Origin of the sequence: Pseudomonas sp. BIGb0164 (genome assembly GCF_024810135.1) — a bacterium.
Classification (GTDB): Bacteria; Pseudomonadota; Gammaproteobacteria; order Pseudomonadales; family Pseudomonadaceae; genus Aquipseudomonas.
In genome coordinates, this window is the sequence record NZ_JANUEA010000009.1 from 57672 (window position 1) to 288357 (window position 230686).

General features: G+C 60.3%; 208 protein-coding genes, 2 tRNA genes and 6 pseudogenes. 90 read left to right on the plus strand and 126 right to left on the minus strand.

Annotated elements, in window-relative coordinates:
• Positions 1–70 precede the first annotated feature (70 nt).
• On the minus strand, positions 71–919 hold the full coding sequence (gene purU, locus M2394_RS22580; protein WP_176994328.1) for a formyltetrahydrofolate deformylase: 849 nt from the start codon (positions 917–919) through the stop codon (positions 71–73).
• Between the two features lie 351 nt (positions 920–1270).
• Between purU and mvaT the strand changes: the two genes are divergently transcribed.
• Positions 1271–1645, plus strand: a complete 375-nt coding sequence (gene mvaT, locus M2394_RS22585; RefSeq protein ID WP_178921766.1) for a histone-like nucleoid-structuring protein MvaT — start codon at positions 1271–1273, stop codon at positions 1643–1645.
• Between the two features lie 90 nt (positions 1646–1735).
• Here the strand turns inward: mvaT and sbcB are convergent, their stop codons facing one another.
• Entirely contained in the window at positions 1736–3163 is a 1428-nt protein-coding gene (gene sbcB / locus M2394_RS22590; protein WP_259174648.1) for an exodeoxyribonuclease I, read from the minus strand.
• Between the two features lie 166 nt (positions 3164–3329).
• Between sbcB and M2394_RS22595 the strand changes: the two genes are divergently transcribed.
• Genes M2394_RS22595 through M2394_RS22620 form a run of 6 tightly spaced genes read left to right on the plus strand, consistent with a single transcriptional unit; the run spans position 3330 to position 9994 of the window.
• Positions 3330–4022 (plus strand): RDD family protein, encoded by a 693-nt coding sequence (locus M2394_RS22595; protein WP_259174649.1) that lies wholly within the window; start codon positions 3330–3332, stop codon positions 4020–4022.
• Positions 4019–4999 (plus strand): stage II sporulation protein M, encoded by a 981-nt coding sequence (locus M2394_RS22600; RefSeq protein ID WP_178921760.1) that lies wholly within the window; start codon positions 4019–4021, stop codon positions 4997–4999. Before M2394_RS22595 ends, M2394_RS22600 begins: the two co-directional genes overlap by 4 nt.
• Complete coding sequence (locus M2394_RS22605; protein WP_259174650.1) at positions 4986–6515, plus strand: DUF4129 domain-containing protein; 1530 nt, start codon at positions 4986–4988, stop codon at positions 6513–6515. The genes M2394_RS22600 and M2394_RS22605 overlap by 14 nt, the downstream gene beginning before the upstream one ends.
• The gene (locus tag M2394_RS22610) at positions 6512–7669 is read left to right on the plus strand and encodes a DUF4350 domain-containing protein (protein WP_259174651.1); all 1158 of its coding nucleotides are present in this window, start codon (positions 6512–6514) and stop codon (positions 7667–7669) included. The genes M2394_RS22605 and M2394_RS22610 overlap by 4 nt, the downstream gene beginning before the upstream one ends.
• Entirely contained in the window at positions 7666–8655 is a 990-nt protein-coding gene (locus M2394_RS22615; RefSeq protein ID WP_178921754.1) for a MoxR family ATPase, read from the plus strand. The genes M2394_RS22610 and M2394_RS22615 overlap by 4 nt, the downstream gene beginning before the upstream one ends.
• Before the next feature lie 7 nt (positions 8656–8662).
• Positions 8663–9994 (plus strand): DUF58 domain-containing protein, encoded by a 1332-nt coding sequence (locus tag M2394_RS22620; protein WP_178921752.1) that lies wholly within the window; start codon positions 8663–8665, stop codon positions 9992–9994.
• 57 nt (positions 9995–10051) lie between these two features.
• Here the strand turns inward: M2394_RS22620 and M2394_RS22625 are convergent, their stop codons facing one another.
• Both M2394_RS22625 and M2394_RS22630 read right to left on the minus strand, forming a co-directional pair.
• Positions 10052–10411 carry a PilZ domain-containing protein gene (locus M2394_RS22625; protein WP_259174652.1) on the minus strand — a complete coding sequence of 120 codons (360 nt, stop codon included), beginning with the start codon at positions 10409–10411 and terminating at the stop codon, positions 10052–10054.
• Between the two features lie 218 nt (positions 10412–10629).
• A complete protein-coding gene (locus tag M2394_RS22630) occupies positions 10630–11004 on the minus strand; it encodes a tol-pal system YbgF family protein (protein ID WP_176994337.1) in 375 nt (124 codons plus the stop codon).
• Positions 11005–11177: 173 nt separating this feature from the next.
• Here M2394_RS22630 and pyk point away from each other — a divergent pair, with 173 nt between their 5' ends.
• The gene (gene pyk / locus M2394_RS22635) at positions 11178–12629 is read left to right on the plus strand and encodes a pyruvate kinase (protein ID WP_178921747.1); all 1452 of its coding nucleotides are present in this window, start codon (positions 11178–11180) and stop codon (positions 12627–12629) included.
• A 180-nt stretch (positions 12630–12809) separates the two neighbouring features.
• On the opposite strand, the gene M2394_RS22640 is transcribed toward pyk, so the two are convergent.
• Both M2394_RS22640 and M2394_RS22645 read right to left on the minus strand, forming a co-directional pair.
• On the minus strand, positions 12810–13559 hold the full coding sequence (locus M2394_RS22640) for an enoyl-CoA hydratase-related protein (protein WP_259174653.1): 750 nt from the start codon (positions 13557–13559) through the stop codon (positions 12810–12812).
• 30 nt (positions 13560–13589) lie between these two features.
• Entirely contained in the window at positions 13590–14522 is a 933-nt protein-coding gene (locus tag M2394_RS22645; protein ID WP_259174654.1) for an iron-sulfur-binding ferredoxin reductase, read from the minus strand.
• Positions 14523–14739: 217 nt separating this feature from the next.
• Here M2394_RS22645 and M2394_RS22650 point away from each other — a divergent pair, with 217 nt between their 5' ends.
• The 4 genes from M2394_RS22650 (at position 14740) to M2394_RS22665 (ending at position 21140) form a co-directional block, all read left to right on the plus strand.
• Positions 14740–16263 (plus strand): fumarate hydratase, encoded by a 1524-nt coding sequence (locus M2394_RS22650; RefSeq protein ID WP_259174655.1) that lies wholly within the window; start codon positions 14740–14742, stop codon positions 16261–16263.
• A 199-nt stretch (positions 16264–16462) separates the two neighbouring features.
• A complete protein-coding gene (locus tag M2394_RS22655; protein ID WP_259174656.1) occupies positions 16463–18229 on the plus strand; it encodes an ATP-binding protein in 1767 nt (588 codons plus the stop codon).
• Positions 18223–19548 (plus strand): sigma-54 dependent transcriptional regulator, encoded by a 1326-nt coding sequence (locus tag M2394_RS22660; RefSeq protein ID WP_259174657.1) that lies wholly within the window; start codon positions 18223–18225, stop codon positions 19546–19548. Before M2394_RS22655 ends, M2394_RS22660 begins: the two co-directional genes overlap by 7 nt.
• A 272-nt stretch (positions 19549–19820) precedes the next feature.
• Entirely contained in the window at positions 19821–21140 is a 1320-nt protein-coding gene (locus M2394_RS22665; protein WP_178921737.1) for an MFS transporter, read from the plus strand.
• 112 nt (positions 21141–21252) lie between these two features.
• On the opposite strand, the gene M2394_RS22670 is transcribed toward M2394_RS22665, so the two are convergent.
• Positions 21253–22014 carry a hypothetical protein gene (locus M2394_RS22670; RefSeq protein ID WP_259174658.1) on the minus strand — a complete coding sequence of 254 codons (762 nt, stop codon included), beginning with the start codon at positions 22012–22014 and terminating at the stop codon, positions 21253–21255.
• Positions 22015–22208: 194 nt separating this feature from the next.
• Between M2394_RS22670 and M2394_RS22675 the strand changes: the two genes are divergently transcribed.
• Positions 22209–22829 carry a flavin reductase family protein gene (locus tag M2394_RS22675; RefSeq protein ID WP_178921732.1) on the plus strand — a complete coding sequence of 207 codons (621 nt, stop codon included), beginning with the start codon at positions 22209–22211 and terminating at the stop codon, positions 22827–22829.
• A 173-nt stretch (positions 22830–23002) separates the two neighbouring features.
• Here the strand turns inward: M2394_RS22675 and M2394_RS22680 are convergent, their stop codons facing one another.
• Both M2394_RS22680 and M2394_RS22685 read right to left on the minus strand, forming a co-directional pair.
• Positions 23003–23281, minus strand: a complete 279-nt coding sequence (locus tag M2394_RS22680) for a hypothetical protein (protein ID WP_178921730.1) — start codon at positions 23279–23281, stop codon at positions 23003–23005.
• Positions 23282–23290: 9 nt separating this feature from the next.
• Entirely contained in the window at positions 23291–23632 is a 342-nt protein-coding gene (locus M2394_RS22685) for an antibiotic biosynthesis monooxygenase family protein (protein WP_016975490.1), read from the minus strand.
• A 328-nt stretch (positions 23633–23960) separates the two neighbouring features.
• Here M2394_RS22685 and M2394_RS22690 point away from each other — a divergent pair, with 328 nt between their 5' ends.
• Entirely contained in the window at positions 23961–24890 is a 930-nt protein-coding gene (locus M2394_RS22690) for an AraC family transcriptional regulator (protein WP_259174661.1), read from the plus strand.
• Between the two features lie 99 nt (positions 24891–24989).
• Here the strand turns inward: M2394_RS22690 and M2394_RS22695 are convergent, their stop codons facing one another.
• The 4 genes from M2394_RS22695 to edd all read right to left on the minus strand — a co-directional run bounded on the left by M2394_RS22695 (position 24990) and on the right by edd (position 30116).
• On the minus strand, positions 24990–26417 hold the full coding sequence (locus M2394_RS22695; protein ID WP_372339915.1) for an ATP-binding protein: 1428 nt from the start codon (positions 26415–26417) through the stop codon (positions 24990–24992).
• A gap of 31 nt (positions 26418–26448) precedes the next feature.
• The gene (locus tag M2394_RS22700; protein WP_176994349.1) at positions 26449–27183 is read right to left on the minus strand and encodes a response regulator; all 735 of its coding nucleotides are present in this window, start codon (positions 27181–27183) and stop codon (positions 26449–26451) included.
• Positions 27184–27336: 153 nt separating this feature from the next.
• Positions 27337–28293: a glucokinase gene (locus M2394_RS22705; protein WP_178921724.1), complete on the minus strand. Its 957-nt coding sequence runs from the start codon at positions 28291–28293 to the stop codon at positions 27337–27339.
• Complete coding sequence (edd, locus tag M2394_RS22710) at positions 28290–30116, minus strand: phosphogluconate dehydratase (protein WP_178921722.1); 1827 nt, start codon at positions 30114–30116, stop codon at positions 28290–28292. The genes M2394_RS22705 and edd overlap by 4 nt, the downstream gene beginning before the upstream one ends.
• Positions 30117–30337: 221 nt before the next feature.
• Here edd and gap point away from each other — a divergent pair, with 221 nt between their 5' ends.
• From gap to M2394_RS30560, 8 genes and pseudogenes are all read left to right on the plus strand, one after another.
• On the plus strand, positions 30338–31339 hold the full coding sequence (gene gap, locus M2394_RS22715) for a type I glyceraldehyde-3-phosphate dehydrogenase (protein ID WP_259174662.1): 1002 nt from the start codon (positions 30338–30340) through the stop codon (positions 31337–31339).
• Between the two features lie 195 nt (positions 31340–31534).
• Positions 31535–32053: an RNA polymerase sigma factor gene (locus M2394_RS22720; protein ID WP_259174663.1), complete on the plus strand. Its 519-nt coding sequence runs from the start codon at positions 31535–31537 to the stop codon at positions 32051–32053.
• Between the two features lie 74 nt (positions 32054–32127).
• Positions 32128–33096 (plus strand): FecR domain-containing protein, encoded by a 969-nt coding sequence (locus M2394_RS22725; protein ID WP_259174664.1) that lies wholly within the window; start codon positions 32128–32130, stop codon positions 33094–33096.
• Positions 33097–33211: 115 nt separating this feature from the next.
• Positions 33212–35776 (plus strand): TonB-dependent receptor, encoded by a 2565-nt coding sequence (locus tag M2394_RS22730; RefSeq protein WP_178921717.1) that lies wholly within the window; start codon positions 33212–33214, stop codon positions 35774–35776.
• Between the two features lie 135 nt (positions 35777–35911).
• Positions 35912–36520 (plus strand): biliverdin-producing heme oxygenase, encoded by a 609-nt coding sequence (locus M2394_RS22735; RefSeq protein WP_259174665.1) that lies wholly within the window; start codon positions 35912–35914, stop codon positions 36518–36520.
• A gap of 157 nt (positions 36521–36677) precedes the next feature.
• Entirely contained in the window at positions 36678–37079 is a 402-nt protein-coding gene (locus tag M2394_RS22740; protein WP_176994357.1) for a YbaN family protein, read from the plus strand.
• A 334-nt stretch (positions 37080–37413) separates the two neighbouring features.
• Positions 37414–38451: pseudogene (locus tag M2394_RS30555) on the plus strand (chemotaxis protein); the annotation flags it as partial.
• A gap of 375 nt (positions 38452–38826) precedes the next feature.
• Positions 38827–39357: pseudogene (locus M2394_RS30560) on the plus strand (methyl-accepting chemotaxis protein); the annotation flags it as partial.
• A 120-nt stretch (positions 39358–39477) separates the two neighbouring features.
• Here the strand turns inward: M2394_RS30560 and M2394_RS22750 are convergent.
• Positions 39478–40041, minus strand: a complete 564-nt coding sequence (locus tag M2394_RS22750; RefSeq protein WP_178921711.1) for an NAD(P)H nitroreductase — start codon at positions 40039–40041, stop codon at positions 39478–39480.
• A 139-nt stretch (positions 40042–40180) separates the two neighbouring features.
• On the opposite strand from M2394_RS22750, the gene M2394_RS22755 reads away from it, so the two are divergent.
• The 3 genes from M2394_RS22755 to M2394_RS22765 are packed head-to-tail and all read left to right on the plus strand — an operon-like array spanning position 40181 to position 43804.
• Complete coding sequence (locus M2394_RS22755) at positions 40181–41608, plus strand: di-heme oxidoredictase family protein (protein WP_259174666.1); 1428 nt, start codon at positions 40181–40183, stop codon at positions 41606–41608.
• A 31-nt stretch (positions 41609–41639) separates the two neighbouring features.
• On the plus strand, positions 41640–42704 hold the full coding sequence (locus M2394_RS22760; protein ID WP_176994361.1) for an imelysin family protein: 1065 nt from the start codon (positions 41640–41642) through the stop codon (positions 42702–42704).
• Positions 42705–42706: 2 nt separating this feature from the next.
• Positions 42707–43804: a DUF1513 domain-containing protein gene (locus tag M2394_RS22765; RefSeq protein WP_259174790.1), complete on the plus strand. Its 1098-nt coding sequence runs from the start codon at positions 42707–42709 to the stop codon at positions 43802–43804.
• A gap of 69 nt (positions 43805–43873) precedes the next feature.
• On the opposite strand, the gene M2394_RS22770 is transcribed toward M2394_RS22765, so the two are convergent.
• The 10 genes from M2394_RS22770 to M2394_RS22815 form a co-directional block, all read right to left on the minus strand.
• Complete coding sequence (locus M2394_RS22770) at positions 43874–44101, minus strand: hypothetical protein (protein ID WP_178921707.1); 228 nt, start codon at positions 44099–44101, stop codon at positions 43874–43876.
• Positions 44098–44817 carry a lipopolysaccharide kinase InaA family protein gene (locus tag M2394_RS22775; protein ID WP_178921706.1) on the minus strand — a complete coding sequence of 240 codons (720 nt, stop codon included), beginning with the start codon at positions 44815–44817 and terminating at the stop codon, positions 44098–44100. Before M2394_RS22775 ends, M2394_RS22770 begins: the two co-directional genes overlap by 4 nt.
• A gap of 4 nt (positions 44818–44821) precedes the next feature.
• A complete protein-coding gene (locus M2394_RS22780; RefSeq protein WP_178921705.1) occupies positions 44822–45502 on the minus strand; it encodes a class I SAM-dependent methyltransferase in 681 nt (226 codons plus the stop codon).
• Between the two features lie 189 nt (positions 45503–45691).
• Positions 45692–46972 (minus strand): HAMP domain-containing sensor histidine kinase, encoded by a 1281-nt coding sequence (locus M2394_RS22785; RefSeq protein WP_178921704.1) that lies wholly within the window; start codon positions 46970–46972, stop codon positions 45692–45694.
• Entirely contained in the window at positions 46962–47645 is a 684-nt protein-coding gene (colR, locus tag M2394_RS22790) for a two-component system response regulator ColR (RefSeq protein ID WP_003175870.1), read from the minus strand. Before colR ends, M2394_RS22785 begins: the two co-directional genes overlap by 11 nt.
• A 338-nt stretch (positions 47646–47983) precedes the next feature.
• Positions 47984–49630: a chaperonin GroEL gene (gene groL, locus M2394_RS22795; RefSeq protein WP_178921703.1), complete on the minus strand. Its 1647-nt coding sequence runs from the start codon at positions 49628–49630 to the stop codon at positions 47984–47986.
• A gap of 50 nt (positions 49631–49680) precedes the next feature.
• Positions 49681–49977, minus strand: coding sequence for a co-chaperone GroES (groES, locus tag M2394_RS22800; RefSeq protein WP_016975516.1), 297 nt, complete (start codon positions 49975–49977; stop codon positions 49681–49683).
• Between the two features lie 247 nt (positions 49978–50224).
• Positions 50225–50701, minus strand: coding sequence for an FxsA family protein (locus tag M2394_RS22805; protein WP_259174668.1), 477 nt, complete (start codon positions 50699–50701; stop codon positions 50225–50227).
• Between the two features lie 66 nt (positions 50702–50767).
• A complete protein-coding gene (locus tag M2394_RS22810; protein WP_259174669.1) occupies positions 50768–51499 on the minus strand; it encodes a HugZ family protein in 732 nt (243 codons plus the stop codon).
• A gap of 107 nt (positions 51500–51606) precedes the next feature.
• On the minus strand, positions 51607–52614 hold the full coding sequence (locus tag M2394_RS22815; RefSeq protein ID WP_176994370.1) for a DUF481 domain-containing protein: 1008 nt from the start codon (positions 52612–52614) through the stop codon (positions 51607–51609).
• 154 nt (positions 52615–52768) lie between these two features.
• Between M2394_RS22815 and M2394_RS22820 the strand changes: the two genes are divergently transcribed.
• The 4 genes from M2394_RS22820 (at position 52769) to M2394_RS22835 (ending at position 57580) form a co-directional block, all read left to right on the plus strand.
• Entirely contained in the window at positions 52769–53131 is a 363-nt protein-coding gene (locus tag M2394_RS22820; protein ID WP_256732863.1) for an MGMT family protein, read from the plus strand.
• A 43-nt stretch (positions 53132–53174) separates the two neighbouring features.
• On the plus strand, positions 53175–54719 hold the full coding sequence (locus M2394_RS22825; RefSeq protein ID WP_178921699.1) for an AmpG family muropeptide MFS transporter: 1545 nt from the start codon (positions 53175–53177) through the stop codon (positions 54717–54719).
• Between the two features lie 171 nt (positions 54720–54890).
• Entirely contained in the window at positions 54891–56606 is a 1716-nt protein-coding gene (locus M2394_RS22830; protein WP_178921697.1) for a proline--tRNA ligase, read from the plus strand.
• Between the two features lie 20 nt (positions 56607–56626).
• Positions 56627–57580, plus strand: coding sequence for a hypothetical protein (locus tag M2394_RS22835; RefSeq protein ID WP_176994374.1), 954 nt, complete (start codon positions 56627–56629; stop codon positions 57578–57580).
• Between the two features lie 130 nt (positions 57581–57710).
• Here the strand turns inward: M2394_RS22835 and dinB are convergent, their stop codons facing one another.
• Positions 57711–58769 (minus strand): DNA polymerase IV, encoded by a 1059-nt coding sequence (dinB, locus tag M2394_RS22840; RefSeq protein ID WP_178921695.1) that lies wholly within the window; start codon positions 58767–58769, stop codon positions 57711–57713.
• A 278-nt stretch (positions 58770–59047) separates the two neighbouring features.
• Here dinB and M2394_RS22845 point away from each other — a divergent pair.
• From M2394_RS22845 to M2394_RS22855, 3 genes are all read left to right on the plus strand, one after another.
• Positions 59048–59124, plus strand: a tRNA-Met gene (locus tag M2394_RS22845).
• A gap of 279 nt (positions 59125–59403) precedes the next feature.
• Positions 59404–62046 carry a bifunctional lysylphosphatidylglycerol flippase/synthetase MprF gene (gene mprF, locus M2394_RS22850; protein WP_176994376.1) on the plus strand — a complete coding sequence of 881 codons (2643 nt, stop codon included), beginning with the start codon at positions 59404–59406 and terminating at the stop codon, positions 62044–62046.
• Positions 62046–63332, plus strand: a complete 1287-nt coding sequence (locus M2394_RS22855; RefSeq protein WP_259174670.1) for a virulence factor family protein — start codon at positions 62046–62048, stop codon at positions 63330–63332. Before mprF ends, M2394_RS22855 begins: the two co-directional genes overlap by 1 nt.
• Positions 63333–63467: 135 nt before the next feature.
• Here M2394_RS22855 and recJ read toward each other — a convergent pair whose 3' ends face one another.
• Both recJ and M2394_RS22865 read right to left on the minus strand, forming a co-directional pair.
• Complete coding sequence (recJ, locus tag M2394_RS22860) at positions 63468–65177, minus strand: single-stranded-DNA-specific exonuclease RecJ (protein ID WP_259174671.1); 1710 nt, start codon at positions 65175–65177, stop codon at positions 63468–63470.
• A 175-nt stretch (positions 65178–65352) separates the two neighbouring features.
• Positions 65353–65895, minus strand: a complete 543-nt coding sequence (locus M2394_RS22865; RefSeq protein WP_178921689.1) for a YaeQ family protein — start codon at positions 65893–65895, stop codon at positions 65353–65355.
• A gap of 148 nt (positions 65896–66043) precedes the next feature.
• Here M2394_RS22865 and M2394_RS22870 point away from each other — a divergent pair, with 148 nt between their 5' ends.
• Together M2394_RS22870 and M2394_RS22875 are read left to right on the plus strand one after the other, a co-directional pair.
• Positions 66044–67243, plus strand: coding sequence for a CaiB/BaiF CoA-transferase family protein (locus tag M2394_RS22870; protein ID WP_259174672.1), 1200 nt, complete (start codon positions 66044–66046; stop codon positions 67241–67243).
• A complete protein-coding gene (locus M2394_RS22875; protein ID WP_259174673.1) occupies positions 67243–68130 on the plus strand; it encodes a TIGR02285 family protein in 888 nt (295 codons plus the stop codon). The genes M2394_RS22870 and M2394_RS22875 overlap by 1 nt, the downstream gene beginning before the upstream one ends.
• Before the next feature lie 170 nt (positions 68131–68300).
• On the opposite strand, the gene M2394_RS22880 is transcribed toward M2394_RS22875, so the two are convergent.
• On the minus strand, positions 68301–68585 hold the full coding sequence (locus tag M2394_RS22880; RefSeq protein WP_178921683.1) for a DUF3509 domain-containing protein: 285 nt from the start codon (positions 68583–68585) through the stop codon (positions 68301–68303).
• Between the two features lie 312 nt (positions 68586–68897).
• Here M2394_RS22880 and M2394_RS22885 point away from each other — a divergent pair, with 312 nt between their 5' ends.
• Positions 68898–69098: a hypothetical protein gene (locus M2394_RS22885; RefSeq protein WP_259174675.1), complete on the plus strand. Its 201-nt coding sequence runs from the start codon at positions 68898–68900 to the stop codon at positions 69096–69098.
• A gap of 89 nt (positions 69099–69187) precedes the next feature.
• Here M2394_RS22885 and thrC read toward each other — a convergent pair whose 3' ends face one another.
• From thrC to ffh, 10 genes are all read right to left on the minus strand, one after another.
• A complete protein-coding gene (gene thrC, locus M2394_RS22890; protein ID WP_177004719.1) occupies positions 69188–70597 on the minus strand; it encodes a threonine synthase in 1410 nt (469 codons plus the stop codon).
• A gap of 67 nt (positions 70598–70664) precedes the next feature.
• On the minus strand, positions 70665–71969 hold the full coding sequence (locus tag M2394_RS22895) for a homoserine dehydrogenase (RefSeq protein WP_010207988.1): 1305 nt from the start codon (positions 71967–71969) through the stop codon (positions 70665–70667).
• Positions 71970–72098: 129 nt separating this feature from the next.
• Positions 72099–72830 (minus strand): thioredoxin fold domain-containing protein, encoded by a 732-nt coding sequence (locus M2394_RS22900; protein WP_010207987.1) that lies wholly within the window; start codon positions 72828–72830, stop codon positions 72099–72101.
• A gap of 142 nt (positions 72831–72972) precedes the next feature.
• Positions 72973–73869, minus strand: coding sequence for a site-specific tyrosine recombinase XerD (xerD, locus tag M2394_RS22905; RefSeq protein ID WP_259174677.1), 897 nt, complete (start codon positions 73867–73869; stop codon positions 72973–72975).
• 152 nt (positions 73870–74021) lie between these two features.
• Positions 74022–74435 carry an acyl-CoA thioesterase gene (locus tag M2394_RS22910; protein WP_003193963.1) on the minus strand — a complete coding sequence of 138 codons (414 nt, stop codon included), beginning with the start codon at positions 74433–74435 and terminating at the stop codon, positions 74022–74024.
• An 81-nt stretch (positions 74436–74516) separates the two neighbouring features.
• Positions 74517–74867, minus strand: coding sequence for a 50S ribosomal protein L19 (gene rplS, locus M2394_RS22915; RefSeq protein WP_003175895.1), 351 nt, complete (start codon positions 74865–74867; stop codon positions 74517–74519).
• A gap of 45 nt (positions 74868–74912) precedes the next feature.
• Complete coding sequence (trmD, locus tag M2394_RS22920; RefSeq protein ID WP_259174678.1) at positions 74913–75686, minus strand: tRNA (guanosine(37)-N1)-methyltransferase TrmD; 774 nt, start codon at positions 75684–75686, stop codon at positions 74913–74915.
• The gene (gene rimM, locus M2394_RS22925; protein ID WP_003175898.1) at positions 75668–76204 is read right to left on the minus strand and encodes a ribosome maturation factor RimM; all 537 of its coding nucleotides are present in this window, start codon (positions 76202–76204) and stop codon (positions 75668–75670) included. The genes trmD and rimM overlap by 19 nt, the downstream gene beginning before the upstream one ends.
• Positions 76205–76209: 5 nt before the next feature.
• Positions 76210–76461, minus strand: coding sequence for a 30S ribosomal protein S16 (gene rpsP / locus M2394_RS22930; RefSeq protein WP_003209587.1), 252 nt, complete (start codon positions 76459–76461; stop codon positions 76210–76212).
• A 250-nt stretch (positions 76462–76711) separates the two neighbouring features.
• Positions 76712–78088 carry a signal recognition particle protein gene (gene ffh / locus M2394_RS22935; RefSeq protein ID WP_003193965.1) on the minus strand — a complete coding sequence of 459 codons (1377 nt, stop codon included), beginning with the start codon at positions 78086–78088 and terminating at the stop codon, positions 76712–76714.
• Between the two features lie 219 nt (positions 78089–78307).
• Here ffh and M2394_RS22940 point away from each other — a divergent pair, with 219 nt between their 5' ends.
• From M2394_RS22940 to M2394_RS22950, 3 genes are all read left to right on the plus strand, one after another.
• A complete protein-coding gene (locus tag M2394_RS22940) occupies positions 78308–79120 on the plus strand; it encodes an inner membrane protein YpjD (RefSeq protein ID WP_372339912.1) in 813 nt (270 codons plus the stop codon).
• A gap of 12 nt (positions 79121–79132) precedes the next feature.
• On the plus strand, positions 79133–80371 hold the full coding sequence (locus M2394_RS22945; protein ID WP_178921675.1) for a transporter associated domain-containing protein: 1239 nt from the start codon (positions 79133–79135) through the stop codon (positions 80369–80371).
• Between the two features lie 356 nt (positions 80372–80727).
• On the plus strand, positions 80728–82038 hold the full coding sequence (locus M2394_RS22950; RefSeq protein WP_178921673.1) for an MFS transporter: 1311 nt from the start codon (positions 80728–80730) through the stop codon (positions 82036–82038).
• Between the two features lie 105 nt (positions 82039–82143).
• Here the strand turns inward: M2394_RS22950 and purT are convergent, their stop codons facing one another.
• The 5 genes from purT to M2394_RS22975 all read right to left on the minus strand — a co-directional run bounded on the left by purT (position 82144) and on the right by M2394_RS22975 (position 85402).
• A complete protein-coding gene (gene purT / locus M2394_RS22955; protein WP_259174679.1) occupies positions 82144–83325 on the minus strand; it encodes a formate-dependent phosphoribosylglycinamide formyltransferase in 1182 nt (393 codons plus the stop codon).
• 69 nt (positions 83326–83394) lie between these two features.
• Entirely contained in the window at positions 83395–83862 is a 468-nt protein-coding gene (locus M2394_RS22960) for a VUT family protein (protein ID WP_259174680.1), read from the minus strand.
• A gap of 165 nt (positions 83863–84027) precedes the next feature.
• Positions 84028–84243, minus strand: coding sequence for a DUF1289 domain-containing protein (locus tag M2394_RS22965; RefSeq protein ID WP_178921668.1), 216 nt, complete (start codon positions 84241–84243; stop codon positions 84028–84030).
• Positions 84240–84764: a gamma carbonic anhydrase family protein gene (locus M2394_RS22970; RefSeq protein ID WP_259174681.1), complete on the minus strand. Its 525-nt coding sequence runs from the start codon at positions 84762–84764 to the stop codon at positions 84240–84242. The genes M2394_RS22965 and M2394_RS22970 overlap by 4 nt, the downstream gene beginning before the upstream one ends.
• A gap of 35 nt (positions 84765–84799) precedes the next feature.
• The gene (locus M2394_RS22975; RefSeq protein WP_259174682.1) at positions 84800–85402 is read right to left on the minus strand and encodes a CoA pyrophosphatase; all 603 of its coding nucleotides are present in this window, start codon (positions 85400–85402) and stop codon (positions 84800–84802) included.
• A 146-nt stretch (positions 85403–85548) separates the two neighbouring features.
• Here M2394_RS22975 and M2394_RS22980 point away from each other — a divergent pair, with 146 nt between their 5' ends.
• The 7 genes from M2394_RS22980 (at position 85549) to nagE (ending at position 94054) form a co-directional block, all read left to right on the plus strand.
• Positions 85549–86097, plus strand: coding sequence for an NUDIX hydrolase (locus M2394_RS22980; protein ID WP_176994392.1), 549 nt, complete (start codon positions 85549–85551; stop codon positions 86095–86097).
• Between the two features lie 28 nt (positions 86098–86125).
• Entirely contained in the window at positions 86126–86629 is a 504-nt protein-coding gene (locus tag M2394_RS22985) for a murein L,D-transpeptidase family protein (RefSeq protein WP_178921663.1), read from the plus strand.
• Positions 86630–86892: 263 nt separating this feature from the next.
• Positions 86893–87651, plus strand: coding sequence for a GntR family transcriptional regulator (locus M2394_RS22990; RefSeq protein WP_259174683.1), 759 nt, complete (start codon positions 86893–86895; stop codon positions 87649–87651).
• Positions 87652–87661: 10 nt separating this feature from the next.
• Positions 87662–88768 (plus strand): N-acetylglucosamine-6-phosphate deacetylase, encoded by a 1107-nt coding sequence (nagA, locus tag M2394_RS22995; protein WP_259174684.1) that lies wholly within the window; start codon positions 87662–87664, stop codon positions 88766–88768.
• Positions 88761–89771: an SIS domain-containing protein gene (locus M2394_RS23000; RefSeq protein WP_178921842.1), complete on the plus strand. Its 1011-nt coding sequence runs from the start codon at positions 88761–88763 to the stop codon at positions 89769–89771. Before nagA ends, M2394_RS23000 begins: the two co-directional genes overlap by 8 nt.
• 36 nt (positions 89772–89807) lie before the next feature.
• Entirely contained in the window at positions 89808–92321 is a 2514-nt protein-coding gene (gene ptsP, locus M2394_RS23005; RefSeq protein ID WP_259174685.1) for a phosphoenolpyruvate--protein phosphotransferase, read from the plus strand.
• Between the two features lie 26 nt (positions 92322–92347).
• The gene (gene nagE / locus M2394_RS23010; RefSeq protein WP_259174686.1) at positions 92348–94054 is read left to right on the plus strand and encodes an N-acetylglucosamine-specific PTS transporter subunit IIBC; all 1707 of its coding nucleotides are present in this window, start codon (positions 92348–92350) and stop codon (positions 94052–94054) included.
• 104 nt (positions 94055–94158) lie between these two features.
• Here the strand turns inward: nagE and M2394_RS23015 are convergent.
• The 3 genes and pseudogenes from M2394_RS23015 to purL form a co-directional block, all read right to left on the minus strand.
• Positions 94159–94452: pseudogene (locus M2394_RS23015) on the minus strand (DUF6124 family protein).
• A 345-nt stretch (positions 94453–94797) separates the two neighbouring features.
• The gene (locus M2394_RS23020) at positions 94798–95109 is read right to left on the minus strand and encodes an NIF3 1 (RefSeq protein ID WP_016971954.1); all 312 of its coding nucleotides are present in this window, start codon (positions 95107–95109) and stop codon (positions 94798–94800) included.
• A 4-nt stretch (positions 95110–95113) separates the two neighbouring features.
• The gene (gene purL / locus M2394_RS23025; protein WP_259174792.1) at positions 95114–99010 is read right to left on the minus strand and encodes a phosphoribosylformylglycinamidine synthase; all 3897 of its coding nucleotides are present in this window, start codon (positions 99008–99010) and stop codon (positions 95114–95116) included.
• 287 nt (positions 99011–99297) lie between these two features.
• On the opposite strand from purL, the gene mltF reads away from it, so the two are divergent.
• The gene (gene mltF / locus M2394_RS23030; protein ID WP_178921653.1) at positions 99298–100758 is read left to right on the plus strand and encodes a membrane-bound lytic murein transglycosylase MltF; all 1461 of its coding nucleotides are present in this window, start codon (positions 99298–99300) and stop codon (positions 100756–100758) included.
• A 123-nt stretch (positions 100759–100881) separates the two neighbouring features.
• Here the strand turns inward: mltF and M2394_RS23035 are convergent, their stop codons facing one another.
• The 5 genes from M2394_RS23035 to treP all read right to left on the minus strand — a co-directional run bounded on the left by M2394_RS23035 (position 100882) and on the right by treP (position 108380).
• Positions 100882–101160, minus strand: a complete 279-nt coding sequence (locus tag M2394_RS23035) for a PTS transporter subunit EIIB (RefSeq protein WP_259174687.1) — start codon at positions 101158–101160, stop codon at positions 100882–100884.
• Between the two features lie 2 nt (positions 101161–101162).
• On the minus strand, positions 101163–103688 hold the full coding sequence (ptsP, locus tag M2394_RS23040) for a phosphoenolpyruvate--protein phosphotransferase (protein WP_259174689.1): 2526 nt from the start codon (positions 103686–103688) through the stop codon (positions 101163–101165).
• A 117-nt stretch (positions 103689–103805) separates the two neighbouring features.
• The gene (locus tag M2394_RS23045; RefSeq protein WP_259174690.1) at positions 103806–105026 is read right to left on the minus strand and encodes a carbohydrate porin; all 1221 of its coding nucleotides are present in this window, start codon (positions 105024–105026) and stop codon (positions 103806–103808) included.
• A gap of 131 nt (positions 105027–105157) precedes the next feature.
• A complete protein-coding gene (gene treC / locus M2394_RS23050; protein ID WP_259174691.1) occupies positions 105158–106804 on the minus strand; it encodes an alpha,alpha-phosphotrehalase in 1647 nt (548 codons plus the stop codon).
• Positions 106805–106937: 133 nt separating this feature from the next.
• Positions 106938–108380: a PTS system trehalose-specific EIIBC component gene (treP, locus tag M2394_RS23055; protein ID WP_176994406.1), complete on the minus strand. Its 1443-nt coding sequence runs from the start codon at positions 108378–108380 to the stop codon at positions 106938–106940.
• 268 nt (positions 108381–108648) lie between these two features.
• On the opposite strand from treP, the gene treR reads away from it, so the two are divergent.
• Both treR and M2394_RS23065 read left to right on the plus strand, forming a co-directional pair.
• Positions 108649–109353 carry a trehalose operon repressor gene (gene treR, locus M2394_RS23060; RefSeq protein WP_176994407.1) on the plus strand — a complete coding sequence of 235 codons (705 nt, stop codon included), beginning with the start codon at positions 108649–108651 and terminating at the stop codon, positions 109351–109353.
• A 228-nt stretch (positions 109354–109581) separates the two neighbouring features.
• The gene (locus M2394_RS23065; RefSeq protein ID WP_259174692.1) at positions 109582–111654 is read left to right on the plus strand and encodes a TerD family protein; all 2073 of its coding nucleotides are present in this window, start codon (positions 109582–109584) and stop codon (positions 111652–111654) included.
• Positions 111655–111927: 273 nt separating this feature from the next.
• Here M2394_RS23065 and guaA read toward each other — a convergent pair whose 3' ends face one another.
• The 4 genes from guaA to M2394_RS23085 all read right to left on the minus strand — a co-directional run bounded on the left by guaA (position 111928) and on the right by M2394_RS23085 (position 116735).
• A complete protein-coding gene (gene guaA, locus M2394_RS23070; protein WP_177006534.1) occupies positions 111928–113505 on the minus strand; it encodes a glutamine-hydrolyzing GMP synthase in 1578 nt (525 codons plus the stop codon).
• A gap of 81 nt (positions 113506–113586) precedes the next feature.
• Complete coding sequence (guaB, locus tag M2394_RS23075; protein ID WP_178921644.1) at positions 113587–115056, minus strand: IMP dehydrogenase; 1470 nt, start codon at positions 115054–115056, stop codon at positions 113587–113589.
• A 220-nt stretch (positions 115057–115276) separates the two neighbouring features.
• Positions 115277–115825 (minus strand): sugar ABC transporter ATPase, encoded by a 549-nt coding sequence (locus M2394_RS23080; RefSeq protein ID WP_178921643.1) that lies wholly within the window; start codon positions 115823–115825, stop codon positions 115277–115279.
• A gap of 142 nt (positions 115826–115967) precedes the next feature.
• On the minus strand, positions 115968–116735 hold the full coding sequence (locus M2394_RS23085) for a sulfite exporter TauE/SafE family protein (protein WP_259174693.1): 768 nt from the start codon (positions 116733–116735) through the stop codon (positions 115968–115970).
• 99 nt (positions 116736–116834) lie between these two features.
• On the opposite strand from M2394_RS23085, the gene M2394_RS23090 reads away from it, so the two are divergent.
• The 4 genes from M2394_RS23090 to leuA all read left to right on the plus strand — a co-directional run bounded on the left by M2394_RS23090 (position 116835) and on the right by leuA (position 122045).
• A complete protein-coding gene (locus M2394_RS23090; RefSeq protein WP_178921641.1) occupies positions 116835–117725 on the plus strand; it encodes a LysR family transcriptional regulator in 891 nt (296 codons plus the stop codon).
• A 10-nt stretch (positions 117726–117735) separates the two neighbouring features.
• The gene (xseA, locus tag M2394_RS23095; RefSeq protein WP_259174694.1) at positions 117736–119115 is read left to right on the plus strand and encodes an exodeoxyribonuclease VII large subunit; all 1380 of its coding nucleotides are present in this window, start codon (positions 117736–117738) and stop codon (positions 119113–119115) included.
• 3 nt (positions 119116–119118) lie between these two features.
• Positions 119119–119940 (plus strand): peptidoglycan DD-metalloendopeptidase family protein, encoded by an 822-nt coding sequence (locus tag M2394_RS23100; RefSeq protein WP_259174695.1) that lies wholly within the window; start codon positions 119119–119121, stop codon positions 119938–119940.
• A gap of 425 nt (positions 119941–120365) precedes the next feature.
• Positions 120366–122045 (plus strand): 2-isopropylmalate synthase, encoded by a 1680-nt coding sequence (leuA, locus tag M2394_RS23105; RefSeq protein WP_178921636.1) that lies wholly within the window; start codon positions 120366–120368, stop codon positions 122043–122045.
• A gap of 175 nt (positions 122046–122220) precedes the next feature.
• Here leuA and M2394_RS23110 read toward each other — a convergent pair whose 3' ends face one another.
• The 21 genes from M2394_RS23110 to trmJ form a co-directional block, all read right to left on the minus strand.
• Positions 122221–123012, minus strand: coding sequence for an amidohydrolase (locus M2394_RS23110; protein ID WP_178921634.1), 792 nt, complete (start codon positions 123010–123012; stop codon positions 122221–122223).
• Positions 123000–124148, minus strand: coding sequence for a pyridoxal phosphate-dependent aminotransferase (locus tag M2394_RS23115; protein ID WP_259174696.1), 1149 nt, complete (start codon positions 124146–124148; stop codon positions 123000–123002). Before M2394_RS23115 ends, M2394_RS23110 begins: the two co-directional genes overlap by 13 nt.
• Before the next feature lie 115 nt (positions 124149–124263).
• Positions 124264–125733 (minus strand): ribosome biogenesis GTPase Der, encoded by a 1470-nt coding sequence (gene der / locus M2394_RS23120; RefSeq protein WP_178921631.1) that lies wholly within the window; start codon positions 125731–125733, stop codon positions 124264–124266.
• A gap of 134 nt (positions 125734–125867) precedes the next feature.
• Positions 125868–127019, minus strand: a complete 1152-nt coding sequence (bamB, locus tag M2394_RS23125) for an outer membrane protein assembly factor BamB (protein WP_176997027.1) — start codon at positions 127017–127019, stop codon at positions 125868–125870.
• Positions 127012–127653: a YfgM family protein gene (locus M2394_RS23130; RefSeq protein ID WP_176997026.1), complete on the minus strand. Its 642-nt coding sequence runs from the start codon at positions 127651–127653 to the stop codon at positions 127012–127014. The genes bamB and M2394_RS23130 overlap by 8 nt, the downstream gene beginning before the upstream one ends.
• Before the next feature lie 41 nt (positions 127654–127694).
• Entirely contained in the window at positions 127695–128984 is a 1290-nt protein-coding gene (gene hisS / locus M2394_RS23135) for a histidine--tRNA ligase (RefSeq protein ID WP_178921629.1), read from the minus strand.
• A gap of 23 nt (positions 128985–129007) precedes the next feature.
• Positions 129008–130117: a flavodoxin-dependent (E)-4-hydroxy-3-methylbut-2-enyl-diphosphate synthase gene (ispG, locus tag M2394_RS23140; RefSeq protein WP_025859271.1), complete on the minus strand. Its 1110-nt coding sequence runs from the start codon at positions 130115–130117 to the stop codon at positions 129008–129010.
• 2 nt (positions 130118–130119) lie between these two features.
• Complete coding sequence (locus M2394_RS23145) at positions 130120–131127, minus strand: RodZ family helix-turn-helix domain-containing protein (protein ID WP_178921628.1); 1008 nt, start codon at positions 131125–131127, stop codon at positions 130120–130122.
• Positions 131127–131885 carry a type IV pilus biogenesis/stability protein PilW gene (gene pilW / locus M2394_RS23150; RefSeq protein ID WP_178921625.1) on the minus strand — a complete coding sequence of 253 codons (759 nt, stop codon included), beginning with the start codon at positions 131883–131885 and terminating at the stop codon, positions 131127–131129. Before pilW ends, M2394_RS23145 begins: the two co-directional genes overlap by 1 nt.
• A 12-nt stretch (positions 131886–131897) precedes the next feature.
• Entirely contained in the window at positions 131898–133046 is a 1149-nt protein-coding gene (gene rlmN, locus M2394_RS23155) for a 23S rRNA (adenine(2503)-C(2))-methyltransferase RlmN (RefSeq protein ID WP_178921624.1), read from the minus strand.
• A 29-nt stretch (positions 133047–133075) separates the two neighbouring features.
• The gene (gene ndk, locus M2394_RS23160) at positions 133076–133501 is read right to left on the minus strand and encodes a nucleoside-diphosphate kinase (protein WP_060754319.1); all 426 of its coding nucleotides are present in this window, start codon (positions 133499–133501) and stop codon (positions 133076–133078) included.
• Positions 133502–133592: 91 nt separating this feature from the next.
• A complete protein-coding gene (iscX, locus tag M2394_RS23165) occupies positions 133593–133793 on the minus strand; it encodes a Fe-S cluster assembly protein IscX (RefSeq protein ID WP_123715338.1) in 201 nt (66 codons plus the stop codon).
• 14 nt (positions 133794–133807) lie between these two features.
• Positions 133808–134149 carry an ISC system 2Fe-2S type ferredoxin gene (gene fdx / locus M2394_RS23170; RefSeq protein WP_017736823.1) on the minus strand — a complete coding sequence of 114 codons (342 nt, stop codon included), beginning with the start codon at positions 134147–134149 and terminating at the stop codon, positions 133808–133810.
• A gap of 3 nt (positions 134150–134152) precedes the next feature.
• On the minus strand, positions 134153–136015 hold the full coding sequence (hscA, locus tag M2394_RS23175; protein ID WP_259174701.1) for a Fe-S protein assembly chaperone HscA: 1863 nt from the start codon (positions 136013–136015) through the stop codon (positions 134153–134155).
• Positions 136016–136068: 53 nt separating this feature from the next.
• Positions 136069–136590: a co-chaperone HscB gene (gene hscB / locus M2394_RS23180; protein WP_178921619.1), complete on the minus strand. Its 522-nt coding sequence runs from the start codon at positions 136588–136590 to the stop codon at positions 136069–136071.
• Between the two features lie 8 nt (positions 136591–136598).
• Positions 136599–136922 (minus strand): iron-sulfur cluster assembly protein IscA, encoded by a 324-nt coding sequence (gene iscA / locus M2394_RS23185; protein ID WP_003175963.1) that lies wholly within the window; start codon positions 136920–136922, stop codon positions 136599–136601.
• A gap of 29 nt (positions 136923–136951) precedes the next feature.
• Complete coding sequence (gene iscU, locus M2394_RS23190) at positions 136952–137338, minus strand: Fe-S cluster assembly scaffold IscU (RefSeq protein ID WP_010207899.1); 387 nt, start codon at positions 137336–137338, stop codon at positions 136952–136954.
• 99 nt (positions 137339–137437) lie between these two features.
• Complete coding sequence (locus M2394_RS23195) at positions 137438–138652, minus strand: IscS subfamily cysteine desulfurase (protein WP_176997020.1); 1215 nt, start codon at positions 138650–138652, stop codon at positions 137438–137440.
• Positions 138653–138702: 50 nt separating this feature from the next.
• A complete protein-coding gene (gene iscR / locus M2394_RS23200; RefSeq protein WP_003194020.1) occupies positions 138703–139194 on the minus strand; it encodes a Fe-S cluster assembly transcriptional regulator IscR in 492 nt (163 codons plus the stop codon).
• A gap of 254 nt (positions 139195–139448) precedes the next feature.
• Complete coding sequence (cysE, locus tag M2394_RS23205) at positions 139449–140231, minus strand: serine O-acetyltransferase (RefSeq protein WP_178921617.1); 783 nt, start codon at positions 140229–140231, stop codon at positions 139449–139451.
• Positions 140232–140233: 2 nt separating this feature from the next.
• Positions 140234–141004, minus strand: coding sequence for a tRNA (cytosine(32)/uridine(32)-2'-O)-methyltransferase TrmJ (trmJ, locus tag M2394_RS23210; RefSeq protein WP_178921615.1), 771 nt, complete (start codon positions 141002–141004; stop codon positions 140234–140236).
• Positions 141005–141149: 145 nt separating this feature from the next.
• Between trmJ and suhB the strand changes: the two genes are divergently transcribed.
• Complete coding sequence (suhB, locus tag M2394_RS23215; protein ID WP_003175971.1) at positions 141150–141965, plus strand: inositol-phosphate phosphatase; 816 nt, start codon at positions 141150–141152, stop codon at positions 141963–141965.
• 206 nt (positions 141966–142171) lie between these two features.
• Here suhB and M2394_RS23220 read toward each other — a convergent pair whose 3' ends face one another.
• From M2394_RS23220 to queA, 6 genes are all read right to left on the minus strand, one after another.
• Positions 142172–142714, minus strand: a complete 543-nt coding sequence (locus M2394_RS23220; RefSeq protein ID WP_178921613.1) for a glycine zipper 2TM domain-containing protein — start codon at positions 142712–142714, stop codon at positions 142172–142174.
• 123 nt (positions 142715–142837) lie between these two features.
• On the minus strand, positions 142838–143752 hold the full coding sequence (gene secF, locus M2394_RS23225; RefSeq protein WP_178921611.1) for a protein translocase subunit SecF: 915 nt from the start codon (positions 143750–143752) through the stop codon (positions 142838–142840).
• 9 nt (positions 143753–143761) lie between these two features.
• Entirely contained in the window at positions 143762–145633 is a 1872-nt protein-coding gene (gene secD / locus M2394_RS23230) for a protein translocase subunit SecD (RefSeq protein WP_178921609.1), read from the minus strand.
• 63 nt (positions 145634–145696) lie between these two features.
• Positions 145697–146035, minus strand: coding sequence for a preprotein translocase subunit YajC (gene yajC, locus M2394_RS23235; RefSeq protein ID WP_003175975.1), 339 nt, complete (start codon positions 146033–146035; stop codon positions 145697–145699).
• 43 nt (positions 146036–146078) lie between these two features.
• Positions 146079–147194: a tRNA guanosine(34) transglycosylase Tgt gene (tgt, locus tag M2394_RS23240; RefSeq protein WP_032803964.1), complete on the minus strand. Its 1116-nt coding sequence runs from the start codon at positions 147192–147194 to the stop codon at positions 146079–146081.
• A gap of 5 nt (positions 147195–147199) precedes the next feature.
• Positions 147200–148249 (minus strand): tRNA preQ1(34) S-adenosylmethionine ribosyltransferase-isomerase QueA, encoded by a 1050-nt coding sequence (queA, locus tag M2394_RS23245; protein ID WP_259174705.1) that lies wholly within the window; start codon positions 148247–148249, stop codon positions 147200–147202.
• Between the two features lie 108 nt (positions 148250–148357).
• Here queA and M2394_RS23250 point away from each other — a divergent pair.
• Positions 148358–148442 (plus strand) — tRNA-Leu (locus tag M2394_RS23250).
• A gap of 165 nt (positions 148443–148607) precedes the next feature.
• Here M2394_RS23250 and M2394_RS23255 read toward each other — a convergent pair.
• Positions 148608–148916, minus strand: coding sequence for a DUF3077 domain-containing protein (locus M2394_RS23255; protein WP_259174707.1), 309 nt, complete (start codon positions 148914–148916; stop codon positions 148608–148610).
• A gap of 210 nt (positions 148917–149126) precedes the next feature.
• Here M2394_RS23255 and M2394_RS23260 point away from each other — a divergent pair, with 210 nt between their 5' ends.
• The 3 genes and pseudogenes from M2394_RS23260 (at position 149127) to M2394_RS23270 (ending at position 151414) form a co-directional block, all read left to right on the plus strand.
• Entirely contained in the window at positions 149127–149426 is a 300-nt protein-coding gene (locus M2394_RS23260) for a hypothetical protein (RefSeq protein WP_259174708.1), read from the plus strand.
• Positions 149425–150473: pseudogene (locus M2394_RS23265) on the plus strand (DNA/RNA helicase, superfamily II protein); the annotation flags it as partial. The gene M2394_RS23260 and the pseudogene M2394_RS23265, both read left to right, overlap by 2 nt.
• Before the next feature lie 98 nt (positions 150474–150571).
• A pseudogene (locus M2394_RS23270) lies at positions 150572–151414 on the plus strand (chromosome segregation protein SMC).
• Between the two features lie 621 nt (positions 151415–152035).
• Here M2394_RS23270 and M2394_RS23275 read toward each other — a convergent pair.
• Positions 152036–155848: an SIR2 family protein gene (locus M2394_RS23275; RefSeq protein WP_259174709.1), complete on the minus strand. Its 3813-nt coding sequence runs from the start codon at positions 155846–155848 to the stop codon at positions 152036–152038.
• Between the two features lie 1753 nt (positions 155849–157601).
• Here M2394_RS23275 and M2394_RS23280 point away from each other — a divergent pair.
• Complete coding sequence (locus tag M2394_RS23280) at positions 157602–158612, plus strand: hypothetical protein (protein ID WP_259174710.1); 1011 nt, start codon at positions 157602–157604, stop codon at positions 158610–158612.
• 363 nt (positions 158613–158975) lie between these two features.
• Here M2394_RS23280 and M2394_RS23285 read toward each other — a convergent pair whose 3' ends face one another.
• From M2394_RS23285 to M2394_RS23295, 3 genes are all read right to left on the minus strand, one after another.
• On the minus strand, positions 158976–161384 hold the full coding sequence (locus M2394_RS23285) for a TonB-dependent siderophore receptor (RefSeq protein ID WP_259174711.1): 2409 nt from the start codon (positions 161382–161384) through the stop codon (positions 158976–158978).
• A 90-nt stretch (positions 161385–161474) separates the two neighbouring features.
• On the minus strand, positions 161475–162440 hold the full coding sequence (locus M2394_RS23290; protein WP_259174712.1) for a FecR domain-containing protein: 966 nt from the start codon (positions 162438–162440) through the stop codon (positions 161475–161477).
• Complete coding sequence (locus M2394_RS23295) at positions 162437–162973, minus strand: sigma-70 family RNA polymerase sigma factor (protein ID WP_259174713.1); 537 nt, start codon at positions 162971–162973, stop codon at positions 162437–162439. Before M2394_RS23295 ends, M2394_RS23290 begins: the two co-directional genes overlap by 4 nt.
• Before the next feature lie 168 nt (positions 162974–163141).
• Between M2394_RS23295 and M2394_RS23300 the strand changes: the two genes are divergently transcribed.
• Positions 163142–163471: a hypothetical protein gene (locus M2394_RS23300; RefSeq protein WP_259174714.1), complete on the plus strand. Its 330-nt coding sequence runs from the start codon at positions 163142–163144 to the stop codon at positions 163469–163471.
• 8 nt (positions 163472–163479) lie between these two features.
• On the opposite strand, the gene M2394_RS23305 is transcribed toward M2394_RS23300, so the two are convergent.
• Positions 163480–164115 (minus strand): LysE family translocator, encoded by a 636-nt coding sequence (locus M2394_RS23305; protein ID WP_259174715.1) that lies wholly within the window; start codon positions 164113–164115, stop codon positions 163480–163482.
• A 126-nt stretch (positions 164116–164241) separates the two neighbouring features.
• On the opposite strand from M2394_RS23305, the gene M2394_RS23310 reads away from it, so the two are divergent.
• The 5 genes from M2394_RS23310 (at position 164242) to M2394_RS23330 (ending at position 167168) form a co-directional block, all read left to right on the plus strand.
• Positions 164242–164613, plus strand: a complete 372-nt coding sequence (locus M2394_RS23310; RefSeq protein WP_176997007.1) for a PH domain-containing protein — start codon at positions 164242–164244, stop codon at positions 164611–164613.
• A gap of 147 nt (positions 164614–164760) precedes the next feature.
• On the plus strand, positions 164761–165915 hold the full coding sequence (locus M2394_RS23315; protein ID WP_259174717.1) for an S-type pyocin domain-containing protein: 1155 nt from the start codon (positions 164761–164763) through the stop codon (positions 165913–165915).
• Positions 165916–165934: 19 nt separating this feature from the next.
• On the plus strand, positions 165935–166180 hold the full coding sequence (locus M2394_RS23320) for a cloacin immunity family protein (protein ID WP_259174718.1): 246 nt from the start codon (positions 165935–165937) through the stop codon (positions 166178–166180).
• A 24-nt stretch (positions 166181–166204) separates the two neighbouring features.
• The gene (locus M2394_RS23325) at positions 166205–166828 is read left to right on the plus strand and encodes a DUF3916 domain-containing protein (protein ID WP_259174719.1); all 624 of its coding nucleotides are present in this window, start codon (positions 166205–166207) and stop codon (positions 166826–166828) included.
• 58 nt (positions 166829–166886) lie between these two features.
• The gene (locus M2394_RS23330) at positions 166887–167168 is read left to right on the plus strand and encodes a cloacin immunity family protein (RefSeq protein ID WP_259174720.1); all 282 of its coding nucleotides are present in this window, start codon (positions 166887–166889) and stop codon (positions 167166–167168) included.
• A gap of 194 nt (positions 167169–167362) precedes the next feature.
• Here the strand turns inward: M2394_RS23330 and M2394_RS23335 are convergent, their stop codons facing one another.
• On the minus strand, positions 167363–167935 hold the full coding sequence (locus M2394_RS23335) for a hypothetical protein (protein ID WP_178925986.1): 573 nt from the start codon (positions 167933–167935) through the stop codon (positions 167363–167365).
• A gap of 229 nt (positions 167936–168164) precedes the next feature.
• Positions 168165–168539, minus strand: coding sequence for a cytochrome c family protein (locus M2394_RS23340; RefSeq protein ID WP_178925987.1), 375 nt, complete (start codon positions 168537–168539; stop codon positions 168165–168167).
• A 312-nt stretch (positions 168540–168851) separates the two neighbouring features.
• Here M2394_RS23340 and M2394_RS23345 point away from each other — a divergent pair, with 312 nt between their 5' ends.
• From M2394_RS23345 to M2394_RS23355, 3 genes are all read left to right on the plus strand, one after another.
• The gene (locus M2394_RS23345; protein WP_178925988.1) at positions 168852–169232 is read left to right on the plus strand and encodes a response regulator; all 381 of its coding nucleotides are present in this window, start codon (positions 168852–168854) and stop codon (positions 169230–169232) included.
• A 196-nt stretch (positions 169233–169428) separates the two neighbouring features.
• Positions 169429–170043 carry a biliverdin-producing heme oxygenase gene (locus M2394_RS23350; protein ID WP_259174721.1) on the plus strand — a complete coding sequence of 205 codons (615 nt, stop codon included), beginning with the start codon at positions 169429–169431 and terminating at the stop codon, positions 170041–170043.
• Entirely contained in the window at positions 170040–172283 is a 2244-nt protein-coding gene (locus M2394_RS23355; RefSeq protein ID WP_259174722.1) for an ATP-binding protein, read from the plus strand. Before M2394_RS23350 ends, M2394_RS23355 begins: the two co-directional genes overlap by 4 nt.
• A gap of 725 nt (positions 172284–173008) precedes the next feature.
• Here the strand turns inward: M2394_RS23355 and M2394_RS23360 are convergent.
• Positions 173009–173221, minus strand: a complete 213-nt coding sequence (locus tag M2394_RS23360) for a hypothetical protein (RefSeq protein WP_256732985.1) — start codon at positions 173219–173221, stop codon at positions 173009–173011.
• A 33-nt stretch (positions 173222–173254) separates the two neighbouring features.
• On the opposite strand from M2394_RS23360, the gene M2394_RS23365 reads away from it, so the two are divergent.
• Both M2394_RS23365 and M2394_RS23370 read left to right on the plus strand, forming a co-directional pair.
• Positions 173255–174826 carry an alkaline phosphatase D family protein gene (locus tag M2394_RS23365; RefSeq protein WP_259174725.1) on the plus strand — a complete coding sequence of 524 codons (1572 nt, stop codon included), beginning with the start codon at positions 173255–173257 and terminating at the stop codon, positions 174824–174826.
• Positions 174827–174964: 138 nt separating this feature from the next.
• Positions 174965–175978: a sensor domain-containing diguanylate cyclase gene (locus M2394_RS23370; RefSeq protein WP_259174726.1), complete on the plus strand. Its 1014-nt coding sequence runs from the start codon at positions 174965–174967 to the stop codon at positions 175976–175978.
• Here the strand turns inward: M2394_RS23370 and M2394_RS23375 are convergent, their stop codons facing one another.
• A complete protein-coding gene (locus M2394_RS23375; protein ID WP_259174727.1) occupies positions 175979–177007 on the minus strand; it encodes an amino acid ABC transporter substrate-binding protein in 1029 nt (342 codons plus the stop codon).
• Between the two features lie 144 nt (positions 177008–177151).
• Here M2394_RS23375 and M2394_RS23380 point away from each other — a divergent pair, with 144 nt between their 5' ends.
• The gene (locus M2394_RS23380; protein ID WP_259174728.1) at positions 177152–178045 is read left to right on the plus strand and encodes a LysR substrate-binding domain-containing protein; all 894 of its coding nucleotides are present in this window, start codon (positions 177152–177154) and stop codon (positions 178043–178045) included.
• 89 nt (positions 178046–178134) lie between these two features.
• The gene (locus M2394_RS23385) at positions 178135–179385 is read left to right on the plus strand and encodes an aspartate aminotransferase family protein (RefSeq protein ID WP_259174729.1); all 1251 of its coding nucleotides are present in this window, start codon (positions 178135–178137) and stop codon (positions 179383–179385) included.
• Here the strand turns inward: M2394_RS23385 and M2394_RS23390 are convergent.
• Positions 179382–181406 (minus strand): c-type cytochrome, encoded by a 2025-nt coding sequence (locus M2394_RS23390; protein ID WP_259174731.1) that lies wholly within the window; start codon positions 181404–181406, stop codon positions 179382–179384. The genes M2394_RS23385 and M2394_RS23390 overlap by 4 nt on opposite strands.
• Before the next feature lie 201 nt (positions 181407–181607).
• On the opposite strand from M2394_RS23390, the gene M2394_RS23395 reads away from it, so the two are divergent.
• Positions 181608–182111, plus strand: coding sequence for a DUF6622 family protein (locus M2394_RS23395; protein WP_259174732.1), 504 nt, complete (start codon positions 181608–181610; stop codon positions 182109–182111).
• Positions 182112–182181: 70 nt separating this feature from the next.
• Positions 182182–182889 (plus strand): hypothetical protein, encoded by a 708-nt coding sequence (locus tag M2394_RS23400; protein WP_259174733.1) that lies wholly within the window; start codon positions 182182–182184, stop codon positions 182887–182889.
• Between the two features lie 10 nt (positions 182890–182899).
• On the opposite strand, the gene M2394_RS23405 is transcribed toward M2394_RS23400, so the two are convergent.
• From M2394_RS23405 to cyoA, 12 genes are all read right to left on the minus strand, one after another.
• Entirely contained in the window at positions 182900–184018 is a 1119-nt protein-coding gene (locus M2394_RS23405; protein WP_178923669.1) for an aminotransferase class V-fold PLP-dependent enzyme, read from the minus strand.
• 1 nt (position 184019) lies between these two features.
• Positions 184020–185225, minus strand: a complete 1206-nt coding sequence (locus M2394_RS23410; RefSeq protein ID WP_259174734.1) for an MFS transporter — start codon at positions 185223–185225, stop codon at positions 184020–184022.
• A complete protein-coding gene (locus tag M2394_RS23415) occupies positions 185225–186475 on the minus strand; it encodes an ATP-grasp domain-containing protein (protein ID WP_178923667.1) in 1251 nt (416 codons plus the stop codon). Before M2394_RS23415 ends, M2394_RS23410 begins: the two co-directional genes overlap by 1 nt.
• A gap of 13 nt (positions 186476–186488) precedes the next feature.
• Positions 186489–187460, minus strand: a complete 972-nt coding sequence (locus tag M2394_RS23420; RefSeq protein ID WP_259174736.1) for a proline dehydrogenase family protein — start codon at positions 187458–187460, stop codon at positions 186489–186491.
• 4 nt (positions 187461–187464) lie between these two features.
• Positions 187465–188535 (minus strand): fatty acid desaturase family protein, encoded by a 1071-nt coding sequence (locus M2394_RS23425; protein WP_178923665.1) that lies wholly within the window; start codon positions 188533–188535, stop codon positions 187465–187467.
• A gap of 270 nt (positions 188536–188805) precedes the next feature.
• Positions 188806–189513 carry a LuxR family transcriptional regulator gene (locus M2394_RS23430; protein ID WP_178923663.1) on the minus strand — a complete coding sequence of 236 codons (708 nt, stop codon included), beginning with the start codon at positions 189511–189513 and terminating at the stop codon, positions 188806–188808.
• A gap of 196 nt (positions 189514–189709) precedes the next feature.
• Positions 189710–190795 carry a pyridoxal phosphate-dependent aminotransferase gene (locus tag M2394_RS23435; RefSeq protein WP_259174737.1) on the minus strand — a complete coding sequence of 362 codons (1086 nt, stop codon included), beginning with the start codon at positions 190793–190795 and terminating at the stop codon, positions 189710–189712.
• A 144-nt stretch (positions 190796–190939) separates the two neighbouring features.
• Positions 190940–191827: a heme o synthase gene (cyoE, locus tag M2394_RS23440; protein ID WP_034100500.1), complete on the minus strand. Its 888-nt coding sequence runs from the start codon at positions 191825–191827 to the stop codon at positions 190940–190942.
• Positions 191828–191838: 11 nt separating this feature from the next.
• The gene (gene cyoD / locus M2394_RS23445; protein WP_016979640.1) at positions 191839–192180 is read right to left on the minus strand and encodes a cytochrome o ubiquinol oxidase subunit IV; all 342 of its coding nucleotides are present in this window, start codon (positions 192178–192180) and stop codon (positions 191839–191841) included.
• A complete protein-coding gene (locus M2394_RS23450) occupies positions 192180–192806 on the minus strand; it encodes a cytochrome o ubiquinol oxidase subunit III (protein WP_058426759.1) in 627 nt (208 codons plus the stop codon). The genes cyoD and M2394_RS23450 overlap by 1 nt, the downstream gene beginning before the upstream one ends.
• Before the next feature lie 3 nt (positions 192807–192809).
• Positions 192810–194828: a cytochrome o ubiquinol oxidase subunit I gene (cyoB, locus tag M2394_RS23455; RefSeq protein ID WP_176996976.1), complete on the minus strand. Its 2019-nt coding sequence runs from the start codon at positions 194826–194828 to the stop codon at positions 192810–192812.
• A 3-nt stretch (positions 194829–194831) separates the two neighbouring features.
• The gene (cyoA, locus tag M2394_RS23460) at positions 194832–195773 is read right to left on the minus strand and encodes a ubiquinol oxidase subunit II (protein WP_176996975.1); all 942 of its coding nucleotides are present in this window, start codon (positions 195771–195773) and stop codon (positions 194832–194834) included.
• A 27-nt stretch (positions 195774–195800) separates the two neighbouring features.
• On the opposite strand from cyoA, the pseudogene M2394_RS30405 reads away from it, so the two are divergent.
• Positions 195801–196091: pseudogene (locus M2394_RS30405) on the plus strand (hypothetical protein).
• Between the two features lie 473 nt (positions 196092–196564).
• Here the strand turns inward: M2394_RS30405 and M2394_RS23465 are convergent.
• Positions 196565–197071: a disulfide bond formation protein B gene (locus tag M2394_RS23465; RefSeq protein ID WP_178923660.1), complete on the minus strand. Its 507-nt coding sequence runs from the start codon at positions 197069–197071 to the stop codon at positions 196565–196567.
• Between the two features lie 149 nt (positions 197072–197220).
• On the minus strand, positions 197221–198402 hold the full coding sequence (gene hmpA, locus M2394_RS23470; RefSeq protein WP_259174739.1) for an NO-inducible flavohemoprotein: 1182 nt from the start codon (positions 198400–198402) through the stop codon (positions 197221–197223).
• A 147-nt stretch (positions 198403–198549) separates the two neighbouring features.
• Here hmpA and norR point away from each other — a divergent pair, with 147 nt between their 5' ends.
• Positions 198550–200097 (plus strand): nitric oxide reductase transcriptional regulator NorR, encoded by a 1548-nt coding sequence (gene norR, locus M2394_RS23475; RefSeq protein ID WP_259174740.1) that lies wholly within the window; start codon positions 198550–198552, stop codon positions 200095–200097.
• Between the two features lie 48 nt (positions 200098–200145).
• Here norR and M2394_RS23480 read toward each other — a convergent pair whose 3' ends face one another.
• Positions 200146–201048, minus strand: a complete 903-nt coding sequence (locus M2394_RS23480; RefSeq protein WP_178923657.1) for a DMT family transporter — start codon at positions 201046–201048, stop codon at positions 200146–200148.
• Positions 201049–201186: 138 nt separating this feature from the next.
• On the opposite strand from M2394_RS23480, the gene M2394_RS23485 reads away from it, so the two are divergent.
• Entirely contained in the window at positions 201187–202059 is an 873-nt protein-coding gene (locus M2394_RS23485; RefSeq protein WP_178923656.1) for a helix-turn-helix domain-containing protein, read from the plus strand.
• 3 nt (positions 202060–202062) lie between these two features.
• Here M2394_RS23485 and M2394_RS23490 read toward each other — a convergent pair whose 3' ends face one another.
• The 8 genes from M2394_RS23490 to M2394_RS23525 all read right to left on the minus strand — a co-directional run bounded on the left by M2394_RS23490 (position 202063) and on the right by M2394_RS23525 (position 212326).
• Positions 202063–204567 (minus strand): LuxR C-terminal-related transcriptional regulator, encoded by a 2505-nt coding sequence (locus M2394_RS23490; RefSeq protein ID WP_259174742.1) that lies wholly within the window; start codon positions 204565–204567, stop codon positions 202063–202065.
• A 181-nt stretch (positions 204568–204748) separates the two neighbouring features.
• Positions 204749–206116, minus strand: coding sequence for a DUF1329 domain-containing protein (locus M2394_RS23495; RefSeq protein ID WP_178923654.1), 1368 nt, complete (start codon positions 206114–206116; stop codon positions 204749–204751).
• Positions 206117–206140: 24 nt separating this feature from the next.
• Positions 206141–207907, minus strand: coding sequence for a DUF1302 domain-containing protein (locus M2394_RS23500; protein WP_178923691.1), 1767 nt, complete (start codon positions 207905–207907; stop codon positions 206141–206143).
• 498 nt (positions 207908–208405) lie between these two features.
• Positions 208406–209317 (minus strand): SDR family oxidoreductase, encoded by a 912-nt coding sequence (locus M2394_RS23505; protein ID WP_178923652.1) that lies wholly within the window; start codon positions 209315–209317, stop codon positions 208406–208408.
• 118 nt (positions 209318–209435) lie between these two features.
• Positions 209436–210338, minus strand: coding sequence for an alpha/beta fold hydrolase (locus M2394_RS23510; protein WP_259174743.1), 903 nt, complete (start codon positions 210336–210338; stop codon positions 209436–209438).
• On the minus strand, positions 210338–211120 hold the full coding sequence (locus M2394_RS23515; protein WP_259174744.1) for a class II aldolase/adducin family protein: 783 nt from the start codon (positions 211118–211120) through the stop codon (positions 210338–210340). The genes M2394_RS23510 and M2394_RS23515 overlap by 1 nt, the downstream gene beginning before the upstream one ends.
• Before the next feature lie 143 nt (positions 211121–211263).
• Positions 211264–211950 carry an LrgB family protein gene (locus M2394_RS23520; protein ID WP_259174745.1) on the minus strand — a complete coding sequence of 229 codons (687 nt, stop codon included), beginning with the start codon at positions 211948–211950 and terminating at the stop codon, positions 211264–211266.
• Positions 211940–212326 carry a CidA/LrgA family protein gene (locus M2394_RS23525; protein ID WP_259174746.1) on the minus strand — a complete coding sequence of 129 codons (387 nt, stop codon included), beginning with the start codon at positions 212324–212326 and terminating at the stop codon, positions 211940–211942. The genes M2394_RS23520 and M2394_RS23525 overlap by 11 nt, the downstream gene beginning before the upstream one ends.
• A 99-nt stretch (positions 212327–212425) precedes the next feature.
• Between M2394_RS23525 and M2394_RS23530 the strand changes: the two genes are divergently transcribed.
• Positions 212426–213322, plus strand: coding sequence for a LysR family transcriptional regulator (locus M2394_RS23530; RefSeq protein WP_259174747.1), 897 nt, complete (start codon positions 212426–212428; stop codon positions 213320–213322).
• Here the strand turns inward: M2394_RS23530 and M2394_RS23535 are convergent.
• A complete protein-coding gene (locus tag M2394_RS23535) occupies positions 213303–213758 on the minus strand; it encodes a flavodoxin (RefSeq protein WP_178923646.1) in 456 nt (151 codons plus the stop codon). The genes M2394_RS23530 and M2394_RS23535 overlap by 20 nt on opposite strands.
• A gap of 128 nt (positions 213759–213886) precedes the next feature.
• Here M2394_RS23535 and M2394_RS23540 point away from each other — a divergent pair, with 128 nt between their 5' ends.
• Together M2394_RS23540 and M2394_RS23545 are read left to right on the plus strand one after the other, a co-directional pair.
• On the plus strand, positions 213887–214354 hold the full coding sequence (locus M2394_RS23540; protein WP_178923644.1) for a PAS domain-containing protein: 468 nt from the start codon (positions 213887–213889) through the stop codon (positions 214352–214354).
• Between the two features lie 56 nt (positions 214355–214410).
• On the plus strand, positions 214411–215016 hold the full coding sequence (locus tag M2394_RS23545) for a hypothetical protein (protein ID WP_178923642.1): 606 nt from the start codon (positions 214411–214413) through the stop codon (positions 215014–215016).
• A 2-nt stretch (positions 215017–215018) separates the two neighbouring features.
• Here the strand turns inward: M2394_RS23545 and M2394_RS23550 are convergent, their stop codons facing one another.
• Positions 215019–215975: a MerR family transcriptional regulator gene (locus tag M2394_RS23550; protein ID WP_259174748.1), complete on the minus strand. Its 957-nt coding sequence runs from the start codon at positions 215973–215975 to the stop codon at positions 215019–215021.
• 212 nt (positions 215976–216187) lie between these two features.
• On the opposite strand from M2394_RS23550, the gene M2394_RS23555 reads away from it, so the two are divergent.
• From M2394_RS23555 to M2394_RS23580, 6 genes are read left to right on the plus strand one after another with little or no spacing between them, the layout of a single operon-like run.
• Positions 216188–216748, plus strand: coding sequence for an antibiotic biosynthesis monooxygenase (locus tag M2394_RS23555; RefSeq protein ID WP_178923637.1), 561 nt, complete (start codon positions 216188–216190; stop codon positions 216746–216748).
• Positions 216749–216804: 56 nt separating this feature from the next.
• Positions 216805–217515, plus strand: a complete 711-nt coding sequence (gene folM / locus M2394_RS23560; protein ID WP_178923635.1) for a dihydromonapterin reductase — start codon at positions 216805–216807, stop codon at positions 217513–217515.
• Between the two features lie 20 nt (positions 217516–217535).
• Complete coding sequence (gene folE / locus M2394_RS23565) at positions 217536–218096, plus strand: GTP cyclohydrolase I FolE (RefSeq protein WP_176996954.1); 561 nt, start codon at positions 217536–217538, stop codon at positions 218094–218096.
• A 2-nt stretch (positions 218097–218098) separates the two neighbouring features.
• Positions 218099–218470, plus strand: a complete 372-nt coding sequence (gene folX, locus M2394_RS23570; RefSeq protein ID WP_003176029.1) for a dihydroneopterin triphosphate 2'-epimerase — start codon at positions 218099–218101, stop codon at positions 218468–218470.
• 22 nt (positions 218471–218492) lie between these two features.
• Positions 218493–218789, plus strand: a complete 297-nt coding sequence (locus tag M2394_RS23575) for a DUF1244 domain-containing protein (RefSeq protein ID WP_178923633.1) — start codon at positions 218493–218495, stop codon at positions 218787–218789.
• On the plus strand, positions 218782–219123 hold the full coding sequence (locus M2394_RS23580; protein WP_178923631.1) for a HopJ type III effector protein: 342 nt from the start codon (positions 218782–218784) through the stop codon (positions 219121–219123). The genes M2394_RS23575 and M2394_RS23580 overlap by 8 nt, the downstream gene beginning before the upstream one ends.
• A 182-nt stretch (positions 219124–219305) precedes the next feature.
• Here M2394_RS23580 and trxB read toward each other — a convergent pair whose 3' ends face one another.
• Positions 219306–220268 carry a thioredoxin-disulfide reductase gene (trxB, locus tag M2394_RS23585; protein WP_025858049.1) on the minus strand — a complete coding sequence of 321 codons (963 nt, stop codon included), beginning with the start codon at positions 220266–220268 and terminating at the stop codon, positions 219306–219308.
• A 281-nt stretch (positions 220269–220549) separates the two neighbouring features.
• On the opposite strand from trxB, the gene cysZ reads away from it, so the two are divergent.
• Positions 220550–221317, plus strand: coding sequence for a sulfate transporter CysZ (gene cysZ, locus M2394_RS23590; protein ID WP_259174749.1), 768 nt, complete (start codon positions 220550–220552; stop codon positions 221315–221317).
• 54 nt (positions 221318–221371) lie between these two features.
• Positions 221372–222550, plus strand: coding sequence for a glycosyltransferase family 1 protein (locus M2394_RS23595; RefSeq protein ID WP_178923627.1), 1179 nt, complete (start codon positions 221372–221374; stop codon positions 222548–222550).
• 336 nt (positions 222551–222886) lie between these two features.
• Here M2394_RS23595 and M2394_RS23600 read toward each other — a convergent pair whose 3' ends face one another.
• From M2394_RS23600 to rplU, 7 genes are all read right to left on the minus strand, one after another.
• Positions 222887–223990: an NADH:flavin oxidoreductase gene (locus tag M2394_RS23600; RefSeq protein ID WP_259174750.1), complete on the minus strand. Its 1104-nt coding sequence runs from the start codon at positions 223988–223990 to the stop codon at positions 222887–222889.
• Positions 223991–224137: 147 nt separating this feature from the next.
• A complete protein-coding gene (locus M2394_RS23605; protein ID WP_178923623.1) occupies positions 224138–224620 on the minus strand; it encodes a glutathione peroxidase in 483 nt (160 codons plus the stop codon).
• A 101-nt stretch (positions 224621–224721) separates the two neighbouring features.
• Positions 224722–225186: a CreA family protein gene (locus M2394_RS23610; RefSeq protein ID WP_058425718.1), complete on the minus strand. Its 465-nt coding sequence runs from the start codon at positions 225184–225186 to the stop codon at positions 224722–224724.
• Positions 225187–225201: 15 nt separating this feature from the next.
• Positions 225202–226320, minus strand: a complete 1119-nt coding sequence (proB, locus tag M2394_RS23615) for a glutamate 5-kinase (protein ID WP_178923621.1) — start codon at positions 226318–226320, stop codon at positions 225202–225204.
• Between the two features lie 109 nt (positions 226321–226429).
• The gene (gene cgtA, locus M2394_RS23620) at positions 226430–227653 is read right to left on the minus strand and encodes an Obg family GTPase CgtA (protein WP_176996947.1); all 1224 of its coding nucleotides are present in this window, start codon (positions 227651–227653) and stop codon (positions 226430–226432) included.
• 194 nt (positions 227654–227847) lie between these two features.
• A complete protein-coding gene (gene rpmA, locus M2394_RS23625; protein ID WP_003176049.1) occupies positions 227848–228105 on the minus strand; it encodes a 50S ribosomal protein L27 in 258 nt (85 codons plus the stop codon).
• 34 nt (positions 228106–228139) lie between these two features.
• Positions 228140–228454 carry a 50S ribosomal protein L21 gene (rplU, locus tag M2394_RS23630; protein WP_007950961.1) on the minus strand — a complete coding sequence of 105 codons (315 nt, stop codon included), beginning with the start codon at positions 228452–228454 and terminating at the stop codon, positions 228140–228142.
• Between the two features lie 239 nt (positions 228455–228693).
• On the opposite strand from rplU, the gene M2394_RS23635 reads away from it, so the two are divergent.
• The 3 genes from M2394_RS23635 (at position 228694) to M2394_RS23645 (ending at position 230633) form a co-directional block, all read left to right on the plus strand.
• On the plus strand, positions 228694–229662 hold the full coding sequence (locus tag M2394_RS23635) for a polyprenyl synthetase family protein (RefSeq protein WP_176996946.1): 969 nt from the start codon (positions 228694–228696) through the stop codon (positions 229660–229662).
• A gap of 211 nt (positions 229663–229873) precedes the next feature.
• Entirely contained in the window at positions 229874–230215 is a 342-nt protein-coding gene (locus tag M2394_RS23640; RefSeq protein ID WP_178923619.1) for a zinc ribbon domain-containing protein YjdM, read from the plus strand.
• Positions 230216–230375: 160 nt separating this feature from the next.
• A complete protein-coding gene (locus M2394_RS23645) occupies positions 230376–230633 on the plus strand; it encodes a hypothetical protein (RefSeq protein WP_064454108.1) in 258 nt (85 codons plus the stop codon).
• Positions 230634–230686: the final 53 nt, after the last annotated feature.

Genomic DNA, 230686 nt, shown 5'->3' on the forward strand with positions numbered 1-230686 from the left:
CCCAACAAAGAAAAAGGGCCTGGGACGATTTAACGCCCAGGCCCTTCATTCTTCAATCAAAACCCTTGGATCAGAACACGACGGTCTTGTTGCCGTGCACCAACACGCGGTCTTCCAGGTGGTAACGCAAGCCACGGGCCAGGACCATCTTCTCGACGTCACGGCCGAAACGCACCATGTCTTCGATGCTGTCACTGTGGCTCACACGTACCACGTCCTGCTCGATGATCGGGCCGGCGTCCAGCTCCTCGGTGACGTAGTGGCACGTCGCGCCAATCAGCTTCACGCCACGCAGGGAGGCCTGATGGTAAGGCTTGGCACCAATGAACGACGGCAGGAAGCTGTGGTGGATGTTGATCACCTTGCCGGCGTATTCACGGCACAACTCCGGTGGCAGGATCTGCATATAGCGCGCCAGTACCACCACATCCGCCTCATGCTGCTTGACCAGGCGGGAGACCTCGGCGAACGCCGGCTCCTTGTCCTGCGGGTTTACCGGGACGTGGTAGTACGGGATGCCGTGCCATTCGACCATGCTGCGCAGGTCGTCGTGGTTGGAGATCACACAGGCGATCTCACAGTCCAGCTCGTCGCTGTGCCAGCGGTGCAGCAGATCGGCCAGGCAGTGGGACTCACGACTGGCCATCAGCACCACGCGTTTTTTCTGCTCGGTGTCGGTGATCTGCCAGGTCATCGAGAACTCTTCGGCGATGGGCGCAAAGGCCTCGCGAAACGCTTCAAGACCAAACGGCAACGTATCGGCACGAATCTCGTGACGCATGAAGAACCAACCGCTGAGATTGTCCGAGTGATGGCTCGCCTCGGTGATCCAACCGTTGTGGGAAGCCAGAAAGTTACTGACCTTGGCAACGATGCCAACCCGGTCCGGGCAAGCAATCACCAGCCGAAAAGTGCGCATTAGGGGGAAACTCCAGAACTTCGCAAAGGCCGCCATTCTAGCGATTGCGCAGAAAATCTGCAGTATTCCTTGTGGCTTATTCTGATCCCCCGTGCCAGCCACACCCCTTAATAGCGTAAGGTTTTACCCTTGCTACATGGCGGTACAACGGCAAGATCAGGGAAATATCAAAAAACAACGGCGATTATCTTTAGGCCTACGACCTACTAATTAACTCGATTGCATAGCTTCGCCACAAACATTCAAAGTAATTCACATAAATGCCTTGTTAAATGTTTACTTGACGAAATTGCCTGACTATTATTGCCCCACTCCCCTTGTTCAACCCGCGCTCTACATAAGGTAGTCCCCATGTCTCTGATCAACGAATACCGTGCCACCGAAGAAGCTATCAAAGAGCTGCAAGCCCGTTTGAAGAACCTGTCCCAAGACGACAAGCTGCAAACCGAGCTGGAATTCGAAGGTAAACTGCGCGCCCTGATGGGTGAATACTCCAAATCCCTTCGCGACATCATCGCGCTGCTGGATCCAGAGTCAAAAGTTAAAGCGCCACGCGGTGCTGTGAAAACTACTGGCACCAAGCGCGCTCGCAAGGTCAAGCAATACAAGAACCCACACAACGGCGAAGTGATTGAAACCAAAGGCGGCAATCACAAGACCCTGAAAGAGTGGAAATCCAAGTGGGGCGGTGACGTGGTTGAAGGCTGGGCAACCCTGCTGGGCTAAGCCTCATCGGGTGTTAACCTGATACGCAACACATTAAAAACGCCAGCTTGCTGGCGTTTTTTATTGCCTGGGTATTTTGTTGTTACCCGATTACAGATTCAGGCGAGCCGCTAAAGAATCGGCATACACCTGCCATTGGTCGAGTACCTGACGCTGAAACGGCGTAGCACTAACAACCAACTCCTCAGCGGCCTGTTTAAATGCCTCAAGGGTATTGGGCGCTCCCCATTCCGCGCTCGACAAACGCTGCTGACAAAAAAGTTTCCAGCGCTGTTGCTCCTCGCTGTTCAAGGTTTCAGGAAAGTTACGCGCACGGTAGCGAAACAATAATTCCGGCAAACGATGATCATCGAAAGGCCACTGCTCACGCGCGAGTTGCAGTGGTTCAGCTGCTCGCACTTGTTCACATAAACGACGATCACGATCACCGATAAATCCATCGTAGAGCTGCTGCTCCGGGTCCGCACTCGGTTCGAAATCTTCCTCGGCGTAAATGGCTGCCAACTTGTCCCGCCACACTTCCTGTGCGTCAGTTAGTCGCAGCGCCCTTGCCAGGCAAGTCTCCTTATCCAGCTGAAGCCGCTGGAGGTCCGGCCCACGCAGCACATTCAATGGGGCGACCACCGGGCAACGGTTGATATGCACCAACTTGAGCGGCACCGGCAATTCGCCGTCGGCCAATTCATCACGACGCGTGTAAAGGCGTCGGCGCAACGTATCGGCATCAAGGTCCAGCAAGCCTTGTGGATCCAGCCCCAGATCACACACGATCAGCGCATTGCGATTGCGTGGGTGCCAGGCCAGCGGCAGCACGATACCCAGGTAATGACGCTCGGCAGAAAATCTCCCCGAAATGTGCACCATCGGTTGCAGCAGGCGCACCTGATCCATCACCCGTTGCTTGCTGCGCAGTTGAAACAGCCACTCATACAACTTGGGCTGTTTCTCTCGGACCAGACGCGCCAGGGCGATGGTGGCACGCACATCGGACAGCGCATCGTGAGCCTGCCCATGGTCGATGCCGTTGGCCTCGGTCAGTCGCTCCAGTTTCAGGGTGACGCGCCCATCCTGTTCGGGCCAGACGATCCCTTCAGGTCGCAGCGCGTAGGCGGTGCGAACCACATCGATCAGGTCCCAACGGCTATTGCCACCCTGCCATTCACGGGCGTAAGGATCGAAAAAGTTGCGGTACAGGCTGTAGCGCGTCATCTCATCGTCAAACCGCAGGGTGTTATAGCCGGCACCGCAGGTTCCCGGAGCAGCCAGTTCGGCGTGCACCCGGGTCATGAAGTCGGCTTCCGCCAACCCCTTCTGCGCCAGGACGCCAGGCGTGATACCGGTGATCGCGCACGCGGCCGGGTGCGGCAGGATGTCATCGCTGGGCTGGCAATGAAGATTGACCGGTGGGCCGACCTCGTTGAGTTCGAGATCGGTACGAATCCCGGCAACCTGCAGTGGGCGATCGCTGCGCGGGTTGATGCCGGTGGTTTCGTAGTCGTACCAGAAAATGGTGGTCACGGGCTGTTCCTGTACTGAAGATCGGCAAAGTCTAGGCGCTGCAAGGCGTCAGAGGCCAGCGATAGATTACTGTACAAATACCCAGTAAAAACTTGAATGGTTGCTTCCACCGTCGACACTGCTAGCATCCGTGTCACTCAGCCGCTCTGCACTGCCAAGGATCGCAATGCCATCAGTTCCGTTGGATACCCGCTACCAGATCGAGACCCCGGAGGGTATCGATCTGCCCTTGCGCCCTGCCGGCCTGCTGCCACGTGCAGTGGCCTTTGCCTTTGACCTGGGGGTGCGCGGGCTGATCATGGGTATCCTGCTCATGCCTCTGGCCCTCTTGGGCAACATCGGTATCGGCCTGGGCTCGTTGCTGCTGTTCCTGGTCAGTTGGTGGTACATGGTGCTGTTCGAGGTGCTGAACCAGGGCTGCTCCCCCGGCAAGCAGGTCATGGGCCTGCGGGTGGTGCAAGACGACGGTACGCCAGTGGGCTGGTCCGCGTCACTTATCCGTAACCTGCTGCGTTTTGTCGACATGCTGCCCTTCGGCTACTTCCTGGGCGCCATCAGTTGCCTGCAACACCCCCATTTCAAACGCCTTGGCGACCTGGCTGCGGGCACGCTGGTGGTCTACCGCGAACGGCCACTGGCTCGCCCTCAGGTGCCCCAGGCCCAAGCCTTGCGCCTGCCGTTCCCATTGGAGTTGAGCGAGCAGCGGGCGATCCTTGGCTTTGCCGAACGCCAGGGTGAGCTGTCTGCCGAACGAGTGCATGAACTGGCCTCCATCCTCGCCACGCCCCTGCAGGTGTCTCCGGCCCGTGCCGTCGAGCAACTCAATGGTGTGGCGCGCGGACTGTTGGGGCCAGCATGAAGCAGAGCCTGTTCGAAAGCCGTCACCAACCCCAATGGCAGGCCTTTGCCGAACAACTGAATCAGTTGGAGCAAGGCAAGGCCAAGGCGAGTGACATGGCCGAGTTCCCCCACCACTATCGAAGGCTGTGCCAGCATCTAGCACTCGCCCAGGAGCGAGGCTATAGCAGCTACCTGGTCGATCCACTGCAGCAACTCGCCCTGCGAGGCCATCAACAGCTGTATCGCCATCGTAGCCAACTGACCGCTAATGTCCTGGGTTTCATCCTGGCAGGCTTTCCGCGGCTGGTACGGGAGCAATGGCGTTTCGTATTGATCGCCAGCCTGCTGTTCTTTGCCAGCCTGGTGGGCATCGCCTTGCTGGTCTACCTATTTCCCGACCTGATCTACAGCATCGTCAGCCCCCAGCAGGTCGCCGAGATGCAGGCCATGTACAACCCCAACGCCAGCCGCCTCGGCCGTGCCGCCGAGCGTGCATCCAGTGAAGACTGGATGATGTTCGGCTACTACGTGATGCACAACATCGGCATCGCCTTCCAGACGTTCGCGGCCGGCTTGCTGTTTGGCCTGGGCAGCGTGTTCTTCCTCATATTCAACGGCTTGATCATCGGTGCAATCTCCGGGCACCTGACCGATATCGGCTACGGCCAGACCTTCTGGTCGTTTGTCATCGGGCACGGCGCCTTCGAACTGACGGCCATTGCCCTCGCGGGCGCGGCGGGCTTGCAACTGGGCTGGGCACTGATTGCCCCGGGACGACTGACCCGAGGTGAATCCCTGCGCCTGGCAGCCCGCAAAAGCGTACAGATGCTCTGCGGCGTCATGATATTCCTGCTGATCGCAGCCTTCATCGAGGCCTACTGGTCTTCCACCACAACGATCGCGCCCTGGGTCAAGTACCTGGCAGGCGCCGCACTCTGGCTGCTGGTGGCAGCCTACCTGACGTTTGCCGGGCGGGTATCCCATGCGCCTGAGTGATGCCAGCGTAGTGATCCGCCCGCGCACCACCTGGGAAGCCATGGACCTTGGCGTGCTCATGGCGCGTCAGCACCGTGGGCTGTTGATGGGCAGTTGGGCGCTGATTACCTTGCCGGTATTTGCACTGCTTACCGTCTTGCTCTGGGACTTCCCCACCCTCGCCATGATCCTGTTCTGGTGGCTCAAGCCCGCCTTCGACCGCCTCCCCCTGTACATCCTGTCCACGGCATTGTTTGGTGACGCCCCAAGCCTGAGGCAAGCGGTGCGCCACTGGCCAAAGTTGCTCAAGGGCCAGTTGCTGGTCAGCCTGACCTGGCGTCGGTTCAGCCTCAGTCGCAGCTTCCTGTTGGCAGTCAGCCAACTCGAAGGACTGGACGGCCAGGCACGCCAGCGACGCCTAGGCGTGTTGCTGCAACACAACGCCGGGGCTGCACGCTGGCTCACCCTCCTTGGAATGCATCTGGAAATCGGCCTGTGGTTCGGCTGCATGGCCCTGTTCTACTTCTTCATTCCTCAAGAAGTCGAACTGGACTGGGACTGGCAACGGCTGGCACTTGCAACCGCCTCCGAAGGCCTGTGGCTGGAGCATCTGGGTAACGCGTTCTATGCGTTGGTGTTGATATTCTGGGAGCCCATCTACGTCGCCTGCGGCTTCAGCCTCTACCTCAACCGCCGCACCGTGCTGGAAGCCTGGGACCTGGAGCTGGTGTTTCGCCGTCTGCGCCAACGCCTGGGCAGCGTTGCGATGTTGATGTTGCTGGTGGTCGGGCTGCTGCTCGTACAGGCCAGCCCTCCGGCCTGGGCCGAGGAGCCCAATAGCCACACGCAACTGAGTACCCAAGCTGCGAGCCAGGCCATCAAGGCGCAAATGGAAAAGCCGCCCTTCAAGAACCCGGAAACCGTCACGCGGTATCGTTTCGGTGAGGAAAAAACCGCCGTCAAAAACCGCGCGCACGGTGAAGGTCAATTACCCGCCTGGCTGCAGGCCCTGCTGGACAGTTTCAACAGCAATACCTTCAAGCACGCTGCCCAGGGCTTGGAGGTCATCCTGTGGAGCGTGCTGATCGGCGGTCTGGCGCTGCTGGTCTGGCGCTATAGGGACTGGCTTCGCGCCTTCGTCAGCCGACGCCCCACACTCCCGCACAAAATGCCCAAGCCGGCCCCCGCCCAATTGTTCGGCCTCGACCTGGGCCTCGAAACCTTGCCCGAGGACATCGCAGGTACCGCCGAAGCACTCTGGGCCACGCGTCCCAGGGAAGCCCTTGGCTTGCTGTATCGCGGCTTGCTCAGTCGCCTGCTGCACGACTTCCACCTGCCACTCAAAGATGCCGACACCGAAGGCCAGGTCCTGGAACGCGTTCACCACCTGCAACAACCGCAGTTGCTGGCCTTCAGTGATGAACTGACGCGCCACTGGCAGAACCTCGCCTACGGTCACCGCCTGCCCCCGGTCACAACCCAGCAAAAACTGTGCAGCGACTGGCGCGCATTGTTCAGCTCGGGAGCCGTACGATGAATCGGTTTTTACTGTGGGTCGGTCTGCTGCTGGCATGCCTGCTGGGTGCCGGCGCGTTTTACGCCTGGCCCAAGGCAATCCCCTATGAAGAAGTCGTCGACCGTGGACCATCGCCGGAGGCCCGGGCGAACCCTTATCTTGCAGCCGAGCACTTCTTGCGCCAGCAAGGCCTGACCGTAACCCATGCCAATAGCCTTGAACCGCTCGCCGACCTGCCCCCCAAGGGCAACAGCCTTTTGCTACTGGGTGAACGCAGCAATATGACACCTGGCCAGGTGAGCCAACTGCTCGACTGGGCAAAGTCCGGCGGCCATCTGCTGGTGGTCGCCGAAGCGTTGTGGGATGAAGAGGCAGGTAGCAGCGGTGACCTGCTGCTCGATCGCCTGAATATTCATCAGGCATTGAGCGAGGCATTCGACGAACCGGCCTCCCCGAGAAAGAAGAAAGCGCCGGACCTGACCAAGCTGTATGTCGACAATGAAACCGCGCCGGCCTATTTCAACTTCGACACCGACTTCAACCTCACCGACCCCAAGCACCTGGCGCAGTTTTCCGCCAACAGCGCCAAATCCAGCCACTTGATGCAACTGGATTTCGGGGATGGCCGCGTGACGGTGGTGACCGACAGCGACCTGTGGAAAAACCCGAGTATCGGCCAGTATGACAATGCCTGGCTGCTCTGGTATCTGAACCAGGGGACTGACGTGACGCTGCTGTTCCATACCGAAGTGGACAGCCTGCTCACGCTGTTGATGCGTTACTTCCCCCAGGCGCTGGTGGCCCTTGTCGCGCTGATTGCCCTGGGGCTCTGGCAGGCCGGCGTGCGTCAAGGCCCTATCACGGCGCCGGCGCCCAAGGCCCGTCGCCAGTTGCAGGAACACCTGCAGGCCAGTGCCGATTTCTTGTTGCGTCGCGGTGGCCAAGGCGCCTTGCTACGCGCTTTGCAACAAGACATTCAACGCGCCGCTCGCCGACGCCACCCAGGCTTCGAGCACCTTGAAACGGCAGAACAGTGGCAGGTGCTTGAACGCCTGACGCACCAACCCTCACACGTCATCAGCCAGGCCCTTGGTCCACTTGGCGAAAAACGGCTCAACAGCGCCGATTTCAGTCGTCAGGTGGCGTGCCTGCAAACTCTCAGGAATGCCTTATGAGCGATTTTCCAACGGCTATGACCTCCGAACACCTGCTACACGCCAGCCAGCAAGCACAGGCCCTGCGTATCGAATTGCGCAAGGCGGTGATCGGCCAGGACCCGGTGATTGACGATGTGCTGACCGCCTTGATCGCCGGTGGCCACGTGCTGCTCGAAGGCGTACCCGGCCTCGGCAAGACGTTGCTGGTGCGTGCGTTGGCGCGGTGTTTTGGTGGTGATTTCGCGCGTATTCAGTTCACCCCCGACCTGATGCCCAGCGACGTCACCGGCCATGCCGTGTACGACTTGCACAGCGAGCAGTTCAAGTTGCGCAAAGGCCCACTGTTCACTCACCTGTTGTTGGCCGACGAAATCAACCGTGCACCTGCCAAGACCCAGGCCGCGTTGCTTGAAGCGATGCAGGAGCGCCAGGTCACCCTTGAAGGTGAAGCACTGCCCATCGGGCAACCGTTCATGGTGCTGGCCACTCAGAACCCCATCGAACAGGAAGGCACCTACCCCTTGCCTGAGGCCGAGCTGGACCGGTTCATGCTCAAGGTGCGCATGGACTACCCCGATGCCAGCCAGGAACTGGACATGGTGCGCGAGGTCACCCGCTCCTCCAGGGCCGACATGCTCGACGTGCAGCCGCTGCGCACTGTGCTTCAGGCTCAAGACGTGCTGCGTCTTCAGGAGATCGCCAGTGAGCTGGCCCTGGACGAACAGGTGCTCGACTACGCCGTGCGCCTGGCCCGTGCCACGCGCAGTTGGCCAGGCTTGACCCTGGGCGCCGGCCCGCGGGCCTCCATTGCCCTGGTGCGCGGCGCCCGGGCCCGGGCCTTGTTGCGTGGCGGGGAATTCGTCACCCCGGATGACATCAAGGGCTGCGCATTGGCCGTACTGCGCCATCGGGTGCGTATTGCACCGGAGCTGGACATCGATGGGCTGGAAGTAGACCAGGTGCTCAAACAGATGCTGGACCAGATTCCGGCACCTCGACAGTGACGCCCTCATGAAGCCGACCCGACTGTTGTTAAGCTGGCTGGGTGTGCTGCTAGGCCTGAACATCCTGCTCGGCGCGGCTGAAGCCTTGCAGCTCAAGGTACCCGGCACCCTGCACTCGATTGCCTGGGGCCTGTTGCTCGCGCTGTTATTGCTGTCACTTCTGGATGCTGTGCGGTTGCGTCGCAGGCCCCCCGTTCAGATCGAACGGCAGATGCCTGGCAGCCTGGCACTCGGACGTTGGGGTGAAGTACGCCTGAGCCTGGCACACGGCTTCTCACAGCCCCTGACGGTGCACGTGTTCGACCACACGCCCGATGGCCTGAGCGTGGAGAACCTGCCCCAATCCATAATAGTGCGCCCCGGCGAACGCAGCGAGCTGGGCTACCGCTTGCGCCCTCTGCGTCGTGGGCATTTCAGTTTCAGCCGCTGTGAGGTCCACCTGCCCAGCCCGCTTGGGCTATGGTCGGCACGACGGTTTGTCGAGGTGAATGACACCACCCGCGTCTACCCCGACTTTGCCCGTTTGTACGGTGCACAGCTATTGGGTGTGGATAACTGGCTGAGCCAACTCGGCGTGCGACAACGCCAACGCAGGGGCCTGGGGCTGGAGTTTCATCAGCTGCGCGAATTTCGTGAAGGCGACAGCCTGCGTCAGATCGATTGGAAAGCCACTGCCCGGCAACGCACCCCCATCGCACGCGAGTACCAGGATGAGCGTGACCAGCAAATCGTGTTCATGCTCGATTGCGGCAGACGCATGCGCAGCCAGGACGGCGAGTTATCGCATTTCGACCACGCGCTCAACGCCTGCCTGCTGCTCAGCTACGTAGCGTTACGCCAGGGTGATGCCGTGGGGTTGTGCACCTTTGCCAGCGATCCGCCACGCTACCTGGCCCCGGTCAAGGGAAGCAGCCAGTTGAACCTGCTGCTCAACGCGGTTTACGACCTGGACACCACCCGACGCACAGCCGACTACGAGGCTGCCGCCAGCCAATTGCTGGCTCGGCAAAAACGCAGGGCGCTGGTGATTGTCGTGACCAACTTGCGGGATGAGGATGATGAAGCCCTGATGGCTGCGGTCAAGCGCATCAGCCGACAACACCGGGTGCTGGTAGCCAGCCTGCGCGAGGAAGTCCTCGACCAACTGCGTCAGGCACCCGTGCAAACCTTGCCCGAAGCGCTCGCCTACAGCGGCACGATCGACTACCTCAACACTCGAAACGAGCTGCATGACCGCTTGGCCGCACAGGGTTTGTCGCTGCTGGACACCTTGCCTTCGGAACTGGGGGCCGCCTTGGTGACACGCTATCTGGGCTGGAAAAAAGCCGGAGCATTCTGAAACATGCGTCGACCGCAGCCTGGGCTGGCCCAAAACTGGGTCGACAGGGCTTGATGACTAGGCAGACGCCTGCAAAGGATCGAAGCTGAAATAGTCCTGCAAAGCGCCGATCACGCGCGTGTACTCATCGGACGCCTGCGTCACACTGAACCCCGAGTCGTAGTGCTGAGGGTTGATATCTTCATGACTCCACAGGCACGTCGCCGTGATGTCGACGGCGTGGAAGTCGCCCTCAGGCCCCGGGATCTTAAAGCGCAACTCGAAGTCAACATCGACCATCATGGGCAAGTGGCTGATCAACATCAGGCCGTCTTCGGAAACATTGCCCAAATAACCAATAGGTTTATCCGTACGGCGATTAAACACCTGCAGGAAATAAGGAAGTTGGTGTCGCTCGATCCGTCGCTCGGTAAACATGGTCGTCATCCAGTGGCCATGAGTCAGGCCATGTCAGTGATTCGTAACGGGCCAAGAGCCCACTCTCCCCCGGATCTCGGTGTGGCAACAGGTCTCCCTGTGTCACTGGACTGCTGCCGAATCAGGGCCCTGCATTCGCTCAAAAAAACTTGTACAAACGAACAATCGAAGGATAGCCCAAGACTGGCGATGGGCCAGCTATAGGATGACAAATATCATTACAAAGACGCCGGACGCGGTTGTGCAACGCTGGCCCCCGGGTAATGCCCCAACTGCTGCAAGGTGTCGAGCCGGGCACGGGCACGGTACGCGTACTCACTCGAGGGGTACTGGGTAATGATGAACTGGTAGGTCTGGACCGCATCGACGAACAGCTTCTGCCGTTCCAGGCATTGCCCGCGCAACATCGACACTTCCGGCTGCACATAACGACGGGTGCGGCTCTCGCGATCAACCTGGGACAACTCCAGGGTGACGCGCTCGCAATCACCCACCCCGTAGGCACGGTAAGCGTTGTTCAAATGGTGGTCCATCGACCAGCGGGTGCAGCCGACAACACTGACGGCCAGGGCAGCAACGAGCAAAATTCGCATGAGGGTTCTCCTGTCTTGTGCAGTGTATCGACCCCTCGTCGAAAATCTTCAAGGGTGTTCGTATTCACTCGCAGCAAAAACAAGTCAATCGTCGATAAGTAGTGCAAACGAACAATGACTACAACGAAAGAGCATAGTAGCCTTCCTCAGCGCTTGAACTCAGGAGTCTGTGCATGTCCGTCCGTCGTACCAAAATCGTCGCCACCCTTGGCCCGGCCAGCAACTCGCCGGAAGTCCTCGAACAGCTGATTCTGGCTGGTTTGGACGTTGCCCGTCTGAACTTCTCCCACGGCACCCCGGACGAGCACAAGGCTCGCGCCAAGCTGGTGCGTGACCTGGCTGCCAAGCATGGCCGCTTCGTGGCGCTGCTGGGTGACCTGCAAGGCCCGAAAATCCGTATCGCCAAATTCGCCAACAAGCGGATCGAGCTGAAGATCGGTGACAAATTCACCTTCTCCACCAGCCACCCGCTGACCGAAGGCAACCAGCAAGTCGTGGGTATCGACTACCCGGACCTGGTCAAGGACTGCGGCGTCGGCGACGAGCTGCTGCTCGATGACGGCCGTGTGGTAATGCGCGTCGACACCGCCACCCCGACCGAACTGCATTGCACCGTGATCATTGGTGGCCCGCTGTCCGACCACAAAGGCATCAACCGTCGTGGTGGCGGCCTGACCGCACCGGCCCTGACTGAAAAAGACAAGGCTGACATCATTCTCGCCGCCGAAATGGAAGTGGACTACCTCGCCGTGTCCTTCCCGCGCGACGCCGCCGACATGGAATACGCCCGTAAACTGCGCGACGAAGCCGGCGGCACTGCCTGGCTGGTGGCAAAGATCGAACGCGCCGAAGCCGTGGCAGACGATGAAACCCTCGACGGCCTGATCAACGCGTCCGACGCCGTGATGGTTGCCCGTGGTGACCTGGGCGTGGAAATCGGCGATGCCGAGCTGATCGGTATCCAGAAGAAAATCATCCTGCACGCTCGCCGCCACAACAAGGCGGTGATCGTGGCGACCCAGATGATGGAGTCGATGATCCAGAACCCGATGCCGACCCGCGCCGAAGTGTCCGACGTGGCCAACGCCGTGCTCGACTACACCGACGCCGTGATGCTCTCGGCTGAAAGTGCTGCCGGCCCCTACCCGCTGGAAGCGGTGCAAGCCATGGCGCGCATTTGCCTTGGCGCTGAAAAGCACCCGACCAGCAAGACCTCCAGCCACCGCATCGGCAAAGAGTTCGAAAGCTGTGACCAGAGTATCGCCCTGGCCGCCATGTACACCGCCAACCACTTCCCGGGTGTGAAGGCGATCATCGCCCTGACCGAAAGTGGCTACACGCCGTTGATCATGTCGCGTATCCGCTCTTCGGTACCGATCTACGCGTTCACCCCACACCGTGAAGCTCAGGCCCGCACGGCGATGTTCCGTGGTGTGTACACCGTTCCGTTCGACCCGGCTTCGCTGGCACCGAACGAAGTCAGCCAGAAGGCAATCGACGAGCTGGTCAAGCGCGGCGTTGTGGAGAAAGGCGACTGGGTCATCCTGACCAAGGGCGACAGCTACCACACCACCGGTGGCACCAACGGCATGAAGATCCTGCACGTGGGCGACCCGCAGGTTTGATGTGACACGCTGAAAAACAAAAGCCCCGCCATGTAGATGGCGGGGCTTTTTGCATTTCATGGGTTCGTGTCGAACTCGGTCAAATGTGGGAGCGGGCTTGCTCGCGAATGCAGTGTTTCAGTCGACGGATTCATTCGCTGATCCACCGCATTCGCGAGCAAGCCCGCTCCCACATTTTGATCAGCGCTTGGTAATAAACGCCGACAACGCCTCAATCGCCTCCGGCGACTTCAAGCGCTGGGTAAACAGGGCGCCCTCCTCCTCGATCACCTGCCGCAGCTGTTCGCGGTCGACGCTCTTCATCAGCTGTTTGGTCACTTGCACCGCTCCCGGTGCCAGGGTTTCAAACCGCTCGGCCATTTCCCGCGCCTTGACCAACGCCGCGTCGCCGCTACCCAACGCCTCGGTGGCAATGCCCCACGCAGCCGCCTGTTCGCCTGTAAACCCCTCGCCCAACAGCAACAATTCAGCCGCCTTCACGTGCCCCAACAAGCGCGGCAGGATCAGGCTCGAACCAAACTCCGGGCACAGGCCCAGGTTGACGAACGGCATGCGCAGGCGCGCATCGCGACTGATATAGACCAGGTCGCAATGCAGCAACAGCGTCGTGCCGATTCCCACCGCCACGCCTGCCACCGCAGCGATCACCGGCTTTCGGCAGTTGAGCAGGCTCTTCATGAAGTGAAACGGCGGGCTGTCGAGGTCGCTGGGCGGCTGCTCGAGGAAATCGCCGATGTCATTGCCGGCGGTAAAGCACTCACTGCTGCCCTGGATCAGCACGCAGCGGATGTCGGCATCCGCGTCAGCGCCTTCGAGGGCTTCGGCCAGTTGCGTGTACATGGCGCGGGTCAGGGCGTTTTTCTTGTCGGGGCGATTGAGCTGCAAGGTCAGCAGCCCGCGCTCGCGTTGTTGCAGGATGGCGTCGGTCATGGTGAGTCTCGCGACAGTGGAATTCAGCGCTCAACCACGGGGCAGGAACACGTCGGCCAGCAGTTGATTACGCGGCAGCCCCGCCAGGAACAGGCGCTTGGAGAACGCCTCGACATTGCCAGGGTGCCCGCAGAGTAAAGCCAGAGTTTGCCGCGAAACAAGCCGCAGTTGCGCCAATGCCTGGGTCGCCTCGGCCGCGGTCCACAGCTCCACTGTCAGGTTCGGGTGCTGCGCGGCCAGCTGCGACAGGGCTTCGGCAAGGTAATGTCCGTTGACATCATGGGCCAGGTGAATCAGGCGAATCGCGCCCTGGTGATCCTGGCGCAACGCCTCACGCAACACGCCCCACAAAGGCCCCAGGCCGGTACCAGAAGCCAGCAGCCACAGCGGCCGCGTATGCCAGTCCGGGTCGTAGTGCAATGCACCGCCGCGCAGTTCGCCCAGGCGCAGAGGGTCTCCCACCTGCAGTTGACGGGCCAGGTCGCTGAATTCGCCGGGTTGGCGGCAATCCAGATGAAACTCCAGGAACGCCTCTTCCTGGGGCAGGCTCGCCAGGGAATATGGCCGCGCCACCTGCCCGGCCCACAACACCACGTGCTGGCCGGCGCGATACCGCAGGCCGCGCTCCGGCTGCAGGCGCAGGCGCAGCACCGTCGGGTTCAGCCAGTCGGCACCCACCACGTGCGCGGGCAGGCCATCGCGCTGGGGGTCAAAGGTTTCGACGTGCACATCCCCCAGTACCTGGCACTGGCACGCCAGGCGCCAGTCGTCCTGGCGCTGCGTGGGGCTCAAGGCCTCGGGTTGCTTGTCCTCAACCTCGCCCCGGCAACGCACCAGGCAAGTGTGGCAACTGCCGGCGCGGCAACTGTAGGGCACGGCCACACCCGCCTGGTTCAGCGCATCCAGCAGGTTGCTGCCGGGGGCGACCGACCAGTGGCGTTCGCCGACGTGCAGTTCAGGCATATAAAGGTCTCAGACACAGGGGACGCGCACAGGGAATCATGCCTGCGACAGTTTGACCATAGTCGGGTGTATCGGCCACCGAGCCGGGTTATACTGCCGCGCCTTTTTAGCGTCGCGCCTGCATCATTTTGGCGTGCCTTGGAAAGGTGGCTTCAGCCGACCGATGCAACACTGAAGCCACCTTTATTGAATGTTCCCTTATAGAGGAGCGCGACTCATGACCGTGATCAAGCAAGACGACCTGATTCAGAGCGTTGCCGACGCCCTGCAATTCATTTCCTACTACCACCCCGTTGATTTCATCCAGGCCATGCACGAAGCCTACCTGCGCGAAGAATCGCCAGCGGCCCGTGACTCCATCGCCCAGATCCTGATCAACTCGCGCATGTGCGCCACCGGCCATCGCCCGATCTGCCAGGACACCGGTATCGTCACCGTGTTCGTGCGCGTGGGCATGGACGTGCGTTGGGACGGCGCCACCATGGGCCTGGACGACATGATCAACGAAGGCGTGCGTCGCGCCTACAACCTGCCGGAAAACGTCCTGCGTGCATCCATCCTGGCCGACCCGGCAGGCGCGCGTAAGAACACCAAGGACAACACCCCGGCGGTGATCCATTACTCCATCGTCCCGGGTAACACCGTGGAAGTGGACGTGGCAGCCAAGGGCGGCGGTTCCGAGAACAAGTCGAAAATGGCCATGCTCAACCCGTCCGACTCGATCGTCGACTGGGTATTGAAGACCGTTCCGACCATGGGCGCTGGCTGGTGCCCACCGGGCATGCTGGGCATCGGCATCGGCGGCACCGCCGAGAAAGCCGCGGTGATGGCCAAGGAAGTGTTGATGGAGTCCATCGACATCCACGAGCTGAAAGCCCGTGGTCCGCAGAACCGTATCGAAGAGATGCGCCTAGAGCTGTTCGATAAGGTCAACCAACTGGGCATCGGCGCCCAGGGCCTGGGTGGCCTGACCACCGTGCTCGACGTAAAGATCATGGACTACCCGACCCACGCCGCCTCCCTGCCGGTGTGCATGATCCCCAACTGCGCCGCCACCCGTCACGCACACTTCGTGCTCGACGGTTCGGGCCCGGCGTCGCTGGAAGCACCACCGCTGGACGCCTACCCGGAAATCGTCTGGGAAGCCGGCCCATCGGCCCGCCGTGTCAACCTCGACACCCTGACCCCGGAAGAAGTGCAGAGCTGGCAGCCAGGTGAAACCGTATTGCTCAACGGCAAAATGCTCACCGGTCGCGACGCTGCGCACAAGCGCATGGTCGAGATGCTGAACAAGGGCGAAACCCTGCCGGTGGACCTCAAAGGTCGCTTCATCTACTACGTCGGCCCGGTTGATCCAGTGCGCGAAGAAGTGGTGGGCCCGGCGGGTCCGACCACCGCAACGCGGATGGACAAGTTCACCCGTCAGATCCTTGAGCAAACCGGCCTGCTGGGCATGATCGGCAAGTCCGAGCGCGGCCCGACCGCAATCGAAGCGATCAAGGACCACAAGGCCGTGTACCTGATGGCCGTGGGCGGCGCTGCTTACCTGGTGGCGCAAGCCATCAAGAAGTCGCGCGTTGTCGCCTTCGCCGAACTGGGTATGGAAGCGATCTACGAGTTCGACGTGAAAGACATGCCGGTGACCGTTGCAGTTGATAGCAAGGGTGAGTCGGTGCACATCACCGGTCCTGCGATCTGGCAGAAAAAGATCAGTGAAAGCCTGGCGGTAGAAGTGCAGTAAGTCATGCTCTTGTAGTGAGCGGGCTTGCCCCGCGCTGGGCTGCGCAGCAGCCCTGACCCCAAACACCGCGTTTTGCCTGGCAGAACGCGGTGTTTTTATTGGAGCTGCTGCGCAGCCCAGCGCAGGGCAAGCCCGCTCACTACAGACCTCGTGGCGCATGGTATGGTGCTCACCCCTTACTGTGCCTGCCCCTCACCGTATGATCGTGATCCCTCGCCCGCTGCGCCTGACCTTCTATTCGCTGCTGATCATTGCCGGCGCGGTGCTGGCCGCTGCCCTGGCCACACGCCACGCCGAACGCCAGGCCCTGGTGGACGATGCCGCCCGCGCCAATCAGCAGCTGGCGCTGTACGCCAACTCCCTGCACACCCTGATCGAACGCTACCGCGCCCTGCCCGCCGTGCTGGCGCTGGACTCGGAAATGATCCGCGCCTTGAAAGGCCCGCTGGATGCCAGCACCCAGGACCTGCTCAACCGCAAACTGGAGCGCATCAACGGCGCCGCCCAATCCTCCACCCTGGAGTTGATGGACCGCACCGGCCTGGCCGTGGCCGCCAGCAACTGGAACCTGCCGAGCAGTTACGTCGGGCACAACTATGCGTTTCGGCCCTACTTCAGCCAGACCCTGAGTCAGGGCACCGGGCGCTTTTATGCCGTGGGCGTGACCACGGGCATACCCGGCTATTTCCTCTCCAGTGCGGTGGTGGATGAGCACGAGCAGTTCCTCGGTGCGATGGTGGTGAAGCTGGAGTTTCCCGAGCTGGAACGCGAATGGGCACAAGGCAATGACCTGCTGCTGGTCAGCGACGCGCGGGGCATTGTGTTCATCGCCAACCAACCGGGCTGGCGCTACCGCAACCTGCGCCCGCTGTCGGAGCAGGACCTGGCGGAGCTCAAGGCCACCCGTCAGTACGATAAAAAACACCTGCAGCCGCTGGAAAGCCAGCCTCTGCAACGCTTCGACGACAACAGCCACCTGATGCGCGTCAACGGCCCCGACGGCAGCGCCAATTACATCTGGGAATCCCTGCCGTTGAAGGCCGAGGGCTGGACGTTGCACCTGCTGCGTAAACCGCAGTTTGCCTTTGAAGACCAGCGCAACGCCGGCCTCGCCGCCGCCGGTTCCTGGCTGGCCCTGGTGTTCCTCGTGCTGTTCCTTACCCAGCGCTGGCGCCTGGCCCGTTTGCGCCAGCGCAGCCGTGAAGAGCTGGAACGATTGGTGGAAGAGCGCACCCAAGCCTTGCGCACCGCCCAGGACGGCCTGGTGCAATCGGCCAAGCTGGCGGCACTGGGGCAGATGTCCGCCGCCCTTGCCCATGAAATCAATCAACCGCTGACGGCCCAACGCATGCAGCTGGCCACCTTGCGCCTGTTGCTGGACCACGGCCGCGTGGACGACGCCTACACGGCGCTGACCCCACTGGATGAAATGCTCACCCGCATGGCCGCCCTCACCGGCCACCTCAAGACGTTTGCCCGTAAAAGCCCGAGCGGCCTGCGCGAACGACTGGATTTGGCGTTGGTGGTCGACCAGTCCCTGCATCTGCTCGATGCACGCCTGCGTGATGAAGGCATCGGCGTGGTGCTCGACCTGACCCGCCCAGCCTGGGTCCGTGGTGATGCAATCCGCCTGGAGCAGGTGCTGATCAACCTGTTGCGCAACGCCCTTGATGCGATGGCCGACAAACCGCGTAAGCGCTTGGAAATCCGCCTGCAGGCTGACCAGCAACTGTGGCAACTGACCGTCAGCGACAGCGGCGGCGGGATAGCCGAGGAACACCTCAACAGCGTGTTCGACCCCTTCTTCACCACCAAGCCGGTGGGCGACGGACTGGGCCTTGGGTTGGCCGTGTCGTACGCTATCGTGCATGAATTGGGTGGACGCCTGATCGCCGGCAACCGAGGGGATGGCGCCGCGTTCACCCTGACCTTGCCCATCGCGCTGGAGACGCCCGACCTATGTTGAACGCGGTGATTGTGGTCGATGACGAAGCCAGCATTCGCACGGCCGTCGAGCAATGGTTGAGCCTGTCCGGTTTTGAAGTGCAGTTGTTCAGCCGCGCCGAGGAGTGCCTGGTGCAACTGCCCAAGGACTTTGCCGGCGTGATCCTGAGCGACGTGCGCATGCCCGGTCTGAGCGGCCTGGAACTGCTGGCCGAAGTGCAGCGCCGCGACGCCGACCTGCCGGTGATCCTGCTCACCGGCCATGGCGACGTGCCAATGGCGGTCGAAGCCATGCGCGAGGGTGCCTATGACTTCCTGGAAAAGCCCTTCAGCCCGGACGCGTTGCTCAATAGCCTGCGCCGGGCATTGGACAAGCGCGGGCTGATCTTGGAAAACCGGCGCCTGCATCAGCAGGCCGATGCCAAGGCGCAACTGGAATCCAGCCTGCTCGGCGTGTCCCGTGGGTTGCAGAACCTGCGGCGCCAGGTGCTCGACCTGGCGAGTTTGCCGGTCAACGTGCTGATCCGTGGCGAGACCGGCAGCGGCAAGGAACTGGTCGCCCGTTGCCTGCATGATTTCGGGCCTCGGGCGAAGAAGCCGTTCGTGGCGCTCAACTGCGCCGCGATCCCTGAGCAACTGTTTGAGGCCGAACTGTTCGGCCACGAAAGCGGCGCATTCACCGGCGCCCAGGGCAAGCGCATCGGCAAGCTGGAATATGCCCATGGCGGCACGCTGTTTCTGGACGAAATCGAAAGCATGCCCCTGGCCCAGCAGGTCAAGCTGCTGCGGGTGCTGCAGGAACAGAAGCTGGAACGGCTGGGCTCCAACCAGAGTATCCCTGTGGACCTGCGCATCATCGCCGCCACCAAGCCGGACCTGCTGGAAGAGGCCCGCGCCGGACGTTTCCGCGAAGACTTGGCCTACCGGCTGAACGTCGCGCAACTGCGTTTGCCGCCCTTGCGTGAGCGTCGTGAAGATATCCCGCTGTTGTTCGACCACTTCGCCCGAAGTGCTGCCGAGCGCCTGGGGCGCAGCGTTGAGCCGTTGAGCGGCGCACAGCTGGGACGCCTGCTCAGCCATGACTGGCCGGGTAATGTGCGTGAGCTGGCCAACGTCGCCGAGCGCCAGGTGCTGGGCCTGGGTGATCCGGAGCCGGAGGGCATCGAGGCCGGGCAGTCCCTGGCGGCGCAGCAGGAGGCCTTTGAAGCACACTGCCTGAAGGCGGCGCTGATGCGACACAAAGGTGATATCAAGGCGGTGTTGGCGGAGCTGCAACTGCCGCGGCGGACCTTCAATGAGAAAATGCAGCGGCATGGGTTGGTGCGGGAGATGTTTCTCTAGCGATCTTCAGGCCGCCATCGCGGGCAAGCCCGCTCCCACAGTTTGATCTGTGAACACATTCCCATGTGGGAGCTGGCTTGCCTGCGATGAGGCCGGCAGCCATAAGCGGATTTCCGCTCATCACCCAAAATTTATCAGCGACTTTCCGCTCAAAAAATCCCGCCAACCCTTCTAGGCCGGGCCTTCATCTACCTGGCACAGCTCCTGCTATAGCCCGAACCAGGCTGTGCCCAGGCACGCTCCATAAAAACAACTAGATGAAGGATCCTTCAATGGATAACTCCAACGCCCTGCCTCTGGGGTCGGCGGCCGCGCCGACGAAAGAGCGCACTACCTCAAGCCGCATCAAATCGATCTTCAGTGGTTCCGTCGGCAACATGGTCGAGTGGTACGACTGGTACGTGTACGCCGCGTTCTCGCTGTACTTCGCCAAGACCTTCTTCCCCAAGGGCGACACCACCGCCCAACTGCTCAACACCGCCGCGATCTTCGCCGTCGGCTTCCTGATGCGCCCGATCGGTGGCTGGCTGATGGGCCTTTACGCTGACAAAGTCGGGCGTAAAAAAGCCTTGATGGCCTCGGTCTACCTGATGTGCTTCGGCTCGCTGCTGATCGCCCTGAGCCCGGGCTATGAAATCATCGGCATCGGTGCTCCGATCCTGCTGGTGTTTGCCCGTTTGCTGCAGGGCCTGTCGGTGGGTGGCGAATACGGCACCTCCGCCACTTACCTCAGCGAGATGGCGACCAAGGAACGCCGTGGTTTCTACTCCAGCTTCCAGTACGTGACCCTGATCTCCGGCCAGCTCATCGCGCTGGGCGTGCTGATCGTGCTGCAGCAGTTCCTCACCACCGAACAGCTGTACGCCTGGGGCTGGCGTATCCCGTTCGCCATCGGCGCCCTGTGCGCGGTAGTCGCGTTGTACCTGCGTCGCGGCATGGAAGAAACCGAGTCGTTCACCAAGAAGGAAAAAGCCAAGGAAAGCGCCATGCGCACCTTGATGCGTCACCCCAAGGAACTGATGACCGTGGTCGGCCTGACCATGGGCGGCACCCTGGCTTTCTACACCTACACCACCTACATGCAGAAATACCTGGTGAACACGGTCGGCATGAGCATCTCCGACTCCACCACCATCTCGGCCGCCACGCTGTTCCTGTTCATGTGCCTGCAACCGATCATCGGCGGGCTGTCGGACAAGGTCGGTCGTCGCCCGATCCTGATCGCCTTCGGCGTCCTCGGCACCCTGTTCACCGTGCCGATCCTCACCACCCTGCACACCATCCAGACCTGGTGGGGCGCGTTCTTCCTGATCATGGCGGCGCTGATCATCGTCAGCGGCTACACCTCGATCAACGCGGTGGTGAAGGCCGAGCTGTTCCCTACTGAAATCCGCGCCCTGGGCGTGGGCCTGCCGTATGCACTGACCGTGTCGATCTTCGGCGGTACGGCTGAATACATCGCGCTGTGGTTCAAGAGCATCGGCATGGAGACTGGGTACTACTGGTATGTCACGGCGTGTATTGCCATCTCGCTGGCGGTTTACGCGACCATGAAAGACACCCGCAAGCATTCGCGCATCACCACCGACTAAAGGTTTAACACGGTAAAAAATGTGGGAGCGGGCTTGCCCGCGATTGCGGTGGATCAGTCTCTAAATTCGTTGACTGGCTCACCGCTATCGCAGGCAAGCCAGCTCCCACATTTTAGTTTTGTGTCGCCTGGCTAATGCGGTCACGCCCATACCGCCGCTGCGCATACGACGCCCCCGCAATCATCACCACCAGCACCGCCGCCAGTACCGCCGACGAACCAATCGTGCCGAAATCCAGCCCGCCCTTTTCATGGGGTTTGGTGAGGAAGTCACCCAAGGTCGCGCCAAACGGTCGGGTCAGTACAAACGCCACCCAGAACAACAGCACCGACGAGATCCGGGTGAAGTACTTGAGTGCCACCACCGCCGCAATGGCGGAACCAATCAGCAAGGCGCCACCGGCGAAACCAAGCCCCGAGTCGTCAGCCAGGAAGTCGCCCAATGCGGTACCCAGGGTGTTGGAAAACAGAATCGCCATCCAGTAGAACAGCTCCCCGCGAAAGCTCTGCACCTTGTTCACGTTCAGCGAGTCGCCGCTGACATGCCACAAGGCGAAGATGATCATCAGGATCACAATCAGGATCATCGAGCCCGTGGCATAGCCCAGGCCGAGGGTGCGGTCCATGAAGTCCGACATCGTGGTGCCCGCCGTGCTGGTGGACAAAATCACGACCCAGTACAGCACCGGGTTGTAGGCCTTGGACCAGAGTTGCGTCACCAGGGTGACCAGAAACACGCTGATCAAGATCATCGAACTGATGGCGTACCCCACATTCAGGGTCATCGACAGCAAGTCCCCGGCCGTTTCGCCCAGGGTCGTCGCGCAGATTTTCATGACCCAGAACGCCAGGGTGATCTGAGGAAGTTTGTTCATCGGGTAGAAGGCTCCAAAGCTCAGTCTTTCAATGGGCCGACTTATAGAGGGGGTGTCGACCTGGGCGCAGACTGAACGTGGCGCTGTGAAAAATAGGTGGCCGAGGAATGAAAATTCCATAGGGCCGGTGGAAATTCATCGCCACGGCTTGCAGTATGGCCACCTCACCGATCCCATTAGCAGGAACCCCGGCCATGCCTGACGATATCCACTTCTACGAACCTGCCAACGGCCATGGCCTGCCCCATGATCCGTTCAATGCCATCGTCGGCCCACGGCCCATTGGCTGGATTTCATCACAGGACAGCGAGGGCCGCCTGAACCTGGCGCCCTACAGTTTCTTCAATGCGTTCAACTACATTCCGCCGATCATCGGGTTTTCCAGTGTCGGGCGCAAAGACAGCCTGAACAACATCGAACAGACCGGCGAGTTTGTGTGGAACCTGGCCACGCGCCCGTTGGCCGAGCAGATGAACCAGAGTTGTGCGGCGGTTTCGCCAGAGGTGAACGAGTTCGAATTGTCCGGGCTGACGCCAGTCGCCTCGAAAATCATCAAGGTGCCACGGGTGGGCGAAAGCCCGGTGTCGTTCGAATGCAAGGTGACGCAGATCATCCAGCTGCAACGCGCGGACAAAGCGCCGGTGCCGAGCTGGCTGGTGCTGGGTGAAGTAGTTGCCGTGCACATTGCCAAGTGGTTGCTCAAGGACGGCATCTACGACACCGCCGCCGCCGAGCCGATCTTGCGCGGCGGCGGGCCGGCGGATTACTTCCAGCTGGGGCCGGAGGCCCTGTTCAAAATGCACCGCCCGCGCTGACTGATCACTTTCTAACAAACACAACTGAACAGTGTGGGGACGGCGGTGCGACGATTCGACTTGCCCGCGATGGCGGAGTGTCAGCCACCCGATGAGTCGGCTGACCTGCCCTCATCGCGGGCAAGCCCGGCTCCCACATTTGCTCTTTGTTGGGCAGTAAAAAGTGTTCGGCTTCAGTTAGTGGAAGTTGCCCAGGTCAACTGACCTTCTTCATCCACATCAACCAGCCGCTCAAGCTGCACCGTCGCCGCATCATCGGCATCGGAAGCGGTCTTGAACTTCTGTCCATCAAGGATCTTGTGAAACTGCGGTGCGCCCATGCCATCCAGTGCCTTGACGGCGACGGCGGCGCTGTAGCCACCTTCTCCCGGCACTACGGCGGAGACGGCTTCGTGATGGGCAAATTGTTTACGTGCCATGTTGCAGGTCCTGGCCAATGGAAAGTCGGCCATTCTAGACCTTCAGCCGGCGAGTTGCAGGTACTCGCCGTAGGCGTGTGCAGCGGATGCATCGGTGAAGGTCTGGAAGTCCATGCTGCGGACCACCATGTCGTTCAACAGCTCGGTAAAGATCATCAGGGCTGGCGAGTTGAAGTAGGCGCTCATGGCCTGCTCGCTGCTCCAGAACCCCGAGACCAGCCAGACATCGGGGTCGACCTGGGAATGCTGCAACGAAAATTGCAGGCAACCCTGAGCCTGACGGCCCGGTTCGATCAAACTGCTCAAGCGTGCACCGAGTTCGGTGCTGCACCCGGTACGGGCACGGATAAAGGCCATATGGCTCGCGGGAATGGGGGTGGACATGTTCGACTCTCCCGTTGAGAAGTGATGCTCGGCAAACACTGTGAGGGCGTGTTGCCACAGGATCAAAGATAACGGCGCGGGTGTCGGCGCAGTTAGTCAATTCCTGCAGGCTTATTGCACAATCCTGCGAGAAGCGTAGGGAGGACGTTTGCCACCCGGAGTTTATTCCAGGCCTATGTTCAGTGTTTCAAGGAGATGACAGGCCCTGTGCTTGCCTGATTCACGACGTGCCGCAGGATCAGGCAAGGATTGTGCAGAATCGACCTAACACTTTTTGAAAAGCCGCCGCTAAGCTGACCCCATCAAAGCAGCCTGTAGAGGACGCCCCATGTCGTCGCCGGAACATAAGCCCATGCCCCTCGATGCCGAGATGGAAAAACAGCGCGCCGAGCTGGCCGCCATCGTGCACCGGCACACCTGGGAAGATGGCTCCTACGGGACAGCGATCACCTCGCTGTACCTGAACCGCCACAACACACCGCGCGACTTCATGCCGGTGCTGGTGGAACCGGCCTTGTGCATCCTGGCCAGCGGCAGCAAGGAAGTGCGCCTGGCCGACGAAATCTTTGCCTACGACCCACTCAACTACCTGGTGTTTTCTGTCGCGATGCCGGTGGCCGGGCGGATCATCGACGCCACACCGGAAGACCCCAACCTGTCGGTGCGTATCAACATCGACCCGGCGCAGCTCACCGCGCTGATTGCCGAAGCAGGGCCGATGGGCGTGCCTTCGCGCCCGACGTCCCGTGGCATGTACGTCGACCGCATCGATACCCAGTTGCTCGACGCCGTGTTGCGCCTGGCGCGACTGCTGGATACCCCCAAAGACATCGCCATGCTGGCGCCGCTGATCAACCGCGAAATCCTCTACCGTTTATTGCGGGGCCCGCAGGGCTATCGGCTGTATGAGATCGCCGTGACCAACAGCCAGAGCCATCGCGTCAGCCGGGCGATCACCTGGCTGAACGGCAACTACGAACAACCGCTGCGCATCGACGACCTGGCCAAGGAAGTGAACCTCAGCGTCTCGACCTTGCACCACCGCTTCAAGGCGATCACCGCCATGAGCCCGCTGCAATACCAGAAGCAACTGCGCTTGCAGGAGGCTCGGCGGTTGATGATTGCCGAAGGGCTAGAGGCGTCGGCAGCGGGGTATCGGGTAGGTTATGAAAGCCCGTCGCAGTTCAGCCGGGAGTACAGCCGGTTGTTCGGTGCGCCACCCTTGCGCGACCTGGCCCGGATGCGCCAAAGCGTCTGACACCCCACCAATCAAAATGTGGGAGTTGGCTTGCCTGCGATGGGGCCCTTGAGAACGCCATCGCCGGCAAGCCGGGCTCCTACAAGGGATGCGGTGTATTCAGTCGAGGGTACGGGGGAGCTGCAAGGTGACGCGCAATCCACCCTCACGCAAATTCTGCAAACTCACTTCCCCCCCGTGGCTATGGGCAATGTTGCGCGCAATCCCAAGGCCCAGGCCGTAGCCCTGCTGCTGGCCGGCGAGGCGGAAGTGCGGTTCGAAGACTTGCTCCAGGCGCTGCTCCGGCACACCCGGGCCTTCGTCATCGACGTGCAGGATAAATTCCGCACCATCGTCCTCGATGTGCAGGTGCGCGTTCTGCCCGTACTTCAAGGCGTTGTCGATCAGGTTGCCGATACAGCGTTTGAGCGCCAGCGGCTTGCCCGGGTACGGCGCCAGTGCGCGACCGTCCTGGGTGATCCGGCCGTTGCCGTTGGGGGCGAGGTAGGGTTCCACCAGGCAATCGAGGACGTGGTTGAGGTCCACGGGCTCGATGTTCTCGTGGATGTCGGTGTCTTTCACGCATTGCAGGGCGCCCTTCACCAGCAGCTCCAGCTCATCCAGGTCGCGACCGAACTTGGTTTGCAGGTTCTCGTCTTCCAGCAGTTCTACACGCAAGCGGAGGCGAGTAATCGGTGTGCGCAAGTCGTGGGAAATGGCGCTGAACAACTGGCTGCGCTCGGTGAGGTAACGGCTGATCCGCTCGCGCATGGCATTGAAAGCCCGCCCCACTTCCACCACTTCACTGCCGCCGCCTTCGGCCACCGGTTCTACATCGGCGCCCAGGGACATGTCCCGCGCGGCCCGCGCCAGACGCTTGAGGGGCCGGCTCTGCCAATGCACCAGCAGGCCGATGAACAGCAGCAGAAAACCGCTGGTGAGCACGATGAACCACACTTGCTGGGACGGCAGGCCTTGCTCTTCAAGGCTGGTGTAGGGCTCGGGCAGCAGCGAGGCGATATACAGCCATTCGCCAGGAGCGAGTTGGATCTGGGTGACCAGCACCGGCGGGTTGACCGGTTCGAGGGTCAGCGCGTAATGCGCCCATGAGCGTGGCAACTCATCGAGCTTCAAGCCGGCGTTGAAGATACGCAGGTCTTCGGCGCTGACGAATTCCACCGAGATATGCACGTCGGCGCCCAGGGTCTGGCGCAGCACTTCATCCACCGTCTGCAGCACCGCTTGCTTGCGCGGGGTCTGGGGCAGGATGGCCATGTCCAGGGGGCGATCGTTGAGGGTCACCACAAAACGGGTGCCGCCCATGCTGCGCAATTGGTCCAGGACCAACGGGCGATAGGCCACCGGCAACGAACGGAAGTAACTTACGCTGGCCGTCATCGAATGCGCCAGGCTACGGGCGCTGGTGACCAGGCCTTCGAGCTGGGTAGCGCGCAATTGCGAGACCCAGATCACGCTCGACAGCGCTTGGGCAAACAACACCGCCAGCAACGTCAGCAGCAGCATCCGCCCCAGCAGCGAACGCGGCACCGGGAAGCGACGGCGGCGTTCGGTCAAATGTTCAGTGGGCATTGCCGGCAACCACGCTGGCTGCCAGTTGGTAACCGCTGCCGCGCACGGTACGGATCAGTCGCGGAGGTTTTTCGGTATCGCGCAGGCGCTGGCGCAAGCGGCTGACGGCCATGTCGACGATACGGTCCAGCGGCATCAGGTCGCGGCCCCGGGTGGCGTTGCCGATGGTGTCGCGGTCGAGAATCTGTTGGGGGTGGTCGAGAAACAATTTGAGCAGGGCAAAGTCGGCGCCCGAGAGAATCACCTCTTCGCCATCCACGTGGAACAGGCGATGGCTGATCATGTCCAGGCGCCATTCGTCAAAGACCAATACATCGCCCGCGCCACTGCGCTCCTGGCCAAACTGGGCACGGCGCAGCAACGCCTTGATGCGTGCCTGCAATTCACGGGGGCTGAACGGCTTGCCGATGTAGTCGTCGGCGCCCAGCTCCAGGCCGATCACGCGGTCGGTCTCGTCGGAACTGGCGGTGAGCATGATGATCGGCACCTGCGCCTGGCGCGGGTGCTGGCGGATCCAGCGGCAAAGGCTGAAACCGTCTTCGTCCGGCAACATCACATCAAGGATGACCAGGTCGCAGGGCGCCTCGTTCATCGCCTGACGGAACCCCGCACCGTCCGGCACCCCACGCACCTGGAAACCGGCGCGACTGAGGTAGGTTTGCAGCAATTCGCGGATTTCCTGGTCGTCGTCGACGAGGAGAATCGATTTACTGATTACGCTCACGGGGTCCTCCTTGTTGTTATGGCCAAGCTTAAGTCATTTGTTGCCCTTGAGGCCCCCTTCGCGAGCAAGCCCGCTCCCACATTTGCCTGCATTCCAAAGTTGGAACGCGATCGAATGTGGGAGCGGGCTTGCTCGCGAAGAGGCCATAACCAACTATGCAAATGCCTGTTCGAGCGCCACGCCAGCCCCGGTCAACCCGGAATACGGCGCGGTCACCAACCACACCGGAATGCCTTTGAAGTAGTCACTCATGCAGCCCTTGTCGCCGAAACTCTTGGCAAAACCGCTGTTGATAAAGAAGTCGGCAAACCTGGGGATCACCCCGCCCACGATATACACACCACCGCGTCCACCGGTGGTCAGCACGTTGTTACCGGCCACCCGGCCCAGCCAGATGCTGAACTGGTTCAACACTTCCATCGCCACCGGGTCGCCCGCCAGGCCCGCTGCAGTAATGGCTTCAGGCGTATCGAGCACCGGCGTATGGCCGTCGACCGCGCAAATCGCACGGTACACACGCGGCAACCCGCCACCACTCAAGGCGGTCTCGGCGCTGACGTGGCCGATTTCAGTGTAGATGTGTTGCCACAGCTGGGTTTCACGCGGGCTGCTCAAGGGCAGGTCGACATGGCCGCCCTCCCCCGGCAACGCTGCCCAACGGCCGCCACCCAAATCCAGCAGGGTGCCGACGCCCAGGCCGGTGCCCGGGCCGATCACCACCGCTGGGCGCAACGGTTCCGGCGTGCCTTCGCAGACCACGCGGAATTCGTCCGGCTTGAGGCGGGTCATGCCCAGGGCCATGGCCGAGAAGTCGTTGACCAGCAGCAGCTCATCCACCTGCAGGGTTTTGCAAAACGCAGTCTTGCTCAGGCGCCAGTGATTGTTGGTGAATTTAAATTCATCCCCGCTCACCGGCCCGGCGACTGACAGGCACACCGCACCGATGTCCCCGATTTCCAGGCCTTCTTCCTTGAGGTAGACCTTGATGGCCTCCTCAGGGCTTTGGTGATCCGCCGTGGCATGCACGCGGATCGAATGCAGTTCCTGGTCCCGCCACAACGCAAAACGGGCGTTGGTGCCCCCGATATCACCGACCAGCGCAAGCTTCACTTAAGCGTCTCCAAGGCAGCGGTAAAGGCGCTGGCGCCCTGCTCTGCGGAGCTTGCGGCCAAGCGCATAAATGCAAACAGCTCGCGCCCGGCCCCCACGTTATTGCCCAACAGGCCCGTGGCAGGCGTGCGCGCTGCAAATTCTTCGGCGTCCACCTTAAGCTCCAAGGTGCCGGTAACGCCATCGACGCGAATGATATCGCCATCTTGCACTCGCGCCAGCGGCCCGCCGCTCTGGGCTTCGGGATTGACGTGAATCGCGGCGGGGATCTTACCCGAGGCGCCGGACATACGCCCGTCAGTTACGAGGGCCACTTTGAAACCACGGTCCTGCAACACGCCGAGGAACGGGGTCATCTTGTGCAGTTCAGGCATGCCGTTGGAGCGCGGGCCCTGGAAGCGCATCACCGCGACGAAATCTTTTTCCAGCTGGCCAGCCTTGAACGCATCAGCCAGGTCCTGCTGGTCCTGGAACACTACCGCAGGCGCTTCGACGACTTGGTGTTCAAGGGCTACTGCCGAGACTTTCATCACGCCACGGCCGAGGTTGCCTTCCATCACACGCAAGCCGCCTTCTGGCGAGAACGCACGGGCCACGGGGCGCAGGATGGTTTCGTCGAGGCTTTCGATAGGGCCGTCGCGCCAGATCAGCTCGCCGTCCACCAGGAACGGCTCCTGGGTGTAGCGGCTCAAACCCTTGCCGGCCACGGTGTTGACGTCTTCGTGGAGCAGGCCGGCTTCGAGCAGTTCGCGGATCAGGAACGACATGCCGCCCGCTGCCTGGAAGTGGTTGATGTCGGCCTTGCCGTTTGGATACACGTGGGACAGGGTCGGCACCACCTCGGAGAGGTCGGCCATGTCCTGCCAGGTGAGGATGATGCCCGCCGACATGGCGATGGCCGGCATATGCAGGGTGTGGTTGGTGGAACCGCCGGTGGCGTTGAGGGCGACGATGGAGTTGACGATGGACTTCTCGTCGACGATCTCGCCGATCGGCGTGAAGTTGCCATTGGCCTTGGTCAGTCGCGTGACCTGGTGCGCGGCTTCACGGGTCAGCGCGTCACGCAGCGGCGTGTAGGGGTTGACGAACGAGGCGCCCGGCAAGTGCAGGCCCATCACTTCCATCAGCAACTGGTTGGTGTTGGCGGTGCCGTAGAAGGTGCAGGTGCCCGGGCTGTGGTAGGACTTCATCTCCGATTCCAGCAGTTCTTCGCGGGTGGCCTTGCCTTCGGCGTAGCGCTGGCGCACGTCGGCTTTCTGCTTGTTGGAGATACCCGACGGCATCGGGCCGCCCGGTACGAAGATCATCGGCAGGTGACCGTAACGCAGCGCGCCCATCATCAGGCCCGGCACGATCTTGTCGCAGATGCCCAGCATCAGCGCCGCGTCGAACATGTTGTGGGACAGCGCTACCGCCGTGGACATGGCGATGACCTCACGGCTGAGCAGGCTCAGCTCCATACCGGGCTCGCCCTGGGTCACGCCGTCGCACATGGCGGGGGTGCCGCCGGCGAACTGGCCGACCGAGCCGACTTCGCGCAGGGCTTTCTTGATCTGTTCAGGGAAATGTTCGTAGGGCTGGTGCGCCGAGAGCATGTCGTTATATGACGAAACAATTGCCACGTTGGCGGCATTCATCATGCGCAGGCTATTTTTATCTTCAGTGCCGCAACCGGCCACGCCGTGGGCAAAGTTGGCGCATTGCAGCTTACCGCGCATCGGACCGTCGCTGGCGGCGCCGCGAATGAGCGCAAGGTAGGCCTCGCGGGTGGCGCGGCTGCGGGCGATGAGCCGTTCGGTGACCTCAAGGACGCGGGGATGCATGTGTAGAACTCCAGGCTAACGGATGTGGCGACCTGAGTGTCTATGCTGGTCAAACGCCCGCCGTGAAGAGGTTGGCAGGGTGTTACTTGACCAATCGGACCAGTTGATTCAGGTCACTCGTTGTAGATTGAACAAAATATTGCCACTAAAAAGGCTTGTTTTCTATTTTTATGCGAATAATCTTGTAATTCTTACAACAAATCGACGACAGGCACTTTCCAATGACTCTTCGTATCGCAATCAATGGTTTTGGCCGTATCGGCCGTAATGTCCTGCGCGCACTGTATACCCAAGGCTACCGTCAGGATTTGCAGATCGTCGCCATCAATGATTTGGGTGACAGCGCAATCAATGCCCACCTGCTCAAGTACGACACCGTGCATGGCACTTTCGAAGCAGAGGTCGCCCACGATCAGGAAAGCCTGACCGTCAACGGTGACCGGATCGCCGTCAGCGCCATTCGCAACCCGGCCGAACTGCCCTGGGCGGCGCACAAAATCGACGTGGTGTTCGAATGCACCGGCCTGTTCACCGACCGTGACAAAGCTGCCGCCCATATTACCGCTGGTGCGCGCAAGGTGATCATCTCCGCACCTGCCAAGGGCGCTGATGCCACCGTGGTTTATGGGGTTAACCATGACACTCTGCGTCAATCCCACCAGATCATCTCCAACGCGTCGTGCACCACCAACTGCCTGGCGCCTGTGGCGCAGGTGCTGCACCGTGAGCTGGGCATCGAAAGCGGCCTGATGACCACCATTCACGCCTACACCAACGACCAGAACCTGACCGACGTCTACCACACCGACCCGTACCGTGCGCGTTCGGCCACCCAGAACATGATCCCGAGCAAGACCGGCGCCGCCGAAGCCGTGGGCCTGGTGCTGCCGGAACTGGCCGGCAAGCTGACCGGCATGGCCGTGCGTGTACCGGTGATCAACGTGTCGCTGGTGGACCTCACCGTCACCCTGAAAAAAGACGCCACGGCCGAAGAAGTCAACGCACTGCTCAAGGAAGCCAGCCAGCATTCGAAGATCCTCGGCTACAACACCCTGCCGCTGGTTTCGAGCGACTTCAACCACAACCCGCTGTCGTCGATTTTCGATGCCAATCACACCAAGGTCAGCGGCAAGTTGCTGAAAGTGCTCGCCTGGTACGACAACGAGTGGGGCTTCTCCAACCGCATGCTGGATAACTGCCTGGCGCTGTGCAACGCAGAATAATCCCGTAGGGCAGGCTTGTGTGGGAGCGGGTTTGCTCGCGAATACAGGCACCTCGGTTCGTCTGAATACCGAGGTGATGCATTCGCGAGCAAGCCCGCTCCCACCTTTGTCCTGCGCAAATCCGTTCAAAGTGCCACTTGCCATTTGAGTTGATGATAAGCATTATCATTCACTGCAAATCGGTCTGGTATCACTGTGAGCCAATCTCGCTTCAACCAAGTCTTTCTCACCCAACGGGTGATTCTGCTACGCACCTTGCAGCGGATGGTGAACAACCACAGCACCGCCGAGGACCTGTTGCAGGAAACCTACCTGCGCGTCACCCGGGCCCTGAGCGAGCGGCCCATCGATCACCTTGAACCTTTCGTCTATCAAACCGCGCGCAACCTGGCGCTGGATCACCTGCGTTCGCGCAGGATCCAGGCTCGCACCCTGCAGGAAGATGTGCCGCTGGACATCCTGCAAAGCGTCGCCGCCCCCACCAGCACCCCGGAAGACGCCACCCAGGCCGAGCAATTGCTTGAGCACCTGAGCGTCAGCCTCGGCCAGTTGAGCGCCCGCCAGCAGCAGATCTTTATCCTCAGTCGCCTGCACGGCTGCAGCTATCAGGAGATTGCCGATCAGCTCGACGTGTCCTTGAGCACGGTGCAAAAGGAACTGAAATTGATCATGGCCATCTGTGTAGGTGTGGCCGAACGGCTGGATCAGCCTTAAGCTTCACCCGACAGATAGGTCGATCCAGGCTGTAGGAAAGATGAATAAAACGTGGCGAAGACCCGAGGAACACCGTGACGGACCCGAATAAACTGCGCCCCCATGAGCTGGCTCATGAGGTGCTGCAAGACGTGGCTATGGACCAGGCCCTCGACTGGCTGATCGCCTTGCAATGCCCGCAACCCGGGCAACAGGCCGAGTTCGAGGCCTGGCTGGCCAAAGACCCTGCACACGTTCACGCTTTCGCCAAGGCCCAGGCCGCCTGGGGTGGCGCGCCGGTATACAGCGCCGCCGTGGCCCTGGCAGCACCGCGCAAACCGTCGGCCTGGCGCCGGATCAAACCGCACTGGAAACCCCTGGCCACCGCCGCCGTGCTGCTGATCGGCCTGTTCAGCTTCAGCAACCTGCCCGTGCGCCTGCAGGCTGATCACCTCACCGTGGTGGGTGAGCGCCAGCGCCTGCAACTGGACGATGGCTCCAAAGTACTGCTGAACACCAACTCGGCCTTTTCCAGCAGCATCAAGGATCACCAGCGCATCGCGCGCCTGTATCAGGGCGAGGCGTTTTTCGAGGTGGTGCCCAACCGTGGCCTGCCGCTGGAAATCGACGCCGGCCCGGTGCGTGCGAGCGTGCGCGACACCTCCTTCGCCGTGCGCTACCTCAATGGCGAAGCCCAGGTGCAGGTACAGCGCGGCGATGTCGACCTGAGCAACACCTTCGACGATGCCCGTGTACGCCTGAGCGCTGGTGAAAGCATCCGTATCGGCCCCAAAGGCTTCGGCCAACCGGCCAAGCTCGACCTCAACAAAGACCTGGCATGGGTGCAGGGCCGGCTGATTTTCGAAAACTGCCCGATGAGCGAAGTGCTCGCAGAACTGCGCCGCTACTACCCGGGCTGGATCGTCAATAACAACGACAAGCTCGCCAGTGTCGCGGTCACCGGCAACTACCGCCTCGACCAGCCGCTGGACGTGGTGCGCTCCCTGGCCCACATCACCTCGGCCAAGCTCTCGGAATACCCCGCGCTGGTCATCCTGAACTAAATGAGAATTATTTTTACTCGATAGCTGTCGGTGGTACGTCTCGTCTTAGCCAATGCAACTGATTCCTATTTGGTTCGGTTCGCAACTATAAGATTCGTACCCCGGAGCGCTCTCGATGTCCTCTTGTTTCAATCGCCGGTCTTCTTCGCCCGTCCTGTCCTTGCTGACCGCCGCCATCCTGCTGGCCGCAACGCCCGTGATGGCCGCCACGGCCACCGAACCGGCCGCGCGCAGCCACGGCAACTACAACTTCAGTATCGAACAACAGCCGCTGGTCTCGGCATTGAACGCATTCACCGCGGTGACCGGCTGGCAAGTCGGCCTGCCCGCCGAGCTGGGCCAGGGTGTGTCGTCCCCTGGCGTGCGCGGCCCGCTGTCGCCGGAAAAGGCCCTGGATCGCTTGTTGGTGGGGACCAACCTGAGCTATCGCAAACTGGGCAACAACAACATCGTGCTGGAAAAGCGTGCCGCCGGCAGCGCCCTCAACCTGCAGCAGGTGACCATCAGTGCCACCCGTACCGAGCAGGACGTGAGCAGCGTGCCCAGCACCGTCACCGTGCATGATCGCCAGGACCTGGACCGCGACAACGTGAACACCATTCGCGAACTGGTGCGCTACGAGCCCAACATCTCGGTCGGCGGTGCCGGTACCCGCGCCAGCAATGCGGGCTACAACATTCGCGGCATCGACGGCGACCGCATTCTCACCCAGGTCGACGGCGTCGAAGTGCCGGACAATTTCTTCAACGGCCCCTACGCCAAGACCCGTCGCAACTATGTCGACCCGGAAATCGTCAAGCGCGTGGAAATCCTGCGTGGCCCTGCCTCGGCCCTGTACGGCAGCAGCGCCATCGGCGGCGCCGTCAGCTATTTCACCCTCGACCCGGATGACATCATCAAGCCCGGCCAGGACTACGGCGCCCGCCTGAAAACCGGCTACAGCTCGGCCGACGACAGCTGGCTGACCTCCGGCACCGTCGCCGGTCGCGTGCAGGACTTCGACGGCTTGCTGCACCTGAGCCAGCGCAACGGTCATGAAATGGAATCCTATGACGGCAACAACGCCACCGGCCTGGCCCGCACTGGCGCCAACCCGGAGGATGCGCGCACCACCAACGTGCTGGCCAAACTGGGTTGGAACTACGGGGACGACAACCGCCTGGGCCTGACCTACGAGAAGTTCAAGGATGACCGCGACGTCAACCTGAAAAACGCCGTGGGCGGTCCGTTCACCGGCGGTCGCGGCTTCAACTTCTATCGTGCGCGTTCAGGTAACGACACCATCACCCGCGAACGTTTCGCCATTGAAAACCGCTTTGCCCTCGACTCGCCGATTGCCGATCACATCAAGACCAGCCTCAACTATCAGATCGCCAAGACCGACCAGACCACCGCTGAGATCTACCAACCCTCGCGCCGCGTATTGCGCACCCGCGAAACCCTGTATGAAGAAAAACAGTGGGTGTTCGACGCGCAGTTGGACAAGGCCTTCAGCATCGGCGAAACCGATCACCAGGTGACCTACGGCACCACCCTGAAACAACAAAAAGTCACCGGCTCCCGCGAAGGCGGCGCGACCTGCCTGGCCGTCGGCGGCGGTTGCACGGCGATTGGCGCACCGAGCCCACAGGCCAGCGACAGCGTGAAAAAGGCCAGCGACTTCCCGGACCCGACCATCAACACCTATTCGCTGTTCGCCCAAGACCAGATCACCTGGAACAAATGGACCTTCCTGCCGGCCGTACGTTACGACTACACCCAGCTCAAGCCCAAGCTGACCGAAGAGTTCCTCAACACCGTTGACCCAACGCGGATCTACGACCACAGCGACGCCGACAAAACCTGGCACCGGGTCACACCCAAGTTCGGCCTGACCTACGCGCTGACCGACCATTACACCTGGTTCGGCCAATACGCCGAAGGGTTCCGCACACCCTCGGCGAAAGCGCTGTACGGCCGTTTCGAAAACCTGAACCAGGGCTACACCGTCGAGCCCAACCCGAACCTCAAGCCGGAAACCAGCAAAGGCATTGAAACCGGGATTCGCGGCAACTTCGACGAAGGTTCGTTCGACATCGCCGTGTTCTACAACAAATACCGCGACTTCATTGACGAAGACGCCTCGGTCGCCGGCGGTACCGTGCAGCAGTTCGAAGCCAACAACATCAAGCACGCCACCATCAAGGGCATCGAAGCCAAGGGCCGCCTGAACCTCGATGCGTTCGGCGCACCACAAGGCCTCTACACCCAGGGTTCGGTCGGCTACACCTATGGCCGCAACGACGACAACGGCGAGCCGCTCAACAGCGTCAACCCGCTCAAAGGCGTGTTCGGCCTGGGCTACGACCAGGACAACTACGGCGGTCTGCTGAGCTGGACCCTGGTGAAAAAGCAGAACCGTGTGGACAGCACTACCTTCCACGCCCCCGATGGCAGCACCAGCGCGCCCTTCAAGACGCCGGGCTTCGGCGTTCTCGACCTGACCGCCTTCTACAAAGTCACAGACGACGTGACCATCAACGGTGGCGTCTACAACCTGACCGACAAGAAGTACTGGAACTGGGATGACGTGCGCAGCTACGACAGTGTCGGTGAAGCTGGCGTGACCGCACCCGCCAACCTTGACCGCCTGACCCAGCCGGGCCGCAACTTCGCGATCAACCTGATCTGGGACATCTGATAACACCCGCCTCACCCCGCCGGAATTTCACCGGCGGGGTGAGGATTTTTTACTGTGCCGCGTCTTCTTGTTCGTCTAGTTGATAACAGCTCTCTTTAGAGCCACAAGGCGCTACCCTTCTCAAGGACTTTCCCAATGACCGCTTCCCCTACCGCAGAACGCCCAAGCCTGCGCTCCCAGCGCCTGAACCAGATCACCAACGAGCCACACACCAAGCTCGACGCCCTGGTCAAGGCTCACGCGCCATTTGAAACCCAGGCCAACTTCGCCCGCTTCGTGGTGGCCCAGTACCTGTTCCAATCAGAACTCGTAGCCCTGTACAACGACGCCGAACTCATCAAAATTGTCCCGGACCTTGCCGCACGCTGCCGCGCCGAAGCCGCCAAACTGGACCTGGGCGACCTGGATACCGACGTACCGGCCCCCGTTGCCGGCGCGGTTAAAAACCCGAGCAAAGCCGAAGCCCTGGGCTGGTTGTTTGTGTCCGAAGGCTCCAAGCTGGGCGCTGCGTTCCTGATCAAGCGCGCCGTGGGTCTGGGCCTGAGCGAAACCTTCGGCGCCCGCCACCTTGGCGAACCGGCCGGTGGCCGTGCTGAAGGCTGGAAGAGCTTTACCCGCACCCTCGACGGCCTGGAGTTCAGCGCAGAAGAAGAAGCGGCGGTGGAAAAAGGTGCAATCGACGCGTTCGTGCGCTTCACCGTGCTGCTCGAACAGGCGTACGCTAGCGCCCCTGAACTCGCCTGATCTTTGGCTGAAATGCGATAACCCTGTGGGAGCGGGCTTGCTCGCGAATGCGGTGGATCAGGCAAAAATGCATTGGCTGACACACCGCATTCGCGATGCAAGCCCGCTCCCACATTTAGATCTCATTTCAAATAGATTTTCTGTGATACCCCCACATATGACCGGCAAAACCCAATCCACCTCGAAAATCGCGCAGATCCTCTTCGGCCTGCTGGCCTATGTCAGCCTGGGCATTGGGTTGGTGGCGATTGTCATCCCGGGTTTGCCCACCACCGAATTCATCCTGCTCGCTGCCTGGGCCGCTACCAAAAGTTCGCCGCGCCTGAGCGCCTGGCTGGAAAACCACCGGCTGTTCGGGCCGATCCTGTTCAACTGGCGCAACGGCAAGATCATTGCGCGCCGCGCCAAAATCAGCGCCACCATCAGCATGTTGGTCTGCGCCGTCTTGATGCTGGTGATGCTCGAACACGGCTGGCCGGTGTACCTGGCCATTGCCGGGATGAGCCTGGGCAACCTGTGGATCTGGTCACGTCCGGAACGGCTTGCAGCCCCTGTATAATGCTGCGTGTAGGGTTTCTCCTACCGCTCATCGCCTCTCTCTCATGAATTGAATCATGACGCCGATGTTTCAGACATAGCGCTGAATGGACTTGGCCTGCACTGCGTGCCTTCCAATAAGTCCATTCGTGAGTGAACCTATGTTCGACACCCTCTCCATTCGCTTGAAAATAGTGCTGCTATCAGGCCTTTGCCTGTTGGGTGTGATCGCGCTGATCATCAGCATCAACCTCTACGAAACCGACCAGAACGATCACCTGATCAGCGACTCAAGCTCGCGAATGCTCACCAACAGCGTGCAGAGCCTGCTGCAATCCAAAGCCGCCGAACAGGCCATGCTGTTGCAGAAAACCTTTGGCGAAAACCTGCTGGTGGTGACCGCCCTCGCCGACCAGGTCAAGGATTTGCGCGCCCTGGCGGCCAAGCGTTCGCTGGAGCCTGGCGCGTTGCGAGAAGAACTCAACCAGAGCCTCAAGACCACATTTGAGCGCAATAGCAAAGTGCTGGGTATCTGGCTCTCATTCGAACCCAATGGACTGGATGGCAAGGACAGCGAATTCGTCGACGACAAGGCCCGCGTGTCCAACGAAAAAGGCCGTTTCTCCAGCTACTGGAGCCGCGCCGGTGGCGACGGCCTGAACACCATCATGGTCGAAGAGGACCTGACCAAGACCACCCCCAACCTCAGCGGCACGCCCTACAACATCTGGTACACCTGCCCACGGGACACGCGCAAGGTTTGCTTGCTGGACCCCTACGCCGATGAAGTGGCCGGCAAGCAAATGCTGATGACCACCATTGCCTTACCGCTGATCGTGGACGGCAAAGTCATCGGCGTGGTCGGTATCGACATCGCCCTCAACACCCTGCAAGCAGTGACGGATGCGGCACAAAAAGAACTGTTTGATGGCGCGGCGCACCTGGAGATCCTGTCCAGCACCGGCCTGATCGCGGCGTATAGCGGCCAGCCGGACAAGGTCGGCAAAAACCTGATCGACACTATCGGCGCCGAAGGCAAGGAAATCGTGCAGTTGCTGGCCAGTGACAGCCACGTCAACCGTGAACAAGGCGATACAATTCGTGCGGTTTACTCAGTCAGGCCCATTGCCGATGCAAAAGCCTGGGGCGTAGTGATTAAACTGCCAAAACAGGTAATGTTGGCCGACTCCGTGAAACTCCAACACGTGCTTGATCAAGCCCAGGCCAGCGGTACCCTCAAAGCCTTGCTGGTGGGCGCTGCTGCCGGTCTGCTCGGCCTGCTGCTGATCTGGCTGACCGCAACCGGCGTCACCCGCCCGATCAACAACGTGGCGGCCATGCTCAAGAACATCGCCAGCGGCGAAGGCGACCTCACCCAGCGCCTGGCCTACGCCAAGAAGGATGAACTAGGCGAACTGGCCAACTGGTTCAACCGTTTCCTCGACAAGCTGCAACCGACCATCGCGCAGATCAAGCAAAGCATCACCGAGGCGCGCGGTACCGCCGACCAGTCTTCGGCCATCGCACGCCAGACCAGCGAAGGCATGCAGGTGCAGTTCCGGGAGATCGACCAGGTGGCCACCGCGTCCAACGAGATGAGCGCCACCGCCCACGACGTGGCCAACAGCGCATCCAATGCAGCCAGTGCGGCGCGAGGGGCTGACCAGTCGGCACGTGAAGGCATGTCGATCATTGAGCAGAGCACACGTGACATCACCACCCTGGCCGAAGAAGTCAGCAAAGCGGTGAGCGAAGTTGAAGCCCTGGCCGTGAACAGCGAGCAGATCGGTTCGGTGCTGGAAGTGATCCGCAGCATCGCCGAGCAGACCAACCTGTTGGCGCTGAATGCCGCCATCGAAGCCGCACGCGCCGGGGAAAGCGGCCGGGGGTTTGCAGTGGTGGCCGACGAAGTGCGCAACCTGGCCAAGCGTACCCAGGATTCCGTGGAGGAAATCCGCCTGGTGATCGAACGCATCCAGACCGGCACCCGAGGGGTGGTGGCAACCATGCACTCCAGCCAGAGCCAGGCGCAAAGCAATGCCGGGCAGATCCATCAAGCGGTGCAGGCCCTGGGCAAGATCAGCGATGCGGTGACGGTGATCAGCGACATGAACCTGCAGATCGCCAGCGCCGCCGAGCAACAGAGCGCCGTGGCCGAAGAGGTCAACCGCAACGTCTCGGCGATCCGCACCGTCACCGAAACCCTCACCGGCCAGGCCACCGAGTCGGCGGCCATCAGCAGCCAACTCAATGCCCTGGCGACTCAGCAGATGGCGCTGATGGACCAGTTCAAGGTCTGACCGCTTACGCCAACCCCACGCTAAACCCTGTGGGAGCCGGGCTTGCCCGCGATGACGGTGGGTCAGCAATGACTCTATTGGCTGACACACCGCTATCGCCAGCAAGCCGGCTCCTACGGATTAACGCCCGGGCCAGGCCTGGACGAACGCTGCTACGTCTTCTTTGGCCGCCGTACGTGGCGGGTTCTGCGGCGTGCCCAGGTACAGGAAGCCAATCACTTCCTCATCCGCCGTCAGCCCCAAGCCTTTGGCGACGTGGGCCGAGTAGGACAATTCACCGGTGCGCCACACCGCACCGATGCCCTGGGCGTACGCGGCCAGCAGGATGCCGTGGGCTGCACAGGCGGCGGCCAGCAGCTGCTCGGACTTGGGCACCTTGAAGTGCTCCTGCAACCGGGCAATCACCACCACTACCAACGGCGCGCGCAGCGGGCCGTTCTGGGCCTTGTCGATCACCGCCTGCGGTGCGTCGGCGTCTTGCAGACGGGCGGCCTCGGCCAGCAACGTCCCCATCTGCTCGCGGGCGGCGCCTTCTACCGTAAGGAAACGCCAAGGGCGCAGTTGGCCGTGGTCAGGCGCGCGCATGGCGGCGGCGAACAGCACGTCGCGCTGCTCCTGGGTCGGCGCCGGCTCCAGCAAACGCGGCACGGAAACACGGTTGAGCAAAGCGTCGAGAGCCTGCATTGGCCACCTCCAGAGAAAAATGTGCGGCCATTCTAGCGGGATTGAATCGGATTGGACCAAACGATAATTGCTCTTATTCAATCCGCCCCGCCCTGTTAGACTTTGCGACCTTATTTTCAGCCGCCGTTCAGGAAACTCGATGTTCCGTTCGCTTTTTCGCCTGTCCGCAGCATTGATGGCCTTGAGCCTCACGGCCTGCGATGACGCCCCTCGCTTCACCAAGGCCGAGCCGGGTGAATCGCGCAGCGGTGGCGCCACGACGGTGAACAAGCGCGACCAGAACGCGTTTTCCCTGCCCTCGGCCAACCTGCCCCCTACCCGCCGCCTCGACTTCAGCGTCGGCAATAGCTTCTTTCGCAGCCCGTGGGTGATCGCGCCGTCCACCACCACTGCGCGGGACGGCCTGGGCCCGCTGTTCAACACCAATGCCTGCCAGAACTGCCATATCAAGGACGGCCGTGGCCATCCGCCACTGCCCGACGCGCCCAACGCGGTGTCGATGCTGGTGCGCCTGTCGATCCCGGGCACGCCGGCCTATGCCAAGGTCATCGAACAGATCGGCGTGGTCCCCGAGCCGGTCTACGGCGGGCAACTGCAGGACATGGCCGTACCCGGCGTGGCACCGGAAGGCAAAGTGCGGGTGGACTACACACCGGTCAACGTCAGGTTCAAGGACGGTACGGTGGTCGAGTTGCGCAAGCCGAACCTGCAAATCACCGGGCTCGGCTACGGCCCGATGCATCCAGACACACTTTTTTCCGCGCGGATCGCGCCGCCCATGATCGGCCTGGGGCTGCTGGAAGCCATCAGCGACGCCGACATCCTGCGCAATACCGACCCGAAAACCGCCGACAAGGAAGCCCTCGTCGGCCGCGCCAACTGGGTGTGGGACGACGCCCAGCACACCACCGTCCTCGGGCGTTTTGGCTGGAAAGCCGGGCAGCCAAACCTCAATCAACAAAATGTTCACGCGTTCTCTGGTGATATGGGCCTCACCACGTCCCTGAGACCCTTTGATGACTGCACCGATGCACAAGTCGCCTGCAAACAGGCGCCCAACGGCAATGGCCCGGATGGCGAACCGGAAGTCAGCGACAACATCCTGCGCCTGGTGCTGTTCTACACGCGCAACCTCGCCGTACCCGCACGCCGAGGCGTCAACACGCCACAGGTGCTGGCCGGCAAGAACCTGTTTTACCAGGCAGGCTGCCAGGGTTGTCACACGCCGACGTTCACCACGGCCGCGACTGCCGCCGAGCCCGAGCTGGCCAATCAGGTGATCCACCCCTACAGCGACCTGTTGTTGCACGACATGGGCGAAGGCCTGGCCGACAACCGCAGCGAATTCAAGGCCGGTGGCCGAGATTGGCGCACCACGCCGCTGTGGGGTATTGGCCTGACGCAAACCGTGAGTGGCCACACCCAGTTTTTGCATGACGGTCGCGCGCGCAACCTGCTCGAAGCCGTGCTGTGGCATGGCGGTGAAGCCCACGCGGCGCAGCAGCATGTGCTGACGTTTAATGCCGAGCAGCGCGCTGCGTTGCTGGCGTTCTTGAATTCCTTATAAGCGTTGCCCCAATTACAGAAGGGAGCTCTACATGTTCCGTCCCAAGTTGTTGTTCACCAGCCTGGCCGCCCTCGCACTGGGCGCCTGCTCGCCACAAGACCCGCAGGCCGTGACCTCGGCGGCCATCGCCAAGCAAGTGATCCTGCCGACCTACAGCCGCTGGGTCGAAGCCGACCGTCAACTGGCCGTCAGCGCCCTCGCCTACTGCCAGGGCAAGGAAAGCCTGGAAACCGCCCGTGCCGACTTCCTGCATGCACAAAAAGCCTGGGCCGAGCTGCAACCGCTGTTGATCGGCCCGCTGGCCGAAGGCAACCGTTCGTGGCAGGTGCAGTTCTGGCCGGACAAGAAAAACCTGGTCGGTCGCCAGGTTGAACAGCTGGTCACCGCCCAGCCACAGATCGATGGCGCTGCGCTGGCCAAATCCAGCGTCGTGGTACAAGGCCTGTCGGCCTACGAATACATCCTCTACGACGCCAAGACCGACGTCGCCGACGAAGCCCAGAAGGCCCGTTACTGCCCGCTGTTGGTGGCCATTGGCGAGCGCCAGAAAGCCCTGGCCGAGGAGATTTTGGCCAGCTGGAACAGCACCGACGGCATGCTGGCGCAGATGACCAAGTTTCCGAACCAGCGCTACGCCGATTCCCATGAAGCCATTGCCGATCTGCTGCGTGTCCAGGTAACCGCGCTGGACACTCTGAAGAAAAAACTCGGCACGCCGATGGGCCGCCAGACCAAGGGCATCCCGCAGCCGTTCCAGGCCGATGCCTGGCGCAGCGAGTCATCCCTGCAAAGCCTCGAAGCCAGCCTGGCCGCCGCCCAGACCGTGTGGGTCGGTGTCGACAACAAGGGCCTGCGTGGCCTGTTGCCGTCGGACCAGAAGCCGTTGGCCGACAAGATCGACGCCGCTTACGCCGCGTCCCTCAAGCTGTTCGCCAGCAACCAGCGCACCCTCAACGAATTGCTGGCCGACGATGCCGGGCGCCAGCAACTCAACGACCTCTACGACAGCCTCAACGTCGTCCACCGCCTGCACGAAGGCGAGCTGGCCAAGGCGCTGGGCATTCAACTGGGCTTTAACGCCAACGACGGTGACTGATGATGCTCAGGCGACAGGCTTTGGCCGTTGGCAGCGTACTGCTCAGTGCAATCACATTGGGTGGCTGGACGCTGTTTAAAAGCAAAGACAAGGGCCCGCTGCTGTTGTCGGCGCGCGATGATGCGGACGGCAAGCACTATGCCGTGGGTTACCGCCTGGACGGCAAGCCAGTGTTTGCCACCCAGGTCGGCCAGCGCTGCCACGACATCATCAACCATCCGACGCTGCCGATTGCGCTGTTTGTCGCCCGTCGCCCGGGCACCGAGAGTTACTTGATCGACCTGCGTGATGGCACGCTGCTGCAAACCATCACCTCCAAGGCCAACCGCCACTTCTATGGCCACGCGGTCATCCACAAGAGCGGCGACTGGCTGTACGCCACCGAAAACGACACGTCCGACCCCGGCCGTGGCCTACTCGGTGTGTACAGGTCCGAAGGTGAGCGCCTGGTGCACACGGGTGAGCTCTCCACCCATGGCATAGGCCCGCACCAAGTGTCCTGGATGCCCGACGGCGAAACCCTGGTGGTAGCCAACGGCGGTATTCGCACCGAAGCCGAAAGCCGGGTGGAGATGAACCTCAACGCCATGGAGCCGAGCCTGGTGCTGATGCACCGCGACGGGACGCTGATCAGCAAGGAAACCCTCGGCCAGCAGATGAACAGCGTGCGGCATATGGGGATCGCCAGCGATGGCACCATCCTCACTGGGCAGCAGTTCATGGGGCCGTCCCAGGAGCGTTCCGAGCTGCTGGCGATCAAGCGTCCAGGGCAACCGTTCGTGGCGTTCCCGGTGGCTGATGAGCAATTGCAGGCCATGGGGCACTACACCGCAAGCGTTGCGGTACACAGTGAGCTGCGCCTGGTAGCGCTGACCGCACCGCGAGGCAATCGCTTCTTTATCTGGGACATGGACAGCGGCGAATTGCGTCTGGATGGGCCGCTGCCTGATTGTGCCGGCGTGGGTGCGGTGGCCGATGGGTTTGTCGTCACCTCAGGCCAGGGGCGCTGCCGTTTCTACGACTGCCGCCAGAAACAGCTGGTGGCCAAACCACTGGAGCTGCCGGCCGGGCTTTGGGACAACCACCTGCACCTGGTCTGACGCCCGGTTATTCAAGGCAAAAAAAAGGGCCTCGCATCGCAAGGCCCTTCTCCGGGGGTTTGAATAATTTCAACTTTGCGGCCTCATGCCTTGAGACATCCCGAACATGAACAGCAACAGCTCATGATCGGGCTTGACCGCCACACTGGCCTTGGCGACGCGTGGCAACAGGCATTGCCCGCCACCTTGCACCGCATGCAACACCTGTGTGCGAGGCTGCTCCCACGCCGCCAGGGCGAGGGCTGCAACGCCCAACGCCCCGACCAGGAACAAACCTCGTGCTATTTCTAGCTTCATCTGGTTAAACCCTTGATAGCGCTGCCAAACGCCGTCTCGTAAAAGTAGCTGAGTTTTTCCCAGTCGGTACTGCTCCACGACGAATGGCGGCGCAGTTGCAGCATGTCATGGGAAGCCGCCCGATAAGCGGTCAAGCGCTGGCGGCATTTCTCGAAGTCCAGCAGCGCCACTTCCACATTGGCCGAGTCACCCTCGCCCGTTACCCGCACAAAGATATGCTTGATGTAGAGGCAACCGTGCTGCCAACGGCCCTTGTGCATGCGCGCCAGGGTGCCCGCCAACTCCTTGAGCATCCGTTCATGCACCTGTTCGCCGTACTGTTCACGGCCACCGGCGGCATACCAGTTTTCGATTTCGTCGAAGCCGTCCAGGGACGCGGTCACCAACAGGGCCTTCCATTGATGCTCAGGGTCGCGACGCGCCTCACAGAACACCAGCTCCGGCACCCGCACATCCAGCAAACGCAGACCCTTGAGGGCATCACGTTCGCGCAGGACGGTCGGGCGTCCAAACGGATGCAACAAGCTGCGGTAGATATGCCCGGTCTGGCGCTTGCTGTAGAGCAAGCGGCCATTGGGGCTGATCACCCGCTGTACACCACTTTCACCGCCGCGCCGACGGTTGGGCTCTTCCACCCACTCGCCTTGCTGGCGCCAGAAAAAATCGAATCGTTCTTCGGGAGCTACATGACTGCCTACTGCGCACTCAACTGCCATCCTGTTACCTCTTACGCAAGACATACACTCGCCACATGGCATAGAGCGGTATGAAGTCCAGAGACTCCTGAACACGGAAACCGGCTTGCTCAAACTCTGCCTCAACAGTAGCAGCCGGTAACACAAACCGGTTTTGGTAACCTTCCTGCTCACCTTTCTTACGACGTTTGACCTCGGCGCGCTTGCGTTTCCAAGCCTTGAAGTTGCCATCCACCCACAGCGAAATGATCACGCTGTCGCGGGTGACCCGCTGAAACTCCCGCAGTATCGACAGCCGGTGCGCCGGATCACCAATGTGGTGCATCAAGCGCATGCAGAAAATGCTGTCGACCGAGTTATCGGGCAGATCGATATCAAAGGCAGATGTCTGCAAGGGCCGTACCCGTTTCACCACATCGGCGGGTTGGGCCGCGGTCGCCACCTTCAGCATCGACGCCGAATTGTCGGCCCCGATGATCACACGGTTGGGCTTCTCGGCCAGCAGCGGCCAGAAACGCCCCGCTCCGCACGGCAGGTCCAGCACCAGGCCGGGCTCACCGGCCATGGCCAGTGCACCGCGCGCCAATTGCTCGTCGCGTTTGTGGGACAACCGGCGAGCCAGATTGTCCTGATGCTTGAGCAAATATTTCTGGGCGTGCTGATCGTCGTACTTTTCAGAAAATTCAAGCTTGGTCGGGGTAGACATCAACGGATCTCCAGTTGCTGATGCCTACAACCTTAAGCAGCGAACTGTGATCAACAGGTCAACCCGTTGTGAAAAACTTGTCCTGTCCAATCCCATACATTTCAAGACTTTACAGATACAAGCAGTGGCATGGGGCCATCTTCGCCGAAAAGGAGGGGATCTGCCGCAGGATAGCGGCAGGGAGGGGGCTCAGGGTTTGACCTGGCTCAACTGGACGTGAAAGCGGCAGCCGTTGGGCTCCATGGTACTGAGGCTGACGCTCCAGCCCTGGTTCTCGCAGATGCGTTGCACCAGGGAAAGCCCGAGGCCCAGGCCGTCACCGCGCTTCTCATTGCCCCGTACAAACGGCTCGAACATCGCTTCGCGCTTGTCTTCGGGGATGCCCACGCCAGAGTCTTCCACCACAAAACCACTGGGTTCCAGGGTCAAGCGGATAAACCCTTGCTCAGTGTAGTGCAAGGCATTGCGCAGCAGGTTGCCCATGACCGCATGCAGGAACGTCGTGTTATAGCGTGTATCCAGCGGCTGGCCAGGCTGGTAGATCAGCTCCAGTCCCTTGCGCTCGATGGGTTCACGCCAGATGCCAAGCAGGTCGTCCGCCACCTGGGAGAGGCTGACCTGAGGCGACATGGCGCCGTTATCGTGCTGGGCACGGGCGAGCATCAGGAAGGTCTGCACCAGTTCGCGCATTTCCTCACACGCCCGGGCAATCCGCTCGACCTGGTTGCGACCGCGCTGGTCGATGGCCGGGTTTTCCAGCAGCAATTCGCAGGAGCTGGCCAGCACCATCAAGGGCGTGCGCAACTCGTGGCTCACATCGCTGGTAAACATCTGCTCGCGGTTCAGCGCCTGGCGCAACCGGCCCAGGGTGGCGTCGAAGGCCACGGCCAACTCGCCCACTTCGTCAGCCGCATAGTCAGGCGCCAAGGGCGGTGCCAGGCCCAGCAGTTGGTCACGATGGCGAACCTGGCGGGCCAGGCGTACCACCGGCGCCATCACCTTGCGCGCCAACACCCAGCCGAGGAACACCGCCAGTGCCAGGCTGAGCACAAAACCTACCAGCACCACGGCGAACAGCACGCGCTCACGTTCTTCAAAATCACTCTGATCCTGCAGCAGCACGTAGCGCCGGCCGTCGACCACTTCCACCATGGCGTGGTACGACAGCGCCTCGCGAAACACTTCGTGAAAACCCGGCTCCAGGTGCCGCAGGTCCTTGGGCAGCTCGAAATCACCGCGCCCACCGCTGAAGTAAAACAGTTGGTCCGGCTCGGGTCGGTGGCTCCAGTCTTCGACGCTGTCCATCAGCAGCAGGCGTTGCAAATCACCGCCCAAACCGGCTGAGATGAGTTTTTCTTCCACCAAATGCACGGTGGCGACAATGCCCATGGCGAAGGCTCCCGCCACCAGTGCGCTCATCAACGCAAAGGCGATGATGATCCGCTGGGCAAGGCTTTGCTTAAACTCCATCACGACCCTCGGCCAGGCGATAACCCACGCCGTGCACCGTTTGCAGCAACGGCTTGGCGAACGGTTTATCGATCACTTGGCGCAATTGGTGAACGTGGCTGCGCAAGCTGTCGCTGTCCGGGCAGTCATCACCCCACAACGCTTCTTCGAGAATTTCCCGGCGCAGCACATGCGGGCTCTTTTGCATCAACACCGCCAGCAACTTCAGGCCGACCGGGTTGAGCTTGAGCAGGCGCCCTTCGCGGGTGACTTCCAACGTATCAAGGTCGTAGCTCAGGTCGCCGACTTGCAGGGCACGTCGCCCGCCACCCTGGGCACGGCGCAAGACGGCTTCGATGCGGGCCGCCAGTTCCGACAGGGCGAACGGTTTGAGCAGGTAGTCATCGGCGCCGGACTTGAAGCCCTGCAGCCGGTCATCCAGTTGGTCGCGAGCGGTGAGCATGATCACCGGTGTGTCGCGGCGTGCGTCTTCGCGCAGGCGTTTGCACAGGGTGTAGCCATCAATACCTGGCAACATGATGTCGAGCACGATCAAGTCGTAGTGTTCGGTGGCAGCCAGGTGCAAGCCCGACAAACCGTCCTGCGCGCAGTCCACGGTATAGCCTTTTAGCCCCAGGTAATCCGCCAGATTGGCCAGAATATCGCGGTTGTCTTCAACCAATAAAATTCGCATGGGCAGTGTCTCCGTACGCGGTAACGGCCGTGTTGGCTCGCGCAGCTTAAGGCCAAGTGTGGCTCAGGGATAGACCTGGAAGGCCCGTCGATTAAGGTTTTCAACCGATATTTCAGTTGAACGAGATTTTCACTATAGCTTCACAGTTTAACGACAGCGCTGAAGCGAAAATTTTGGATCGATGGAACATTTTTATCGACAGGCAGACCGCTTTCGCGGGCAAGCCCGCTCCCACCTGTGGAGGGTGGGCACCTTCAGAACCGTTAACGTACGCCCAATAAAAAGCCCCGCCTGCATCACTGCAGGCGGGGCTTTTTCAGTACGGGGGTAAGGCTGGCTTACATCATGCCGCCCATGCCACCCATGCCGCCCATGTCTGGCATGCCGCCGCCAGCTGCGCCTTCAGCCTTCGGCTTGTCAGCGATTGCAGCTTCGGTGGTCAGAACCAGGCCACCAATGGAGGATGCGGCTTGCAGCGCGGAACGAGTCACCTTGGTAGGGTCCAGGATGCCCATTTCGATCATGTCGCCGTAGACGCCAGTTGCAGCGTTGTAACCGTAGTTACCTTTGCCGTTCTTGACTTCGTTGACCACCACGCTTGGCTCGTCGCCGGAGTTGGCAGCGATCTGGCGCAGTGGAGCTTCAACGGCACGACGCAGAACAGCGATACCCACGTCCTGATCGGCGTTGTCGCCTTTCAGACCAGTCAGGGCTTCCAGAGCACGGATCAGCGCTACGCCACCGCCAGGTACCACGCCTTCTTCAACGGCAGCACGGGTTGCGTGCAGGGCGTCTTCAACGCGGGCTTTCTTCTCTTTCATTTCAACTTCGGAACCCGCGCCCACCTTGATCACTGCAACGCCGCCGGACAGCTTGGCCAGACGCTCTTGCAGTTTTTCACGGTCGTAGTCGGACGAAGTCTCGGCAACCTGGGCACGGATCTGAGTGATGCGAGCCTGGATGTCCTGCTCAACGCCAGCACCGTCAACGATGATGGTGTTTTCTTTGGAGATGGTCACGCGCTTGGCGCTGCCCAGGTTTTCCAGGGTGGCGCTTTCCAGGCTCAGGCCGATCTCTTCGGAGATAACGGTACCGCCGGTCAGAACGGCGATGTCCTGCAGCATGGCCTTGCGACGGTCGCCGAAGCCTGGAGCCTTGACGGCTGCGACTTTAACGATGCCACGCATGTTGTTCACAACCAGGGTCGCCAGGGCTTCGCCTTCAACGTCTTCGGAAACGATCAGCAGCGGACGTCCGGCTTTGGCAACGGCTTCCAGCACCGGCAGCATTTCGCGGATGTTGGAGATCTTTTTGTCGACCAGCAGGATCAGCGGGCTGTCCAGCTCGGCAACCATGGTGTCTGGCTTGTTGACGAAGTACGGGGACAGGTAGCCACGGTCGAACTGCATGCCTTCTACAACCGACAGTTCGTTTTCCAGGCCAGTGCCTTCTTCAACAGTGATCACGCCTTCTTTGCCGACTTTTTCCATGGCTTCGGCAATGATGTCGCCGATGGAGCCGTCGGAGTTGGCGGAGATGGTGCCTACCTGAGCGATAGCCTTGGTGTCAGCGCATGGCTTGGACAGGTTTTTCAGCTCGGCAACAATGGCGATGGTCGCCTTGTCGATGCCGCGCTTCAGGTCCATCGGGTTCATGCCGGCAGCGACGGCTTTGTAGCCTTCGTTAACGATAGCCTGAGCCAGAACGGTAGCGGTGGTAGTACCGTCACCAGCGTCATCGTTGGCACGGGAGGCAACGTCTTTGACCAGCTGCGCGCCCATGTTTTCGAAACGGTCTTCCAGTTCGATTTCTTTGGCTACGGAAACGCCGTCCTTGGTGATGGTCGGAGCGCCGAAGCTCTTCTCGATGATCACGTTACGGCCTTTCGGGCCCAGGGTCGCTTTTACAGCGTCAGCCAGGACGTTGACACCAACGAGCATTTTCTTGCGGGCGGAATCGCCGAATTTAACTTCTTTAGCAGCCATGATCGATAATCCTTAAATTCTTTGGAGTAACGGGAAAGTGAGCGGAAAAATCACGCTTCCAGAACGGCGAGAATCTCGTTCTCGGCCATGACCAGCAGGTCTTCGCCGTCGACTTTCACAGTGTTGCTGCCGGAGTAAGGGCCGAATACAACCTTGTCACCGACTTTAACGGCCAGAGCACGCACTTCACCGTTTTCCAGGGTTTTGCCTGGACCAGCAGCGACGATCACACCGTGGTTGGCTTTTTCAGCAGCCGAACCTGGCAGAACGATACCGCCAGCGGTTTTCTTTTCTTCTTCGCTGCGACGGATTACGACGCGGTCGTGCAGAGGACGAAGCTTGCTCATTGTCGATCTCTCCTAATTGTGTTTTTCATCGGCCGGTGTCAGTACCGGCGGGTTGTAATCCGGCTGTGCCGGTCGCGGTTCGCCAAGCGAAACGCGGAAGTCTGTCTGGCGTTGCCACCAGAAACCTTGCGGTGACCGATACATAAGGGCGCATAAGCTTATTACAAGGGGCCTCGGCGGATTTTTTTTGCACTCGCCGGGCGGTAAAAGCAACACGGCACCCGAAGGTGCCGTGCTGGTTAAGCGGTTACTTGGTGTCGCGGTGTTCGAATTCGCCCTCAATCACGTCGCCTTCACGCTCCAGAGGCTGGCGCGGGGCTGGGCCGCCACGGGGTTGCAGGTCGTCGGCGAACGCTCGCTGACGGATCGCAGCCTCTTCGGCACGCTGGCGCATCTTGCCCGCCAGCAGCTTGCGGGTGAACGGCAGCAACATGACCAGGCCGACCACATCGCTGATAAAGCCCGGCAGGATCAGCAAGCCACCGGCCAGGGCCATCATCAGGCCTTCAAGCATGGTCTGGGCGGGCAGTTCGCCACGGTTCAGGCTTTCACGGGCACGAAGAGCCGTGGCCAGGCCGGCGACGCGCAGCACCAGAACGCCGAGCATCGAGCCGAGAATGATCAGCAACAGGGCGGGGAAAAACCCGATCGCGCTGCTGACTTGAACGAAGACGAACAGCTCCAACACCGGGAACAGCAGAAAGAGCAACAAAAAAGGGCGCATCAAATGGTTCCTCAACGCAAGAATGCCTTGCCAGTCCACCTTAGATGACGTCGCCGTTTCGTGAATTCAAGCACTGGCCGCTGCTTTTTTCGGCCAGACCTCGGCGTGAGCCAAGGAAACCAAGGCTTCGCGCACTTGTGTCGGGGTGTTGCAAGACTCCGCAAAGGGCAACCAATATAAGGATTGGCCTATACGCAGGTGCATGCCTTCACTGTCGATGCCCGCCAATTGAGCTGGCTCGGAGGTCGGCAAACCGGTGAGGTCGACGTAATGGGCGATGGCCTTGGTGTGATCGCTGTTCATGTGCTCGATCATGCTGCGCTCGGCCTTGCCGGCGAACGGGTTGGCGAGCGTCAGTTCATCGACCCAGTGAATCGCGCCAAACCCGCCGATATAACGGTGACGCACCGGCTTGAGCACCCAGAAGTCGAAGTCATGGGCCTTGTGGTAATTGGCGGAATCGGGGAAGTAGCGGTAATAACGCTCGGCTGCCGCCTCGATGGCTGCGGCGTCTTCCAGCTTCTCGGCTTCGGCCAGGTAGGTCAGGCGCCCTACCGCTTGCACATCATCGGCCTCGCGCTCACCCACCAGCAACGAGCACTTGGGGTCTTTCTGCAGGTTATGGGTGTGCTGGGCGATGCGGCTGATCAGGATCAGCGGGCGGCCTTGATCGTCGAGGCAATACGGCACTACCGAGCCGAAGGGAAAGCCAGGCATGGCTTTGGACAGTGTGGCGAGCGCCCCACGGTATTCCTTGAGCAACAGCTCTCGGGCGTTCTTGGCAACCTGTATGCTCAACGTATGACTCCTCGGGGTATTCAGCCGCCCATGGCATATGGGAATGGATCTCAACCACAAGGTAATCAATATCGGCAAAGGTTGCCAAGCAGGTTTTGTAAGGCTGTTTACCAGGCCACGCCGAACCCTGCGGTGTAGCGCGTCTTGCTCAGGCTGCTGTCCGAATCGCCGCTGATGATGTCGCGCTCGGCCTTGAGGTTGAGCGAGGCCCACTCGGTGACTTTGTAGCGCAGGCCCATTTCCGCATCCAGGGAGTAATCCACCGGTCCGTCGATCGGCCGGCCCAATTCACCGTTGGTAAAGAACTCGACCGTCTTGCCCACCAGGTAGCGGTTGTAGTTCCACTTCATGGCCACGGAGTAGAAGTTGTCCTTACCGCCGTCGGAATATTCGTAATCGGTGCGGTTGACCAGCGAACCCAACGAGAACGCGCCCAGCTCATCGTCCCAGAACTGGTAGCCCGGGCCGGTGCCGACGGTGCGCTGGCGGGACAGGTCTTCCACCTTGTCACGCTTGTAGGTCAGGCGGCCCTGCCAGAACCAGTGCTCAGTCAGGAAGCGGTCCAGGTCGTACTCCAGGGCCCAGTTGTCGGTGGTGGTGACGTCGTCCTGGAACTCGCGGTTGTACTCGCCCTGCCCGGTGTGGCGCCATTGGCCGTGGCGGGCGGTGGTCTTGAAGTCGATGTCGTAGTCGTTGGTGTCTTTTTCTGCGCGCTTGTAGTCCAGCGCCAGGTCGACGTTGCCTTTCCACACCAGGTCTTCGATCACAGGCTTGGGCTTGATGATCTGCTGGATGCTTGCCAATTCGACGGTCTTGGGCGCTTCGCCATTGGCCAGGACTACTTTGCCGTCGTCCGCGGCTTTGAGCGACTTGGCCTTCTCGCCCGTGTAGGCATCCTGCTTGACCAGCAATTCCTGATCGCTCTCCAGGGTTTTCACCTGCTTCCAATCCACCGGGATAGCCCCTGCGTAATCGGTCTGGATCAGCAGCTTGCCACCGTCGAAGACCTTGATCTTGCCGGTCAGGCGGTCACCGTTCTTCAACCAGACGGTGTCGGCCAACAAAGGCGTGGAGGCGCTGAAAACAGCGAGGCACAGCAGGGTTCTGGACAACATAAGCAGGTTCTGGGCTCAAGTTTGACAAAAAAGTCGGCATTATCGTGTTAGATAACGCCTTAGCAAGGACTGACTCAGGGATTTGGGTTGAGTTCATTGTTCATCGCGATATTTACAGACGTTTCTGACAAAGATGCCGACGATCTCAACGGATATGCCCACAGTGAATGAACCTGCCGAAACCCCGCAAAGCCCCGCCGAGATGCGCCGCACGGCGCTGTACCTGACCCTGGCGCAGGTCCCGCCAGGCTGCGTGGTGAGCTACGGCGAGTTGGCCCAACTGGCGGGCCTTGGGCGTGCGGCGCGCTGGGTCGGGCGTACCTTGAGCCAGCTTCCGGAAGACACCCGGCTGCCCTGGCACCGGGTGCTGGGTGCCGGCGGTCGGATAAGCCTTCCCGTGGGCAGTGCCTCAGGTGACGAGCAACGCGCGCGATTGCGCAGCGAAGGCGTCACGATCCGCAACAATCGCGTGGATATTCAGCGCCATGGCTGGCGCCCGGTAGAGCACAGCGGTTAGAGTGCGCGCTTTGTTTCCGCAAATCTGAGGCAGACTCCAGCCCATGCCCCGTAAAACCTGGCGCGCCGCGCTCGCCGCCTATGCCAGCCCCTCGACGTTAGTGCTGTTGTTGCTCGGCTTCGCCGCCGGTTTGCCTTACATGTTGGTGTTCTCGACGCTTTCAGTGTGGTTGCGCGAGGCCGGTGTGGCCCGCGAGACCATCGGCTATGCGAGCCTGATCGGTCTGGCCTACGCCTTTAAATGGGTCTGGTCACCGCTGCTCGACCAATGGCGCCTGCCGCTGCTGGGTAAACTCGGGCGTCGTCGTTCCTGGCTGGTGCTTGCCCAGTCACTGGTGATCCTCGGATTGATCGGCATGGGCTTCTGCGATCCGCAGAAACATCTGTCCTGGCTGATCGCCATCGCTGTCATCGTCGCCTTCGCGTCGGCCACCCAAGATATTGCGGTGGACGCCTATCGCCTGGAAATCGCCGACGACAGCCGCCAAGCCGCCCTGGCGGCCAGCTACATGTCTGGCTACCGCATTGCCGCCCTACTGGCGACGGCCGGCGCGCTGTTCTTCGCCGAAGGCTTCGGCTCGACCGGCTTCAACTATAAGCACTCGGCCTGGACCGGTACCTACGTGTTGTTCGGCGTGCTGATGATCCCGGCGCTGCTGACCACCCTGTTCATGCGCGAGCCGAACGTACCGCTGCGCACCCAGTTGCAGGCCGGTCGCTACAGCTTCGTGCACCAGTTGGTGTCGGTGTTCGTCCTGATTGTGCTACTGGTCTCGGTGCCGGCGATGTTCACCCAGTTGTACAACACGGATTTCGCCAGCGTGCTGTTCCATGGCGTCAGCCTGTGGGAACTGCTGATGGAAGACCGCGCCTTCCTGCGCGCCATTCTCTACATCACCCTTACCTGCCTGTGCCTTTCGGCGATGGGTCGCCGTGGCCTGGCGCCGGTGCTGACGCCGGTCAACGACTTCATCGTGCGCTACCGCTGGCAGGCACTGCTGCTGCTCGGGCTGATTGCGACCTACCGCATGTCCGACACCGTGATGGGCGTGATGGCGAACGTGTTCTACATCGACCAGGGCTTTACCAAGGACCAGATCGCCGGAGTGAGCAAGATCTTCGGCCTGATCATGACCCTGCTCGGCGCGGGCATGGGCGGCCTGTTGATTGTGCGGTTCGGCATCCTGCCGATCCTGTTCATCGGCGGCGTGGCTTCGGCAGGGACCAACCTGCTGTTCGTGATGCTCGCCGACATGGGCCCGGACCTGCAGATGCTGATTTTCACGATTTCCCTGGATAACTTCAGCTCCGGCCTGGCCACCTCGGCCTTCGTGGCCTACCTGTCGAGCCTGACCAACCTCAAGTTCTCCGCGACCCAATATGCGCTGCTGAGCTCGATCATGCTGTTGCTGCCGCGCCTGATCGGTGGCTATTCAGGGGTGATGGTGGAGAAGTTCGGTTATCACAACTTCTTCCTGATCACCTGCCTGCTGGGCGTGCCGACGCTGTTCCTGATTGCCTTGCATTGGTTCCAGGAGAATCGGCGGGCTCGGTTGAATCCACCCGCTGACGAAGTATCCCCCCTGTAGGAGCCGGCTTGCCGGCGATGAGGCCCGCAAGCCTCGCGTCAATCTCAAAGACGCCATCGCCGGCAAGCCGGCTCCTACATACCCCTCTGTATTCTGATGCCTGTACTCCGGCAGTTTGCGCCCGTACAATCCAGAGTCATTTCAAGTCCAAGCAACCGACAACGGCCTACCATGCGTACCAGTCAATATTTGCTCGCCACACAGAAAGAAACGCCTTCCGACGCGGTTGTGATCAGCCATCAGCTGATGCTGCGTGCCGGCATGATCCGCAAACTGGCCTCCGGCCTGTACACCTGGCTGCCCATGGGTTTGAAGGTGATGCGCAAGGTCGAAGCCATCGTTCGTGAAGAAATGAACGCCGCCGGCTCTCTGGAAGTGTTGATGCCGAGCACTCAACCGGCTGAACTGTGGCAGGAATCCGGGCGCTGGGAAGAGTACGGCCCTGAGTTGCTGCGCTTCAAGGACCGTCATGGCCGCGATTTCTGCGCCGGCCCGACCCACGAAGAAGTGATCACCGACCTGATGCGCAACGAGCTGAGCAGCTACAAGCAGCTGCCGCTGAACCTGTATCAGATCCAGACCAAGTTCCGTGACGAAATCCGCCCACGCTTCGGCTTGATGCGCGGCCGCGAATTCATCATGAAGGACGCGTACTCGTTCCACGCCGACCAGGCGTCCCTGCAGGTCACCTACGACCGCATGCACACCGCCTACTGCAACGTGTTCACGCGCCTGGGCCTGAAATTCCGCCCGGTTGAAGCGGACAACGGCTCCATCGGTGGTGCCGGTTCCCACGAATTCCACGTACTGGCCGAGTCCGGCGAAGACGATATCGTGTTCAGCAACGGTTCCGACTACGCGGCGAACATCGAGAAAGCCGAAGCCGTGCCACGGGAAACCTCCCGCCCAGCACCGGCTGAAGAGCTGCGCCTGGTGGACACCCCAGAGACCAAGACCATCGCGGCCCTGGTGGAAAAATTCAATCTGCCGATTGAAAAGACCATCAAGACCCTGATCGTGCGCGCTGAAGAAGAAGGCAAGCTGATCGCCCTGGTCATCCGTGGCGACCACGAGCTCAACGAAATCAAGGCGGCCCAGCAACCTGGCGTGGCCAGCCCGCTGGTCATGGCCACCGATGCCGAACTGCGCGACGCCATTGGCGCCGGTGCGGGTTCCCTCGGCCCGCTGAACCTGCCGCTGCCGATCATCATCGACCGCTCGGTCGAGCTGATGAGCGACTTCGGTATCGGCGCGAACATCGACGACAAGCACTACTTCGGCGTGAACTGGGAGCGTGACCTGCCGGTGCCGACCGTGGCCGACCTGCGTAACGTGGTGGCCGGCGACCCAAGCCCGGACGGCAAGGGCACCCTGGAGATCAAGCGCGGCATCGAAGTCGGGCACATCTTCCAGCTGGGCAACAAGTACAGCAAGGCGATGAAGTGCGAAGTGCTGGGCGAGAACGGCAAGCCGATCACCCTGGAAATGGGTTGCTACGGCATTGGCGTGTCCCGCGTGGTGGCGGCTGCCATCGAGCAGAACAACGACGAGAAAGGCATCATCTGGAGCGACGCCCTGGCCCCGTTCCAAATCGCCCTGGTACCGCTGCGCTACGACAACGAGCAAGTACGCGAAGCCACCGACAACCTGTATGCCGAACTGACGGCTGCCGGTTTTGAAGTGTTGCTCGATGACCGGGACAAGAAAACCAGCCCGGGCATCAAGTTCGCCGACATGGAACTGATTGGCATCCCGCACCGTATCGTGGTCAGTGACCGCGGCCTGGCCGATGGCAATCTGGAATACAAGAGCCGGACCGAAGCCGAAGCCCAACCGTTGCCGGTGGCTGACGTGCTGTCTTTCCTTCAGGCGCGTATTCGTCGCTGAAAACCAGATCAAGAGAAGTCATGTTCAAGCGAAACACCAGAGCCTTGGGGGGCGCCGCCTTGTGCGGCGCCCTGCTGGTCAGCGGCTGCGCCAACCAGATGTCGCAACGCAGTGAGCACGAGGAGCGGGTCGAGCGTAAGTTGCTCGACCACAGCCTGCAGATCGATGTAGGCGAGCCCAAAGTGCTGGAGCTGCCGCAACGCCGGGTTCGGATTCACGAGCAAAAGACCTTTGAGGTCACCGAGTTCGAAGTCACCCGTCGTTACGATCGCTACACCCCCTACCAACCCTGGCGCAAACTCTACGAGATGCCTCTGGGTGCGGTGGCCCTGGTGGCTGGCGCGGGTGCCAACGTGGCGAACATCTTCGCCCTCGGCAACCTGCCCACCAGCATGACCCGCGACTGGCTGAGCTACGGCGTGGACGGCATCAACCCGTTCATGAACGTGCAATCCCATGGCCGTGCGCAACAGAACCTGGCGGGTATCGACGAAGTCCAGCGCGACAAACGCGTGGAGTATTCGAGCCTGCCCTGGAGCGAACGCCCGGTGCAGGTCACTGCCGGCAAGCAGACCCATGAGCTGACCACCGACCGCAATGGCGTCCTGCGCCTGAACCTGTTGGACAGCCCATTTGCCGAACAGGACCTGAACCGCGTCAGCACCTTGAAGATCAGCGTGGAAGATGGCCAGGACGATGTGCATTCGGACTCGACCCTGGCGATCAGCAGCACCCTGCGCAGCAAGTTGCTGGAGGCCCACGGCCTGATCTACGACGACCTGGAAGACGACGAGGTCAACCAGTGGGTGCATCGCGTCAAGCGCCTGTCGGAGTTGGGGCTGGAAGAAGAAGCCAGTGAACTGGAACAAAGCCTGATCGAACTGACCCGCAATGATCCGGAGTTGCAGCAGGAATTCCTGCAGGCATTGACCAAGGATGCGGGGCGTTTGGTGGCAGACCCTGGCGCACGCTAATATTTTTTGACCGCTGAAAATCTAAATGTGGGAGCGGGCTTGCTCGCGAAGACGGAGTGTCAGTCAATGCTGCTGTAACTGATTCACCGCTGTCGCGAGCAAGCCCGCTCCCACATTTGGTTTCCGGTTTCTACCAAGAGAACTCCAGTTGTTCGTTACCACCACTCAAATCCAATAACCGCACGCCAATCCCCAGCAACCGCACCGGCTTGCCACCGCGATTAAACGCCTGCGTCAGCAGCTGTTGATAACTCTCAAGATCCCGCCCTGCCCCCGCCTGCTCCAAGGTGGTCTGGGTAAAGTCATGAAACTTCACTTTCACGAACGGCTTACCCGCGCGGTAACTGCTGTCGATGCGCGCCATGCGCCCGGCCAGTGTTTCCATCAGTTCAGGCAGTTTCGCCAGGCAGCTTGAAAGGTCCGGCAGGTCAACATCGTAGGTGTTTTCCACACTGATCGATTGGCGGCGGCTGTCGTTCTGCACGGCGCGATCATCAATCCCACGAGCCAGACTCCACAGTCTTTCACCGAAACTGCCGAACTCACGCACCAGCGCCAATTTGTTCCACTCGCGCAATTGCAGGCAGTCTTCGATACCCAGGCGTGCCAGCTTGTCCGCCGTGACCTTGCCCACCCCGTGCAACTTGCTGACGCGCAGCTGGGACACAAAATCCTCGACCTGATCCGGCGTGATCACATACAGCCCGTTGGGTTTCTTCCAGTCGCTGGCGATCTTGGCCAAAAACTTGTTCGGCGCGACCCCGGCAGACACCGTGATATGCAACTGGTTGGAGACCCGACGGCGGATGTCCTGGGCGATACGCGTGGCGCTGCCGCCAAAGTGCGAGCTGTCGGAGACGTCCAGGTAGGCTTCATCCAGGGATAAGGGCTCGATCAAGTCGGTGTAATCGCGAAAGATCGTCTGGATTTCCTTGGACGCTTCTTTATAGGCGTCCATGCGCGGCTTGACGATGGTCAAGTCCGGGCACAGCTTCAGGGCGTGGCGTGAAGACATGGCCGAGCGCACGCCGTAGGCCCGCGCCTCGTAGTTACAGGTGGCGATCACCCCACGCCGGTCCGCCGAGCCGCCCACGGCCAGGGGCTTTTGCGCCAGGCTCGGGTCATCGCGCATCTCGATGGCGGCGTAGAAGCAATCACAGTCGACGTGGATGATTTTGCGCTGCGTCATATAAAGGGGTGTGGTCCAACGGGTGGCCAGTATCGCATTCACCCCTGTATATAGCACCAGTAGTTTGATTCTTCCGCCCGAGCGGTAGGAAATTTCGCCAATGAATTTATTTTCTCAATCGAATTCGACAATCCGATAGAGCTGAAAGCCACGGCCTGACTGGTCCCAAGCCCTTTCGGCAACCCACTACGAAGCGCTAACCGATTGAAGCAGAAGCGCTTTTCCTGGAATCTGCGGTTGACACACCGAAGTTCCTCTGTAGAATGCCGACCCACAGACGCGGGATGGAGCAGTCTGGTAGCTCGTCGGGCTCATAACCCGAAGGTCGTCGGTTCAAATCCGGCTCCCGCAACCAAACATCAAAAAAGGCTACTCGAAAGAGTGGCCTTTTTTGTATCCGGTGAAAAAGTTCTTCTGAAACAATGACATGGCATATTTCATGAAACCCTATACGGTTTGTTGAGTCCATGTCTTTGCAAGCTATGCTCAATGCTCAAGCGCTACCCTCTACGACCAATGGCCGCTGTCGCCGCCCCCGGCGATACGCGTTAATATTTGTAATTATTTTGTCCATAGGGATTGGTAACTTGGCTGGATACCTCCATCCTGTCGCGCACAATCCACGAGGTGATTGATGCGCGCCAACTCGTCTGAACCACAAGACACTGTTACAGCAGAACAACCGATCACTCCCACTCGTTTGCGTTGGCTGGATCTGTTGAGCAAATACCGTCAGCCCATCGGGTTGGCCGTTACCCTGTTGCTGTTCGCAATCGCCCTGATCGCCTGCCGACACCTGCTGCTGGAACTGGATCTCTACGCCCTCCACGATTCGATCCTGGAAGTGCCCAAGCCCGCCCTGCTCGGTGCATTTGCCGCCGCCGTGGCCGGTTTCATCATTTTGTTGGGCTATGAATTTTCCGGTGCGCGTTATGCCGGCGTGAAGTTGCCGGCCAAGACCCTGGCCCTCGGCGGCTTTACCGCCTTCGCCATCGGCAATGCCATTGGCTTGTCGATGCTCTCGGGCGGTTCGGTGCGCTACCGTTTATATGCACGTCATGGCATCGGCGCTTCGGAAGTGGCCCACATGACCGTGTTTGCCAGCCTGGCCCTCGGCACCGCCCTGCCGCCGCTGGCCGCCCTGGCGACCTTGAGCAACCTGCCCGCTGCCGCAACCTACTTGCATCTGCCGCAGATGGTGCTCGGCGGCATTGCCGGCGCGGTGCTGCTGCTGTCGACCGTGCTGTGCATCGGCATTTATCGTCGCCGTCTGCCCGAACAACCCTACCCAGACAACCTGCTGGTCAAGGCTGGCCGTCGTACCCTGCGCCTGCCGGGCCGCCGCCTGACGTTCCTGCAACTGATCATCACCGCACTGGACGTCGCCGCCGCTGCGACCGTCCTTTATATGCTGCTGCCGGAAGCGCCACCGTTCGGCCCGTTCCTGCTGGTGTACCTGCTGGCCCTGGCGGCCGGTGTACTCAGCCACGTACCGGGCGGCGTGGGTGTATTTGAAGCCATCCTGCTGGCCGCCTTTGCCGACAAGCTTGGCGCCGCGCCGCTGGCCGCAGCCCTGTTGCTGTACCGGATGATCTACGTGGTACTGCCGCTGTTGATCGCCTGTGTGTTCCTGCTGGTCAACGAAGCCCAGCGCCTGTTCCAAACGCAGCAGAGCCTGCGGGTTGCATCCGGCCTGGCGGCGCCGGTACTGGCCGTACTGGTTTTTTTGTCAGGCGTGGTCCTGCTGTTTTCCGGCGCCACGCCAGAAATCGACTCACGCCTGGAAAACATCGGCTTCCTGATTCCCCACCGTCTGATTGACGCCTCCCACTTTGGCGCCAGCCTGATCGGCGTGCTCTGCCTGCTGCTCGCCCAGGGCCTGCGCCGACGCTTGTCGGCAGCCTGGATGCTGACGATGGTGCTGCTGCTGACCGGCGCTCTGCTCTCGCTGCTCAAGGGTTTCGACTGGGAAGAAGCCAGCCTGATGATCATGACCGCGGTGCTGCTGGCGATCTTCCGTCGCTCGTTCTACCGCGCCAGCCGCCTGACTGAACTGCCGTTCTCACCGCTGTACCTGGTGGCCAGTGTCTGCGTGCTGGGCGCCTCGATCTGGCTACTGCTGTTTGCCTATCAGGATGTCCCGTACAGCCATCAACTGTGGTGGCAGTTCACCCTCGACGCCAACGCTCCCCGTGGCTTGCGTTCGCTGCTGGGTGCCGCCGTGCTGCTGGTGATCGTGTCGCTGACCTGGCTGCTGCGCACCGCACGCCCGGTCATCCACCTGCCGACTCCGGATGAGCTGGAGCGCGCCACCAAGATCCTGATGGCCTCGTCCCAGCCTGACGGTGGCCTCGCGCTGACCGGCGACAAGGCGCTGCTGTTCCACCCCAACGATGAAGCCTTCCTGATGTACGCCCGTCGCGGGCGCAGCCTGGTGGCCTTGTATGACCCCATCGGCCCGACCCAACCCCGGGCCGAAATGATCTGGCAGTTCCGTGACCTGTGCGACATCCACCACGCCCGCCCGGTGTTCTATCAGGTGCGCGCCGAGAACCTGCCGTACTACATGGACATCGGCCTCACCGCGATCAAACTGGGTGAAGAAGCCCGCGTCGACCTGAAACGCTTTGACCTGGAAGCCAAGGGCAAAGAGATGAAGGACCTGCGCTACACCTGGAACCGTGGCACCCGGGACGGCCTGTCCCTGGAGATCTTCGATCCGGGCCATGCACCGATGGATGAACTCAAGGTCATCTCCGATGCCTGGCTGACCGGCAAGAACGTGCGGGAAAAGGGCTTTTCCCTGGGACGCTTCAGCGACGACTACCTCAAGCACTTTCGCATCGCGATCATTCGCTTCGAAGGGCGCCCGGTGGCCTTCGCCAACCTGCTCGAGACTTACAACCACGACCTGGCCAGCCTCGACCTGATGCGCGCCCACCCGGACGCGCCCAAGCTGACCATGGAGTTCATGATGGTCGGTCTGATCCAACATTATAAGAACCATGACTACGCCCGCTTCAGCCTCGGCATGGTGCCGTTGTCGGGCCTGCAACCGCGTCGTGGCGCCCCGCTGACCCAACGCCTGGGTTCGATGGTGTTCCGCCGTGGCGAGCAGCTGTATAACTTCCAAGGTTTGCGCCGCTTCAAAGACAAATTCCAGCCTGACTGGGAACCCCGTTACATGGCCGTGCCCGCAGGACTTGATCCGCTGGTGGCACTGGCCGATACCGCCGCCCTGATCGCGGGCGGCTTGACTGGATTGGTGAAACGCTGATGATTCGACGCTCCTGGCGGTATGTATTGGCCTTTGTAGTGCTGCTCGCCCTGATCCTGGGTGGCGGCTATTGGTACTGGAACCGCCCTGCCCCGCAACCGACCCTGGAGCAACTGCCCCAGGCCGACGGTTCTGTCATGACCCGCGTCACCCCGGCGGGCACGGCCAAAGCCCGCGTCGCCGTGGCGGTGCTGGCCGCTGACACCCTGAGCGACAGCCAGTTGATTGCCCTGAGCCAAGGCGGCAAGGCACAGATTGTCCAAGTGATCCTGCCAAAGGATGACTGCACGCTGCAGGAACAAGCCCTGCAAGGCGCCCTGAGCCAACTCAAGGGCCCGGCAACCCTCGTCAGCGGCATCGGCCCTGGCGCAGCGCTGGCATGGCGCTGGCTGGCGGCACAGAATGACGACAAGGCCAACGCCATCTCCGTCGGCTTCGCCATGACGCAGGAAGGCTGCAAGGACCCATTGCCAAAAACCTCTGCCCACGGCAGCTGGCTGGTGGCCTGGAACGATAACCCTGACGACGATGCCGCCAGTTTCGTACGCGATACGCCGCGCGCCACCACCAGCATCAGCGACTACGACATTCACTACCCGCAAGTGCTGAACAACGAACTGCGCAAGCAATTGGTCGGTTCGGACAACGGCGGCCTGGCCATTCCCGTGGTGGAAGTGCCCGCCGGCCAAGCCAAGGACACCGTGACCCTGTTCCTCTCCGGTGACGGTGGCTGGCGTGACCTGGACCGCGACGTGGCCGGCGAAATGGCCAAGATCGGCTACCCAGTGGTCGGCATCGACACCCTGCGCTACTACTGGCAGCACAAGACCCCGGAACAAAGCGCCAAGGACCTCACCGAGCTGATGCAGCACTATCGGCAGAAATGGGGCACCAAGCGCTTCGTGCTGACCGGCTATTCGTTCGGCGCCGACGTACTGCCGGCCATCTACAACCGCCTGCCGGAAAACGAGCAACAGCGCGTGGATGCAATCATCCTGCTGGCGTTCGCCCGCACCGGCAGCTTCGAGATTGAAGTCGAAGGCTGGCTGGGCAACGCCGGCAAAGAAGCCGCCACCGGCCCGGAAATGGCCAAGCTGCCAGCGGACAAAGTGGTGTGCATCTACGGTGCCGAAGAAGTCGACGAGAGTGGCTGCACCGACAAGACTGCCGTGGGCGAAGCCGTGAAGCTGCCGGGTGGGCATCACTTCGATGAGAACTACCCGGCGCTGGCACAGCGCTTGGTCGACATCATCGTGAAGCACCAGGCCAAGGACAAAGCCGAGTAACCCCCGGCTGTACACAAACTAAAATGTGGGAGCTGGCTTGCCTGCGACAGCATCACCGCGGTGTAACTGACACACCAAGGCGATGCTATCGCAGGCAAGCCTGCTCCCACATTTGTTTTGTGGTGTTGCTGAGATCTAGCGCGGTTCGATGTGGGCAATCATCAACTGCACGGTTTCATTCCCGCGAAACTCGTTCACATCCAGCTTATAGGCCAACTCCACCCACTTCACCGTCGGGTTCGGCCAGACCTCTCGGTCCACCCCAAACGCAATCCCGTCCAGCTTCACCGACCCGCACTCGGTCTTGAGCACCACTTTGAGGTGCCGCTCTCCCACCACACGTTGCTCCACCAACTGGAACACCCCGTGAAACACCGGCTCGGGAAAGTGCTGGCCCCATGGGCCGGCGTGGCGCAGTGCACGGGCCAGTTCCAGGTGAAACTCTTCCACGGCCAGGGTGCCGTCAGACAGCAGGCGCCCAGTCAGGTCTTCTTCACGCAGTTGCCGACGCACTTCCGCATCAAAGGCCTCGGCAAACAGTGGGAAGTTTTCCTCAGCCAGCGTCAGCCCCGCCGCCATGGCGTGGCCGCCGTATTTGGCGATCAGGTTGGGATGCTGGCTCGCCACCACCGCCAGCGCATCACGGATGTGAAAACCCTGCACCGAGCGCCCAGAGCCCTTGAGCAGGCCGTCACCGGCGTCGGCGAAGGCGATGGTCGGGCGGAAGTAACGTTCTTTCATGCGCGACGCCAAAATCCCGATCACGCCCTGGTGCCATTCCGGATCGAACAGGCATAAGCCGTAAGGCATCGACTCCACCGGCAAGTCCTTGAGCTGGGCCAGGGCCTCGCGTTGCATGCCTTGCTCGATGGATTTGCGGTCCTGGTTCATGCCATCCAGTTGCGCGGCCATTTCCCGTGCAGCGGCAAAGTCCGTGGTGAGCAGGCATTCAATGCCCAGGCTCATATCATCCAGGCGCCCCGCTGCGTTCAGGCGCGGCCCGAGGATAAACCCCAGGTCAGTGGAGGTGATGCGCGCCGCATCGCGCTTGGCCACTTCCAGGATCGCCTTGATCCCCGGCCGCGCACGCCCGGCGCGAATGCGCTCCAGGCCCTGATGCACGAGGATGCGGTTGTTCGCGTCCAGAGGTACAACGTCGGCCACGCTGCCCAAGGCGACCAGATCGAGCAGTTCGCCAATGTTGGGCTGCGGCTTGTTTTCGTACCAACCGAGGCTGCGCAGGCGCGCACGAAGGGCCATCAGCACGTAGAAAATCACGCCCACGCCGGCCAGGGCCTTGCTGGGGAATTCACAGCCGGGCTGGTTCGGGTTGACGATAGCGTCGGCCAGCGGCAGTTCGTCGCCGGGCAAGTGGTGGTCCGTCACCAGCACACTCAGCCCCGCCGCTTTCGCCGCCGCCACGCCTTCGACACTGGAGATGCCGTTGTCCACGGTGATCAGCAACTGCGGCTTGCGCTGCAGGGCCACGGCGACAATTTCGGGGGTGAGGCCGTAGCCATACTCGAAGCGGTTAGGCACCAGGTAATCGACATGCGCCGCGCCGAGCAGACGCAAGCCCAGGGTGCCCACGGTGCTGGCCGTGGCGCCGTCGGCATCGAAGTCTCCGACGATCAGGATGCGCTGGCGCTGCTCCAAGGCTGTCACCAGCAGGTCCACGGCGGCATCGATGCCCTTGAGTTGCTGGTAGGGAATCAACCGCGCCAGGCTTTTATCCAGCTCGGCTTCCGACTGCACCCCGCGTGCGGCATAGAGACGGGTCAACAGCGGCGGCAATTCACCGAGAAACGGCAGGACAGCAGGCAATGGGCGGGGATCGATACGCATGGGGTGACAGGTGCTTCTCTTCTAATACAGCGGTTAAACAGCAATTCTGAATACAACACAAATCAACTGTGGGAGCTGGCTTGCCTGCGATAGCGGTGTATCGGCAGCAGATGTGCCAACTGACCCACCGCTATCGCAGGCAAGCCAGCTCCTACACGACCCCGTTTCGGCAGGGTCAGCCGCGTTCGCCGGCCAGCCATTGCAATTGCACTTCATGCTGGCCACGGTCGTCGGTGACGAAGATCGTGCCTTCACTGATCATCACGTCCCACTTGATCACGCGGGGCATGTCCTTGGCCAACGTCTCCAGGACTTCCTGCGGTACCGCGGCGATGTGTACATTTTTCAGGTTGTTCGCCACCGGCACGACCTTGCCTTCCCACACGCGCAGGCTGCCGTAGGCCAGCAGGCTGGTGCGCTCGGTGCGGCGCGAGCACCAGGTCAGGCGGTCGGCGTCAGGCTGGCCGACTTCGATCCAGTGCAGGACCCGGTCATCCAGGCTTTTTTCCCACAGGGCAGGTTCGTCTACATCCGACAGGCCACGCCCGAACGACAGCTGCTCGTTGTACCAGAGGGCGTAGGCCAGCAGGCGCACGGTCATGCGTTCTTCGGTTTCCGAAGGATGGCGGGCGATGGTCTGTTTGACACTCTCGTACACCGAGCGATCGAGGTCGGTGAGGTTGAGTTCGAATTTATAAGTCGTGGACGGCTGGGCCATGAACGGGCTTCTAGAGACAGGGAAAGGCGGCCAGTCTAACCGATGGCGAGGTCATTCAACGAATACTGAGCTGCATCATCCTTATCACTGGGCCCCTCGCCTATGTTAAAAGGCATTCCACCACCGCCCTGCACAGACAAGGATCCTCATGTCGTTTAACGCCAAACCGCTTGCCGGCCTGAAAGTCATCGAACTGGGCACCCTGATTGCCGGCCCGTTCGCCTCGCGTATCTGCGCCGAATTCGGTGCCGAGGTGATCAAGGTCGAATCACCGGATGGCGGCGACCCGCTGCGCAAATGGCGCAAGCTGTATGAAGGTACTTCGCTGTGGTGGTTTGTGCAGGCCCGTAATAAAAAATCGCTGACGCTGAACCTCAAGCACCCGGACGGCCTGGCGATTCTCAAGCAACTGCTGGCAGACGCCGACATCCTGATCGAGAACTTCCGCCCCGGCGTGTTGGAAAAACTCGGCCTGAGCTGGGAAACCCTGCATGCACTGAACCCGAAATTGGTGATGGTGCGCCTGTCGGGCTTTGGCCAGACCGGGCCGATGAAGGACCAGCCTGGTTTCGGTGCCGTGGGCGAGTCCATGGGTGGGCTGCGCTACATCACCGGGTTCGAGGATCGCCCGCCCGTGCGCACCGGCATCTCCATCGGCGACTCGATTGCGGCCTTGTGGGCTGTGATCGGCGCACTGATGGCCTTGCGTCACCGCGAGGTGAACGGCGGGCTCGGCCAGGTGGTGGATGTGGCGCTGTACGAAGCGATTTTCGCCATGATGGAAAGCATGATTCCGGAGTTCGACGTGTTCGGCTTCATTCGCGAGCGCACCGGCAACATCATGCCCGGCATCACGCCCTCCTCGATCCACACCAGTGCCGACGGCAAGCACGTGCAGATCGGCGCCAATGGCGATGCGATCTTCAAACGGTTCATGAGCGCCATCGGCCGTGACGACCTGGCCAATGACCCGGCGCTGTCCAGCAATGACGGGCGTGACAGCCGCCGTGACGAGCTGTACGGCGTGATCGATCGCTGGGTCAATTCGCTGCCGCTGGCGCAGGTGGTCGACCAACTCAACAAGGCCGAAGTGCCCGCCAGCCGTATCTACAGCGCCGAGGACATGCTGGGTGACCCGCAGTTTCTCGCCCGGGAAATGTTCCTCAAGGCGCAGTTGCCGGGAGGCAAGGACTTCAAGATGCCGGGCATCGTGCCCAAGCTTTCGGACACGCCAGGTAGCTGTGAATGGGTAGGTCCGCAATTGGGTGAACACAACAGCGTGGTGCTCAATGAGCTGGGCTACGACGCCTTGGCCATCACCCGCTTGCGTGAGGCTGGCGCGATCTGATGGCTCGCCGCACCAGGCGCTTGTCCAGGCAACTCTGTCTCGCCATGATGATGGTCAGCTGTGGCTGGCCACTTTTGGCCAACGCCGAGGACACCTTGATCTGGCTGCTGCGCGACTTGCCGCCACTGACCATTTTCGAAGGACCACAGAAAGGCCAGGGCGCGCTGGACGAGTTGTTGCCGATGCTCAAGGAGCGGCTGCCGGAATATCGGCACCAGATCCTGCACGTCAATCGCGCCCGTGGCACGCAAATGCTGCGCGAGCCCTCGTTCACCTGCGACCCGTCGCTGCTGTGGACGCCTGAGCGGGCCAGCTACGTGGTGTTTTCGGCCCAGGCCTTTGTGGTGGTCAGCAACGGGGTGATGATCCGTCGCAGCAAAGAGGCCGCGATGGCGGCCTATATCGTCGACGGCCAGTTCGACTTGCAGGCCTTTCTCGAAGCGCACAATGCACGCCTGGGGGCCATTGCCGAGCGCAGCTATGGCCCGGCCATCGACGAGCGGCTCAAGCACGCCGCGCCTCATCGGCTGGCGCTGCATTACGGTAACGACGCCCTCGGTAGCCTGTTGCAGATGCAGCGTCTTGGCCGTCTGGAAGCGGTACTGGGCTATTGGACGGAAATCCGCTATCACGCACAGCAGCAAGGTATCGACCCACAAGACCTGGCGTTCTTCCCCATCAAAGGCTCAGCGCCTTACCAACGCACCTACATCGGTTGCTCAGACACCGCCCAGGGGCGGCAGGCCATCGAACGCATCAACGCGGTACTGCGAGACATCCCACAAGGGCAAGTACAGCAGTCCTACGCCTCGTGGCTGGACCCCGTCATGCGCGAGCGCTACCTGTCGGACAACCCGAGTTTTTTCCAGGAAGCCCCTGCGCCCTGACAAATCCCGGGCAAAAAGAAACCCCGAAGAGTGGGGAGACACTTCGGGGTTAAACGTGGCCTACAAAGACCAGTACGACAAGCCACAAACACCGGAGCACAATGCTTGCTCTTGCCGTTATAAAGTCTGACCGGCCATGATGTAGGAAGTTTCCTCAGATAAACTTTTCTTCATGCCACGGCAGCGTTGCGTGTCTGGGCAGCGTTTCTCAGGGCAGCGATGACGGAAGGTTCCAGGCGACCTTCGGCGATTTTCAGGTCTCGCAACAAACAGTCCACCACATCCACCAGCACACGCTTGTCCATCAATTGCGCTCGGTCGACTTCACGCTCGACGACAATAGCGCCAGCAGGGTTCTTCACGGTCACCAGGCACTCGGCCTGCACACCAGAGGTGGTCAGCGTAACCTGATAAGGGCTCAGTGCTTCTTCGAGCAATAGGCTGATACTTTCCATCTCGATCACCACTCAATAGTTCGGGAACAATCGGTTCAACGGGAGCTGCATCTATCCTAAGTGACTGTTTGTGACGTAGGAAAGTTCGCTTTATCGTCTTTATGGGGTCGTCAGGGGTGACGGATTCCAGCATGCGCTTGCAACATGACAACGAAAAAACGGAGCACATACCTGCTTACGCAATGGGCAGCTGTTTTGGGGTTTGCCGAGGGCTGCTGTCCGAGGTGAATCCTAAACTCGGTGAGCGCTGAACAGGCTGTTATGCCGTTAAAAGCGCATGTCAAAAGGCTCTTATTGCGAAGGATGAAGACAATGCTGGAACACGACAAACAGCAAGCGGCGTTAGAGAAGATTCACGCCGACATATCACGCATCTATGCGGAGCAACGCAAACTCACGGCTGAAACACACAAGATAACCCGTGAAAATTTCTGGTACCCCCTGGGGGTTGTAATGGCCATGTTTACGGCGTTCAGCACCGTATTGGCCATCGCGCAGAAACTTCTAACGTAATCGCTCACGCCAAGCCGGGCCTGCCAGAAACAAAAAAACGCCGCTGTCCCAAGGAAGGGACAGCGGCGTTCTTGTCTACGCGGCTTGCCTTACAGCGGCTTGCCCCGGTTGCCATGCTGGCTCACAAATGCCTGCACCGCCTTCAGGTCATTGGCCAGCACTGTGCAGCGCTCTTCGCGCTCGAACAGGTCAGCCAGGTGCACCGGCAATTCCAGTGCCTTGCCAACGCCGGCTTTCTCCACGGCCTCCGGGAATTTAACCGGGTGCGCAGTGCCCAGGATCACCATCGGGATATCCAGGCTGCGACGGCATTCGCGCGCGGCCTTCACACCGATGGCGGTGTGCGGGTCGAGCAGCTCGCCGGTCTGGGCATAGACTTCTGCGATGGTTTCGCAGGTCTGTGCATCGTCGACGGCCAGGGAGTCGAACAGCTTGCGGGTTTCGGTCCAGCGTTCTTCGTCCACGCTGAAACCGCCGCCGCTCTTGAAGGTGTCCATCAAGCCGGCAATGGCCGCACCGTTGCGACCGTGCATGTCGAACAGCAGGCGTTCGAAGTTCGACGAGACCATGATGTCCATGGACGGCGACAGCGTGGCGTGCAGGGTTTCCTTGACGTACTGGTTGCCGCTCATGAAGCGGTGCAGGATGTCATTGCGGTTGGTGGCGACGATCAACTGGTTGATCGGCAGGCCCATGTTGCGCGCCAGGTAGCCGGCGAAGATGTCACCGAAGTTGCCGGTTGGCACCGAGAACGACACCGAACGCGCCGGGCCGCCCAACTGCAGGGAGGCGTGGAAGTAGTAGACAATCTGGGCCATGATCCGCGCCCAGTTGATCGAGTTCACCGCTACCAGTCGCGTGCCCTTCAGGAAGCTCTGGTCAGCGAAGCTGTTCTTGACCATTTCCTGGCAGTCATCGAAGTTGCCTTCGATGGCGATGTTGTGGATGTTCTCACCAAAGATGGTGGTCATCTGGCGACGCTGTACTTCCGACACGCGCTGGTGCGGGTGCAGGATGAAGATGTCGACGTTTTCGCAGTGCTTGCAGCCTTCGATGGCGGCCGAGCCGGTATCACCGGAGGTAGCACCGATGATCACCACGCGCTCGCCACGTTTTTGCAGCACGTAGTCCAGCAGGCGACCCAGCAGTTGCAGGGCGAAGTCCTTGAACGCCAGGGTCGGGCCGTGGAACAGTTCCAGCACCCACTCGTTGCCATTCAGCTGGCGCAGAGGCGCGATGGCGTTGTGGGAGAACACGCCGTAGGTCTCTTCCAGGATCTTCTTGAAGTCTGCATCCGGAATGCTGCCGGTGACGAACGGGCGCATCACCCGGAACGCCAGCTCGTGGTACGGCAGGCCGGCCCAGGAGGCGATTTCTTCCTGGGTAAAGCGTGGCAGGTTTTCCGGCACGTACAGGCCGCCATCAGTGGCAAGACCTGCCAGCAGGACGTCTTCGAAATTCAGGGCCGGTGCCTGGCCGCGGGTGCTGATATAACGCATGACTGGCTCCTCTAGAGCATTCTTGAACAAGGGCCGCCGAACCTGCGGGGCCCTTGCAGCAAAACCATTAGTTCAGGTGTTCGACGCGGATCCGCACCACCGGGCCGACCACGCCTTGAAGGGCTTCCAGGGCGGCGATGGCGTCGTTGATGTGCTGCTCGAGCACGCGGTGGGTCAGCAGGATCATCGGCACCTGGCCGTTTTGCTCCTCGACTTCCTTCTGCATGATCGATTCGATGTTGATACCACGCTCCGACAGGATGCTGGCCACCTGGGCCAACACGCCCGGGTGATCCTGGGCCTGGATGCGCAGGTAGTAGGCGCTTTCACAGGCTTCGATCGGCAGGATCGGGTGGGCCGACAGCGAGTCCGGCTGGAAGGCCAGGTGCGGCACGCGGTTTTCCGGGTCGCTGGTCATGGCGCGGACCACGTCCACCAAGTCAGCGATGACCGAGGAAGCCGTTGGCTCCATGCCGGCGCCGGCGCCGTAGAACAGGGTCGAACCTGCCGCATCACCGTTGACCATCACCGCGTTCATCACGCCATTGACGTTGGCGATCAGGCGGTCGGCCGGGATCAGCGTCGGGTGCACACGCAGTTCGATACCCGCCGGTGTGCTGCGCGCCACGCCCAGGTGCTTGATCCGGTAGCCCAGCGCTTCGGCGTAGTTCACATCGGCAGTGGTCAGTTTGGTGATGCCTTCGGTGTAGGCCTTGTCGAACTGCAGCGGAATACCAAAGGCGATGGAGGCCAGGATGGTCAGCTTGTGCGCAGCGTCGATGCCTTCCACGTCGAAGGTCGGGTCAGCTTCGGCGTAACCCAGGGCCTGGGCTTCGGCCAGCACGTCTTCGAAGGTACGGCCCTTCTCGCGCATTTCGGTGAGGATGAAGTTGCCAGTGCCGTTGATGATCCCGGCCACCCAGTTGATACGGTTGGCGGACAGGCCTTCACGGATCGCCTTGATCACCGGGATGCCACCGGCCACGGCGGCTTCGAACGCCACGATCACGCCCTTCTCGCGGGCCTTGGCGAAGATCTCGTTGCCGTGCACGGCGATCAGCGCCTTGTTGGCGGTGACCACGTGCTTGCCGTTCTCGATGGCCTTGAGCACCAACTCACGGGCCACGGTATAACCGCCGACCAGTTCGATGACGATATCGATCTCAGGGTTGGTGGCAACGGCGAACACATCGTTGGTAATCGCAATACCGGTCGTTTCGAACTGAGGCTTTGGCGAACGTGTGGCAATTTGTGCCACTTCAATCCCGCGACCTGCACGGCGGGAAATTTCCTCAGCGTTACGCTGAAGTACGTTAAAGGTGCCGCCACCGACGGTCCCTAACCCACAGATGCCTACTTTGACCGGTTTCACTGAAGAACTCCCCATGAAACGGCCGACGCTAGGTCGGCCGTGGAAAACAGCCGCACGACTGCGGCTTTCAATTAGTGGCCCGCCGACTCATCAGCGGGCCATGATCGTCAAAGGTTCGACGATGCTGGTTTATTTGGCACTCAGCGCCAGTTTGGCAACTTGTGGTGCCGGCTGGTAGCCCGGAATCACTTGGCCGTCCGCCAAAACGATGGCCGGTGTACCGTTCACGCCAATGGACTGGCCCAGGGCGAACTGCTTGGAAACCGGGTTGGCGCATTTGGCTGCCTTGATTTCCTTGCCATCGACCATCTTGTCCATGGCGGCCTTCTTGTCGGCCGAGCACCACACGGCTTGCAGCTGCTCATCACCCGGCGAGCCCAGGCCCTGGCGCGGGAATGCTACGTAGCGCACTTCCACGCCCAGCTTGTTCAGCGCAGGCACTTCGGCGTGCAGCTTGTGGCAGTACGGGCAGGTGGTGTCGGTGAACACGGTGATGTGGGTCTTGGTCTCGCCGATGGCCGGGTAAACCACGGTTTCAGCCACCGGAATGCCGTTGATCAGCTTGGACACGCCCAGGCGCTCGGCTTTCTCGGTCAGGTTGACCGGCTTGCCGTCCTTCAACTGGAACAGGTAGCCCTGGACGATGTACTGACCGTCGGCACTGGCGTACAGCACACGGCTGCCCTTGAGCTTGACTTCATACAGGCCGGCCATGGGGCTGGCGCTGATGCTTTCGATCGGGGTGTCGAGCTGCAGGTTGGCCAGGCTCTTGCGAATGGTCTGCTCGGCGGCGTCATCGGCGAACGCAAAGGTGGAAACCAACGCAATGGCTGCGGCGGCAATAATCTGGGTCAAGCGCATGGGAACTCCTGAAGGCAGATGCAGGGACGGAAGCAGTCGCGCCGATGTGGAAACCCGGGCATGGGCCGTCCCCTTTGCTAACCGGCAAAGCCTACCACAGTTGGGCCGCAGGGCAGCCCGTGACGGGATAAATTGGCGGTTTTCAGCCTCGCGGGTGATGTTTGGCGTGCATATCCTGCAATCGTGCACGGGCCACGTGGGTATAGATCTGGGTTGTGGATAAATCGCTGTGGCCCAGCAGCATCTGGACCACACGTAAATCCGCACCGTGGTTGAGCAAATGCGTGGCAAAGGCATGGCGCAACGTGTGGGGCGACAGTGCCTTGCCGATCCCGGCGACCTTGGCCTGGTGCTTGATGCGGTGCCAGAAGGTCTGGCGCGTCATCTGCTCGCCGCGCAGGCTTGGAAACAGTACATCACTGGGGCGTCCTCCCAGCAGTTCGCTACGTGCCTCCCGCATATAGCGCTCCACCCACACAATCGCCTCCTCGCCCATCGGCACCAAACGCTCCTTGCTGCCCTTGCCCATCACCCGCAATACGCCCTGGCGCAAGTTGACTTGCTCCAGAGTCAGGCTGATCAGCTCGGTGACGCGCAGGCCGCAGGCGTAGAGCACTTCGAGCATGGCGCGATCACGTTGGCCGATGGCTTCGCTCAGGTCGGGGGCAGCGAGCAAAGCGTCCACATCGGCTTCCGACAGGGATTTGGGCAGCGGCCTGCCGAGCTGCGGCATATCGACTTGCAGGGTGGGGTCGAGGGCGATCAGCTTTTCTCGCAACAAATAGCGATAGAAGCCACGCACACCTGAGAGGAATCGCGCGGTGGAGCGGGGTTTGTAGTTCTGCTCCAGGCGCCAGGCCAGGTGATCGAGGATCAGCTCGCGGCCTGCGTTGACCAGTTCGAGGTTCTTTTCCTGCAGCCAGCCGTTGAACAAGGCCAGGTCGCTGCGGTAGGCCTGGCGGGTGTTGTCGGACAGGCCTTTTTCCAGCCAGAGGGCGTCTAGGAAGCGGTCGATCAAAGGGTGGTCAATGGCGGGCATGGGAGCTCAGGCAGTTTTCTGTAGTGTCTGTTAGATCCTATCGCAGGCAAGCCAGCTCCCACAGGGGTTTTGTGTCAGGGCGCTGATATGTGCCCGACACCGATCAAATGTGGGAGCTGGCTTGCCTGCGATGGCCGCGGCTCGGTCCAGGATCAGTCTACAAACCCAGGCAGCACCGGCACCGGCCGCTTGTCGGCATCGATGGCCACAAAGCTGAACACCCCCTGGATCGCCTTCTCGCGACCGTCGGCACTCATACTCTCAACAAACACTTCCACTTCAACCTTGAGGCTGGTGTTGCCGACCTTGATCACCCGGCCGATCAGCTCAACGATGGAGCCGGCAGGGATCGCGTGGTTGAAGTCGATACGGTCGGTAGACACGGTCACCAACGGCAACCGGCAAAAACGCGTGGCAGTAATGAACGACACTTCGTCCATCCAGGCCAGGGCGGTGCCGCCGAACAGGGTGTTGTGGTGGTTGGTGGTCGGCGGGAACACGGCCTTGGTCACATGGGTGACGGACAGGTCGGTGCGGCGCTGGATTTCTTCAAGGCGGGTGGTCATAAACAAATACCGGGACTAGACAAATTTCAGGCACAAAAAAGCAGCCCGTAGGCTGCTTTTTTCTGCATCGGGAAGCTGGACTTAAGCCAGTTTTTCCTTGATGCGAGCTGCTTTACCGGACAGGTCACGCAGGTAGTACAGCTTGGCTTTACGTACGTCACCGCGACGCTTGACGGCCATGCTGTCGATTTGCGGGCTGTAGGTCTGGAAAGTACGCTCTACGCCAACACCGTTGGAGATTTTACGAACAGTGAAAGCACTGTTCACACCACGGTTACGCTTGGCGATTACCACGCCTTCGAACGCTTGCAGACGCGAACGGTCGCCTTCCTTCACTTTCACCTGAACGACAATGGTGTCGCCCGGGGCAAAGGTAGGGATCTCTTTGGTCATCTGCTCTGCTTCGAGTGCAAGGATGATTTTGTTAGTCATGCTGTGCTCCTAAGGTAAGTCAATGGACCTACCATCGATACGTTGTTAACTATCGTCCCGCGCGAGGATGTATTCCTCGAGCAGCTTCTTCTCTTCTCCAGAAAGCGAGCGGCTTTCCAGAAGATCGGCGCGTCGTTCATAGGTCCGACCAAGGGACTGCTGTAAACGCCAACGCCGGATGTGTGCGTGATTGCCACTTAGCAATACGTCGGGAACACGCTGATCCGCATACACCTCCGGTCGGGTGTAGTGCGGGCAATCCAGCAAACCATCCGTGAAGGAATCTTCCTCCGCGGAGTCCGCATGCCCTAAAGCTCCAGGCAGCAGTCGTGTAACCGCATCTATCAGGACCATCGCCGGCAGCTCGCCGCCAGACAGGACATAGTCCCCAATCGACCACTCTTCATCGACATGAGCTTCAATAAACCGCTCGTCAATGCCTTCATAGCGACCGGCAATCAGGATCAGTGCTTCCTCATTCGCCAGTTCGCGTACCGCCGCCTGTTTCAGCTGACAGCCTTGAGGGGACAGGTAAATTACCTTCGCCTTCTCCCCGGCAGCAGCCTTGGCCTGAACCAATGCGTCTTCCAGGGGCTTGATCTTCATCACCATGCCCGGGCCACCGCCAAATGGGCGATCGTCCACAGTGTGATGTCGATCCGTCGTGTAGTCTCGCGGGTTCCAACAGGTGAGCTGCAAGAGCCCCTGTTTCACCGCCCGACTGGTGATGCCGTACTCGCTGATGGCGGAAAACATCTCGGGAAACAAACTGATCACTTCAATGCGCAAATTAGCCACGCTTAGAAGTCCGCGTCCCATTCCACCTTCATCTCGCCCGCGGCCAGGTCGACGGCCAACACGCATTGCTCGGTATACGGCAACAGGCGTTCGCGATCATCCAGGCTGCCAGCGCAAGGCTTGACCACCATTACATCATTGGCGCCGGTTTCCAGAAGATGATCGATTTTCCCGAGCAATTGCCCCAGTTGATCGATAACCTTCAGACCTTCCAGCTGGTACCAGTAGTACTCGCCGTCGGTCAATTCAGGGAACAGGTTGCGTGGCACGCAGATCTCATAACCAGCCAGAAGACGAGCTTCTTCACGATCATCAAGACCCTTGAGCTTTGCGACCAGGAACTTGTCGCTCCCGCGTCCACTGACCAGCTCGACCTGTTTCACACTACCTTCGCGCTTGAGCGTCCAGGTCTTGTACTGCAACAGGTTTTCAGTCGGATCAGTAAAGGAATACACCTTCACTTCGCCGCGAACGCCATGAACAGAATAAATCTTGCCGATAACGATCAAATCATCAGCAACAGCTGGCGTCGCGTTCATATCGCTCAGGCCGCAGCCTTAGAAGCGTCCTTCAGCAACTGAGCAACGCGCTCAGAAGGTTGTGCACCAACGCTCAGCCAGTAGGCTACGCGCTCTTGGTTCACGGACAGACGAACTTCTTGACCACGAGCGATCGGGTTGAAGAAGCCAACTTGTTCCTTGTGAGAGCCGTCACGTGGGTTGCGGCTGTCAGTTACGGTCAAGTGGTAAAACGGGCGCTTTTTGGAGCCGCCAAGGGCAAGACGGATTGTTAGCATGTGAACATCGTTCCTGTAGTCGGTGCTGCAAATCTAAATGCACAGCGGGCATAGGTGCCCGAAAGGCCGCATATTCTAAGGAATATCCGGACTTTTGCAAATGTCTTTTTCTGGCGCCTATCGGCGTGCCATTCAGATCTGCTATAGAGCCGTCGGTTAAAACGGCGAGTCAGCGCCCGCCAACGGCGGGTTTGCTGGAGATCCCACATCCCTGTGGGTCGGAGCACAAGCGGGCTTGCGCTCGAATTCTTTACATCTTGGGCATGCCGCCGCCGGGCAACATACCGCCCATGCCGCGCATCATCTTGGCCATGCCGCCTTTGGCAGAGAATTTCTTCATCATCTTCTGCATCTGCTTGTGCTGCTTGATCAAGCGGCCGATGTCCTGCACCTGGGTGCCGGAGCCCATGGCGATCCGACGTTTGCGCGAACCGCTGATCAGCTCAGGGTCGCGGCGCTCGGCCGGGGTCATGGAGTTGATGATGGCTTCCATCTGCTTGAACTGCTTCTCTGCCGCGCCTTGGGCATTGCCCATCTGCGCCAGATTCACACCGCCGATGTTCGGTAGCTTGTCCATCAGGCCGCCGAGGCCGCCCATGTTCTTCATTTGTTGCAGCTGGTCGCGGAAGTCTTCGAGGTCGAAGCCCTTGCCCTTCTTCAGCTTCTTGGCCAGCTTGTCGGCCTTGTCTTTGTCGAGCGTGGCTTCGGCCTGCTCGATCAGGCTGAGCACGTCGCCCATGCCGAGGATGCGCGAAGCAATACGCTCAGGGTGGAACGGCTCGAGCGCTTCGCTCTTCTCGCCCATACCGATGAACTTGATTGGCTTGCCGGTGATGGCACGTACCGACAGCGCGGCACCGCCACGGGCGTCGCCGTCGACCTTGGTCAGGATCACACCGGTCAGCGGCAGCGCATCACCAAACGCCTTGGCGGTGTTGGCCGCATCCTGGCCGGTCATGGCGTCGACCACGAACAGCGTCTCGACCGGGTTGATCGCGGCATGCAGCGCCTTGATCTCGCCCATCATCTCTTCGTCGATGTGCAGGCGACCGGCGGTATCGACGATGACCACGTCGATGAACTTGAGCTTGGCTTCTTTAATAGCAGCGTTGGCGATGTCGACCGGCTTCTGGCTCAGGTCGGACGGGAAGAAGGTCACACCCACTTCGCCTGCCAGCATTTCCAGCTGCTTGATCGCGGCCGGACGGTAGACGTCAGCCGACACCACCATCACGGACTTCTTCTTGCGCTCTTTAAGGAAGCGCGCCAGCTTGCCGGCGGTGGTGGTCTTACCCGCACCTTGCAGACCGGCCATCAATACGACGGCCGGTGGCACGGCGCTGAGGTTCAGGTCTTCGTTCGCTGCGCCCATCAGGCTTTCGAGTTCGGCCTGGACGATCTTCACAAAGGCCTGGCCCGGGGTCAGGCTGCGGGACACTTCGGTGCCCACCGCGCGCTCTTTGACCGAGTTGACGAAGTCCTTGACCACAGGCAAGGCCACGTCGGCTTCCAGCAACGCCATGCGCACTTCGCGCAGGGTGTCTTTAATATTGTCCTCGGTCAGCTTGGCCTTGCCGGTGACATGGCGCAGCGTCTGCGAGAGACGGTCAGTCAGATTTTCAAACATGCGCGATCCTTTCAGGCCCTATCATAGACCGAGGTAATGGCGGCCCAGGCTGTGGTAAATCGCTATTAAAAACAGCGCTCGGCGAGCCTGCGGCGTGGGCAGGTCGCGGATTATAGCGAAGACTGCGTCGGTGCACACCCGCTGTCTGGCCCGGGAGTCTTTCGTGGAACGCAGGGGTATGCCAAACTCAGCGCCTTTCGGGCTTGTCTATCAGGATTTATGGTCCCCTTGTCACCCAGTTTGCTACCCAGCCTCGCCGCCGCCATTCTGTACGCCGCTGCGACCCTCTATCAGGGCACTCGTCTGGCCCAAGGCACCAAAGCGGACAAACGTCTGCTGGTGGGCCTTGGCGTCCTCGCCCTGCTGGCCCATGCCACGAGCCTGTTCACCCACCTGATGACACCGGTCGGCCTGGGCCTGGACTTTTTCAGCGCCGCCAGCCTGATCGCTGCCGCCGTCATCGCGCTGACCCTGCTGGCCTGCTACCGCATTCCCGTCGAGAACCTGCTGGTGCTGCTATTCCCGCTGGGCATGCTCACAGTATTGCTGGCGCATTTCACCCCGACCGGCACCGTGCAGGTCATCGATGAAGAGCCCGGCATCCTCGCCCACATCCTGCTGTCGATCCTCGCCTACGGCATGTTCACCATCGCGGTGTTCCAGGCGCTGCTCCTGCTGCTGCAGGACCACCAGCTCAAAAACAAGCACCCGTCCGGGCTGATCAAGAACTTCCCACCGCTGCAAACCATGGAAAGCCTGCTGTTCGGTTTCCTGTGGGCCGGCTGGACGCTGCTGTCGCTGTCGTTGATCTCCGGCTGGCTGTTCGTCGAAAACCTGTTCGCCCAGCACCTGGTGCACAAGACCCTGCTGGCGTGCCTGGCCTGGGTGGTGTTCAGCGTGCTGCTGTGGGGCCGCAACCGTCTCGGCTGGCGTGGGCACAAGGCGATCCGCTGGACCCTGGCCGGTTTCTGCCTGCTGATGCTGGCCTATTTCGGCAGCAAGCTGGTTCGCGAATACATCCTGCATATCTGACGGGCAGCGATCATGGACAACTTGCCCCTTGGGCCGATGCTCGCCGTAATTGCCTTGCTGGTGTTATGGGCTGCGCTGTTTACTGCCATCGAAGCCGCACAGCAGCACCTGCTGGCGCTGCGCCCCGGTACACGCCAGGGCGACAAGGCCGCCGCCCGCCTGAGCTTTCCGCGCAACAGCCTGATCTTGTGCAACAGCCTGTGCCGCGCCGCCGTGGTGATTCTCTGCACCCTGCTGGCTATCTACGCCTGGGCCCAGAACGGCCCGTGGCTCGGTTGGCTGATCTCCTGCGCGATCCTGCTGATCCTCGCCGACTACCTGCCGCGCACCCTGGCCACCCGCCACCCGCAAGCGGTGCTGGGTTTCGGCAATACACTGCTGGGCGTACCGCTGAAAATCCTTTATCCCTTGGCCTGGCTGCTCAATGGCATCAGCCTATTGTTGCTGCGCCCGTTCACGCGCACCTCCGGCGTGGTGAAAAAGAGCGACGAGCCGCTGCCCGAGCATGACGACGAACCGGAACCCGAAGCCGATGCGGGCCGCACTCCCGGCATGCCCGGTATCCATGCCCTGGACAACATCACCGTCAATGACATCCTGGTGCCGCGCAGCGAAGTGGACGGCATCAACCTGGACGACTCGGTCGAGGACATCATCGAACAACTGCGCACCTCCCAGCGCACGCGCCTGCCGGTGTTCCACAGCGACATCAACCAGGTCGAAGCGGTGCTCAACACCCGGCAGATCCAGCACTTGCTGCCGGATGCCAGCCTGACCAAAGAGGCGTTGCTCGCGGCGTGCCACGAACCCTACTTCGTGCCGGAAAGCACCCCGCTGCAACTGCAATTGCTCAACTTCCACAAGCAGCAACGACGCCTGGGCATGGTGGTGGACGAATACGGCGAAGTGCTGGGCATCGTCACCCTGGAAGACATCCTCGAAGAAATCGTCGGCGAATTCGAAAGCGAGCAGAGTGCAGACAACCCGCACATCGAAGCGCAACCCGACGGCCGCTACATCATCGACGGCGCCGCCTCGATCCGTGAACTGAACAAAAGCCTGGGCTGGCACCTGCCCAGCGATGGCCCCAAGACCCTCAACGGGCTGGTCACCGAAGCACTGGAGACCATCCCCGACTGCGCGGTGTGCCTGAAGATCGGCCGCTACCGCCTGGAAATCCTCGAGACCGAGGACAACCGGGTGAGCAAGGTGCTGATCTGGCACACCAGCCGGATGCCCGTCGCCGCATAAGTTGCTGCCTAAACACATTATCCATGCGAGAGCGGGCTTGCTCGCGAAAGCGGTGGATCAGTTGAAAATGAGCTGACTGACCCAATGCTTTCGCGAGCAAGCCCGCTCCCACATTTTGCCTTGCGGCGTTTCAGCCCACTTGTTGTATGTTCAAACCCCTTCCTATAATCGCTGCGGCTTACCAGAGCCCCGCCCGACCGCGTGCTACCCGCACCCAGCGTGTCCAGGCACTGCCTTACCGTGTCTGACCGGTGTTTGCTCCCATCCCGAGCCGCTCCGCGCACAACCCTGATCCATGGGTGTTCGACCAATAACAATCCGCGTCCAAACGCGCACTGACCATCAGGGATACCCGCATGAGCACCACCTACAAAGAGGCTGCTACCGCCGCCCCGAGCAACTCGACCGCACGGGTCGCCACGGCGAGCATCGTCGGCACCGCCATCGAGTTCTACGACTTCTACATCTACGCCACCGCCGCCGCGCTGGTGATCGGCCCGGTGTTCTTCCCGCAGACATCCGGCACGGCGCAGATGCTCGCGTCTTTCCTGACCTTCGGCATCGCCTTCATCGCCCGCCCCCTGGGTTCGGCGCTGTTCGGGCACTTCGGCGACCGCATCGGGCGTAAATCCACGCTGGTGGCGTCATTGCTGCTGATGGGCGTGTGTACAACGCTGATCGGCTTGCTGCCCGGCTATGACAGCATCGGGGCCTGGGCGCCGATCCTGTTGTGCGTGCTGCGCTTCGGCCAGGGCCTGGGCCTGGGTGGCGAATGGGGTGGCGCGGCGCTACTGGCCACCGAGAATGCCCCCAAGGGCAAACGCGCCTGGTTCGGCATGTTCCCGCAACTGGGCCCATCGATTGGGTTTCTGGCGGCCAACGGCCTGTTCCTGATCCTGGCCATGAGCCTGAGCGATGAGCAGTTCCGCAGCTGGGGCTGGCGCATTCCGTTCATCCTCAGCGCCGCACTGGTGATGGTCGGCCTGTATGCACGCCTGAAGCTGCATGAGACCCCGGTGTTCGCCAATGCCGTCGCCAACGAAGCCCCGGTGAAGGTGCCGCTGGTGGAACTGTTCAGCCAGCATTGGCTGCCGGTCTTGCTGGGCGCGGCATCGATGGTGGTGTGTTATGCGCTGTTCTACATCACCACCGCGTTTTCCCTGAGCTACGGCGTGTCGACACTGGGCTACAGCCGCGAGACCTTCCTCGGCCTGCTGTGCTTTGCCGTGTTGTTCATGGGCCTGGCGACACCGCTCGCCGCCTTGGCCAGTGATCGCTATGGGCGCAAGCCGGTGCTGATCGTCGGGGCGGTCCTGGCGATTCTGTCGGGCTTTACCATGGAGCCGCTGCTGACCCATGGCACCACCTGGGCAGTTGCCCTGTTCCTGGCGCTGGAGCTGTTCCTGATGGGCGTGACCTTCGCGCCGATGGGCGCCCTGCTGCCGGAACTGTTCCCGACCCGCGTGCGTTATACCGGCGCTTCGGCGGCGTATAACCTGGGTGGGATCGTGGGAGCCTCGGCAGCACCGTTCTTCGCGACCAAGCTGGTGGCGATGGGTGGGCTGAGTTATGTCGGTGGGTATGTGTCGGCGGCCGCGTTGCTCAGCTTGATAGCTGTGTTGTGCCTGAAAGAAACGCGTAACAACGATTTGAACAAAGTGGCCTGATAGGCCGCCTTCGCGAGCAAGCCCGCTCCCACATTCGACCGCATTCCTATTGGATAAATGCGGTCAACTGTGGGAGCGGGCTTGCTCGCGAAGGGCGCGACGCGGTTACAGCTCTACAACAACAGCCTTCGAAGCACGGGTCGCTTTAGCCCGAGCCGCTTCAATCGACTCATCCCGCGCCAACGCCACACCCATGCGGCGCTGACCATTGACTTCCGGTTTGCCAAACAGGCGCAACGCCGTGTCCGGCTCGCTCAAGGCTGCCCCCAGGTTGGCGAACGCGGTCTGGGTCGATTGACCTTCCACCAGGATCACCGCCGAGGCCGAAGGCCCGAACTGACGGATCAATGGGATCGGCAAGCCGAGGATGGCACGTGCATGCAGGGCGAACTGCGACAGGTCCTGGGAAATAAGAGTCACCAAGCCAGTGTCATGCGGGCGCGGCGACACTTCGCTGAACCACACCTGGTCGCCTTTGATGAACAGTTCCACGCCGAACAGGCCACGGCCACCCAAAGCTTCAGTCACCGCCTTGGCAACGCGCTCGGACTCAGCCAGGGCAACCGGGCTCATGGCCTGAGGCTGCCAGGATTCCTGGTAGTCGCCCTTCTCCTGACGGTGGCCAACCGGCGCGCAGAAAGTGGTGCCGCCGATGTGGCGCACGGTCAGCAGGGTGATTTCGTAGTCGAAGTCGATAAAGCCTTCGATGATCACCCGGCCTTTACCGGCACGGCCGCCTTCCTGGGCGTAGTCCCAGGCTTTTTGCACATCGTCGACACTGCGCAGCAGGCTCTGGCCCTTGCCCGACGAACTCATCACCGGTTTGACCACACACGGGAAGCCCAGGTCTTTCACGGCCTTGCTGTAGTCTTCGAAGGTGTCGGCGAAGTGGTACGGCGACGTCGGCAGGTCCAGCTCTTCGGCGGCCAGGCGGCGGATGCCTTCGCGGTTCATGGTCAGCGAAGTGGCGCGGGCGGTCGGGATCACGGTGAAGCCTTCGGCTTCCAGTTCCACCAGGGTGGCGGTGGCGATGGCTTCGATTTCCGGCACGATGAAGTGCGGCTTCTCGGCTTCGATCACGGCACGCAGGGCGGCGCCGTCGAGCATGTTGATCACGTGGCTACGGTGCGCCACCTGCATGGCCGGCGCGTTGGCGTAGCGATCCACGGCAATCACTTCAACGCCCAGGCGTTGCAGTTCGATTACCACTTCCTTGCCCAGCTCACCGCAGCCACACAGCAAAACGCGGGTCGCGGTTGGCGACAATGGAGTTCCGATTCGGGTCATCTCAGGTCCTCAGGGGAGCGGATCATTGGGAGAAAGGCCGGCATTTTACATGAACTGTAGGAATTGGCCTCAGTTGGCGAGGGCCCGCTTGCGGATACGCCAGGCCATGACCAGCCACACCACCGTGCCCCCGGCGAATTTGGACACCAATGCAGTACCGGCCACCGCAGGCGTCAGCGCGCCGATCAGGCCGAAGAAGATAAAGGTGTCGAGGGGAATGCTCAGCGCAGAACTTATCCACAGGCGGTCGTGGAGCGGGCGCTTGGTGATGCTGAACACCAGCCAGTCGATGCACTCGGACACGGCGAAGGCCGTGGCGCTGGCCAGGGCAATGGCCGGGTCGGACGTGACATACGACAGCACCAGCGCCGCCAGCATCGCGACGATTGCGCCGTGGCCGAAGCGGGTTTGCACCATGTCCCGCAGGATGAAGACCAGGCCACCCCAGGCGGACCAGATGACGTCCAGGTGCGGAGCGGTGGAGAAAGCGAAGTTGATCAGCACGACGCTGCTGATGTAGGCGATCAGGAAGAGCATGGGAGTGTGGGCCTGTGGGTGATGCCGCACAGGGTACTTCACAATTAGAAATATGTCGTCGAGAAGGCCCCCTTCGCGAGCAAGCCCGCTCCCACATTTGAACCGCATTCCAACAGGATAAACGCGGTCAACTGTGGGAGCGGGCTTGCTCGCGATAGCGATCTATCAGGCGCCCGATTTCCCAGGAATCATCCACACCAACCCACTCGCCTTCGCCCGCTCATGGCACAACCCCAACACCACCCGGCGCTCGGCATTGTCCATGCGGCTCCAGCGCGTAATCTCATCCACCGTACGCTGGCAACCCGTGCAAATGTCGTCGTCATCCAAGGCGCAAATGCTCACGCACGGCGAGGCGACGGGGCGTTCAATCGGGTTCATTCTTCTTGCTCAGCCAGGTCACGCGCATACCGCTGTGAGTTATGCACATAGTGCGCGGCACTCGCTTCCAACATGCGTTTTTGCGCATCGGTCAGCTCACGCACCACTTTGCCCGGCGAGCCCATCACCAGCGAACCGTCAGGGATTTCCTTGCCTTCGCCGATCAGCGAATTGGCGCCGATGATGCAGTGTTTGCCGATCTTGGCGCCGTTGAGGATCACCGCGTTGATGCCGATCAGGCTGTAGTCGTCGACGGTGCAACCGTGCAGCATGGCGTTATGGCCGATGGTCACGCCGGTGCCCAGGGTCAGCGGGTAGCCCATGTCGGTGTGCATTACGCTGCCATCCTGCACGTTGCTGTTTTTGCCGATCAGGATCAGTTCATTGTCGCCACGCAATACCGCGTTGAACCAGACGTTGGCGCCCTCCTCCAGCTTGACCTTGCCCACCAGCGTGGCATTCGGTGCCACCCAGCTCTGTGGATGAGTCTCGACGCGGGCGTCGCCCAGGCGGTATTTCATGGTTTTTCCTCACGGCTGGCCATTCAAGCGATGGCTTAGATATTGATGAAGCTCTTGGGCGGCTGGTGCAGGCTGATCTTGGAATCGTCATAGAGCAGGTTGATCAGCTCGACGATCATGATTGCCGTCAGGCCCCAGATCTTATATTCGCCGAACCGATAACTGGGCACGTACCAACTGCGGCCCTGGTAATCGATGCGATGGGTATGTTCGCGCGGGTCCTGCCGGAAAAAATCCAATGGCACGCTGAAAACGGCCGCGATTTCGGCATCATTGGCCAGGTATTCGACGTAATCGGGGATCACGCCCACATACGGCGTCACGCGGATACCGTGCAGGGAAATCAGAGGACTCAAGGGGCCGATCACCTCGACCAGCCCGGGCGGCAGGCCGATTTCTTCTTCGGCTTCGCGCAGCGCGGTGAAGATCAGGTCCGGGTCTTCGGGGTCACGCCGCCCGCCAGGGAACGCCACTTCGCCACCATGGGTCGACAGGCCGCTGGCGCGCAGGGTCAGGATCAGCTCAGGTTCGTCACTGCGGGTAATCGGCACCAGCACGGCGGCCTCGGGGAAACGCCCGTCAGTCTCCAGTGTATGGGGGGTGTGATTGCTTACCCGGCGAAGTAGCTCGTCCAGCATGAGTCATCTCGGTCTGTTGGCTACCTTGCATCATGCACCAAAGCGTGCGGGTGCCCAACCCCAAAACCTTGGCCGTGTCGCGAAACGACAACTTGCAGGGCCCTGCCCGCCAAGCCAAGATAGGCCCACTCTCCAGGAACCCCAGCATGAACTTCTGCAGCCAGTGCGGTAAACCGGTTACCCAGCGCATTCCCGAAGGCGACGGCCGCCTGCGCTACGTGTGTGATCACTGCTCGACCATTCACTACCAGAACCCCAACATCGTCGCCGGCACCGTACCGGTATGGGGCGACAAAGTGCTGCTGTGCCGCCGCGCCATCGAACCGCGCCTGGGTTACTGGACCCTGCCTGCAGGCTTCATGGAAAACGGCGAGACCGTGGAACAGGCCGCCGCACGCGAAACCCTGGAAGAAGCCTGCGCCCGCGTGCGCAACCTGAGCATCTACACCTTGATCGACGTACCGCACATCAGCCAGGTGCATATCTTCTACCGCGCCGAACTGGTCGACCTCGACTTTGCCGCAGGCCCCGAAAGCCTGGAAGTGAAGCTTTTCGACGAAGCCGACATCCCTTGGTCAGAGCTGGCTTTTCGCACGGTCGGGCGTACCTTAGAATACTTTTTCGCCGACCGTCGGCAGCAGGCGTACCCCGTACGCAGCGAAGCCGTCCCGCCCATGGGCAAGCCCACCCAATAAGAACCCGGCACACAGGGATACCGTTTTAATGCGTCTGTTGCTTGCTCTTATCTGTTTGTCGTTCGCTACCCTGTCTTGCGCCTCCACGGTGGAAATCATCGGCGGCAAGCCCGTCGAGAAAATCCTGGTGCTCAAGTCCGCCCGTCAGTTGCAACTGATCAACGACGGCAAGCCCCTCAAGACCTATCGCATCTCCCTGGGCAAGAACCCCAAGGGCGCCAAGCTGATCGAAGGCGACCGCCGCACGCCGGAAGGCTTCTACTGGATCGACTGGCGCAAGACCAGCGAGCGCTTCAACCTGGCCATGCACATCTCCTACCCCAATATCAGCGACGCCGCCCGCGCCCGCCGCGAAGGCGTGAAGCCGGGCAGCATGATCATGATCCATGGCACCCCCGACACCGAAGACTACCCCGAGCAGTGGTTCCACACCCTGGACTGGACCGACGGTTGTATCGGCATGCGCAACGTCGACATGCGCGAAGTCTGGAACCTGGTCAAGGACGGCACCCTGATCGAGATTCGTCCGTAATCCTCGACCGTTCGTAAAATAATCCAAAAAAAATGCCTGCCTTGTGCGGTGCCTGCCGGTGAATACCAGTTCACCGCGCCGGGCTGCGCTGTTCTGCGCGCAATAAAGACCTCTCTAATACCACTTGATACCAGGCCCCATTACAGCGCCCTGAAACGGCGATTTGCACCGTTTTGGCTGCATTGACATGGTATTTAAGTGGTATTAATTTCCGGCCCATACCGGGCGACAACACTCCAATAACCGCATCGGAACCCTGAACGATGAACCCGATACTGGCCTTGCGCCCTGACGACAAACAATCCACGCCGCTGTACCTGCAATTGGCGCGCAAACTGGAAGCGGCGATCCATGCCGGCCAGTGGACGTCCGAACAGGCGCTACCGTCGGAGCGCGTGCTCAGCGAGCAGTTGAGCATTTCTCGGGTCACCGCCCGCAAGGCACTGGAAGTGCTGTTCGCCCAAGGTTTGATCCGCCGCAGCCAAGGCTCGGGCACCTTTATCACGCCACGCCTGGAACAACCCTTGTCGCGTCTGTCGGGCTTCAGCGAGATGTTGCGCCTCAAGGGCTTCGTGCCCAGCTCCCAATGGCTTGAACGCGACATCACCCCGCCGACCCACGAAGAACTGATCCGCCTGTGCCTGTCCACCAGCGACAAAGTGGCCCGGCTCAAACGCCTGCGCAAAGCCGATGACACGGTGATGGCCATTGAAATGACCGTGGTCCCCGCCTCGGTGCTGCCGCAACCCCAGGCCCTGGGCAGTTCGCTGTACGAATACTTTGAAAGCATCGGCAAGCCCATCGTCCGCGCCCTGCAGCATGTGCAGGCGATCAACGCTTCGGACGAGTTCGCGCGCCTGGTGGGCATCGCCCCCGGCACCGCGATGCTGCTGATGACGCGGGTCGGCTATACCGCCGACAACACGCCCATCGAAATCACCGACACCTACTGCCGCAACGACTACTACGACTTCGTCGCAGAGCTGCGCCGCCACGACTATTCCGCTGAACTGCGAATTTAGAGAACTGCCCATGTCCGAAGACAACATCCTCACGCCCAGCGGCTGGATTCGCGGCCGCCTGGTGCACGCGCACGGCAAGGTCGTCGCCATCGAAGGCACACCGTGCGACCCTGCTGAAAACGACTTGCCCTACCTGCTGCCAGGCTTCATCGACCTGCACGTGCACGGCGGTGGCGGTGCGGACATCATGGAAGGCGCGAGCGCCTTCGAGACCATCACCCGCACCCACGTGCGTTTTGGTACCACCTCCCTGCTGGCCACCACCATGACCGCGCCGGTGGAGGAAATCTCCCGCGTGCTCGGCCAACTCGGCAGCTTCTGCGAACAGCGCCCTGCCGGCAGCGCTCGCGTACTCGGCGTGCACCTGGAAGGCCCTTACATCAATCCAGGCAAGCTCGGCGCCCAACCCAACTTCGCCCACACCGCGCTGATGGCAGAAGTGGAAGCCTACCTGCGCCTGGCGCCGATCCGCGTCATTACCATCGCGCCGGAAATCGCCGGCCATGACGCCCTGATCCGCGCCCTCAGCGAACGCGGCGTGCGCATGCAGATCGGCCATACCCTGGGCAGCTATGAAGAAGGTGTCGCCGCGATGGCCGCCGGGGCCACCAGCTTCACCCATTTATACAACGCCATGAGCCCGCTGCATCACCGCGAACCCGGCATCGTCGGCGCGGCGTTGGCCCATGCCAAATACGCGGAATTGATCCCCGACTTGCTGCACGTGCACCCCGGCGCGATGCGCGTGGCCCTGCGCTCGATCCCGTGCCTGTATTGCGTCACCGATTCCACCGCCGCCGCCGGCATGCCCGACGGTGAATACAAGCTGGGCAGCCACACCGTGACCAAATGCCTGGGCGGCGTACGACTGGCCGACGGCACCCTGGCCGGCAGCACGCTGACCATGGACCAGGCGCTGCGCAACCTGGTGAAGATCGGCCTGCCCATCAGCGAAGCCTCACAACGCCTGTCGCAATTTCCTGCGGACTACCTGGGCCTGGAAGAACGCGGCCGCCTGCAACCGGGCAGTTTTGCCGACTGCGTGCGCCTGGACCGCTCCCTGACACTCACCGACGTAATGGTCGAAGGAGAAACCATTGACTTCAAAAATGCTTGAAGAGGCCCTGGCCTCCTGTGACGCCGTCGCGGCCCAACTGCAACGCCTGGACCCGCTGCTGGAAGAAATCGCCGGCCGCCTGCGCCGCCAGCCGCCGCAAGTGGCGATGACCATCGCCCGTGGCAGCTCCGACCATGCCGCCAGCTACTTCGCCTACCTGACCATGCAGCATGTGGGTGTGCCAGTGGCGTCATTGCCGATGTCGGTGGTGACCTTGCTGCAAGCGCCGTTGAAGGTCAGTGGGCAGGTAGCGTTTGGTTTCTCTCAATCGGGGCAAAGCCCGGACCTGGTCAACAGTCTGCGCCTGCTGCGCAAACGCGGTGTGCTGAGCATTTCCATGGTCAACGCCGAAGACTCGCCGCTGGAAGCCGCCTGCGAATTCCATGTGCCGCTGTGCGCCGGGCCGGAACACAGCGTCGCGGCCACCAAGAGCTTTATCGCCACCCTCAGCGCCAGCGCGCAGTTGATCGGCCACTGGAACCAGGAAGCCGAGTTGCTGCAAGCCTGCCGCGCCCTGCCCGATGACCTGCGCGCCGCGGCCAAGCAGGATTGGAGCCGTGCCATCGAAGCCTTGCGCGGTTGCCAGCAACTGATGGTGATCGGCCGTGGCGCCGGGTTTGCCATCGCCCAGGAAGCCGCGCTCAAGCTCAAGGAAACCTCGGCGATCCAGGCCGAAGCCTTCAGCAGCGCCGAAGTGCGTCATGGCCCCATGGCCTTGATCGACAAGAACTACCCACTGCTGGTGTTCGCCCCACGCGGCGCCGAGCAAGCCGGTCTGTTGAGCCTGGCGGCCGACATGCGCCAACGCGGTGCCCGCGTCTTGCTGGCCGCACCCGACGATATCGCCGAACGCGACCTGACCTTGAGCCGCGCCGAACACCCGAGCCTGGACCCGATCCTGGCGATCCAGAGCTTCTACGTGATGGCCGCCGGTTTGGCGCACGCCCGGGGCATGGACCCGGACCAACCGCGCCACCTGAGCAAAGTCACCCGCACTCACTGAGTCGATTGCCGTGTTTTCCTGATGAGTACCGTGCCCATGTCCAACAACAATAATGCATTGACCCTCAGCGCCCCGTTAAGCGGGCCGCTGCTGACCCTGGGCAACGTTCCCGATGAAGTGTTCGCCAGTGGCGCCATGGGCGACGGCATTGCCATCGACCCGCTGAACGATTGCCTGCACGCGCCCTGCGACGGTGTGATCATCCACGTCGCACGTACCGGCCATGCACTGACGATCCGCGCCGAGAACGGTGCCGAAGTGCTCATGCACGTGGGCATCGACACGGTTGAACTCAATGGCGAAGGCTTCGCCTTGCTGGTCAAGGACGGCGCCCGGGTGAGCAAGGGCCAGGCCCTGGTGCAGTTTGACCTGGACCGCATTGCGCGCCAGTGCAAGAGCCTGGTCAGCCTGATCATCCTGACCAACGGCGAGCGATTTGAGCTGCGGCCGGTTGCCGGGAACAGCGTCAAGGTCGGCGAGCCGTTGTTGCAGATCGTGACGCGCTCGACGGCGCAGGCCCAGGCGACTGTGGATAACTCGGTCGCTGAAGCCAGCGCCCGTGTGCGCATCACTCACCGTGGTGGCTTGCATGCACGCCCAGCCGCCTTGGTGCGCAAGACCGCCCAGGATTTTAGCAGCCAGGCGTGGTTGCACTACGGCGATAAATCCGCCTCGTGCGACAGCTTGATCGGCTTGATGGGCCTGGGCATTGGCGAAGGCGATGAGGTGCGCGTGACCTGTCGCGGCAAAGACGCCGACGGCGCCGTGCAAGCATTGGTCGCCGCCTTGTCCGCCGCTATCAAAGAAGAACACCACGCCCCCGTCGCCGCCGTTGCGCCACGCAAGGCCAGTACCGAAGCCGGCGTGTTGCAAGGCGTATGCGCCGCACCGGGATTGGTCTGCGGGCCGCTGTTCCGCCTGACCGGCATTGAACTGCCCGCCGACACCGGCAACCACGCCGCCGATGAACAACTGCAACGCCTGGACACCGCGCTGGAGCAAGTGCGCAGCGAGATCCGCAAGACCCTGGACCACGCCCGCCAGCGCAAGAATGTCGAGGAAGAGGACATCTTCGCCGCCCACCTTGCCCTGCTGGAAGACCCCAACCTGCTGGAAGCCGCGACCGGTTCAATCGAACAAGGCAGCGCAGCGACGCACGCCTGGCGCGATGCCATCCAGGCGCAGTGCGCGGTATTGCTGGCCCTGGGCAAACCGCTGTTTGCCGAGCGCGCCAATGACCTGCACGACCTGCAACAACGGGTACTGCGCGCACTGCTCGGGGAAGCCTGGCATTTCGAGTTGCCAGCCGGTGCAATCGTCAGCGCCCATGAACTGACCCCATCCGACCTGTTGCAACTGAGTGCGCAGCAAGCCGTCGGCATCTGCATGGCCGAAGGCGGCGCCACGTCCCACGTGGCGATCCTGGCCCGTGGTAAAGGTCTGCCGTGTGTGGTCGCGTTGGGCGCCGAAGTGCTCGATGTGCCCCAGGGCCAACGCGTAGTGCTCGACGCTGCCAACGGCCGCCTGGAACTGGCGCCCAGCGAGGCGCGCCACGCCGAGGTGCACCAGATTCGTGATGCACAGAAACTGCGCCGCCAACAGCAACACGCCCAGGCTCAGCAACCGGCACGCACCACCGACGGCGTGACCGTCGAAATCGCCGCGAATGTCGCCTCCAGCGCCGAAGCTCAGGTGGCCTTTGAAAACGGCGCTGATGGGGTTGGCCTGCTGCGCACCGAATTCCTGTTTGTCGACCGCCGCACCGCGCCGGATGAACAGGAACAACGCCAGGCCTATCAAGCCGTGTTGGATGCGATGGGTGACAAGTCGGTGATCATCCGCACCATCGACGTGGGCGGCGACAAACAGCTGGATTACCTGCCGCTGCCCGTCGAGGCCAACCCAGTACTCGGCTTGCGCGGCATTCGCATGGCCCAGGTGCGCCCCGAACTGCTCGATCAGCAACTGCGTGCGCTGCTGCAAGTCAGCCCGCTGGAGCGCTGCCGCATCCTGCTGCCGATGGTCAGTGAAGTGGATGAGTTGCTGCAGATTCGCCAGCGCCTAGATGAACTGTGCGCCGAGCTGGAGCTGACCCAGCGCCCCGAACTGGGCGTGATGATCGAAGTGCCCGCCGCCGCGCTGATGGCCGAACAGTTGGCCAAGCATGCGGACTTCCTGTCCATCGGCACCAATGACCTGTCCCAGTACACCCTGGCCATGGACCGCGACCACGCCGGCCTCGCTGCCCGCGTCGATGCGCTGCACCCGGCGCTGCTACGGCTGATCGCCCAGACCTGCGCCGGCGCAGCCAAGCACGGGCGCTGGGTCGGCGTGTGTGGCGCCCTCGCCTCCGACCCGCTGGCCACGCCGGTGCTGGTGGGCTTGGGCGTCAGCGAGCTGTCGGTGAGCCCGCCGCAGATCGGAGAAATCAAGGACCGCGTCCGCCATCTGGACGCGGCGCAATGCCGGCAACTGAGCCAAGGCCTGCTCGACCTGAGCAGCGCCAAGGCCGTTCGCCAAGCCTGTCAACACCACTGGCCGCTGAGCTGACAACAACAAGAAAAGGGAGACTCGCCATGTACCAACATTTCATCGAAGGCCTGCAACGCCTGGGCCGTGCACTGATGCTGCCGATCGCGATCCTGCCGATCGCCGGTCTCCTATTGCGCCTGGGTGACACTGATCTCTTGAACATCGCGGTGATGCACGACGCGGGGCAAGCGATCTTCGCCAACCTGGCGCTGATCTTCGCCATTGGTATTGCCGTGGGTTTTGCCCGCGACAACAACGGCACCGCGGGCCTGGCCGGGGCGATTGGTTACCTGGTGATGATCTCTACCCTCAAGGTGATGGACAGCACCATCAACATGGGCATGCTCGCCGGTATCGCCAGCGGCCTGATGGCGGGCGGGCTGTACAACCGCTTCAAGGACATCAAGCTGCCGGAGTACCTGGCCTTCTTCGGCGGGCGGCGGTTTGTGCCGATTGTCACCGGTTTCTCGGCGGTTGCACTGGGCGTGATCTTTGGCCTCATCTGGCCGCCGATCCAGCACGGCATCAACAGTTTCGGCGTGCTGCTGATGGAAAGCGGCAGCTTCGGCGCCTTCGTGTTTGGCGTGTTCAACCGCCTGCTGATCGTCACCGGCCTGCACCACATCCTCAACAACATGGCCTGGTTTGTGTTCGGCAGCTTCACCGACCCGGTGACCGGCGCGGTGGTGACGGGTGACCTGACTCGCTACTTCGCTGGCGACCCGAAAGGTGGCCAGTTCATGACCGGCATGTTCCCGGTGATGCTCTTCGGCCTGCCGGCGGCCTGTTTGGCGATGTACCGCAATGCCTTGCCGGAGCGCCGTAAAGTGATGGGCGGGATTTTCCTGTCGATGGCGTTGACCTCGTTTTTGACCGGGGTGACCGAGCCGATTGAATTCGCGTTCATGTTCCTCGCGCCGTTTTTGTATCTGATCCACGCGGTGCTGACCGGCCTGTCGATGGCGGTCACCAATATGCTGAATATCCACCTCGGGTTCACCTTTTCCGGTGGGTTTATCGACATGGTGCTGGGCTGGGGCAAGGCCACCAATGGCTGGCTGGTGTTCCCGGTGGGCTTGGTCTATGCGGTGGTCTACTACAGCGTGTTCAACTACTGCATTCGCCGCTTCAACCTGAAGACACCGGGGCGGGAAGATATCCAGGTGGTGCAGGCTGAGGTGATGACGGATAACCAGCGCGCCACGGCCTACATCCAGGCCTTGGGCGGTGCAGAGAATCTGCTGAGCGTCGGTGCCTGCACCACGCGCCTGCGGTTGGACATGGTGGATCGCAACAAGGCAGTGGATGCCGAGTTGAAAGCACTCGGCGCCATGGCGGTTGTACGGCCGGGTAACGGCGGGAGTTTGCAGGTGGTGGTGGGGCCGATGGCCGACAGCATTGCCGATGAGATTCGTTTGGCCATGCCGTCGTTTGTGGCCAGCGCGCCTGTTGCGGTTGCGCCTGTGGATAAGCCGGTGGCGGTGAATGTGCAGGAAGCCGAGAAATGGTTGAACGCACTGGGCGGTCGAGGAAATGTGCGCCAGCTCGAAGCCGTGGCGATGACGCGGCTTCGGGTGGAATTGGGGGATGATTCGGTGCTGTCAGAAACCGATCTGACCGCGCTGGGCTGCCAAGGGGTCAGCCAGATGGAAAGCGGCGTTTGGCACCTGTTGATCGGTGACAAGGCCTCGGGATTGAGCGAGGCGTTGGAGCGGTTGGTCAGTGGCCGCCAGATTGGGGCTGGGGCTTAATTGATCCTTGCCTGAACTGGCCACATCGCGGGCAAGCCCGGCTCCCACATTTTTGATCTGTGGATACATTCAAAATGTGGGAGCTGGCTTGCCTGCGATTAGCCTTAACTGGCGACTGGAGTGTTGAGACTAGAAATGTCATTCAAGTCCAACACCCTATCCACCCTCAACTGGATACCTTCAAGCATACGGTGAACTGCCAGCGCGATCTCTCGTTGGACGCCATCGATCTCAAAGGCCAGGTGCCCCGTCAGAGCCTGTACCTACGCAATATCCTGGGCGGCATTGGCGAGTAAGGTTTCGCTATCGAGACTGAGCCGTACGGTGAAGAGTTGGTCGGTGGGGTGAGCGTCAGACGGGGGATTTGGGCTGTAGACCCGAAGGTCTCCCGCACACAGCCACCATAAATGGCGACCATGAAAAAGCGCCGCAATTATAAAGGTGCTTGTGACTAACGGGTGAGGTTTCGGCGGGCTTGCAGTCCCGGTCACTGAATTGGCAGTGACTGGCGAAGGCTAGTGAGGCGAGTTCCGACGGACAACCTGAAAGGCTTGCCGGAAAGATCTGAGGCGCCTGTGCCGACGCATTCGCGAGCAAGCCCGCTCCCACATTCGATCGCGGTTACCCTGAAGGCATGCGGTCGAATGTGGGAGCGGGCTTGCTCGCGAATAGGCTCGTAAAGCCAACAAAAAACCCGCTGACCAAACTGGCCCAGCGGGTTTCTTGTTTTTGCAGCGTGCGAATCAGAAATCCGCCAACTGCCACACCTCATACGCCGGTGTCTCGTACGGGTGGCTCAGTTTGAGCGCAGCCACGACAGCCACGATCAACTCATCCGCCACCACCAGCTCAACCTTCCATTCCTCAACCACTTCAACCTGGCCAATCTGCCCGATAAACGGCTGGCTGCCGTCCATCGCGCGGAATTGGCCCTGGCCCAGCACTTGCCAGGCACAGCTGTCGTAGTTGCCGATGCGCCCGCCGCCGGCAGCGAAGACGGCGGTTTTCACCGTCTCCACGTGGCTTGCGGGTACGAAGAAGGCAAGCTTGTACACCGCCTTAGTTCACCCACACGCGAGCGTTGCGGAACATGCGCATCCAGGCGCCGTCTTCGTTCCACTCTTCCGGGCGCCACGAGTTCTGCACGGCGCGGAACACGCGCTCCGGGTGCGGCATCATGATGGTCACGCGGCCGTCGCGGCTGGTAAGGCCGGTGATCCCGCGCGGCGAACCGTTCGGGTTGGCCGGGTAGGTCTCGGTGACCTTGCCGTGGTTGTCGACGAAACGCATGGCCACGCAGCCGGACAGGTCGGCTTCGAGCAACGCTTCTTCACTGGAGAACTCGGCATGGCCTTCACCGTGGGCGATGGCGATCGGCATGCGCGAACCGGCCATGCCTTGCAGGAAGATCGAGTTGGACTCCTGCACCTGCACCATGGCGACACGGGCTTCGAACTGCTCGGAACGGTTGCGCACAAAGTGCGGCCAGAACTCGCTGCCCGGGATCAGTTCGCTGAGGTTGGACATCATCTGGCAACCGTTGCACACACCCAGGGTGAAGCTGTCGTTGCGCTCAAAGAAACCTTGGAACGCGTCGCGGGCACGGCTGTTGAACAGGGCCGATTTGGCCCAGCCTTCACCGGCACCCAGCACGTCGCCGTAGGAGAAACCGCCGCAGGCCACAAGACCTTTGAACTCATTGAGGTCAACGCGACCGGCGAGGATGTCGCTCATGTGCACGTCGATCGCATTGAAGCCGGCGCGGTCGAACGCGGCCGCCATTTCCACCTGGCCGTTGACGCCCTGCTCACGCAGTACGGCAACTTGTGGGCGGATGCCTTTCTTGATGTAGGGCGCGGCGATGTCCTGGTTGACGTCGAAGCTGAGCTTGGTGCTCAGGCCCGGGTTGTCTTCTTCCAGGATCACGTCGAATTCCTGCTCGGCGCAGTCGGCGTTATCACGCAGGCGTTGGATCTGGTAACTGGTTTCAGCCCACTGGCGTTGCAGCAAGCGGCGTTGGCCGGCAAACACGGTATCGCCATTGAACGAGATGTTGATCTCGCCGTTGTTGATCGGCTGGCCGATCACGGCCACGCAATCGTCCAGGCCAGCGGCGCTGAACTGTGCGAGTACGTCTGGCGTTGCGTCCTGGCGAACCTGGATCACCGCACCCAGTTCTTCGTTGAACAGGATGCCGTTGATTTCGGACGCATCCTCGGCAACGCTGTCGAGCACGATGTTCAGGCCGCAGTGACCGGCGAAGGCCATTTCCACGACGCTGGTCAGCAAGCCACCATCGGAACGGTCGTGGTAAGCCAGCAGGTGGCCGTCAGCGTTGAGGCCCTGGATCACCGCGAAGAAGGCTTTTAGGTCTTCGGCGTCATCGACGTCCGGTGCCTGCTTGCCCAACTTGCCATGGGTCTGCGCGAGGATCGAGGCGCCCATGCGGTTCTGGCCACGGCCCAGGTCGATCAGGATCAGGTCGGTGGTGCCCTTGTCCATGCGCAGTTGCGGGGTCAGGGTCTGGCGGATGTCGGTGACCGGCGCAAAACCGGTGACGATCAGCGACAACGGCGAGGTGACGCTCTTGTCCGAACCGTCTTCGTTCCAGCGCGTGGCCATGGACATGGAGTCCTTGCCCACCGGAATGGTCAGGCCCAGCTCAGGGCACAGTTCCATGCCGACCGCTTTAACGGTGTCGTACAGGCGCGCGTCTTCACCCGGGTGACCGGCAGCGGACATCCAGTTGGCCGACAACTTGATGTCGGACAGCTTGCCGATGCGCGACGCCGCGATGTTGGTGAGGGTTTCACCAATGGCCATGCGGCCCGACGCCGGGGCGTCCAGCAGGGCCAGCGGGGTACGCTCGCCCATGGCCATGGCTTCACCGGTGTAGACGTCAAAGCTGGTGGCGGTGACGGCAACGTCAGCCACTGGAACCTGCCATGGGCCAACCATTTGGTCACGGGCAACCAGGCCAGTGATGGTGCGGTCGCCGATGGTGATCAGGAAGCTTTTGCTTGCCACAGCCGGATGGTGCAGCACACGTTCGATGCTGTCGGCCAGTTCCAGTTGACTTGGGTCGAAGTCGTCGCCCAGCTCGGTTTCACGTACCGCCGAACGGTGCATGCGCGGGGCTTTGCCCAGCAGCACTTCGAGCGGCATATCCACCGGGCTGTTGCCGAAGTGGCTGTCGGTCACGGTCAGTTGCGGCTCGGCAGTGGCTTCGCCGACCACGGCAAACGGGCAGCGCTCGCGTTCGCAGATGGCCTGGAAGCGCGCGAAGTCTTCTGGGCCGACGGCCAGTACGTAGCGTTCCTGGGATTCGTTGCTCCAGATTTCGTGCGGGGCCATGCCCGGCTCGTCGTTTGGAATGTTGCGCAGTTCGAAACGGCCACCGCGGTCGCCGTCGTTGACCAGTTCCGGGAAGGCGTTGGACAGACCGCCCGCGCCGACGTCGTGGATGAAGCTGATCGGGTTCTTGTCACCCAACTGCCAGCAACGGTCGATGACTTCCTGGCAGCGACGCTCCATCTCTGGGTTTTCGCGCTGTACGGAAGCGAAGTCCAAGTCTGCCGAGCTGGTGCCGGTGGCCATGGAGGAAGCCGCGCCGCCGCCCAGGCCGATGAGCATCGCCGGGCCGCCGAGCACGATCAGCTTGGAGCCAACCAGGATCTCGCCTTTCTTGACGTGTTCTTCACGGATGTTGCCCATGCCGCCAGCCAGCATGATCGGCTTGTGGTAGCCGCGCACTTCATCGCCACGGGGGGTGGTGATGGACTGTTCGAAGGTACGGAAGTAGCCCGTCAACGCAGGACGGCCGAATTCGTTGTTGAATGCAGCGCCGCCCAGCGGGCCTTCAATCATGATGTCCAGTGCAGTAACGATGCGCTCTGGCTTGCCGTACGGCACTTCCCACGGCTGTTCGAAGCCCGGGATCTGCAGGTTGGACACGGTGAAACCGGTGAGGCCCGCCTTTGGCTTGGCGCCACGACCGGTGGCACCTTCGTCACGGATTTCGCCACCGGAACCGGTGGCTGCGCCCGGGAACGGGGCAATCGCGGTCGGGTGGTTGTGGGTTTCAACCTTCATCAGGATATGCACCGGCTCCTGCACCGCGCCGTACTGGCGGGTCTCAGGGTCCGGGAAGAAACGGCCGGCGACGGAGCCGACGATTACCGAGGCGTTGTCCTTATAAGCCGACAGAACGCCTTCGCTGTGCATCACGTAGGTGTTCTTGATCATGCCGAACAGGCTTTTTTCCTGGCTTTCGCCGTCGATGTCCCAACTGGCGTTGAAGATCTTGTGACGGCAGTGCTCGGAGTTGGCCTGGGCGAACATCATCAGTTCGATGTCGTGCGGGTTGCGCTTCAAGCCATTGAAGGCGTTGACCAGGTAGTCGATCTCGTCTTCGGCCAGGGCCAGGCCCAGTTCGGTGTTGGCCTTCTCGAGGGCGGCGCGGCCACCGCCGAGCACGTCAATCGCGGTCAGCGGCTTGGGCTCGGCGTGGCTGAACAGGCCGGCAGCCTGTTCCAGCTGGCTGACGATGATCTGGGTCATGCGGTCGTGCAGGCTGCTGGCGATCAGCTCGGCGTCGGCATCGCTGAACTGGCCGGCGACGTAGAAAGCGATACCCCGCTCCAGGCGCTGGATTTTTTCCAGGCCGCAGTTGCGGGCGATGTCGCTGGCCTTGCTCGACCAGGGCGAGATGGTGCCGAACCGTGGCAGAACCAGGAACAAGCGGCCAGTCGGCTCTTGAACGGGAACGCTTGGGCCGTACTTCAGAAGGCGCGCCAGCACTTGCTGTTCGTCGGCGGTCAATACGCCGGTAACGTCGGCGAAGTGAGCAAATTCAGCGTACAGGCCTGTAACAGCTGGAACCTTCTGGCTCAGTTGCTCAAGGAGTTTGCTGTGGCGAAAGGCAGAAAGGGCAGGAGCGCCGCGCAGGATCAACATCTTCGGGACAGCCTCGGGAAGGGGGTGTGCTTTGAGGCCGTGCATTCTAGCGTAAACCATCGCCAACGGCACCCGAAACGGCACCGGTGGCCGCTGCCGGACGTCAGTTGGCACGGATTGCACAGTATCGGGGCGTTATCCCGGACATTCCGCGCAGTTATTTTAACCGTCACAATTGCCCGCCAAGCCCCATTTCTGCGGGCTGCAGCACGCTTTTGCGGTGGCTAGCAGACAAGTCCCACGCTGTCGAGATATGGCGCCGTGGGCCGTTTGCGTATACTGCGCAGATGTTCTCCCCTACTGCTTTGCGCCCGCGATGCGCCAAATGGCTCTTCGCCACCGGACTCTTCCTGTTGCTCAGCGCCTGTGTTGATAAACCCAGCACGCTCGAGCGAATCAAGGAGGATGGCGTATTGCGGGTGGTTACCCGTAACAGTCCGGCCACTTATTTCCAGGACCGCAACGGTGAAACCGGTTTCGAATACGAACTGGTCAAGCGTTTTGCCGATGACCTGGGGGTCAAGCTGGAGATCGAGACCGCCGACAACCTTGACGACCTGTTCGGCCAGCTGGGCAAGCCCAACGGCCCGGTACTGGCGGCCGCAGGCCTGGTGAGCAGCGAGCAGCGCCAGCAGCAGGTGCGTTTCTCCCATCCTTACCTGGAAGTGACCCCGCAGATCATCTACCGCAACGGCCAGTCCCGCCCGACCAACGCGGCAGACCTGGTAGGCAAGAAGATCATGGTGCTCAAGGGCAGCACCCACGCCGAGCAACTGGCGGCGCTTAAAAAGCAGAATCCTGCGATTGAATACGAAGAATCCGACGCCGTTGAGGTGGTCGACCTCCTGCGCATGGTGGACGAGGGCCAGATCGACCTGACCCTGGTGGACTCCAACGAAGTGGCGATGAACCAGGTGTACTTCCCCAACGTGCGCGTGGCCTTCGACCTCGGCAACGCCAGCAACCAGAGCTGGGCCGTGGCGGCAGGTGACGACAACAGCCTGCTCAACGAGATCAACAGCTACCTGGACAAGGTCGAGAAGAACGGCACCCTGCAGCGTCTCAAAGACCGCTACTACGGGCATGTCGATGTCCTCGGTTATGTCGGCGCCTATACCTTCGCCCAGCACTTGCAGCAACGCCTGCCCAAGTACGAGAAGCACTTTCGGACCTACGCCAAGGAAGAGAAGGTCGACTGGCGGCTATTGGCAGCCATTGGCTACCAGGAATCGCTGTGGCAACCGGCCGTCACCTCCAAGACCGGCGTGCGCGGCCTGATGATGCTGACCCAGAACACCGCCCAGGCGATGGGCGTGTCCAACCGCCTGGATGCCAAGCAAAGCATCATGGGGGGCGCCAAGTACCTGGCCAAGATCAAGGACGAACTGGACGACAGCATTGCCGAACCGGATCGCACCTGGTTCGCCCTCGCCGCCTACAACGTCGGCACCGGCCACCTCGACGACGCCCGCACCCTGGCCAAGCGCGAAGGCTTGAACCCGAACAAGTGGCTGGACGTGAAGAAGATGCTGCCACGCCTGTCGCAGAAGCAGTGGTACAGCAAGACCCGCTACGGCTACGCGCGGGGTGGTGAGCCGGTGCACTTTGTGGCGAACATCCGGCGTTACTACGACATCCTCACCTGGGTGACCCAGCCGCAGCTGGAAGGCAACCAGGTGGTGGAAGGCAACCTGCATGTGCCGGGCATCGACAAAACCAAGCCGCCGGAAGACAACCCGCAGTTGTAAGAACACTGCAAAACCCATGTGGGAGCGGGCTTGCTCGCGAAAGCGGTGGATCAGTCAGTATATATAGCGACTGACGCTACGCATTCGCGAGCAAGCCCGCTCCCACATTTTGTTCGTGTCGCCTTATAGACCTGTGATCAGGTGGACGACGCCGCCGGCCAACACCATCACACCCGGCACACCGGCTGCCTTCAATGCCTGTTCATCCAACCGCCCCGCATCCTGCAACTGCACCCTCACCCGTGTCAGTGCCACGCGCTGCTGCGACTTAAGATTATCCGCCCCCCCCAGCGCACTCAGCACCCCTACTGACAACTCATTCTGCACCGGGGCGGCGACCGTCTCGGCAATCAGATCCGGCGTCAGCGCTTTCCAAAACGCTCGCTGCAATTTCTCGAACATGCTCAGTGCTCCAAAACAGATGAGGATTCAACGGTGGCCGCGTGGTATTGGCTCAACGCCTCACGCACTTGGGCGGCTTCTTCCAAGCCCAGGATCTGGCGGGCGATGATCTGGCAGTCGGCCAGATCCAGCTCGCGCACGGTGGCCTTGATGGTCGGGATCAGCGGCACGCTGACCGACAGCTCATCCACGCCCAGCCCGATCAACACCGGCACAGCCAAGGCTTCGGACGCCAACGCGCCGCACACGCCCACCCACTTGCCATGGGCGTGGGCGGCCTTGACCGTGGTGGCGATCAGGCGCAGCACCGCTGGGTGAAAGCTGTCGGCCTGGCTGGCCAGGCGCGGGTGATCGCGGTCCATGGCCAGGGTGTATTGGGTCAGGTCGTTGGTGCCGATGGAGAAGAAATCCACATGGGGTGCAAACACATCGGCCATCAGCGCAGCCGAGGGCACCTCGATCATGATGCCCAGCTTCGGCAACTCGTTGAGCCCGAGTGCTGCCGCCTCCTCTTCCAGGATCTTGCGCGCCAGGTGCAGTTCCGACAGCAGGCTGACCATCGGCAGCATGATGTGCAGCCGCGCAAAACCGGCGCTGGCGAGGATGGCGCGAAACTGTTCGCGCAGCAGTTCAGGACGCTCCAGGCACAGGCGAATGCCGCGTAGCCCTAGGAATGGGTTGGTTTCCGCCTCCATGGGCACATAGGCCAATGGCTTGTCGCCGCCGACGTCCAGGGTGCGCACCACCAGGTTGCGCTCGGCGCCCAGGGCACGGGCGATGGCGGTGTAGGTGCCAGCCTGCTCCTCGGGGCTTGGCGCCCGGTTGCGGTCCAGGTAGAGGAACTCCGAACGCAGCAGGCCGACGCCTTCGCCGCCAAGGGTCAGGGACTGCTCCACCTCTTGCAGCGAGGCGACGTTGGCCGTGACTTCAACGTGATGACCGTCGCGGGTCGTGGCGGGCAAGGATGCCTGGGCGACTTCACGCTGACGGCGCAGCGTCTGCTGTTGGCGCGCCGCTTCAAGCCTCTCGATTTCAGCCAGGTCCGGGTTCAGGTGCAGTTCGCCTTTGTCGGCGTCCAGTAATACCTGTTTGCCGTTGGCCAGCGACAGCACCTGCAGCGATACACCGCAGATGGCGGGCAGGCCGAGGGCCCGGGCGAGGATTGCCACGTGGCTGGTGGCACCGCCGCCGACCGTGACAAAACCCAGCACTTTGCGCGTATCGAGACTGGCGGTTTGTGACGGGGTCAGTTGCTCGGCGATCAGGATCGCGCGCTCCGGTAAATCCCAGGCACTGTCTTGAACGCCAAGGATCAGTTTCAACACACGCTGGCCCACATCGGCCAGGTCTGCCGCCCGTTCAGCGAGCAGTGTATTGCCTAGCGCCTTGAACTGCTCGGCGGTGGCGACCGTGGCGCTGTTCCAGGCAAAGGCGGCGCTTTTGCCCTCGGCCAGCAGGCGGTGGGCATGTTCAAGCAGGGTCGGATCTTCGAGCAACTCCTGATGGGCCCGGAAGATCTCGGCCTGGGCGCTGCCGGCGGCCTTGGCTTGCAACGCTTTCAACGCCTCGGTTGCCGCCAGCAGCCCGCGTTGCAGGGCAGCGCGTTCGGCGGCTTCACCGGCGCCCTGTTCAGTGATCGCCAGCTCGGGTTCTACCACCTGAACCACCTGACCAAAGGCTGAACCCGGCGAAGCACAGACGCCGCGCAGCAAGGTTGCCGACGACACCGCTGCCACCGCTTCGACCGCCTCGGCCACTGCCGCGACCGTCTCCCCGCAACCTTCGACCAGCAGGGTGACGAGCGCCTTGATCGCCGCCTCGGCGTCCTCACCTGCCGCGCTCACCTGCAAGGTGTCGCCGTGCGCAGTTTGCAGCGCCATGATCGCCACCAAGGATTTCGCGTTGGCGCTCTGGGTTTGCTTGTGCAGGTAAATACTCGCGTTAAAGCCTTTGGCCGCCTGGGCAAACACCGCCGCAGGCCGCGCGTGCAACCCGTTGGCATTGGGCAACGTCAGTGGCTTGGAGAACAGTGCGTCGCCCTCCTCTTCATCTGTCGCTTCAATGGCCTCACCCGGAGAAACCTGCATCAGCGGCTGGCCCACTTCCACAAGGCCATTGGCCAACACGGTGAACGGCTCGCCGCTGACCACCAGCACCAGGGTCAACAGGCTGCGGGCATTGAGCGCCACATAGTCGGCATCGAACTCGATCAGCGGTTGGCCCACCGCCACCCGCTGGCCTTCCTGCACCAGCCGGGTGAAACCCTGGCCAGCCAGGTTCACGGTGTCCAGGCCGATGTGCATCAGGACCTGCACGCCATTGTCATCGGTAACGCTGACCGCATGACCACTGTCCTGGATATTGCTGATCACCCCGGCCAGCGGCGCGCACAGCGTCTGCGACGTGGGGTCGATGCACAGGCCATCGCCGATCAGGCGGCTGGAAAACACCGGATCGGGCACCGTATCCAGCGCCAGCAGCACACCGGACAGGGGCGCCAGCAGTTCCAGGGGTTGCGTTGCGGTCATGACTTCACCTGCTGTTTTGTTCTGTAAAAATCATTGGCTGGATGCGGATCCTGGGACAACGAAGATCAACTGTGGGAGCGGGCTTGCTCCCACATTAGTCCGCGTATACCCACATTCTTATTTCCACCAATATTCGACTTGCACACCAAAGTTGGAGCCATGCCGCGCCGTGCCGTAGGAGCCGGTGTCGGACAACGCCGAACCCGCCGCCAGTTCATTCGCCGCGCGTTTGGCCGCTTCGTTCCACGTTGCATAGGTGTAGTACAAACGCACTTCCGGCCGCGCCCAGAAATCCGGGCCTTTGGGCGACCAGGTCGGTGCGAAGGTAAATTTGCTCAGTTTGCGCGTGCCGCCGGTAGCGTCGACTTGATCGTGCCCGAGTTCAGTGACGAGCTTGAACTGTTCGCTGATGGCATACGCAGGGCGCACCCCGATGGACATCCAGGTCTGGTCCTGGCTACCCGGGCGAATGTCTTTCTGGTACACCGCCTCGATCTGCCCGCCAAAGCGCGGGGTCACCTGCCAGTCGAAGAACTCCACGGCGCGGTAGCTTTTGCTGCTGTTGTCCAGGGTGGTGTCGCCGGTGTAGCCCAAGCCGGTCCCAGGGCCTTCGCCGTACTGCAGGGCGAATTTGTTCTTGCCGCCCAGGAAAGGCTTTTGCACATGCTGCGCCGTGATCGCCCAACCGCTGTTGGTGTCGCGGCCACCGGCTTTTTCGATGTAGCTCAAACCAAACTCCAGCTCACCGCCGGGGTTGGTTTTGAAGCCCGCCACGTTGAAGTCGTGACGGGTGGCGTATTCTTTCTGGTACAGGTTGTCCTTGCGGGAAATGGCGTAGCTGTACTTGAGGTCGCCGATCAACACGTCTTCGACACCACCGCCCGTGGCGCTCTGGTTCCAGTAGTAGAAGTCGGAGATATGGATGTCGTTACGTTTGTAGTAGCGCCGACCGGCCCACACCGAGCCACCATTGAGGCTGGGCAAGTTGGACCACTGCGCATACATCTGCGGCATGCGCGCCGAGCCGTTGTCGTCGCCCTGGAATTTAAGGGCACGGTCGTATTTGTTGTAGAGGGACGCCATGGCGTCGACGCTCAGCACCGAGCCATCGTCGAGGGTCAGCAAGTCCTGGCGCAGTTCCAGCTCGGCATACTGTTCGCATTCGTTGCCCAAACGGTACTTGGATTGCGCCCCCGGCAACTGGAAGCACTGCTGCTTGCCACTGCCCGTCGAGGTGCCCGCGCCGCTGCGCAGGTAACCGGCAAACTCCAAGGCCTGAGCGCCCAACGGCAGGCTCAAACAGGATGCAACGAGGCCCAGCTTTATTGTTGTTTTCATGAAGCACTCCTAATGTTTTTCTTATTGTTATTGCGTGGTGCACGCGCCCTTGTAGGAGCCGGCTTGCCGGCGATGGCGATTCAACTGACGCTATCGCCGGCAAGCCGGCTCCTACATGGGGTAGCGGTGTTTCAGTCCCTCAGGTGCAGGACGAAGGATTCGTAGGGGCGCAAGGCGACCGTGGCGGTACGCTGCGGGCAGTCGGGGTAGTTGCTGATCACCAGGCGTTGCTCGGCAGCCGGATTGATCACACCGTCCGGGAGTTGGATTTCGCAGGGCGTGCCGTAAAAGTTGTTGAGCACCAGCAAGCGTTCGCCGTGGCCTTCGCGCAGATACGCCCAGACCTGCAAGTGGTCTTGCAGCAGTGGGCGATAAACGCCCTCCTGGATCAGCGGCTCATTACGGCGCAGGGCAATCAGTGCGCGGTAGTGATGCAGCACCGAATCCGGGTCATCCAGCTGGCTTTCGACGTTGATCTGCGCCGCGTTGGCGGGAATGCCGATCCACGGTTCGCCGGTGCTGAAACCCGCATTGGCCTGGGTGTTCCACTGCATCGGCGTGCGGCTGTTGTCCCGCGATTTCTGTTTGATCGCCGCCATGCTTGAGGCTTCGGACTCGCCGGCATCGCGCTTGAGACGGAAGATGTTCAGGGTCTCTACATCGCGGTACTGCGCGATGCTGTCGAAGCCCGGGTTGGTCATGCCCAGCTCTTCACCCTGGTACACATACGGTGTGCCCTGGAGGAAGTGCAGCGCGGTGCCAAGCATCTTGGCCGAGACCACGCGGTGTTCGCCGTCGTCACCAAAGCGCGAGACCACCCGCGGCTGGTCGTGGTTACACCAGAACAGCGCGTTCCAGCCGCCACCGGCCTGCATGCCCAGTTGCCAGTCAGAAAAAATCTGCTTGAGTTGCAGGAAATCGAAGTCGGCCTTCACCCATTTCTGCATGTTCGGGTAATCGACTTTCAGGTGATGAAAGTTGAAGGTCATCGACAGCTCTCTCGATTCCGGCCGCGAGTAGCGGATGCAGTGTTCGAGGCTGGTGGAGGACATCTCGCCAACGTTGATCAGGTCATGCCCTTCGAAAACTTCGCGGTGCATTTGCTGCAGGTACTCGTGCACGTTCGGGCCGTCGGTGTAGAAACGGCGGCCGTCGGTGTTGTCTTCCGGGAAATCGGCGGGCTTGGAGATCAGGTTGATCACGTCCAGGCGGAAGCCGCCTACGCCTTTGTCGCGCCAGAAGCGCATCAGCTTGAACACTTCGGCGCGCACCTTGGGGTTGTCCCAATTGAGGTCGGCCTGGGTGTGGTCGAACAGGTGCAGGAAGTACTGGCCGGTTTGCGCCTCGTATTCCCAGGCCGAGCCGCCGAACTTGGATTCCCAGTTGTTCGGCTGGTCGCGCCAGATGTAGAAGTCGCGGTAAGGGTTGTCGAGGCTGCTGCGCGCCTGCTGGAACCACTCGTGCTCGATGGAGGTGTGGTTGACCACGATATCGAGCATCAATTTGATGCCGCGCTTGGCCGCTTCGCTGATCAGCAGTTCGCAGTCGGCCATGGTGCCGTAGCTGGGGTCGATGGCGTAGTAGTCGCTGATGTCATAACCGTTGTCACGCTGCGGCGAGCGCAGGAACGGGGTGATCCACAGGCAGTCAACGCCCAGCCATTGGAGGTAGTCGAGTTTGTCCACGATCCCCAGCAGGTCACCGGTGGCGTTACCCGCGTGGCTGTGGAAGCTTTTTGGGTAGATCTGGTAGATCACCGAGTGTTGCCAGGTTTGCATGGGGGGTTCCTTCAATTAGTTTTTTTGCTGGCCTTGAAGGCCTCTTCGCGAGCAAGCCCGCTCCCACATTTGAAATGCATTCCCATGTGGGAGCGGCGGTGCGGCGATTCGACTTGCTCGCGAAAGCGGTCGATCAGGCGACCCGATACCCAGGCCGAACAATCTTCATGCTCAACGCACAGGTCAGCACAAACGGCACGACCATCGCGATGACCATCCCGATCACAAAGCTTGGGATGTACTGCGGGATGATCGAGATGAATCCAGGCAGCCCACCGACGCCGATGGCCGATGCCTGCACCTTGTTGAGCGACAGGAAAATACTGCCCAGCGCCGAGCCCAGCAGCGCGGCATAGAACGGGAACTTGAAGCGCAGGTTCACACCGAACATCGCCGGCTCAGTGATGCCGAAGTACGCAGAAATCGCCGAGGTGGAGGCCATGCTTTTGTCCCGCGCGTTGCGGGTCATGTAGAACACGCCGAGGGCGGCGCTGCCCTGGGCCAGGTTGGACATGACGATCATCGGCCAGATAAAGGTGCCGCCCTGGGTGGAGATCAGTTGCAGGTCCACGGCGAGGAACATGTGGTGCATGCCGGTGATCACCAGCGGCGCATACAGCAGGCCAAAAATCGCCCCGCCGAGCATTGGCGCCAGGTCGAACAGGGTGACCACGCCTTCGGTGATCAGGATGCCGAGGTGACGCGTGACCGGGCCGATGATCGCCAGGGCCAGCACGCCGGTGACCACAATGGTGGTGATGGGTACGACCAGCAGTTGAATGGCGTTCGGCACTCGTGCCCGAAGCCACTTTTCGATCACGCTCATCACGTAGGCGGCCATCAGGATCGGCAGGATCTGCCCCTGGTAGCCCACCTTCTCAATCTTGAACCAGCCGAAAATGTCGAAGTACGGCAGGCTCTGGCCGTCCAGGCCCGCCACGGCCTTGCCGTAGTTCCAGGCATTGAGCAGGTCCGGATGGACCAGCATCAGGCCCAGCACGATGCCGAGGATTTCACTGCCGCCAAAGCGTTTGGCCGCCGACCAGCCCACCAGCGCCGGCAGGAACACGAACGAGGTGTTGGCCATCAGGTTGATCAGGCTCCACAGGCCATCCAGGTTCGGATAGGCCTCCAGCAGCGTCTTGCCCTCGATGAACATGCCCTTGGCGCCCATCAGGTTGTTCACGCCCATCAACAGGCCGGCGATGATCAAGGCGGGCAGGATCGGCATGAACACGTCGGAAAATACCCGCACCAGACGCTGCATGGCATTGGTCTTGTCGGCGCCCTTCTGCTTGACGTCGGCGATGGTCGACACTGCAAGGCCGGTGGCTTCACGCAGGGCGGCGTAGACCTTTTCCACTTCGCCCGGGCCGATCACGATTTGAAACAGGCCGCCGGTAAAGAACGAACCCTTGACCAGATCAACCTGGTTCAACGCGGCGCTGTTGACCCGACTCGGGTCCTTCAGCGCCAGGCGCAGGCGTGTCACGCAGTGGGCAGCTTGCTCAAGGTTGTCGCTGCCCCCGAGGTTCTCGAGAATCTCGCGGGCGATAGCTGGATAGTCGTGGCTCATGCTTGGTTTCCACTTTGGTTTTTTTTATTGGGGGGCAGTCATTGGCAGCACGCCGAGGGCAAAAGTACTCGTCTGTACGAGTTAATGCAACAACTCGTCTGTACGAGTTACAAATTGTTGGCACTGGCTTGCCGGTGATGCTGTTCGTGAGGCCCCCATCGCCGGCAAGCCGGCTCCTACAAAGGCTCGTTCGCAATGGGTCTAATGGACAAACCCCAACGGTGCCACTATGGTTCCTGCCTGAACGCAAAGGCACAGAGCCATCCCCATGAGCAAATACAACCAGATCTATACGGATCTGCTTGCCAGCATCACCACCGAACGCCTGCAACGCGGCACGCGCCTTCCCTCCGAAACAGAATTGATGGACAGCTACCAGGCCAGCCGAGGCACCGTTCGTCGTGCCATCGAGCAGTTGCAGGAGCGCGGATTTGCCCAAAAGATCCACGGCAAGGGCACCTTCGTGCTGTCCCCCAACCCGATCGAATTCCAGTTGGGCGGCATCGTCAGCTTCCACGAAACCCACGCCGACCTGGGCGATGACGTACGCACCGAAGTGGTCGAATTCACCCAGTTCCCGTTGGAAGGCTCACTGCTGCAACACATCGAAGCCGAACCCGGCACCCTCATCACCCGCATCAAACGGGTACGGCGCATTGGCGGCAAACGCGTGATCCTCGACATCAACCACTTCGTCGCCGACCTGATCCCAGGCTTGGACCGCGACATCGCCGAACAGTCGATCTACGCGTTTATCGAACAGACCCTGCAGCTGCAAATCAGCTACGCCCAACGCACCATCGAAGCCCTGCCCCGCAGCAAGGACGACCAGGCACACCTGGACCTCGACGGCCAAAGCCATGTGATCGTGGTGAGTAACCAGACGTTTTTGCAGGACGGGCGGCAGTTCGAGTACACCGAGTCGCGGCATACGCTGGATAAGTTTTACTTTTCGGATATTGCGCGGCGGTAAGTCGGACTGCACATCGATTGTTACTGTTGAGGCACACAGCGCTACCTGACAAACAGACAGAACCCTACGTAGAATGCCCACGTGGCTATGGAACACCTTCCTTCTAACCTCCTATGACCTAGGGGTTTCGCTCTCCACACTACGCCTGCTGCTTGCAGGCGTTTTTACATCAGTTGTAAAACCACGCGGCAGCTCGCCCAAGACGGCGATCCAGGGAGAAAGTCAGGTATGAATCAGGGATTGTTCCTGCGGCGCCGCAATAAAGTTCACGTCCCGACGGGCACTGGCGGTGCGACGCGCGCCCAGGTTGCATCAGTGATCCAGGAAGTCGCGGCATTCCGATGCGTACTATCGGAGCCTCTGATTGAACAAATCGGCAGGTTGTCAGCGGCAGAGCTCAAGTCCTGGCTGCGCGAGATTGTCAGAGTCCTTCGGCGGGAGACAGGGGCTCATGTGCACCACTCCCCGCTTTATCCTGACTTCCCAGAGCAGGTGCTGGCTGCCTCAGAGGCGGAGTTGTACCTTAACGCCGTCATTCACTACCTCACACTTTGGCGCCTACCACCCTCTGAACACGCTCGACCGGCGATGCTTGAAGGCAACTACATCTCCCGCGTGATCGAGCCGGGAAGTGTCTCTGAGTTCGAATCATTGTTCGCGCCGCTGGTGTCATCGCGCAGCTCGCTATCCGAAGAGGAAAGCGCCGACGTGATCTGGTTTATCCGGCAGTACAAAGGCGATGTGTTCCGCCTGCTGCCTGAGGCTATACCTTTCCGTGAGATCCGCGCACAGGTTGGCAGCGCACTTCTCTTGCATGTAGCCGGTGATACGCGAGTGAACGCATTCCTGGAACAGAACGTTGAAACAGCGACTGACGTGCTACGACTTGCGGTAGCACTGAACGCAGGCGACGTGTCGCTGGCGACAGCGTCGACACGTTTCACCGCGATGAAGCGCTCGATGCGCCGCCTGCTGTTGCGACTGCTCGACGCCATACCCAACGCCGTAGAAGACGTGATGCGCCATACCGAGCGCTGGAAGCGCCTGGCTGAAGTACTGCATCCGGGTGACTACGCCGATAAATACCCACGAGCGCTGGCCGCGATCACGGCAGCGCGTCGCAATGATGCGCCCGCTTCGTTTGGGTCACGTGTAGAAACTTTATTTGCCCAGCGCCACATCGCCACGCTCACGTCCCTATTGCAGAGTCGTCCTGGTGAGTTTGCACGGCGGTTGGACGCGACCCTGCGACGTGCAGAAGAACCCGAGCCGGTTCTAGACGCGTTCGAGGCGGTTGCGGCACACGTGTCCTCACCTGTTCTGCTGCAACTGCTGGCCCAGGTACGTTCGCCACGCCCTCTTCCTCTGCGAGCGTTCACGCCAAAAGGTGCACTGGCCAAAGTCTATGCCATCAAAGATCGGCGCGAGTCTCTGACACCGGACGTGTTGGCGCGTGCAGCGCGAATCTGCGAAGACGCTCTCGTAAAGCGTTTTGCATCGCTGCCGCCACTCGGCCGCTGTTTCATCGATCCCGAGTTACGCGAGTACAGAGTGCCGCTGGCCCAGCGTGCCTCAGCGAAGTCACTGCGTACGCTGGTGCGCGGCAGCCGGTTGCCAATCCCCGATACACGCTTCATTCGCCTGTTCCTATGGTGGAAGAACGGTCGTGCACGCACGGACATCGACTTGTCCGCTGCATTTTTCGACGCCAACTTCGTGTTCAGAGAGGCGGTTGCGTACTACAACCTCAAGGGTTATGGCGGCTACCACAGCGGCGATATCGTGGACGCGCCCGAAGGGGCCTCGGAATTCATCGACCTCGACCTTGATGTCCTTGTCGAGAAGGGAGTCCGCTATGTCGTCACATCCATCAACTCCTTCACCCAGCAACCGTATTGCGATCTTCCAGAATGCTTCGCGGGCTGGATGGCCCGTGCGGACGTGGCATCGGGTGAAGTGTTCGAGCCTAAAACCGTGTTCGACCGTATCGATATCGCGTCCGACACCGTTATCTGTCTGCCGTTTGTGATGGACTTGCAGGAGCGACGCATGATTTGGGCCGATCTGGGACTCACTTCATCGCCACGCTGGAACAACGTCGACAACAACCTCAGCGGGGTATCTTTAATGCTGCGAGCGTTAGTGCATACGCCACGGCCAGATTTGGAGACACTATTCGACCTGCACGTTCGAGCACGGGGAGAACGAGTGGCCTCACTGCAGCAGGCACAGGTGGTATTTGCACCTGATCAAGGAATTACGCCTTTCGATACGGATGTGATTCGATCGCAGTTTCTCTGATACCTGCGCCAGCCTTTACTGCTCGTTGAAAACGACGGCTCTTGCCTCCAATCTTTCTTCCCGTACGCCGGTAGAGCTAACGCCGCACCCCATGTAGGAGCCGGCTTGCCGGCGATGGCGTGCTTGAGATCACTACCTCATTCGAGGGCCTCATCGCTGGCAAGCCAGCTCCTACAGTTGGGGCGAGGCGATCCGTTTACCGTATTCCAAAAACACAAAACCCCGGCGCATGGCCGGGGTTTTGTTATTCAGCATTCACCTGCTAGCGCAGGATCACTCCCACTCAATCGTCGCCGGCGGCTTGCTCGACACGTCATACGTCACGCGCGAGATGCCTTCGATCTCATTGATGATACGGCCGCTGACAGTTTCCAGCAGTTCGTACGGCAGATGTGCCCAACGGGCGGTCATGAAGTCGATGGTTTCTACGGCACGCAGGGCCACGACCCACGCGTAACGACGGCCATCGCCAACCACGCCGACGGATTTCACCGGTTGGAACACCACGAATGCCTGGCTGACCTTGTGGTACCAGTCGGCCTTGCGCAGTTCTTCGATGAAGATGTGGTCGGCGCGACGCAGCAGGTCGGCGTATTCCTTCTTCACTTCACCCAGGATGCGCACGCCCAGGCCCGGGCCTGGGAATGGGTGGCGGTAGACCATGTCGTAGGGCAGGCCGAGTTCCAGGCCCAGACGGCGGACTTCGTCCTTGAACAGTTCGCGCAGCGGTTCTACCAGCTTGAGGTTCATTTCCTCAGGCAGGCCACCCACGTTGTGGTGGGACTTGATCACGTGGGCCTTGCCGCTCTTGGCGCCGGCCGACTCGATCACGTCAGGGTAGATGGTGCCCTGGGCGAGGTACTTGATGTTGTCCAGTTTGCTGGACTGGGCATCGAATACGTCGATGAAGGTGCGGCCGATGATTTTGCGCTTCTTCTCTGGGTCGGACTCGCCGGCCAGGTTGTTGAGGAACTGGTCCTCAGCGTTGGCGCGGATCACCTTGACGCCCATGTTCTCGGCGAACATGGCCATCACTTGCTCACCTTCGTGCAGGCGCAGCAGGCCGTTGTCGACGAAGACGCAGGTCAGTTGGTCGCCGATGGCCTTGTGCAGCAGCGCAGCAACCACGGAGGAATCAACACCACCGGACAGGCCCAGCAGCACGTTGTCGGTACCGACCTGGGCACGGACTTGTGCGATGGCGTCTTCAGCGATCTTCGACGGGGTCCACAGCGCTTCACACTCGCAGATGTCGAGGATGAAGCGCGACAGGATGCGGCCGCCTTGCTTGGTGTGGGTCACTTCCGGGTGGAACTGCACGCCGTAGTAACGACGCTCGTCGCTGAACATGCCGGCAATCGGGCAGCTCGGGGTGCTGGCCAGGATGTGGAAGTCTTCCGGCATCTTGGTGACTTTGTCACCGTGGCTCATCCACACGTCGAGGCCGAACAGGCCATCGGCGTCGACGTGGTCTTCGATGCCGTCCAGCAGGCGGCTCTTGCCGACCACGTCGACACGGGCATAACCGAATTCACGCAGCTCGGAACCTTCAACCTTGCCGCCCAGTTGCTCGGCCATGGTCTGCATGCCGTAGCAGATACCGAAGACGGGCACGCCCAGGTCGAATACGGCTTGCGGGCAACGCGGGCTGTTGGCTTCGTGCACGGACTCTGGGCCACCGGCGAGGATGACGCCTTTGGGTGCGAATTCGCGGATCGCTTCGTCGTCCATGTCGAACGGATGCAGTTCGCAGTACACACCGATTTCACGCACGCGGCGGGCGATCAGCTGGGTGTACTGGGAACCGAAATCGAGGATCAGGATGCGGTGGGCGTGAATGTCGAGGGCCATGAAGTCAGTCTCGTCTAATGAATCAGAAACAACTCGGGGCTGAAAGAACAGCCCCGGTTACTTAACGTTTTGCTGGAAGCCTCAACCTACGCGGTAGTTTGGCGCTTCCTTGGTGATCTGCACGTCGTGGACATGGGATTCAGCCATGCCGGCGCCGGTGATCCGCACGAACTCTGGCTTGGTGCGCATTTCTTCGATGTTGGCGCTACCGGTGTAGCCCATCGAGGAACGCAGGCCGCCCATCAGTTGATGGATGATGGCGCTCAGGGTGCCCTTGTAAGGAACACGGCCTTCGATGCCTTCCGGTACGAGCTTCTCGGCGCCTGCCGAAGAGTCCTGGAAGTAGCGGTCCGAAGAACCTTGAGCCTGGGACATGGCGCCCAGCGAACCCATGCCACGGTAAGCCTTGTACGAACGGCCCTGGAACAGTTCGATCTCGCCCGGGGCTTCTTCAGTACCGGCGAACATCGAGCCCATCATCACGCAGGAAGCACCAGCGACGATGGCCTTGGACAGGTCACCGGAGAAACGGATGCCGCCGTCGGCGATCAACGGTACGCCCGTGCCTTCAAGGGCAGCGGCGACGTTGGCGATGGCGCTGATTTGCGGCACGCCCACACCAGCAACGATACGGGTGGTGCAGATCGAGCCAGGGCCGATACCGACCTTGACCGCATCCGCGCCTGCCTCGGCCAGGGCCTTGGCAGCAGCGCCGGTGGCGATGTTGCCGCCGATCACTTGCACTTCAGGGAAATTCTCTTTGACCCAACGCACGCGGTCGATCACACCTTTGGAGTGACCATGGGCGGTGTCGACCACCACCACGTCAACACCCGCAGCCACCAGGGCCGAAACGCGGTCACCGGTGTCTTTGCCGGTACCGACTGCTGCACCAACGCGCAGACGACCTTGGTCATCCTTGCTGGCCAGCGGGTAAGCCTTGGACTTCTCGATGTCCTTGACGGTCATCATGCCCTTGAGGGTGAACTTGCCATCGACAATCAGCACTTTCTCCAGGCGGTGCTTGTGCAGCAGCTCGCGCACTTCGTGCTTGTCGGCGCCTTCGCGCACGGTGACCAGGCGCTCTTTGGGCGTCATCACTTCACGAACAGGAACATCCAGGCGGGTTTCGAAACGCACGTCACGGGAGGTGACGATGCCGACCAGGTCGCCATCGTGCAGTACCGGCACACCGGAAATGTTGTGCATGCGGGTCAGGTCGAGCAAGTCACGCACCGTGGCATCGGCCTCGATGGTGATCGGGTCCTTGACCACACCGGCTTCGAACTTCTTGACCTTGCGCACTTCGGCAGCTTGCTGCTCGATGGTCATGTTCTTGTGGATAATGCCGATGCCGCCTTCCTGAGCCATGGCGATGGCCAGACGGGCTTCAGTGACGGTGTCCATGGCAGCGGAAACAAGGGGAATATTCAGCTCGATGCCACGGGTTAGGCGGGTCTTGAGACTGACTTCGTTAGGAAGCACCTCGGAATAACCGGGCACTAGGAGAATGTCGTCGAATGTCAGAGCTTCTTGGCTGATACGCAGCATCGCGGGGGCTCCCGAGCGGGAAAATGGAAGCGCGCCATTATATACATGCACCCTGCCCGGCTCAATGTAAAACTCTGACAAACTTGGTAATACTGATAGATGGAGAAAAACAGCGCCCTGTAGGAGCCGGCTTGCCGGCGATGAGGCCCTTGAGCCTTGTGCCAAACCAGAGGCTGCCATCGCCGGCAAGCCGGGCACCTACGGGTTGGGCAGCAGAGGTTTAGAGCTCGACTTTGACCCAGCTCATCTTCTGGTCCAGCCAGTCGGCGAATTCGTCGATAAAGCTTTGCTTGAAGCCCGCTTCGGCCCAGTTGTTAAAGATAAAGCCCAGGTTCGAGAAGCCGCATTCCTGCAGGAACAGGAACCCGTTGATGTCATCTTCATGCCCACACAGCGGGCAGGTGAAGTTGTCGGTGTGGCCGGGCATCCACTCCTCCAAGCTTTCGAACAGGGCCTCGCCGACTTCCTTGCGGCACTCCGGGCAGCCGGCTTCTTCGAGAAAACCCTTGGCCGGCGTGTAGATGCAACGCTTGTAGATGATCTCCAGGCCGTTGATCGGCTCGTTGAACGGCAGCGCCTGGGGGTGCAGCACCACCGCGCGGGCACCGTCGGCCAGGGCATAGCCCATGCGGTTGCCGGTACGACCGCAGGTGGTCAGCTCTTCCTTGATGATGTTCTTGCGCACCAGCCAGCGCACGATCGCCCGGGCGCGGGGTTCGTGGACGGGCAAGGTGGAGATTTTCGGGACAAGGATGCTTTGGGAGTTCATGAGGCCTGAGAGTCCTGCGGTGTGTCGTCTGACGCCTTCGCGGGCAAGCCCGCTCCCACAGGGGGTCGCATTCCAATGTGGGAGCGGGCTTGCCCGCGAAGGGGCCCTGAAGGCTGGCAGCTTAATCCCTACCCCACACAGGTCAAGTACTCAAGTATCGCCCAATCAAGGCAAGCCCACTGGCCAACACCAACCACGTCACCAACCGCACAAAGGCTTCACGGGACATGCGCATCGTCAGCCTGCGCCCAACCCACAGCCCCAATGCCATCGCCGGCAACAGGCACAGCGCCAACATCAACAACGGCAAATCCGCATACACCCCGGCTATCAGGAACAGGCTCAGGCGCACCACCGTGCTGCAACTGATCAACGCACTCTGGGTCGCGCGCGCCGCCTCCTTGGGCAGGCGACTGTTCAGGTAGATGGCATATAAAAAGCCACCACTGCCGAACAACGCGCCAAACAGTCCGCCCACCGTGCCCATGGGAATCGACCACTCGGCCGCCAGTTGTGTTGGCCGAGCCTTCACCGCCAGGCTGTAGATCGCGTAGGCACTGATGAACAGGCCCATCAACAGCAGCAACAGGTCTGAATGCAGGTTCAGCAAAAACACCACGCCCAGCGTACAACCGATGGCCATGCACGGCAGCAAGCGCAGCAACTCCGGCGTGTTCACCTCCCGCCGCGATTGCAGCAGGTTGCCGAACGCCGCGACAAAATCCAGCAGCACCAGCAATGGGATGATCTTTGACAACGGCATGAACAGGATCAGCACCGGCCCCGCCACCAGCGCCGTGCCAAAGCCAGCAATGCCGAACACCACGTAGGCCACGATGATGCCCAGGCCGATCACCAGCCACTCCACGCCACCAAACGACCACTGACTCATCAGCTCAACCGGGCTCATGGGCGATTCCTTATTCGAGATGGCGATCACTTTAGCCATCCATGAGTGTTGCGACTAATATCTTCAAAGCCCTCCACCCATCTCGAAAAGGCATGACGCGTGATCTCAACCCGCCAACTGCGCTACTTCGTCGAAATCGCCGACAGCGGCAGCTTCAGTGCCGCCGCCGAGCGCCTGTTCGTGGCGCAATCGGCCTTGAGCCGGCAGATCAAGGAGCTGGAAACCCAGCTGCAAACCCCACTGTTCGAACGCACGGCACGCCAACCCCGGTTGACTGCGGCGGGCGAGGCCTTTTACCCCCGCGCACGCAACCTGCTGAGCGAGTTGCTCAAGGCCAGCGAGATGGCAACGCAAGTGGGCAATGGCGAACTGGGTACGCTGCGCCTGAGCCATTCGAGCACCGTGCCGATGAGCGGCCCGCTATTGAAAGGCATCAGCACCTGGCTGGAGCGCTGCCCGGGAGTGTCCATGGATATCGTCAAACTGTCCTCCGAGGCGCAGTTGGAGGAAATCGCCGACGGGCGGCTGGAAGTCGGGCTGTTGCGCCTGCCCGTGTTGCGCCAGCGCGAAGGCGTGCGGATCGTGCCGTTATACAGCGAACAATTGCTGCTGGCGGTGCCACCCAATCATCGGCTGGCGCACAGCAACACGCCGGTCGAACTGGCGCGGCTCAAGGATGAGGCGTTTATTTCGATCCCCCATCCCCAGCGCGGCGGCCTGAGCTACCTGTCAGCCGAGTTATGCATGCGCGCCGGATTTTTCCCCAAGGCGGCGCGGGTCATGTCGCGCAAGACCACCCAGTTGCAGCTGATCCAGGCCGGCTTTGGAATAGCCTTGTTACCAAAATCCATGCAGGACATCGCCCCGGCCAATGTGCACTTTTTGCCCCTGGCCGACCCGGAGTGCCTCAGCACCGTGGCCTTGGCCTGTGCACAGGCGCCGAGCGCGCTGGTGGAGCAATTCTGCCAAACCTTGACCGAATGCCTATAAACTGCCGCCCATGATTAAAGATCCTTTTGCCCGCCTGGGCCTGGACCGCGAAGTCCTGACTGTCAGCCAGCTCAACGGCCGCGCGCGGGTGTTGCTCGAAGACGTGTTCACCAATATCTGGGTCGAAGGCGAGATCTCCAACCTCGCCCGCCCGGCCTCCGGCCACGTGTATTTCACCCTCAAGGACAGCGGCGCGCAGGTGCGTTGTGCACTGTTTCGCAACAACGCCGCGCGGGTACGCCAAGCGTTGAAGGATGGCCTGGCAGTGAAGGTGCGGGGCAAGGTCTCGCTGTTCGAAGGCCGGGGTGATTACCAACTGATCCTCGATACCGTCGAGCCCGCCGGTGATGGCGCGCTGCGCCTGGCGTTCGATGCGCTGAAGGAAAAGCTCAGCGCCGAGGGCCTGTTCAGCGCCGAGCGCAAGGTGCCACTGCCGGCGCACCCTCGCCGCATCGGCATCATCAGTTCGCCAACCGGCGCGGTCATCCGCGACATCATCAGCGTGTTCCGCCGCCGTGCGCCAAACGTTGAACTGACCCTGATCCCCACTGCCGTGCAAGGCCGCGAAGCCATCCCGCAGATTGTGCGCGCCTTGAAACTGGCCGATGCGCGGGGCTTCGATGCGCTGATCCTGGCCCGTGGCGGCGGCTCGTTGGAAGACCTCTGGTGTTTCAACGAAGAAGCCGTGGCCCGTGCGGTGGACGCCTGCGTCACGCCAATCGTCAGCGCCGTCGGGCATGAGACCGATGTGTCCATCAGCGATTTCGTCGCTGACGTGCGCGCGCCAACGCCCTCCGCTGCGGCTGAACTGCTCGCACCCGACGCCAGCCACCTGGTGCGCCAGGTCGACAACCTGCACCGCCGCCTGGTGATGCTGATGCGCAACCGCCTGAGCCACGACCGCCTGCGCCTGGAGGGCATGGCCCGTCGCCTGCGTCACCCCGGCGAACGCCTGCGCCAACAGGCCCAGCGCCTGGATGACCTGGACATGCGCCTGCGCCGTGCCTTCGAACGCAGCCTCAATACCCGCCGCGAGCGGTTGATCCGCCTGGAAACCCGCCTCGCCGGCCAACACCCTGGCCGCCAGCTGGCCCTGCTGCGCCAGCGCCTGGACAGCCTCGCCGAACGCCTGCCCCGCGCCATGCGCGAAGGCCTCAAGGCGCGCCGCCTGCACCTGCAAAGCCAGGTGCAGACACTGCACGTGGTCAGTCCCCTGGCGACCCTGGGCCGTGGCTACAGCATCTTGCTGGACGAGCGTGGCCAGGCGATCCGCAATGCCGCGCAAACCCACACCGGCCAGCGGCTCACCGCGCGCCTGGGTGAAGGCCAATTGCAAGTGCGGGTGGAAGACAACCACCTGACACCCGTCACCCTTTCGTTACTGGATTGATCAATGCCACGTTTTCTCGGTTTGTTGATGCTCGCCTGCCTGACCTTCAATGCCCACGCCGACAGCTATATCACCCGTCTGCTGAACAAGCCGGTGCCTGGTGGCGTGGCGGTGGTCGACCTGGGCACAGCGGCGGCCGCCCCCAAGGCCACGTACCTGAACCGGCCGGTGCTGGTGGTCAAGGAACAGAACAACTGGCTGGCGATCGTCGGTATCCCGCTGACCGTCAAGCCCGGCACCCAGCGTATTACCAGCGGCTCGCAAAACCTGCCGTTTGTGGTGGGCTTCAAGAAGTACCCCGAGCAGCACATCACCTTGAAGAACAAGAGCCAGGTGAACCCGGACCCGGCGCAGCTCAAGCGCATCGAGGGTGAACTGGCGGTGCAGCTCAAGGCTTACCGCAGCTTCAGCCCGAACACGCCGAGCAACCTTCTGCTGGATAAACCGGTCAACGGGCCGCTGTCGAGCAAGTTTGGCGTGCGCCGGTTCTTCAACGGCGAAGAACGCAACCCGCACTCGGGCCTGGACTTCGCAGTCGGCGCCGGCACGCCGATAAAGACCCCGGCAGCCGGCAAGGTGATCCTGACCGGCAACTACTTCTTCAACGGCAACACTGTGTTTGTCGACCATGGCCAGGGCTTTATCAGCATGTTCTGCCACATGTCCAAGATCGACGTGAAAGTCGGCGATCAACTGGCCCGTGGCACGGTGGTGGGCAAGGTCGGCTCCACGGGACGCGCCACCGGGCCACACATGCATTGGAACATCAGCCTCAACGATGCGCGGGTCGACCCGGCGATCTTTATCGGCGCGTTCCAGCCTTGATATGAAGGGTGAGGCTACTGGCCTCATCGCGGGCAAGCCCAGCTCCCACATGGGAACACCCTCTTCTGTAGGAGCTGGCTTGCCAGCGATGGCGCCAGATCAGTCGCCCTATTGCGCGGCCAATAAATGCAGCGCAAACAAAACATAACCCATCAGAAAAAACAGCAATAAAATCTCGCATAACACGCAGATAGCAGAACTTATCTCAATTTTTCTCGACTGCTTGCCATCTTTCACCTCGGCGGTTAGGGTTGGGCTTATGAAAACCTCTCACACCCTCATTCAGCTCCGCCAGCACCGCAGCCTGTGCCTCGTCAGCGCACGACTGCCAGGCTGAATCGATCTGCCTCGCCCCACGTTTTACCCCAAACAATAGTTACTCGGCAGGCCGCCTTTTCTCGGCCCCTACTACAAAGGATTCCCCGATGAGCATGCTCAAAGACCCGTCTTCGAAGTACCGCGCGTTCCCGACCATCGATATTCCAGACCGCACCTGGCCGTCGAAAACCATCACTGAGGCGCCGATCTGGTGCAGTTCCGACCTGCGTGATGGCAACCAGTCGCTGATCGAACCGATGGACGCGGCGAAAAAGCTGCGCTTCTGGAAAACCCTGGTGGCCGTGGGCGTGAAGGAAATCGAAGCGTCGTTCCCGTCCGCCTCGCAAACCGACTTTGACTTCGTGCGTACCCTGATCGAAGAAGGCCACATCCCGGACGACACCACCATCCAGGTGCTGACCCAGGCCCGCGAAGACCTGATCGCACGTACCTTCGAGTCGTTGCGCGGCGCGAAAAAAGCCATCGTTCACCTGTACAACGCCACGTCGCCCTCCTTCCGTCGCATTGTGTTCAACCAGGACAAGGACGGCGTCAAGGCGATCGCGGTCAACGCGGCCAAGCTGTTCGTCAAATACGCCGCCCAACAGCCGGAAACCCAGTGGACGTTCCAGTACTCGCCGGAAACCTTCAGCGCCACTGAACTGGAGTTCGCCAAAGAAGTGTGCGACGCGGTCATCGAGGTGTGGAACCCGACGCCTGAGCACAAGGTGATCCTCAACCTGCCAGCCACCGTTGAATGCGCCACGCCGAACATCTATGCCGACCAGATCGAATGGTTCGGTCGCCATATCAACCGCCGTGACAGCGTGATCATCAGCCTGCACACCCACAACGACCGTGGCACCGGCGTGGCCGCCACCGAGCTGGGCCTGATGGCCGGCGCCGACCGTGTCGAAGGCTGCCTGTTCGGCAACGGCGAGCGCACCGGCAACGTCGACCTCGTCACCGTGGCATTGAACATGTACACCCAGGGCCTGGATCCGCAGCTGGACTTCTCCGACATCGACGGCGTGCGCAAAGTCGTTGAAGAGTGCAACCAGATCCAGGTGCACCCTCGTCACCCGTATGTCGGCGACCTGGTCCACACCGCCTTCTCCGGATCCCACCAGGACGCAATCCGCAAGGGCTTCGCCCAGCAGAAGGACGGCGCGCTGTGGGAAGTGCCGTACTTGCCGATCGACCCAGCCGACATCGGCCGCAGCTACGAAGCGGTGATCCGTGTGAACAGCCAGTCGGGCAAGGGCGGCATCGCCTACCTGCTGGAGCAGGAATACGACATCAGCTTGCCACGCCGCATGCAGATCGAGTTCAGCCAGGTGGTACAGGCCGAAACCGACCGCGTGGGCCTGGAAATGACGGCGCCGCAGATCTACGCCTTGCTGCAGCGTGAATACCTGCAAGCCAACACCCCGTACGCGCTGGTCAGCCACCGCCTGCAGGAAGAAAACGGCAATAGCTTTGTCGAGGTCGAAGTCTCGGGCAAAGGCCAGGGCGAAACCAACCTGCACTGGAAAGGCAAAGGCAACGGCGCCCTGGAAGCGCTGGTGGCTGGCTTGCCGATTGGCGTGGAGATCATGGACTACAACGAACACGCTATCGGTGCGGGCACCAATGCCAAGGCCGCGGCCTACATCGAACTGCGCGTGAACGGCGAGCGCCCGGTGCATGGTGTGGGCATTGATGAAAACATCACTACTGCCAGCTTCAAGGCGTTGTTCAGCGCGCTGAACCGCTCGTTGAGCCAGCAGGAAGCCAAGGCGGCGTAATCAGCTGCTGAAATGCGAAAGGCCCCTGGGTGTGAATCCAGGGGCCTTTTTTATTTGAGAGGTGTGGTGAGGGTTCTGACCTCTTCGCGAGCATGCCCGCTCCCACATTCGACCGCGTTTTTCCTGTAGGAATGCAGTTCAATGTGGGAGCGGGCTTGCTCGCGAAAACGGTCTGTCAGACAAACTGGAAAGTATCAGCATCCAGGTTCGCCGGGAATTTAGTGCGATACGCCGCCAACTCCGCCGCATTCAGGCTCACCTGAAACACCCCGTCCGCCTCCCCCGCACTCAGCAGCGTCTCCCCCTGGAAATCCAGCACCTGGCTGTCGCCGGTGTAGGCAAAGCCCTTGCCGTCGGTACCGACCCGGTTCACCGCCGCCACGTAGCACAGGTTCTCGATGGCGCGTGCCGGCAACAGTCGATTCCAATGTTGGCGCCGTGCACCGGGCCAGTTGGCGGTGTACAGCAGCAGGTCGGTGTCGTGAGCGTCGCGGCTCCACACCGGGAAGCGCAGGTCGTAGCAAATCAGCGGGCGAATGCGCCAGCCCTTCAACTCGAACTGCACCTGGCGCTCACCCGGCGTGTAGTGATCGTGCTCGCCGGCCATACGAAAGAGGTGACGTTTGTCGTAATGCAGCACCTCACCATCCGGCCGGGCCCACAACAGGCGGTTGCGGTGGCTGCCGTCGGCGGCCTGGATGATCACGCTACCGGTGATCACCGCGTTGTACTTGGCAGCCTGGGCCTGGAGCCAATGGTGGGTCGGGCCGCGCTCCGGCTCGGCAAGGGTTGCCGAGGCCATGGAGAAACCGGTGGTGAACATCTCCGGCAACACGATCAGGTCAGCGCCTCTGGCCTGCTCCAACAGCCCCTCGAAATGTTCGAGGTTGGCCTGACGGTCGTGCCAGGCCAGGGTGGTCTGAATCAGGGCGATGTTCAGGTCGGGCAATGCATTCAGATCACGCATAGTTTTTCCGCTGCCTGCTGCAGCGTCTCCTCGCGTTTGGCAAAGCACAGGCGCACCAGGCGCTGGCCTTGGGGCGGGTCCTGATAGAACACCGAGACCGGGATGGTCGCCACGCCGTGCTCGCGGGTCATCCACAAGGACATGGCGACGTCATCCAAGTCCGGGCGAATCTGTGAGTAATCCACCAATTGGAAATAGGTGCCGGTCACCCGGGTGAAGCTGAACCGCGATGGCGCCAGCAAGTCGCAGAACAGGTCGCGCTTGGCCTGGTAGAACGCCGGCAGTTCCTCGACGTGTTCCGGGTGTTCGGCCATGAAATCGGCCAACGCATACTGCAGCGGGGTCACCCCGCAGAAGTTGACGTATTGGTGCACCTTGCGCAGCTCGGCCGTGAGGGCCGGCGGGGCGACTACATAGCCGGTTTTCCAACCCGTGACGTGGTAGGTCTTGCCGAAGGAGCTGACCACGAACGCCCGCTGGTACAGCTCTTCATGGGCCAGCACGCTGACGTGGGGCACGCCATCAAAGACCAGGTGTTCGTAGACTTCATCGCTGACCAGGTAGATATCGCGGTCACGAATCAAGTCGGCCAATTGGTCCAGCTCGCCACGGCTGATCAGCGCGCCGGTCGGGTTGTGCGGCGAGTTGAGAATGATCATGCGCGTGCGCGGTGACAGCGCCGCCTTGATCTTCTCGAAGTCCAGCGCGAAGCCATCAAGGCTCAGTTGCACGTGCACACAGCGCCCACCGGCCAGCTCGACCGAGGGTTCATAGCTGTCGTAGCTGGGGTCGAACACGATGACTTCATCACCGTTGCGAATCACCGCCTGGATCGCGCAGAAGATCGCCTCGGTCGCGCCCGGGGTGATAGTCACTTCACTGTCGGCATTGACCGTGGCGCCATAGCTACGGGAGATTTTGGCAGCCACCTGCTGACGCAGTACGGGCAGGCCGGTCATGGGGGCATACTGGTTGTGGCCGAGGGCGATATGCCTGCCCACTGCATCGAGCAAACCCTGGGGGCCATTGAAGTCAGGGAAGCCCTGGGACAGGTTGAGCGCGCCGGTTTCGGCGGCCAGTTGCGACATGGTGGTGAAGATGGTCGTGCCGACATTCGGCAGCTTGCTGGTGATCATCGAAAGGCCCCTGCAGGTGAACCCCAAGTTTTAAGCTGCCGGCCGCACGGGGTCAAGGCACAAACCTTCGCGCACAAAAAAGGGCTCATCAAGAGCCCTTTTTGCGAGGTCGGAATCAGCGCTTGTCGCGGCGCTTCTTGTCGGCCTTCTTGTGGTGAGTCATCAAACGACGCTTCTTGTTCACCTGGCGGTCAGTCAGCGTGTTCTTGTTGCCTTCGTACGGGTTGTCACCGCCTTTGAACTCGATGCGGATCGGTGTACCGACCAGCTTCAAGACACGACGGTAGGTGTTTTCCAGGTAACGCACGTAGGACTTTGGCACCTTCTCGATCTGGTTACCGTGGATCACGATAATCGGCGGGTTGGCACCTCCCAAGTGGGCGTAACGCAGCTTGATCCGACGGTTGTTGACCATCGGCGGCGCGTGCTCGCCCACCGCGTCTTCCAGGATCTGGGTGAGGCGGTTGGTCGGCCAGCGGGTGACCGCGGACTTGAACGAGTTCTGGACGGACGCGTAGAGGTTGCCCACGCCGGTGCCGTGCAGGGCCGAAATGAAGTGGATATCGGCGAACTCGACGAAGAACAGCCGGCGTTGCAGCTCGATCTTCACGAAATCGCGCTCGCTTGGCGTCATGCCGTCCCACTTGTTGATCGCGATCACCAGCGCCCGACCGGCTTCAAGAGCAAAGCCCAGCAGGTTGAGATCGTGATCCACCACGCCTTCGCGGGCGTCCATCACAAAGATCACCACGTTGGCGTCTTTGATCGCTTGCAGGGTTTTCACCACGGAGAACTTTTCAACTTCCTCGTGGATCTTGCCGCGCTTGCGCACACCGGCGGTGTCGATCAGCGTGTACTTCTCGTCGTTACGCTCGAACGGGATGTAGATACTGTCGCGGGTGGTGCCAGGTTGGTCGTACACGATAACCCGGTCTTCACCGAGCATGCGGTTGACCAGCGTGGACTTGCCGACGTTGGGGCGGCCGATGATGGCGATCTTGATACCGTCTTTTTCGCTCGGGCCAGGAATGCGCTTGGCTTCCTCACCTTCGGCAACGATCTCTTCTTCACCCTCTTCTTCCTCGACGTCATCCTTCGGGAAACTGCTCAGGGCAATTTCCAGCATCTGCGTAATGCCGCGACCGTGGGCACCGGCGATCGGGATCGCATCACCCAGGCCCATCGGGCTGAATTCGGCGCGGGCCAGTTCAGGATCAATGTTGTCGATCTTGTTGGCGACCACGTAGGAACGCTTGTTGCGCTTGCGCAGGTGCTCGCCAATCATCTGGTCGGCAGCGGTGTAGCCCGCACGGGCGTCCACCAGGAACAACACGACATCGGCTTCTTCAATGGCCAGCAGCGACTGCTCGGCCATCTTTTCGTCCATGCCATGCTCGTCACCGGAGATACCACCGGTGTCGACAATAATGTAGGAGCGCCCTTGCCACTTTGCCTCACCGTATTGGCGATCACGGGTCAGACCGGACAAGTCGCCAACGATGGCGTCACGAGTCCTGGTCAGGCGGTTGAACAAGGTGGACTTGCCGACGTTAGGTCGGCCCACCAGGGCGATTACGGGAACCATGCGGCTCTCCACTTCGTTATTTCAGAAAATACAAAAGCCGCTGCAAGGCAGCGGCTGGTGCTCGGGGCAGCATCGTCAGATGCCGCATGCCCCGCCGAAGCGGGGCCGCCTGGGTGTTACCCCAAGCATAGTTCTTACTTGATGGTCAGCGCTTCCAGCTTGCCGCTGTTGCCAAACACATAAAGCATGTTACCCACGACCAGCGGACGAGCGCGCAGGCCGTCGCTGTCGATACGCTCGCGACCGACAAAGCGACCGTCCACCTGGCTCAGCAGGTGCAGGTAGCCTTCGAAGTCGCCCACGGCAACGTAGCTGGAGAAGACTTCCGGTGCCGACAGTTGACGGCGAGCCAGGGAGTCATTGCTCCACAACGCAGTGGTGGAACGCTCGTCGACACTTTCAACGGTGCCCGACGCCAGGCTCACATAGACGCTGCCAAACCCTTGGGCGACACCGGCATAGCTGGAAGCATCACGCTGCCAGTTGATGCGGCCGCTCTGCAGGTCCAGCGCAGCCACGCGGCCTTGGTAAGTCGCGACGTAGATGGTTTCACCCGACAGCAGCAGGCCGCCGTCGATGTCCACTACGCGGTCCAGTTCGGAACGACCTTGAGGGATTGCCACGCGGGTTTCCCAGGCCGGCACACCGTTCTGGGTATCCAGGGCGACCACTTTACCGGTCGACAGGCCTGCAACGGCCAGATTATTGGTCACAATCGGACCACTGGTGCCGCGCAACGTCAGGACCGCAGGGGTGCTGTCGTACAACCAGCGCTGGTTGCCGGTAGCGGCATCCAGGCCGATCACGCGGTCATCCTGGGTTTGCACCACCACGACGTCGCCGTTCGTAGCCGGTGCAGCCAGTACTTCGCTGGTCACGCGAGCGCGCCATTTTTCTTCACCGCTGCTGGAGTCCAGGGCAATCACATCACCCTTGAGCGTGCCCACCAGCACCAGGCCGTAGCCGACGCCCACACCACCGGAAACCGGCAGTTCGAGGTCTTTTTTCCACTTCACGTCGCCGTTCATGCGATCCATGGAGATGATCACGCCAGTGGAGTCAGTGGCGACAATGTTGTCGCCATCGATCGCGGGCTGCAGCAGGTTGTAGAGGTCACCCTGACCATCACCCACCGAGCGGCTCCACTGCTTTTGCAGGATCACTTCTTCCTTGAAGCTGGTCAGCTCGGCAGGAGGCAGTTCTTTTTTGCTGTTGCTGCTGCAACCCGCGGCCAAAACGGCCAGAGCCAGCAATGCTGCATGTTTCCAACGGATCACGTCACGCATCCCCTTTGGCCAAGTCGTCCAGCTTGATTTGTAAGCCACCGACCGCCGCTTCATCAGACAGCGCCGCCTTGGCTTTTTTGTACGCAGCATTGGCTTCGTCGTTACGACCCAGTTGGACCAGCAGGTCGCCCTTGAGCTCTTCACGAGTGGCTACAAATGCCTTGTCAGCATCGCCGTCGAGCAGTTTGAGTGCTTCGTCAGCCTTGTTCTGTGCTGCCAATACCTGAGCCAGGCGCTGACGTGCGATTTCACCCAGGGTCGGGTTGGTCGGCTTGTCGGCGATGGCCTTCAGCTCAGCCGCAGCGTCATCCAGCTTGCCGGTGTCGACCGCGACCTTCGCGACGAACAGGCTGCCGTATTGGGCGTAGGTGCTACCGCCGAATTCGCTTTTCAGCTTGCCGGCCAGGTCCGCCACCTGCGCAGGATCAGGCTTGCCGTCCGGCGTCAGCGTGGTTTCCAGCAATTGCTGATAGAGGATCGAGGCGCCTTGGGACTGGTTGGCCTGATACTTGTGCCAGGCTTGCCAGCCGAACACCACCACTAAAGCCAGCAGGCCGCCAGTCACCAGGGGCTTGCCGTTACGCTGCCACCAGTCCTTCAGCTCGGCCAGTTGCTCATCATCAGTACTCGACACCCCAATACTCCTTAATCGCTAAATTCGGCTGTTCGACAGCTTCAACCCTGCACGACGCAGGTGGCCAAGTGCGCGGCGAGCGCATCAAAGGCAATGTTCTGTTGCTCGCCCTGGCCACGCAGGGGTTTGAAACCTATCACTTGCTGGGCCAGTTCGTCATCGCCCAGGATCAGCGCATACAGCGCACCGCTCTTGTCGGCCTTCTTGAACTGGCTCTTGAAGCTGCCGGCGCCGGCATTGATCTGCAGGCGCAGGTTAGGCAACTGGTCGCGCACTTTTTCGCTCAAGGCCAGGGCTGCCAGTTCGGCAGCCTCGCCAAAGGCGCACAGGTACACGTCCACCTGACGGGAGATCTCTTCCGGGACCTTCTCCAGGGTTTCCAGCAGCAGGATAAGCCGCTCGATACCCATGGCGAAGCCAACGCCTGTGGTCGGCTTGCCGCCCATCTGCTCGACCAGGCCGTCGTAACGACCACCGGCACATACGGTGCCCTGGGCGCCGAGTTTGTCGGTGACCCACTCGAATACGGTCTTGCTGTAGTAGTCGAGGCCACGCACCAGCTTGGTGTTGATCACGAACGGAATACCGGCCGCCTCCAAACGAGCCTTGAGGCCCTCGAAGTGGATACGGGACTCGTCGTCCAGGTAATCGGCCATTTTCGGCGCATTGACCAGCACAGCCTGGGTGTCAGCGTTCTTGGTATCCAGCACGCGCAACGGGTTGGTTTTCAGACGGCGCTGGCTGTCTTCGTCCAATTTGTCCAGGTGGGCCGACAGGTACTCGACCAAGGCTACTTTATAGCGGCCACGGGATTCGCTGGTGCCCAGGCTGTTGAGTTCAAGCTTGACCGCGTCACGGATGCCCAACAGGCCCCACAGGCGCCAGGTCAGCACGATCAGCTCGGCGTCGATGTCCGGGCCTTCGATGTTGAACACTTCCAGGCCGATCTGGTGAAACTGGCGATAACGGCCTTTCTGTGGACGTTCGTGACGGAACATCGGGCCGATGTACCACAGTTTCTGCGGCTGGCCAGCACCGGTGAGGCCATGCTCAAGCACAGCACGCACACACGCCGCGGTGCCTTCCGGACGCAGGGTCAGGGAGTCGCCGTTGCGGTCTTCAAAGGTGTACATCTCTTTTTCGACGATGTCGGTCACTTCACCGATGGAGCGCTTGAACAGCTCGGTGAATTCCACGATCGGCATGCGGATCTGCTTGTAACCGTAGTTATCCAGCAGGCGCGCGACGGTGCCTTCGAAGTAACGCCACAGCGGCGTCTGCTCCGGCAGGATGTCGTTCATGCCACGAATGGCTTGCAGAGACTTGCTCACATCAAATCCTTAAATTCGTTCAATCAGCCGCGCGCGATCAGCGCTGCGTCAGCCGCGACCTTCTCGGCCGCTTTCTCGCGGATCAGTCTTTCGAGCTCATCCACCAGATTGTCATTCGTCAGCTTCTGCGACGGCTTGCCGTCGATGTAGATCAGGTTCGGCGTACCGCCGGTCAACCCGATGTGTGCCTCTTTGGCTTCACCCGGGCCGTTGACCACGCATCCAATGACCGCAACATCCAGCGGCACCAGCAGGTCCTCGAGGCGCCCTTCCAGTTCGTTCATGGTTTTCACCACGTCGAAGTTCTGCCGCGAGCAGCTCGGGCAGGCAATGAAGTTGATGCCACGGGAACGCAAATGCAGGGACTTGAGAATGTCGTAACCGACTTTCACTTCCTCTACCGGGTCTGCCGCCAGGGAGATGCGGATGGTATCGCCAATCCCTTCGGCGAGCAGCATACCGAGACCCACCGCAGATTTCACTGTGCCTGAGCGCAAACCGCCTGCTTCAGTGATACCCAGGTGCAGGGGCTGCACGATTTCCTTGGCCAGCAGGCGGTAGGCTTCCACCGCCATGAACACGTCGGAGGCCTTTACGCTGACCTTGAAGTCCTGGAAATTCAGGCGTTCAAGGTGCTCGACGTGGCGCAACGCCGATTCAACCAGCGCAGCCGGTGTCGGCTCACCGTATTTTTTCTGCAGGTCTTTTTCCAGGGAACCGGCGTTCACGCCGATGCGAATCGGAATCCCGCGATCACGGGCGGCGTCCACCACGGCACGCACGCGGTCTTCACGACCGATGTTGCCCGGGTTGATCCGCAGGCAATCAACGCCCAGTTCGGCTACACGCAACGCGATCTTGTAGTCGAAGTGGATGTCGGCAACCAGTGGCACCTTGACCAGTTGCTTGATGCGACCAAAGGCTTCGGCAGCGTCCATGTCCGGCACGGAGACGCGCACGATGTCCACGCCAGCCGCTTCCAGACGGTTGATCTGGGCAACGGTGGCAGCCACATCATTGGTGTCGCTGTTGGTCATGCTCTGTACCGCGATGGGGGCGTCGCCACCCACCGGCACCGAGCCGACCCAGATCTTGCGCGATACGCGACGTTTGATTGGAGATTCGCCGTGCATGACTATTGTCCCAACTTCAGGCGAGCGGTCTCGCCACTGGTGAACGGCGCTACGTCCACAGGCTGGCCGTTGTAGGCCACTTGCGCGCCACGGGCAAAGCCCAGACGCAGCGTCAAAGGAGGCTTGCCGCCCTGGTCAAGAGTATCTCCCTTACGCTTCAGACCGCTAAACAGCACTTTGCCATTGCCATCGGTGACTTGCGTCCAGCAGTCAGCGATGAAGGTAATCTGGATACGCCCGTCGCCCGCGATCAATGCAGGGGTGGTGGGTGGTGAAATCGCTGGCGCAGCCGGTGTGGCTGGCGCAGGGGTCGCTGGCGCTTGAACCGGCGCGGCAGGCGTATGGGCCTGGGCAACGGGAGCCGCCGGGGTATGGGCCGGTGCAGCCGGTGTTGCCGGAGCGGGCACGGCAGCGGTGGCGGCGGGTGCGGTTTCAGGCGCTGGCTGCTCGGTGGCAGCAGGTGCTTCAGGCGCAGCCTGGCTCTCGGCGACGGCCTGGTCTTCCGGCTCGTCCAGCGGATGAATCTGGGTGGTGCCGTCGGCGCTTTCGACTTCGACGTGCTCCATGGCGTTGCTGGTCAGGTCCTTGTTGCGCTGGGACGTCTGGTCTTGCCACCAGACGAAGCCGCCGCCGATCACGGCGATCAGCAACAACAGGCTGACGATGCGCAAAATAGTGTGGGAAACCCGCACCGGCTCTTCGATACGGCCCAGGCCATGCACATTGCTGCCCTGAGAGTCCGTACCGGTGAACTGGTCGAATTCCTGGACCAGAACGGCCTGGTCAATGCCCAGCAACTTGGCGTAAGCGCGGATATAGCCGCGGGCAAAGGTATGCCCAGGCAGCTTGTCGAACGCGCCGGCTTCCAGGTTGGCCAGGGATGTACTGGTCAAATTGAGCTTGAGGGCCACTTCTGCCAGCGACCAGCCATTGCTTTCGCGGGCCTGACGCAAGGTCTCGCCTGGGTTTACGCGATTAGCTGCTACAACTTCCGGGTGCGCCGCTTTCATCATTGCTCCGACAGGTATTGCTGATATTCCGGCGTACCGGGATAGAGTCGTTCGAGTTGCTGGCCAAAACGTGCGGCCGTGTCGCGTTCTTCATGAACCGTCGCCAGGCGCACACCGAGCAATAGACTACGTGCATTTTGCCCGCTGAGCAGGCTAAAACGCTCGTAATAGTCACGTGCCGGCACATAATGCCTGTCTTCGTAAGACATCTCAGCCATTTCGAGCAACGCACGTGGCTGGCGACTGTTCAAGTGCAGGGCTTTTTCCAGATGCTGACGGGCGCTGTCGCGCTGGCCGAGGCGCATCGAGGTCACCCCAAGGTTCTCGAACACCCGCGAACGCTCAGGATAGAGGGTATCGGCAGCGGCTTGCTGGAAATAACGGGCGGCCTGGTCATACCGCTTGTGCGCGAAGAGGAAGCTGCCGTAGTTGTTCAGCAGCCGCGCATCGGCGGGACGGGTGGCCAAGGCCTTCTGGAAATACTGATCGGCCAGTTCAGGCTCGGCCTGGGCCTGGAACACCAGGGCCAGGGCCGCATTGGCGTCGGCATCGTCGCTGTCGAGCTCAAGAGCCTTCTTCAACGGCACCTTGGCCTGTTCGCTCATGCCTTGCTGCAGGTAACCCAAACCCAGTTGCACATAGGCAACTCGCGCCTCGTCACGGCCTTTACCGGTTTGCAAAGGGCTGTCATGGCCCGATGAAACACAACCGGCCGCAAGACCGGTAACAAGCAAAAGCAGCGCAAGGCGCAAGGGCATAGAGATCCTCTCTCAGATTCGATTCACAGCGATCAGCGGCAAATCGTCGGCGGCGTTCTGTTCGCGTCCGGCGATATAACGTTCGCTGCGGCGGGTGCGGTCCATCACCTGCCCTACCAATTGGCCACAGGCGGCGTCGATGTCTTCACCACGGGTGGTGCGGACGGTGACGTTGTAGCCAGCCTGGTGCAGTTGATCCTGGAAACGGCGGATGGCGTTGTTGCTCGGCCGCTCGTAACCAGAATGGGGAAACGGGTTAAACGGAATCAGGTTGATCTTGCACGGGGTATCCTTGAGCAACTCGATCATCTCGATCGCGTGCTCGACCTTGTCGTTGATGTCCTTGAGCAGGGTGTACTCAATGGTCAACACACGCTTTTCGCCCAAGGTCGCCATGTAGCGCTGGCAAGATTCGAGCAGCATCTTAAGCGGATACTTCTTGTTGATCGGCACCAATTGGTTACGCAATGCGTCATTGGGTGCGTGCAGCGACAGCGCCAGGGAGACGTCGATGTGCTTGGCCAGCTCATCGATCATCGGTACCACTCCGGAGGTCGACAGGGTTACACGGCGCTTGGAGATGCCGTAGCCCAGGTCGTCCATCATCAGGTGCATGGCCGAAATGACGTTGTCGAAGTTCAGCAGCGGCTCACCCATGCCCATCATCACCACGTTGGTGATGGCACGGTCGACGGTCGCCGGGACGCTGCCAAAGGATTTGTTGGCAATCCACACTTGGCCGATGACTTCGGCGGCGGTGAGGTTGCTGTTGAAGCCTTGCTTGCCGGTGGAGCAGAAACTGCAGTCCAGGGCACAGCCTGCCTGGGACGAAACGCACAAGGTGCCGCGCTTGCCCTGGGGAATGTAGACGGTCTCGACGCAGCTGCCGGACGCCACGCGCACCACCCACTTACGGGTGCCGTCGCTGGAGATGTCCTCGCTGACCACTTCGGGACCACGGACCTCGGCAATGGCCTTGAGCTTGTCGCGCAGGGCCTTGCTGACGTTCGTCATGGCGTCGAAATCGTCGACGCCAAAGTGGTGAATCCACTTCATTACCTGACCGGCACGGAAACGCTTCTCCCCGATTGAGTCGAAGAATTTCTCCATTTCCGGCTGAGTCAGACCCAGCAGGTTGGTTTTAACAGTCGATGTAGTCATGGATTCACCCTCACTCTTTAAGCCGATGCTTAGCGAGCGGTTACTTCAGTAGCAGCGAAAAAGTAAGCGATTTCGCGGGCAGCAGCGGCTTCGGAGTCCGAACCGTGAACAGCGTTGGCGTCGATGGACTCGGCGAAGTCAGCACGGATGGTGCCGGCAGCCGCTTCTTTAGGGTTGGTAGCGCCCATCAGCTCACGGTTCAGAGCGATAGCGTTTTCGCCTTCCAGAACCTGAACAACAACAGGACCGGAGATCATGAAGGCAACCAGGTCGCCGAAGAAACCACGAGCGCTGTGCTCAGCGTAGAAGCCTTCAGCTTCAGCTTTGGACAGTTGCTTGAGTTTCGAAGCTACAACCTTCAGGCCGGCTTTTTCGAAACGAGTGGTGATCTCGCCGATGACGTTTTTTGCAACAGCGTCAGGCTTGATGATGGAGAAAGTACGTTGAACAGCCATGGTGTAACTCCAGAAACGGTAATTTACGAAAAATTAAACCCGCGAATTATACGCGGGTTATTGGGTATTGCCTAACTGCGTAAAGGAGGCGTCAGTCCTGTTCTTCTTTCCAGGCAGTCTGGATAGCTTCCAGGACCTTCTCACCGCCGCGATCACGCTCATCTTCGAACCCTGGCAATGCCATGACCATGTCACGCAAAGCAACAAAGTTCAGCGAATAAGGGTCCAGGTCCGGATGACCATCCGCCAACAGAATGGCGATTTCTTGTACATCAACCCATTTCAGGCTCATGACATTTCCTTGAATCAATGCGGCGCTTCGGCGGCATGGTTGAGGGAATATTTCGGGATTTCGACGGTAATGTCTTCCGTTCCGACCTTTGCCTGACAGCTTAGGCGCGAATGGGCTTCCAGGCCCCATGCGCGGTCAAGAAAGTCCTCCTCCAGCTCGTCGGCCTCTTCCAGCGTATTGAAACCCTCGCGGATGATGCAGTGACAAGTGGTGCAGGCGCAGACACCGCCGCAGGCACTCTCGATCTCGATGTGGTTGTCATGGGCAACTTCGAGGATGGACTTGCCGGTCTCAGCCTCCACGACCATACCGTCCGGGCAATGCTCGGCGTGTGGCAGAAAAATGACCTGCGGCATTAATTATTCCTCGATTTCATTCAGGTTGCGTCCCGCCAGGGCGGCTTTTACCGTCTGGTCCATACGACGGGCGGCAAAGGCATCGGTCACTTGCGACAGGCGCTTGGTCTGTTGCTCGATGGCATAACCATCGGTGCCCTTCATCAGTTCGGCCAGCTCCTGCATCTGCAGGTCGATGACCAGGCGCTCTTCGGCATCCAGCAGACGCTCGCCGTCGACCTCAAGGGCGCCCTGCACAGCCTCAAGCAGGCGCTGGGCGTCGACTTGCTGCTCACGCAGCACGCGGGCGACCTTGTCGTCACCGGCGTACTGGAACGAATCCTTGAGCATCTTGGCGATTTCACCGTCGGTGAGGCCGTAGGACGGCTTGACCTGGATACTGGCTTCAACACCCGAGCCCAGCTCGCGCGCAGCCACATTCAGCAGGCCGTCGGCGTCGACCTGGAAGGTCACGCGAATCTTTGCTGCGCCCGCGACCATGGCCGGGATACCGCGCAATTCAAAGCGTGCCAGGGAGCGGCAGTCGCTGATCAGCTCGCGCTCGCCTTGCAGCACATGAATCATCATGGCCGTCTGGCCATCTTTGTAGGTGGTGAAGTCCTGGGCACGGGCGACGGGGATGGTGGTGTTGCGCGGAATCACCTTCTCCATCAGACCGCCCATGGTTTCCAGACCCAAGGACAACGGAATCACATCGAGCAGCAGCAGTTCGCCACCATCGCGCTTGTTGCCAGCCAGGGTATCGGCCTGGATCGCTGCACCAATGGCCACGACTTGATCCGGGTCGATTTCCGTCAGCGGCTGGCGACCGAAGGCTTCAGCAACCGCTTCACGCACGCGCGGCACGCGGGTAGAGCCACCGACCATGACCACGGCACCGACGTCTTCCAGCTCGATACCAGAATCGCGCACGGCGCGGCGGCAGGCTTTAAGGCTGCGGGCAACCATCGGCTCGATCAACGTATCGAAGGCTTCACGAGTGAGCTGGGCCGACCAGGTGCCGTAGGACACTTCAACCGTTGCAGCATCCGTCAGTGCTTCCTTGGCGGCGCAGGCAGTTTGCAGCAAGTTGCGCTGCGCGCCCGGGTCCAGGTCGGCCGACAAGCCGGCGCTGCTGATGATCCAGCCTGCGATGGCATGGTCGAAGTCATCGCCGCCCAAGGCACTGTCGCCACCGGTAGCAAGCACTTCGAAGACACCGCCGGTCAGGCGCAGGATCGAAATATCAAAGGTGCCGCCGCCCAGGTCATAAATGGCAACCAGGCCTTCCGCGTGCTGGTCCAGGCCATAAGCCACGGCTGCAGCAGTCGGCTCGTTGAGCAGGCGCAACACGTTCAGGCCGGCGAGTTTTGCCGCGTCCTTGGTGGCTTGGCGCTGGGCGTCATCGAAGTAAGCAGGCACAGTGATCACCGCGCCGACCAGTTCGCCGCCCAACGTGCTTTCCGCGCGCTGGCGCAGCACCTTGAGGATATCGGCCGACACTTCCACCGGGCTTTTCGGGCCCTGGACGGTGTCGATGAACGGCATATGGGATTCGCCACCGACAAAACGGTACGGCAGCTGGTCGCCCAGTTGCTTGACGTCGGACAGACCACGACCCATCAAGCGCTTGACCGACAGCACGGTATTCAGAGGGTCGGTAGACGCCGCCAGCTTGGCCGACTCACCGACTTCGGTGCGATCAGCGTGGTAGCGCACGGCAGACGGCAGGATCACCTGGCCATCCGCGTCAGGCAACGGCTCGGACAGGCCGCTGCGCAGGGCAGCAACCAGGGAATTGGTGGTGCCCAGGTCAATCCCGACCGCCAGGCGACGCTGGTGCGGTTGAGGGCTTTGGCCGGGTTCGGCGATTTGCAGTAGGGCCATGGTAATCAGGTCTTATCTGTCTATCAGGCGTGCATCACGGGCAGCACACGGGGTTAATCGTCGAGGCGCTCTTCTAGCTGGCGCACTTCGTAGGTGAGCTTGTCGAGGAACTGCATGCGCCGCATCAGGCGTTCGGCCTGCTCGCGTTGCGCCGCATCATCCCAACAGGCTGCGAAGCTTTCGTTGAGCGCATCCTGGGCCGTTTTCAGACGACGCTTGAAGACCGCGACACCCGCCAGATCGGCTTCGTCCTGCAAGTCTTCGAGCTCTTCGCGCCACTGCATCTGCTGCATCAGGAAGTCCGGGTCGTGCACCGTGACTTCCAACGGCAACTCCCCACCGTTCATGGCGAGCAGATAGCGCGCACGCTTGGGCGGGTTTTTCAGCGTCTGATAGGCTTCGTTGAGACTGGCTGATTTCTCCAGCGCCACGCGCTGCTCACGCTCGGAGGCGTCAGCAAAGCGATCTGGATGCACGCCACGCGCCAGCTCTCGGTAGCGCGCAGCAAGCTGATCGAGGTCCAGGCGAAAGCTCGGCTGCAGCTCGAATAAAGCGAAATGACAAGGAGTACCCACGAATAGCCTCAGATGTTGAAGCTTTCGCCGCAGCCACATTCACCGCGCACGTTGGGGTTGTTGAACTTGAAGCCTTCGTTCAACCCTTCCTTGACGAAATCGAGTTCGGTGCCGTCCAGGTAGGTCAGGCTTTTAGGGTCGATGATCACTTTTTCGCCGTGACTTTCGAACACCTGGTCTTCCGCAACCACCTCGTCGACAAACTCCAGCACGTAGGCAAGGCCGGAACAGCCCGTGGTGCGAACACCCAGACGAATCCCCTCACCTTTACCGCGCCCATTCAGGGAGCGGCGAATGTGCTGCGCAGCCGCTTCTGTCATGCTGATAGCCATCGTTGACTCCTTACTCGTCGCCAAATTGCTTAGATCAAGCCTTTCTTCTGCTTGTAGTCGCGCACGGCCGCCTTGATGGCGTCTTCTGCGAGTACCGAGCAGTGGATTTTCACTGGCGGCAGGGCCAGTTCTTCGGCCAGCTGGGTGTTGCTGATAGTGACAGCCTCATCCAGGGTCTTGCCTTTCATCCATTCGGTCGCCAGGGAGCTGGAGGCGATGGCAGAACCGCAGCCGTAAGTCTTGAACTTGGCGTCTTCGATAACGCCGTTGTCATTGACCTTGATCTGCAGGCGCATGACGTCGCCGCACGCCGGAGCGCCGACCATGCCGGTGCCGACATCTGGGTCTTCCGCGTCCATCTTGCCGACGTTACGCGGGTTTTCGTAGTGGTCGATGACCTTTTCGCTGTAAGCCATGGTACTGAATCCTCACTCATCAGGGCCGCTCTGGAACCCTGTAGAAACGCCTGCGTTTTCCGCCACGTTCCTACAGAGCTGGGGTGGCGGCTTCTATAGTTAGTGTGCCGCCCACTCGATCTTGGAAATATCGACACCGTCTTTGTACATGTCCCACAGCGGCGACAGAACGCGCAGCTTGTTGACGGCTTCGCAGACTTTCTGCGCGGCGTAGTCGACTTGCTCTTCGGTGGTGAAACGGCCGAACGTAAAGCGGATCGAGCTGTGTGCCAGTTCGTCGTTGCGGCCCAGGGCGCGCAGCACGTACGAAGGCTCAAGGGACGCCGAGGTGCAGGCCGAACCGGACGAAACCGCCAGGTCCTTGAGCGCCATGATCAGCGACTCGCCTTCGACGTAGTTGAAGCTCAAATTCAGGTTGTGCGGTACACGGGCGGTCATGCTGCCGTTGATGTACAGCTCTTCGAGGCCTTCGACCTGCTTGTAGAAGCGGTCGCTCAGGGCTTTGATACGGATGTTTTCGGCAGCCATGTCTTCCTTGGCTACGCGGAAGGCTTCGCCCATGCCAACGATCTGGTGGGTCGCCAGGGTGCCCGAACGCATGCCGCGCTCGTGACCGCCGCCGTGCATGGTGGCTTCGATGCGCACACGTGGCTTGCGGCTCACGTACAGGGCGCCGATGCCTTTAGGGCCATAGGTCTTGTGGGCAGAGAACGACATCAAGTCGACTTTCAGTTTCGACAGGTCGATATCGACCTTGCCGGTGGACTGGGCAGCGTCGACGTGCAGCAGCACACCCTTGGAGCGGGTCAGCTCGCCGATGGCCGCGATATCGTTGATGGTGCCGATTTCGTTGTTCACGTGGATCACGGAAACCAAGATGGTGTCTTCACGCAGGGCCGCTTCGATCATGGCCGGGGTGACGATACCGTCGGTGGTTGGCTCAAGGTAGGTGACCTCGAAACCTTCACGCTCCAGTTGGCGCATGGTGTCCAGGACAGCCTTGTGCTCAATCTTGGTGGTGATCAGGTGCTTGCCTTTGGTCGCGTAGAAATGCGCCGCGCCCTTGATTGCCAGGTTGTCGGACTCGGTAGCACCGGAAGTCCAGACGATTTCGCGCGGATCGGCGTTGACCAGGTCGGCGACTTGGCGACGAGCGTTCTCGACCGCTTCCTCGGCTTTCCAGCCGAATACGTGGGAACGGGAGGCCGGGTTGCCGAAGTTTCCGTCAACCAGCAGGCATTCGCTCATCTTTTGCGCGACACGCGGATCAACCGGGGTGGTCGCAGAGTAATCAAGGTAAATCGGCAATTTCATGGACTTTCTCCTAAATCAGGCTGGCTGGCGTGCCGTTAGCTCTTCGGCTGTCACTCGACGGCGGACGCTTCAATCTTGTCCAGACGCGGCGCCTTGGTGTTGCAACGGCGCTGGTCCTGACGCTGGGCTACTTCTTGCACCTCACGGCGAGTTACAAGATCAGCCAAGCTGATACCACTCAAAAACTCATGGATCTGCAGGCTCAAGTCACACCACAGGTGGTGCGTCAGGCAGGTGTCACCGGCGTGGCAATCACCCAAACCCTGGCATTTGGTGGCATCGACGGATTCGTTGACCGCATCGATCACCTGCGCTACCTGGATACCCTGCATGTCGCGGGACAACTGATAGCCGCCACCTGGCCCACGCACACTGGAGACCAGGTTGCTGCGGCGCAATTTGGCGAACAGTTGCTCGAGATAGGACAGGGAAATGCCTTGGCGCTCGGAGATATCGGCCAGGGACACCGGCCCAGTTTGCGCGTGCAAGGCCAGGTCAAGCATGGCGGTCACCGCGTATCGGCCTTTTGTAGTCAGTCTCATGGACAAGTACCAAGGTGTTTCAGAATGGGAGCAAGTATGCGATTCCCGAGTATTTAAGTCAACTATAAGACCTAGTACTTTAGTCAGGATTACCCGTAAAAAGGGCGCGCGAATCATAGCAGGGTGCGAGGGGTAATGGCACATTCAACATCATGTGGCCGATAAAGCGTACGCCTTGTAGGAGCCTGGCTTGCAGGCGATTGCGACCCTGAGGACGCCATCGCCGGCAAGCCGGGCTCCTACAAGGGAGTATTTCAGCTGGCCTGCTGGTTGGTTTCGGCCTTGATCTCGGCAAAGTCTTCCTCGCGCAACTCAGGCAGATCTTTCGCACAGTAGGGGCTACCCAAGTCCTTCAACGCACCACACATGCCGTCCAGCTTGCCATCCACAGCCTGCAGATGATCGAGCAACTGGCCAATGGCGCGCGCCACAGGGTCGGGCATGTCCTCACTGACGCCATAGGCATCAAAGCCGATCTTCTCGGCCATGGCCTTGCGCTTGGCTTCCTGCTCATCGCCCACTTCAGGCTTGACGATGATGCGACCCGGGATGCCGACAACGGTAGCGCCCGGTGGCACAGCCTTGGTCACCACCGCATTGGAGCCAACCTTCGCCCCCGCGCCAACCGTGAAAGGACCGAGCACCTTGGCGCCCGCCCCCACCACCACGCCATCACCCAGCGTCGGGTGGCGCTTGCCTTTGTTCCAGCTGGTGCCGCCCAGAGTCACGCCCTGATAAAGGGTCACGTCATCGCCGATCTCGGCCGTTTCGCCAATCACGATGCCCATGCCATGGTCGATAAAGAAGCGGCGGCCCACCTTGGCACCCGGGTGAATCTCGATCCCGGTCAGCCAACGCCCGAAATTCGACACCAGCCGCGCCAGCCATTTCCAGCCCATGCCCCACAGGGCGCCGGACAAGCGGTGAATCCAGATCGCATGCATGCCGGGGTAGCAGGTCAGCACTTCAAAGGCGTTGCGCGCCGCCGGGTCACGGTGGAAAACACTCTGGATATCTTCTCGCAAACGCTCGAACATTTTTAATCCTTCCGCTTAAGAAGCTCGCCACGGGCCGCCTTCTGGGTTTCCGTGAGGATGCCACGCAATATATTCATTTCTGCCCGACTGACCGAGCTACGTCCGTAAAGTCGACGCAGGCGAGCCATCAAGTGCCGTGGCTTTTCAGGATCGAGAAACTCGATGGCCACCAGGGTTTGCTCCAGGTGTTCATAGAACCGCTCCAGCTCGTCCATGGTGGCCAACTCGCCACTCTTGGTCGAGGCAACCTCTTCCTTCTCCACCTTGCTCGGCTGGCCAGCAGCGGCCAGCCAGGCCATGCGCACTTCGTAGGTCAACACCTGCACCGCTGCCCCGAGGTTCAGCGAGCTGAACCCAGGGTCTGATGGAATGTGCACGTGGTAATGACATCGCTGCAGCTCTTCATTGGTCAGGCCGGAATCTTCGCGACCAAAGACCAAGGCGATTTCAGCGCCGCCAGCGGCCTCTTCCACCACTTTGGTCCCGCATTCGCGCGGGTCCAGTAGCGGCCAGGGGATGCGGCGGTCGCGAGCGCTGGTGCCGAGCACCAGGTTGCAGCCGACCAACGCATCTTCCAAGGTGGCGACGACCTGGGCGTTTTCAAGGATGTCATTGGCGCCGGATGCACGGGCATCGGCCTCGTGATGCGGGAACACGCGGGGCTCGACCAGCACCAGGCGCGTCAACCCCATGTTTTTCATGGCTCGCGCCACCCCGCCGATGTTGCCGGGATGACTGGTATTGACCAAGACGACACGAATGTTTTGCAGCAAGGGAGGCGCTCTCGGACACGGGAAAGGGGAGCAAATCTTACAGAACAGCCTAAGGTTATGCCATGAAAGCTAACGTCGTCCTTCACCTGAAGAAAGTTTCTGCTAGAATGCTCGGCTTTCTTTAACAACCTTAGGTGACACATCCATGCAGCCCATGCTGAATATCGCGCTGCGCGCCGCCCGCAGCGCCAGTGAATTGATCTTCCGCTCCATCGAGCGCCTGGATACCATCAAGGTCGACGAAAAAGACGCCAAGGATTACGTATCCGAGGTGGATCGCGCCGCCGAACAGAAAATCATCGACGCCCTGCGCAAGGCCTACCCTACCCACGGCATCCTCGGTGAAGAAACCGGCCTGCACAAAGGCAGCGGTGAAGGCGAAGACTACCTGTGGATCATCGACCCACTGGATGGCACCACCAACTTCCTGCGCGGGATCCCGCACTTTGCCGTGAGCATCGCGTGCAAATACCGTGGCCGCCTGGAACACGCCGTTGTTCTGGACCCCGTCCGCCAAGAAGAATTCACCGCCAGCCGTGGCCGTGGCGCCCAACTGAATGGTCGTCGCCTGCGCGTCAGCGGCCGCACCAGCCTGGACGGCGCCCTGCTGGGCACCGGCTTCCCATTCCGCGATGACCAGATGGACAACCTGGAAAACTACCTGGGCATGTTCCGCGCCCTGGTTGGTCAGACCGCCGGCATCCGTCGCGCAGGCGCTGCGAGCCTGGACTTGGCTTATGTGGCCGCTGGTCGCTTCGATGCGTTCTGGGAGTCGGGCCTGTCCGAGTGGGACATGGCGGCAGGCGCCCTGCTGATCCAGGAAGCGGGCGGTCTGGTGAGCGATTTCACCGGCGGTCACGACTTCCTTGAGAAAGGTCACGTGGTTGCTGGCAACACCAAATGCTTCAAGGCAGTGCTGACAGCGATTCAGCCGCACCTGCCGGCTTCGCTGAAGCGCTAAGCGAGCAGGCACAAAAAAGCACCCTTCGGGGTGCTTTTTTTATGCCTGGGATTAGGGTGACGCTGCATTTCCTGCCACAACATACACCCAATGTGGGAGCGGGCTTGCCCGCGAATGCGGTGGATCAGTCAATACATCCAGCGACTGACACTCCGCTTTCGCGGGCAAGCCCGCTCCCACATTTTGAACCACACCAGACTTAGGGATTACTGCTGGTTCTGACCGAGAATCAAGCGACCTTCTTTGTCGACCGGAATCTGGTTGCCCGGGTCACGCTCCATGCGCACCGAACCCTCTTTGCCATCCAGGGTGTAACGCACGTCATAACCGACCACCTTGTCGCTGATGTCGTTGACGGTGTTACAACGGGTCTGCGTGGTGGTGTAGGTATCGCGGTTCTGCATACCTTCCTGAACCTTGTTCCCGGCATAACCACCACCCACTGCACCGGCCACGGTGGCCAGCTTCTTGCCATTACCGCCGCCGACCTGGTTGCCCAGCAGGCCACCGGCCAGGGCACCCACGACGGTACCGACGATCTGATGTTGATCCTGAACCGGCTTCTGCCGGGTTACGGCGACGTCCTTGCAGACCTCGCGCGGGGTTTTGATCTGGGTCTTGACCGGCTGCACCGCCAGCACTTGCGCATACTCAGGGCCGCTTTTTACCAGGCTGTAGGTGGCAACAGCACCCCCGGCAGTCACACCGACAGCACCCAATACCGCACCAACCAGCAACGACTTGTTCACGTGAACCTCCTGACCATCACAAACGGACCGAAACGTCCGCGCTATACCCAGCCTTGGAGCAAAAAAAAAGGCACGAGTTCAATACTCGTGCCTTCTTTGTAACAGCGGATCAACAAACGCCCATCAAGGGCGGTCGTCGACCTCCTTGCCAGTACTGGCCGGAGGGATCAGGTCTTCGCTGTTGAGGTTCAGCCAGATCAGCACCACGTTGGCGATGTAGATCGACGAGTAGGTACCCGCCAGAACGCCAATGAACAGCGCCAGGGAGAAGCCCCACAGGTTGTCGCCACCAAAGATCATCAGGGCCGCGATCGCCAGCAAGGTGGAGATCGACGTCGCCATGGTCCGCAGCAGGGTCTGGGTGGTGGAAACGTTGATGTTCTCGATCAACGACGCCTTGCGCAGTACGCGGAAGTTCTCGCGAACCCGGTCGAATACCACGATGGTGTCGTTGAGGGAGTAACCAATGATCGCCAGCACAGCCGCCAGGACGGTCAGGTCGAAGGTCACCTGGAAGTACGCCAGGATACCCACGGTCACGATCACGTCGTGGATCAGCGACACAATGGCGCCGACACCGAACTTCCACTGAAAGCGGAACGCCAGGTAGATCATGATACCGACCAGCGCCATCAGCATGCCGAGGCCGCCCTGGTCGCGCAGCTCTTCACCCACTTGCGGGCCGACGAACTCGACGCGCTTGACCGACGCCGGGTTGTCGCCACCGACCTTCTGCAAGGCCTCGGCCACCTGGTGACCCAGTTGCGGGTCTTCGCCCGGCATACGCACCAGCAGGTCGGTGGTTGCACCAAAGCTCTGCACGATGGCTTCGTGATAGCCGGCCTTGACCAGCTCGTTGCGCACCAGCGTCACATCGGCCGGCTTCTCGTAGGTCAGCTCGATGAGCGTACCGCCGGTGAAGTCCAGACCGTAGTTCAGGCCCTTATGGAACCAGCTGAACAACGCCAGGACGGTAAGGAGCACGGTGACGCCGAACGCAACGTTGCGAACGCCCATGAAGTTGATTGTACGTAACATGGCAGCCCCTTAAATCCACAACTTCTTGAAGTCACGCCCGCCAAAGATCAGGTTGACCATTGCGCGGGTCACCATGATGGCCGTGAACATCGAGGTAAAGATACCGAGGGACATGGTCACCGCAAAACCCTTGACCGGGCCTGTGCCCATGGCAAAGAGAATCCCGCCGACCAGCAAAGTGGTCAAGTTGGAGTCGAGAATCGCGGTAAATGCCCGGCCGAAGCCTTCGTTGATTGCACGCTGTACGGTCATGCCCGCCGCGATCTCTTCACGAATCCGCGAGAAGATCAGCACGTTGGCGTCTACCGCCATACCCATGGTCAGTACGATACCGGCGATACCTGGCAAGGTCAGGGTAGCGCCCAGCAGCGACATCAGGGCCAGCAGCATCACCATGTTGCCCGCCAGGGCCACGGTGGCGATGATGCCGAAGAAGCGGTAGATGGCGATGATGAACAGGGACACGAACAGCATGCCCCACAAGGCCGCGTCGATACCCTTGGTGATGTTGTCAGCACCCAGGCTCGGGCCGATGGTACGTTCTTCAGCGAAGTACATCGGGGCAGCCAGGCCACCGGCACGCAACAGCAGCGCCAGTTCGGACGACTCGCCCTGGCCATTCAGGCCGGTGATGCGGAATTGAGCACCCAGCGGCGACTGGATGGTCGCCAGGCTGATGATCTTCTTCTCTTCCTTGAAGGTCTGTACCGGTACGTCTTTCTCTACACCGTCGACCACTTGCTTGGTGTAAGTGGTAACCGGACGCTGCTCGATGAAGATCACCGCCATGCTGCGACCAACGTTGCTGCGCGTGGCGCGGCTCATCAGGTCGCCACCGTGGCCATCCAGACGGATGTTCACTTCAGGGGTGCCGTGCTGCGAGTCAAAACCTGCCTTGGCGTCGGTTACCTGGTCACCGGTAATGATCAAGCCACGTTCGATCAGTGCAGGTGGACGGTTACCTTCGCGGAACTCGAACTCCTCGGCAGTGGCACGGGTAGCACCCGGCTCAGCGGCCAGACGGAATTCCAGGTTGGCGGTTTTACCCAGGATACGCTTGGCTTCAGCGGTGTCCTGTACGCCCGGCAGCTCAACCACGATGCGGTTGGCGCCTTGGCGCTGAACGATCGGCTCGGCCACACCCAGCTCATTGACGCGGTTACGTACCGTGGTCAAGTTCTGCTTGATGGAGTATTCGCGGATTTCCGCCAGCTTGGCCGGGGTCATCGCCAGACGCAGCACAGGTTGACCGTTCAGGTCGGCCGGTACGATGTCGAAATCATTGAAGTTCTTGCGAACCAGTGCACGGGCCTGTTCACGGGACGCCTCATCAGAGAAGCCCAGCTGGATGGCACCGTTGAGCTGCGGCAGGCTGCGATAACGCAACTTCTCTTTGCGCAGCAGGCTCTTCACGTCGCCTTCGTAGACTTTCAGGCGTGCGTCGAGGGCCTTGTCCATGTCGACTTCCAGCAGGAAGTGCACACCACCGGACAAGTCCAGACCCAGCTTCATCGGGTGCGCGCCAATGCTGCGCAGCCATTTTGGCGTGGTCTGTGCCAGGTTGAGCGCGACCACGTAGTCGTCACCCATGGCCTTGCGCACGACGTCTTTGGCCGGCAATTGGTCTTCTGCCTTGGTCAGGCGCAACAAACCGCCCTTCGCATCAGCCGCCAATGTTGCCGCCTTGACCTGGATGCCCGCATCGGTGAGCGCTTTGCTCGCGCGCTCCAGGTCAGCCTGATTGACTTGCAGCGAAGTGCTGGCGCCAGTGATCTGGATCGCCGGGTCATCAGGATAGAGATTGGGAGCGGAATAAATAAAACCGATCGCCAGCACCGCCAGGATCAGTACGTATTTCCACAGAGGGTATTTGTTCAGCATCACGCCGCCCGCTTATAACGCGGGGCGCCTTGCGCGCCCCGTCGATTGGTAAAGGTTGTTACTTTAGATCGCTTTGAGCGTGCCTTTTGGCAGCGTGGCGGCGATGGCGCCCTTCTGGAACTTCATTTCTACGGTGTCGGAGACTTCCAGAACCACGAAAGCGTCGGAAACCTTGGTGATCTTGCCAGCGATACCGCCGGTGGTCACAACTTCGTCACCTTTTTGCAGGCTGCCCAGCAGGTTTTTCTGCTCTTTGGCGCGCTTGGCCTGTGGACGCCAGATCATCAGGTAGAAGATGACCAGGAAGCCGACCAGGAAAATCCACTCGAAACCACCGCCCATAGGACCGGCAGCGGCAGGCGCAGCGGCATCAGCCATGGCGTTAGAGATAAAAAAGCTCATTTAGCACTCCAGTTGCAAATAGTGAATCTTAGGGTCGGAAAACTCAGTCCAAGGGCGGCACAGGGAGCCCGCGCTTGGCATAGAAGGCATCGACGAAGGCGGCCAATGTACCCTGTTGAATAGCCTCGCGCAAACCAGCCATCAGGACTTGGTAGTGACGCAAATTGTGGATGGTATTCAACATGCTACCCAGCATTTCCCCGCACTTGTCCAGATGGTGCAGATAAGCACGGGAGAAGTTCTGGCAGGTGTAGCAATCACAGGTGGGATCCAGCGGCGAATCATCATGGCGATGGAACGCGTTACGGATCTTCAGCACGCCTGTATCGATGAACAGATGCCCATTGCGGGCATTACGGGTTGGCATCACGCAATCGAACATGTCCACACCGCGGCGCACACCCTCTACGAGATCCTCCGGTTTGCCAACGCCCATAAGGTAACGAGGTTTGTCAGCGGGCATCAGGCCCGGCAGGTAATCCAGCACCTTGATCATCTCGTGCTTGGGCTCGCCCACCGACAGACCGCCGATGGCCAGGCCGTCAAAGCCGATCTTGTCCAAGCCTTCCAGCGAGCGCTTGCGCAGGCTTTCATGCATGCCGCCCTGCACGATACCGAACAGCGCGGCCGTATTGTCGCCGTGGGCATTCTTCGAACGCTGGGCCCAACGCAGGGACAATTCCATGGAAATCCGCGCGACGTCTTCATCGGCCGGGTACGGGGTGCACTCGTCGAAAATCATCACGATGTCGGAACCCAGGTCACGCTGCACCTGCATCGACTCTTCTGGCCCCATGAACACTTTGGCGCCGTCCACCGGCGAGGCGAAGGTCACGCCCTCCTCCTTGATCTTGCGCATGGCGCCCAAGCTGAACACCTGGAAACCACCCGAGTCGGTCAGGATCGGGCCTTGCCACTTCATGAAGTCATGCAGGTCGCCGTGCTTCTTGATCACTTCCGTGCCCGGGCGCAGCCACAGGTGGAAGGTGTTGCCGAGGATGATCTCGGCGCCGGTGGCGACGATGTCACGCGGCAGCATGCCTTTAACGGTGCCGTAGGTACCCACCGGCATGAAGGCCGGGGTCTCGACGGTGCCGCGTGGGAAGGTCAAACGGCCGCGGCGAGCTTTACCATCCGTGGCCAGCAATTCAAACGACATACGACTCATGATTGTTCCTCAGGGCCGCGCGGCGCCGGGTTACGGGTGATAAACATCGCATCACCGTAGCTGAAAAAACGGTACTCGTTGGCGATGGCGGCTTGATAAGCGGCCATGGTTTCCGGGTAACCGGCAAATGCCGACACCAGCATCAACAGTGTGGATTCCGGCAAATGGAAGTTAGTCACCAGGCAATCGACCACATGGAACGGCCGGCCCGGGAAAATAAAGATATCGGTGTCGCCACTGAACGGCTTGAGCACGCCATCACGCGCCGCACTCTCCAGCGAACGCACGCTGGTGGTGCCCACGGCAACCACCCGACCGCCGCGCGCCTTGCACGCGGCCACCGCATCCACCACTTCCTGGCTGACTTCCAGCCACTCGCTGTGCATATGGTGGTCTTCGATCTTGTCCACACGCACCGGCTGAAACGTACCGGCCCCCACGTGCAGGGTCACATAAGCCGTTTCGACGCCCTTGGCGGCAATCGCATCCAGCAGCGGCTGATCAAAGTGCAGCCCGGCAGTCGGCGCGGCCACTGCACCAAGTCGCTGGGAGTACACGGTTTGATAGCGCTCGCGGTCCGCGTCTTCGTCGGGGCGGTCTATATAAGGAGGCAGCGGCATATGGCCGACGCGCTCCAGCAACGGCAATACTTCCTCGGCGAACTTGAGCTCGAACAACGCATCATGGCGCGCCACCATCTCGGCTTCGCCACCGCCATCGATGAGGATGCTCGAACCCGGTTTCGGCGACTTGCTGGAGCGCACATGGGCCAGCACGCGATGGCTGTCCAGCACCCGCTCCACCAGGATTTCCAGCTTGCCGCCGGAAGCTTTCTGGCCAAAAAGGCGAGCCGGAATCACCCGGGTATTGTTGAACACCATCAGATCGCCTGGGCGCAAATGCTCAAGCAAATCAGTGAATTGACGGTGTGCGAGGGCACCGCTCACCCCGTCCAGGGTCAGCAGTCGACTGGCGCGACGCTCGGCCAACGGGTGGCGAGCGATCAGCGAATCAGGGAGCTCAAAAGTAAAGTCAGCAACGCGCATGATGGGGTTCGTCTAGCAGGGCCGGGAAGTCTAGCGGAAATAGTGAAAATTGACCATGAAACGTGATTGACCAACGGTAATCACCTCTCTATACTTCGCCGCCATTGAGCCCTGATGGCGGAATTGGTAGACGCGGCGGATTCAAAATCCGTTTTCGAAAGGAGTGGGAGTTCGAGTCTCCCTCGGGGCACCATCTTAAAAAAAGACCTTGAAATTCAAGGTCTTTTTTTTCGCCTGCAGAAAAGTGGGCAGCCAGCGAAATCACTGCTCACCGCCCTCTCCACCTTGAAACACAACCCCCCTGTGGGAGCTGGCTTGCCTGCGAAGACGCCAGCCCCAACACCGTCAAATCACCCGCCTACACACCAACCGCTTCACCCTCCTCCACCACCCCATTCGGCAACATCCCATTCGCCAAATCATCCACCACTGCCTTTGCCATCTCTCCCAAATAATGCGCCGCCCAGGCGTAGCGATCTGAGCTGTTATCCATCGCTGCATCCAACGCCAGCATTTTTGAACAGTGGAGAAGCTCGGAGGCGTGCTCCAAGGCATCACGAATGGGCACACCGGAATTGACGCGAAATAGCCGGTGAAGGCTGGGTTGTTTGCCGCAGGTGGAAAAGGTGATGACGCCGAGGGTTTTGTTGAGGGGCGGGTTGATCATTGGGCACCTCCCAGATAGGTGGAGGTGGGGGTTGTGGGATTGCGAAGATACGATCTATCAGAAACGCTCATTGCTTAGCTCCTAATGTAGAGAGCTGCCACGTTCGTTTCTCATGCGAATGGGTGGCAGCTATGCGCGGGCTGAGAAACCGGGACAATAGGAACCCGGCAGACCCGAAGGTCTCCCACGCATAGCCGCCATGGCACAGACATGCGAGCACAAAAAAGCGCCAACAGTCTAATGGATGGTGGCGCCTATGCGCCTATTGTTTCTCGGATTCTCAAGTCCGGTCGCTGGTTTGAAAGCGACGAAGAGAAGGTAGCGCAGAGGCTGCTGTCGCTGAAAGTCAGTATCTGTGGCGAAAAATTTCCGTTGAGTCAGCATGGGTTGGTGAACGATGCGGGAATAAAATCGTGTCCTGCAACCCGATTAATGCTGCTGAATCTGCTCGGACGTAAGTCGGTCGAACTGCATCTTACGCATTCACTGTGCCCGACAGACACGAACTGAATCCATCACCGCTGCACATTCAGACGGCCTCCTGACGCCCCACGGAAGCGCCATCTGTGTCATTCGCGTCATTGGCGAACGGTGTACATGCTCGGCATCAGCACCGGTAAGGCCCGGGCGAATGATCGAGGACAGGCGGGCCGACAGGTGCAGGAGTGGCGCTTGCTGTTTCTCTCGACCGGCGAGAAGACATTGGCGCAGCACATGGCGGATGCAAACAAGGAGCTCAAAGCGGGCATGGAGGTGCGCATGCTTGCGGTGCCAGCGGATGCCAGCAAGGGCCTCGGCATGTTCGATGTGCTGAACGGTTTCGAAGACGCAGCCGCCCTCTCCGATGCGCTCAAGGCCCGTGTAGCCAAATACTACGGCACTCCCCTCACCACTTTCCTGCACGCACTGTGCGCGCCAGGAGAAATGCTCAGATGGACGGTGATCATTCGCCGCACAGTAGAGCAGTTCATCACCCAAAACCTGCCTGCATCGGCCAGTGGTCAAGCGCAGCGTGCCGCACTTCGTTTTGGCCTCGCAGCAGCGGCCGGAGAGTTGGCCACCGCCTTTGGTGTCACCGGCTGGCCGGATGGCACGGCCGCGACCGCAGCACGGGTTTGCCTGCATGCGTGGCTGGCTGAACGTGGCGGCGCCGGTAACTTCGAGGGGGATGCGATCTTGGCGCGGCTACGCCAAGTCATCGAGCGATTTGGAGAAAGCCGCTTCACCCGATGGGAATCTGCGGCCGCCAAAATCGATGAGCACGGCCCACGCACGATTGATCGGTTGGGCTTTCGCAAGACGATGGAACACTGCATGGGGGATGCCCTGCACACCACCAATACCTACTACGTTCTGCCTGAAGCTTGGAAGGCCGAGATCTTCAAGGGCATGAATATCAGTGCGGTGAACAAGGAGCTGCTGCAACGGGGCGTGCTCGAGCCGGGAACCGACGGAAAGGCGTACAGCTTGACTCGCCTGCCGGGGTTAGGACCTCAACGCTGCTATGTGGTGAAGACAGTTCCTGGAACGGATGAAAGCGAGGCCAAGGCCGCCTGATGGCATGCCTGCTGATCGAGGTAGCGCCGGCTCATTACCGGCCTCGCCAGCCGTTCGACAACCATCCCTATCAACCGCAGTCCCCAGAGACAATACAGATGAATACTATCCAAGAACTGAAAGACCGCCGCGACACACTGACCCTCGAAATGGAGAGCATTCAGCGCGATTTAATGCCCTTCGAAGAGGCGCTGGAAAGTCCTGAGGCTATCCAACAGGGCCGTCAACGGGCCGTGCAGGATGAAATCAACGATCACAAAAGACGCACCGACTCGCGAGATCTTGAGATCCGCACCCTGAACCAAAAGATTGATCGCCTTGAGGCACTGGCGAACCGCGAAAGCTTGGCTGCGGGCTACATCAGCACCATGGCGACCTGGAAAGCCGACGAGATGGAGCTCAACGAAAAGCGCAGCAGCATCGAGGCCCGGTTGCAGCAGGTCCGTCAGAGCGATCAGGAAGACATGGCAAAGGCTCGATAAGCTGAAACGGACGCAGCCACCGCTTATGCACAGGCTGTCGCCTGGGGCGATTTGGAGGGCGAGAAAGCGGCAAATGCCGAAGCTCAAAAGGCCGCAAAAAACCTCACAACTGCGGTTGAGCATCATCGTCGTCAACAACTGCTTATTACCGCCCTGGAACAAGAGCTGGTAACGATTGATCTGCACATCACAGAGGCACAAAAAGAACGCGCCAAGATCGAGAAAAAAGCCGCTCACCTGGCGAACATTGTGCTGGAGGAACAATGGAATGAGGCCGCGAAAGCGCTGCTGGAAACAGGCGGTAAGTTGTGGGCCGCACGCGACCTGATTAATCGAGACCCGGTTGCATTGATGAAGCTGGATATCCCTGAACAGGGCGAGCGCTTTGGAAGCTGGACCTGGCAAGAACTCGCAAATCGCTCTCGCCAACACAGCCTGACGGATCTATTGGCCGCCTAACTTGAACCGTCCCCGAAGCAGCCTGCGAAAAACAGGTTGTTTCGGGCAGAACAAAGCCCCCCACGAATAAATCTCTACAAAACAACGCCAATGGACCAGATTAAATAAGGGAGGCATAAAGCCAGGTCAACAAATTCGAGAACAAAAATCTCAATCTACGAAAGCAGCGTTGTAAGAACAGCCAAATTAAGCTGTGAACGCGTTTTTGGATTTAGTGGATGGCCTTGTACTGCTCGAAAGCCAACTAATAGAAAACCGATTGCGCTTATAAAATTAAGATTCCGAGAAGGGTGAGAATTCCGGAATCTAGACGCGTAACAGGCTAATATCCGCAAAGGTTAAAACACTCGAACAAACCTTTTGAGAGCATCAATATAACTTCTGCAGGACGCCCTTGCCATCAGAATGTATCGAATGTCATCAAAGGTGATAAGACTCTCAGGCCTAGCGTTCCATGCTGGATCGCGACGACGATAAATTCTTCTTATATAAATAGCATACGGGAGATGCATTACACCCCCCACATGCTTTTAGAAGTTTAAATTCTAAACACTCTCATTACGCCTCCTCAAAAATCTTACCGTGTGTCCGACTCATATTCGAAAAATTAATATCACCAGCTCACGAAATCGACAAAAAACGCATCTCTGGCAGAGGATCCGTTTGTGCTTGTTTAATCCACGACTCACAAGAATCGCAGCCTTTAGCAAGACCTTTGCTAAGTTCCAGCGCCAGTTTTAAACAGCCCAAGCGGAGTGTCGGAACCGTATCATCAGGAATACCTGTAGCATCCGGGCGGTCTTCATATTTCAGCTCTTCAAGCATTAAAGACATACCGACTTCAATTAAGCTGTAGCAAGTCTCGTCAATCCAACTCGGTCGCAGAGATGCAATAAAAGTCATAATTTCCAATGCCCAAGGTAGCGCAGGTAGCCGTCGAGCAGAAATTATCCCTGCTAGAGCGTACAACATTCCGTTCGGTCTAGGATGGTTTTCAACTTTATCATGCCGAGCCCAGTAATAGATAATGCCTACAGCATAGTTTGCTACTGGGATGTCAGCACCAAAAAGCTGCCGAACCAATTCGCTTTCGACTTCAATCAAATCTGTTCTCTTCGACATGCTATATGCGAAGGCAATTCTAGTCCGAAAAAAATCAGCACCAAACACTTTAGTTTTTTTACGAACGTCAGAAGCCCAAGTACATACATCTTCATACTTCGAGAACCTCTCGGCCCCATACTCATCTATAAATATCGATATTATTCTATCTAAATTTCGAAGGCGCCCAACAAGCAGCCCCTTAAGATCTGTTATAGCTTCAATATCATTCTCAATAAAAGGCCACTCCTCATCCCACCATGCCTTGACTACTTTAAAGCCTTTAATTAAATCCTTTTCACCCCACTTATATCTAATCAGTGACTGGTGCCAATTTAATAAAAACTCATCAGCGTAGTTGAGACTCCAAGATACTCGCGTGCCAACAACTACTGACGCAGTTGGGCCAGCCCTAAATCGAGCGACCTCTTTACTAAGCAACCACTTTTTAAATGCCTGATCTGCTACCTTTCGTTCATTTGACATCCAAGAAATGGCTGACCAATAATGATAACCAGGCAATATGGGCCAGGTCTTTTTATCCATTAAAAAATCGTTTATTAGATCTAATTGCGCCTTAGTAATAAACCCCCACTCTTTCAACCAAAACAGACGCTGCCATAAAGATTCAATACTAAACCCCGCCTTAGCAAACAACGATAAATCTTCAGAATCTGAAGTTTTAAGCCACTGAATAAGGATATCCGTCGCCTGAGAGACTTCGGGAGGCAATATCTTTAACTCTAAGTCATCTTCCTGACGTTTCAAGCTATTAAACCCAATCCAATCAGTCACGCCCCTAGTTTTTAAAGCGTGGTTTTCAGGTGCAAATGGGATCATGGCAATAACAGACGACATCTTCCGACGCTGATGTGGTGGTAAGCTTTCAAAGCATCTGGACATACAATCAGCCAAACACTTCCATGTTTCCCCATTACGTAAAATAACTTTACTACCATGCAGAGAAATCACTCTTTCCATAATAGAAAAGACAACTTTATCTTTTCTAATTCTAATCACAAGCCTTCCAACCATCTCAAGATGAAAGGCAATAACCCTGACCAATTCATCATTATCAGAAGTCGAATCCAACATACGTTCTACTAAGCTTAAAGATCGCTCACAAATATCTTCCGCCAGTTTCTCTTTGGTTCGTGCAACTTGATACCGCGACAACCAGCCAGCAGAGTGCAATAATTGATTAGGATTTCTTGGATCAAGCATTTTCTTATTGAGCGCACGAATCATAACACTCAATATTCGCTCCATTGAGTCTGCATATTGAGCCCACCATGCGGCCTGGGCGAAAGATCCTATATCAAAAGTGACATCACCTACACGTGGGACAAGAGATACTCGATCACTTAAAGAAAGCCAAGCAAAAGCGGCATCTATTTTCGGTCCAAACGAATGACGACCTCCAAGGTTTCGTGTTGTTGAGTAGCGTCCAATTTCGAAGAGCGGCGTATAACTGATAGGCTGGGACGGGGGAGGCGTTTCTGCGTTTAAATCTGCTGTCAAATGGTCAAGATCTTGAGTTACATCGTGACCTATTGAAGCTAAATCCGCCAATCGTTGATTTAGCTCATCTTCATTCACATCAAAGTTTATGTCTTCCCCCCCACCGCCAAAGCGAATAGACCACTTTAGTGTTTTTTGAAGATAACCTATCGCCAAACAAGCCCAAGCCTCTTGAGAAAGATAAGAAATCGAACTAGTGCGAGATCGCTGGTTTTTTCTAAGCTTCTTTAATCCCACCAAGCTAATTACCAAGCCTGAAGCTACATCACCAACTTCACCAAGCAACATCCCTTTTCTAACAAACATATATCCATCTGGAGATTTCACCTCCCAGTCGTTTAGCAACTTCCCCGCAATATCACGATCGCCTCTATACAGGGCCAACAAAATAGCCTCATGGACCAATTCATCTTGCAGCATCAGGTCATTCGGAAATGCTTTTAGTAAACGCGCCGACAACTCATCATATTCTACCTGCCTAAGTTCTTGGCGAGCCCACCTCAGCAACGCTATTCCGAGTTCCTTCCACCTATCAGAAAATTGCGCCTGTGATTTAATATCAAAACACCTTAAATCTTCGTGTTCACTCAGGGCCGATTTATATTGATTTCCATGTGTCAGCACCAGCAATTTGATTGCATATTCAGCCAATTGATCGTCAAAACAACGGAGGAGAACATCATTATGCCACGAGTACTCAGCGAGGATTGCAACACCTACGTGAGGGTAAAGAGTTTTAAAATCCTCCTGAATATCTTTTGAGTTGATAAACCTTGGCAACCGTTGCAAGGTAGATGAAAAGTCTTTCCTTACACCATGAGGAGCTACAAACCATCCAGGGTAGGAAACCCTAAACTTTCTAACTTCAATATAAGCTTTTATTAGTGCCTTTCTCTTCTTCTCCAAAGTGTCCGTCATGTTTGGAGCAGCTGATGAGATACTTAACCTCCTCCCCCAGTTTTTTACATCTTGTGTAAGTGGCTCACCTAAAACCCTAAACAACTCACTGTAACGTAAAGCGTACTCGGATGCGTCAACCCCATCTATCATAGGCAATACAACTGGGGTTACTCGCCGTGACTCTAACAGTCGCTGTTGACCTAAAGTAGGAGCACTACCTAAAAAAAGATAAATTGGTAGAGCGTGTTGATCCAGAACATCGCGAACCCAGCCAATCCAGTGCAAAAAGTTAGGATCATCGCCAGAAAACCCGATTAGACAAAACACATTCTCAAGAATCGACTGTCGCACTAGGTTAACAAACGGTGCTGCGAGATCAGGATAGCGACGGTAATCCTCCTCAGTAAAAATAAATGGTCGTTGTGACGGAAAAGAACCATGAAGTTTAACAATTCTCCGTCGTCCTAGCATTTTTGACTGGGGTATATCCTCCCTACTTGCAACAACATAATGAGCATGATCAACTATGTTTTCTGAAGCTCGCTCAAGAAGCGTATCATAATTCGTAGTAAATATTTCACACCAAGGAAGTGTAAGCAGTTTTTTATGTAATATACCGGGACTAACCCTTTCATCAGGAATTAATCGCTTGAGTAAGTCCTCTAGAGCCGGCTTGGAAAAGACCCTAGCATATTGTTCACCGAGCTGAGTGACAACACTAGCCGACGAATTCTCCAACCCCCCCATATCTGGATTTAATTCTCGCCATAGTTCATTTGCAACTTCATGCCACATTGCTAACTGATCACCGTTCTCAGCGTTCCTACTGAAACCAGCACCAACCATAATCGCAGCGTTTCCGTTTTCCAAAGCTCGGCGAACGGCATCGTAATGCACACTATTGTTATCCATACTACTCTCCCCAGTTCCTCAAACTAAAATATTAACCCTTACACTAGTCACCACCACTAACGAACCGACAAGTAAGAGCATCTATGCTTATCCAGCAATCTCAGTCAAGGAAACGAAAGCAGGCAATTAGCCACTAGATAATTAAACCTCATCTACCTCTAGTAGTGATACAACCGCTTAATCATTTTTCAATTCGAATACAATGCACTGAATTACATATAACTACTACAAAGCTAGCAGAGTGCCATCCCAGCGTCTACGATCCCCACCCAATGAGAGTCGCGCGCTAGCAACGCACAGATTTAGGAGGCCATAAAAGCGTCTTTTCTGGTCATTCTTAAACGAAAAAAGCAGATCTGCCACGAAGGCTACCCCCTTTCACATCGAAAGCTCGGGCCATAGCCTTCCCTCTGAAGAGCTGAGACACACTGGGGCCACTTAGCTGCGCGGGTTTGTCCAAGCGTAGGGCTTAGTAAAGGTGCTTTGAGATTAGGCAGATCCGATGGCTAAACATCTCCTCTGTATGAAGCTACGGTGGGCCTCCCAGACCTACCAGGTACTGGATAACGCTTGCTAGCTAGTGCCTCCCAACCCTTGGCACTGAGAGAGGCAAGAGAATGGAGCGTCGACCGCTGCATTTAACTGAATCGCCTACTGTAAACGGGGCTGCATCCGTCCATTGTTTTCAATGAGAGAAAAAGCCGGTGAAAAATTAGCTGCAGATGAGTCACAAAAAGCCCTCTAGCTGTCCTGCTGAGCGGTGCAGTGGCCGGGCAATATGAAACTTGCCAAATTATACGACTCCCCCTCGTTAGCTCGTATCCCTTAGTTACATATAATTACGTAGGTGCCGATGGCATACCTACTCTGCAACCTAATTAATTGCGTTGATCCACATCAGTTGACACGCGCCCGCCCATAACATCTCCTGCCTCCCATCAAAAGGATCTCCCTGTGCTGTAACACCGAATGAGCACGTAACACGCACGCACAACAAGAAGATATAACCGTGTAACGGACGATAAATTCAATATAATCAATAGCATGCATTCATATGTAACGAGCGTAACACCCGTAACACGTTATTTAAGAGTATCCCCTAGCCCCGATGGCGATTCCTCCTCCAGCGTGTGAATGGTGCTCTCATCATCGGAAAATGGCGGCCCCCCTGGATATCTTGAGCGGATAAGGGGGTAGGAAACCCGTGAAATCGTGTCAGCGGAAAGGTGCCCAGCTTAGTGCACTTCTCTTCGCCAGAGCATTAGCCCTATGAATCGAAAAGCCGCTGGGGACCCTGGGCATTTCGAATAGACACGGGGCATTGAACCCGCAGGATCGTGTTAGCGGAAAGTCACCCAGCTTAGTGAACTCCAGTTCACCTGTGCATTTGCCCTAACGTTTGAGCCGTCTGCGAGCACCATTACCAATACGGTAACGATGCCCTTTTTTCTTCAAGATCCTTTCAATTTCAACATTGAAATTTCAGTAAGCTGGCACGGCTGCCGCTAACGCAGTCCCGCGGGTTTCATGCCCCGTATCCTGAGTAAATCCTCAGGGTCCCCACCGACGTTTCGTCGCGGATGAGAAAGGCAGGCAATAGAAAGGCAAGTCAGATGGTCTGCGCGGCCACTAGGTGTCAGTGTCGCAAAATCGCTTTCACACTAAGAGTCTATAGAGTCTACTTAGCCCCTTCAGGTGGCTTCCTAGGTGGTAATGGAATCCGTATTTCTCCTTTCATATGCACGGCGTTTACATGAAGCCACAACGTAAAACCCGCGTTATCTACGGTGATGCCCCCTTCATAGAAGACATGGGCGTACTTACCACACTTTGTCTGTTGAACGATGAAGTACTGTTGTTTGGCTCAAAAACGCTATCGGAACATCTTGACGACCATTGGGAAAAGCGCGACGCCTCCAATATGTCATCGACACGATCAGTAGCAGAGGAGATGCTGGAGGTACTTCTACCTGAAGGGGTCATATCTTTTTATTCACCTTCTGAAGCAGTCGCTGCCTTCCCAGGAGGTGGCTCGCTAGAGATCCCGGGGATAGCCTTCAGGGTCGAAGAACTCCATGACACAACAAGGGTGGTTATGGACACAGATGAATCCAAGCTGAATGATTTCTCGCGTTTATTGCTTGGCGGGCTCACTGGTGGCCCCAAGCGAACGGTGTCGTCGATGCTGCGTGATGCTTCAGTTCTAGCCGCTTCGATGGATGCGTCTATCCCGATAGTCTGTAAGCAGAGTCAAATTTCGCTAACGCCATCAAATTCTAGGGTTTTTGAGGTTTCCGCCTTCCTAGCCCAGCGAACATTTCAACGACTCGCCCTACCTGAGCTACAGGCCTACCATCCTGAGGATATTTTAGAAGCACGAAAAAAACTCAAAGACGAGCTTCTTGAGTTCAAGGCTGGAATTCTTGAACTTGTTTGGCTACTGCACCAGAAAACGGATATTGGTGGAGATCTCAACGGGCTGGGCCGAGAGTGCGACATTCTCATTGACACTAAAATTTCGGCAGCGGTTCTACAGCTAGAACGAGCGATAGCCACTCATGAAAGTAAAAAAATAAGGAGGATTCTGAAAGTCACTGGCGGCGCATTGCTAGAGCTAGGCAAGTCTCTCCTAACTCCCAGCATCGCTGGATCTCTACTAGGGGCAAGTGGCGCAGCGCTAAAAATTGCAGAGGGCATGGGTGCTAAGGCACCGTCGATCCAAATTGCATCGTTCGTCTACAGGGTTAGGAACAAACGTTTCTGAAGGTACGTCAGGTGCTCAATTTTTATTTGAAAGATCTCGTATGTATCCTGCAAATGGTGAGTCTGTAATTGGATAGCAGCGATGCTGGGTGTATCCCTAGCTGTATCCCTAACTATGTAATCCCCCTACAAGGCACGAATTATATAGAGCGCACGAGTCTCCCTCGGGCACCATCTTAAAAAAAAGACCTTGAAATTCAAGGTCTTTTTTTTCGCCTGTCGATAAGTGGGCAGCCAGCGAAATCACTGCTCACCGCCCTCTCCACCTTGAAACACAACCTCAACTCACCGACCTACACACACGCTTGAACACTACCTCATTCGCCAAACCGGCCTGCAAGGCGTCTAGCGAATCAGGCGCGATTCAAAACGTATACTTAAAACTCGTCATAACATTACGCGGCGCACCATAAACACTCCAACTATCCGCATACGCGTAGTAGCTGCGATCAAACACGTTGTTCACGTTCAACGTCGCACTCAAATTCTTGCTGATGTCATACCGCGCCATCAAATTGGTCAGCGCATAACTGCCCTGATCGAACGTGTGCAGGTCCATCCCCGTCTTGCTCTGCCAGTTCACGCCACCGCCCACGGTGATCTTGTCGAGCACACCTGGCAGGCGGTATGTGGTGAAGGTCTTGAGGCTGTGCCGTGGGCTGGTGGTGACAATGCGCTGATCGTCCTGGTTGGTGCTCACGCTGTACGCATAGCCCGCCGACGCTTGCCAGCCTTCGCTCAGTTCGCCGTTGAGTTCCAGTTCGACGCCTTGGGTGGTGGTGCCTTGCTCCAGGCGGTAGATGTCCGGCGCGCGCACGTACACCGCGAGGTTGTCCTGGTCGATCTTGAACAGCGCCAGGCTGGCGTTGAGTTTGTCGTCGTTGAAGCTGCCTTTCACCCCAACTTCATAGCCGGTGCCTTCCTGCGGGTCGAGGGCTTTGTTGTTTTCGTCGTGGACGCCATAGGCCTGCGGGTTGAAGATTTTGGTGTAGCTGGCGTACACCGCCCACGTTTCGCTCAGGTCGTAGACGATACCCGCGTAGGGCAGGAAAACGCCGTTGCGGGTTTCCTTGCTTTCGGTGTCTTGGGTCGGGTCAGCGTACACGCTGGATTCGTTGTTGCGCTTCCAGTTGGTGACGCGGCTGCCGAGGATGACCGCGGTGTTGTCGGTGACATGAAAGCGCGAGGTCAGGTAGGCGGCGTATTGGTTTTCTTCGATGTGGGTCTTGCCCACCGGCGTGGTGTCCGGGCGATTGGCGCCGCTGCCGTTCCAGTTGAAGATGTTGGGCACCGTGCCGTCGTAGCCGGTCCAGGAGCCGAACCAACCGCCGTGGCTCGGGGTGTTTTCGTTGTAGCGCGACATCGTGACGCCGGCGATCAACTCATGCTCGCGGCCGAGCAGGCTGAAGGGTCCGGTGAGGTAGGCATCAAGGTTGTTCTGGCGCGGTGTACCGGACCAGCGGTTGGGGTACAGATAAGCGCCCGCACCCGTGGCCTGATCGATGTCGCCATTCATGTAGTTGATCAGTTCATCGAACTGGTTCTGGGTGTGGCTGACTTCCACCTTGCCGCTCCAACCGTTGTCGAACTGATGCTCGATGGAGGTGAAGACGTTGGTCTGCTTGCGGTCGTTGTACGCCCAGTCCGGTGCGCTGTTGGCGGAGCGGCTGAAATGGGTGCGGTTGCCGTTGCTGTAGAACATCTGGAAGCCGGTGCGCAGCGGGTCGTTGACTTGGTTGTTGATATAGCTGAAGCCCGCCGTGAGCATGGTGGCGTCGCTCAGGTCGAACTCGGAAATGCCGTACACCAGTTGCGAGTCGGTGTTGACGCGATCAACCCAGGAGTTCTGTTTCTTGTAGTCCACCACCAGGCGTCCGCGAACATTGCCGCTGTCGTTCAAAGGCCCGGACACATCGAAGCCCGTGCCATAACGGTCCCAACTGCCCGCCTCGCCCGTGATGCTGGCCTGGGCTTCGGCGGTCGGGCGCTTGCGGATCAGGTTGATGGTCGCCGAGGGCGTGCCCGAGCCGCTGATCAGGCCAGTGGCGCCGCGCACCACTTCAACACGGTCGTACATGGCGGTGTTTTGCGTGGTGTTGTCCAGGCGCGCCGAGGTGGGTACGCCGTCGATCTCGAAGTTGTTGATCTGGAAACCACGGGACCAGTACGTATCGTTCTCCGCGCCTACACCGACGCGCAGCACGGTGATGCCCGGCGTGGCTTCCAGCACTTCGGTGAGGTTGGTGAGCTTCTGGTCGTCGAGGCGCTGACGGGTGATGACCGTGAGCGACTGCGGGGTTTCTTTTTGAGTCAGGTTCAGCCGCGTCGAACTGCTGGACGAGTACGTGGTGTACAAGCCGGTGCCTTCAGTGGTCGAACCCGGCGCCATGCCGGAGATCGACACCGTACTCAGTTGCAACGCGCCGCCTGCACCCGGCTGCAATTGATAGCGCCCCTCGCCGGTCTGCACCACCGTCAGCTCACTGCCTGCCAATAGCGTTTGCAGTGCCTGGTCGACCGTGTAGCTGCCGCGCAATGCCGGGCCGGTCTTGCCAGCGGTCAGCGCGGCATTGCCTGCCAGGTAGATGCCGGCCTGGGCGGCGAGCCGGTTGAGTTGGTCAGCCAGGGCGCCGGCCGGCAGATCGTAGGTCTGCACGCTGGCCTGCTCGGCGGCTGCCGCCCGTGGCGCCATGCTCAGGCTGGTGGGAATGGCCAAGGCAAACGCGATAGCCAGCGCCAAAGGTTGTGGTGAGTTACGCAGGAATGAGGACATAAAACGGTTCCGGTCGAAGGAGGCATCAAGCCGTTGTCCTTCACTAATTCGAATGAGCAACCAAAACCGGAAGCACACGATGCAAAAAAATCAGCGCGGAACCACCGTGGTCCACCAGGCGAAGCGCCGCTCGATGCGCACGGGCAAGACCTGCTCCAGCATCGCCAGTACCTGATCGGTGTCTTGCAGGGGATACGTGCCCATCACCCGAAGGTTGGCGACCTGCGGGTCGATGCCCAGATGGCCATGGCGATAGCTGGCCAGTTCGCCGATAAAGTCCCCCAGGCGCATATCGTTCGCCATCAGCACACCTTTTGCCCAAGCCTCACGCCCAGGTTGCGCACGTTGCGTTGCGCCCAGGTGCTGACGGTCAAATAGAACGCCCTGCCCCGCCGGTATGATGCGGCGTTGATCCGTGTCACCGCAGCTGGCCTCCACGCTGCCCTCAAATACATTGAGCAGCGTGTGCCCCTCCTGTTCACGCACGCTGAAGCGTGTGCCGAGCGGACGCACGCGGCCCTGCGGCGTATCCACCACGAAGGGGCGGCCGTCCTTACCGGTATTGATCAGGATTTCGCCGCTGTAGAGTTTCAACTCGCGCCGACCGGCGCTGAATTTCACATCCAACGCCGTGCCGCTGTTGAGCCAAATGCGCGTTCCGTCGGCCAACAACTGCTCGCCCAACACCGTGGTGCTCGTATGGAAATCCGCGTTCCAAGCCCCCGCCACCCAACGCTGCTGCCAACCGGCCCACCCCAACAGCGTACCGCCCAAGACCACCGACAACCCACGCAACACCTGGCGCCGCGAACGCTGGGACTGCCGCAAACTCTCCAACGTCTTGTTGGCACTCACGGCATCGTCCTGCAACGGTGCAAAGCGTTGCCCCACACGTGCGACATAGCTCCAGGCCAGACGGTTGACTTCACTGTGGGCATGCCATTGGCGCCAGGCCTCATGCAGCGGCAACGCGTTGGGTTCGGCACTCAAGCGGGCGAACCAGTCGGCGGCCTGTTGCAAAGTGGCGTGATCGAGGCCACCGGGGTTGGTGCTCATGCCAAGGCACCGTCCAACTCAGCCTCCAGCACCATGCACTGGAACATGGCTTGGCCGATGTATTTGGTAACGGTGCGCTCGCTCACGCCAATCCGTAACGCGATCTCGCGATAGCTCAAGCCCTCGATCTGGGCCAGGCAGAATGCCTCGGACACCTTGGTCGGCAAGCGATCAAGCATCGCCTGCAAATGCACCAGGGCCTCCAGCACCAATGCCCGGTGCTCTTCCGAAGGCGCGCACGCTTCAGGCCGGCTCGCCAACACCTCAAGCCAGGCCTGCTCCACGTGCTTGCGTCGGAAGAAATCCACACACACGTTGCGCGACAAGGTGCTGAGGTACGCACGCGCATGCCCTTCGCTGCCAAACTCACGCGGGTGGCTCAACAACCTGACAAACACATCATGAGCCAGCTCGGCGGCATCACTGACATTGCCGAGTTTTCGCGCCAGCCAGCGTTGAATCCAGCCGTGATGGGCGCAATACAGGCTACTGATGCTCAAAGATACGGTGCCGGGCTCGGGAAGCGGGGGCATACACAGCCCTACGAATAAGAATTGTTCCCAATGGTAATGAGAAAAACTGGCCACCACAACGAGCAAAAGCAACGGCATTGCGGCGGACAGCGTGAAGCACGAGGTCTTTTTTTTCCGCTACAGAACAGGGATCATCGCCCTCCCAAAAGACGCCGAGGAACCGAAACCATGGAATTGACGCTGGAAGCGGTGGCGCTCTTTGCACTGAAACTGGTGCACGAGACGGACGGCGGCAGCCCGATTTTGCGCGATGACCCGGTGATGGTGGGGTATGACCGCGAGGTGTTTGGGTTGTTGGTGCGGCAGGGGGATCTGGCGGCTATTCAACTCAAGGTTGATGAGTGCCTGACACTGGCACTCAAGTCCCTGGGCGGCGCCGATACCGTGATGGGGCGAGAGCTGCAACGGCTTGCGGTGGACGTGCGCCAAGCGTCAACACTCGAAGCACTCAATGCCCCGCTCAACACGCTCAAGGACTATCTGAAAGCCATCCTGTGAAGCGCGACTCAGCGTCGTCCTTCCACCGCCATCCGCACCGCCAACCCCATCAACACCGAACCCATCAACCAGCGCTGCACCACTTGCCAGCCCGGCCGGGTGACGAAAAACACCGCGATAGAACCGGCCATGGTGGCGATCATCGCGTTGACGCTCACGCTGATAAAAATCTGCGTGAAGCCCAGCACCAACGATTGCATCAGCACACTGCCATGGCCATTCGGGTCGATGAATTGAGGCAGCAACGACAGATACATCACCGCTACCTTGGGGTTCAGCAGGTTGGTCACCAGGCCCATGGTGAACAGCTTGCGCGGGCTGTCTTGAGGCAGGTCCCGTACCTGAAACGGTGAACGCCCGCCCGGCTTCACGGCCTGCCAGGCCATGTAGAGCAGATACAACGCACCGCCAAAGCGCAGGGCGTCGTAGGCAAACGGCACCGCCATCACCAGCGCCGTGATCCCCAGCGCCGCACACAGCATGTAAACCAGAAACCCCAACGCCACGCCGCCCAACGAGATCAACCCGGCCGTGCGCCCCTGGCAGATCGAGCGGGAAATGAGGTAAATCATGTTCGGGCCGGGGGTGAGCACCATGCCGAGAGAGATCAGCGCATAGGCTAGCCAGCTGGACAGTTCAGGCATGATGGGGCTCCGCTTTTCTAAACATCTGGCCAAGGTTGTCAGGTTGGCCGCCATGGTAGGGTGTTCGAAATGCCCGTGTTAGATACAGATCCGTGAGCAAAACGGCATACACACAAGGACAGGCACATGATCGACTTCAACAACAAAGGCTTTTTCAAACTCAAGCAAAACAACGAATACGCCGAACGCGTCTCGGCGCTGCTGCTGGACGGCGAAGAAGTGGTCGACGCCTACAAAGCCATGCGCGATGGCGTGGTCTTTACCACCAAACGCATCATCGCGGTCAACGTGCAGGGGATTACCGGCAGCAAGAAGGACTTCACGTCGTTGCCGTACAAGAACATCGTGGCGTATTCGGTGGAAACGGCTGGGACGTTTGATCTGGATTCGGAGTTGGAGATCTACTTTTCTTCGCTCGGGAAAGTGAAGTTTGAATTCACCGGGAAGACCTCGATTGTGGAAATCTCGCGGTTGATTTCCAAGCATCTGCTGGGCTGATCGGCAGGTAAAAAACGACACCCTCACAACATTTCCGCGATTACAAACCCGCTGACTTTTCCCACGGGCACCATCGAACAAAGCCAATATCAACCCTCACTTCCGCCCTCGTAGGCTCACTCCCCCACACAAGGAAGTGAGCCGGTCATGTCAGAGCGCTTTTACCCTCCCACCGAAGAAGAACTGCTCAAACAGCGCATCCTGACCCCGCAACCATCGCGTGTCCCCTATTCGCCGGTGATCGATTCTTTCATCCCCGCTCCCCCCTCAAAACCGCCCCCCGCCAAACCTCCCGGCTGCACCTTCACCAAACCCTGCCAACTGCCCGACGGCATCATTCGTTACAGCGATCCGACGGGGTATGTGCCGCTGGAACTGATCAAGGACTACGGCCATTTCAGCCTGTTGGGCGGGCGCGAGGTGGACAGCCAGGGCGTGGTTGCTCTGCGCAAGATCAGCGGCAGTGCACTGCCTGTTGGCTTGGGGCAGTTGGCGTTACATTCGGTCGCTTTGGAGACGGCAGTCGCGGCGGCAGGCACTGTGGCCGGAGGGCTACTGACGGGGTTGGTCGCGTTGGTCTGGCCATCAGAGTTGGGGGACAGCGCGCTTTACACCGAAGAGCAGTTGCGTTCGATGCAGCGGGCGCGTTCGCAGATGCGGTTGCAGGTTGAGCAGCGTGAGGATGGCACGCTCAAGGGGTATGGGTTTTACACAGGCAATCATGCCGATTGGCAAATGATTGATGTGGTGCAGTTTCAAGTCCGTGGCGATGAGTTTGTGGCGGATTTGGGTGAGGGTGTTGAACTGATCTGGACGCCTGCGGTTGACCCGAGCGACAAGATGGGTATTCCGGCCTTGGAGGCTGCGCCACAAGCGCCAGTGATGTGGATTTATCCGCCGACGGAGAAGGCTGCGCAGATTCTGGTGAACCCGATTTATCCGCCGGAGTATCGGGATTTTATTCTGGTGTTCCCGGTGGAGTCGGGGGTTCGGCCGCTGTATGTGGTGGTGAGTGTTAAGGCTGGGGATCACAAGTACCACAAGGCGCCGAATACTAAACAAATAACTGGTTTTGAAAACCTGATAAAAGCAAAACCAATGACTCCCAGACGAGGAGGTGCCGGCCTGAGAGAGCGCTGGATTGAAGAGAAAGGCAGGAGAATCTATGAGTGGGATTCCCAGCATGGAGAATTGGAAATTTATCTAGCAAGTGATGGAAGCCATATAGGTGCGTTCAATCACATAACCGGCGAGCAGTTAGAAGGGCCGAAGAAAAAGCGAAACATCAAAAAATATCTGTGAGGGACACGTGGGATTAAAAGTGAGACTGGAATGGTTCGACAGAACCACCGAGCGTCTAAGCGGGACGGAGGACTCAGCGGATTTGGGAGACGACTACTCCGTGATTTCCAAGCTTGGGCTATCGATAGATAAGGACGTCAACAACGGTATGTTTGAGCTGCGTCGCGAGTGGTTATCGCGGGTACAGGTGCACTTCTCTCACGGAATCGCTCTTTCAGAAAGCGATTACTTCATCGCATTTGATTACGAAGATGCGAACGAATAACACAGACGTAGAGGGTTCAGCTTCATGCGCAGACTGTCACTGACAGACAAAAAGCTCCGAAACATTCCCAGGCACCTCAGAGCCCTGACCCGCTGGGCAGACAACTTCGAAGGCTGCTTTTACGAAGAGTTACCGCCACGACCTGACTTCGTGAATATAAGAATCCCAGTTATCGAAAATCTTGTTGAAGGCAAACAAACCACGTCGGAGATTCTGGCGCACTGCGCTCAACAATTGATCAAAGTTGCAGGCCATTTGCTTGAAGCACGATCAGACAATGACCCTGAATGCTGGGTTGTCGCCTGCATCATGGTCCCGGACATGTTCTCTAGCCGTGTCTGTGTCTACACCGACAAAGCACGCCACCTCGGCCACACTCAACCCTTTGACTACGAACACTTCCGCCAAGCCCGCATCACCGGCCGAAGCCTCGCCTGCGAATGGGGCCTGACCGTTCCGCCAGGGCTTCACGAGGTTGGCTTTCACTTCGTTCATGAGGACGAAAAAGGAAACGTCTTCGAGTCAGAGCATTGGTACTTCGGCGAAGTCAGTACGAACGATGAAGACCCAGGCGGAGAACGTTGGAAGTATCAAACCTTCAGGTCCTTCCAAGCGCAGCATCCGCACCTGTTCGGCCCGTCCGTTTAACCCGCGCCGTCACCAGAACTGTCGTCATTGACGATAGAGAGAGGCCTCCAAAAAGGTGATGAAGATCAGATTGCGATGGTACGAAAAACAAAGCAATGACTTGAAGGCAGCTGAGTACTCATCGGATATCGAAGATCCAGACAGTGTTTTTGAAGCATTGGGTCTAGGCGAAGAGACCGCGTTATACGCCGACGTATTCAACGTACTGCCTAACTGGATAACGATTATTCAACCGTATATCCAGCACATGATTGAACCCAACAAGCTCGACTACCAAATTTCCTTCCGCTACCAGGGCGCCTGGCCGCCAGCTCCAAAGCAACCTAAGAAGGCGTCTTGATGCAATGAAACCTACACCACAAAAGCCCCTCCTCTACCGCTCAGCCGGCCTGCTGCAAAAGGTCAATCCGCGTCTGACGCCCGAGCAGATGAACCCCTTTTACGACGGCTACACCCACACCTTCAACGGGGTGGTATTCGCACAACCTTCAGCGCGCAAACGGTGGGCAATGCCCACCGTTCAATCAAGCCTGCTTACCCCTCCTTCGCCTCACTCCCCTCTCCCCCAATCAACACCCGATTCGCCGGATCGGTAATATCAAACACCTGCTGCGCACACGCCGCGCGGTTGCTTCTGAACTGGAACTCCACCAGGTACACCTTCGCCTTCTCCGGGCTGAATGTGCTCATCACCGGCCCACAGCTGTAATACGCGCCATTGCCCTGGCTTCTCGCCGAGCTGGACACGGTGAGTTGCTTGCCCGGATCGGCCTGAACCTCCAACTGTGGAAAACGCTTGAACCCGGCGCTGGCGACGGTCTGGTTGAGTTTGGCGATCCAGTTAAAGACCTTGCCTTCCCCCGTGTCCATCACGGTGCCAAGGGTTTCCAGGCGTTGGTCGGGGTCACCTTCACGGCGGATGGCGAACTCGACGGGGTTGGTGCCGCCGCTGGCCTTCATGATGACTTTGGCGTGCTCGGCATCCACAGCTACAGTTTTCTGGCGGAATTGCACGCCGTCCTTGAGCAGGCTGGGCGAAGAGTCGCGTTGGTTGGAGTGGCAGGCGCCCAGGGCCAGGGCGAGGGAGAGCAGCGCGACGCGCTTCATGGGGATGTCCTTATCGGGATGAGAGTGATGACTGGACCCGAGTTTAAACAGTTTGTTCCCCACGGGAACGAACAGCGGCTGAGGCTCAAGAAAATAGCGGTGCGGGCATTGTGGTTTGGCAGGCGTACCCAGGCGCCCTCCACTCCCAGATTTGCCCGGTGTCACGCTCGACACCGCTCAATCTGTGCGGGAGCGGTAGCACTTCAGCAAGGCGGATAGGCGCCAGTGATCACTTCGGCTGGAACGTCTCGAGGTACGCCAGGATGTCCTGGATTTTTTCCTGATCGCTGATGCCCCAGAAAATCATGCGCGTGCCGCTGACGACTTTCTTTGGCGCCTCAATGTAGGCGGCGAGTTTATCGCGAGTCCAGACCACGCCGGAGTTCTTCATCGCGTCGGAATATTGATAGTCGGTGGTGGTGCCGGCCGGGCGGTCGATGATGCCGTTGAGCTGCGGCCCGAAACCGCCGCGCGCGCCTTCGCCGATGCTATGGCAACCGCCGCAGGTCTTGGTGAAGAGCTTGCCACCGGCTTCGGCATCGCCCGCGGCGAAAGCCGGTGCGCTGAGGATCATGGCAAGGGTCAATAAGGCGACACGTTTCATGGAAAACTCCACATCAAGGTACCGTCCATTATGCCCAATATCGCTTGTAGTGAGCGGGCTTGCCCCGCGCGGTGGTGTGTCAGATAAGCACGATGTACCTGACACTCCGCAGCGCGGGGCAAGCCCGCTCACTACAAGCTGCCCCAGGCATCAGATTTGGCGGTGGGAGAGCCTTGTGCACTGCAACAACACTAGGCAACCGCGCAAGCCTGCGTGTTTGAGCAACCATCCATCGTTTAGCACATATCCAATCGAACCTATTGAGGCCTGCCCCACTCCACCCATTTGAACCCTGATGGTGGAGTAAGGATCATGGCTCAGCCATCGATTTTAGTGTTGGAAGACGACGAGATCATTCGCTCGTTGATGGTGGACGTGCTGGAGGAGTTTGGTGCCCATGTCACTTCCTTTCCTTCGGCGGATGAAGGGATGATTTTCCTGGAGCGGGCCGATGACCCGGTGGACCTGATTGTCAGCGATATCCAGATGCCGGGTTTGCTCAACGGTTATGACTTGAGTCGGGTAGTAGCCCATCGCTGGCCTTCGGTGCCGGTAGTGCTGACATCTGGCAATACCAAGCTGGCAGCGCAACTGGGCAGCAGCGTGCGCTTCCTGCCCAAGCCCTGGAGCGCCGAGCATCTGCTTGAATGTGTGCAAACGGCATTGACTCAGCAAGGATTGTCCATGCATTGATAGCCTTGCGATATCACTTAAAGCGAACTTGGTAAGGGAGCTTGTGGTCATTCAATAGAGCAAGGAGCGACTTTTCTGATCCGCTGGTCAGGCTTTTCGCCTTGTGCGTACAGCCGACGGCAATGAGTTGTGTAGAATCGTCGCCCATTTTCACGCGTCATTCATGGCCGCAAGGCCCACTGTTCGAGCTCATTGCATGCATTCACAGGCCCATGACGTCGGTGCGCCCTCACTGCTGGAAACACTGCGCACAGGCACTGCCCTGTTGCATGTGGCGTTGGAAAAGCGCCTGCCGTTCTTCTCCGAGCGCTTGGATACCGACTGGTATCGGCGCCTGCTCCAGGCGTATTACGGTTTTTACCGTCCAATGGAAACAGCACTGTATGAAAGTGGATTGATCCCCGAGGGGTTCGATACAGTGATGCGTGTGAAAACACCTACACTGGCGAAAGACCTTCACGCACTCGGTCTGGATGACAGCACCCTCGACGCCTTGCCTCGCTGCAACGCACTGCCCATTTTTGACACCCCCGCTGCCTGCCTCGGCGCCCTGTATGTGCTCGAAGGCGCGACGCTGGGCGGCCAAGTGTTGCGCCGGGAAATGGCCCGGCGCCTGGGCCTGGATGCAGACAACGGTGGAGCGTTTCTCAATGTTTATGGCGCCGAGACCGGACGGCGCTGGAAAGACTTTCTCGATTACCTGGGCCGCCTGCCACTGGATGCACCCGCCAAACAGCACGCGGTAGAGGCTGCCCGTTCGACATTCAGCGGCTTTGAGCAATGGCTCGACCGCCAGGAGGTACTGCTATGAAACCCGAAGATTTTGAAGAGCTGCTTGCCAACTGCGCCGACGAGCCCATCCGTTTCCCAGGGGCTATCCAACCCCACGGCGTGCTGCTGACCTTGTCGGAACCCGGCCTGGATATCATCCAGGTCAGTGCCAACGTTGGCACCTTGTTCGGCCACATGCCCGAGGCGCTGCTGGGCAAGCCTCTGCACACCTTGTTGGGCGCCGAGCACGTCAACGCCGTGCAATCCATGGCGGAAAACAACACGTTTTTCGATGCACCGCCCCTGCATGTCACCCTCAACGGCGCGTCGTTCGAAGGCCTGCTGCATCGCCATCAGAACGTGCTGGTGCTGGAGTTCGAACCGCGGATTGAAGACTTCAAACCACGAGCGCTGAACGGTCGCACCAGTGACCTGGGCAAAATGTTGCAGCGTCTGCAGTCGGCGAAAACCCTGCAAGCGTTGTACGAAATCAGTGTGAACGAAATCCAGGCCATGACCGGTTATGACCGGGTGCTGATCTACCGCTTCGAAGAGGAAGGTCACGGCCAGGTCATTGCCGAAGCGTCGGCGCCGTCCATGGAGCTGTTCAACGGGTTGTTCTTCCCCGCGTCCGACATCCCGGAACAAGCCCGCGAGCTGTACCGTACCAATTGGCTGCGCATCATTCCGAATGCCGCCTATGAGCCGGTGCCGCTGCTGCCCAAGCTGCGCCCGGACACCGGCCAGCCGCTGGACCTGAGTTTCGCCACCCTGCGCAGCGTGTCGCCGATTCACTGCCAGTACATGCAGAACATGGGCGTGCTGTCCTCCATGAGCATTTCCCTGATGAAGGGCGATAAGCTCTGGGGCCTGATCAGTTGCGGCAATCGCGAACCGTTGCTGGTACCCAATGAGCTGCGCACGGCCTGCCAGACCATCGGCCAGGTGCTGTCGTTGCAGATCAGCGCCATGGAAGCACTGGACCTGAGCCGTCAGCGTGAAGAGAAGGTCGAGGCCCTGGCATTGCTGGAGCAGGCGATGAAGGCCAGCGAAGAAAACGTCTTCGACGGCCTCGCCCAACAGCCGCAAGTGTTGATGGACCTGACCCTGTCCGGCGGTGTGGCGATCATCGAAGACAAGCAACTGCATCGCTACGGCAATTGCCCGGAGCCGGCGCAGATCCGCGCCCTGCACAAGTGGCTGATCGAGACCGGCGAGCCGGTGTTTTCCAGCCACAACCTGGCGTCGGTGTACCCGCCTGCCGCCGAGTATCAGCAAGTCGCCAGTGGCGTATTGGCCATGAGCCTGCCCAAGCCGGTGGATAACGGTGTGCTGTGGTTCCGCCCGGAAGTCAAAGAGAACATCAACTGGAGTGGCGACCCGAGCAAACCGCTGGACCTGGAAAATTCCGACGCGGGTTTGCGCCTTCGCCCACGCACGTCGTTTGAAATCTGGAAAGTGGAAATGGCCGGCATCTCCACCAAGTGGAGCCACGGCGACCGCTTTGCTGCCAACGACCTGCGTCGCTCCGCCCTGGAAAACGACCTGGCCCGTCAGGTACTGCGCGAGCAACAGGCGGTACGCGCTCGTGATGAGCTGGTGGCGGTGGTGTCCCACGACCTGCGCAACCCGATGACCGTGATCTCGATGCTGTGCGGCATGATGCAAAAAGCCTTCAGCTCCGATGGCCCGCACACCTCGCGGCGGATTTCCTCGGCCATCGACACCATGCAACAGGCGGCTGGGCGCATGAACGTGCTGCTGGAAGATTTGCTCGACACCTCGAAAATCGAAGCAGGGCGCTATGTGGTCAAGCCGGTGCCCCTGGATGTCAGCCAGATCTTTGAAGAAGCTTATTCACTGCTGGCGCCGTTGGCGATGGAGAAAGGCATCGACCTGTCGTTCAACACCGAGCCCGGCCTGCAGATCAACGCCGACCCGGAGCGCTTGTTCCAGGTGCTGTCGAACCTGATCGGCAACGCCATCAAGTTCACTCCGCGCCAAGGCAATATCGGCATCAGCGCCATGAGCAATGGCGAGGAAATTGTGTTTTCGGTGCGCGACTCCGGCGAAGGGATTGCACCGGAACAACTGCCTCACGTGTTTGACCGCTATTGGACACAGACCGAAAACAACCCGACCGGCAGCGGCCTTGGGCTGTACATCACTCAAGGCATCGTCCAGGCCCATGGCGGCAAGATTGTTGCTGAAAGTGAAGTGGGTCGTGGCAGCGAGTTCCGGTTCACCGTGCCTAAAGTGACAGACGACGTACACCGATAATTGATCACCCTGCCGGGCAGCCTTGCTGCCCCGGCCTTCCCTCTTACCGGATAAATACTTTGTATTTATTCGCGCACCTGAACACTGATGCGATTAAGCGACAGTTAATTAAAAAACCCACAAACCCTTAACTTTTTATAAAAAATATCCACGCAATACATTACAACCAGTAGCACTCCCCACCTCGCCATTCAAAGCAAAAACAATTAACTTGCCTCTCGCATTGTTACAGGGAAGAACATGCCATGTAGAACTCACTATCAACTTTAAAAAGAGATATCACCATGATCAACTCTATCAGCACCTACCCTGTTCTATACCCTGTCAGCCTGGGCACTCAACACAACCCGCCAATCAACGCTCGCCAAAAGCGCAGCCTTGACGAGACAGACCTCCAGGCTTCGGCCTTTGACACCACATCCAGTGCTGACAAATCTCGCAGGCGTACTGGTGGAGGCCTGGACAGTCTTGGCCGAGGCAACTTACTGTAAATTCAACGCTCATTAAATAGTTCCGTGAAAGCAGCGCTCAATGCGCTGCTTTCTCTATCTTCACGCACGCTGCATTTAAAAAACGCGACCTATTAACGAAACTTCTACATTCATTATTGTACCCTGCCGCCCTACCTCTTAACGTGAGCTATCCGTTTGATGCCAGAGCCATCATCGCTCCCCTCCATACTCGCCGGCCCCTTACTACGCCGTGTAGAACCCAAGCGCCTGGTGTTATGGCTCGTGGCCAGTCGGCAGCTGACGCTGACCCTGAAGTTGCAACTTCCTCACACAACCTTGGCTATTCCCCTGGCCGCTCATAGCCAGGTCATTGCCGTCGGTCGTCACGCCTTTATCCATCTGATCGATGTGCCCTTGGCAGAGGAAATGCCCAGCGATGTGAACATAGGCTTCGATTTGCTGATCGACAATCAGGGTATCGTCCAATGGGCCCCCCACTTGCTTTACGCAGGGGCCTCAATGCCCCACTTCGTCTTACACAGCCGCATTCACCAACTCGTTCACGGCTCCTGCCGCAAGCCTCATCACCGCGCCGACGAAGGCCTGCTCTGTGTCGACCGCCTGCTGGCCAACGCCCCTACCCCGGCCGAGCGTCCCGCCCTGCTGATGATGAGCGGCGACCAGGTCTATGCCGATGACGTTGCCGGGCCGATGCTGCGGGCGATCCATGCCTTGATCGCGCGCCTGGGCCTGTTCGATGAATACCTGGAAGGCGCCGTGGTGGACGACAGCGCCAGCCTCTACGGGCATCGCGCCAGTTACTACCATCGTGCCGATTTGCTGCCCGCGCTGGACAGCAACGAGACCCTGCGCGAGCGCTTCTTTGGCGGCGTGAAAAAGCCGATCTTCACCAGCAGCACTGCCGACAATCATCTGGTGACCTTCGCCGAAGTGATCGCGATGTATTTGCTGGTCTGGTCGCCCACGCCCTGGACGTTGGTCGACACGCAGGCCCCGACGTTGAGCGCACCCGAACAACAGCGCTACGCCCGCGAACAGGTGCAGATCGACCAATTCCGCCAGGGGCTGCCGGGTGTCGCACGAGTGTTCGCTCACCTGTCCACCCTGATGATCTTTGACGATCACGACATCACCGACGACTGGAACCTCAGCGCCCAGTGGGAACAAACCGCCTACGGCCATCCCTTTTCCCGGCGCATCATCGGCAATGCCCTGCTCGCCTACCTGCTGTGCCAGGGCTGGGGCAACCAGCCGGAGGTGTTTGGCGAGCTGGTGGACCAGACCCGCGCATTGACTGCGCGAGCGCAGGACAACCACCTGGATGCCTCTGCGCAGGATGAGTTGCTCAAGACCTTGCTGAGGTTCCAACACTGGCACTACGTACTGCCCACCACCCCCGCCCTGGTGGTGCTTGACACCCGCACCCGACGTTGGCGCAGTGAGTTCGCCCTCAAGCAACCCTCTGGCCTGCTCGACTGGGAAGCCTTGAGCGAACTGCAACAAGAACTGCTGGACCACCCCTCGGCCATCATCGTCTCGCCCGCGCCGATCTTCGGGGTCAAGCTGATCGAAACCGTGCAGAAAGTCTTCAGCTGGTGCGGCCACCCGTTACTGGTGGACGCGGAAAACTGGATGGCCCATCGCGGCGCCGCCCACGCGATCCTCAACATCTTCCGCCACTCCCGCACGCCGGGTAACTACGTGATTCTTTCGGGCGATGTGCACTACTCGTTCGTCTACGAAGTGCTGATCCGTCACCGCAATGCCGGCCCCCAGATCTGGCAGATCACCAGCAGCGGCATCAAGAACGAATTCCCGCCGCGCCTGCTGGAATGGTTCGACCGCCTCAACCGGTGGCTCTACTCGCCACGCTCGCCCCTCAACGGCTTCACCCGCCGTCGCGCCCTGCAGGTAGTGCCCCATACCCCGGAGCACGCCGAAGCCGGCGAGCGGCTGTGGAACAGCGCAGGGATCGGCCAGGTGTTTTTCAATGAGCAGGGGCAACCTGAGGAAATCTACCAGCACAACGCGGATGGCAAGCCTCGGACGAGAATGGTGGCGCCGAAGTGATAACGCTTCACTCCTACTAAAGCATCGCCCCCACCCTATTCAACCCCCACCCGCCCCGTTGTACAGTAGCCCCAGCCACGGAGTATCGGCGTAAACAACGACTGGCCTTGGGAGCCAGCCCACGCAGGAAGCGCATATATGGACGATACATCCGACAGCAAGCCGCTACGCAATGATTTTTCCGACCTCAATGCCGACATGCTGCATGCCGTCATGGAGCTGGTCAGCGACGGTATCTGGGACTGGAACGCCAATACCGGGTTCGTCTACCGCAACCCCGGCTGGTACGAAATGCTCGGCTATCCCCGCCACTCCCTGGAGAACAGTGTGTTCACCTGGGAAAACGTGATCCACCCCGAAGACTACCCGCAGGTCATGACGCTGTTTGATGCCTACATCAGCCGTCGCGCGCCCCACTACCGAGCCGAATACCGTTGCCGCAAGAAGGATGGCACCTACCTGTGGATAGAAGACCGCGGCTACGTGATCGCGCGTAACCCCGACGGTACGGTGGCCCGCATGGTGGGGGCCCATCGCGATATCCATACGCGCAAGTCGTCGATCGAGCAGTTGGAACGACGTAACCAATCCCTTGAAGCCCTGGTGGCAGAGCGCACCCGCGAACTGTCGCGGGTCAATCAGCAACTGCAAGTGCAACTGGACGAAAACCGCTCCCTGGCCGAACTCGACACCCTGACCCGCGTGGCCAACCGTTATCGCCTGGAGAAGGTACTGCTCGAAGAATGTGACCGTGCCGAGCGCTTCCGCCTGCCGTTGACGCTGATCGCCATGGACATCGATGATTTCAAGCCGATCAATGACAAACATGGTCACGCGGTGGGCGACCAGACCCTGGTGCGTGTGGTGCAAAACCTGGTGGCGCGCGTGCGCCCCGGCGAGTTGCTCGCCCGCTGGGGCGGTGACGAGTTCATGCTGATCTTGCCCAAAAGCAACCTGGAGGCGGCGAAGGCTGTGGCCCAGAGCATTCGCCAACAGATCATTCAGGTGCCCGCCGTGGGCGATTTCAAGGTGACCCTGAGCCTGGGCGTGGCCGAGCGCCAAAGCGGTGAATCCCCTGCCGCACTGATGGCGCGTGCCGATCAGGCGTTGTACCGCGCCAAGGCGGCAGGGAAGGACACCGCGTCGGAATAACTAGCGCACGGGCGGTGCGTACTGGATACCGCCTTGGCTCCACAGGGCGTTGAGCCCGCGCTTGATCTTCAGCACGCTGCCCTGGCCGATGTTGCGCTCGAACACTTCGTCGTAGTTACCCACCTGCTTGACGATCTGCACCACCCAATCCTTGCGCAGTTTGAGGTCCCGCCCGTATTCACCGTCGGCACCGAGCAAGCGCGCCACATCCGGGTTCTTGGTGATCTTGGCCTGCTCCTCGACGTTCTGCGAGGTGATGCCCATTTCCTCGGCATTGAGCATGGCGAACAGGGTCCATTTGACGATGCTGAACCACTCATCATCGCCCTTGCGCACCAACGGCCCCAGCGGCTCCTTGGAAATCACTTCCGGCAGCACCACGAACTCATCCGGGTGGGCCATCTTGATGCGCTGGGCATACAGGCCCGACTGGTCGGTGGTCAGCACGTCGCAGCGCCCGGACTCCAGGCCCTTGGCGCTTTCATCGGCGGTGTCGAAGGTGATCGGCGTGTACTTCATGCCGTTGGTGCGAAAGTAATCCGACACGTTGAGTTCGGTGGTGGTGCCGGCCTGGATACAGAGGGTCGCGCCGTCCAGTTGCTTGGCACCGGTCACGCCCAGCTTGTTGTTCACCAGGAAGCCGATGCCGTCGTAGTAGGTCACGCCGGTAAATACCAGGCCCATCCCTGAGTCGCGGGAGCTGGTCCAGGTGGTGTTGCGCGAGATCACATCCACCTCACCCGATTGCAGCGCGGTGAAGCGCTCCTTGGCGGTCAGTTGGCTGAACTTCACTTTCGAAGCGTCACCAAACACTGCCGCCGCAACGGCGTGGCACACATCCACGTCGATGCCGGTCATCTTGCCCTTGCTGTCCGGCACACCAAAGCCTGGCAGGCCATCGCTGACACCGCACTGGATAAAGCCCTTCTTCTGGATCGCATCCAGCGTGGCCCCCGCCTGCGCGGTACCGGCCAAGCCCAATACGGCGGTGGCGCCCAGTGCGGCCAAGGTGGTTTTGAATGGATTCATGCAAGGCACTCCCTGTCATTCCTTATTATTCGGCGCCTCACAGCCCGCGCCGGTTTATAGTGCTGCCGGGCAGTATCCACGGCTTTACGGCGCTGCCACAAACGACCTTTAGGCAAAGGCTCCTTCCGATTTGGAATGAACTGCATGATTTCAAAACGTTTGACCCCTTCGATGACCGCCCTGCAATGCTTCGAAGCCGCCGCCCGCCACCTGAGCTTCACCCGCGCCGCCGAAGAGCTGCACCTGACCCAGAGCGCAGTGAGCAAACAAGTCGCGCAGTTGGAAGAGATGCTCTGCCACAACCTGTTCGAACGGGTGCGCCAGCGCTTGTACCTGTCACCGGCGGGCTCGCTGTACCTGGCCGAGGTGCACAAGATCCTGACCCAGGTGGACATCTCCAGCCGTTACATCCTCACCTACGGTGGCGAGACCGAAGTGCTGCGCATCGCCACCCAGCCGACCTTCGGCGACCGCTGGCTGGTGCCCAAGCTCAAGGATTTCGCGGCCAAGCACCCGAATATCCACCTCGATGTGCGCAACGAACTGGAGCCCTTCGACGTGCTGCAGGCCAAGGCCGATATCGCGTTTTTCTTCGGCCAGGGTTCGTGGCCCGGGGCAACATGCATCGAGCTGTTTCGTGAAGCCGTGGTGCCGGTCTGCGCACCGGGCTTCGTCGCCGACGGCAGCGATGCCTCATCACGCCACACCCTGCTGCAATGCACCTCGCGCCCGGAAGCCTGGCACGAGTGGTTCCTGGAACAGGGCCTGCATTCGCAGAACAGCTACCACGGGCCGCGCTTCGACACGTTCTACATGTGCATCCGCGCCGCGCAATCGGGCTACGGGGTGGCGCTGGTGCCCCAATACCTGGTGGCCGAAGAGCTGGACAACGGCAGCCTGATGATCCCCTGGAATTACACGATGCCCAGCGCCGGCGCGCACTTTATCGCCCACGCCGAACACGCCGGCGAAGTACCGAAAGTGAAGGCCTTCCTGAAATGGATGGTGAGCTACATCAAGGCACATCCCGACTTTTAATAATGACCCGGCGACTTTATTTCGTTTGCGGCAAGGCCGGGCGCACGGCTTAGATAAAAAGACGCCCGCCATTGCCGAGTCCAAGATTCATGAGCCGCGAAACCATCAGCCAATCGATTTCCGTCGTCCACCCCATCAGCCTCAGCCACGGCAAGAACGCCGAAGTATGGGACACCACGGGCAAGCGCTACATCGACTTTGTTGGCGGCATCGGCGTGCTCAACCTTGGCCACTGTCACCCCGGCGTGGTGGAGGCGATTCGTGAACAGGCCACCCAGCTCACGCACTACGCGTTCAACGCCGCCCCGCATGCGCCCTACATTGAGCTGATGGAACGTCTGACCGCGTTCATCCCGGTGGGCTACCCGGTCAGCGGCATGCTCACCAACAGTGGCGCAGAAGCCGCAGAAAACGCCTTGAAGATCGTACGCGGCGCCACTGGCCGCACGGCGGTGATCGCATTCGATGGTGCGTTCCACGGGCGCACCCTGGCCACCCTCAACCTCAATGGCAAGGTGGCGCCCTACAAGCAAAAGGTCGGCGTGCTGCCCGGCCCGGTGTACCACCTGCCCTATCCCAGCGCCGATAACGGCGTGAGCTGCACCGAGGCCCTGAAGGCCATGGACCGCCTGTTCAGCGTGGAAATCGACGTGGACGACGTCGCCTGTTTCATCATCGAACCCGTCCAGGGCGAAGGTGGTTTCCTCGCCCTGGATGTCGAGTTCGCCCAGGCGCTGCGGCGTTTCTGCGACGAGAACAACATCCTGCTGATCGCCGATGAAATCCAGTCGGGGTTCGGGCGTACCGGCCAGCGTTTTGCGTTCTCGCGCCTGGGCATCGAACCGGACCTGCTCCTGCTGGGTAAAAGCATTGCCGGTGGCGTACCGCTCGGTGCCGTCGTGGGGCGCAAAGCGCTGATGGACAACCTGCCCAAAGGTGGCCTGGGCGGCACCTATTCCGGCAACCCCATCGCCTGTGCTGCAGCGCTGGCCACCCTCGATGCAATGACCGATGAACACCTGCAAGCCTGGGGCTCACACCAGCAAGAGGCCATCGCCGGCCGTTATGACACCTGGCGCGCACAAGGCCTTACGCCCTACCTCGGCCGCTTGACCGGGGTCGGAGCGATGCGAGGTATCGAGCTGGTCAACGCCGACGGTTCGCCCGCGCCGAAACAGCTGGCTCAACTATTGAGCCTGGCGCGGGACGCCGGTTTGCTGCTGATGCCCAGTGGCAAATCGCGGCACATCATCCGCCTGCTGGCGCCACTGACCATCGAGCCTGCAGTACTCGAAGAAGGCCTGGATATTCTCCAGGCCTGCCTCAAGCAGTTGGACTAGTAGCGCGCATCGGCGGGTTTGCCGCCGTTCGGCCAATCCTTGACCTTGTCCGGGAAGTCCGGGCGCGGTTGCCCCGAGAAATACGCCGCCACGTCCACCGCCTCCTGGTCTGTCAAACCGCCCTGGCCCAGCGGGAATTTTTCGTGAAAGCCGATCGGCATGTTGCGTTTGACGAACGCCGCTGCCGTGTAAGGGCGGGCCATGCCGGCGCCGATGTTAAACGATTGCTCGCCCCACAGCGGCGGGTACACCAGCTCCCCGTCGGCACGCGCCAAGCCCTGGCCGTTATCGCCATGGCACACCGCACATTGCTGGGCGTAGACCGCCTTGCCATTGGCCAGATCCGGTTTGATCGCCGGGTCGATCTTGCCCACGCCGCGCCCGGCTACTTTGTCTTCGGGGCGTGTGTTGTTTTTCATCCAGTCGAAATACGCGACCATGGCCTGCATGTCCGCCGATTGCGGCGCCAACGGCGTGCCGTTCATCGACCGGCGGAAGCAGCCGTTGATGCGCTCTTCGAGGCTGACCACCTTGCCCGCACGCGGCGCATAGCTGGGAAAAAACGCCGACACGCCGACAAAGGGCGAACCGTCCGCCACGGTGCCGGCGTTGAGATGGCAGCTGGTGCAATTGAGTGAGTTGCCGACGTTATCCGGCAGCAGCGCCTTGGTTTGCAGGTGCAGGCGCATGCCACGCACCACCTGGCCGGCGTTGGGGGCGGCGAGCAGGTCGGCCAGGCGCGGGGTTTCAAACGCCGATGAATCGGTGGTGGCCGGGTTGAGTTGGGCACGCAGTGTCTTCACGTGGGCGGCGCTGATCTGGGTGCCCTCATTGCCCCAACGGGTGCGCACGAAGCTCAGGATCTCGGCAATTTCCGAGTCCGCCAGGCGCGCGAAACCGGGCATGGTGTAGACCCGTGGATGGGCCGCCGTTTGCGCGGTTTCCCAACCGGTGAGGGTGATGTGCAGCAGCGATGTCGGGTTGCTGGACGCAATGCTCGGGTTGCCAGCCAAGGGTGGGAACAGGCCCTTCACCCCGGCGCCATCGGCACGGTGACAGTCGCTGCAGAACTGCATGTACCCCAGCCCGCCCCGGCTGGTGAACAAATCGGCAGGCGGCGCGGCCGGGGCGCGGGCGACGGCGGGCATCGGCAGGTCGTCTTTGCCCGGTGGCAGGGATTTGAGGTAACTGGCGACAGCGGTGAGGTCGTCGTCACTGAAGTGTTGGGTGCTGTGGTGAATCACATCCGCCATGTTGCCGGCCACCGTGGCAAAGCGGTTCTGCCCGGTCTTGAGCAGTTGCACGGTGTCTTCCACGGTCCACAGGTTGCGCAGGCTCAAGGCGCGCCAGTGCTCGACGGTTTCACCTGCCAGGTAATGCCGGCCGCTGCGGCCGTCATCGCTCATGGCCTTTTCCTGGAAGGCGATGCCGCGTGGAGTGTGGCAAGAACCGCAGTGACCGAGCCCCTGGACCAGGTAGGCGCCACGGTTGAGCACCTCGTTACGGGCTGGGTCGGGGGTGAAGGGTTGCTTGTCGAGAAAGGCAAAATTCCACAGCGCCAGGCCCCAGCGCTGGTTGAAGGGGAAGCCCATGTCGGCGTCGAGGTTGGCCTGTTGCACGGGCTCCACACCCTGCATCAGGTAGGCGTACAAGGCACGCATGTCCGCTTCGCTCATCTTCGCGTAGGAAGGATACGGCATCGCCGGGTACAGGTTCATACCGGCCGGGGTAACACCTTCACGCATCACCCGGTCGAACTGTTCGAAGGTGTAGGCACCGATACCCGTCTCACGGTCCGGGGTGATATTGCTGGAGTAGATCGTGCCCATGGGCGTGCTCAACGCCAGCCCACCGGCCATCACTTTGCCCTGCTGGGCAGTGTGGCAGGCGATACAGTCGCCCAGTTGCGCAACGTATCGGCCGTGTTCGATGAGAGGGGTATCGGGTACGTTGGCGTGCAAGGGTAGCGCCAGACACAGCGTCGCCCCCAGCAAGGCCAGGCGGGAGAGGGAAAGCGCCATCGCATTAGTCCTTTAATAACCCGGCGTGGGGTGGGCCCCTCGGCGCAGGTCGGTGGTCATTTTTATGGGTTCATCAGGCCTCTGTGTTGTAACGGTTTTGTCGACATGGCGTTTTGATGTGGGTCAGGCTCAATTCGATAGACAAACCCCTGAACGCTCGACGACTATCCACCGCTCACCCCTACCGCACGGACGCAGCCCATGCTCGATATCCTCCAAGGCACGCCCCTGTGGGTGTACGCCGTTTACCTGTGGATTTGCTACTACGGCATCAAGGCCTGCCTGGGTGGCCGTGAGAGTCGTCGCTCGTTGATGATCCTGCCGGTGGTGCTGGTGGTGTGGTCGTTGATGGCGTTGCCGCCTTCGCTGCTGTCGAGCAGCGCCTGGGTGGGTGGCGCCATCGTGGGCAGCCTGCTGGGCATGCGGTTGTTCAATGCCAACGGTGCGCACCTCGATGCCAATGGCGAAAGCCTGGTGCTGGCGGGCACCTGGAAAACCCTGTTGATCTCACAGCTGTTCTTTGCGGTGAAGTACTACTTCGGCTACCAGCAGGCGGTGCACCCGTTGCTGTTGAGCACGCCAGAGATGCGGGTGGCGGTCGGCGCGGTCTCGGGGTTTACCGTTGGTCTGTTCTGCGGGCGGGCCGTGCGGTTGCACCGGGCGCTGGCCGCGTTGCGCGGCAAGGTGGGCAGCGTGCTGCCTTGACCTGATCCCCCTCCCCCCTGAAAATGCCCGACGCTTTTTTGTCTCCGTTTACTGAAGTAGTGAAATTTCAATGTCCGATTCCTACACCGAAGAAGAATCCGTAGTCGCCTTGCAATCCAAAGCTGAATACGAAAACGCCATCAATCTTTCACAGCATGTGCCAGCGGCCAAGATCATCAGTGAAATGGTGCTGGACGCCTTCCACACCTCCAAGGAAAGCGACCAGATCCGCGAACTGCGCGTCGCTATCCGCCAGGCCCACGATGCCTTCGATGACGACAAGGCCTATGACCTGATGGGCCAGCTCAAGCAACTGAAAGACGCCGAGGCTGCCGACAACGCCGCCCTGGAAAACCTCAGCAGCCAATTCTCCATCAGTCGCATCCTGTCCAGCTTCAAGGACGACCCCGCGTTCCAGGAGCTGGTCTACGGCCTGGCCCTCAAGGTGCTGAACCAGAGCCACCAGGCCATCAGCAACCCGAGCGCCGGCAAGAGCAAGGCCGCACGGGCCAAGAAAGAAGCCGAAGTGTTCGTGATCAGCAAGGACGGCATCAGTGTCACCCTGCCGTTGCGCACACCGCGCTCCAAGCTCAACGTCGACCGTGAAGCGTTGGAGTTCCTCGGCTTTGCCTTCGTGGGCGAAGGCAGCGAGGCCGAACTGGAAAGCGAAACCTTCTTCGACAACAGCGGCGTCGAGCAGCCGGTCACCCGCAAAAGCATCGTGACCGCGCTGCAGCAGCAGAGCGCGTTCGACGGCTACACCATCGCCGCGCAGTGACTGCCTGACACTACAAGCTGCGCAGTGTCACCAGGGCCTGCTCCACCTGGGCCAGGGTGACCTGCCGGCCGACTGAGGCGCGCACGAAATGCGTGGCGCCCAAGTCCTTGAGCAGCAGCGGCGTGTGGGCGGCAGTGCCCGCCCACAGGTTGAGGCCCAATTCGCGGGCCAGGCTGACAAACACCTTGGCCGAGCTGTTGCGCGGCACGAACGACACAATCCCGGTTTGCTCGAACTGCTCACACAGCAGTTGCACCTGCGGCAAGCGCCGCAGCTCCTGCACCAGCAACGCATAAGGTTCGGTGTTCACCGCCGCGCCCACCTCCGCGTATTCGCCCATCGCCGTGTGCAAGCCCACCAGGGCTGAAAAACTCTTCTCGGCAATCTCCAGCACCCGCGCACTGGACACCTCGATACGGTTGACCTCGCCGTCGGTGCTGGCCGCATGCAGGTCGGCAAAGTTCAGTTCCAACTGGCCAAGCAAACGCGGCGACACATAGGCAATCCCGCTGCCACGCGGCCCGCAGAGAAACTTGCGCCCCGCGCCCGTCAACACATCACAGTGAATGTCACGTACGTCCAGCGGCAACTGGCCCAGGGATTGGCACGCGTCGACCACGTACAACGCGCTCGAGTCCTTGAGCAACGCGCCCAGCGCTTCCACCGGGTTGATCACGCCGCAGCACGACGGCAGGTGCGACACACTGACCAGGAACACCTCGTCGTCCAGGTTGCGCTGCACCCAATCCAGGTCCAGCGGGGTGGTCGCGGTGGTTGGGATCACCTCGACACGGATGTCGCGAGACAGCTTGAGGTAGTTGAAAAAGATCAGGTTGGCCGCGTACTCCGAGGTCGACACCCACACCCGCTTGCCCCGGGGGAAGTCGAGCTTGCCAAGGATGCTGGTCCAGGCCTCGGTGGCACTGCTGAAAAAACCGATGTCGGTCGGCTGCGCATTCAACAGCCCGGCGGCGACCCGGTACAGGTCGACGTTGAGCAACTCCTCGTAGGCCAGTTCCGTCTCATAACTGCCAATGCGCGCTTCGATCGAGGTAAAGCGCTGGATCGCATTCAACGTGGCCGTGGACATCAGGCCCGCGCCAGCGGTGTTCAAGTGCACGATGCTCATTTCACGCTTCCTTGTTCCACAAGAGGGTTGAGCTTTTCATCACGCCCACCGCCACCGCGAACAGCAGCAACACGGTGCCGGCCAGCAACCACGGTGATGGCAGGGACGGCTGCGCCACCAACATGAACGCCAGCGACGGCGTGATCATGACCCCGATGTTGACCCCCGCCGAGTAGTAACCCAGGTTGCGGTCCACGGTGTGCCGGCTGGAGATGCTGCTCACGTAATGGGTGATGCCGGGGAACACGATCATCTCGCCCAGGCTCCACAGCACGGTGGCCACCAGCAGCATCGCGCCGACATGGCTGAAGCCCATCAGGAAAAAACCGACCCCGGCCAACAGGAACCCCGCCACCAGTGAACGGCTGCTCGACAGGTGCGCCATGCGTTGGTTGATCGGCACTTCGAACAGAATCACCAGCAAGGCGTTGATGAAGAAAATGATGCCGACGTAATACGCCGGCAGTTCGGTGTAAGTGATGATGTAGGCCGACAGGAAAGTCGGCGGCAAGGCGTAGGCCACATGCACCGGCAGCGCTGCCAGCAAGATCACCAGCAAGCGCGAGCGCTCATGCGGTGCCGTCTCCGGCAAGCCATTGCCCTTGCTCGCCAGTGGCGCTGCCTGTGCCGCGCCAACCGTGACCGCACGGCCGAATCGCAGGCAGGCGGCAAACGACACCAGGGACAACGCTGCGTTGATGTAAAACACTGCGTCGGCGTTGCTCAGGAAAATCAGGCTGCCCAACAGCGGCCCGATCGCCATGCCGATGTTGATCGCCAGGCGGTTGCAGGAAAACGCCACCTTGCGCGTCTCGCTGCTGCTGTGGGTCACCGTCTCGGAGAACGTCGCCGGCGTGAAGGCTTCGTAGCAGGCGCCCCAGAGGAACGACAGCACGAACAGCGCGGCGGTGTTGTCCACCGACGGGATGATCAACAGCAGCAACGCGTTGAGCAGCAACGAGCCGAGGATCACCCGGTTAGCCCCCAGGCGCTTGATCACCGCACCGATGATCAAGTCCACGAACAGCGCTCCCGCGCCATACACGCCGACCAACAGGCCGGCCGTGCCCGCCGACACGGCGTGCTGATGAATCAGGTACGCCGCGTAGAACGGGAACGCCATGGTGCCCATGCGGAACACCAAGGTGATCATGAACAGCGATTGCAGCCGGGCGTTGAGCCCGCGTAACGCGCGATAAGTGCCCATCAGCGGATCACGTAGACGTTGTCTTTGTACTGGCGGATCTGCTCGTAATCCTGGTCGATATCCCGCTGGTTCTCCGACAACAGGAACACACGCAACGGGCTGCTGAGCAGGTCGACGGTCTTCTTCATCAGCTTGCCGGCCTTGTACTTCACGCTCAGTTTGTGCACCGAGGGCAGCGCTTCGATCAGGTGAATGGCCGCTTCGTTGAAGCCGGTCACTTCGCCTTGCAGCGTGGTGTCGGTGTTGATCACGCAGGCTTCCTTGAGCTTGTGGTAGCGCTTGCCGGCGTAACCGGCCTTGAACGCCTCGCCGTCGCAGTAGGCCAGGTAGGTCAACTGCGCCTGGTTGCCGCCCAGGCTGATGTCGTGGAAATTGGGTTCCATGTTGCCGTTCAGCCGCGCACCGACTTCCACCAGCGCAGGGCCGGCCTCGGTCAGGATCACCTCCGAGTGCGCCGGGCCGTTGTTGATTCCCAGGGCCTTGAGCACCTTGACGATGTAGTCCACCAGCACGTTGGCTTCCGGGCTGTCAGGGGCGATCAGCACGTCACGGTCATAGATGTTCTTGCCGCCGCTGACTTCGCGCTTCACATAACGCCAGATTCCGCAGACATACACCTGCCCGTCACGGCTCACCGTATCGACGATGAACTCCGGCCCCTTGAGGTAGGACTGGCAGAGGATCTCGGTGTTGGCCAGGCCGAAGATGTCCAGGTTGGACACCACTTCCTGGCACGCGCGCTTCACGTCCTCGACGTTGTGGCAGATCGAAACCCCGTCGGTAGACGCCGAGCTGAGTGGCTTGACCACGCACGGGAACACCTGGCCGGCCTCGACCCACGCCAGCAACTCGGCAGGGTCGGCGGACTTGATCTGCCGCGCGGTCAGCAGGCCGGCAGCGGCCACCTTGCCGATCATTTCAAACTTGTCGCGACGCGCCCGGGAGCCGGCGCTGCCGTTGGAGGTTGGCAATTGCAGTTGCTCGCTCAGGTAGTCGGCAAACGGCACGCCAGGCTCCTGGCCGGCGATCACCGCCACCACGTCGAACTCACGCAGGCGGCGCACCACGGCTTCGGCGCTGCCGTTGAAGATCAGGTTGTGCTCGAACTCATCCAGGTTCGGCCCGAGCATGCTCGGCATCAGTTCCGGGGTGCTCTGCACGTGGATCAGGCCCAGGCCGGCGTCCCGAAAGAATTTGGGCAGGAAGTTACCGCTGGAGTAGACATCAACCAAGGCGACGTACTGTTTCATGAGGATGTCCTTTTCAGTAATGAGTGGCGGTTTCGGAAGGGCGCGGCGACGCCACGTCGTCCAGCGCGAGGAAAATGTTCTGGGGGAATTCAGCGACGCGGTGCAGCAGGTGCAAATACCAATTGGTGCCGTACACCGCCGACACGCGGGTCTTGACCTGGCCAGCGTCCTTGACGGCCTTGATCAACTCAGGACGCACGCCGTGGAGCATCTCCAGCTCGCCACGGCTGGCGACGCCGCTGGCGAGGATCTGCTCGACCAGTAGCGGGTCCTGGGTGGCGAACGCGTAGTTGCTGCTGGCGCCGTTGATGCGGTCGAGCAGGCCCAGGTAACGCTCGTTCAATTGCGCACCACGGGGCAAGGCAATGGCGGCCGGCTCGGCGTAGACGCCTTTGACCAGGCGCACCTTGCAGCCGGTGCCGAGGATCTCGCCCAGGTCATCGGGCGTGCGGTTCAATTGCGCCTGCAGGGTGATGCCCAGGTTGGGGAACCGCCCACTCAGGTGCATGAAGATGTCGAGGATCGAGTCGGTCCACTGGGACCGCTCCATGCTGAGGATCACGCCGACGTCCTTGTCGGCCGCATGGGTGAGGATCTTCGAGCAGTTCTCGATTGCCAGTTCCCGGGAAATGATGGTGCCGACGTTGGACAGGTCGAAGCCCAGTTGCGGCGGTTCGCTGAGTGTCGGGTGCAGCGCCATCAGGTCGATCAGCTTGAGGTATTCATCGGTGGCGGTGGTCACCTCGGCCAGGGTGGTGGCCTCTTCGCCGACGTACTCGACGCCGGTGCGATAGCCCTTGCCTTGCAGGGCCGCGAGCTTGTCGAGCATCTCCAGGCGGTCTTCGGAAATGATGTAGCGCAAGGCGGCCGGGCGCAGGAAATCACGCAGGGTGTCGCTGGCCAGGAACAGGTCGCGGTAGGTCTTGTTGGCCGCCAGTTTTTTCAGGGCCAGGGTCGCCAGCAGGCTGTTGTCTGTGTCGTTCATGGTGTCAAACCCCGTAGGCCTGGTTGAGCATGCGACGGGCGAAGCTTGAGTCGTCGGCATGATTGGCAATCTTGTGGGCGCGGAACTTGGCCGCGTAGCTGAGCATGGTTTCCTTGTGCGGGCTGTGGCGGTCGCGGGTAAAAATCCCGGCCCACAGGTTGTCCCAACGGGCGTACTCGGGGTGCGACATCAGCAGCTCGTGGGCCTTGCGCATGTTCCAGTGGGGAATGGCCGGGTGCAGGTGGTGCACCAGGTGGTAGTTGTCGTCGTGGCGGCCGAAAAAGAAGTTCTCCAGTGCATTGCCCTTGCGGTTGCGGGTCAGCAGCAGCTTCTCGGTTTCAGCGGCGGGCAGCGGGTAGTGCTCGGCCAGCTCGATGATCCAGCCCACGGCCACGGCGGTGGTGAACAGCGGTACGAGCCAGAACAGCAGCAGCTCGGTGACCACGCCGAAGCTGGCGGCCACGGCGAAGATCGCTGCCCAGTAGGTCCACAGCATGAGGCGTTCGTTGCGGATCTTCTTGTCCGAACCCTGGGCCTTGACGCGGTCTTTGATGATGTAGCGGATGTACTGCAGGGTGCGGTAGCCGGACAGGGCCAGCAGCACGTTTTTCAGGAAGAACTCACGCTCGCTCTGCTTGACGTCATACAGCCCGCATTTGAGGTGGAAGTTGTAGTCCGGGTCTTTTTCCGGGTGGCCCAGGTGCACGTGGTGGTTCTTGATGTGCGAGATGCTGTAGGACTGGTGCAGGTGGAAAATCAAATAACCGGAGAGGAACGTGCCGGAAAACCAGTTGATAAAGCGATTTTTGGCCAACATCTTGTGCGCCGACTCATGCAGCACGTTGGCCAGAGCGCGTTGGGTGGTGCCAATCAGAAACAGCGAAACCGGGTAGAACCAGTAGCTGATCCCCAAAGACAGGTAGATGGCAAACGCGATGATGGCGTAGTCCTTGCCCAGCGCGACGGCCCAGTGATAGTTATCTTTTTTGCATAAGTGCTTGAGCATCCCGAAGGTCTCGCGGGAGATACCCGCGGCGTATTCGCCAGCAGCTTCTTTGTTCTGATTGACCAGCATAATCACTCCATTAATTAAGCGGCACGCTGTAACACCCAACCTGCGCGAGTGGCACTGGACTTCCTGGCTCATTACCGGCTCGGGCATTTTTTTAGGTATTACAGCTAACGTTTTTTTTGCCTGAGCTAGACTCATCGGCTGCGAAAAAAACTAAAGCACCGCCCTATCGCTAACAAGCTGCCCTTTTAGACAGGTAGGCCCCAATGCCACGCGCACGCGAACGCCCGCCTGCGAAAAATCGCAGGCGGGCGTGGGATTAACAGGTGTGGGTCAGGCTTGTTCGCGGATATAGCCCAGTTGCAGGGCCTTGCGAATGGCTGATTTGCCGTTGGTGACGTCCAGTTTGTCGAAGACGTTTTTCATGTGGAACTTGACCGTGCGCGGGCTCATTGACGTCAGCAGGGCAATTTCGTTGTAGGTCTTGCCCAGGCTGGTCCAGGACAGCACTTCGGTTTCACGGGGGGTGAGGACGGTCTGCTGGGTCTGTGCGGGCGCACAGCTCTCCAATGCCTCGTCGTACACCGAGACCAGCAACATCTGCAGCTCGCTCTTGTTGGCCAGCACGGTGTCGCGAAAATGCTGGCCCTCGCCGAAGCTGCACAGGTTGAGGATCGAGTAAAACCCACGGTTGCCGTGCACGATAAAACTCGCCCCCTCCCCCACCGGCGCGCAGGGCCCGGGAACCGGGACGGCCTCTTCAGCCGGGGCCAGCAGGTTTTCATCGCTCCAGAAAAAAGGTTTTACCCGGCCCTTGGACAAGGAGAGCAACTGGCCACGCTGATAGAAGTCGTCGGCGGAGTCCGCTCGCTCCAGGGCGTCGGGGTAGTTGGAGATGATCTCCGCCTCATCCAGCGTCGGCCCGCATTGATAGACCTCGAAGTGCCCAAGCCCCCGTCGGGTCAGCTCGGCATCGAGCAGTTGGCGCACGTCGGCAGGCTGCATGGGCGTGCTGTTATTGGGTTGACCATTGCTTCGCATGAATCTCGTCCCTGATGAGTGACTACGGGTGAGCCTAGCGTTCTGGCCAGGGCGCTTCAATCCCAAAGCTCCCGATTCAGAGTCGACTCACCCAGTAGGAAATATCCCTACATAACAAGAAGAATGAAACATGCCCCAAACGCCTTGTCCAGTGGTTCCCATGGCGAGCCGACCATGGGCACGGGATTCACCTGGCTCAGACCACCTGCGCGGCAAACACCTCACGGAAGCGCTGCATCTGCTGTGCACTACCAACGGTTACTCGCACCCACTGCGGCCAGTTCTTCCACACCCGCCCGATCAACACGCCGTGCTCGGCCAGCCGCTCGATGACCTGCTCGGCGGGGCGTTTCACGTCGATCATGAAGCAGTTGCTGGCGGACACCGTACAGGTGAAACCGCGCGCCTTGAGCCAGGCCACCGTCTCATCCCGCGCCCGGGCGTTGAGCGCCTTGCGTTGGGGCAACAGCTTCACGTCCTCCAGGCTGGCATGGGCGCCCAGCAGGCTGGAGCCGGCCGGCACGTTGTCGCCGCCGAACACCGCCAGCCGCTCCAGTAGCGCCGGGTGGCCGATCGCCAGGCCCACGCGGGCGCCGGCCAGTCCGTAGATTTTCGAGAAAGTCCGTAGCACCAGCAGGTCGTCGTGCTCATTGACCCAACTGATGCAACTGGGCGCATCGGAGAAGTCGATATAGGCCTCGTCCACCACCAGCACGCTGCCTTTGGGCTTGTTTGCCAGTGCCTCGCGGATGGCGTCGGTGGGAGTCAGGGTGCCGGTGGGGTTGTTGGGGTTGCACACGTAGAGCATGCCGGCCTGGGGGTCGGCAGCGAGCATGGCGGGAATGTCGTGGGCATGCGCGGCGTCGAGGTCCACTTCCTGCACGGGCGCCTTCCAGTTTTCGGCCGCCTGGCGCGGCACTTCATAGGACGGCGTGGCCATCACCAGGCCACGGGTGGTGCTGGTGAACGCCAGCACCGCATAGCGCAGGGCCGCCATCGAGCCGGAAAACACCGCCACCTGGTCTTCGGCAATGCCTTGTTGCTGGGCGAACAGTTCGGCCAGCGCATACATATGACCATAGGGATACAGCGCAGCAGTAGCGATCCCGCGCTGCATGGCCTCCTGCGCCGCGCCGGAGGGGCCGTAGGGGCTTTCGTTGTAGTTCAGCCGCAGCCTGTCAGCCTTGGCCGGTGGCGGGCTGGCAACGGCCCAATCCAGGCGCCCCAGCAATGGCAGGGCTGCGCCCACGGTGAGAAGGGACCGGCGACTGACGCTGAACATGGAGCTACTCCTTGTAGGCGGGCGATGAATTCTCACTACTCATTCAGAGGGGTATGACGAGAATGGCCCCGGCCGATTTAACCAGCGCCCAAGAAAAAGCCCCGCGCGTCTCTCGAAGGCGGGGCTCTTTCACTGCAGGACCACTCAGTGAGCGTAAGTCAGTAGCAGCTCTTTCGGCACTTGGAAATCCAGGGACATCATCACGCTGAGCGCGGTGATGGTGAAGATCGAGAACACGAACAGCTTGCGCGCCCAGACGGTGTCATCCACCGCCTTGTAGCCGGTCCAGGCCATGTACAACCAGTACATGCCCATGGCGGCGGCGACGGCGAGGTAGCTCATGCCGGCGTAGCCACTGAAGGTCAACATCAAGGTCGCCACGAGGAAGGCCAGGATGTAGAGCAGGATGTGTTTCTTGGCCACTTGGATGCCACGCTTGACCGGCAATACCGGAATCGACGCAGCCAGGTAGTCATTGAAGCGGAAAATCGCAATGGCGTAGGAGTGCGGCATCTGCCACAGGCTGAACATCACCAGTAGCGTCAGCGCGGCCATGTCGAAGCTATTGGTCACAGCCACATAACCAATCACCGGCGGCATCGCCCCCGACAGACTGCCCACCAGCGTGCCGTGAACCGACTTGCGCTTGAGGTACAGGCTGTAGAGGCCGACGTAGATGACAAACCCGATCACGGCAAACAGCGCCGCCAACGGGTTGGCCACCTTGTACAACAGTGCCACACCGGCAACACCCAGGACGGTCGCGTAGACCAATGCCAGTTTCAGGGAGATTAAGCCCTGGACCAGCACGCGGTTCTTGGTGCGCTCCATCTTGATATCGATGTCACGGTCGATGCAGTTGTTGAACACACATCCGGAAGCTACCACCAGGGAGGTGCCGATCATTGCAGCCAGGAAGATGGCCAGATCGACATGTCCCTTGGAGGCCAGGAAGAAACCGCCCGCCACAGAAAGCACGTTACCGAAAATGATCCCCGGTTTGGTGATTTGGATAAAGTGCTTAAGCGACATCGGGTCTTACCTCACTTCGCCATCATGAACGTATGGATGCTGAACATGATCCATATCGACAGGCCAACCAGCAGCACGATTACGATCCCTGCGAACACGAAGGCAACCACGTTATCGCGCTGTTCCTTGGAACGATCCAGGTGCAGGAAGTACACCAGGTGAACCAGAACCTGAATCACCGCGAATGCCAGCACGATCATCAAGGTGATCGACTTTGGCAGGGTCGGGTACATCACCAGACCAAACGGGATGAGCGTCAGGATGACCGACAGGATGAAGCCGATAGCGTAGGACTTTACGCTGCCGTGGCTCGCATCATGGCTGTCATGGTCATGGGAGTGTGCATTAGCCATTACAGAGTCCCCATCAAGTAGACGACGGTGAATACGCAGATCCAGACCACGTCCAGGAAGTGCCAGAACAGGCTCAGGCAGGTCAGGCGAGTCTTGTTGGTGTTGGTCAGGCCGTGTTTATTGACCTGATACATCATCACCGCCATCCACAGCAGGCCAGCCGAAACGTGCAGACCGTGGGTGCCTACCAGCGTGAAGAACGCGGACAGGAAGCCGGAACGGTGCGGGCCGTAGCCTTCGGAGATCAGCAGGTGGAACTCGTTGATCTCCATGCCGATGAAGCCCAGGCCGAACAGGAAGGTCAGTGCCAACCAGCTCAGAACGCCTTTCTTGTTGCCCTTGTAGAAGGCCAACATGGCGAAGCCGTAGGTGATCGAACTGAACAACAGCAAGGCGGTTTCGCCGAGCACGTAAGGCAGTTCGAAGATGTCGTGGCCCGACGGGCCACCCGCTACGTTGTTTACCAGTACCGCGTACACCGCGAAGATCGACGCAAACAAGATGCAGTCGGTCATCAGGTAGAGCCAGAAACCGAAAACGGTCATTGGCCCCGAGTCGTGGTGATGGTCATCGTGCCCATGGTCATCGACATGGGCGTGTCCAGCATTGGTCACTAAGTTCGACATGGTTTAAGCCTGTTCCAACGAGGTTTCTACACGGTTGGCCGGAATCTTCTTCTCGGCTACCAGGCGAGCGTGCTGCTCGGCTTCGATGCGCTCGATCGTCTCGACCGGCACCATGTAGCCTTGATCATCACGGGCAGCGTGAATGATGAAGTAACCGATAGTGCCCACCAGGCTCACGATCGCCAGCCACCAGATGTGCCAGATCATCGCGAAACCGAACACGGTCAGCAGGCCGCCCATCACCACACCAGTGGCGGTGTTGTTTGGCATGTGGATCGGTTCGTAATGCTTCGGACGCTGGTACGCAGTACCGTCTTCCTTGGCTTCGGTGAACGCATCAATGGTGTTCGCAGTAGGGATCACGGCGAAGTTGTAGAACGGCGGTGGCGACGAAGTCGACCATTCCAGGGTGTGGCCATTCCATGGGTCACCGGAGTCGCAAGCGTTTTGCTTACGGTCACGGACACTCACGTACAGCTGGATCAGCTGGCAGGCAATACCCACAGCGATCATCACCGCACCGAACATGGCGACGTACAGGTACGGCACCCACTCAGGGTTGGTAGTAGCGTTCAGACGACGGGTCATGCCCATGAAGCCCAGCGCGTAGAGCGGCATGAACGCGACGAAGAAGCCCGAGATCCAGAACCAGAATGCAGCCTTGCCCCAACCTTCGTGCAGCTTGAAGCCGAACGCTTTCGGGAAGTAGAAGCTGAAACCAGCGATGTAACCGAATACAGCACCACCGATGATCACGTTGTGGAAGTGAGCGATCACGAACAGGCTGTTGTGCAGGACGAAGTCAGCACCCGGGATGGCCAGCAGTACGCCGGTCATGCCGCCGATGGCGAAGGTCACCATGAAGCCCAGGGTCCACAGAACCTGGCTGGTGATACGCAGACGGCCGTGGTAGATGGTGAACAGCCAGTTGAATAGCTTCACCCCCGTCGGGATGGAAATCAGCATGGTCGCCAGGCCGAAGAAGGCGTTGACGCTGGCACCCGAACCCATGGTGAAGAAGTGGTGCAGCCACACCATGAAGCCCAGTACAGAGATTGCGCCCGATGCGTAGACCATCGAGTGGTGACCGAACAGGCGTTTGCCGGTAAAGGTCGAGATCACTTCAGAGAAGATACCGAACGCTGGCAGGATCAGGATGTACACCTCAGGGTGACCCCATGCCCAGAACAGGTTCACGTACATCATTGGATTGCCACCAAGTTCGTTGGTGAAAATGTGGAAATCCAGGTAACGGTCAAGCGACAGCAGCGCCATGGTAGCGGCCAGGATCGGGAACGAAGCCACGATCAGGACGTTGGCCCAGGTGCAGGTCCAGGTGAAGATCGGCATGTCCATCAGTTTCATGCCAGGGGCGCGCATTTTCAGTACGGTGGCCAGGAAGTTGACCCCCGTTAGCGTCGTCCCGAGCCCTGATAACTGTAGCGCCCAGATGTAGTAGTCCACACCCACGCCCGGACTGTACTGAATGCCCGACAGTGGCGGATACGCAACCCAACCGGTCTTGGCGAATTCGCCGACGCCCAGGGAAACGTTGATCAGCACAACGCCGGAAACCAGCAGCCAGAAGCTCAGGGAGTTCAGGAACGGGTAGGCAACGTCACGGGCACCGATCTGCAGCGGCAAGGCAAGGTTCATCAGGCCGGTGAAGAATGGCATCGCCATGAAGATGATCATGATCACACCGTGAGCGGTGAAGATCTGGTCATAGTGTTCAGGTGGCAGATAGCCAGGCGAACCTTCGGTGGCCATGGCCAGCTGGGTACGCATCATGATGGCGTCGGCAAAACCACGCAGCAGCATGACCATGGCAACGATGACGTACATGACGCCGATTTTCTTGTGGTCGACCGACGTCAACCACTCGGTCCACAGGTAGGACCATTTCTTGAAATAGGTGATACCTGCTACGAGCGCCAGACCACCCAGCGCGATCATGGCGATAGTCACCATTACGATCGGCTCGTGGAACGGGACCGCATCCCAACTTAATTTACCAAACATCGTTTACTCCTCTGCCCCAGCAGTTGAATGCGCGCCCGTTTCAGAACCTTCAACCGCGGCCACTTCTTTCTTCTCGTGCTTGACCGGCTTGCCTGGCTTCATACCTTCGTACTTGTCGACGATTTTCTGAAACAGGTTCGGCTCGTACGTGGAGTACAGGGCGACTGGGTTGTTCTGGCTTGGTTTGGTCAGGGCATCGTATTCAGCTTGATCAAGCTGTTTAGGTGCGGCCTTGACTTCGGCTACCCAGGCGTTGAAATCGTCCTGGCTCGTCGAGATCGCTTTGAATTTCATGCCGGTGAAGCCAGCACCGCTGTAGTTAGCGGAGATGCCTTCCATTTCAGCTTTTTCGTTGGCGATCAGGTGCAGGCGAGTCTGCATGCCTGCCATCGCGTAGATCTGACCGCCCAGGGCTGGGATGAAGAACGAGTTCATCACGGCGTCGGAGGTGATCCGGAAGTTAAGCGGGGTGTTCTCTGGGAACTTGATCTCGTTGACCGTGGCGATACCCAGGTCCGGGTAGATGAACAGCCACTTCCAGTCCAGCGCGACCACTTCGATGTTGATCGGCTTGACGTCGGATTCCAGCGGACGGTACGGGTCCAGCTCGTGGGTCGACTTATAGGTGATGTAACCCAGGGCGATGATGATGAGGACCGGTACCAGCCACACCGCGATTTCAATCTTGGTGGAGTGCGACCACTTGGGCGCGTAGGTAGCGCTGGTGTTCGACGCGCGGTATTTCCAGGCGAAGGCGAAGGTCATGATGATCACAGGGACCACGACCAGCAGCATCAGCAGAGTAGCGGTGATGATCAGGTTGCGTTGATCCAGACCGATCTGTCCTTTTGGGTCCATCAAGGTCCACTTGCAGCCTCCGAGCATTAACATCATGCCAAGCAGCGGCAAAAAGCCTAGTAATCGGGGGTACCTGTTTTTACTCATCTCACGACCTCTAAAGCAGCTTGCGCAATGCAGTTGGGTTTTGATCGCCAACACTTCACCCTGCCAAGGGTTGGCATTTCTCTTCGATTGAATAAGAGCCTGCCCGCTACGCCATAACGGAGCGTTTCACGGACCTGCGGTGAGTTCTTATTCGATTTCGTGGTTAAAGGCCTTGTTACAGACCAATTCCATTTGGTGCGGATAGTTGAAAGGCTGCCGGAACCTGGGGTCGCACAGAGCCATCCATCTGCCCCTCGACCGCTCCAATGCTCAAATATTGAACAGCACCGGACATTCAGTGCGGGCGATTGTAGTTAGCTAGCGATGTATAAACCATGTCTTATAAAGAAATAATTTTTATCGATTACAGCAATAATCCTTCACCATTATTGCAACGGTTCGCGATCTTATCGCGTTCGATTCTCAACAAAAACCACAAAAATTGCCGTGTTATTCGGTAAACCGTCACATCCCTTACACGCTGTAAGGGCATGCGAAACGGATCCAACCCCCCATAAAACAAGGCATTCGGACATCACCGAACGGCTCGGACGACAGGCGTTTCGCGGGATCGTTCAAACGACGAACTGACAGCACACAACACGCGCCCGAGGCAAATTTAATGGGTTGCACATTGGGTCAGAAACGTCCTGCGACAGGTTCCGTGTGACAACATGTCGCACGCTGCGCACGCCCGAAATTGCTCCTCGTCACGGCAATTTCACAAATTCCTACACAGCAAAACGCCCCGGCTTCCCATCAGGAGAACCGGGGCGTTTTGCATAACCGACTCAGGCCCTGCGTTGGCGATTACGGTAGATGCCCAGCGGCACCAGGATCACCGTCAGCACGAACGCCACCAGCGCCCACTGCGCCAGGGACAGGCCGAGGATCGGTGGGTACGGCGTGCTGCAGAAGCCATCGACCTGGAACCCCAACGGGAACACCTTGGCCAGGGGCAGCTCATCGACGATCGGCTGCAGCACGTCCACGCCGCAGCTGACCTCAGGGAAGAACTGGGTGTACACATGATGACCGGCCGCCGCGACGCCACCCAGGGCGCTCAGAATCACCAACCCTTCGAACAGCGTGACCGCGCCTTTGGTGCGCATGGCCGCGCCGATGAACGCGAACACGGCAATCAGCAGCAACGCATAGCGCTGCAGGATACACAGCGGGCAAGGCGCCTCGCCCAACACCACCTGCATGTACAGCGCACCGCCGATCAGCGCCAGGCAGATGATGCCCAGCAACACCAGAAAGCGCCGCTCCCTGCCTAAACGCAATTCGTCACTCATCTCGGGTTCCCTTTGTTTGGTTGTGCCAATGGCCGCAAGTTTACACACAGAGAGTGGTTTAAACAGAAGGGGGTTAACGGGGGATTAATCGGGGGGAATAGAGAAACAAATGTGGGAGTGGCACCGCCACTCCCACATTTTTGACCGCGTTATTCCAACGCCGACGCCGGGCCGAAGAATTCATAACGGCTTTGTTTGTCCGGCACACCCAACGCCTTGAGGTGGCGCTTGATTGCGCTCATGAAGCCTTTAGGCCCCAGGAAGTAAGCATCCACGTCACGCTGCTCCGGCAACCATGCCGCCAGCTGTTCCTGGGTGAGCATGCCCACCTTGTCCGCCGCCGGGCTCACGCCGTCATCTTCGGCGTAGCAGTAAAAGCGCTTGAGCTGCGGGTGCTTGGCGGCCAGGCCGTCCACCCAGTCACGGAACGCATGCACCCCGCCGTTACGCGCACAATGGATAAAGTGCACCGGGCGCTCGGTGGCCAGGGCCGCTTCCAGCATCGGCAGGGTCGGCGTGATGCCCACGCCGCCGCTGATCAGCACCAGCGGTTTGTCGCTGGCGGCCAGGGTGAATTCGCCCGACGGCGGGAACAGGTCGATGGTCGCACCGACGTGCATCTGGTCATGCAGGTAGTTGGACACCCGCCCACCGGCTTCGCGCTTGACGCTGATACGGTACAGGCCCGCATCGCTCAAGGCCGAGAGGGAATAGTTGCGGCGCACTTCTTCACCGTCGAGCACCAGCTTCATGCCAATGTATTGGCCAGGTGCAGCCGCCAGGATCGGGCCATTGTCCACCGGGGCAAAATAGAAGGAGATGATTTCATCGCTCTCCTCCACACGCTTGACCAGGATGAACGGCCGCGCACCGCGCCAGCCGCCCGGGGCCTGGGCTTTTTCGTCGTAGATGGCGGCTTCGGCGCCGATCAGGATGTCGGCCAGTTGGCCATAGGCGGCGCCCCAGGCACTCATCACCTCAGGCGTGGCGATCTCGCTGCCCAGCACTTCGGAAATCGCACGCAGCAGGCAGGCGCCGACGATCGGGTAGTGCTCTGGCAGGATCTGCAGGGCCACGTGCTTGTTGATGATCTTGGCGACGAGGTCGCCCAGTTGGTCCAGTTGGTCGATGTGCCGTGCGTACATCAGCACGCCGTTGGCCAAGGCGCGGGGCTGGTCGCCACTGGCCTGGTGGGCCTGGTTGAACAGCGGGCGAACCTGCGGGTACTCGGAGAGCATCATGCGGTAGAAATGGGTGATCAGCGCTTCGCCGCCGCTTTCCAGCAGGGGCACAGTGGATTTGACGATGGCACGGTCTTGGGCACTAAGCATGGCAGACTCCTGGGTCTTTTGACTGATTGCCTTTAGATACTCAGTATTCGTGCCAATTTTTTAATCCTTATATTTCAATGACTTGAATAATTTATAGTCATTTTGACTTCCTACACCGTATAGTCCTAAGGACTACAAGGAGTCACTATGACTGCACACTCCCTGCTCACCACCCTGCTCCCCCTGGTCGCCGACCTGTCCCGCGATCTGCCCGAAAGCGAGCGCTACCGCCGCCTGCTGCAGGCCATGCGCGCCCTGCTGCCCTGCGACGCCGCCGCGTTATTGCGCCTGGACGGCGAGTGGTTGGTGCCGCTGGCGGTGGATGGCTTGAGCGCCGACACCCTGGGCCGACGCTTCAAGGTCAGTGAGCACCCACGTTTCGAGGTACTGCTGAGCAGCCCCGGCCCGACCCGCTTTGACAGTGACAGCCAACTGCCCGACCCCTACGACGGTCTGGTGGACGGCATGCACGGCCACCTGGAAGTCCACGATTGCATGGGCTGCCCGCTGTTTGTCGACGACCGGCCGTGGGGACTGCTGACCTTGGACGCCCTCGACACCGAGCGTTTCGAACGGGTCGAGCTGGATGCCCTGCAAGCCTTCGCCAGCCTGGCGGCGGCCACGGTGAATGTCGCCCAGCGCATCGAGCGCCTGGCCCTGCGCGCCGAAGATGAACATCAGCGCGCCGAAATCTATCGCCAGGCCAGCGGCCAGCAGCACAAGGAAATGATCGGTCAGAGCAAGGCACACAAGCGCCTGGTCGAGGAAATCAAACTGGTGGGCGGCAGCGACCTGACAGTGCTGATCACCGGCGAAACCGGCGTGGGCAAAGAGTTGGTGGCGCAGGCGATCCATGCCGCGTCCGCACGCGCCGACAAACCGCTGATCAGCCTCAACTGCGCGGCCCTGCCGGAAACCCTGGTCGAGAGCGAACTGTTCGGCCACGTGCGCGGCGCCTTTACCGGCGCGCTGAACGAACGCCGTGGCAAATTCGAGCTGGCCAATGGCGGCACGCTGTTCCTGGACGAAGTGGGCGAGTTGTCCCTGACCGTGCAGGCCAAGCTGTTGCGCGTGCTGCAAAGCGGTCAGTTGCAGCGCCTGGGGTCGGACAAGGAGCACCAGGTGGATGTGCGCCTGATCGCCGCCACCAACCGCGACCTCGCCGAAGAAGTGCGCAACGGCCGCTACCGCGCCGACTTCTACCACCGCCTGAGCGTGTACCCGCTGCAAGTGCCGGCGCTGCGCGAGCGTGGCCGTGATGTGTTGTTGCTGGCGGGTTACTTTCTGGAGCAAAACCGCTCGCGCATGGGCCTGGGCAGCCTGCGCCTGACCAGCGATGCCCAGGCGGCGCTGCTGGCTTACAACTGGCCAGGTAACGTGCGGGAGCTGGAACATTTGATTGGCCGCAGCGCACTCAAGGCCCTGGGCAATTGCCCCGAGCGGCCGAAGATCCTCAGCCTAAGCGCCCAGGACCTGGACCTGCCCGACGTCAGCGCGCCGCCTGCACTGGAAGCCGCGACCGAAACAGCCCCCGTGGTCACCGGCGACCTGCGCCAGGCCACCGAGGAGTACCAGCGCCAGGTGATCAGCGCCTGCCTGGAGCGCCATCAGCACAACTGGGCCAGCGCCGCCCGAGAACTGGGACTGGACCGCGCCAACCTCGGCCGCATGGCCAAGCGCCTGGGCCTCAAATAGAAAGGTCAACACAATCCAAATGTGGGAGCGGGCTTGCTCGCTCCCACATTAGATTGTCTTCGCCTTTAAGATTACGTTCGCAGGTTTGGGCTTTCGAAACACCAACACATTGCCCAACATCACCAACACCAACCCCGCCAGCGCGGGCGCGGTCCATTGGTAGCCCTCGGCAAACGCCGAGACGTTCAGCGCCACCACCGGGAACAGCACGGTGCAGTACGCCGCACGCTCCGGGCCCATACGCCCGACCAGGGTGAGGTAGGCGGTAAAGCCGATCACCGAGCCCGGGATCACCAGGTACCACAGGGCGCCGATATAACGCGCGCTCCAATCCATGTCGAACGGGATGCCGCGCACCGCGCAGTAGGTCGCCAGCATCGCCGCCCCGTAAGCCATGCCCCAGGCGTTGGTGGTCAGCGGCTTGAGCCCGGCCTTCTGTTGCAGGCTCGAGAGCATGTTGCCCGCCGAGAAACACATCGTGCCGAGCAACGCCAGGCCTAACCCCAGCAAAGTCTGCGGGCTGGCGGTATGCCCGACCAGTTCCGGCCAGAACAAGAAGCCCAGCCCCAACAAGCCCAGCGCGCCGCCCATCAATACGTTGCGCGCTACACGTTGGCCAAAGAACACCCGGGCATTCAGCGCGTTCCACAGCGTGGCAGTGGAAAACACCACGGCCACCAGGCCGCTGGGGATCCATTGGCTGGCGGTGAGAAAGCACATGAAGTTCACGCAAAACAGGCACAAGCCCTGGGCCAGGCAGATCAGGTGCCCGCGTCGGTTCATCACCTGCAACTTGCGGCTGAGCAACAACAGCGCAAACAGCACCAGGGCCGCGAGGCCAAAGCGATAGACGATCGACACGGGAATCGCCACAACGCCCAACTGCCATTTGAGGGCGATCCAGGTGGTGCCCCAGATCAGCACGGTGAGTAAATACAGGAAAAGGTTCATGGTGGGCTCCGGTGATTGAGCCACAGTGTCCCTCGCAGCCAGCCCCGATCTCTTGCACATTCTTGCGCTTTTGTCGGATCACGGGATCACAGCGCAACCCGCGCGGAGTAGGATGCAAGGCGTCGGAGAATACACACCATGCCTGATCTGCAATCCCTGCAAGTCTTTCAAGCCCTCAACCGCTCGCCCCACGCTCGCCTCGAAGCCTGCGCCGAGCTCGGTGACGGCTTGTCGGCAGCCTTGTGGAGCAACCACCACGACTCCCAGGATTACCAGGCGCCGGGCCACCATACCTTGTCGTGCTATATCGGCGGCGGCACCGGCACGTTCCGCCGCGACCAGCCGGGCACCAAGGGCGGCCCCGACAAGCTGTGCATCCTGCCGGCCGAACACCGCTCGGCCTGGGTGATCAACGGCGAAATCCGCCTGGCCCACGTGTATTTCAGTCCGGAGCAGTTTGCCCTCGGCTGCGTCACCCTGCTCGACCGCGAGCCCCGCGAGCTGCAATTGCGCGAAAGCACCTTTCTTGAAGACGCCCGCCAGGCCCAACGTTTTCACCAATTGATCGCGCTCAACTGGCAAGAACCGGCCGAGCGCTTGCTGACCAGCAGCCTGGCCCATGAAATGCTCAGCCACACCTTGCTCAGCCAGGTGGGCGCACGTGAAGGGTTGCGCTTGAAAGGCGGGCTGGCCGCACACCAGCGGCGGCTGTTGGTGGACTACATCGAGCATCACTTGGAAGAGCCGATCAGCCTCGGTCAACTCGCCGGTTTGTGTGCGTTGTCGGAATACCACTTTGCGCGGATGTTCCGCCAAAGCTTCGGCCTGCCGCCGCACCAATACCTGCTGGCGCGCCGTCTGGCCCGCGCACAAGCCTTGCTGCGTGGGGGCACCCTGCCGCTGGGCGAGATCGCCTGGTTGTGCGGCTTCTCCAGCGCCAGCCACTTCACCCACCGTTTCCGCCAGGCCATGGGCGCGACGCCCGGGGAATACCGCCAGGCGTTCGCTTAACCTTCAACCGCCCATCAAGCCCAATGTCTTGGCCTTGGCCACCGCTTGCGTGCGCCGCTCCACGCCCAGCTTGCTGTGAATACGCCGTGCGTGGGTCTTCACGGTGTGCAGAGAGATAAACAAACGGTCGGCGATTTCCAGATTAGAGTTGCCCAGGGCAATCAATTGCAGCACCTCCAGCTCGCGCTGGCTCAGCGGGTTGTCCACCGCACCGGCGGGCGTCGCCTGTGGCTCCAGGCCCAGCTCACTCAACAACCCGGGGGAACGCAGGCGCAACTCGCGAATGGCTTGTTGCACCTGGCAACGCCCTGCCAACTCCAAGCCCGCACGCAACGCACTGCGGGCCTGGACGGCGTCACCCAGTTGCCAAGCCACCTCCCCCAACACCAACTGCAGCTCGGTTTCCAGGCACAGCATGCCGCGCTCGCGGGTGGCGTCGAGCAAGGCCGTGAGCCGTGGGATCGGTTGCTCGGCGCAGCCCAGTCTGACCTCGGCCAATACCAGCAGGTATTCCAGGCGCGGTATCAATTCCAGCGTGGCCGGCGGCGCCTGGCGGGCGTTTGGCCCACGGAAGTGGCGCAACACCCGGCGAACCGCTTCCACCGTCAATTCAGCGCGACCTTGCTGCAACCAGAAATGCCCGCTGACCAACAACAACACCGCGCGATACACCGTGTCCGGTACGTGGCGTTGTTGCATCAAGCGCTCGGCCTCACGCAACTGGATAAACGCCTGGGCGTAATCGCCACGGTTCGCCGCCAACAATGCCAACCCAAGAAACCCGTACAGCACGCGCTTGTCCTGACTGTGCAGGCACATCTTCAAGCCCGCGTCGAAACACTCGGCCGCCAATTCATCCTGGCCTTGGCGCAACGCCAGGTGCCCGCGCCGCAACGCGATGCGCCCCACCAGCGGGCCGGCCTTCAGCCGCTGTTGAAGCAACCTCGCTTGCACTTGTTCGAGCAGGCTTTGTGCCCGGTACGGCGCGCCCCGCTGTTCGAGCAATTGCGCGTGATCCAGCTCCAACAGAGACTCCAGCAGCAGCGAGCCGTGGGCACGCGCCAGGCACAGCGCCTCACGGCTCAAGGCTTGGGCGGTATCGAGCTCGCCGCGCAGCAAGGCTTGCTGGGTCAGCCCCGACAAGCACATCAGGCGTGACGTCCACGCACTGTCGGGCAAGGCTTGCAGCGCCTCCAGAAAGTGCTCGCGGGAACGCTCGGCATCGCCGCCCAGGTGCAACAACCAGCCCCACTGCGCCTGCCAGCGCGCCAGCAGATAACGTTGCTGGGCCGCCGTCGGTTGCGGCGCAAAACGTGCCAGTTGGTCGATACATTGCGCGGCCTGCTCAAAGCGCCCGGCGAACAGCAACGCAGCCGTGACCAGCCCGACCAGTTGCGCAGAGCCGAGCATCAATTCATCGCCATGCTGCTCGTGCAGGCGCAACAACAACGCGGCGTTCTGCTGGCGGAACAGGTCTTCGAAACTGAAGTGCTGCAACAGGCTCACGGCCACTTCGTACTCTTCGGCGAGCAGCGCCTGCTCGAAGGCGGCCTGCCAGTCCTGCTCGGCGGTGAACCACTGGCAGGCCCGCCGGTGCCAGGAGCGTTTGGCCGGCCAGGGTTCGTCACTCAGCAATCGGGCAAGCGGCGGGAAGACCTGGAGCCAGTCGGTGTCTTCCCACGGCTGGATGAATGCGCCGAGCGCCTGCAGCTCCCGCAGGTAGTGGTCACCGTCACCAAAGCCGAACAAGTGCTCGCACAGCCCTGCATTAAAGCGTGGCAGATGGGCGAGTACGCGCCAGGCCTCTGCCAGCTCGGCGGGCAAGGTGCCGAACAGTTCGTGTTGCAGGTAGTCGAACAAGGTTTTTTCGGGGTGGCCGTCCCCCAGCAAAGCGATGCGCACGCCCGCGCACCAGCCGCCGCTGAACTGCATGACACGTTCAACCGACTGCCCTGGCGCATGCCGCAGCAGTGACTGGACCTCCGCCGGGTTGAATGCCAATTCGGCGCCGCACTCCAACAGCTCATCATCGAGCAGCAAGCGTGGCCAGTTGCATAACGGCCGTCGGCGCGCACCCAGCCACCACGTCAGCGCGGGGCTGCTGGAGGTGAACAGGTGGTCGAGCAAGGCGTCGGTGCCTGGCGTGGGTAGACGACAGAAGTCGTCGAGGAATACCCATGCTGGGGTTTGCCATCGGGAAAGGTCCAGCAGCAGCGAGGCTTCATCGGTAAACACCAGGCCAAGGTTTTGCGCCAGCCGCTGGCACAGCTCGAGGGGGCTCAAGACCGCGCCATTGAGTGGCAACCAGTACACCTGGCAACCCACCGGCGCCTGCATGGCGCACTCAGCGAGCAACGCACTTTTGCCGCTGCCACCGGGCGCGCACAGCAACTTCACGCGCACCTGCGCCGCCAGCAACGGTTCGGCCAGGCGCGGGCGCAATAAATGGTGGGAGGACAGCCGTGGCATGAATCCAGGACGGTCCAGGCAGCGTGTCATGGCGGTCATTGCTGCATCCTGCTTTTTTATTGTTATGCAACCTGGCGCCTACCCTAGTCCTGTGGTCGGCGGTTGTTGAAGAAGTATTCAGCGAACTGATTTCAAGCCATAAAAAAGGCCGGAATTCCCAAGGGAGCCCGGCCTTTCTCTGTAGGAGCCGGCTTGCCGGCTCCTACAAGGGGGGGTGCGATCAGCGAATGCCTTCGGACCTCAGGGCTGCCGGGGTGTAGTCCGCTGCTTTTGCCGCGAAGCCGAACACGAAGCTGCTCTTCTCTTCGTTTTTCATGCCCAGGGCGATGTAGCGCCCGGCGATGAGGTCGTACAGGGTTTCCACGGTGTAGGCCGGCACCTGGTGGTCGTAGTAGAACTGCGCATGACCTTCGGCCACCCGCCACAGCTGGCCACGGCCGTCGTAGTGATCCACCAGTGCCACCTGCCAGCTGTCTTCGTCGATGTACATGTGGCGCTTGGCGTAGATGTGCCGCTCGCTCGGCTTGACCGTGCCGACCACTTCCCACACGCGGTGCAGCTCATAGCGGGTCAGGTCCTGGTTGATGTGGCCGGCCTTGATGATGTCGTCGTACTTGAGGGTCGGCTGGTCCAGCTTGTAGCTGTTGTAGGGAATATACATCTCCTTCTTGCCCACCAGCTTCCAGTCGTAACGGTCCGGGGCGCCGGAAAACATGTCGAAGTTGTCGGAGGTGCGCAGGCCGTCGGACGCCGTGCCCGGCCCGTCATACGCCACTTGCGGCGCGCGGCGTACCCGGCGTTGGCCGGCATTGTAGATCCACGCCAGGCGCGGTTCCTTCACCTGGTCGAGGGTCTCATGCACCAGCAGCACGTTACCGGCCAGGCGCGCCGGCGCGGTCACCGACTGCTTGAAGAAGGTCAGCACGTTGGCGCCCTTGGCCGGGTCCATGTCCGGAATCAACTGCGGCACTGCCACTTCTTCTTCGAAGCGGATCGGGGTGTAGCTGCCGTTGGTCTGCGGGGTGGCCTGGGTGATGATGCGGCGCAGGTTGCCACCGTGGTAACGGGTGATGTGGTTCCACAGCACCTCCACGCCATTCTTCGGAATCGGGAACGCGTAGTAGCGGTTGCCGGTGAAGTTCTCCAAGCCGTTGCCGTCGTTGATCGCGTGCACGTTCAGGGCGCTGCGCTTGATCGACTCGTAGATGTCCGCTGGCAAGTTGACCGTGCGGTGGCTGGGGTACACCGGGATCTTGTAGGTCTCGGGGTAGCGCTTGAACATCGCCACCTGGCCGTCGGAGAGCTTGTCTTTGTATTTGTCGACAGTGGCCGCGGTGATCACGAACAGCGGTTTTTCACTGGCGAACGGGTCGGCGAGAAAACCCTTGCTGTCCACCGCACCGGCGTTTTTCGGGATGCCGCCCGTCCAGGCCGGGATCGAGCCATCGGCGTTACCGGCCTTTTCCGAGCCCATGGGGGTCAGGGTGGTGCCGAGCTTGGCGGCTTCGTCCGGGGACACAGCGGCCATGACATTGGCGGCCATCAGGCTAAGGGCCAATACGCCGCATTGCAGAATCATCTTGCGCATGAAGTTGTCCTTTTCAAACCGTGATCAGAAGTTCGCACCGACGCTGAGGGACAGGAAGTCGCGGTCGGTCAGGGTGTTGTAGTGGCCACCGAAAAAGTCGGTGTAACTGAGGCTGGCGGTGTAGGTGTTTCGGTAGTCGGCATCGACACCGATGCTCACCGCCTTGGCGCCTTCGTTGAACAGGCCGTTGGGGCCGTAGCCTTTCACGTCATGGGACCAAGACAGGTTCGGCTTGAGGTTGACCCCGGCAAACACGTTGCTGTAGTCGAGGATCGCCCGGGCGCGGTAACCATAGGAGGTGGCGGTGACAAACCCATCGGTATCACCTTGGTAGCCGTAAACGCCGTAAACCGAATCACGCCCATAGCGCAGCTTGCTCTTGGATTCCAGGCCCGCCACATAGGTGACGCCCGCCTCGCCCACCAAGGTCAGACGGTCAGCGCCCAAGACCTGATCGAAGAACTGAGTAAAGGTGGTTTGAGCCTGGGTGATTTGCTTGCGGCGGTAGCCTTTGTTGTCGGCGCCGGCAGAGGAACTGATGACCGAAGTTCCGGGAGTTGCCGGGTTAACCAGCGCCAGCGTCAGGTCGGTGGTGTTCAACTGCACAGGGGCGTTGGGCCGGTAGCTGATTTCGCCGCTCCACGCCGTGCCGGTGGGCAAGGTGGTCGAGAAGCTGGCGCCGTAGAGGCGAATGTCTTCCGGGTATTCGAGGTAGTACTGGCCACGACCAAGCATGACGCTTGATTTGAGCGACGGCAGTAACGCCGCAGGGACAAACCCTGCCATACCGGCCAACGCATTCAGCGTGCCCTGCCCGGCACTGGTGGTACCCACCGTCGGTGTACGGCTGTGGTAATTCATGAAATACAACGCGTACTCAGTGTCGTCCCCCAGCCAGCGCAAGGCACCGCCAAACTGGCCGCCGTCGCGGGCCTCACGGTCCTTACCACGCTGTACCACAATCCCTTCGTTGGTCACTGCAAAGCCTTGCCCGAAAGCCCTGGCCAGCGGCTGGAACCCCGCCGCCGCCGCAGTCCCCACGGTGTAGTTGTTGTTACAACCGTGGGCTACTACGTCATTGCCAAAGAACGTCCCGCAGTTATCCACCACGGTGTTTTCCCAGTTCAACTGGTAGAAGCCTTCCACGGTCAGTTGGTTGGTGAGGCTCTGCGAAGCGAACAGCATGTTCACCGGAATCAGCCCTTCCTTGATCTCCGCACCTGGGCGGCGGAAGGCCGAGACATCGATGGGGTTGATGCTATTGATGGAGTTGCCGATAAAGGTGCTCTCGCCCCAACTGACCACTTGCTTGCCCACGCGCACGTTGCCCGGCAGGTCGGCGATGGAGTAGTTGTGATAGACAAAGGCATCGAGCAATTCGTAGCCGGAGGAGCGTGCGCCTTCATCGCGATGGTGATTGCTGATCTGCTTGAACTCGCGGTCTTCGTCCTGCAACTCAAAGTCGTACCAATACTTGCCGCGCACGAAGACGCCGCTGTCACCGTACTTGAGCTCCAGGTCGTGAATGCCCTTGAAAATCTTGGAGAAGGTCTCGCCCTTCTTGAAGTTCAGCCGCCCGTCATCCCCGGTAGACGCCTGCCCCGTACCGCCATTGGTCACGCCCACCAGCTTCTTGTCGGCATCGCGCATGCCCCAACTCGCGCCGACCGACAGCGAGGAGTCGAATTGCCCTTCGATCTCGCCAATGTTGAACGAAACAGCCTGCGCCTGGGCGCAGCAACCCAGTGCAACCGCAGCCGCCAGCGCTTGCGGCGTGAAGATGGCGCGCATTGTTGTTTTTGTCATGCGTCTTCCCCGGTGAGTGACAGAAGGCCCCACCCTACTGCCGCACATCAGGAGCGATAAGCGCACCAAAGGGGTATTCGTGCTGTCGCTCAAAAGGATTAGCCGGCGCTCTGGCCGGGGTTTTCGCGGGGGCATGGACCGGGTGGATGGCGGGTTATCAGGGGCATGGATGGTGCGCCGCGCAACTATTGCCAATTCAGTAACAGTCCTTGTCCCGATCCGCTATTACTCATTCTGTTACAACCGAATATGCTTACCGGGCTTTCAGGGCGAACCGCCCGCTTCCGCAACCGGAAGAACAGCTGGATTCAAATGGATTGAGGCCTGTTTTCAATCTGTTATCGGTGTTCACTGACGTTGATTTGTCGCTCCTTGATCCAACGTCTTACTTCGGCCGCTGCCTGTGCAGCGGCCTTTTTTATGCCCCAAATAAAACGGGGCGCTCTCAGCGCCCCGTGGGATTCAACCGTGTTCCAGCAACGATCAGAGGCTGAACTTCTGTAAGTTGGCCATCATCTCCTTCAATGCTTCGATGTTGTCCTTGGGGTGCGCCGCGCCGTGGAAGTCGCAGATCTGCGCCCAATGCGCCGCCACATCGTCAGGGGAGAAACCGGCCTCGGGGTCAAAGCCCACGCCCAGGCTGCGCTCCCAACGGGTCTTGCCGATCCATCCGCCGCCCACCTCGAACAACCCCGAGGTTTCCTGGCACGCCTCGCTGCCCAGGTACACCACCAAGGGGCTGACCAACTCCGGCTTGAGGCGCTCGAACACTTGCGGCGGGATCAGGCCTTCGGTCATGCGCGTGCCGCCCGTGGGGGCAATGGCGTTCACCAGGATGTTGTTCTTGCGCCCTTCCAGCGCCAGGGTGCGGGTCAGGCCATACAAGCCGAGCTTGGCCATGCCGTAGTTGGACTGGCCGAAATTGCCGTAGATGCCCGAGGTGGAGGCGGTGAAGATCACCCGGCCATAGCCTTGCTCACGCAGGTGCGGCCAGGCGGCGCGGGTGACTTTGTAGGCGCCTTCGACATGCACCCGGTAAACCAGGTCCCAGTCGCTGTCGTCCATTTTGTGGAAGGTCTTGTCGCGCAGGATGCCGGCGTTGTTGACGACCACGTCGATGCGACCGAAGGCGTCCAGCGCGTTCTGTACGATCTTGTCGCCGTCGGTGACGGAATCATGGTTGGCTTCGGCAATGCCGCCCGCTTCGCGGATTTCGGCGACCACGCGGTCGGCAGCGGAGGCATTAGCGCCCTCGCCCTGGGTAGAGCCGCCCAAGTCGTTGACCAGCACCTTGGCCCCATGCCTGGCGAACAGCAGCGCATGGGCCCGGCCCAACCCGCCGCCGGCACCGGTGACGATCACGACCTTATCCTGGAACTGCACTGACTCACTCATACCGAACTCCGCTGGCGACAATGGGAATGGGTTGAGTGTCAGGCACAGCGCCTGCGGTCACAATAAAGTCGCCCGAGGCTGAATGGTGCTCGATAAGGCAGCGGGATAATTGTGCCGCTCAGGAATAGGCAACCCGAGGCGCCGGATGGCCAATACGCTCGCGAAACGCCAGGTAATGCTTGAGCACCTGCACCGGCGCCTCAATCTGCGGGTAGTGGCCGATGCCTGCCAGCAGCACCGTGTCAGCGTGCGGTACCAACTGGTGATAACGCTCCACCATGTGCGCGCCGGAGATCGGGTCGACCTCACCGTCGATCACCCGCAAAGGCACGTCGCCACGCTGCATCGCCGCGACCCATCGCTCACGCTGGCGACGGCGCTGGGGAATGTAGGCGATCAATTTGTGCAGGATGCGCGTGCCGTCGTTGCAGTGGATCAGGCTCCAGAAGTCATCCAGGGCGCTTTCGCTGGGCCGGGTGTGGGGTCCGAAAATCTGGCTGAAGCTGTTCGACAACGCGTTGCGCCCAAAGGCGCGACCAATCATCCAGCCCAGGGGGCTGAGCAGCAGTTTCTGTACCAGGGCCGGGCGATGGGTTTCGGGAAACAGGCCGCCGTTGAGGAACACGCAACTGGCCATCTGAAACCGGCCTTCGTAGTGCCGCGCCAATAATTCCTGGGCGACGCTGTCACCATAATCATGGGCCAACACGTGCACCGGCTGTTCCACCCGCAGATGGTCGAGCAAGGCCTGTTGCAAGTCAGCCTGTTCCAGCAGGCAATAGTCGTGATCCAGCGGCTTGGCGGATTCGCCGAACCCCAGCATGTCGCACGCGATCACCAGGTTGCGCTGGGCCAGGGGCTGCCACAGGTAATGCCAGTCCCAGCTGGCGGTGGGAAAGCCGTGAATCAACAACAGCGGTTCGCCTTGCCCGGCCACCCAGTAACGGATCGTGCGGCCACGGAAGTCGAAGGCCTGGCTGCGCTTGCGCCAGGCTCTGAGCGGGATCTCGGCGAGTGGCATCAGCTTTTATACCCCGGGTCTTGGCTGTCCAGCTTACGCAGCAGCGCCGGCCAGGCCAGCGCGCCTCCCATACCTTGGGCGCTCTTTGTGACAGCCGCCACCATCGCCTTGGCCCCGGCCAGGATCTGCGGCCCGATGGCAATCAACTCGGCCCCGCCGTTTTGCGCCAGCACCTGGATTTCGCAGGCGCGCTGGAAGGTGAACATCATCAGGAAAGTGTCGGCAATGCTGCTGCCGCAGGTGAGCAAGCCGTGGTTGTGCAGCATCAGGAAGCTGTTTTCGCCCAGGTCGGCCTGCAGGCGGGCTTTCTCTTCGTGGTTCAGCGCCACGCCTTCATAGGCATGATAGGCCAGGCTGGACAGCACGAAGATCGATTGCTGGCTGATCGGCAACACGCCCTGCTTCTGTGCGGCGACCGCCACACCTGCTGCGGTGTGGGTATGCAGTACGCACGTCACATCGTGGCGCACTTCATGGATGGCGCTGTGGATGGTGTAGCCCGCCGGGTTGATCTCGTAGGGGCTGTCCATCAGCTTGTTGCCGGCCTGGTCCACCTTGACCAGGCTCGACGCCGTGATCTCATGGAACATCAGCCCATAGGGGTTGATGAGGAAATCATCGGTGCCCGGCACCTTCGCCGAAATATGGGTGAAGATCAGGTCGTCCCAGCCATGCAGCGCCACCAGGCGATAGCAGGCTGCCAGGTCGACACGGACTTGCCATTCGGCAGCGCTGACCTGGTCTTTGACATTCTGTGGCGTTAGAACGGGGGCTAGGCTCACGGCAATGACCTCCTTGGCGCACTTCTTAATTATTGTTTTTTTCGGTGATGAGCCAGTCTAGTCAGACACCCCGGCCACCGTAGTTGCCTTGGCAGCCAGCTTGATGACCGTGCGAGTCAGTCAGAAGAATAGTCCAAATGGCGTCAGAGAAGCGCCGCCAATAAAGGCACGGCGAACAGGTTGAGCAGCCCGGTCAGCACCATCACTAGGCCCGCCACCGAACCCTCTTCGCCGCCCACTTCCCGCGCCCGGCTGACGCCTGCGCCATGGGCACCCACGCCAAACAGGGCACCCCGCGCCAGTGGTGTGCGCAACGGCAACCACTTGAGCAGCACGCCGCCGAGCATGGCGCCGAACACACCGGTGAACATCACGAACACAGCGGTGAGTTCCGGCACGCCGCCGAGGTCGGAACTCACCGGCATGGCAAACGGCGTGGTGATGGAGCGCGGTACCAGGGACATTGTCACCGAGCTGTCCAGCGCCAGCGCCTTGGCCAGGCCGAACGAGGTGGCGATGGACGCCGCGCTGCCCGCGATCATCCCCAGCAGCAACGCCGACCAGTGGCGTGCCAGCAACCGGCGCTGTTGCCAGATCGGCACGGCGAACGCCACGGTGACCGGGCCCAGTACCAGCATCAGCCAATGGGTGTCGGCGGCGTATTCGGCGTAGGCCGTTTTCATCGGCACGGCCACCGCCAGCAGCAACACCGGCACCAGAATCAATGGCGACAACAGGTAGCGCCCGGTGCGGCGGTAGATCCAGCGGCTGAAGATGTAGGCACCCAGGGTCAGTACGAGCCAGAACACCGGCATCAGCTCAAGCTTCACGGCGCATTCTCCAGCGGCACACCAGCTCGACGGTAAACGCGGTCACCAGCATCACCGCCAGCGTGCTGAAGCCGATCACCAGCAGGATGCGCCAGCCGTCGTTGCGCAACAGGCCGCCGTAATCGAGCAGGCTCATCAAGGCCGGGATAAAGAACAGCAGCATCTCCGCCATCAACACCCCGGCGCCCAGTTGCAGGGCCGCCGGCTTGACCAGCCCACTGGCGAAGGTCGCCAGCAACAGGCCCAGGCCCACTACGCCGCCCGGAATCGGCCAGGCCAGCCATACGGCCAGTTCACACCCCAACAGGTAGATAGCCAATAGCACGACCAACTCCGCCAGCAGACGGCCGAGGTGTTTGAAGGTGAAACGTTTCATGGGCTTGGGTTCCTCGCAGAACGCCATTTTAAAGAGGCCATGCCCATCCCCACAGCGAATTGTTAGACTGCCAACTATTCCAAACTGGAATCACGCCCCATGGAATTCAAACAGCTGCGCAGCTTTGTCGAAGTGATCCACCGTGGAGGTTTTACCCAGGCCGGTAGAACCCTGCACATCAGCCAATCGGCCGTCAGCAAACAGGTCGCGCAGTTGGAGGAAAGCCTGGGCACTCCCTTGCTGGAGCGCACCGGCTCGCAGATCCGCCTGACCGCCGCCGGCGAGGTGGTGCTGCAGCGGGCCGAGGCCATGCTGCGCCTGCAGGCCGAGTTACTCAGCGAACTGGATGACATGCAGCAACTGACCCGCGGCGAGTTGCGCCTGGGCCTGCCGCTGTTGGCGGGAGACACGTTGTTTGCCGGGCTGTTTGCCGAGTACCGCAGGCGCTACCCGAACGTCACCATTCAATTGCTGGAGGGTGGCAGTCGTACGATCGAGCAGGCGATCCTCAGCGGCGAGCTGGACGTGGGTGGCAGCCTGATGCCCAGCGACCCGGCCTTTGCCTGGCAAGCGTTCTGCGATGAACCGCTGGATGCCTTGCTGCCGATGGACCATCCCTTGGCGGACAATGCCCAGGTCCGTCTTGAGGAATTGGCTGACACGCCGTTCCTGATGTACCAGCGCAGTTTTGTGCTGAACGATCGGCTGATGCAGGCCTGCCAGCAATTGGGTTTCACCCCGAAGGAAATCGGCCGCAGCGGGCAGGCAGATTTCCTCGTGGCGCTGGTGGCGGCCGGCCAGGGCGTGGTGTTGCTGCCCAGTGTGGTCGCCCGTGGGCTGGTGCGACCAGGGGTGGTACGCCTGACGCTCAAGGCGCCGGAGTACCTGCGCTGGGACATCGCCTTTATCTGGCGTGAGGGCGCCTATCTGTCCAAAGCCGCCCAGGCCTGGCTGGCGTTGCTGCGCGAGTTTCCGGTCAGCCGCGCAGTGCAGTGACCAGCTCCGCCAGCCACGGCTCGGCGTCAGCTTCGGGGGTGACGCTTTCGCTGGCGTCCAGGCGCAGCATTGGCAGCACTTCGCGCACACCCAACTCGCCGAACAGCTCGCGCATTTGCTCGCCGCCTCCGCAGAAGGTATCGCCATAGCTCGCATCACCCAAACCGATCACCGCGCCTGGCAGGCCACGCCAGGCGGCAGGCAACTGGTCGCGGATGGACGAGTACAGCGGTTGCAGGTTGTCAGGCAACTCACCCATGCCGGTGGTGGACGTCACTGCCAGGAACGCCTCGGGGGCGAAAGCCTGCACGTCGGCCAAGGTCGCACGCGGGTTGTGCCAGGCGTCAAAGCCGGCGGCCTTGAGGATGCCGGCGGCGTGGCGGGCGACTTCTTCTGCGGTGCCGTAGACCGAGCCGGAAAGGATGGCGACTTTCATCAATCTGATCCTGTAGTTGAGCGAAAGCGTGGGATATTAACAGCTGGCGCAAATATTTCGGCGTGTACCGTGCAACATTCAAGGCGTGCCATAAACTCCACATTCCAGAACTCGCCATAGAACGCTCAATGATCAACGCCCACCTGATGCAAATGGTCATCAACGCCTCCAACGACGGGATTGTCGTCGCCGAACGGGAAGGCAAAGACAAACCGCTGATCTACGTCAACCCGGCTTTCGAACGGATGACCGGCTATGACCTGGACGACATCCTGTACCAGGACTGCCGCTTCCTGCAGTCGGGCGACCGAGACCAGCCGGCCCTGATGGCCATTCGCGAGGCCCTCGACAGCGGCGGCAGTTGCCGGGAAATCCTGCGCAATTACCGCAAGGACGGCACCCACTTCTGGAACGAGCTGTCGATTTCGACGGTTTTCAACGAGACCGACAAGCAGACTTATTTTGTGGGCGTGCAAAAAGACGTGACCGCCCAGGTCAGGGCACAGCAGCGCGTTGCACAGCTGGAAGCACAGGTGGCCGAGCTGAAAGAGCAGGTGGCCGCCCTTCAGGCGACGAGTGGAATCAACAAATTGTAGAAAACGCGGTCTTTAGAGCGATAATGGCTTTTTAATGTCTCACCGTGAGCACCCTCATGCATCGCGACGCTCTACTGACCCAGGACGAACTGGACTTCATCCAGAACATGCAGCACAACCCGCAGCTCAACTTGCGGGACGCATCGTCGAGCCTGACCGTCAACGGCGGCGCGCAGATTCGTGATTTGCTCACCCGGCTGGCCGCTCACGACCACCTCACCATCCAGGCCCAATTCGACAACCAGCAACTGACCTTTCCCCTGCATCTGGTGGAAGATGAGTTTCACGCGGTGCATTTGCGCCTGGGCGTACCCAGCATCTTCGAAGACGGGCCGATGATCCGTCCGTGGCGCCTGGCACTTGAAACACCGGTGGCACTGGAAAACGTCAGGGGCAGCCCTGGCGCGCTGTGGGTGCATGAAGTGTCATTCAAGGGGGTGCTGGTGGAAATCCGTGGCCGGATCAAACCGCCAAAATCCTTTTCCCTGTGGTTCAGCCCGTCCGGGTACGAGCGTATCGCGCTGCGCGGCACGCTGGAGCGGGAAACCGCCCGCGGCTTGTTCGCTTACCGCCTGAGCCAGGGCGACGCGGATGAAACCGAGCGCCTGCGCCAGTTCATCCTGCACCAGCACCGCCTGGTGCATCCACAGGTCCACGCCTGATATCAGGTATCCAGCCGGCCGCCGAGAAACTGCTGCAAGCGACGCGGCATCAGCCGTGCGTCATTGCCCAGACAGCCAATCGACGACCCGTTCAAGCTCGTTTCTGCCAAGTCTGATGCATCACCGGCCAACAGCAACGGGCAATCCAGGGTCATGGCAAGGCGCTTGAGGCGCGACGGCAATTCGCTGCCTGGGAAACGATTGGAAAACAGCACCAGAGCCTGAGGCCGGGTCTTTTCGCAGACCAGCGTCAGCTCATCGAAGGGCTGGCCAACCCCCAGGACTTTGACCGCGAGGCTTTCCGTCGACATCAACAAGCCTGCAACCAATAACTCCAGCTCGCGGCATTCCCCGGCGATGGCGGATAACAACACCCTGGGCGCAGGCGTTGCCGTCGCCATTTGTAGGCGTTGCGCGGTACGTGAACGCAGGAAGTTGTCGAAGAACAGCCATTCGCTGGCCTGGCCGAAGCCACCGTGGTGACGCAGCAGTTGTTGCCACAGCGGCATCAGGATGTCCTGGAACACCACGGCCATGGAGTAGGCCGAGAAGATCTGGCCGTATAGGCGGTCAAGCTGGCGGTCATCGAATGCGCTGATGGCCTGGCGCAATTGCACTTGCCATTGGCGCCACTCCAGCTCGGTATCGACACGCGAAGCGCTGATCGGCTGGCTGCTGGCGTCATCTCGCGCCAGGATCTTGCCCACCTTGCTCACCGCGACGCCGCGCTCGATCCAGTCGAGGATGCGATGCACGGTGTCGATATCGGTGCTTGAGTACAACCGATGCCCACTTTCGGTGCGCACAGGCTGGATCAACCCATAGCGTCGCTCCCAGGCACGCAGCGTGACCGGGTTTACGCCGGTGAGCCTTGCGACTTCGCGAATTGGAAACAACACCACATCGTCAGCCTGGCTGTCTTGTGTGGTTTCACGCTGTGGGGCAATGATTTCGGGCATCAGAGGTCGGAAAGATCCGTGCAAATGTGGATCCTATTTAACGCCCATTGCCGTCGCCGGTTCAAGGTCTGCGGCGATCTGTCCGAAGTCTCTGGCGTATTTGGATAAAACAGGAATAATCCTTGCCTGTTTTTACGTGGCAGCCCCACCCGGCCGCTACGTTCGTGCGCCGCCTACCCGGCCCAGCGCACCTGATTACTCGGAGATACACAATGTCTACCTCACCCGTCACCCTGATGGTTGCGCGCCGCGTGGCCAAAGGACGCTATGAAGAATTGATGACCTGGCTGCGCGAAGGCGAGCAACTGGCCACCGACTTCCCCGGCTACCTGGGCTCAGGCGTGCTCGCACCGCCGCCCAACGACGACGAATTCCAGATCATTTTCCGTTTTGCCGACGAGAAAACTCTGCATGCCTGGGAGTTTTCCGCCTCCCGCAGCGCCTGGCTGGACCGAGGAAGCGAACTGTTTGCCGACCCGTCCGAGCATCGCGTGAGCGGCATCGATGGCTGGTTCGGCGCCGCAGGCGCGCGACCGCCGCGCTGGAAGCAAGCCGTGGCGATCTGGCTGGCGTTTTTCCCGGTGTCGCTGATTTTCAACTTTGTACTGGGCCCGTTGCTCGGCGAGTTGGACCTGCTTCCCCGCGTACTGGTCAGCACCCTGGCGCTCACGCCACTGATGGTTTACCTGTTCATTCCGCTGTCGACTCACCTGCTGGCCAACTGGCTGCATCCCGCCCCCACACCGCGCAAGGCCACCGAAGCCGCCGCGTGAGTACAGGGGACCCGGTCGCTGGTATGATTTGAGCCTGCCAGCGAATCGAGCCCCCCATGACTGCAACAGACGCCCCGATCCTGATCACCGGTGCCGGCCAGCGTGTCGGCCTGCATTGTGCCGAGCGCCTGCTGGATGACGGCCACTCGGTGATTTTCAGCTACCGCAGCGAACGCCCCGGCGTACACACCCTGCGCGAGCGGGGCGCGGTGGGCGTGTTTGCCGATTTCTCCAGCGAGGCCGGGATCCTGGCCTTTATCGCTGAGCTGAAGACTCACACCGACAGCCTGCGCGCGATCATCCACAACGCCTCGGCGTGGGTTGCAGAAGCCCCAGGCGACGAGAGTCGCGCGTTCAGCGACATGTTCAGCGTGCACATGCTTGCGCCCTACCTGATCAACCTGCATTGTTCACCCTTGCTGCAACGCTCGACACCGGCGGACATCGTGCACATCAGCGATGACGTGGTGCGCAAGGGCAGCCGCCAGCACATCGCCTACTGCGCCACCAAGGCCGGGCTCGACAGCCTCACGTTGTCGTTCGCCGCGCAGTTCGCGCCGCTGATCAAGGTCAACGGCATCGCCCCGGCGATGGTGATGTTCAACGAGGGCGACGACGCGGCCTACCGCGCCAAGGTGCTGGCCAAATCGGCCCTGGGCATCGAGCCCGGGCCCGAAGTGATCTACCAGAGCGTGCGTTACCTGCTGGATAACCCTTATGTCACTGGTACCACCCTGACCGTCAACGGCGGGCGGCATATCAAGTAAGCCGTTTGTGAGGATGTTGTATGACCTTGTCCCTGCCCCAACACTACCGCGAGATCCTCAAAAGCCTGGGCGAAGACCCGGAGCGCGAAGGGTTGCTCGACACGCCCAAGCGCGCCGCCAAGGCCATGCAGTACCTGTGTCATGGCTACGAGCAGAACCTGGAAACCATCGTCAACGGCGCGCTGTTCACCTCCGACAATGACGAGATGGTGATCCTCAAGGACATCGAGCTGTATTCGTTGTGCGAGCATCACCTGCTGCCCTTCATCGGCAAGGCCCATGTGGCCTACATTCCGACAGGCAAAGTGCTGGGCCTGTCGAAACTGGCGCGCATTGTCGACATGTACGCACGGCGCCTGCAGATTCAGGAAAACCTCACGCGGCAAATCGCCGACGCCATCCAGAGCGTCACCCAGGCGGCCGGTGTGGCGGTGGTGATCGAGGCGCAGCATATGTGCATGATGATGCGCGGCGTGGAAAAACAGAATTCAACCATGAACACCTCGGTGATGCTCGGCGCGTTCCGCGAGTCGAACACCACGCGCATGGAGTTCCTGCAACTGATTGGACGGAGCAAGTAGCAATGCCACAACTTCAACCAGGCATGGCGCGCATCCGGGTCAAGGACCTGTGCCTGCGCACATACATCGGCATCAACGAAGATGAGATCCTCAACAAGCAGGACGTGCTGATCAACCTGACCATCCTGTATGCCGCGCAGGAAGCCGTGCGTGACAACGATATCGATCACGCGCTGAACTACCGCACCATCACCAAGGCGATCATTGCCCACGTCGAAGGCAACCGCTTTGCCTTGCTGGAGCGCCTGACCCAGGAACTGCTGGACCTGGTGATGAGCAACGAGTCCGTGCTGTATGCCGAAGTCGAAGTGGACAAGCCCCATGCGCTGCGCTTTGCCGAGTCGGTGTCGATTACCCTGGCGGCCAGCCGCTAACCCCTGAACCTGCGTGAGCCCTATGAACGATCAACAACGCCTCGAACTCGAAGCCGCCGCCTTCCGCCGGTTGGTGGCGCACCTGGACAGCCGCAAGGATGTGCAGAACATCGACCTGATGAACCTCTCGGGCTTCTGCCGCAACTGCTTGTCCAAGTGGTACAAGGCCGAGGCCGACGAACGCCACATCGAGCTGAGCCTCGATGACGCCCGCGAAGTGGTGTACGGCATGCCGTACGCCGAATGGAAAGCCCACTACCAGAAAGAAGCCAGCGCCGACCAACAGGCGGCGTTTGCCAAAGGAAAACCCCATGACTGACTTGAACACCCTGCGCGCCAGCCTCAACAGCGGCGAACACGTTTTTGCCGACACCCTGGCGTTTGTCGCTGCCGGTTACGACTACCAGCCGCAAGCGTTCACCAACGGTCCTGTGGATAACGCGGCCGGGCAGAACGAAGGCTCGTGCAAGACCCTGGGCCTGGCGTTGCTGGAAGGTTTGAACGACCAGGAAGCGCTGCTGGCGTTTGGTGAGCATTACCGTTCGGTGGTGGCCACGCCGGAAGGCAGCGACCATGGCAACATTCGTGCGTTGATCGCGCACGGCCTGGCCGGTGTGAAGTTCACTGCACAGCCACTGACCCGCAAATTCTGAGTCAGACATAGATAAAAATGTGGGAGCGGGCTTGCTCGCGAAAGCGGTGGATCAGTCGACTTATTCGGTGACTGACACTCAGCATTCGCGAGCAAGCCCGCTCCCACATTTGAACTGCGGTGATCATCAAATCACGCGCATAAAAAACCGGCCTCTCAGCCGGTTTTTTTATTTCAACGGGTTTAGAACGCAGCGTCCTTCAACCCATCGAGGTAACGCTCGGCATCCAGGGCTGCCATGCAACCGGCGCCGGCCGAGGTAATGGCTTGGCGGTACACGTGGTCAGCCACGTCACCGGCGGCGAAGATGCCCTCGATGTTGGTGGCAGTGGCGTTGCCTTCACGGCCGCCCTGCACCACCAGGTAGCCGTCTTTGGCTTCCAGCACGCCTTCGAACAGCGACGTGTTCGGGGTGTGGCCGATGGCGATGAACACGCCGTCGACTTTCAGTTCGTCGAAGCTGCCGTCGTTGTTTTTCAGGCGGGCACCGGTCACGCCCATGTTGTCGCCCAGGACTTCGTCCAGGGTGGCATTGAGCTTGAGGATGATCTTGCCTTCAGCGACACGGGCGTGCAGCTTGTCGATCAGGATCTTCTCGGCACGGAAGGTCTCGCGGCGGTGAACCAGGGTCACGGTGCTGGCGATGTTGGCCAGGTACAGTGCCTCTTCCACGGCGGTGTTGCCCCCGCCGACCACGGCGACCGGCTTGTTGCGGTAGAAGAAACCGTCGCAGGTTGCGCAAGCGGAAACGCCCTTGCCCATGAACGCTTCTTCCGATGGCAGGCCCAGGTAGCGAGCGCTGGCGCCGGTGGCGATGATCAGGGCGTCACAGGTGTAGACGCCGCTGTCGCCGGTCAGGCTGTAAGGCTTCTTGGAAAAGTCGACCTTGTTGATGTGGTCGAAGACGATCTCGGTTTCGAAGCGCTCGGCATGCTCTTTCATGCGCTCCATCAGCACCGGGCCGGTCAGGCCATGGACGTCGCCCGGCCAGTTGTCGACTTCGGTGGTGGTGGTCAACTGACCGCCCGCCTGCATGCCGGTGATCAGCAGCGGCTTGAGGTTGGCCCGGGCAGCGTAGACCGCAGCGCTGTAACCGGCAGGGCCGGAACCGAGAATAATCACTCGCGAATGACGGGTATCAGACATGACTCACTCCTATCGACCACCCGGGCAACAGGGCGGCTGGAATAAAAAAGGACCGCGAAGCACTTGGGGAAGGCTTGAACTCGCACGTCCTGAAAATAATGGGTGCAGCGTATAGAGGGGGGCAAGATTAAGGAAATACGGAATAACAATCCAGCTCATAGGTGGTCTCTATGCAGTCGACCCGGTTGATCGATGGGTTTGTTACTGCTGATGTCGTGACTTTCGCCTGTTCAGCAAAGCCGGTAAGGTCGGCGCGTTCGTCCCTTTGCTCGGAGTTCTCCATGCCCGCCCCTGCTCTTTCCGGCCCGCAATACCTGCGTGAAGGCCTCAAACTGGTGCTGAGCCCTGGCCTGCGTCTGTTTGTGCTGCTGCCGCTGGCGATCAACCTGGTGCTGTTCGTCGGCTTGATCTATTTCGCCGGCCACCAGTTCAGCCTGTGGGTCGACCATTTGATGCCGACGCTACCCAGTTGGCTGGGTTTTCTGAATTACCTCTTGTGGCCACTGTTTGTGGTGCTGGTGGTGTTGATGGTGTTTTTCACCTTCACCATGCTGGCCAACATCATCGCCGCGCCGTTCAACGGTTTTCTCTCGGAGAAGGTTGAGGTGGTGGTGCGCGGCACGGATGACTTCCCAGCCTTCAGCTGGGGCGAACTGATCGCCATGGTGCCGCGCACCCTGGCCCGCGAAATGCGCAAGCTGGGCTACTTCCTGCCACGGGCCATCGGCCTGTTTATCCTGTCGTTCATCCCGGTGGTCAACTTGGTCGCCGCACCGCTGTGGCTGTTGTTCGGCGTGTGGATGATGGCGATCCAGTACATCGACTACCCGGCCGACAACCACAAGCTGGGCTGGAACGAAATGCTCGCCTGGCTGCGCCAGAAGCGCTGGCAGAGCATGAGCTTCGGCGGGATTGTCTACCTGGTGCTGCTGGTGCCGGTGGTCAACCTGCTGATGATGCCGGCGGCAGTGGCCGGGGCCACGCTGTTCTGGGTGCGCGAACAAGGTGCCGAGGCGATGGCACAGAAGAAAAAAGTGACCCCGTCATAAATCCATCATCCCGATGACACAATGACGACATGGCCCACGGTGACACTGTGGGTCATGACGACAGCCTCGCTTCACATCACCCTTATTACCGAAACCTTCCCGCCAGAAATCAACGGGGTGGCCAATACCCTTGGCCGCCTGTGCGAGGGTTTGCGCGCGCGCGGCCATCAAGTCGAGCTGGTACGCCCACGCCAGGGCAGCGACCAGAGCCGCCCCAGCGACGACGAATTGCTGCTGTGTCGTGGCTGGCCATTGCCGGGTTACCCCGGCCTGCAATGGGGCCAGTCGTCTATGCACAAGTTGCTCAGGCGCTGGACGCGCCAGCGCCCGGATGTGCTGTATATCGCCACGGAAGGGCCACTGGGACTGTCTGCCCTGCGCGCAGCCAGGCGCTTGGGCATCAGCGTGGTCAGTGGCTTTCACACCAACTTCCAGCAGTACTCCAACCAATACGGCTTGAGTGTGTTGAGCCGGATGGTCACCCATTACTTGCGCTGGTTTCACAACCGCTCGACCTTGACCCTGGTACCCAGCGCCAGCCAGCGCCTGGAACTGGAGCGCCGGCACTTCGAGCGCTTGGGCATGCTGTCACGCGGTGTGGACAGCCAGTTGTTCCACCCGGCCAAGCGCGACAGTGCGCTGCGTGAAAGCTGGGCCTTGAACGACGAGCAAACCGCTGTGCTGTATGTGGGGCGATTGGCGCAGGAAAAGAATCTAGGGCTGCTCAAGCGGTGCTTCGAGACGTTGCAAGACACCTACCCCATGCGCCAGATGAAACTGATCATCGTCGGCGATGGGCCGCAACGGGCCACCATGGAGAAGGAACTGCCCGAGGCGATTTTCTGCGGCACCTTGCGCGGTGAAGCGCTGGCGCGGCATTACGCCTCGGGTGACGTGTTCCTGTTTCCCAGCCTGACGGAAACCTTCGGCAATGTGGTGCTGGAAGCCATGGCGTCGGGGTTGGGAGTGGTGGCCTACGACCAGGCCGCAGCGACCCAGCATATTCGCCATGGCTACAACGGTGTGCTGGCGATGCCCGGGGACGAAGGTGCGTTCTGCGATGCCGCCAACTGGCTGTTGGAAGACGCCGAAAGCCTGCGTCGCATGCGCCTCAATGCCCGGCAACATGCCAGCCGGCAAGGCTGGCCGGCAATTATCGAGCAGTTTGAGCGGCAGTTGCGCGGGGTGTGCGGCGAAAACTTTGCGCTTCCTACGCAGCCTTTCGTGCAATGAAGCGTTAAGTCTTTCCCTATGTTTACATCAGGAACTCCGATAGCGCTGAACGCCAATTATTGATACCTGCGATTCAAGCAGGCTCTTCAATTGACGGAGATACGAAAAATGTCAGCTTATGGAATGGGTGTACGTAATGGCGTCAACATGCCAAACGCCGAATGGGCGCGCCAGCAACAAGTCTTGGATAAATCTCGAGCTGAACCCCCTGTCTACGGCCAGCCTGGGCAAGTCGACCCGCATAAAATCGATCGCACTAGAGAGCTGTACAAAGGGCCGCAATATTAACCGCTAAGGCGACAAGACTCCCTGTGCGAGCACAGGGAGTCGAGCCACTTACACCAGGGTCGTCAGCGCTTCACGGCTGAACGGCAGGATCTCACCCTCGCGACCTTCACGCACCTTCAGCGCCCAATCCGGGTCCACCAGCAGGGCACGGCCCACCGCGACCAGGTCGAACTCGTCGTTATTCAAACGCTCCAGCAGCTTTTCCAGGCTGGCCGGTTGCGCGACCTTGTCGGTATTGACCATGAACTGCAGGAACTCGCCATCCAGGCCGACGCTGCCCACGGTGATGGTCGGCTTGCCGGTGAGCTGACGGGTCCAGCCGGCCAGGTTGAGGTCGGAACCTTCGAATTCGGGCTCCCAGAAACGGCGGGTGGAGCAGTGGAAAATATCCACACCTGCATCGGCCAACGGCTTGAGGAACTCACCCAGCGCTTGCGGGGTTTGCACCAGGCGTGCGGTGTAGTCCTGCTGCTTCCACTGGGAGAAACGGAAGATGATCGGGAAATCCGGACCGACAGCGGCGCGGGTGGCCTGGATCAGTTCGATGGCAAAGCGCGAGCGGTTGGCCAGGCTGCCGCCGTATTCGTCGGTGCGCTGGTTGCTGCCTTCCCAGAAGAACTGGTCCACCAGGTAACCGTGGGCACCGTGGATCTCCACGCCGTCCATGCCGATACTCTGGGCATCCTTGGCGGCTTGGGCGAAGGCGTTGATCACGTCCTTGATGTCTTGCTGGGTCATGCCGTGGACGACCACGTTGCCGTCCTTGAGCTTTTCCATCGGACCGTAAGCCGGCACGCTGGCATCCGGCTCGGTACCGATACGGCGCACGCTGCCCACGTGCCACAGCTGCGGGACGATCTTGCCACCTTCGGCGTGCACGGCGTCGACCACTTTTTTCCAACCAGCCAAGGCGGCTTCGCCGTAGAAGTGCGGCACGTTCGGGTAGCCATTGGAAGCCGGGTGCCCCACCACCGTACCTTCGGTGATGATCAGGCCCACACCGGCTGCGGCGCGACGACGGTAGTACTCGATGACTTTGGAGTTGGGTACGCCACCCGGGGAGAACGAGCGGGTCATCGGCGCCATCACGACACGGGTCGACAGTTGCAATGCGCCGAGCTGGAAGGGTTTGAACAAGGCTTGCACAGGCATGGGAGCACTCCACGTCAGAGGGATTTATGATGTGGATAATATGGAGAGTGCAGCGTGTTGGATAGCACTATTGATTTGGGTGATTAAGGGGTAAAAGCGGCGCAATCCTGTAGGAGCCGGCTTGCCGGCTCCTACACAGGGATAGTGTCAGCTCAGGGCTTTTTCGATGGCCTGGACGATGGTGGGATCATCCGGTGCGGTACGGGGAGAGAAACGGGCAAGTACGCGCCCATCCTTGCCCAGCAGGAACTTTTCGAAGTTCCAGGTGATGTCCCCGGGGAATTCAGCGCCCTCGCCCGCCAGCAAGCGGTACAACTGATGACGGTCATGGCCATTGACGTCGAGCTTGCTGCCCAAAGGGAACGTCACGCCGTAGTTCAAGCTGCAGAACTCGCGGATCTCCTCTTCGGTGCCTGGCTCCTGGCCGGCAAACTGGTTGCACGGCAGGCCAAGCACGGTAAACCCCTGATCCTTGTATTGCTGGTAGAGGTTTTCCAAGGCCGCGTATTGCGGGGTCAAACCACATTTGGAGGCCACATTCACCACCAGCACAACGTGCCCCTTGAAGGGCGCCAATGGCAGCTCTTGTCCGTCCAAAGCTTTGAGTTTCAGGTCGTGGAAAGCACTCATGACGAACTCCAGATATCCCATGTTCTTCGCATTGCGGCGCTTCGAGATTACAACCCGCAAGCCTGCAATCATAGACGTCGATGACAAAACTCGCCTGCGGGTTACTGAGCGGTCGGCCAGGGCAGAATCGGTATGGCGGTCACCGCATTTTGCGGGCTGCCTTCGATCAAACGGTCGCTGTACACCAGGTAAACCAGGGTGTTGCGCTTCTTGTCGAGGAAGCGCACCACCTGCATGGTCTTGAACACAAGGGAGGTGCGCTCCTTGAACACTTCGTCGCCATCCTTGAGCTCGCCCTTGAAGCGGATCGGGCCCACCTGGCGGCAGGCAATCGAGGCTTCGGCGCGGTCTTCAGCCAAGCCCAGGCCGCCTTTGACGCCGCCAGTCTTGGCGCGCGACAGGTAACAGGTCACGCCGTCGACCTTGGGGTCATCGAAGGCTTCGACAACGATCCGGTCGTTGGGGCCGACGAATTTGAATACGGTCGACACCTGGCCGATTTCTTCGGCCGAGGCCAGCAGTGGCATGGCCAGCAGCAGGCCGAGCAATCCCTTTATCACGCGCATCGTGTATTCCTTTGGTTAGACCAGGATCAGGTTGTCGCGGTGGACCAACTCAGGTTCCGCCATGTAACCCAATAATCCGACAATCGCATCGGAAGATTGTCCAATGATTTTCTGCGCTTCCAAGGCGCTGTAGTTGGCCAGGCCACGGGCGATCTCACGGCCATCCGGCGCAACGCACACCACCATCTCACCACGGCGGAAGCTGCCCTGCACCAGCTTGACGCCCACCGGCAGCAAACTTTTGTTGCCCTGGGACAACGCCGACACCGCGCCATCATCCAGCACCAGGGTGCCACGGGTTTGCAGATGACCGGCCAGCCATTGTTTGCGCGCCGCCAGCATGCCGCGTTCCGGCGACAGCAGCGTACCGATGCGCTCGCCGGCCTTGAGACGGTCCAGCACACGCTCGATGCGCCCACCCACGATGATGGTGTGGGCACCAGAGCGCGCTGCCAGGCGTGCCGCACGCAGCTTGGTCTGCATGCCGCCACGGCCCAGGGCACCGCCGACGCTGCCGGCCACGGCGTCCAGGGCCGGGTCATCGGCGCGGGCTTCGAAGATCAACTGGGCATCGGGGTTGTTGCGCGGGTCGGCGTCAAACATGCCGTCGCGGTCGGTGAGGATCACCAGCAGATCGGCTTCCACCAGGTTGGCCACCAGGGCGGCCAGGGTGTCGTTGTCGCCAAAGCGGATTTCGTCGGTGACCACGGTATCGTTTTCGTTGATCACCGGGATGACTTTCAGCTCTACCAGCGCGCGCAGGGTGCTACGGGCGTTGAGGTAGCGCTTGCGGTCGGACAGGTCGTCGTGGGTCAGCAGGATCTGCGCCGTGTGGCGGCCGTGCTCGGCAAAGCTGGATTCCCAGGCTTGCACCAGGCCCATCTGGCCGATGGCGGCGGCGGCTTGCAGTTCGTGCATCGCGCTGGGTCGCGCGGTCCAGCCGAGGCGGCTCATCCCGGCGGCAACGGCCCCGGACGACACCAGCACCAGCTCCACACCGGCCTCATGCAAGGCCACCATCTGCTCGACCCAGACGCCCATGGCTGCGCGATCCAGACCTTTGCCATCCGCCGTCAGCAACGCACTTCCGATCTTTACGACCCAGCGCTGCGCACCTGTCACTTTGCTCCGCATCATCTTCAACCTTAGATTGAGGGCTGCGCGACCCAGCGCGGCCCATAACGTTAAACCCGGATACTAAAACGCCGCTCCAGGGAGCGGCGTTCAAGTTTACTGCAACGGATCAGTCGCGCACGTAAATGATTTCCGGACCGTCTTCATCATCCACGTCTTCTTCGTCCCAATCGTCGTCACCGATGTCGTGGACCGACTTCACGCCACTGCGGCGCAAGGCACGCTGGTCGTCCAGGGCCTGCAGCTGGGCGCGGGCTTCGTCTTCGATGCGCTGATCGAGTTCGGCCAGTTCGGCCTTGAACACCGGGTCGGCCGCCAGGCGGTCGGCGCGGTCTTCCAGGTAGCGCATGATGTCGCGGGTCAGGCGCTCGGTGCCTTCTTTGGCGATGGCCGAGATCACGTAGACCGGGCCTTCCCACTCCAGGCGGTCGACGATTTCCTTGACGCGCGCCTCGTGCTCTTCTTCGAGGATCTGGTCGCACTTGTTCAGCACCAGCCAACGATCACGCTCGGCCAGGGACGGGCTGAACTTGGTCAGTTCGCTGACGATCACTTCGGCGGCATCCGGTGCGCTGGTGTCATCCAGTGGCGCCATGTCCACGAGGTGCAGCAGCAGACGGGTACGGGACAAGTGCTTGAGGAAGCGAATCCCCAGGCCTGCGCCATCGGAAGCACCTTCGATCAGACCGGGAATGTCGGCGATCACGAAGCTTTTCCAGCGGTCAACGCTGACCACGCCCAGGTTAGGCACCAGGGTGGTGAACGGGTAATCGGCAACTTTCGGCTTCGCGGCCGAGACCGAGCGGATGAAGGTACTTTTACCGGCGTTCGGCAGGCCCAACAGGCCCACGTCGGCCAATACTTTCATTTCCAGCTTCAGGTCACGCTGTTCGCCCGGCTTGCCTGGAGTGGTCTGGCGCGGCGCGCGGTTGGTACTGGACTTGAATCGGGTGTTGCCCAGACCGTGCCAGCCGCCCTGCACAACCATCAGCTTCTGGCCGGCCTTGGTCAGGTCGCCGATCACTTCCTGGGTGGCAGAGTCGATGATGGTGGTGCCGACCGGTACGCGCAGTACCAGGTCTTCGCCTTTTTTACCGGTGCAGTCGGTGCTGCCGCCGTTGGAGCCACGCTCGGCATCGAAGTGCCGCGTGTAACGGTAGTCGACCAGGGTGTTGAGGTTTTCGTCGGCCATCATGTAGATGGAACCGCCGTCACCGCCGTCACCGCCGTTGGGGCCACCGTTTTCGATGAATTTTTCGCGACGGAAACTCATGCAACCGTTACCGCCGTCGCCTGCTTTTACTCGGATGGAAACTTCATCAACGAACTTCATAACAAAACGCCTCTCGTCGCGTGGACGAGCTTAAGAAACCAAGACATAAGACTCTTGCAAAAATGAGCGTAGCGACCTCAAGCAACCGCCGCAAATGCGGCGGCTTGCGCCCATTACAAACAGCTTTGCAAGAGACTCACCCCACAAACGAAAAAGCCCCGTCGCAAGACAGGGCTTTTCCAGCGATCTCGCAATTAAGCTGCGACAACGCTCACGTAACGGCGGTTGAACGCGCCTTTTACTTCAAACTTGATCACGCCTTCGATTTTAGCGAAGAGAGTGTGATCTTTACCCATGCCTACACCGTAACCGGCGTGGAATTGGGTGCCGCGCTGACGCACGATGATGTTGCCCGGAATGATTTTCTGGCCGCCATACATCTTCACGCCAAGGCGTTTGGCTTCTGAGTCGCGACCGTTACGGGTACTACCACCAGCTTTTTTGTGTGCCATGAGTCAATTCTCCTAGTGAGGAATTAGGCTGAAATTAAGCCTGAATACCGGTGATTTTGATCTCGGTGTACCACTGGCGGTGGCCCATACGTTTCATGTGGTGCTTACGACGACGGAACTTGATGATGCGGACTTTATCGTGACGACCTTGGGAGATCACTTCAGCCACAACGGTAGCGCCAGCAACAACTGGAGCGCCGATGTTCACGTCATCGCCATTGGCGACCAACAGAACGCGATCAAAAGTCACGGATTCGCCAGTAGCGACTTCCAGTTTTTCGATCTTCAGGTATTCACCTGGGGCGACTTTGTATTGCTTGCCACCAGTAACAATTACTGCGTACGACATGGTATTTCTCCGATAATCCTGCTCACCCAGCGCTTTATAAGAAGAGGTATTGGCTGGCATGGCTGCATGGGATGGACGTCCCGAATGCAATTGCGTAAGGCAGGTGCTGCCCAGGAAGTTCAGGGTGCGCGATTGTACGCAAGGTAAAGGGGTGTTGCAAGGGGCCGTCTATCGCGCCTTGACACCCGGGGGTCAGGGTCCTAGCATGCCGCGCAACCCTTCTGGAGCGACTGTCGCTGATGCAACCCCAAGCTTTCTACCGCGCGGTCGCGGACGATTTTAGCGCCGTCGACGGCATCATCAAGCAGCAGCTGACATCTAAAGTGCCGCTGGTCTCCAAAATCGGCGACTACATTACGTCGGCGGGCGGCAAACGCCTGCGTCCTTTATTAGTGTTGCTGTGCGGCAAGGCCCTGGGCCGTGAGGGCGATGACCTGCGCCTCCTGGCCGCCACCATTGAGTTCCTGCACACCGCTACCCTGCTGCATGACGACGTGGTCGACATGTCCGGCATGCGCCGTGGCCGCGAGACCGCCAACGCAATGTGGGGCAATGCCCCCAGCGTACTGGTGGGTGACTTCCTGTATTCGCGCTCCTTCGAAATGATGGTCGAGCTGGGCTCGATGCCAGTGATGAAGATTCTTTCACAGGCCACACGCATCATCGCCGAGGGCGAAGTGTTGCAGCTGTCGAAGGTCCGCGACGCCAGCACCACCGAAGAAACCTACATGGAAGTGATTCGCGGCAAGACCGCGATGCTCTTCGAAGCCTCGACCCACAGTGCCGCAGCGCTGTGTGGCGCCACCGCCGAACAGGCCGAAGCGCTGCGCACCTTTGGTGATCACCTGGGCGTGGCGTTCCAACTGGTGGACGACCTGCTCGACTACCGTGGCGACGCCGAAACCCTGGGCAAGAACGTGGGTGACGACCTGGCCGAAGGCAAGCCGACCCTGCCGTTGATCTACACCATGCGCGAAGGCACACCGGAACAGGCAGCCCTGGTGCGCAAGGCGATCCAGAAAGGCGGGATCGAAGACCTGGAGGCCATCCGTGCCGCCGTTGAAGCTTCGGGCTCGCTGGATTACACCGCTCAGCTGGCGCGTGACTTCGTCGCCCGTGCCATCCAGTGCCTGGAAGTGATTCCAGCCAGCGAATACCGGGACGCCTTGGTCGAGCTGAGTGAGTTTGCGGTAGCCCGCACTCACTGATCCGGCCCTATGTAGGAAAGGGCTTGTGTGGGAGCGGGCTTGCTCGCGAAAGCGGTGTATCAGTCGGTATATGTGCTGACTGAAATCCGCTTTCGCGAGCAAGCCCGCTCCCACATTTAGTTTGTATTGCCAGCTCAAGACTGCGTCCTCCCTCGCAATAAACCCTATATAATGTGCGCCCTTTAGCCATCCTGACTCTCAAGGAGCCTTAGTGAGCACGTTGCCACCCTGCCCGAAATGCAATTCCGAATACACCTACGAAGACGGCGCCCAGCTGATCTGCCCGGAATGCGCCCATGAGTGGTCCGCCAACGGCGAGACCGAAGCAGCCGGTGATGAAACCGTGAAGAAAGATGCTGTAGGCAATGTGCTGCAGGACGGCGATACCATCACCGTGATCAAGGACCTCAAGGTCAAGGGCACTTCCCTGGTGGTCAAGGTCGGCACCAAGGTCAAGAACATCCGCCTGTGCGACGGCGACCACGATATCGATTGCAAGATCGATGGTATCGGCCCGATGAAGCTCAAGTCCGAGTTCGTGCGCAAGGTCTGAACCTGCTGCTTCCATCCCGCGCCCGTCGCGGGATGGCGTTTCGCCCTCCCCGTTGATCCCGCGCAATATCCACACAGAAAAATCCAGAATCCGCCAATAGGCACTTGCTATTCCACGAATAAGAATTATTCTCATTGAAACCCATCAAGGAGAATGACTCATGACGTATTTGATCGATGCCTGGCTGGACCGCCCACACCCTTACCTGCGCATCCTGCATCGGGAAACCGGTGAAGTCTGTGCGGTGCTGGAAGAGGAAGCGCTGAATGAGCTGCAGGACCAGGGCGACCTGGACGTGAGTGGCCTGAGTTCCAGTGAGCCTGGGGTGTTGAAGGAGGTCGTGCGTAACCTGTTTCTGTTCTGCTATGCCCGAGCGTTGCGCCCGGCCACTGAGTTGAATGGCAAGTTCCATCCATGAAGCAAACTGTACAGTCTTTGGGAACGGGCTTTATGTGGGAGCGGGCTTGCTCG

Excerpts from the sequence above, each read along its gene's own strand:
- purU (WP_176994328.1), bottom strand. The coding sequence starts at position 919 with ATGCGCACTTTTCGGCTGGTGATTGCTTGCCCGGACCGGGTTGGCATC.
- mvaT (WP_178921766.1), top strand. The coding sequence starts at position 1,271 with ATGTCTCTGATCAACGAATACCGTGCCACCGAAGAAGCTATCAAAGAG.
- M2394_RS22595 (WP_259174649.1), top strand. The coding sequence starts at position 3,330 with ATGCCATCAGTTCCGTTGGATACCCGCTACCAGATCGAGACCCCGGAG.
- M2394_RS22600 (WP_178921760.1), top strand. The coding sequence starts at position 4,019 with ATGAAGCAGAGCCTGTTCGAAAGCCGTCACCAACCCCAATGGCAGGCC.
- M2394_RS22605 (WP_259174650.1), top strand. The coding sequence starts at position 4,986 with ATGCGCCTGAGTGATGCCAGCGTAGTGATCCGCCCGCGCACCACCTGG.
- M2394_RS22610 (WP_259174651.1), top strand. The coding sequence starts at position 6,512 with ATGAATCGGTTTTTACTGTGGGTCGGTCTGCTGCTGGCATGCCTGCTG.
- M2394_RS22615 (WP_178921754.1), top strand. The coding sequence starts at position 7,666 with ATGAGCGATTTTCCAACGGCTATGACCTCCGAACACCTGCTACACGCC.
- M2394_RS22620 (WP_178921752.1), top strand. The coding sequence starts at position 8,663 with ATGAAGCCGACCCGACTGTTGTTAAGCTGGCTGGGTGTGCTGCTAGGC.
- M2394_RS22625 (WP_259174652.1), bottom strand. The coding sequence starts at position 10,411 with ATGTTTACCGAGCGACGGATCGAGCGACACCAACTTCCTTATTTCCTG.
- M2394_RS22630 (WP_176994337.1), bottom strand. The coding sequence starts at position 11,004 with ATGCGAATTTTGCTCGTTGCTGCCCTGGCCGTCAGTGTTGTCGGCTGC.
- pyk (WP_178921747.1), top strand. The coding sequence starts at position 11,178 with ATGTCCGTCCGTCGTACCAAAATCGTCGCCACCCTTGGCCCGGCCAGC.
- M2394_RS22640 (WP_259174653.1), bottom strand. The coding sequence starts at position 13,559 with ATGACCGACGCCATCCTGCAACAACGCGAGCGCGGGCTGCTGACCTTG.
- M2394_RS22645 (WP_259174654.1), bottom strand. The coding sequence starts at position 14,522 with ATGCCTGAACTGCACGTCGGCGAACGCCACTGGTCGGTCGCCCCCGGC.
- M2394_RS22650 (WP_259174655.1), top strand. The coding sequence starts at position 14,740 with ATGACCGTGATCAAGCAAGACGACCTGATTCAGAGCGTTGCCGACGCC.
- M2394_RS22655 (WP_259174656.1), top strand. The coding sequence starts at position 16,463 with ATGATCGTGATCCCTCGCCCGCTGCGCCTGACCTTCTATTCGCTGCTG.
- M2394_RS22660 (WP_259174657.1), top strand. The coding sequence starts at position 18,223 with ATGTTGAACGCGGTGATTGTGGTCGATGACGAAGCCAGCATTCGCACG.
- M2394_RS22665 (WP_178921737.1), top strand. The coding sequence starts at position 19,821 with ATGGATAACTCCAACGCCCTGCCTCTGGGGTCGGCGGCCGCGCCGACG.
- M2394_RS22670 (WP_259174658.1), bottom strand. The coding sequence starts at position 22,014 with ATGAACAAACTTCCTCAGATCACCCTGGCGTTCTGGGTCATGAAAATC.
- M2394_RS22675 (WP_178921732.1), top strand. The coding sequence starts at position 22,209 with ATGCCTGACGATATCCACTTCTACGAACCTGCCAACGGCCATGGCCTG.
- M2394_RS22680 (WP_178921730.1), bottom strand. The coding sequence starts at position 23,281 with ATGGCCGACTTTCCATTGGCCAGGACCTGCAACATGGCACGTAAACAA.
- M2394_RS22685 (WP_016975490.1), bottom strand. The coding sequence starts at position 23,632 with ATGTCCACCCCCATTCCCGCGAGCCATATGGCCTTTATCCGTGCCCGT.
- M2394_RS22690 (WP_259174661.1), top strand. The coding sequence starts at position 23,961 with ATGTCGTCGCCGGAACATAAGCCCATGCCCCTCGATGCCGAGATGGAA.
- edd (WP_178921722.1), bottom strand. The coding sequence starts at position 30,116 with ATGCATCCCCGCGTCCTTGAGGTCACCGAACGGCTCATCGCCCGCAGC.
- gap (WP_259174662.1), top strand. The coding sequence starts at position 30,338 with ATGACTCTTCGTATCGCAATCAATGGTTTTGGCCGTATCGGCCGTAAT.
- M2394_RS22730 (WP_178921717.1), top strand. The coding sequence starts at position 33,212 with ATGTCCTCTTGTTTCAATCGCCGGTCTTCTTCGCCCGTCCTGTCCTTG.
- M2394_RS22735 (WP_259174665.1), top strand. The coding sequence starts at position 35,912 with ATGACCGCTTCCCCTACCGCAGAACGCCCAAGCCTGCGCTCCCAGCGC.
- M2394_RS22740 (WP_176994357.1), top strand. The coding sequence starts at position 36,678 with ATGACCGGCAAAACCCAATCCACCTCGAAAATCGCGCAGATCCTCTTC.
- M2394_RS22750 (WP_178921711.1), bottom strand. The coding sequence starts at position 40,041 with ATGCAGGCTCTCGACGCTTTGCTCAACCGTGTTTCCGTGCCGCGTTTG.
- M2394_RS22755 (WP_259174666.1), top strand. The coding sequence starts at position 40,181 with ATGTTCCGTTCGCTTTTTCGCCTGTCCGCAGCATTGATGGCCTTGAGC.
- M2394_RS22760 (WP_176994361.1), top strand. The coding sequence starts at position 41,640 with ATGTTCCGTCCCAAGTTGTTGTTCACCAGCCTGGCCGCCCTCGCACTG.
- M2394_RS22765 (WP_259174790.1), top strand. The coding sequence starts at position 42,707 with ATGCTCAGGCGACAGGCTTTGGCCGTTGGCAGCGTACTGCTCAGTGCA.
- M2394_RS22770 (WP_178921707.1), bottom strand. The coding sequence starts at position 44,101 with ATGAAGCTAGAAATAGCACGAGGTTTGTTCCTGGTCGGGGCGTTGGGC.
- M2394_RS22775 (WP_178921706.1), bottom strand. The coding sequence starts at position 44,817 with ATGGCAGTTGAGTGCGCAGTAGGCAGTCATGTAGCTCCCGAAGAACGA.
- M2394_RS22780 (WP_178921705.1), bottom strand. The coding sequence starts at position 45,502 with ATGTCTACCCCGACCAAGCTTGAATTTTCTGAAAAGTACGACGATCAG.
- M2394_RS22785 (WP_178921704.1), bottom strand. The coding sequence starts at position 46,972 with ATGGAGTTTAAGCAAAGCCTTGCCCAGCGGATCATCATCGCCTTTGCG.
- colR (WP_003175870.1), bottom strand. The coding sequence starts at position 47,645 with ATGCGAATTTTATTGGTTGAAGACAACCGCGATATTCTGGCCAATCTG.
- groL (WP_178921703.1), bottom strand. The coding sequence starts at position 49,630 with ATGGCTGCTAAAGAAGTTAAATTCGGCGATTCCGCCCGCAAGAAAATG.
- groES (WP_016975516.1), bottom strand. The coding sequence starts at position 49,977 with ATGAGCAAGCTTCGTCCTCTGCACGACCGCGTCGTAATCCGTCGCAGC.
- M2394_RS22805 (WP_259174668.1), bottom strand. The coding sequence starts at position 50,701 with ATGCGCCCTTTTTTGTTGCTCTTTCTGCTGTTCCCGGTGTTGGAGCTG.
- M2394_RS22815 (WP_176994370.1), bottom strand. The coding sequence starts at position 52,614 with ATGTTGTCCAGAACCCTGCTGTGCCTCGCTGTTTTCAGCGCCTCCACG.
- M2394_RS22820 (WP_256732863.1), top strand. The coding sequence starts at position 52,769 with ATGCCCACAGTGAATGAACCTGCCGAAACCCCGCAAAGCCCCGCCGAG.
- M2394_RS22825 (WP_178921699.1), top strand. The coding sequence starts at position 53,175 with ATGCCCCGTAAAACCTGGCGCGCCGCGCTCGCCGCCTATGCCAGCCCC.
- M2394_RS22830 (WP_178921697.1), top strand. The coding sequence starts at position 54,891 with ATGCGTACCAGTCAATATTTGCTCGCCACACAGAAAGAAACGCCTTCC.
- M2394_RS22835 (WP_176994374.1), top strand. The coding sequence starts at position 56,627 with ATGTTCAAGCGAAACACCAGAGCCTTGGGGGGCGCCGCCTTGTGCGGC.
- dinB (WP_178921695.1), bottom strand. The coding sequence starts at position 58,769 with ATGACGCAGCGCAAAATCATCCACGTCGACTGTGATTGCTTCTACGCC.
- mprF (WP_176994376.1), top strand. The coding sequence starts at position 59,404 with ATGCGCGCCAACTCGTCTGAACCACAAGACACTGTTACAGCAGAACAA.
- M2394_RS22855 (WP_259174670.1), top strand. The coding sequence starts at position 62,046 with ATGATTCGACGCTCCTGGCGGTATGTATTGGCCTTTGTAGTGCTGCTC.
- recJ (WP_259174671.1), bottom strand. The coding sequence starts at position 65,177 with ATGCGTATCGATCCCCGCCCATTGCCTGCTGTCCTGCCGTTTCTCGGT.
- M2394_RS22865 (WP_178921689.1), bottom strand. The coding sequence starts at position 65,895 with ATGGCCCAGCCGTCCACGACTTATAAATTCGAACTCAACCTCACCGAC.
- M2394_RS22870 (WP_259174672.1), top strand. The coding sequence starts at position 66,044 with ATGTCGTTTAACGCCAAACCGCTTGCCGGCCTGAAAGTCATCGAACTG.
- M2394_RS22875 (WP_259174673.1), top strand. The coding sequence starts at position 67,243 with ATGGCTCGCCGCACCAGGCGCTTGTCCAGGCAACTCTGTCTCGCCATG.
- M2394_RS22880 (WP_178921683.1), bottom strand. The coding sequence starts at position 68,585 with ATGGAAAGTATCAGCCTATTGCTCGAAGAAGCACTGAGCCCTTATCAG.
- M2394_RS22885 (WP_259174675.1), top strand. The coding sequence starts at position 68,898 with ATGCTGGAACACGACAAACAGCAAGCGGCGTTAGAGAAGATTCACGCC.
- thrC (WP_177004719.1), bottom strand. The coding sequence starts at position 70,597 with ATGCGTTATATCAGCACCCGCGGCCAGGCACCGGCCCTGAATTTCGAA.
- M2394_RS22900 (WP_010207987.1), bottom strand. The coding sequence starts at position 72,830 with ATGCGCTTGACCCAGATTATTGCCGCCGCAGCCATTGCGTTGGTTTCC.
- xerD (WP_259174677.1), bottom strand. The coding sequence starts at position 73,869 with ATGCCCGCCATTGACCACCCTTTGATCGACCGCTTCCTAGACGCCCTC.
- M2394_RS22910 (WP_003193963.1), bottom strand. The coding sequence starts at position 74,435 with ATGACCACCCGCCTTGAAGAAATCCAGCGCCGCACCGACCTGTCCGTC.
- rplS (WP_003175895.1), bottom strand. The coding sequence starts at position 74,867 with ATGACTAACAAAATCATCCTTGCACTCGAAGCAGAGCAGATGACCAAA.
- trmD (WP_259174678.1), bottom strand. The coding sequence starts at position 75,686 with ATGGGACGCGGACTTCTAAGCGTGGCTAATTTGCGCATTGAAGTGATC.
- rimM (WP_003175898.1), bottom strand. The coding sequence starts at position 76,204 with ATGAACGCGACGCCAGCTGTTGCTGATGATTTGATCGTTATCGGCAAG.
- rpsP (WP_003209587.1), bottom strand. The coding sequence starts at position 76,461 with ATGCTAACAATCCGTCTTGCCCTTGGCGGCTCCAAAAAGCGCCCGTTT.
- ffh (WP_003193965.1), bottom strand. The coding sequence starts at position 78,088 with ATGTTTGAAAATCTGACTGACCGTCTCTCGCAGACGCTGCGCCATGTC.
- M2394_RS22940 (WP_372339912.1), top strand. The coding sequence starts at position 78,308 with ATGGTCCCCTTGTCACCCAGTTTGCTACCCAGCCTCGCCGCCGCCATT.
- M2394_RS22945 (WP_178921675.1), top strand. The coding sequence starts at position 79,133 with ATGGACAACTTGCCCCTTGGGCCGATGCTCGCCGTAATTGCCTTGCTG.
- M2394_RS22950 (WP_178921673.1), top strand. The coding sequence starts at position 80,728 with ATGAGCACCACCTACAAAGAGGCTGCTACCGCCGCCCCGAGCAACTCG.
- purT (WP_259174679.1), bottom strand. The coding sequence starts at position 83,325 with ATGACCCGAATCGGAACTCCATTGTCGCCAACCGCGACCCGCGTTTTG.
- M2394_RS22960 (WP_259174680.1), bottom strand. The coding sequence starts at position 83,862 with ATGCTCTTCCTGATCGCCTACATCAGCAGCGTCGTGCTGATCAACTTC.
- M2394_RS22965 (WP_178921668.1), bottom strand. The coding sequence starts at position 84,243 with ATGAACCCGATTGAACGCCCCGTCGCCTCGCCGTGCGTGAGCATTTGC.
- M2394_RS22970 (WP_259174681.1), bottom strand. The coding sequence starts at position 84,764 with ATGAAATACCGCCTGGGCGACGCCCGCGTCGAGACTCATCCACAGAGC.
- M2394_RS22975 (WP_259174682.1), bottom strand. The coding sequence starts at position 85,402 with ATGCTGGACGAGCTACTTCGCCGGGTAAGCAATCACACCCCCCATACA.
- M2394_RS22980 (WP_176994392.1), top strand. The coding sequence starts at position 85,549 with ATGAACTTCTGCAGCCAGTGCGGTAAACCGGTTACCCAGCGCATTCCC.
- M2394_RS22985 (WP_178921663.1), top strand. The coding sequence starts at position 86,126 with ATGCGTCTGTTGCTTGCTCTTATCTGTTTGTCGTTCGCTACCCTGTCT.
- M2394_RS22990 (WP_259174683.1), top strand. The coding sequence starts at position 86,893 with ATGAACCCGATACTGGCCTTGCGCCCTGACGACAAACAATCCACGCCG.
- nagA (WP_259174684.1), top strand. The coding sequence starts at position 87,662 with ATGTCCGAAGACAACATCCTCACGCCCAGCGGCTGGATTCGCGGCCGC.
- M2394_RS23000 (WP_178921842.1), top strand. The coding sequence starts at position 88,761 with ATGCTTGAAGAGGCCCTGGCCTCCTGTGACGCCGTCGCGGCCCAACTG.
- ptsP (WP_259174685.1), top strand. The coding sequence starts at position 89,808 with ATGTCCAACAACAATAATGCATTGACCCTCAGCGCCCCGTTAAGCGGG.
- nagE (WP_259174686.1), top strand. The coding sequence starts at position 92,348 with ATGTACCAACATTTCATCGAAGGCCTGCAACGCCTGGGCCGTGCACTG.
- purL (WP_259174792.1), bottom strand. The coding sequence starts at position 99,010 with ATGTTGATCCTGCGCGGCGCTCCTGCCCTTTCTGCCTTTCGCCACAGC.
- mltF (WP_178921653.1), top strand. The coding sequence starts at position 99,298 with ATGTTCTCCCCTACTGCTTTGCGCCCGCGATGCGCCAAATGGCTCTTC.
- M2394_RS23035 (WP_259174687.1), bottom strand. The coding sequence starts at position 101,160 with ATGTTCGAGAAATTGCAGCGAGCGTTTTGGAAAGCGCTGACGCCGGAT.
- ptsP (WP_259174689.1), bottom strand. The coding sequence starts at position 103,688 with ATGACCGCAACGCAACCCCTGGAACTGCTGGCGCCCCTGTCCGGTGTG.
- M2394_RS23045 (WP_259174690.1), bottom strand. The coding sequence starts at position 105,026 with ATGAAAACAACAATAAAGCTGGGCCTCGTTGCATCCTGTTTGAGCCTG.
- treC (WP_259174691.1), bottom strand. The coding sequence starts at position 106,804 with ATGCAAACCTGGCAACACTCGGTGATCTACCAGATCTACCCAAAAAGC.
- treP (WP_176994406.1), bottom strand. The coding sequence starts at position 108,380 with ATGAGCCACGACTATCCAGCTATCGCCCGCGAGATTCTCGAGAACCTC.
- treR (WP_176994407.1), top strand. The coding sequence starts at position 108,649 with ATGAGCAAATACAACCAGATCTATACGGATCTGCTTGCCAGCATCACC.
- M2394_RS23065 (WP_259174692.1), top strand. The coding sequence starts at position 109,582 with ATGAATCAGGGATTGTTCCTGCGGCGCCGCAATAAAGTTCACGTCCCG.
- guaA (WP_177006534.1), bottom strand. The coding sequence starts at position 113,505 with ATGGCCCTCGACATTCACGCCCACCGCATCCTGATCCTCGATTTCGGT.
- guaB (WP_178921644.1), bottom strand. The coding sequence starts at position 115,056 with ATGCTGCGTATCAGCCAAGAAGCTCTGACATTCGACGACATTCTCCTA.
- M2394_RS23080 (WP_178921643.1), bottom strand. The coding sequence starts at position 115,825 with ATGAACTCCCAAAGCATCCTTGTCCCGAAAATCTCCACCTTGCCCGTC.
- M2394_RS23085 (WP_259174693.1), bottom strand. The coding sequence starts at position 116,735 with ATGAGCCCGGTTGAGCTGATGAGTCAGTGGTCGTTTGGTGGCGTGGAG.
- xseA (WP_259174694.1), top strand. The coding sequence starts at position 117,736 with ATGATTAAAGATCCTTTTGCCCGCCTGGGCCTGGACCGCGAAGTCCTG.
- M2394_RS23100 (WP_259174695.1), top strand. The coding sequence starts at position 119,119 with ATGCCACGTTTTCTCGGTTTGTTGATGCTCGCCTGCCTGACCTTCAAT.
- leuA (WP_178921636.1), top strand. The coding sequence starts at position 120,366 with ATGAGCATGCTCAAAGACCCGTCTTCGAAGTACCGCGCGTTCCCGACC.
- M2394_RS23110 (WP_178921634.1), bottom strand. The coding sequence starts at position 123,012 with ATGCGTGATCTGAATGCATTGCCCGACCTGAACATCGCCCTGATTCAG.
- M2394_RS23115 (WP_259174696.1), bottom strand. The coding sequence starts at position 124,148 with ATGATCACCAGCAAGCTGCCGAATGTCGGCACGACCATCTTCACCACC.
- der (WP_178921631.1), bottom strand. The coding sequence starts at position 125,733 with ATGGTTCCCGTAATCGCCCTGGTGGGCCGACCTAACGTCGGCAAGTCC.
- bamB (WP_176997027.1), bottom strand. The coding sequence starts at position 127,019 with ATGCGTGACGTGATCCGTTGGAAACATGCAGCATTGCTGGCTCTGGCC.
- ispG (WP_025859271.1), bottom strand. The coding sequence starts at position 130,117 with ATGCACGGCGAATCTCCAATCAAACGTCGCGTATCGCGCAAGATCTGG.
- M2394_RS23145 (WP_178921628.1), bottom strand. The coding sequence starts at position 131,127 with ATGAAAGCGGCGCACCCGGAAGTTGTAGCAGCTAATCGCGTAAACCCA.
- pilW (WP_178921625.1), bottom strand. The coding sequence starts at position 131,885 with ATGCCCTTGCGCCTTGCGCTGCTTTTGCTTGTTACCGGTCTTGCGGCC.
- rlmN (WP_178921624.1), bottom strand. The coding sequence starts at position 133,046 with ATGACTACATCGACTGTTAAAACCAACCTGCTGGGTCTGACTCAGCCG.
- ndk (WP_060754319.1), bottom strand. The coding sequence starts at position 133,501 with ATGGCTGTTCAACGTACTTTCTCCATCATCAAGCCTGACGCTGTTGCA.
- iscX (WP_123715338.1), bottom strand. The coding sequence starts at position 133,793 with ATGAGCCTGAAATGGGTTGATGTACAAGAAATCGCCATTCTGTTGGCG.
- fdx (WP_017736823.1), bottom strand. The coding sequence starts at position 134,149 with ATGCCGCAGGTCATTTTTCTGCCACACGCCGAGCATTGCCCGGACGGT.
- hscA (WP_259174701.1), bottom strand. The coding sequence starts at position 136,015 with ATGGCCCTACTGCAAATCGCCGAACCCGGCCAAAGCCCTCAACCGCAC.
- iscA (WP_003175963.1), bottom strand. The coding sequence starts at position 136,922 with ATGGCTATCAGCATGACAGAAGCGGCTGCGCAGCACATTCGCCGCTCC.
- iscU (WP_010207899.1), bottom strand. The coding sequence starts at position 137,338 with ATGGCTTACAGCGAAAAGGTCATCGACCACTACGAAAACCCGCGTAAC.
- M2394_RS23195 (WP_176997020.1), bottom strand. The coding sequence starts at position 138,652 with ATGAAATTGCCGATTTACCTTGATTACTCTGCGACCACCCCGGTTGAT.
- iscR (WP_003194020.1), bottom strand. The coding sequence starts at position 139,194 with ATGAGACTGACTACAAAAGGCCGATACGCGGTGACCGCCATGCTTGAC.
- cysE (WP_178921617.1), bottom strand. The coding sequence starts at position 140,231 with ATGTTCGAGCGTTTGCGAGAAGATATCCAGAGTGTTTTCCACCGTGAC.
- suhB (WP_003175971.1), top strand. The coding sequence starts at position 141,150 with ATGCAGCCCATGCTGAATATCGCGCTGCGCGCCGCCCGCAGCGCCAGT.
- secF (WP_178921611.1), bottom strand. The coding sequence starts at position 143,752 with ATGTTACGTACAATCAACTTCATGGGCGTTCGCAACGTTGCGTTCGGC.
- secD (WP_178921609.1), bottom strand. The coding sequence starts at position 145,633 with ATGCTGAACAAATACCCTCTGTGGAAATACGTACTGATCCTGGCGGTG.
- yajC (WP_003175975.1), bottom strand. The coding sequence starts at position 146,035 with ATGAGCTTTTTTATCTCTAACGCCATGGCTGATGCCGCTGCGCCTGCC.
- tgt (WP_032803964.1), bottom strand. The coding sequence starts at position 147,194 with ATGTCGTTTGAATTGCTGGCCACGGATGGTAAAGCTCGCCGCGGCCGT.
- queA (WP_259174705.1), bottom strand. The coding sequence starts at position 148,249 with ATGCGCGTTGCTGACTTTACTTTTGAGCTCCCTGATTCGCTGATCGCT.
- M2394_RS23255 (WP_259174707.1), bottom strand. The coding sequence starts at position 148,916 with ATGATCAACCCGCCCCTCAACAAAACCCTCGGCGTCATCACCTTTTCC.
- M2394_RS23260 (WP_259174708.1), top strand. The coding sequence starts at position 149,127 with ATGCGAGCACAAAAAAGCGCCAACAGTCTAATGGATGGTGGCGCCTAT.
- M2394_RS23275 (WP_259174709.1), bottom strand. The coding sequence starts at position 155,848 with ATGGATAACAATAGTGTGCATTACGATGCCGTTCGCCGAGCTTTGGAA.
- M2394_RS23280 (WP_259174710.1), top strand. The coding sequence starts at position 157,602 with ATGAAGCCACAACGTAAAACCCGCGTTATCTACGGTGATGCCCCCTTC.
- M2394_RS23285 (WP_259174711.1), bottom strand. The coding sequence starts at position 161,384 with ATGTCCTCATTCCTGCGTAACTCACCACAACCTTTGGCGCTGGCTATC.
- M2394_RS23290 (WP_259174712.1), bottom strand. The coding sequence starts at position 162,440 with ATGAGCACCAACCCCGGTGGCCTCGATCACGCCACTTTGCAACAGGCC.
- M2394_RS23295 (WP_259174713.1), bottom strand. The coding sequence starts at position 162,973 with ATGCCCCCGCTTCCCGAGCCCGGCACCGTATCTTTGAGCATCAGTAGC.
- M2394_RS23300 (WP_259174714.1), top strand. The coding sequence starts at position 163,142 with ATGGAATTGACGCTGGAAGCGGTGGCGCTCTTTGCACTGAAACTGGTG.
- M2394_RS23305 (WP_259174715.1), bottom strand. The coding sequence starts at position 164,115 with ATGCCTGAACTGTCCAGCTGGCTAGCCTATGCGCTGATCTCTCTCGGC.
- M2394_RS23310 (WP_176997007.1), top strand. The coding sequence starts at position 164,242 with ATGATCGACTTCAACAACAAAGGCTTTTTCAAACTCAAGCAAAACAAC.
- M2394_RS23315 (WP_259174717.1), top strand. The coding sequence starts at position 164,761 with ATGTCAGAGCGCTTTTACCCTCCCACCGAAGAAGAACTGCTCAAACAG.
- M2394_RS23325 (WP_259174719.1), top strand. The coding sequence starts at position 166,205 with ATGCGCAGACTGTCACTGACAGACAAAAAGCTCCGAAACATTCCCAGG.
- M2394_RS23330 (WP_259174720.1), top strand. The coding sequence starts at position 166,887 with ATGAAGATCAGATTGCGATGGTACGAAAAACAAAGCAATGACTTGAAG.
- M2394_RS23335 (WP_178925986.1), bottom strand. The coding sequence starts at position 167,935 with ATGAAGCGCGTCGCGCTGCTCTCCCTCGCCCTGGCCCTGGGCGCCTGC.
- M2394_RS23340 (WP_178925987.1), bottom strand. The coding sequence starts at position 168,539 with ATGAAACGTGTCGCCTTATTGACCCTTGCCATGATCCTCAGCGCACCG.
- M2394_RS23345 (WP_178925988.1), top strand. The coding sequence starts at position 168,852 with ATGGCTCAGCCATCGATTTTAGTGTTGGAAGACGACGAGATCATTCGC.
- M2394_RS23350 (WP_259174721.1), top strand. The coding sequence starts at position 169,429 with ATGCATTCACAGGCCCATGACGTCGGTGCGCCCTCACTGCTGGAAACA.
- M2394_RS23355 (WP_259174722.1), top strand. The coding sequence starts at position 170,040 with ATGAAACCCGAAGATTTTGAAGAGCTGCTTGCCAACTGCGCCGACGAG.
- M2394_RS23365 (WP_259174725.1), top strand. The coding sequence starts at position 173,255 with ATGCCCCACTTCGTCTTACACAGCCGCATTCACCAACTCGTTCACGGC.
- M2394_RS23370 (WP_259174726.1), top strand. The coding sequence starts at position 174,965 with ATGGACGATACATCCGACAGCAAGCCGCTACGCAATGATTTTTCCGAC.
- M2394_RS23375 (WP_259174727.1), bottom strand. The coding sequence starts at position 177,007 with ATGAATCCATTCAAAACCACCTTGGCCGCACTGGGCGCCACCGCCGTA.
- M2394_RS23380 (WP_259174728.1), top strand. The coding sequence starts at position 177,152 with ATGATTTCAAAACGTTTGACCCCTTCGATGACCGCCCTGCAATGCTTC.
- M2394_RS23385 (WP_259174729.1), top strand. The coding sequence starts at position 178,135 with ATGAGCCGCGAAACCATCAGCCAATCGATTTCCGTCGTCCACCCCATC.
- M2394_RS23390 (WP_259174731.1), bottom strand. The coding sequence starts at position 181,406 with ATGGCGCTTTCCCTCTCCCGCCTGGCCTTGCTGGGGGCGACGCTGTGT.
- M2394_RS23395 (WP_259174732.1), top strand. The coding sequence starts at position 181,608 with ATGCTCGATATCCTCCAAGGCACGCCCCTGTGGGTGTACGCCGTTTAC.
- M2394_RS23400 (WP_259174733.1), top strand. The coding sequence starts at position 182,182 with ATGTCCGATTCCTACACCGAAGAAGAATCCGTAGTCGCCTTGCAATCC.
- M2394_RS23405 (WP_178923669.1), bottom strand. The coding sequence starts at position 184,018 with ATGAGCATCGTGCACTTGAACACCGCTGGCGCGGGCCTGATGTCCACG.
- M2394_RS23410 (WP_259174734.1), bottom strand. The coding sequence starts at position 185,225 with ATGGGCACTTATCGCGCGTTACGCGGGCTCAACGCCCGGCTGCAATCG.
- M2394_RS23415 (WP_178923667.1), bottom strand. The coding sequence starts at position 186,475 with ATGAAACAGTACGTCGCCTTGGTTGATGTCTACTCCAGCGGTAACTTC.
- M2394_RS23420 (WP_259174736.1), bottom strand. The coding sequence starts at position 187,460 with ATGAACGACACAGACAACAGCCTGCTGGCGACCCTGGCCCTGAAAAAA.
- M2394_RS23425 (WP_178923665.1), bottom strand. The coding sequence starts at position 188,535 with ATGCTGGTCAATCAGAACAAAGAAGCTGCTGGCGAATACGCCGCGGGT.
- M2394_RS23430 (WP_178923663.1), bottom strand. The coding sequence starts at position 189,513 with ATGCGAAGCAATGGTCAACCCAATAACAGCACGCCCATGCAGCCTGCC.
- M2394_RS23435 (WP_259174737.1), bottom strand. The coding sequence starts at position 190,795 with ATGTTCAGCGTCAGTCGCCGGTCCCTTCTCACCGTGGGCGCAGCCCTG.
- cyoE (WP_034100500.1), bottom strand. The coding sequence starts at position 191,827 with ATGTCGCTTAAGCACTTTATCCAAATCACCAAACCGGGGATCATTTTC.
- cyoD (WP_016979640.1), bottom strand. The coding sequence starts at position 192,180 with ATGGCTAATGCACACTCCCATGACCATGACAGCCATGATGCGAGCCAC.
- M2394_RS23450 (WP_058426759.1), bottom strand. The coding sequence starts at position 192,806 with ATGTCGAACTTAGTGACCAATGCTGGACACGCCCATGTCGATGACCAT.
- cyoB (WP_176996976.1), bottom strand. The coding sequence starts at position 194,828 with ATGTTTGGTAAATTAAGTTGGGATGCGGTCCCGTTCCACGAGCCGATC.
- cyoA (WP_176996975.1), bottom strand. The coding sequence starts at position 195,773 with ATGAGTAAAAACAGGTACCCCCGATTACTAGGCTTTTTGCCGCTGCTT.
- M2394_RS23465 (WP_178923660.1), bottom strand. The coding sequence starts at position 197,071 with ATGAGTGACGAATTGCGTTTAGGCAGGGAGCGGCGCTTTCTGGTGTTG.
- hmpA (WP_259174739.1), bottom strand. The coding sequence starts at position 198,402 with ATGCTTAGTGCCCAAGACCGTGCCATCGTCAAATCCACTGTGCCCCTG.
- norR (WP_259174740.1), top strand. The coding sequence starts at position 198,550 with ATGACTGCACACTCCCTGCTCACCACCCTGCTCCCCCTGGTCGCCGAC.
- M2394_RS23480 (WP_178923657.1), bottom strand. The coding sequence starts at position 201,048 with ATGAACCTTTTCCTGTATTTACTCACCGTGCTGATCTGGGGCACCACC.
- M2394_RS23485 (WP_178923656.1), top strand. The coding sequence starts at position 201,187 with ATGCCTGATCTGCAATCCCTGCAAGTCTTTCAAGCCCTCAACCGCTCG.
- M2394_RS23490 (WP_259174742.1), bottom strand. The coding sequence starts at position 204,567 with ATGACCGCCATGACACGCTGCCTGGACCGTCCTGGATTCATGCCACGG.
- M2394_RS23495 (WP_178923654.1), bottom strand. The coding sequence starts at position 206,116 with ATGCGCAAGATGATTCTGCAATGCGGCGTATTGGCCCTTAGCCTGATG.
- M2394_RS23500 (WP_178923691.1), bottom strand. The coding sequence starts at position 207,907 with ATGCGCGCCATCTTCACGCCGCAAGCGCTGGCGGCTGCGGTTGCACTG.
- M2394_RS23505 (WP_178923652.1), bottom strand. The coding sequence starts at position 209,317 with ATGAGTGAGTCAGTGCAGTTCCAGGATAAGGTCGTGATCGTCACCGGT.
- M2394_RS23510 (WP_259174743.1), bottom strand. The coding sequence starts at position 210,338 with ATGCCACTCGCCGAGATCCCGCTCAGAGCCTGGCGCAAGCGCAGCCAG.
- M2394_RS23525 (WP_259174746.1), bottom strand. The coding sequence starts at position 212,326 with ATGAAACGTTTCACCTTCAAACACCTCGGCCGTCTGCTGGCGGAGTTG.
- M2394_RS23530 (WP_259174747.1), top strand. The coding sequence starts at position 212,426 with ATGGAATTCAAACAGCTGCGCAGCTTTGTCGAAGTGATCCACCGTGGA.
- M2394_RS23535 (WP_178923646.1), bottom strand. The coding sequence starts at position 213,758 with ATGAAAGTCGCCATCCTTTCCGGCTCGGTCTACGGCACCGCAGAAGAA.
- M2394_RS23540 (WP_178923644.1), top strand. The coding sequence starts at position 213,887 with ATGATCAACGCCCACCTGATGCAAATGGTCATCAACGCCTCCAACGAC.
- M2394_RS23545 (WP_178923642.1), top strand. The coding sequence starts at position 214,411 with ATGCATCGCGACGCTCTACTGACCCAGGACGAACTGGACTTCATCCAG.
- M2394_RS23550 (WP_259174748.1), bottom strand. The coding sequence starts at position 215,975 with ATGCCCGAAATCATTGCCCCACAGCGTGAAACCACACAAGACAGCCAG.
- M2394_RS23555 (WP_178923637.1), top strand. The coding sequence starts at position 216,188 with ATGTCTACCTCACCCGTCACCCTGATGGTTGCGCGCCGCGTGGCCAAA.
- folM (WP_178923635.1), top strand. The coding sequence starts at position 216,805 with ATGACTGCAACAGACGCCCCGATCCTGATCACCGGTGCCGGCCAGCGT.
- folE (WP_176996954.1), top strand. The coding sequence starts at position 217,536 with ATGACCTTGTCCCTGCCCCAACACTACCGCGAGATCCTCAAAAGCCTG.
- folX (WP_003176029.1), top strand. The coding sequence starts at position 218,099 with ATGCCACAACTTCAACCAGGCATGGCGCGCATCCGGGTCAAGGACCTG.
- M2394_RS23575 (WP_178923633.1), top strand. The coding sequence starts at position 218,493 with ATGAACGATCAACAACGCCTCGAACTCGAAGCCGCCGCCTTCCGCCGG.
- M2394_RS23580 (WP_178923631.1), top strand. The coding sequence starts at position 218,782 with ATGACTGACTTGAACACCCTGCGCGCCAGCCTCAACAGCGGCGAACAC.
- trxB (WP_025858049.1), bottom strand. The coding sequence starts at position 220,268 with ATGTCTGATACCCGTCATTCGCGAGTGATTATTCTCGGTTCCGGCCCT.
- cysZ (WP_259174749.1), top strand. The coding sequence starts at position 220,550 with ATGCCCGCCCCTGCTCTTTCCGGCCCGCAATACCTGCGTGAAGGCCTC.
- M2394_RS23595 (WP_178923627.1), top strand. The coding sequence starts at position 221,372 with ATGACGACAGCCTCGCTTCACATCACCCTTATTACCGAAACCTTCCCG.
- M2394_RS23600 (WP_259174750.1), bottom strand. The coding sequence starts at position 223,990 with ATGCCTGTGCAAGCCTTGTTCAAACCCTTCCAGCTCGGCGCATTGCAA.
- M2394_RS23605 (WP_178923623.1), bottom strand. The coding sequence starts at position 224,620 with ATGAGTGCTTTCCACGACCTGAAACTCAAAGCTTTGGACGGACAAGAG.
- M2394_RS23610 (WP_058425718.1), bottom strand. The coding sequence starts at position 225,186 with ATGCGCGTGATAAAGGGATTGCTCGGCCTGCTGCTGGCCATGCCACTG.
- proB (WP_178923621.1), bottom strand. The coding sequence starts at position 226,320 with ATGCGGAGCAAAGTGACAGGTGCGCAGCGCTGGGTCGTAAAGATCGGA.
- cgtA (WP_176996947.1), bottom strand. The coding sequence starts at position 227,653 with ATGAAGTTCGTTGATGAAGTTTCCATCCGAGTAAAAGCAGGCGACGGC.
- rpmA (WP_003176049.1), bottom strand. The coding sequence starts at position 228,105 with ATGGCACACAAAAAAGCTGGTGGTAGTACCCGTAACGGTCGCGACTCA.
- rplU (WP_007950961.1), bottom strand. The coding sequence starts at position 228,454 with ATGTCGTACGCAGTAATTGTTACTGGTGGCAAGCAATACAAAGTCGCC.
- M2394_RS23635 (WP_176996946.1), top strand. The coding sequence starts at position 228,694 with ATGCAACCCCAAGCTTTCTACCGCGCGGTCGCGGACGATTTTAGCGCC.
- M2394_RS23645 (WP_064454108.1), top strand. The coding sequence starts at position 230,376 with ATGACGTATTTGATCGATGCCTGGCTGGACCGCCCACACCCTTACCTG.